This is a genomic window from Flavobacterium sp. ALJ2 (assembly GCF_015594725.1).
In the GTDB taxonomy this organism is placed as follows: Bacteria; Bacteroidota; Bacteroidia; order Flavobacteriales; family Flavobacteriaceae; genus Flavobacterium.
In genome coordinates this window covers 57,672-272,440 of sequence record NZ_JADNRC010000007.1, presented here as the reverse complement: position 1 = coordinate 272,440, position 214,769 = coordinate 57,672, and the positions used below count along the sequence as shown (strand labels likewise).

The 214,769-nt window shown below is 32.4% G+C and carries 180 protein-coding genes, 7 tRNA genes and 1 CRISPR repeat array (1 of these 188 only partly in view); of the genes, 95 read left to right on the top strand and 92 right to left on the bottom strand.

All coding sequences use genetic code 11. The annotated features are described in order from the left end of the window. Window positions 1–768, bottom strand: a 768-nt coding sequence (locus IUY40_RS10595; RefSeq protein WP_195736833.1) for a leucine-rich repeat domain-containing protein, incomplete at its 3' end; no start/stop codon positions are given. A 625-nt stretch (window positions 769–1,393) separates the two neighbouring features. On the opposite strand from IUY40_RS10595, the gene IUY40_RS10590 reads away from it, so the two are divergent. The 4 genes from IUY40_RS10590 to IUY40_RS10575 all read left to right on the top strand — a co-directional run bounded on the left by IUY40_RS10590 (window position 1,394) and on the right by IUY40_RS10575 (window position 5,334). Beyond that, window positions 1,394–2,530 (top strand): helix-turn-helix domain-containing protein, encoded by a 1,137-nt coding sequence (locus IUY40_RS10590; protein ID WP_195736832.1) that lies wholly within the window; start codon window positions 1,394–1,396, stop codon window positions 2,528–2,530. 88 nt (window positions 2,531–2,618) lie between these two features. After that, a complete protein-coding gene (locus tag IUY40_RS10585; RefSeq protein WP_195736831.1) occupies window positions 2,619–3,173 on the top strand; it encodes a porin family protein in 555 nt (184 codons plus the stop codon). A 327-nt stretch (window positions 3,174–3,500) separates the two neighbouring features. Beyond that, window positions 3,501–4,712, top strand: coding sequence for a PQQ-binding-like beta-propeller repeat protein (locus IUY40_RS10580; protein ID WP_195736830.1), 1,212 nt, complete (start codon window positions 3,501–3,503; stop codon window positions 4,710–4,712). 550 nt (window positions 4,713–5,262) lie between these two features. Next, window positions 5,263–5,334 (top strand) — tRNA-Glu (locus tag IUY40_RS10575). 60 nt (window positions 5,335–5,394) lie between these two features. Here the strand turns inward: IUY40_RS10575 and uraH are convergent. Further along, a complete protein-coding gene (gene uraH / locus IUY40_RS10570; RefSeq protein WP_195736829.1) occupies window positions 5,395–5,802 on the bottom strand; it encodes a hydroxyisourate hydrolase in 408 nt (135 codons plus the stop codon). A gap of 34 nt (window positions 5,803–5,836) precedes the next feature. After that, on the bottom strand, window positions 5,837–6,019 hold the full coding sequence (locus IUY40_RS10565) for a hypothetical protein (RefSeq protein ID WP_195736828.1): 183 nt from the start codon (window positions 6,017–6,019) through the stop codon (window positions 5,837–5,839). A gap of 535 nt (window positions 6,020–6,554) precedes the next feature. Between IUY40_RS10565 and IUY40_RS10560 the strand changes: the two genes are divergently transcribed. Next, a complete protein-coding gene (locus tag IUY40_RS10560; protein ID WP_195736827.1) occupies window positions 6,555–7,517 on the top strand; it encodes an HPP family protein in 963 nt (320 codons plus the stop codon). Between the two features lie 91 nt (window positions 7,518–7,608). On the opposite strand, the gene IUY40_RS10555 is transcribed toward IUY40_RS10560, so the two are convergent. Next, window positions 7,609–9,312: a hypothetical protein gene (locus IUY40_RS10555; RefSeq protein WP_195736826.1), complete on the bottom strand. Its 1,704-nt coding sequence runs from the start codon at window positions 9,310–9,312 to the stop codon at window positions 7,609–7,611. A gap of 265 nt (window positions 9,313–9,577) precedes the next feature. Between IUY40_RS10555 and IUY40_RS10550 the strand changes: the two genes are divergently transcribed. Further along, a complete protein-coding gene (locus tag IUY40_RS10550; protein ID WP_195736825.1) occupies window positions 9,578–10,297 on the top strand; it encodes a S24 family peptidase in 720 nt (239 codons plus the stop codon). A gap of 442 nt (window positions 10,298–10,739) precedes the next feature. Here IUY40_RS10550 and IUY40_RS10545 read toward each other — a convergent pair whose 3' ends face one another. Beyond that, window positions 10,740–11,045: a hypothetical protein gene (locus IUY40_RS10545; RefSeq protein ID WP_195736824.1), complete on the bottom strand. Its 306-nt coding sequence runs from the start codon at window positions 11,043–11,045 to the stop codon at window positions 10,740–10,742. A gap of 297 nt (window positions 11,046–11,342) precedes the next feature. Between IUY40_RS10545 and IUY40_RS10540 the strand changes: the two genes are divergently transcribed. Together IUY40_RS10540 and IUY40_RS10535 are read left to right on the top strand one after the other, a co-directional pair. Further along, entirely contained in the window at window positions 11,343–11,831 is a 489-nt protein-coding gene (locus IUY40_RS10540; RefSeq protein WP_195736823.1) for a DUF1761 domain-containing protein, read from the top strand. A 135-nt stretch (window positions 11,832–11,966) separates the two neighbouring features. Next, a complete protein-coding gene (locus tag IUY40_RS10535; RefSeq protein ID WP_195736842.1) occupies window positions 11,967–13,112 on the top strand; it encodes a peptidogalycan biosysnthesis protein in 1,146 nt (381 codons plus the stop codon). Window positions 13,113–13,156: 44 nt separating this feature from the next. Here IUY40_RS10535 and IUY40_RS10530 read toward each other — a convergent pair whose 3' ends face one another. Further along, the gene (locus tag IUY40_RS10530; RefSeq protein WP_195736822.1) at window positions 13,157–14,026 is read right to left on the bottom strand and encodes a diacylglycerol kinase family protein; all 870 of its coding nucleotides are present in this window, start codon (window positions 14,024–14,026) and stop codon (window positions 13,157–13,159) included. A gap of 61 nt (window positions 14,027–14,087) precedes the next feature. Between IUY40_RS10530 and IUY40_RS10525 the strand changes: the two genes are divergently transcribed. Further along, window positions 14,088–15,056 carry an App1 family protein gene (locus IUY40_RS10525; protein WP_195736821.1) on the top strand — a complete coding sequence of 323 codons (969 nt, stop codon included), beginning with the start codon at window positions 14,088–14,090 and terminating at the stop codon, window positions 15,054–15,056. 214 nt (window positions 15,057–15,270) lie between these two features. On the opposite strand, the gene abc-f is transcribed toward IUY40_RS10525, so the two are convergent. Continuing rightward, window positions 15,271–17,178, bottom strand: coding sequence for a ribosomal protection-like ABC-F family protein (abc-f, locus tag IUY40_RS10520; RefSeq protein WP_195736820.1), 1,908 nt, complete (start codon window positions 17,176–17,178; stop codon window positions 15,271–15,273). A 462-nt stretch (window positions 17,179–17,640) separates the two neighbouring features. Here abc-f and IUY40_RS10515 point away from each other — a divergent pair, with 462 nt between their 5' ends. Further along, window positions 17,641–18,027, top strand: a complete 387-nt coding sequence (locus IUY40_RS10515) for a DUF983 domain-containing protein (RefSeq protein ID WP_195736819.1) — start codon at window positions 17,641–17,643, stop codon at window positions 18,025–18,027. 155 nt (window positions 18,028–18,182) lie between these two features. Here IUY40_RS10515 and IUY40_RS10510 read toward each other — a convergent pair whose 3' ends face one another. The 8 genes from IUY40_RS10510 to IUY40_RS10475 form a co-directional block, all read right to left on the bottom strand. Beyond that, a complete protein-coding gene (locus tag IUY40_RS10510) occupies window positions 18,183–19,235 on the bottom strand; it encodes an FAD-binding oxidoreductase (RefSeq protein WP_195736818.1) in 1,053 nt (350 codons plus the stop codon). A gap of 93 nt (window positions 19,236–19,328) precedes the next feature. Beyond that, on the bottom strand, window positions 19,329–20,318 hold the full coding sequence (gene gldN / locus IUY40_RS10505) for a gliding motility protein GldN (protein WP_195736841.1): 990 nt from the start codon (window positions 20,316–20,318) through the stop codon (window positions 19,329–19,331). Between the two features lie 50 nt (window positions 20,319–20,368). Beyond that, the gene (gldM, locus tag IUY40_RS10500) at window positions 20,369–21,907 is read right to left on the bottom strand and encodes a gliding motility protein GldM (protein ID WP_195736817.1); all 1,539 of its coding nucleotides are present in this window, start codon (window positions 21,905–21,907) and stop codon (window positions 20,369–20,371) included. A gap of 48 nt (window positions 21,908–21,955) precedes the next feature. Then, on the bottom strand, window positions 21,956–22,603 hold the full coding sequence (gldL, locus tag IUY40_RS10495) for a gliding motility protein GldL (RefSeq protein ID WP_195736816.1): 648 nt from the start codon (window positions 22,601–22,603) through the stop codon (window positions 21,956–21,958). A 77-nt stretch (window positions 22,604–22,680) separates the two neighbouring features. After that, window positions 22,681–24,075, bottom strand: a complete 1,395-nt coding sequence (gene gldK, locus IUY40_RS10490) for a gliding motility lipoprotein GldK (RefSeq protein ID WP_195736815.1) — start codon at window positions 24,073–24,075, stop codon at window positions 22,681–22,683. 265 nt (window positions 24,076–24,340) lie between these two features. Beyond that, window positions 24,341–25,492, bottom strand: coding sequence for a formimidoylglutamase (locus IUY40_RS10485; RefSeq protein ID WP_195736814.1), 1,152 nt, complete (start codon window positions 25,490–25,492; stop codon window positions 24,341–24,343). 3 nt (window positions 25,493–25,495) lie between these two features. Continuing rightward, window positions 25,496–28,015, bottom strand: a complete 2,520-nt coding sequence (gene topA, locus IUY40_RS10480) for a type I DNA topoisomerase (RefSeq protein WP_195736813.1) — start codon at window positions 28,013–28,015, stop codon at window positions 25,496–25,498. A gap of 196 nt (window positions 28,016–28,211) precedes the next feature. After that, window positions 28,212–28,985 (bottom strand): DeoR/GlpR family DNA-binding transcription regulator, encoded by a 774-nt coding sequence (locus tag IUY40_RS10475; RefSeq protein WP_195736812.1) that lies wholly within the window; start codon window positions 28,983–28,985, stop codon window positions 28,212–28,214. Window positions 28,986–29,139: 154 nt separating this feature from the next. Between IUY40_RS10475 and IUY40_RS10470 the strand changes: the two genes are divergently transcribed. The 12 genes from IUY40_RS10470 (at window position 29,140) to groL (ending at window position 41,537) form a co-directional block, all read left to right on the top strand. Beyond that, window positions 29,140–30,729, top strand: a complete 1,590-nt coding sequence (locus IUY40_RS10470) for a glycerol-3-phosphate dehydrogenase/oxidase (RefSeq protein WP_195736811.1) — start codon at window positions 29,140–29,142, stop codon at window positions 30,727–30,729. Between the two features lie 12 nt (window positions 30,730–30,741). Continuing rightward, a complete protein-coding gene (glpK, locus tag IUY40_RS10465) occupies window positions 30,742–32,238 on the top strand; it encodes a glycerol kinase GlpK (RefSeq protein WP_195736810.1) in 1,497 nt (498 codons plus the stop codon). 27 nt (window positions 32,239–32,265) lie between these two features. Then, complete coding sequence (locus IUY40_RS10460; protein WP_195736809.1) at window positions 32,266–32,994, top strand: MIP/aquaporin family protein; 729 nt, start codon at window positions 32,266–32,268, stop codon at window positions 32,992–32,994. A gap of 29 nt (window positions 32,995–33,023) precedes the next feature. Then, window positions 33,024–33,815: a hypothetical protein gene (locus tag IUY40_RS10455; RefSeq protein ID WP_195736808.1), complete on the top strand. Its 792-nt coding sequence runs from the start codon at window positions 33,024–33,026 to the stop codon at window positions 33,813–33,815. Window positions 33,816–33,989: 174 nt separating this feature from the next. Further along, window positions 33,990–35,435 (top strand): tRNA (N6-isopentenyl adenosine(37)-C2)-methylthiotransferase MiaB, encoded by a 1,446-nt coding sequence (gene miaB / locus IUY40_RS10450; RefSeq protein WP_195736807.1) that lies wholly within the window; start codon window positions 33,990–33,992, stop codon window positions 35,433–35,435. A gap of 43 nt (window positions 35,436–35,478) precedes the next feature. After that, complete coding sequence (locus IUY40_RS10445; protein ID WP_195736806.1) at window positions 35,479–36,075, top strand: hypothetical protein; 597 nt, start codon at window positions 35,479–35,481, stop codon at window positions 36,073–36,075. Window positions 36,076–36,202: 127 nt separating this feature from the next. After that, the gene (locus IUY40_RS10440; protein ID WP_195736805.1) at window positions 36,203–37,462 is read left to right on the top strand and encodes a sigma-54 dependent transcriptional regulator; all 1,260 of its coding nucleotides are present in this window, start codon (window positions 36,203–36,205) and stop codon (window positions 37,460–37,462) included. 68 nt (window positions 37,463–37,530) lie between these two features. Beyond that, a complete protein-coding gene (locus IUY40_RS10435; RefSeq protein ID WP_195736804.1) occupies window positions 37,531–38,034 on the top strand; it encodes an LptE family protein in 504 nt (167 codons plus the stop codon). 77 nt (window positions 38,035–38,111) lie between these two features. After that, entirely contained in the window at window positions 38,112–39,053 is a 942-nt protein-coding gene (locus IUY40_RS10430; protein WP_195736803.1) for a tetratricopeptide repeat protein, read from the top strand. A 3-nt stretch (window positions 39,054–39,056) separates the two neighbouring features. Further along, window positions 39,057–39,398 carry a preprotein translocase subunit SecG gene (gene secG / locus IUY40_RS10425; RefSeq protein WP_195736802.1) on the top strand — a complete coding sequence of 114 codons (342 nt, stop codon included), beginning with the start codon at window positions 39,057–39,059 and terminating at the stop codon, window positions 39,396–39,398. A 142-nt stretch (window positions 39,399–39,540) separates the two neighbouring features. Further along, window positions 39,541–39,816 (top strand): co-chaperone GroES, encoded by a 276-nt coding sequence (locus IUY40_RS10420; protein WP_195736801.1) that lies wholly within the window; start codon window positions 39,541–39,543, stop codon window positions 39,814–39,816. Between the two features lie 92 nt (window positions 39,817–39,908). Further along, window positions 39,909–41,537, top strand: a complete 1,629-nt coding sequence (gene groL, locus IUY40_RS10415; protein WP_195736800.1) for a chaperonin GroEL — start codon at window positions 39,909–39,911, stop codon at window positions 41,535–41,537. Between the two features lie 273 nt (window positions 41,538–41,810). Here groL and IUY40_RS10410 read toward each other — a convergent pair whose 3' ends face one another. The 8 genes from IUY40_RS10410 to xrtF form a co-directional block, all read right to left on the bottom strand. Next, entirely contained in the window at window positions 41,811–42,494 is a 684-nt protein-coding gene (locus IUY40_RS10410) for a VTT domain-containing protein (protein WP_195736799.1), read from the bottom strand. Window positions 42,495–42,623: 129 nt separating this feature from the next. Beyond that, window positions 42,624–42,965, bottom strand: coding sequence for a heavy-metal-associated domain-containing protein (locus IUY40_RS10405; protein WP_195736798.1), 342 nt, complete (start codon window positions 42,963–42,965; stop codon window positions 42,624–42,626). A 47-nt stretch (window positions 42,966–43,012) separates the two neighbouring features. Further along, window positions 43,013–45,019 (bottom strand): TonB-dependent receptor plug domain-containing protein, encoded by a 2,007-nt coding sequence (locus IUY40_RS10400; protein ID WP_195736797.1) that lies wholly within the window; start codon window positions 45,017–45,019, stop codon window positions 43,013–43,015. A 73-nt stretch (window positions 45,020–45,092) separates the two neighbouring features. Then, window positions 45,093–45,494, bottom strand: coding sequence for a hypothetical protein (locus IUY40_RS10395; RefSeq protein ID WP_195736796.1), 402 nt, complete (start codon window positions 45,492–45,494; stop codon window positions 45,093–45,095). A 70-nt stretch (window positions 45,495–45,564) separates the two neighbouring features. After that, window positions 45,565–46,920, bottom strand: a complete 1,356-nt coding sequence (locus tag IUY40_RS10390) for an MBL fold metallo-hydrolase (RefSeq protein WP_195736795.1) — start codon at window positions 46,918–46,920, stop codon at window positions 45,565–45,567. A gap of 29 nt (window positions 46,921–46,949) precedes the next feature. Next, complete coding sequence (locus IUY40_RS10385) at window positions 46,950–47,789, bottom strand: ATP cone domain-containing protein (RefSeq protein ID WP_195736794.1); 840 nt, start codon at window positions 47,787–47,789, stop codon at window positions 46,950–46,952. 61 nt (window positions 47,790–47,850) lie between these two features. Further along, window positions 47,851–48,294, bottom strand: coding sequence for an exosortase F system-associated protein (locus IUY40_RS10380; protein WP_195736793.1), 444 nt, complete (start codon window positions 48,292–48,294; stop codon window positions 47,851–47,853). Then, a complete protein-coding gene (gene xrtF, locus IUY40_RS10375; RefSeq protein WP_195736792.1) occupies window positions 48,284–48,823 on the bottom strand; it encodes an exosortase family protein XrtF in 540 nt (179 codons plus the stop codon). The genes IUY40_RS10380 and xrtF overlap by 11 nt, the downstream gene beginning before the upstream one ends. 71 nt (window positions 48,824–48,894) lie before the next feature. Here xrtF and IUY40_RS10370 point away from each other — a divergent pair, with 71 nt between their 5' ends. From IUY40_RS10370 to IUY40_RS10355, 4 genes are all read left to right on the top strand, one after another. Continuing rightward, window positions 48,895–49,350 (top strand): GAF domain-containing protein, encoded by a 456-nt coding sequence (locus IUY40_RS10370; RefSeq protein WP_195736791.1) that lies wholly within the window; start codon window positions 48,895–48,897, stop codon window positions 49,348–49,350. Window positions 49,351–49,381: 31 nt separating this feature from the next. Then, window positions 49,382–50,338, top strand: a complete 957-nt coding sequence (locus IUY40_RS10365; RefSeq protein ID WP_195736790.1) for an energy transducer TonB — start codon at window positions 49,382–49,384, stop codon at window positions 50,336–50,338. Window positions 50,339–50,436: 98 nt separating this feature from the next. Beyond that, window positions 50,437–50,703, top strand: coding sequence for a 30S ribosomal protein S15 (rpsO, locus tag IUY40_RS10360; protein ID WP_195736789.1), 267 nt, complete (start codon window positions 50,437–50,439; stop codon window positions 50,701–50,703). 152 nt (window positions 50,704–50,855) lie between these two features. Then, window positions 50,856–52,991 (top strand): polyribonucleotide nucleotidyltransferase, encoded by a 2,136-nt coding sequence (locus tag IUY40_RS10355; RefSeq protein ID WP_195736788.1) that lies wholly within the window; start codon window positions 50,856–50,858, stop codon window positions 52,989–52,991. Window positions 52,992–53,070: 79 nt separating this feature from the next. On the opposite strand, the gene IUY40_RS10350 is transcribed toward IUY40_RS10355, so the two are convergent. Together IUY40_RS10350 and IUY40_RS10345 are read right to left on the bottom strand one after the other, a co-directional pair. Next, the gene (locus IUY40_RS10350) at window positions 53,071–53,688 is read right to left on the bottom strand and encodes a hypothetical protein (RefSeq protein WP_195736787.1); all 618 of its coding nucleotides are present in this window, start codon (window positions 53,686–53,688) and stop codon (window positions 53,071–53,073) included. A 3-nt stretch (window positions 53,689–53,691) separates the two neighbouring features. Then, entirely contained in the window at window positions 53,692–54,435 is a 744-nt protein-coding gene (locus IUY40_RS10345) for a hypothetical protein (RefSeq protein WP_195736786.1), read from the bottom strand. A 102-nt stretch (window positions 54,436–54,537) separates the two neighbouring features. On the opposite strand from IUY40_RS10345, the gene IUY40_RS10340 reads away from it, so the two are divergent. From IUY40_RS10340 to rpe, 5 genes are all read left to right on the top strand, one after another. Beyond that, window positions 54,538–55,500 carry a hypothetical protein gene (locus IUY40_RS10340; RefSeq protein ID WP_195736785.1) on the top strand — a complete coding sequence of 321 codons (963 nt, stop codon included), beginning with the start codon at window positions 54,538–54,540 and terminating at the stop codon, window positions 55,498–55,500. Between the two features lie 685 nt (window positions 55,501–56,185). Further along, a complete protein-coding gene (locus IUY40_RS10335; protein WP_195736784.1) occupies window positions 56,186–57,568 on the top strand; it encodes an NAD(P)/FAD-dependent oxidoreductase in 1,383 nt (460 codons plus the stop codon). A 100-nt stretch (window positions 57,569–57,668) separates the two neighbouring features. Next, window positions 57,669–58,532 (top strand): sigma-70 family RNA polymerase sigma factor, encoded by an 864-nt coding sequence (locus IUY40_RS10330; RefSeq protein WP_195736783.1) that lies wholly within the window; start codon window positions 57,669–57,671, stop codon window positions 58,530–58,532. Between the two features lie 321 nt (window positions 58,533–58,853). Further along, on the top strand, window positions 58,854–59,717 hold the full coding sequence (locus IUY40_RS10325; protein ID WP_007137700.1) for a sigma-70 family RNA polymerase sigma factor: 864 nt from the start codon (window positions 58,854–58,856) through the stop codon (window positions 59,715–59,717). Window positions 59,718–60,187: 470 nt separating this feature from the next. Beyond that, a complete protein-coding gene (gene rpe / locus IUY40_RS10320; RefSeq protein WP_195736782.1) occupies window positions 60,188–60,850 on the top strand; it encodes a ribulose-phosphate 3-epimerase in 663 nt (220 codons plus the stop codon). 105 nt (window positions 60,851–60,955) lie between these two features. Here rpe and IUY40_RS10315 read toward each other — a convergent pair whose 3' ends face one another. After that, window positions 60,956–61,270, bottom strand: a complete 315-nt coding sequence (locus tag IUY40_RS10315; RefSeq protein WP_195736781.1) for a hypothetical protein — start codon at window positions 61,268–61,270, stop codon at window positions 60,956–60,958. Between the two features lie 109 nt (window positions 61,271–61,379). Here IUY40_RS10315 and IUY40_RS10310 point away from each other — a divergent pair, with 109 nt between their 5' ends. The 5 genes from IUY40_RS10310 to IUY40_RS10290 all read left to right on the top strand — a co-directional run bounded on the left by IUY40_RS10310 (window position 61,380) and on the right by IUY40_RS10290 (window position 65,140). After that, a complete protein-coding gene (locus IUY40_RS10310; protein ID WP_229335497.1) occupies window positions 61,380–61,592 on the top strand; it encodes a helix-turn-helix transcriptional regulator in 213 nt (70 codons plus the stop codon). 601 nt (window positions 61,593–62,193) lie between these two features. Next, window positions 62,194–62,865 carry a response regulator transcription factor gene (locus tag IUY40_RS10305; protein ID WP_195736780.1) on the top strand — a complete coding sequence of 224 codons (672 nt, stop codon included), beginning with the start codon at window positions 62,194–62,196 and terminating at the stop codon, window positions 62,863–62,865. Then, entirely contained in the window at window positions 62,865–64,136 is a 1,272-nt protein-coding gene (locus IUY40_RS10300; protein ID WP_195736779.1) for a HAMP domain-containing sensor histidine kinase, read from the top strand. Before IUY40_RS10305 ends, IUY40_RS10300 begins: the two co-directional genes overlap by 1 nt. A 72-nt stretch (window positions 64,137–64,208) precedes the next feature. Beyond that, complete coding sequence (locus IUY40_RS10295; protein ID WP_195736778.1) at window positions 64,209–64,652, top strand: PepSY-like domain-containing protein; 444 nt, start codon at window positions 64,209–64,211, stop codon at window positions 64,650–64,652. 17 nt (window positions 64,653–64,669) lie between these two features. Continuing rightward, window positions 64,670–65,140: a PepSY-like domain-containing protein gene (locus IUY40_RS10290; RefSeq protein WP_195736777.1), complete on the top strand. Its 471-nt coding sequence runs from the start codon at window positions 64,670–64,672 to the stop codon at window positions 65,138–65,140. Window positions 65,141–65,198: 58 nt separating this feature from the next. On the opposite strand, the gene IUY40_RS10285 is transcribed toward IUY40_RS10290, so the two are convergent. The 9 genes from IUY40_RS10285 to IUY40_RS10245 form a co-directional block, all read right to left on the bottom strand. Next, window positions 65,199–66,341 (bottom strand): DUF1343 domain-containing protein, encoded by a 1,143-nt coding sequence (locus IUY40_RS10285; RefSeq protein ID WP_195736776.1) that lies wholly within the window; start codon window positions 66,339–66,341, stop codon window positions 65,199–65,201. Window positions 66,342–66,554: 213 nt separating this feature from the next. Then, window positions 66,555–67,859 carry a serine hydrolase gene (locus tag IUY40_RS10280; protein WP_195736775.1) on the bottom strand — a complete coding sequence of 435 codons (1,305 nt, stop codon included), beginning with the start codon at window positions 67,857–67,859 and terminating at the stop codon, window positions 66,555–66,557. Window positions 67,860–67,865: 6 nt separating this feature from the next. Beyond that, on the bottom strand, window positions 67,866–70,370 hold the full coding sequence (locus tag IUY40_RS10275; protein WP_195736774.1) for a family 20 glycosylhydrolase: 2,505 nt from the start codon (window positions 70,368–70,370) through the stop codon (window positions 67,866–67,868). Window positions 70,371–70,391: 21 nt separating this feature from the next. After that, window positions 70,392–71,864: a family 10 glycosylhydrolase gene (locus IUY40_RS10270; RefSeq protein ID WP_195736773.1), complete on the bottom strand. Its 1,473-nt coding sequence runs from the start codon at window positions 71,862–71,864 to the stop codon at window positions 70,392–70,394. Between the two features lie 134 nt (window positions 71,865–71,998). After that, the gene (locus IUY40_RS10265) at window positions 71,999–73,837 is read right to left on the bottom strand and encodes a PQQ-binding-like beta-propeller repeat protein (protein ID WP_195736772.1); all 1,839 of its coding nucleotides are present in this window, start codon (window positions 73,835–73,837) and stop codon (window positions 71,999–72,001) included. A 225-nt stretch (window positions 73,838–74,062) separates the two neighbouring features. Continuing rightward, the gene (locus tag IUY40_RS10260) at window positions 74,063–74,884 is read right to left on the bottom strand and encodes an alpha/beta hydrolase family protein (protein WP_195736771.1); all 822 of its coding nucleotides are present in this window, start codon (window positions 74,882–74,884) and stop codon (window positions 74,063–74,065) included. A 113-nt stretch (window positions 74,885–74,997) separates the two neighbouring features. Further along, complete coding sequence (locus tag IUY40_RS10255; RefSeq protein WP_195736770.1) at window positions 74,998–77,913, bottom strand: FAD-binding and (Fe-S)-binding domain-containing protein; 2,916 nt, start codon at window positions 77,911–77,913, stop codon at window positions 74,998–75,000. Window positions 77,914–78,094: 181 nt separating this feature from the next. Continuing rightward, on the bottom strand, window positions 78,095–80,020 hold the full coding sequence (gene nagB, locus IUY40_RS10250) for a glucosamine-6-phosphate deaminase (RefSeq protein ID WP_195736769.1): 1,926 nt from the start codon (window positions 80,018–80,020) through the stop codon (window positions 78,095–78,097). Between the two features lie 136 nt (window positions 80,021–80,156). Next, complete coding sequence (locus IUY40_RS10245; protein WP_195736768.1) at window positions 80,157–80,906, bottom strand: DeoR/GlpR family DNA-binding transcription regulator; 750 nt, start codon at window positions 80,904–80,906, stop codon at window positions 80,157–80,159. Between the two features lie 244 nt (window positions 80,907–81,150). On the opposite strand from IUY40_RS10245, the gene IUY40_RS10240 reads away from it, so the two are divergent. From IUY40_RS10240 to cas2, 11 genes are all read left to right on the top strand, one after another. Beyond that, window positions 81,151–84,414 (top strand): TonB-dependent receptor, encoded by a 3,264-nt coding sequence (locus IUY40_RS10240; RefSeq protein ID WP_195736767.1) that lies wholly within the window; start codon window positions 81,151–81,153, stop codon window positions 84,412–84,414. 24 nt (window positions 84,415–84,438) lie between these two features. Next, on the top strand, window positions 84,439–86,172 hold the full coding sequence (locus IUY40_RS10235) for a RagB/SusD family nutrient uptake outer membrane protein (RefSeq protein WP_195736766.1): 1,734 nt from the start codon (window positions 84,439–84,441) through the stop codon (window positions 86,170–86,172). Window positions 86,173–86,439: 267 nt separating this feature from the next. Further along, window positions 86,440–87,639 (top strand): DUF1343 domain-containing protein, encoded by a 1,200-nt coding sequence (locus tag IUY40_RS10230; protein ID WP_195736765.1) that lies wholly within the window; start codon window positions 86,440–86,442, stop codon window positions 87,637–87,639. A gap of 98 nt (window positions 87,640–87,737) precedes the next feature. After that, window positions 87,738–88,565 (top strand): N-acetylmuramic acid 6-phosphate etherase, encoded by an 828-nt coding sequence (gene murQ, locus IUY40_RS10225; RefSeq protein WP_195736764.1) that lies wholly within the window; start codon window positions 87,738–87,740, stop codon window positions 88,563–88,565. A gap of 148 nt (window positions 88,566–88,713) precedes the next feature. Continuing rightward, window positions 88,714–90,222: a sodium:solute symporter gene (locus IUY40_RS10220; RefSeq protein WP_195736763.1), complete on the top strand. Its 1,509-nt coding sequence runs from the start codon at window positions 88,714–88,716 to the stop codon at window positions 90,220–90,222. Window positions 90,223–90,304: 82 nt separating this feature from the next. Continuing rightward, a complete protein-coding gene (locus tag IUY40_RS10215; RefSeq protein ID WP_195736762.1) occupies window positions 90,305–93,304 on the top strand; it encodes a glycoside hydrolase family 3 N-terminal domain-containing protein in 3,000 nt (999 codons plus the stop codon). 39 nt (window positions 93,305–93,343) lie between these two features. Continuing rightward, window positions 93,344–94,552, top strand: a complete 1,209-nt coding sequence (locus tag IUY40_RS10210; protein ID WP_195736761.1) for an anhydro-N-acetylmuramic acid kinase — start codon at window positions 93,344–93,346, stop codon at window positions 94,550–94,552. Between the two features lie 58 nt (window positions 94,553–94,610). Then, window positions 94,611–95,882 (top strand): DUF5009 domain-containing protein, encoded by a 1,272-nt coding sequence (locus tag IUY40_RS10205; protein ID WP_195736760.1) that lies wholly within the window; start codon window positions 94,611–94,613, stop codon window positions 95,880–95,882. A 329-nt stretch (window positions 95,883–96,211) separates the two neighbouring features. After that, entirely contained in the window at window positions 96,212–96,577 is a 366-nt protein-coding gene (locus IUY40_RS10200) for a hypothetical protein (protein WP_195736759.1), read from the top strand. Window positions 96,578–97,037: 460 nt separating this feature from the next. After that, a complete protein-coding gene (cas1, locus tag IUY40_RS10195) occupies window positions 97,038–97,952 on the top strand; it encodes a type II CRISPR-associated endonuclease Cas1 (RefSeq protein WP_195736758.1) in 915 nt (304 codons plus the stop codon). Then, entirely contained in the window at window positions 97,928–98,257 is a 330-nt protein-coding gene (gene cas2, locus IUY40_RS10190) for a CRISPR-associated endonuclease Cas2 (protein WP_195736757.1), read from the top strand. The genes cas1 and cas2 overlap by 25 nt, the downstream gene beginning before the upstream one ends. A gap of 170 nt (window positions 98,258–98,427) precedes the next feature. Beyond that, window positions 98,428–100,105: a CRISPR direct-repeat array (repeat unit 36 nt; unit sequence AATATCGTGTTTTCTAATCTTTAATCAAACCACAAC). A gap of 40 nt (window positions 100,106–100,145) precedes the next feature. On the opposite strand, the gene cas9 is transcribed toward cas2, so the two are convergent. From cas9 to IUY40_RS10090, 21 genes are all read right to left on the bottom strand, one after another. Next, window positions 100,146–104,465, bottom strand: a complete 4,320-nt coding sequence (cas9, locus tag IUY40_RS10185) for a type II CRISPR RNA-guided endonuclease Cas9 (RefSeq protein ID WP_195736756.1) — start codon at window positions 104,463–104,465, stop codon at window positions 100,146–100,148. A gap of 569 nt (window positions 104,466–105,034) precedes the next feature. Then, entirely contained in the window at window positions 105,035–105,157 is a 123-nt protein-coding gene (locus tag IUY40_RS19615; protein ID WP_255520467.1) for a hypothetical protein, read from the bottom strand. Window positions 105,158–105,541: 384 nt separating this feature from the next. Then, the gene (locus tag IUY40_RS10180; RefSeq protein WP_195736755.1) at window positions 105,542–107,053 is read right to left on the bottom strand and encodes a glycosyl hydrolase family 32; all 1,512 of its coding nucleotides are present in this window, start codon (window positions 107,051–107,053) and stop codon (window positions 105,542–105,544) included. A 1-nt stretch (window position 107,054) separates the two neighbouring features. Next, window positions 107,055–109,232 carry an HAD-IIB family hydrolase gene (locus tag IUY40_RS10175; protein WP_229335495.1) on the bottom strand — a complete coding sequence of 726 codons (2,178 nt, stop codon included), beginning with the start codon at window positions 109,230–109,232 and terminating at the stop codon, window positions 107,055–107,057. Window positions 109,233–109,658: 426 nt separating this feature from the next. After that, window positions 109,659–109,732 (bottom strand) — tRNA-Arg (locus IUY40_RS10170). Between the two features lie 40 nt (window positions 109,733–109,772). Continuing rightward, window positions 109,773–109,846, bottom strand: a tRNA-Arg gene (locus IUY40_RS10165). 70 nt (window positions 109,847–109,916) lie between these two features. Beyond that, window positions 109,917–110,366, bottom strand: a complete 450-nt coding sequence (locus IUY40_RS10160) for a GatB/YqeY domain-containing protein (protein ID WP_195736754.1) — start codon at window positions 110,364–110,366, stop codon at window positions 109,917–109,919. Window positions 110,367–110,533: 167 nt separating this feature from the next. Then, window positions 110,534–112,492, bottom strand: a complete 1,959-nt coding sequence (ftsZ, locus tag IUY40_RS10155) for a cell division protein FtsZ (RefSeq protein WP_195736753.1) — start codon at window positions 112,490–112,492, stop codon at window positions 110,534–110,536. A 52-nt stretch (window positions 112,493–112,544) separates the two neighbouring features. Next, a complete protein-coding gene (gene ftsA / locus IUY40_RS10150) occupies window positions 112,545–113,927 on the bottom strand; it encodes a cell division protein FtsA (RefSeq protein WP_195736752.1) in 1,383 nt (460 codons plus the stop codon). A 6-nt stretch (window positions 113,928–113,933) separates the two neighbouring features. Beyond that, entirely contained in the window at window positions 113,934–114,656 is a 723-nt protein-coding gene (locus IUY40_RS10145; protein WP_195736751.1) for a cell division protein FtsQ, read from the bottom strand. Beyond that, on the bottom strand, window positions 114,643–115,992 hold the full coding sequence (murC, locus tag IUY40_RS10140) for a UDP-N-acetylmuramate--L-alanine ligase (protein ID WP_195736750.1): 1,350 nt from the start codon (window positions 115,990–115,992) through the stop codon (window positions 114,643–114,645). Before murC ends, IUY40_RS10145 begins: the two co-directional genes overlap by 14 nt. 64 nt (window positions 115,993–116,056) lie before the next feature. Beyond that, window positions 116,057–117,145 (bottom strand): undecaprenyldiphospho-muramoylpentapeptide beta-N-acetylglucosaminyltransferase, encoded by a 1,089-nt coding sequence (gene murG, locus IUY40_RS10135; protein ID WP_195736749.1) that lies wholly within the window; start codon window positions 117,143–117,145, stop codon window positions 116,057–116,059. A gap of 56 nt (window positions 117,146–117,201) precedes the next feature. Then, on the bottom strand, window positions 117,202–118,503 hold the full coding sequence (locus tag IUY40_RS10130) for an FtsW/RodA/SpoVE family cell cycle protein (protein WP_195736748.1): 1,302 nt from the start codon (window positions 118,501–118,503) through the stop codon (window positions 117,202–117,204). 45 nt (window positions 118,504–118,548) lie between these two features. Beyond that, window positions 118,549–118,899: a four helix bundle protein gene (locus tag IUY40_RS10125; RefSeq protein ID WP_229335493.1), complete on the bottom strand. Its 351-nt coding sequence runs from the start codon at window positions 118,897–118,899 to the stop codon at window positions 118,549–118,551. Between the two features lie 66 nt (window positions 118,900–118,965). Then, window positions 118,966–120,297, bottom strand: a complete 1,332-nt coding sequence (gene murD, locus IUY40_RS10120) for a UDP-N-acetylmuramoyl-L-alanine--D-glutamate ligase (RefSeq protein WP_195736746.1) — start codon at window positions 120,295–120,297, stop codon at window positions 118,966–118,968. Between the two features lies 1 nt (window position 120,298). After that, the gene (gene mraY, locus IUY40_RS10115; RefSeq protein WP_195736745.1) at window positions 120,299–121,531 is read right to left on the bottom strand and encodes a phospho-N-acetylmuramoyl-pentapeptide-transferase; all 1,233 of its coding nucleotides are present in this window, start codon (window positions 121,529–121,531) and stop codon (window positions 120,299–120,301) included. A 10-nt stretch (window positions 121,532–121,541) separates the two neighbouring features. Continuing rightward, window positions 121,542–123,005 carry a UDP-N-acetylmuramoyl-L-alanyl-D-glutamate--2,6-diaminopimelate ligase gene (locus IUY40_RS10110; protein ID WP_195736744.1) on the bottom strand — a complete coding sequence of 488 codons (1,464 nt, stop codon included), beginning with the start codon at window positions 123,003–123,005 and terminating at the stop codon, window positions 121,542–121,544. Next, a complete protein-coding gene (locus IUY40_RS10105) occupies window positions 123,002–125,002 on the bottom strand; it encodes a penicillin-binding protein (RefSeq protein ID WP_195736743.1) in 2,001 nt (666 codons plus the stop codon). The genes IUY40_RS10110 and IUY40_RS10105 overlap by 4 nt, the downstream gene beginning before the upstream one ends. Beyond that, on the bottom strand, window positions 124,993–125,340 hold the full coding sequence (locus IUY40_RS10100) for an FtsL-like putative cell division protein (protein ID WP_195736742.1): 348 nt from the start codon (window positions 125,338–125,340) through the stop codon (window positions 124,993–124,995). Before IUY40_RS10100 ends, IUY40_RS10105 begins: the two co-directional genes overlap by 10 nt. A 17-nt stretch (window positions 125,341–125,357) precedes the next feature. After that, window positions 125,358–126,266, bottom strand: a complete 909-nt coding sequence (gene rsmH, locus IUY40_RS10095) for a 16S rRNA (cytosine(1402)-N(4))-methyltransferase RsmH (RefSeq protein ID WP_195736741.1) — start codon at window positions 126,264–126,266, stop codon at window positions 125,358–125,360. Continuing rightward, window positions 126,241–126,714, bottom strand: coding sequence for a division/cell wall cluster transcriptional repressor MraZ (locus IUY40_RS10090; RefSeq protein ID WP_129540959.1), 474 nt, complete (start codon window positions 126,712–126,714; stop codon window positions 126,241–126,243). Before IUY40_RS10090 ends, rsmH begins: the two co-directional genes overlap by 26 nt. A gap of 376 nt (window positions 126,715–127,090) precedes the next feature. On the opposite strand from IUY40_RS10090, the gene IUY40_RS10085 reads away from it, so the two are divergent. Next, on the top strand, window positions 127,091–127,855 hold the full coding sequence (locus tag IUY40_RS10085; RefSeq protein WP_195736740.1) for an alpha/beta hydrolase: 765 nt from the start codon (window positions 127,091–127,093) through the stop codon (window positions 127,853–127,855). A 43-nt stretch (window positions 127,856–127,898) separates the two neighbouring features. Beyond that, the gene (gene yihA / locus IUY40_RS10080) at window positions 127,899–128,519 is read left to right on the top strand and encodes a ribosome biogenesis GTP-binding protein YihA/YsxC (protein ID WP_195736739.1); all 621 of its coding nucleotides are present in this window, start codon (window positions 127,899–127,901) and stop codon (window positions 128,517–128,519) included. 69 nt (window positions 128,520–128,588) lie between these two features. Here yihA and gldC read toward each other — a convergent pair whose 3' ends face one another. Beyond that, complete coding sequence (gene gldC, locus IUY40_RS10075) at window positions 128,589–128,930, bottom strand: gliding motility protein GldC (RefSeq protein ID WP_129540956.1); 342 nt, start codon at window positions 128,928–128,930, stop codon at window positions 128,589–128,591. Then, window positions 128,930–129,886 carry a gliding motility lipoprotein GldB gene (gldB, locus tag IUY40_RS10070; RefSeq protein WP_195736738.1) on the bottom strand — a complete coding sequence of 319 codons (957 nt, stop codon included), beginning with the start codon at window positions 129,884–129,886 and terminating at the stop codon, window positions 128,930–128,932. Before gldB ends, gldC begins: the two co-directional genes overlap by 1 nt. Before the next feature lie 100 nt (window positions 129,887–129,986). Between gldB and nadE the strand changes: the two genes are divergently transcribed. Beyond that, complete coding sequence (nadE, locus tag IUY40_RS10065; protein ID WP_195736737.1) at window positions 129,987–130,793, top strand: NAD(+) synthase; 807 nt, start codon at window positions 129,987–129,989, stop codon at window positions 130,791–130,793. A 93-nt stretch (window positions 130,794–130,886) separates the two neighbouring features. Next, a complete protein-coding gene (locus IUY40_RS10060) occupies window positions 130,887–131,516 on the top strand; it encodes a response regulator transcription factor (RefSeq protein ID WP_195736736.1) in 630 nt (209 codons plus the stop codon). On the opposite strand, the gene dnaG is transcribed toward IUY40_RS10060, so the two are convergent. From dnaG to IUY40_RS10035, 5 genes are all read right to left on the bottom strand, one after another. Beyond that, entirely contained in the window at window positions 131,513–133,582 is a 2,070-nt protein-coding gene (dnaG, locus tag IUY40_RS10055) for a DNA primase (RefSeq protein ID WP_195736735.1), read from the bottom strand. The two genes, IUY40_RS10060 and dnaG, sit on opposite strands and share 4 nt — an antisense overlap. A gap of 129 nt (window positions 133,583–133,711) precedes the next feature. Further along, entirely contained in the window at window positions 133,712–134,749 is a 1,038-nt protein-coding gene (locus IUY40_RS10050; RefSeq protein WP_195736734.1) for a hypothetical protein, read from the bottom strand. 65 nt (window positions 134,750–134,814) lie between these two features. Continuing rightward, entirely contained in the window at window positions 134,815–135,528 is a 714-nt protein-coding gene (locus IUY40_RS10045) for a hypothetical protein (protein WP_195736733.1), read from the bottom strand. Continuing rightward, on the bottom strand, window positions 135,515–136,075 hold the full coding sequence (locus IUY40_RS10040; RefSeq protein WP_195736732.1) for an RNA polymerase sigma factor: 561 nt from the start codon (window positions 136,073–136,075) through the stop codon (window positions 135,515–135,517). The genes IUY40_RS10045 and IUY40_RS10040 overlap by 14 nt, the downstream gene beginning before the upstream one ends. Before the next feature lie 234 nt (window positions 136,076–136,309). Then, complete coding sequence (locus tag IUY40_RS10035) at window positions 136,310–137,287, bottom strand: polyprenyl synthetase family protein (RefSeq protein ID WP_195736731.1); 978 nt, start codon at window positions 137,285–137,287, stop codon at window positions 136,310–136,312. Between the two features lie 254 nt (window positions 137,288–137,541). Between IUY40_RS10035 and IUY40_RS10030 the strand changes: the two genes are divergently transcribed. Then, window positions 137,542–138,402: a hypothetical protein gene (locus IUY40_RS10030; protein ID WP_195736730.1), complete on the top strand. Its 861-nt coding sequence runs from the start codon at window positions 137,542–137,544 to the stop codon at window positions 138,400–138,402. A 79-nt stretch (window positions 138,403–138,481) separates the two neighbouring features. Here IUY40_RS10030 and rlmN read toward each other — a convergent pair whose 3' ends face one another. Continuing rightward, a complete protein-coding gene (gene rlmN, locus IUY40_RS10025; protein WP_195736729.1) occupies window positions 138,482–139,531 on the bottom strand; it encodes a 23S rRNA (adenine(2503)-C(2))-methyltransferase RlmN in 1,050 nt (349 codons plus the stop codon). A 211-nt stretch (window positions 139,532–139,742) separates the two neighbouring features. Here rlmN and IUY40_RS10020 point away from each other — a divergent pair, with 211 nt between their 5' ends. The 3 genes from IUY40_RS10020 (at window position 139,743) to IUY40_RS10010 (ending at window position 141,644) form a co-directional block, all read left to right on the top strand. After that, window positions 139,743–140,075, top strand: coding sequence for a hypothetical protein (locus tag IUY40_RS10020; RefSeq protein WP_195736728.1), 333 nt, complete (start codon window positions 139,743–139,745; stop codon window positions 140,073–140,075). Between the two features lie 111 nt (window positions 140,076–140,186). Continuing rightward, window positions 140,187–140,828, top strand: coding sequence for an O-methyltransferase (locus IUY40_RS10015; protein WP_195736727.1), 642 nt, complete (start codon window positions 140,187–140,189; stop codon window positions 140,826–140,828). A 99-nt stretch (window positions 140,829–140,927) separates the two neighbouring features. After that, the gene (locus IUY40_RS10010; protein WP_195736726.1) at window positions 140,928–141,644 is read left to right on the top strand and encodes a phytanoyl-CoA dioxygenase family protein; all 717 of its coding nucleotides are present in this window, start codon (window positions 140,928–140,930) and stop codon (window positions 141,642–141,644) included. A gap of 180 nt (window positions 141,645–141,824) precedes the next feature. Here the strand turns inward: IUY40_RS10010 and IUY40_RS10005 are convergent, their stop codons facing one another. The 7 genes from IUY40_RS10005 to IUY40_RS09975 all read right to left on the bottom strand — a co-directional run bounded on the left by IUY40_RS10005 (window position 141,825) and on the right by IUY40_RS09975 (window position 147,844). Next, window positions 141,825–142,388, bottom strand: coding sequence for a phosphatase PAP2 family protein (locus IUY40_RS10005; protein ID WP_195736725.1), 564 nt, complete (start codon window positions 142,386–142,388; stop codon window positions 141,825–141,827). Next, on the bottom strand, window positions 142,388–142,714 hold the full coding sequence (locus tag IUY40_RS10000) for a twin-arginine translocase TatA/TatE family subunit (RefSeq protein ID WP_195736724.1): 327 nt from the start codon (window positions 142,712–142,714) through the stop codon (window positions 142,388–142,390). The genes IUY40_RS10005 and IUY40_RS10000 overlap by 1 nt, the downstream gene beginning before the upstream one ends. A gap of 107 nt (window positions 142,715–142,821) precedes the next feature. Then, a complete protein-coding gene (locus IUY40_RS09995; protein ID WP_195736723.1) occupies window positions 142,822–145,062 on the bottom strand; it encodes a M1 family metallopeptidase in 2,241 nt (746 codons plus the stop codon). Window positions 145,063–145,124: 62 nt separating this feature from the next. Then, window positions 145,125–145,634, bottom strand: a complete 510-nt coding sequence (locus tag IUY40_RS09990; RefSeq protein ID WP_195736722.1) for a DUF6702 family protein — start codon at window positions 145,632–145,634, stop codon at window positions 145,125–145,127. Continuing rightward, a complete protein-coding gene (locus tag IUY40_RS09985) occupies window positions 145,635–146,387 on the bottom strand; it encodes a hypothetical protein (RefSeq protein ID WP_195736721.1) in 753 nt (250 codons plus the stop codon). Next, window positions 146,377–147,105, bottom strand: a complete 729-nt coding sequence (locus IUY40_RS09980) for a carboxypeptidase-like regulatory domain-containing protein (RefSeq protein WP_195736720.1) — start codon at window positions 147,103–147,105, stop codon at window positions 146,377–146,379. The genes IUY40_RS09985 and IUY40_RS09980 overlap by 11 nt, the downstream gene beginning before the upstream one ends. Further along, window positions 147,092–147,844, bottom strand: coding sequence for a hypothetical protein (locus tag IUY40_RS09975; protein ID WP_195736719.1), 753 nt, complete (start codon window positions 147,842–147,844; stop codon window positions 147,092–147,094). Before IUY40_RS09975 ends, IUY40_RS09980 begins: the two co-directional genes overlap by 14 nt. Window positions 147,845–147,998: 154 nt before the next feature. On the opposite strand from IUY40_RS09975, the gene pepE reads away from it, so the two are divergent. Further along, a complete protein-coding gene (gene pepE, locus IUY40_RS09970; RefSeq protein ID WP_195736718.1) occupies window positions 147,999–148,706 on the top strand; it encodes a dipeptidase PepE in 708 nt (235 codons plus the stop codon). A gap of 35 nt (window positions 148,707–148,741) precedes the next feature. Here the strand turns inward: pepE and IUY40_RS09965 are convergent. Beyond that, a tRNA-Gly gene (locus IUY40_RS09965) sits at window positions 148,742–148,814 on the bottom strand. Window positions 148,815–148,920: 106 nt separating this feature from the next. Then, window positions 148,921–148,993: transfer RNA gene (locus IUY40_RS09960), tRNA-Gly, on the bottom strand. A 136-nt stretch (window positions 148,994–149,129) separates the two neighbouring features. Between IUY40_RS09960 and IUY40_RS09955 the strand changes: the two genes are divergently transcribed. Both IUY40_RS09955 and IUY40_RS09950 read left to right on the top strand, forming a co-directional pair. Next, window positions 149,130–149,567, top strand: a complete 438-nt coding sequence (locus IUY40_RS09955) for a GNAT family N-acetyltransferase (RefSeq protein WP_195736717.1) — start codon at window positions 149,130–149,132, stop codon at window positions 149,565–149,567. A gap of 1 nt (window position 149,568) precedes the next feature. Next, complete coding sequence (locus tag IUY40_RS09950) at window positions 149,569–151,149, top strand: L,D-transpeptidase family protein (protein WP_195736716.1); 1,581 nt, start codon at window positions 149,569–149,571, stop codon at window positions 151,147–151,149. On the opposite strand, the gene IUY40_RS09945 is transcribed toward IUY40_RS09950, so the two are convergent. Then, window positions 151,138–151,860 (bottom strand): murein L,D-transpeptidase catalytic domain family protein, encoded by a 723-nt coding sequence (locus IUY40_RS09945; RefSeq protein ID WP_195736715.1) that lies wholly within the window; start codon window positions 151,858–151,860, stop codon window positions 151,138–151,140. The genes IUY40_RS09950 and IUY40_RS09945 overlap by 12 nt on opposite strands. Window positions 151,861–152,414: 554 nt before the next feature. Between IUY40_RS09945 and gpmI the strand changes: the two genes are divergently transcribed. From gpmI to IUY40_RS09920, 5 genes are all read left to right on the top strand, one after another. After that, complete coding sequence (gpmI, locus tag IUY40_RS09940) at window positions 152,415–153,932, top strand: 2,3-bisphosphoglycerate-independent phosphoglycerate mutase (protein ID WP_195736838.1); 1,518 nt, start codon at window positions 152,415–152,417, stop codon at window positions 153,930–153,932. Window positions 153,933–154,060: 128 nt separating this feature from the next. Next, window positions 154,061–154,732 (top strand): TetR/AcrR family transcriptional regulator, encoded by a 672-nt coding sequence (locus tag IUY40_RS09935; RefSeq protein ID WP_195736714.1) that lies wholly within the window; start codon window positions 154,061–154,063, stop codon window positions 154,730–154,732. Between the two features lie 11 nt (window positions 154,733–154,743). Continuing rightward, the gene (locus IUY40_RS09930; RefSeq protein ID WP_195736713.1) at window positions 154,744–156,402 is read left to right on the top strand and encodes an ATP-binding cassette domain-containing protein; all 1,659 of its coding nucleotides are present in this window, start codon (window positions 154,744–154,746) and stop codon (window positions 156,400–156,402) included. A gap of 6 nt (window positions 156,403–156,408) precedes the next feature. Beyond that, a complete protein-coding gene (locus tag IUY40_RS09925) occupies window positions 156,409–157,755 on the top strand; it encodes a biotin/lipoyl-binding protein (protein ID WP_195736712.1) in 1,347 nt (448 codons plus the stop codon). Beyond that, on the top strand, window positions 157,755–159,143 hold the full coding sequence (locus tag IUY40_RS09920; protein WP_195736711.1) for a TolC family protein: 1,389 nt from the start codon (window positions 157,755–157,757) through the stop codon (window positions 159,141–159,143). The genes IUY40_RS09925 and IUY40_RS09920 overlap by 1 nt, the downstream gene beginning before the upstream one ends. A gap of 56 nt (window positions 159,144–159,199) precedes the next feature. Here the strand turns inward: IUY40_RS09920 and IUY40_RS09915 are convergent, their stop codons facing one another. Then, window positions 159,200–160,444, bottom strand: a complete 1,245-nt coding sequence (locus tag IUY40_RS09915) for a DUF445 domain-containing protein (protein ID WP_195736710.1) — start codon at window positions 160,442–160,444, stop codon at window positions 159,200–159,202. A 198-nt stretch (window positions 160,445–160,642) separates the two neighbouring features. On the opposite strand from IUY40_RS09915, the gene map reads away from it, so the two are divergent. The 8 genes from map (at window position 160,643) to IUY40_RS09875 (ending at window position 170,357) form a co-directional block, all read left to right on the top strand. Continuing rightward, a complete protein-coding gene (gene map, locus IUY40_RS09910; RefSeq protein WP_195736709.1) occupies window positions 160,643–161,461 on the top strand; it encodes a type I methionyl aminopeptidase in 819 nt (272 codons plus the stop codon). A gap of 64 nt (window positions 161,462–161,525) precedes the next feature. Then, window positions 161,526–161,939: a GxxExxY protein gene (locus IUY40_RS09905; RefSeq protein WP_195736708.1), complete on the top strand. Its 414-nt coding sequence runs from the start codon at window positions 161,526–161,528 to the stop codon at window positions 161,937–161,939. A 49-nt stretch (window positions 161,940–161,988) separates the two neighbouring features. Further along, window positions 161,989–162,762 (top strand): class I SAM-dependent methyltransferase, encoded by a 774-nt coding sequence (locus IUY40_RS09900; protein WP_195736707.1) that lies wholly within the window; start codon window positions 161,989–161,991, stop codon window positions 162,760–162,762. Between the two features lie 114 nt (window positions 162,763–162,876). Next, window positions 162,877–165,786 (top strand): DEAD/DEAH box helicase, encoded by a 2,910-nt coding sequence (locus tag IUY40_RS09895; protein ID WP_195736706.1) that lies wholly within the window; start codon window positions 162,877–162,879, stop codon window positions 165,784–165,786. 61 nt (window positions 165,787–165,847) lie between these two features. After that, window positions 165,848–167,101, top strand: coding sequence for a DUF5103 domain-containing protein (locus tag IUY40_RS09890; RefSeq protein ID WP_195736705.1), 1,254 nt, complete (start codon window positions 165,848–165,850; stop codon window positions 167,099–167,101). Window positions 167,102–167,181: 80 nt separating this feature from the next. Continuing rightward, window positions 167,182–167,568 (top strand): Co2+/Mg2+ efflux protein ApaG, encoded by a 387-nt coding sequence (gene apaG, locus IUY40_RS09885; protein WP_035618015.1) that lies wholly within the window; start codon window positions 167,182–167,184, stop codon window positions 167,566–167,568. A gap of 152 nt (window positions 167,569–167,720) precedes the next feature. Next, window positions 167,721–169,349, top strand: a complete 1,629-nt coding sequence (gene pruA, locus IUY40_RS09880; protein WP_195736837.1) for an L-glutamate gamma-semialdehyde dehydrogenase — start codon at window positions 167,721–167,723, stop codon at window positions 169,347–169,349. A 279-nt stretch (window positions 169,350–169,628) separates the two neighbouring features. Next, window positions 169,629–170,357: a hypothetical protein gene (locus IUY40_RS09875; protein ID WP_195736704.1), complete on the top strand. Its 729-nt coding sequence runs from the start codon at window positions 169,629–169,631 to the stop codon at window positions 170,355–170,357. A gap of 62 nt (window positions 170,358–170,419) precedes the next feature. Here IUY40_RS09875 and IUY40_RS09870 read toward each other — a convergent pair whose 3' ends face one another. Both IUY40_RS09870 and rsmG read right to left on the bottom strand, forming a co-directional pair. After that, window positions 170,420–171,835, bottom strand: a complete 1,416-nt coding sequence (locus tag IUY40_RS09870) for an alkaline phosphatase (RefSeq protein ID WP_195736703.1) — start codon at window positions 171,833–171,835, stop codon at window positions 170,420–170,422. 159 nt (window positions 171,836–171,994) lie between these two features. Beyond that, window positions 171,995–172,624, bottom strand: coding sequence for a 16S rRNA (guanine(527)-N(7))-methyltransferase RsmG (gene rsmG / locus IUY40_RS09865; protein ID WP_195736702.1), 630 nt, complete (start codon window positions 172,622–172,624; stop codon window positions 171,995–171,997). A 107-nt stretch (window positions 172,625–172,731) separates the two neighbouring features. Here rsmG and IUY40_RS09860 point away from each other — a divergent pair, with 107 nt between their 5' ends. The 8 genes from IUY40_RS09860 to IUY40_RS09825 all read left to right on the top strand — a co-directional run bounded on the left by IUY40_RS09860 (window position 172,732) and on the right by IUY40_RS09825 (window position 180,994). Further along, on the top strand, window positions 172,732–173,826 hold the full coding sequence (locus IUY40_RS09860) for an acyl-CoA desaturase (protein WP_195736701.1): 1,095 nt from the start codon (window positions 172,732–172,734) through the stop codon (window positions 173,824–173,826). A 35-nt stretch (window positions 173,827–173,861) separates the two neighbouring features. Continuing rightward, window positions 173,862–175,052, top strand: a complete 1,191-nt coding sequence (locus tag IUY40_RS09855) for a pyridoxal phosphate-dependent aminotransferase (protein ID WP_195736700.1) — start codon at window positions 173,862–173,864, stop codon at window positions 175,050–175,052. Window positions 175,053–175,308: 256 nt separating this feature from the next. Then, a complete protein-coding gene (locus tag IUY40_RS09850; RefSeq protein WP_195736699.1) occupies window positions 175,309–175,884 on the top strand; it encodes a hypothetical protein in 576 nt (191 codons plus the stop codon). A 193-nt stretch (window positions 175,885–176,077) separates the two neighbouring features. Continuing rightward, window positions 176,078–176,218, top strand: coding sequence for a hypothetical protein (locus IUY40_RS19460; RefSeq protein WP_229335491.1), 141 nt, complete (start codon window positions 176,078–176,080; stop codon window positions 176,216–176,218). Between the two features lie 558 nt (window positions 176,219–176,776). Next, complete coding sequence (locus IUY40_RS09840; protein WP_195736698.1) at window positions 176,777–178,651, top strand: U32 family peptidase; 1,875 nt, start codon at window positions 176,777–176,779, stop codon at window positions 178,649–178,651. 280 nt (window positions 178,652–178,931) lie between these two features. Beyond that, window positions 178,932–180,092, top strand: a complete 1,161-nt coding sequence (purT, locus tag IUY40_RS09835; protein ID WP_195736697.1) for a formate-dependent phosphoribosylglycinamide formyltransferase — start codon at window positions 178,932–178,934, stop codon at window positions 180,090–180,092. A 3-nt stretch (window positions 180,093–180,095) separates the two neighbouring features. Continuing rightward, a complete protein-coding gene (locus tag IUY40_RS09830; protein WP_195736696.1) occupies window positions 180,096–180,413 on the top strand; it encodes a DUF6370 family protein in 318 nt (105 codons plus the stop codon). Next, on the top strand, window positions 180,413–180,994 hold the full coding sequence (locus tag IUY40_RS09825; RefSeq protein WP_195736695.1) for a Crp/Fnr family transcriptional regulator: 582 nt from the start codon (window positions 180,413–180,415) through the stop codon (window positions 180,992–180,994). The genes IUY40_RS09830 and IUY40_RS09825 overlap by 1 nt, the downstream gene beginning before the upstream one ends. A 95-nt stretch (window positions 180,995–181,089) precedes the next feature. Here the strand turns inward: IUY40_RS09825 and aceA are convergent, their stop codons facing one another. Both aceA and aceB read right to left on the bottom strand, forming a co-directional pair. After that, window positions 181,090–182,370: an isocitrate lyase gene (gene aceA / locus IUY40_RS09820; protein WP_195736694.1), complete on the bottom strand. Its 1,281-nt coding sequence runs from the start codon at window positions 182,368–182,370 to the stop codon at window positions 181,090–181,092. Between the two features lie 236 nt (window positions 182,371–182,606). Beyond that, window positions 182,607–184,208, bottom strand: coding sequence for a malate synthase A (gene aceB, locus IUY40_RS09815; protein ID WP_195736693.1), 1,602 nt, complete (start codon window positions 184,206–184,208; stop codon window positions 182,607–182,609). Window positions 184,209–184,326: 118 nt separating this feature from the next. Between aceB and IUY40_RS09810 the strand changes: the two genes are divergently transcribed. The 3 genes from IUY40_RS09810 (at window position 184,327) to IUY40_RS09800 (ending at window position 187,521) form a co-directional block, all read left to right on the top strand. After that, on the top strand, window positions 184,327–185,808 hold the full coding sequence (locus IUY40_RS09810) for an XRE family transcriptional regulator (RefSeq protein ID WP_195736692.1): 1,482 nt from the start codon (window positions 184,327–184,329) through the stop codon (window positions 185,806–185,808). Window positions 185,809–186,223: 415 nt separating this feature from the next. Beyond that, a complete protein-coding gene (locus tag IUY40_RS09805) occupies window positions 186,224–186,946 on the top strand; it encodes a pirin family protein (RefSeq protein ID WP_195736691.1) in 723 nt (240 codons plus the stop codon). A 44-nt stretch (window positions 186,947–186,990) separates the two neighbouring features. Further along, window positions 186,991–187,521, top strand: a complete 531-nt coding sequence (locus tag IUY40_RS09800) for a YceI family protein (RefSeq protein ID WP_195736690.1) — start codon at window positions 186,991–186,993, stop codon at window positions 187,519–187,521. Window positions 187,522–187,755: 234 nt separating this feature from the next. Here IUY40_RS09800 and IUY40_RS09795 read toward each other — a convergent pair whose 3' ends face one another. Further along, on the bottom strand, window positions 187,756–188,619 hold the full coding sequence (locus IUY40_RS09795) for an AraC family transcriptional regulator (RefSeq protein WP_195736689.1): 864 nt from the start codon (window positions 188,617–188,619) through the stop codon (window positions 187,756–187,758). 99 nt (window positions 188,620–188,718) lie between these two features. Between IUY40_RS09795 and IUY40_RS09790 the strand changes: the two genes are divergently transcribed. From IUY40_RS09790 to IUY40_RS09775, 4 genes are all read left to right on the top strand, one after another. After that, complete coding sequence (locus tag IUY40_RS09790; RefSeq protein WP_195736688.1) at window positions 188,719–189,081, top strand: DUF983 domain-containing protein; 363 nt, start codon at window positions 188,719–188,721, stop codon at window positions 189,079–189,081. 75 nt (window positions 189,082–189,156) lie between these two features. Continuing rightward, window positions 189,157–190,032, top strand: coding sequence for an ACP S-malonyltransferase (gene fabD, locus IUY40_RS09785; RefSeq protein ID WP_195736687.1), 876 nt, complete (start codon window positions 189,157–189,159; stop codon window positions 190,030–190,032). Between the two features lie 165 nt (window positions 190,033–190,197). After that, window positions 190,198–190,524, top strand: coding sequence for a LytTR family DNA-binding domain-containing protein (locus IUY40_RS09780; protein ID WP_195736686.1), 327 nt, complete (start codon window positions 190,198–190,200; stop codon window positions 190,522–190,524). Window positions 190,525–190,637: 113 nt separating this feature from the next. Further along, window positions 190,638–191,159, top strand: a complete 522-nt coding sequence (locus tag IUY40_RS09775; protein ID WP_229335489.1) for a hypothetical protein — start codon at window positions 190,638–190,640, stop codon at window positions 191,157–191,159. Between the two features lie 120 nt (window positions 191,160–191,279). Here the strand turns inward: IUY40_RS09775 and IUY40_RS09770 are convergent, their stop codons facing one another. The 5 genes from IUY40_RS09770 to IUY40_RS09750 form a co-directional block, all read right to left on the bottom strand. After that, window positions 191,280–192,479 (bottom strand): glycerophosphodiester phosphodiesterase, encoded by a 1,200-nt coding sequence (locus IUY40_RS09770; protein ID WP_195736685.1) that lies wholly within the window; start codon window positions 192,477–192,479, stop codon window positions 191,280–191,282. A gap of 203 nt (window positions 192,480–192,682) precedes the next feature. Next, entirely contained in the window at window positions 192,683–192,877 is a 195-nt protein-coding gene (locus tag IUY40_RS09765) for a hypothetical protein (RefSeq protein WP_195736684.1), read from the bottom strand. Between the two features lie 106 nt (window positions 192,878–192,983). Beyond that, window positions 192,984–193,889 (bottom strand): EamA family transporter, encoded by a 906-nt coding sequence (locus IUY40_RS09760; RefSeq protein ID WP_195736683.1) that lies wholly within the window; start codon window positions 193,887–193,889, stop codon window positions 192,984–192,986. An 83-nt stretch (window positions 193,890–193,972) separates the two neighbouring features. Further along, window positions 193,973–194,995, bottom strand: coding sequence for a UDP-glucose 4-epimerase GalE (gene galE, locus IUY40_RS09755; RefSeq protein WP_195736682.1), 1,023 nt, complete (start codon window positions 194,993–194,995; stop codon window positions 193,973–193,975). Between the two features lie 36 nt (window positions 194,996–195,031). After that, a complete protein-coding gene (locus tag IUY40_RS09750) occupies window positions 195,032–196,162 on the bottom strand; it encodes a DegT/DnrJ/EryC1/StrS family aminotransferase (RefSeq protein WP_195736681.1) in 1,131 nt (376 codons plus the stop codon). Between the two features lie 165 nt (window positions 196,163–196,327). Between IUY40_RS09750 and IUY40_RS09745 the strand changes: the two genes are divergently transcribed. After that, on the top strand, window positions 196,328–197,554 hold the full coding sequence (locus IUY40_RS09745; protein WP_195736680.1) for a glycosyltransferase N-terminal domain-containing protein: 1,227 nt from the start codon (window positions 196,328–196,330) through the stop codon (window positions 197,552–197,554). A 361-nt stretch (window positions 197,555–197,915) separates the two neighbouring features. Then, window positions 197,916–198,143: a hypothetical protein gene (locus IUY40_RS09740; RefSeq protein WP_195736679.1), complete on the top strand. Its 228-nt coding sequence runs from the start codon at window positions 197,916–197,918 to the stop codon at window positions 198,141–198,143. Between the two features lie 152 nt (window positions 198,144–198,295). Here IUY40_RS09740 and IUY40_RS09735 read toward each other — a convergent pair whose 3' ends face one another. The 4 genes from IUY40_RS09735 to mutS all read right to left on the bottom strand — a co-directional run bounded on the left by IUY40_RS09735 (window position 198,296) and on the right by mutS (window position 201,735). Continuing rightward, the gene (locus tag IUY40_RS09735) at window positions 198,296–198,643 is read right to left on the bottom strand and encodes a DUF1508 domain-containing protein (protein WP_195736678.1); all 348 of its coding nucleotides are present in this window, start codon (window positions 198,641–198,643) and stop codon (window positions 198,296–198,298) included. A gap of 160 nt (window positions 198,644–198,803) precedes the next feature. Beyond that, a tRNA-Leu gene (locus IUY40_RS09730) sits at window positions 198,804–198,889 on the bottom strand. 14 nt (window positions 198,890–198,903) lie between these two features. Beyond that, window positions 198,904–198,976, bottom strand: a tRNA-Gly gene (locus IUY40_RS09725). Window positions 198,977–199,125: 149 nt separating this feature from the next. Next, window positions 199,126–201,735 (bottom strand): DNA mismatch repair protein MutS, encoded by a 2,610-nt coding sequence (gene mutS / locus IUY40_RS09720; RefSeq protein ID WP_195736677.1) that lies wholly within the window; start codon window positions 201,733–201,735, stop codon window positions 199,126–199,128. A gap of 158 nt (window positions 201,736–201,893) precedes the next feature. On the opposite strand from mutS, the gene IUY40_RS09715 reads away from it, so the two are divergent. The 3 genes from IUY40_RS09715 (at window position 201,894) to IUY40_RS09705 (ending at window position 203,547) form a co-directional block, all read left to right on the top strand. Continuing rightward, a complete protein-coding gene (locus tag IUY40_RS09715; protein ID WP_129540884.1) occupies window positions 201,894–202,316 on the top strand; it encodes a DUF1573 domain-containing protein in 423 nt (140 codons plus the stop codon). Between the two features lie 79 nt (window positions 202,317–202,395). After that, entirely contained in the window at window positions 202,396–202,932 is a 537-nt protein-coding gene (locus IUY40_RS09710; RefSeq protein ID WP_195736676.1) for an RNA methyltransferase, read from the top strand. A gap of 21 nt (window positions 202,933–202,953) precedes the next feature. Further along, entirely contained in the window at window positions 202,954–203,547 is a 594-nt protein-coding gene (locus IUY40_RS09705; protein WP_195736675.1) for a CHAP domain-containing protein, read from the top strand. On the opposite strand, the gene folK is transcribed toward IUY40_RS09705, so the two are convergent. Next, window positions 203,548–204,681, bottom strand: coding sequence for a 2-amino-4-hydroxy-6-hydroxymethyldihydropteridine diphosphokinase (folK, locus tag IUY40_RS09700; RefSeq protein ID WP_195736674.1), 1,134 nt, complete (start codon window positions 204,679–204,681; stop codon window positions 203,548–203,550). 134 nt (window positions 204,682–204,815) lie between these two features. Between folK and sppA the strand changes: the two genes are divergently transcribed. Beyond that, window positions 204,816–206,579 carry a signal peptide peptidase SppA gene (gene sppA / locus IUY40_RS09695; protein WP_195736673.1) on the top strand — a complete coding sequence of 588 codons (1,764 nt, stop codon included), beginning with the start codon at window positions 204,816–204,818 and terminating at the stop codon, window positions 206,577–206,579. Between the two features lie 417 nt (window positions 206,580–206,996). After that, the gene (locus IUY40_RS09690; protein WP_195736672.1) at window positions 206,997–209,630 is read left to right on the top strand and encodes an AsmA family protein; all 2,634 of its coding nucleotides are present in this window, start codon (window positions 206,997–206,999) and stop codon (window positions 209,628–209,630) included. Window positions 209,631–209,779: 149 nt separating this feature from the next. On the opposite strand, the gene IUY40_RS09685 is transcribed toward IUY40_RS09690, so the two are convergent. Then, window positions 209,780–210,574, bottom strand: coding sequence for a DUF2797 domain-containing protein (locus IUY40_RS09685; protein ID WP_195736671.1), 795 nt, complete (start codon window positions 210,572–210,574; stop codon window positions 209,780–209,782). Between the two features lie 268 nt (window positions 210,575–210,842). Between IUY40_RS09685 and IUY40_RS09680 the strand changes: the two genes are divergently transcribed. Together IUY40_RS09680 and IUY40_RS09675 are read left to right on the top strand one after the other, a co-directional pair. Then, window positions 210,843–212,357, top strand: a complete 1,515-nt coding sequence (locus IUY40_RS09680) for a GH3 auxin-responsive promoter family protein (RefSeq protein WP_195736670.1) — start codon at window positions 210,843–210,845, stop codon at window positions 212,355–212,357. Between the two features lie 56 nt (window positions 212,358–212,413). Next, window positions 212,414–213,034 (top strand): hypothetical protein, encoded by a 621-nt coding sequence (locus IUY40_RS09675; protein WP_195736669.1) that lies wholly within the window; start codon window positions 212,414–212,416, stop codon window positions 213,032–213,034. A 586-nt stretch (window positions 213,035–213,620) separates the two neighbouring features. Here IUY40_RS09675 and serB read toward each other — a convergent pair. Next, a protein-coding gene (serB, locus tag IUY40_RS09670) for a phosphoserine phosphatase SerB (RefSeq protein ID WP_195736668.1) crosses the window boundary here: on the bottom strand, window positions 213,621–214,769 show its 3' portion. 81 nt of this gene lie beyond the right edge of the window; only the last 1,149 of its 1,230 coding nucleotides appear in the window; its start codon lies off the right edge, out of view; the stop codon is at window positions 213,621–213,623.

The following is a 214,769-nucleotide window of genomic DNA, read 5'->3' as shown; positions in this document are numbered from 1 at the left end:
GAATTTCTCCATATTTAAGGTCTGAGTGTTTAGATTTATATATACCTGACTTTTTAAAAGACCTTTTATATCGGATATTTTGTTGTTATTAAGTTGTAACGTTTTTAAAGCATTGAGATTTTCAAATTCTTTAGGAAGAACTTCTAGTTGGTTGTAGCTAAGATTTAAAGTTGCCAAGTAGGACAAGTTCCCCATCGATGCAGGTAGCGTCTTTAGTTCGTTGTATGATAAATCTAAGGTTACCAAGTTTTCTATTTCTCCAAATTCTTCTGGTAAAGAAGAGATACTATTACTGTTAAGATGTAATGCATTTAATTTTTTTAGTTTGCTCCATGAGGCGGGTAAACTTCCTTTTATTTTACAGCTTCTCAGGTCTAGATATTCTAGATTTTCGAGCTCAGACAGAGTACTCAGGTCAGAGTAACTTAGATCCTTACTGTAGCTTCCTCCATATAAAGCAAGACTTCTTAGGTATTTTAAATTCCCGAAAGAAGCAGGTATTGCTCCTGCGATATTACTAGTATTATTGAGGTTAATTGCTGTTACATGCCCATTTTCTACAGTTACACCATACCACGTAACTTCATGTAGGTTGTTTTCTTTAGTGTTCCATTTGTTACTCCAATTGGATTCTCCCATGGCTTTGTAAAAGTCGACCAAAGCTTGGTATTCAGTATCCGAAACTGGAATGTTAGTATTAATTTGCTGTGCAAAAAGAGGGAAACTAATAAAAAGAATCAATAATCGAATAAATGTATTTTTTTCCATAGTTCAAGTGTTTAAATCTAGTTGTTTGATGTTATACTTGGTTATAAAATGTTAATTTAACAAAAGTAGGAAATATACGTGATATTTTTATTTATTTTTTATTTATTTTTAGGAAAATACATTTAAAATAGTATAGCGTACAGATTCGGGCTTAAACTAAGAGAACTTTATGAAGTATTAGGAAATGAAGTTGTCCTATTTAATTTCGTCACAAAGTTTAGGAATCTCTTGCAGACGCTTGCTAGGCGATCCCCAATCGGTGTCCCATAATTGATTTAAAATATAGAAATTATGGAAACTTATTTTAGGACGAGACAGAATAGTTCCTACACTACTAAAACAAAGCTTCAGAGAAATCTGAAGCTTTGTTGTTTATATCATTTACAAAACAATATACAATTCAGATTGCGGGAGTCAAGTCTGGAGGCATACGCTCAACTTGCATGAGAATTCTTCGGGGGAGGAGGTCATTTTAGTTAATCATTTCTTAATCCCTTAAGAAAATCTTCTGTATTAATATAAATTCGTTTTGTCAATTCTAATGAAATAAATTACATTTTTAGAAAAATGACTAATTACAATAATATCCCGAAAAAATCTTAAACCAACTTTTATACTAAAAAAATTGATTTATACAACACTCTTAAATATTGCGATTTTTCAGGGAATAGTCTTAGGCTTAATTATTTTAAAGTCTTCCTTATTCAATAGTAATTCAAATAAATATCTGGCCTTCTTACTATTTACACTTTCAATTATTTTACTGAATCATGTTTTTGAGATTGAAGATGCATTTACTCCCTATCCTTTTCTACGCTTTATTGACCACATCGAGTGGATATTTCTAATACCTGCTTTCCTATTCCTGTTTATTATAAACCGGATCGATGATACTGTAAAATGCAAACAAAAAATCTATTTGTGTCTTATTCCATTTGCCTATTCCGCTGTTCTTAATATTACACAAGATCTTGATCATGTTGCAGGAATTTATACTATTCCTGAGTCAGGCATTGATCTAATCAATATACTTGGTCTGGTCCATCTTGTTTTAGCCGTTACATTCATCCCTTTCCTACTACTTTACTCTTATTTTATGATAAGACACTTAAAAGATTCACAGGAAAAAAAATGGATAATTACTTTATTAACAATTATTTCTTCATTAGTATTCGCTTTTCTTATTACCGCTCTAGCCGGCTTATTTCTTCAATTTGATATTTCTGCTACTATGAGCATCCTGGCTTTATCAGCAACATTTATAATTCACTGGACAGCTTATATAGGCATTTACAAATATAAACTGGCCAAAAACAAAGATGCTGTTTATAATTTTCTAAATACAGATCTAGCTATTTCGTATACCAATCTGCAAATTGTAGAAAATAATACACCAGAAGAATATAGGGAATCTATCACCGCAGATAATCTTTATTTTAAAAAACTAGAACTTCTTTGCAAAGAGCAGCACATTTATACCGATAGTACATTAAACAGAGAAAAGGTCGCTGAAAAACTAGGCATAAGCGCGGGATATGTTTCACAAATTATAAACACAATAACAGGAGACAATTTTGCTAATTACATAAATAACTATCGGGTTGAAGCTGTCAAGGAAATGATCTCAAATTTTGAATATGAAAACTATAATTTGTTGACAATGGGATTAGAATCTGGGTTTACTTCAAAAACGACTTTTTATAAAGCCTTTAAAAAAGTTACTGGTCAGACACCAAATAAATATAAAAATACCAGCAAATAAGTACCATTTTATACATTTTTAAGCTTTTGAAACCTTTTCTAGTTTTTCTTATACCAATTTTGCACTTAAATAATTCAAATCACATTTTATGAAAAAAATTTTATTGCTAGCTGTTATTACAGTTTTAGGATTCACAAATGTTAATGCCCAAAAAATTAAATTTGGTGTTAAAGGAGGTTTAAACTTTGCAAATATCAGCGGAGATAAAACCAAAAATATTGATGTCGTAACATCATTTAATTTTGGTGTTTTATCAGAAATTCCCATTTCAGATAAATTTTCTTTTCAACCTGAATTAATGTATTCTGGTCAGGGATATAGTTTCAATGATAATACAATTGCCTTGAGTTATCTGAACATTCCTTTAATGGGAAAATATTATTTAACAAAAGGATTGAGTGTTGAAGCCGGACCGCAAATAGGTTTTTTACTTGCTGCTAAAAATGAAAAGACAAACGTAAAAGATTCGTTTAATACTTTTGATTTTGGTGTTAATTTTGGCGTAGGCTACAAACTTGACAACGGGCTTAATTTTGGTGCAAGATATAATTTGGGATTAACTGATATTAATAATTTAGAAGGTTCTTCTATTAAAAATAAAAACGGAGTATTTCAATTATCTGTTGGTTATTTCTTTTTCTAAAACTTAATACAAGATTCTTAAATCATCCACAAAACGATTCGGAGAATTGTCCCGTAAGGGCTACTAAAACAAAGCTTCAGAGAAATCTGGAGCTTTGTTGTTTGTTTTAATTTATTAAAATAGATATTTGTACTTTATATAGGCGTTTCTTCTTCTTTTAGGTTATGAGTGCAAAGTCAGGAAACATTAGCCTGCATTTCATAAGAACACTTTGGAGAGCGGAGTAACTAATATAGTTATGAAAGAAGATGGCAGCATCAGTTCTTTTAAAAGTGTAATTTTATAGTACTGAAAAAGAAACCAAATTATCAAACTAAAATTTTAAAAATGAAAAAAAAACTAATAACTATTTTATTTGTATTTACTATTATAAATATGTTTGGGCAAATTACAACCACTTCTAAACCAGACAAAACGAATTATTCTAATGATAATTTACTTCCTAATGAAGCAGTCACTAATAAGGTTATAAATCCGCTTCAAAAAGTTGAATTAGATGATGAAGCAATCCTACTTTATGATTACGACGGTTCTGTTTTTTCATATGATTTCGACTCTGAAGATATTAATTGGACTGTAAAAGCTACAGATTCTAATACTGAAATGTGTGCAAATAAAGTAACACTACATGATGGAGTTGTGTACGTTCCATTTATAAACGGTGAGATTTTCGCAATAGATAACCAAACTGGCGATGCTTTTTGGAAATCAAGATTAGGTAACATTACAGATCAAATTATTCTAAAAGATCAAACTCCAATTATAAATGGCGGAAAACTGTATATAACTGCTCAAAATCAAGATCAAAGCAGTAACCTATATGCCCTTAATATAAAAGATGGCAGTTTATCATGGAGCTACAAGCTAGATTCCCCAAATAATGACATTCCGGTGCTCTTTTTTGACAACAAAATTTTTACCCAAAGCGCCTCGAATGTGTATAGTTTTGATGCTAATACAGGGAAAGTTCTTAACCAAAAAAGTTTTGAAGAACCTATGCATGGAAAACCTGTAACAGATGGTGAGAATGTATTTATAGCAAATGAAAAAGATGTACTTTTTGCCTTAAGCCCTAACCAACTAGATGTTTTATGGCAATTTAAATTAGATGAAAATCAATATAATATTAAGGAACGTATATTCAGCAAAGACAAAAAGGTATATTTTGCAGCACAAGGTTCTACCGTTTCTTCTGTATATGCTGTTGATTCAAAAACAGGAACTCAGCTATGGAAAACTGATTTTAAAGATGATACTATCGAATATATTACCGAGCATGATGATACTCTTTGGGGATATACTCGTAAAGGAAAACTTTTTAAACTAGACTTAACGAATGGTGAAATAGTATTGGAAATAAAATTAACAACTTTACCTATTTCAAACATTGAATTTCCTGATGATGATAACTTGTTTTATTATTATTGTGACGCTGGTTTAATTGAATACAATTTAAAAGATAAAGAAGAAATAGTATATTATATGCGAACTTCTCTTAAGGATGATGTCTATAGCGCATATATAAAATTAATTCGATAAAAAAAGAAGGACACCCTACCGCGAAGTCTTTGTTAAAATAAAATCTTAAACTATCCTTTAACAATCTTCAATAAATGGTCATACATTTTATATTACCAGCTACTAAGACAAAAGCTTCAGAGGGATCTGGAGTTTTTTTGCTTTAGGTGCTTTGTTACTCCGTTTAGAGAATACAAATATTGCTTACTTGATTAAAATTACAGGAACGAAGCCGAGAATAGTAGCACAGCATCTCATTAAAACCCTTCGAATAGTGGGCATCTTCTAAAAAAGACTAATATAAAACAGAAAGATTATTCTTTCAAAACAAATGATTTTTAATTTTAATAAAATTATCTTTTTAACATTAAAAGAACAAAATCTTCTTTACCTTCTTTTCTCAAGAAAAACAAACCGCTATTAATCAAATAAATACACCTTGATTAATTCAATCTATTTACAACCGATTATTTCTGAATATTATATTTCCTGAATAACTAAAAAAGTTTTTTTAAATCTTACTTGCATATCTTAAAATTAGTTATAATTTTGCACCCGCATTAGAAAAGTAGGCCCGTTCGTCTATCGGTTAGGACGCATGGTTTTCATCCATGTAAGAGCGGTTCGATTCCGCTACGGGCTACTAAAAACAAAAAAGCTTCAGATTTTCTGAAGCTTTTTTTATTCTGTAAATTTATCTATTTTAATTACCTCTATAAGTTGAATACCCAAATGCAGAAAGTGTTATCGGAACGTGATAATGTTTCTGGTCGTTAATTTGAAATACGACTTCTATAAATGGATAAAAACTCTCTACATTGCTCTTTTTAAAATAATCACTTGTAAAAAAAATCAGCTTATAAATTCCTATATTAGATTTTTTTGAGTTTAGGAAATCTGTTATTCTTCCATTAACATCTGTTTTCTTCTCCTCAATAAAAAACCATGTTTTAGTTTTTTCATTATATTGCTCTAACTTAATAGAAACATTACTTACAGGCATTCCTTTAGATATGTCTAAAATATGGGTTGAAAGTTGAAAACTATTTTCTTGTGCAAACATCAATGTTGAAAACATCATAAAAGTTAGAACTGCAATTATTTTTTTCATTTTTATTTTTTTTAAAATTATAATTATTTTGTTATTATCCTAATTTCCATTTAATAGCTCCTGAAACATCAAGTATCGCTGTAGAAAATTTTTTATTTAATGAAACATGCTTTGCTAACTCAAATGCAACTTCTAAGCTTAAATTATCAACAGACTTAATACAATTATTTACTGATCGTTGCCTTTTTTTTGCTTCAACTTTATTTTGTCCAAACATATAGTTGCTATTAAAATGAGAAATAAAAATATATTTATTCATCAAAAATAGGCAAAATAACAGCAATTAGGTAAATCATTCCCCTTAGACATTATTATTACACTTTTTTATACAATAAGGCAAAAGAAATTTAATGATAATTACTTTAGAAAATAAAACCACCTTTTAGCCTAATACAAACTCACTACTCGTTTTTATCCAACTTTTTACACTTATGCTACTGCATTCTTTTACAAGCATAAAGCTAGTGTTTTATTAATCAAATATAATAAAATCGAATAATTCGGAGAATGGTTTCTAAACAAGAATACTAAAAATAATAGCCAAAATTAAATCCAAATAGCACCTAATTTTTGAGGAATAACTGAGTCCAATTTAGCTAATCAATAAGCAGATCTGTCTAGGCAATATCCATATTTGTCCATTGTTCTCCTATGATGATATCCTTAATTTTGTATATAAACAATACCGTTTCTTATTATAACGACTCTAAATGAACAAACATAAATTAATCCGGTACTTATTTGCACTCCTCATGATCGGATTGATGATCAGCGTTTCGGAATGGCTAGATGAAAAAGAAGTTTTATTTCCCGAAATGGCGGCTTTAGTTCTTGGCTTATGGGTTATAGATAAAAAAACATGGACTGTAAGCAGACCAATGCTAATTATACTAATGACTGTTTGTGCCGTTTTCGGAATCCTGCTTGTTCGTTATTCTCCGTTTCCATTGCTGGTAAATATTGCAATTTCATTTGCCTTTACTTCCCTCTGTCTCATTATTACACGTACCACATTAATTCCCATAACATCTGCTGCAATGTTGCCTGTGTTAATGGGAACTCATTCTTTGGTTTATCCAGCTTCCGTTTTTGTTATGAGTATTTTAGTTATTACCGGACAGTGGCTTCTTGAAAAAAACAGATTACGCAAAACAATCCCTTCAAATATAAAAAAGAGTGCTATTCATCATCCAAAGCATTGGATCAAGTTATTTATTTGGTTACTACTCATAGCTGTAATTCCAGTATTTACCGGTCAAGTATATTTTATAGTACCTCCGTTGGTGGTGATGTTTATAGAGTTTAGTTCATCTTCCGCAGGTTTTCGCAATCGACCTGTTCAGGTTTTTTTGATAATGGTAACTGCTGGTGTTTTAGGAACTATCTTTCAATATTATCTTCATATACTATTGGGTTTACCTCTAGTATATACTGTATTACTACTATTTTCATGTCTTTTTGTATTCTTTGAAATCATCGAAAAACCTTTTGCCCCTGCATGTGCAATTGCCCTTGTCCCGATGATTATTCCTCAAAAAAACGTACTAGCCTACCCTTTTCAGGTGGCTGTTGGAACGGCTGTATTCATATTTGTAGCAATGTGCTTTTTTCAAAAATGTTATCGATGGAAACGCGCACATCTTCTCATTTGCTTTATACCCCAACCGATAAGATTAAAAATGAAACGTCCAAAACGCAATAGTGTAGGTAATTAAACTGGTCCAATTGTAATTTATAATTACAGATAAAGTCATTAGCTACTATAAATATTTATCAGAAACCTTTAAACACAAAGCTTCAAGAATATTACTTGCTCTCATTCTCTAGTCTTTTAAATTCTTTTTCGGCTATTTTCGTAGCTTGCTCAAAAAAAGTAATACATTTTTCTTCCAGTAGTTTACTGCATTCTATAGCAATAGTTTGCGTATTTTTTTGTTTCACTATTTCTGTACTTACAGTTCTAAATTGGTAGATTGGATTATCTTTTTCATCTACAAAATCAAAAGGAAACTCAATTTCCTGTATATATTTCAATAACGAGAATAAGCAACTCAATGAAAACCTTCCTGTATGATACCCCAAAAATAAATGAATATGTGCAATTGCAATTTGCTTCATCGCCTTATGCAAAAAATCATTTTTTATTGCACCCGAATTATCATTGAAGCAATTTTGCCCAAGACTAAGAAATTGCTGTCCCAGTAACATTTTGCTATCATAAAAACTTTTCACAAAATCTATCTGCCTTTCTAATACAAAAGTTTTAGAATAAACAAAAAATGAAGAGTTATTATATATCAGAAGACCATTTAATATAATTGCATTAAAAAAATATTTCTGAATATGATTTTTCTTTCGCAAATAATTAATACTATGATTAAGAATAGTCACTTTATACTTACCTTCAAACTTTTCTTGTATTAGACTTTCCAACAATGTTACTCCATCTTCGATATGTTCTAAATTGAGTACCAGTAAATAAAAATGATAATTAGGAAGTTGTTTGCTGTAATTTGCACTTTTGTCTGTATTATTTTCATGAGTTGTAGTGTATCCAAAACAATATATTGCTCTTGTTTTCTTAAAAGATTCCGTAATTACGTTACTTATCCTTGAGAATGCGTCATCCATGATGTAATTAGACTGAATTCTATTATTAAAAATAGATCTTCCTAAAAAATCCTGATTATTTAATTCTCTTACTTTTTGCTTGCATAACTTTATATGTTCATGAAAGAGTCTGTTAATTTCTCTTTGCATTAATTCAATTTTAGCTTTTGCCCTATCTATCAATGCAAAATCTATAGCTTCCATATCAAGATTTTGCTGTATACTGTTATAAGCCGTATTTAACATAATTAAGATTTCATTATCTTCCTGAATATCTTTATTTAATATGGTTTTAAATGTGGGTGCAAAATCAATAACATAATCATAGTGTACCAATAAACAGGTAGAACTAATAAATTCTGGCATAAGAAACTCTGAAGCACATATAAAGATGTAACGCAAAGTTTGATGCATTGCAAAGGCTGTATCTACACTCTTATTACTTCTTCTATAAATTGATACATTGCGAAATATTACCACAGCTGATTCAATATCTATATTAAATCGTCTTTTGGCTTTTTTAAATAAATGTCTCGAAGTATCTACCCTTGGATAGAATACTTTTGAATTTGGCTCAAAATAAACCAATTCTTTATAAGTGCAATGTTGTATAAAAAATAGTTTTCCTTTTCTAAATCCATAATCAGCCCATTTAGAATTAATAAATTTAAAAACAAAACCAGGATATAACTTTATAACCTTGAATGCAGTTTCTTCTAAAACATCTCCATCCTGACTACAATTTTCTTTGAGAATAAATGTTACTACAACTACATTATTATTGCCACTATTTGACACGTAAACCGCTCCTGCCTCAATAAACTGAAGTAGGTCTTTAATTGCTTTTTCTAATTTTTCATAATGGGGGTTACTTTTTGCAATTTTAATCAGATATTCCATAATTTATTTTTACATATTAAAACAACTCCTCTTCTAATGTCTACCTAAATATTATTTCTTTGATCATCTATATACTATCGAACTTAAAAAGTTTATCAATCCTTTTTGTCAATCAAAGCATTAATGTACCTGGGTCTTAATCATATTTGTTCTTTTTTTTGTACGTTTGTTATTTACTTACTACTTTTCTTATAATATTACAAATATAGAGAGTATATCCTACATATCACAAAGAATTGAGTAAATAATCTACAAAAAAAACAAGATGATAATCGATAGAATATTACAACTTATTAAATACAAAGGAATTAGCAGAAGAAAATTCTATATTGAAACTGGTCTTTCTAATGGTTTTTTAGATAAGGTTAAAGATATTGGTGCTTCAAAAATAAAGCATATACTCAATGCTTATCCAGAAGTTAATATGGAATGGCTTTTAACAGGGAATGGTGATATGATATTAAATTCTTATAAGTTTGGAGACCGAACAAATACAAAAAATAGCTCGGTTCATGAACCTAATACTTCAACTTACAAACCTGAGAACAAGGAAGCCATTCAAAAACAACAAGTTCCCCTATACAACATACAAGCTCCCGCAGGAATTGCTTCTTTATTTCAAGATGCAAATCAAGATCCAATAGATTTTATATCGATACCCTATCTGCCTAAATGCGATGGTGCTATTCATGTAAATGGAGATAGCATGCATCCTCTTTTAAAGAGTGGTGATATCGTTATGTACAAAAGAATGAATAATGTTATTGAGAACATCTTTTGGGGTGAAATGTATTTGGTTTATCTAATAGCCGATGATCTTAAAGAATTTGTTATGATTAAATGGATACAGAAGTCTGACAAAGGTGATGATTGGATAAAATTAGTAAGCGAAAATCCGCAGTACCAACCTAAGGAAGTTTCTTTTACAAACATCAAAGGATTGGCCTTAGTTAAAGCATCTATCAGAATAAACGCTACCTATTAAATTTAAATTACATAACCAGCATGTTTAAGAGTTATTCTCTGTGCATCACAGTGTTTTCCCAACTAAATAAGAAAGCTTCAGGAAAATCTGAAGCTTTCTTATTTAGTACCATTCCTATATAAATCTTATATCAACTTAACATGCTCATAAAAGAATTGTTAAAACCAAAAAAAATAAATTCACCACCTAAGGTTTAATTTATTTTATACTCAAAATAATTATTATAATCTGCTTAGTTATTCTAGAAGGAAAAATCTAAAGGGAGAAAGGCTTGGATTGAACATAAAAAACGCAATAATATCTTTCCATGATAATGTTGCGTTTTCATTATATAAATAAATTCTTTATTTTAAGCCTCTTCCAAACCTAGTTTCTTCAAACCTCTTTTCAGACAAAACGAGATCTTTTATTTATTTTGAATATCAAAACCTAAACATCTTTATTAAGCCATAAACAACATATTTTTGTTATAGTTGTACAGTACCAAGTCATATGGTACTATGTTTGGCAGCACTTTTTCAGAAGCGGCATCTAACTTTATGTTATTTGCTTTTCGGAATAAGTAAATATCTTTTAAACAATTTGATAAACTCTGATGAATCATTGATGAAGTCATAGGCAGTTTATTATTACCTACCAATAAATCTATTTGATAATTGGAACTAGATTTTGAAAGATTATTACCTATTATTCTTATTTCGAATGTAGTAGGTTTTCCGTTATGTTCTCCCTGATATTGTACTCTCATAGTTTATCAATTTAAATTAAGTATAATTTCATTTATAAGGCTTCCCTAGCCTTTTGAAATATAAATTTACTAATAAAAATCTTTTACATTCATAATTAATTCTGAAATTTTAAAAAGCATAACAACAGTTAGTTCATTACTGCTTTATTTAAAACTCCCTTAATGCCTAATTATCTATAATTCACAAAAAAAACATATTAAATCCAAAAAGCTTAATTATTTATGATAATTTCAATCGATGTAATTAGTATTTAATATTTTATTAAATTTGAACAACTAACCTTAAAACCTAATTTCATGGAAATGACTCTCATAGCATTTTTCGCTTCAGCATTAACAACCCTTGTTACTGGTTTCATTTGGTACAACCCAAAAGTGTTTGGAACAATCTGGATGAGAGAAGCCAGAATAACTCCAGATGATCTTAAAAAAGGAAGCATGCTCAAAATTTTCGGATTAACTTATATATTTTCATTAATGATGACGATAATCGTTTCTGCATTAACAATTCATCAATCTGGAGCGATAGGAATGGTTGGAGGTCCTCCGATGCTAGAAAGTGCAAAACCATCTTTTTCAGCTTTTATGGCCGATTACGGAACTGCTTATCGCACCTTTAAACACGGCTCACTTCACGGATTCCTAACTGGAGTATTCTTTGCATTCCCAATGCTGGCAATTAATAGTTTGTTTGAAAGAAAATCTTGGAAATATATTTTTGTTCATGCTGGATACTGGATTCTTACCCTAACCATAATGGGCGGAATTATTTGTGCTTGGGCATAAAATAAAAACACAATAATCTGTTTGAAAATAAAAATTAAATAAATTCCTTTTTTAATTATATTGTAGCTAAATAAGCCATAAATTATAATATTCTATTATTATTAAGTAAATTTGAAAAATAATAGTACTCCTACCTTGAATACATGTTATTCCTTCCAGATTTACAACAATACTGAATCACTCCCTAAGTTATGGAATGATTTGGCTAGCCATAATATTTTTTTATCCAAAGAATATTTAGAGGTATTAGAAAAATCGGCACCAACCAATATGCTATGTCATTATATCGGACTCTTTAAAGAGTCTGAATTAGTTGGTATTGCTCTCACACAATTTTTAGATTCTAATCAACTAGAATCATTTGGTGAACGTGATCAATGTATAAAAACTTCGGTTCGAAATTTTGCCTTCAAAAAATTTGCCTCCCATGTTTTGTTTGTAGGTAATAACATGCTTACTGGGCAGAACGCGTTTTCATTCTCTGAAAAAATAAGTCAGCCTAAAGCGATTAAGTTATTGCATAAAGCCATTAATACCCTAAAAAAAGATTTTAAATCAAAAGGCAAAAAAATTCATATTACAACTATTAAAGATTTTTCGGCAAAAGAAATTGATATGCTCTCTACCGAATTTAAAAAAGGCTACACATTTTCTATACAGCCCAATATGATTTTTGAAATCAATGAAAACTGGAAAACTGAAACCGATTATATTGATGCTTTATCCAAAAAATACCGTGATCAATACAAACGTACTCGCAAAAAAGCCTTAGGAATAGAAAAGAGGAAAATGGATCTAGATGACATCATAACTTTTGAAGATACTATCTATGATTTGTATCATCACGTAGCCAAAAATGCTCCTTTTAATACCTTTTTCTTAGCCAAGAATCACTTTAGAGTTTTTAAAGAAACATTAAAAGAGAAGTTTCTTTTTTATGGTTATTTTATTGATGGAAAACTAATCGGTTTCAATACTTTAATCATGAATGGAACTGCAATGGATACTTATTTTTTAGGTTATGACGAAAGTGTTCAGCGCGAAAAAATGCTGTATTTAAACATGCTTTACGACATGATTGCACTTTCTATAAACAGGAATTTTAAAGAAGTTATTTTTGCCAGAACGGCTCTGGAAATCAAAAGCTCTGTGGGTGCAAAACCAGTAAAATTATACGGACTTATCACACACAGCAATTCTTTAATCAACCATAATATTGCCAAATTATTTAATTATCTGGAACCAAAAACAGATTGGCAAGAACGAAATCCGTTTAAATAGTCATATTCCATCTTTGATAAATTTTCAACTTTGGCAAAGATTTTTTAAGGAATGGCGATTTTCATTTGCTTATGCAAAATACGAACATCCAATTTAGTCTGAGCGCCACAATACTCTCCATCAATTTGAAAACTAACTGGATGATTTGTTTTTATCACCGCTTGATCTGTCGAAATAATAACAATATCATCTGAGTCGATAGGCATATTTCCTGTGATTATTTTTCCTAAAATTATTAAATCAAGGTTTTTTAAAACTACCAATTCAAATTTACCATCATTTACAGTTCCTTTTGGATTAATTACAACGCCTGTCCCATATTTTTGAGAATTAGCAATTACAACCATCCTTGCTTCATGCTCTACTGTTTGGTTATTTGCTGTAATAGCGACAACAAAAGGATCTCCTGACTCTTTTATAGTTGTGTAAGCCTGTGATGCATAACCCCAAAAGCCTCTTATATTGCTTTCCTCATAGTTCTTAATTAAATCTGCATTCAAGCCAATATCACTTAAGTGAATACTTTTTTTTCCATTAATACAAATCATATCCATTTCGATATAATTATTATGAAAAGCAATATTTAAATTTTCTTCAAGTGTTTTTGGCAAATTTAAATCAACAGATAAACCATTAGCAGATCCTGCTGGTATTATCCCAACAACAACATCATATTGCTCCATTGCTTCGGCAACCATCTTCACAGTTCCATCTCCACCCGCAACAATAATCCGATCAGGCAAATACTCTTTATATAACTCTCTTATCTGAGTAATATCATTTTTTCCTGTAGTTTCATAAACTTTCAAATAAATATGACATGTTACTGCATAAGATTTTACTGTTGCGATAAGCTCAGACTTATCCAAATCACCCGAAATAGGATTTACAACAAATAAGATATTTCGTTTCAAAATTTTATCTTTATATTTATTAAAAACTAATTATACCAGCTATTCCAAAAGTACACAATTAATGAAACCTATTTTAAAATTATATCGAGGATATGCCAATGATCAGGAACTAATTGTTATGGGACACATTTTTAAACCATCAACGGCTAATGATTATGATTTTCAAAAAAAGAATTTCAAAAATGCTACTTCGGTTCTTAAACTTTTCCAAATAAAAACAATTTCCAATTACGATGTTTATTTAAAACATGGAGATAGACAAATTCATACCAAAACCCTCGATGATGGTTTTTTTAAATTTTGCATTCCTTTAAAACAAGAAACTGGTTTTGGATGGATGGACTATGAAGTTAGCATTACTCATAAAAACGAAACAATAACATCTTCTGCATCTTTCATCAGACCTCATGAAGGAAACTTAGGAATCATATCTGATATTGATGACACTTTCCTGATTTCGCATACTAAGAACTTTTTCAAAAAATTATATATTCTACTCTTTAGAAACGTAAATGACCGAAAAATATTTGATGATGTTGTACCTCATTATCAAGCATTAAGTTCTGCTGGAAGAAATAATAAAAATGAAAAAAATGCTTTTTTCTATATTTCAAGCAGCGAATGGAATTTATATCGATTTATTATTCAGTTTACTAAAATACATGAATTACCAAGAGCTGTAATATTATTAAAAGATATTAAAACCGGAATATCTGATTTTTTTATGAGTGGCAGAGGAAATCATGACCATAAATTTGATAAAATTAAACATGTTTTAGAGTTTTATCCAAATCTTAAATATGTTTTACTGGGTGATGATTCTCAACATGATCCAATATTATACGAAAGGATTTGCAAAATATTCCCTGTAACTGTGAAAGCAGTTTACATCAGACAAACCGGCAAACATAAAAAAAAACCAACAGAAACTATTCTGAAAAATTTAGAAAATCTTGAAGTTTCTGTTTGCTATTTCAGGCATAGCAGTGAAGCGATTGAACACTCTAAAAAGATTGGAATTATAAAGTAAAAAGCTTTGGGCTTTGGGCTTTGGGCTGCGAACAAAACAGCAACTGTTATTAAAACTGAAACTGAATACCAAAACTAGCCTAGATTGAAGAGAAAATTACAAAGCAAAAACTGCATTTCCTGTTTAAAAAAGCGAATTTAGAAGCTCTTTTATAACATTAGAAATGCAGTTTTTGTTATCAGTCCTGATAGCAAGAAAAATACTAACTAATAAATTATAGTTTATCTATTTCTTCCTGAACTACTTCCCACTCTGAAAGTAATTTATCTAATTCGGCTTTCTTTTTATTGTATGCCATAAAGAATGAAGCATCTTCAATATGCTTGTCATAATTTGAAGCTAACATTTTATCATCGTGTAGAATATCTTTTTCTAATTGCTTGATTTGACTTTCGACTTTACTCAAGCGATTTTGCAGCGCTTTATTTTTCTTTTGGTCCTCGTATGAAGCCTTATTACTTTCTTTAGGAGCTCCCGCTTTTGTAGCATCTTTTTTCTCAACTTCACGCATGTTTTCTAAATTACGTTGTTCTAAGAAATAATTGATGTCTCCTAAATATTCTTTTATCTTTTGATCCTTGAATTCATATACTAGATTAGACATTCCCTGAAGAAAATCTCTATCGTGAGAAACAAGTAACAATGTTCCTCCAAATTTTTGAAGTGCTGCTTTTAAAACATTCTTAGATTTTATATCCAAGTGATTCGTAGGCTCATCCATCAGCAAAACATTTATAGGCTGTAACAGCAACTTACATAATGCTAAACGGTTTCTTTCTCCTCCCGAAAGAACTTTTACCTTTTTTTCTACATCATCTCCGCGAAACAAAAATGACCCCAACATATCACGAACTTTTGATCGGTTGGTATCCATTGCAGCATCTTCCATTGTTTGCAATAATGTGATTTCTCCATCTAGATATTCTGCTTGATTCTGGGCAAAATAACCCAACTGAACATTATGACCTAATTTTATACTTCCCTCGTATTCAAATTCATCAACAATTGCTTTAATAAAAGTTGATTTACCTTGTCCATTCTGTCCCACAAAAGCAATTTTGCTTCCACGTTCTACCAACAGATTGATATCTTTAAGAATAACTTTATCTCCGTACGCTTTTGTAACATTATCAGCTTCAACTACTACTCTGCCAGGTTCTTTAGAAACTGGAAAGGAAATATTCATTACCGAATTATCATCCTCATCAACCTCGATACGCTCTACTTTATCTAATTTCTTGATAAGCGATTGCGCCATTGATGCTTTAGAAGCTTTGGCACGAAATTTCTCGATTAACTTTTCTGTTTCTTCAATTTTCTTGGCTTGATTTTTTTGAGTAGCCAATTGTTTTTCACGAATTTCATGACGTAACAATAAATATTCTGAATATGGTTTGTTAAAATCATATGCTTTACCTAATGAAATCTCGATTGTTCTGTTGGTTACATTATCCAAAAACATTTTATCGTGTGATACTATTACCACAACTCCTGGATAATTACGCAAAAAACTTTCTAACCAAATAATACTCTCAATATCCAAGTGATTCGTAGGCTCATCCAATAACAAAATATCATTAGACTGTAATAATAATTTTGCAAGCTCAATACGCATTCTCCACCCTCCTGAAAAGGTTTCGGTTTGATTATTAAAGACTTCTCTCTTAAATCCTAAACCTAAAAGAATTTTTTCTGTATCTCCTACATAATTGTAACCACCTAATAATTCGAAACGGTGTGTATAATCAGATAAATCTTCAATAATCTGACTGTATTCTTCACTTTCATAATCGGTTCTGGTTACCAATTGATGATTGATTTGCTCTAATTTTTTCTCTACAACTTTTATATCTGTAAAAGCTTCGTAGGCTTCTTCTAGTACTGTTCTTCCTTGTTCAAAATCGATATCCTGACGTAGAAACCCCATACGTACCTCTTTCTCTGTTGCAATTTGTCCTGAATCAGGTTTGAAATCACCTGCCAGAATTTTTAGCATTGTTGATTTTCCAGCACCATTTTTCCCTACAAGACCTACTCGATCTCCTGCACCTAAACGAAAAGTAACTTCCTCAAACAAATAAGAACCCCCAAACGAAACAGATAAATTATGTATATTAAGCATTTATTATTGTTATTTTATAACTAATTGATTGTGTATATTAATATCTTCAAATTAATGAAAACCTAATTTTTTGTAGACATTAAAATACTTTTCCTGAGCAGTTAAATAATTTTCAAAACTCATCAAAGCTTTAATTTTTGATTTAATCGACCTGTAATCAGTATTTTTGATTCTTAATTTTCTAAAAAATAAAGCAATTTTCATTGCATTTTACTAATGTTTTTAAAAATGCAAAGGTAGTGAAAAGGAATGTATTATACTATAAAGTTAAAAGCCGTATTTACAAGACACTTAGCCTCCTTTATTTATGCCTTGCAAGATATTAAGAATCGAAAATTGTTAATATGCTAATCAATGATTATCTTTGATTTAAATTCACCATTTTTTATCAAAAAACAACTGTATTCCCTAACTTCGTAATTGATACAGTATGCTTTTTCTTATCACAAAAACTTATTCAAAATGTTCAAAAAAGGATCTAAACTAAATAGTATTTTAAAAGGCTCTTGTCCTAAATGTCAAAACGAAAGTATGTACGAAGACAAGAATCCGCTACATTTAACTAAAGTTTTAAAAATGAATGAATCTTGCAGTCATTGCGGATTTAAATACCAAATTGAGCCTTCCTTTTTTTACGGAGCGATGTATGTGAGTTATGGTCTAAACGTTGCCTTAGGTATCGCTGCCTTTGTTATATCCTATGTTTTATTTAGTTCTAGCATTAAGACTTCATTTATAGCAATTATAGTAACTCTTATTTTATTATTTCCTTTTGTATTAAGATGGTCAAGAAACATTTACATCAATATGTTTGTTTCTTATGATCCGTCTACTAACATAAAACAATAAAGAAAGATTGCAACTAATATGCATCAAAAACTCAATCTACCCATATAAGTTATATCAGTTCATTTAAGAGAAATATCTAAAACTTATATTTTCTTAAATGCCTTATATAGTTAAAAAAACAAACAGTATTTCTAATACTAGAATAATTTAATAGATTACCTGTTCTTCTTTTTATAAAATCGCTCGATATTTATTTCAACATCCAAAGGAATTTCATTTTCTATATTTTCAAATAAAGCTTTTGCCATTGCTGGTCCTAGCATAACTCCTCGTGTACCTAATCCATTAAGAATATGAAGTGATTTATATATATCATGTGTTCCCACCAATGGCCTTCTGTCTTTTACAGTAGGACGTACTCCTGCAAAATGCGTGACAATTTCAAATTTGCAAGTGATAATTTCACGTATACGCTCTAAAAGCTCTTGTTTAGCTTCTTCAGTAGGCAGATCAGTTTTATCTTTCCAGTTGTATGTTGCCCCAACCTTAAATAAATCATTCCCTAAAGGCAATATAAATACACTTGTATTTACAATTACATCTAAATTTAGGCCTGCTGCTTTTATTATAAATAATTCGCCTTTTGTACCATCCAAAGGCAAATCATTAAAGAATGGATTCTTATGCAATCCAAACCCTTCTGCAAAAATAATATGACGTGCTTGGATATTTTTATATTGTATCCCTGAATCTAAAAACTCTATTAGATTATAGTCAAACGACTCTTGAAGCAGCAAATTATTAGCTAATAAATATTCTCTATATTTTTCTAATAACAAAGCAGTATCAACATAACCAGTATGTAAAACTTCACCATAATCGTATGGCGAATCTATGCTATTGTATTTTTTGGAAACTAATTTAGTCGACAAAAAAGGCGCTAAGTTTTTTTTATCTGAAGCACTGAACCAATTATTTTGTTCTTCTATCGAAAAAAATTTTCTCAAAATTGGAAGTTGGTAGTTGAATTTTGCATCTAATTTACTTTCTATATCTGCATAAAAGGAATCCATTAAAACAAGCTGTTCTTGTGCTTGCCATACTTCACTAAATCTTTTTAATATTACAGGATTATACAAACCTCCAGCAATCTTTGATGAGTTTTGTGATTTATCATCTACTACCAAAATAGATTTATTGTGGGACAATGCTTTTTCGGAAAAAGAAATCCCAGCCAAACCTGAGCCAATAATTAAATAGTCAATCATGAGAATAAATTAAACTGTTACGCCAACAAACATAAATGAAAAAACTCTTACCAAAAAATGGTAAGAGTTTATATTAAAGAAGGAAATTAATTTTTAGTAATTCCACATATCTGATTCGAAATTTCTAATTTTCTCTTTCACTCTCTCAGATTCCAACAATTGATTCTGAGCATTATCCTTCATGTATTCTTCTATAGTTCTATCTCCATAAACATTTTCTTCTTTATAGATTGTACTGTTAAAACGTCTAGAGTTCAAGATTTGATCAAAAGAAATTGGCATAGCTGAGTTTTTATCATTAAAAGCCTTAGCATCATGCAAAACTTTTCTAGCATCTGGAAAGAATACCCAAAACAATTCTATATAATCTTTTTCTTCACTATTAATAGTATAAACATCTGGAGTAACAGGACAAATCCCTAATAGACGATACTTCAATTCACTTTGACGCTTGTCAAAATACCAATACCCTTTAATTTTATATTCCGTGACATCTTGAGCTGTTAAATCAGTTTTCAAGATATACTCAGAAGATATCGTTTTAGATGCAGGAACAGTTACTGTTTCACTTGTAGTTACTTTGTTCTTCCCTTTACCAGTTGTCTTCTTTTTTTCGATCGTTTGCGTAACATACGCCCCTGGATCTTGATTCAATTGCTCTCTACCAGCATCTGTTGTATCGACACGTGATAAAGAAGCCTCAATATCTTTCATAGACTTTTTGGTATTGAAATAACTATCAGTGTATACTTCAGTAATTTTACCATTTTTAATTGCCTTTGTCAAGACATCGTACATAGAACGTCTGTCTGAACCGATATTTGCGGTATCAATTGGAAAATATAGTGGAAAATTAATTTTTTCATTCAAATCAATGATTTCCCAAATTGTTTTCCCCATCAAAACATCTCTATCGTGTACATAACCATAAGCTAATGGTTTGTCATTATCTGAAATAAGTTGTGCTGGGCTTTTCAGACCAATTTCTGCAGGTGTCTTTGCATTAAGCAAATTTGACTGCGCAAATGTGGTATAACTCCCTGCAACAGAGATAATAGCTATTAAAAAATTTCTTACATTCATCATGGTGTCAGTATAAGATATTGAAGTAGTTTACTTTATGGATCTACTTATTATTGTATTTCAAAAATTACTGGAGAAGTTCTAGGCAACAAATAACTTCCTGCTCCAACAAGTTTAGTTTTAATCTCAGAAATAGTGACTTGGTCACCTCTACCTGCTTTTGAAAGAACTGATTTACATTGTGCATTTAACTTATTACCTGAAACTACAACTGTAGGCTGTCCAGTAACTTTTAAATTAAATCCAACAACATCTAATCCAACTTCGAAATCAAAATCAACTAATTTAGCTCCAATTGTAGCTACTTCTAAGTTTGATTTAGGTCCTTTTACGATACCCATTTCACCTCTAATAGTTCCGCTTGGTCCAGGAATACCTTTAATTCTAAAAGTTTTCTTATCAGAAACAGTAGTTCCATTTGGTAATGTACCTGTAACAGAAATTGTAGTTTCTGTACCTGTACCTGGACTCATATTATATTTTCCCGGTTTACCCGCAGAAGACAATCCTGGAGCACTTGCTACAACTTTATTATCAGCAACTCCAGCAAATGAAACTGAGATTGGATTAACAACTCCTCTATAAACTACATTCATTTTATCTGCAGAAATAGTAGCTGAGTTTGGTTTAGGTACTACTACATATTTACCTTCAAATTTAAGTGGAATAGTTTTCCCATCTTCTAAGAATGTAAATTGTCCATTAATACTTTGTTCACCAATTCCACCAGCAGTCATCGAGATAACAGCTTGTCCATTAACAATTTTACCTGGCCCTGCGAATGATGTAGGTTTTGTGTTTTCGTCATAACGACCTAAAACAACTTTACCTGTAACTGTTTCTCCTTGAAAGTAGGCGCTTTTATCAAGAACTACAATTGCTTTATAATTACTATAAGATGCCGCAGCTACTGCCGCTTTTCCTAAAGCTGAACTATAAACATCTGATTCTGCTTTTTTAACATCACTCTGCCAAGCAGATAGTTTTGCAACTGATGCGACTGCAGGAAAACCTTTAAAATGATACGTTAAAAACTTATCTTCTAATCCTTCTTTATTTTTAACATCAGAAGTATCAAATTTATTATCAATCTCTGCTACAATTGCACTGTACTTTTTATCGCTCAATGCCGCTTTCATATCAGCTTTATACTTATTTATTCTTGCAACAATTTCGTTTCCTTTAGCTGTATAACCTTCTCCAGTAAACCAATCATCGATATTATCTCCTTTATCCATATTTTCATATGGTAATTGTCCTGTTTTCGCATCTTTTTCAAAACCTTTTAAAACTTCGCCTTTTAAAGAGCCGATGTAATCATAAAAATCTTTTGATATAGATTGCACTTTATGCGCTGTTTGAGAAGCAATTTCAAACTCTCCTTTTGCCTCAACTGCCTTTTGATCTAATGCTGTTAACATTTGCTCATTAGTCGCATTAGAAGCCTCATTTGCGCTTTCAAATTTTTCATTCATTAAGCCAAAAGCAGACAAAACTTCTTTTGACATATTCATTGCTAACATTGCGATAAAAACCAGATACATCAGGTTTATCATCTTCTGTCTAGGGGTTAATTTTCCTCCTGCCATATTTTCTAAATAATTAGTTTTTTATTAATAATAATTGTTTTTAACTAATTATCCTTTATTATTCATAGCCGAAAGCATACCGCCATATACATTGTTTAAAGAAGCAATATTTGCAGTCATTGATTGCATTTGCTCTTTTAATTTAGTTGCATTTTCAGCAATTTCTTTATTTGCTTCTGCATTTCTTGAAGCACTCTCTAGTTGAACTTTATATAAACTATTTAATGATTCCATTTGTGCAGCAGCAGTAGATAATTCTTCACTGTATTTTTTAGTAGAAGCAATTGAATCAACAGTTGGAGCAATACCTTTAGCAGCAGATTCAAAGTTTTTGATACTATTACCTAAGCTTGACATTAACTCTCCATCAATTTTAGCTTCTTTAAGCATTACATCTAATTTTTGAGATAGAATACCTTGCGCATCTGATGATGTTCCTGCTTTTGCAACTTTAGCTTTTGCTTGCCCATTTGCCAATTCTGGATAGACTAATGTCCAGTCTAATTCTTCATCGACTGGCTCAAAAGCAGATAAAGCAAAAATTAATGCCTCTGTTACTAATCCGATTGAAAGCATCAAGGTTCCTGTTAACGGACCGATTTCAAAGTGAGTAATTTTGAATAAAGCTCCAATAATTACTACTGCTGCTCCCATACCGTATGCGAAGTTCATCGTTTTTTTACTTAATAATGCCATAATTTTATTTTATTTGTTTTTAGGTTAAAGAAATGATTTGTGGATATTATTTTAATTTACTTTCTTTTAATAATTAATTATTTTCTTTTATTTCCAGTTGATTGCGTTCCCATATAATCTTGAACAGTTCTAAAACCAATAAAACTTCTTGCAGAATCTGCATATTCAAAATCTCTAGTACTTACTTGCAAGAAATAAGCAACATCTTTCCATGAACCTCCACGTACTACTTTACGTTTATTTGAGCCATCCTGTACATTAGGATTCATAGTAGACACATATTCATAAGCATTTGGACTGTAAGAAGAGTCTGTCCACTCTGCAACGTTACCTGCCATGTTATATAGATTATAACCATTTGGATCATACGATTTTGCTTCTACAGTATACAAAGCATTATCTGCGGCATAATCTCCTCTATTTGGTTTAAAGTTAGCCATAAAACAACCTCTATCATTTCTGATGTAAGGACCTCCCCAAGGATAAGTAGCAGATTCTAAACCTCCTCTAGCTGCATACTCCCATTCTGCCTCTGTAGGCAATCTGAAAGCGTTTACTAGATCACGCCCTTTCTTTTTTGATTTTATGTATGAGTTTTTATTTAAAGTTCTCCAAGCACAAAATGCTTTTGCCTGAGTCCATTTTACTCCTACAACAGGATAATCCCCATATGCTTTGTGCCAGAAATAATCATTATGCATTGGCTCATTATATGAATACGTAAAATCTTTGATCCAAACTGTTGTATCTGGATATACTTTAACTTCTTCTGTTTTAACGAAATCTTTTCTTTTTCCAACTTTAGCTTTAGCTGCAGCCTGAATATCCATCCAAGAATATCTAAATTTCAACTTATTAACATCCATAGTTCTTAAACCATTATATGATTCTTCAACAGGAATATACATAGAATCCATTACTTCTGCATAATACTCATCTGGATATGCTTGTGTGCTTTTAGCTAATTTTACTTTTTTGTTTAATTTTCTTCCAGCATAAGGATCATCAGCTGTACCTATACTGTAATAATTATCGTACATATACTTATCATAAGCTGACATTTTATCTGGATCAGAATTATTAAAAGCATAATCACCTATACCTCCTCCTTTTTTTCCTTTAGCCTCGCCTGGTTTTTGCCCCATTTCATCAGCCATAATAGCCAAACGAACTCTCATTGTAGAATCTTTAACCCATTCTATAAATTGACGGTACTCACTATTTGTTATCTCTGTTTCATCCATATAAAAAGAACGAACGGTAACGGTTTTAGTTGGCGCATCCTCTACTTGAGCCAAGTCATCATCCGACTTACCCATGATAAAAGCCCCTCCTGGAATTAAGGTCATCCCATAAGGTTTTTCTGGATACCATTTCCCGCCTTTAACACCTACCAATTCTCCTTTGTCACTTGACCTACCACAACTAATCATTAGTGTTAAAAATGCCGCAAATGCAATAAACTTCTTCATATATATTTGGATTATCTATTCATTATTATAAGTCCGTAAACCTATTTATTATTTTTTAAAAAAACAATAGCTTTTTATGTAATTTATTTCACGGTGCAAAATTAAAGTTAAAAAAAATAAAAAAAAAATATTTAGTCGATAAACTATCATCAAATACCGCTAAAAAACGTTAAATTTTAATATCCATAAGTCTAAACTTGTTAATAAAGCCAAAACTAATCGTTAAAAAAAACCTTAAATCATTAGTACCTTATTACGAAAACGATTACACAGTGTTTTTCCTTTGTGCTTTCCACCATCTTTCAGGTAATTCCTGATTACAAGCTATCAAATATTCATCGTAAGAACAAGATAACAACGTATTTCTCTTCAATTTATTATTCCCATTAGAAATAAAAGGTATCTCTATCCACCAACGGTCTGTTTTGTCACTTTTATAAAAAACCAACTCTTCTTCCTCTAATGGAACTATATATTTCAAATAGTTTTTTCGGCTACCATATGGATACTCATTTGAACGATAATGATATCCTTCGATAAAATACCAAACTATCTGGGCTATTATTGGAGCTTCCTGAAATGTATTATTATGATTAAACACACCAAAAGCGGAGACTTTATCACTAATTCCAGCATATCTTGCAAGTGAACAAATTTCTTTACCATCAAATCCATTAGGTTCAAAAGCAAAAGTATTTCCTGAATCGGCAGATTTAACTGAATTCATATCAAAACTCACTAAATCGGCATCTCTAAAAACTGGCTCAGCTAGCGCAATTTTATTTGAAATCTCCCCTAAACGATAGGCATCGAAAAACAATTTCTCAATTAAATCGATCTCTTCTTGTGAATTATAATAAGTCTGATATCCAACATTACAGTAATTAAACAGATTATTAGGTGTGTCTACTATAATTTTAGTTAAATAAGACGTTGCTGAAGAATCTTCACTTTCTTTTCCAAAATCAAATTTATTATCGACTGCAACCAAGTTAACCATCTGCTCTAAGTCATCGTAAGCACGATACAATGCATAAGTTAAATCCTGAGAACCACCTATCACTATAGGCACTACTCTATTTTTTATTAAAGCAGCTGTTATTTTCTTCAAAAGATAATAGGTATCATCTACTGAATCTCCTGGCATAATATCACCTAAATCAGCAATAGACATATCCCAATTTCCTGGAAACATACCATATAGTTTTTTTCGAAATGGATTTAAATCCACATCATTAATCGCTGACACATCTCCGCGATTATCCAAAACCCCAATTATAGCAATATTAACTTTCGTTATATCTGGAAATTGTTCTTTGGTATGCAAAACTATCTTACTTCCCAATTCTTGAGAAGACAATGTATCAACGTAGTTTAGAATTTCTTTGGCAACTGGTTGTAGAAAATCAAATTCCATTTTTTATTTCTTTTTTGCTACTGTTTTTTTCGCTACAGCTTTTTTGGCTGCTGGCGCTTTTTTAGTAGCTGTCTTTTTTACTGGGGTTTTCTTAGCTATCATTTCCTGAACCTCAGCCAATGTTAATTTTGTAGCATCAACATCTTTACTCAACTCTATTTTAATTTTACCTTTTGTGATAACTGAACGCCCCCAACGTGCTTTTTCTACCAAGATTCCTTCTTCCTCCCAGTTATGAAGCACTTTATCAATATTTTTCTGAAGTTTATCTTCAATCAAAGCTTCTATGTCTGATTGTGATAAATTATCAAAATCATATTTTTTGCTTACATTAATAAACAATCCATTCCATTTGATAAACGGACCAAAACGCCCCACTCCCTTTTGCACTCCTTCTCCTTTATAAACTGCAATAGGAGCATCAGCAAGTGCTTTTTCATCTATTAACTCTTGTGCTCTGGTAATTGTTACATCTAATGGATCTTCTCCTTTTGGTAACGAAATAAAAACACTTCCGTGACGAATGTATGGACCATAACGTCCATTACTCACTTCCACTTCTTCACCTTTATATTCACCTAAGTTTTTAGGCAATAAAAACAAATTCAAAGCTTCTTCTAGCGTTATGTTTCCAATATTCTGATCAGCCATTAAACTGGCAAATTTTTTATCTTCATCATCTGGTTCTCCAATTTGCGCCATTGGACCAAATTTCCCTAAACGAACTGAAACTGGCCTGCCTGAAACTGGGTCTTTACCCAATATTCTTTCTCCGCTTTCTCTCTCAGCATTCGCCTCTACATCTTTCACATTTGGATGGAATTTATCATAAAACTCCTTCATCATTTGTGCCCAATCAATATTTCCTTCAGCAATTTCGTCAAAATCTTGTTCTACTTTTGCTGTAAAATTATAATCTAATATTGTCCCAAAGTTCTTAACCAAGAAATCTGTAACAATTGTTCCAATATCAGTTGGAACCAACTTTCCTTTATCAGAACCTGTATTTTCCTTAAGCAACTTCTCTCCTACCTTGTTTGATTGTAAAGTAAGTTGTGTATAATTACGTTCTTGTCCGTCAAGATTTCCTTTTTCAACATAATTTCTGTTGATAATAGTCGAAATAGTTGGCGCATAAGTAGAAGGTCGTCCAATTCCCAATTCTTCTAATTTCTTCACCAAAGATGCTTCAGTATAACGTGCTGGCGGTCTTGAATATCTTTCCGTTGCTGTGATGTAGTTATTTATTAATTTCTCATTCACTTTCATTGCTGGCAACATTCCTTCTTGCTCTTCCTCATCGTCATCATGACCTTCAAGATACACCTTTAAGAATCCTTCAAAAAGTAAAACTTCTCCAGATGCTGTAAATATTTCACTATGATTATTAACTTCAATTTTTACATTGGTTCTTTCTAATTGCGCATCACTCATTTGTGAAGCCAATGTTCTTTTCCAAATCAAATCATACAAACGCGCTTGATCTCTGTCAATATTTACGGTATGACGCGACATATCTGTAGGACGAATCGCCTCGTGTGCTTCTTGCGCACCCTTACTCTTGTTTGTAAAAGTTCTCGGTTTTGAGAATTCTTTTCCATACGATTTAATAATTTCAGCCTGAGCCGCATCCATTGCATCTTTAGAAAGATTAACACTATCAGTTCTCATATAAGTAATAAGTCCTGCCTCGTATAAACGTTGTGCTAACTGCATTGTGATTCCAACTGGCAAATATAATTTTCTCGCTGCCTCTTGTTGCAAGGTTGAAGTTGTAAATGGTGCTGTTGGTGATTTTTTGGTAGGTTTCGTTTCTAAATCAGAAACCTTAAATGCAGAACCTATGTTTTTATTTAAAAAATCTTCGGCTTCTTTTTTTGTATTAAAATTTTTAGGCAATTTAGCCTTGAATGTTTTTCCACTTTCATTAGTAAACTCCGCAACAACAGAATAAGATGCTACAGCTTTAAAATTTTGAATTTCACGTTCTCTTTCAACAATTAAACGCACAGAAACTGACTGCACACGTCCTGCTGAGAGACCACCTTTTATTTTTCTCCATAAAACAGGAGACAATTCATATCCTACTAATCTATCTAATACACGACGAGCCTGTTGTGCATTAACCAAATTATAATCTATTTCTCTTGGGTTTTCAATTGCTTTTAGGATAGCCGATTTTGTAATTTCGTGAAAAACAATTCGTTTGGTTTTTTTTGTATCCAATTTCAACTCCTCGGCAAGATGCCATGAAATAGCCTCTCCCTCGCGATCCTCATCACTTGCTAACCAAACCATTTCGGCATTCTTAGATAATGTTTTTAGCTTACTAACCAAAGCTTTTTTATCTGGAGAAACTTCATATTTAGGTTTAAAACCATTCTCTACATCTACACCGATTTCTTTCGAAGGCAAGTCGGCTATATGCCCATAACTTGACTCTACTTGAAAATCACTTCCTAAAAATTTCTCTATCGTTTTTGCCTTTGCAGGTGACTCAACTATTACTAAATTCTTTGCCATTACTCTATTTTTCTGGAACAAAAGTATCTATTTTTTTTAAATATTGCGCTTTAGTAAATTTTAAAAATATTTCAGACTATTAATAAGCACCCAAATACAAACAAAATTACATGCTTTTTCCTACAATACAAATACTCAAATATATCCAAACCATTCACATTATAAAATAACCAAGATAACACACTACCTCCAAAAACTATAATTTCCCAGCTATAACCACATCAATTCCAATTTCTTCCAGTTTAATTTTAGTTTCCGCATCAATACCTTCATCAGTAATAAGCACATCAATTTTATTCAGATTACAAATTTTACCAAAGCCTCTTATATTCATCTTAGTAGAATCCGCAAGCACTATAACCTTTTCTGCTACTTCAATCATAGCCTGATTTAAATGTGCTTCTAAAGCATTTGATGTACTCAAACCGAATCCTAAATGAACACCGTCTGTACCCAGAAATAATTTATTACATGAAAACTGACCCAAAGTTGCTTCGGCAATCGGACCAACTGCTGAAGTAGAACTATTTCGAACATCTCCTCCTAATTGTATCGTATCGATATTTATTTCTTTGCTAAGTTCTAAAGACACTTTTAATGAAGGGGTAAGTACTGTCAGTTTTTGAAATCCAGTAATTATTCGAGATAAATAATGAATATTCGAACCCGAACCTAATATTATATAATCATGCTCACTTATATACTTTAAAGCTTCTTTGGCTATTTGTTTTTTTTGCTCAACCTGCAATGTTTCCTTATCATTAACATCTCTTTCAAAAGCATAAATTGGCTTTTTGCTTGCTCCTCCATGTGTACGATGTAGTAACTTTTCATTTTCTAAAAAATTAAGATCCTTTCGTATGGTTACGGTTGAAACATTATACATTTCACACAAATCAACCACATTTACATATCCTTTCTGATCTAATTCTTTAAGTATATCCTCTTGTCTTCTGTTGATAATAGTCATAATGTCGCTTTAATATTAAGATTCTTCATGGCGAAAGATACAAAAATAAAATAATAAAATAAATTTCACTTTATTTTATTTGGTTTCGTTTAATTTCATTAAGTTTGTTATTCGAAAGCATTTTAAAGAAATACGAAACAAATAAAACCGAACAATGAAACGAACAGAACAATTAGCAAAACTAAAACAAACCTCCGAATGGGATGTAATTGTGATTGGAGGAGGCGCTAGCGGACTAGGAACAGCTCTTGATGCCGCAAGCAGGGGATACAAAACTGTTTTGATTGAAGCAGTAGATTTTGCCAAAGGAACTTCTAGCAGAAGTACTAAATTAGTTCACGGAGGTGTTCGTTATCTAGAACAAGGTGATATTTCTCTAGTAACTGAAGCTTTAAAAGAAAGAGGATTAATGGCTCAAAATGCAGGCCACCTAGTTAAAAATCAGTCTTTCGTTATTCCTAATTACAATTGGTGGGGAGGCTATTTCTACACTATAGGCCTTACTATTTACGACTTACTAGCAGGAAGACTAAGCTTAGGTCGGTCTAAATATATTTCAAAGAAAAAAACCATCGAGCTACTCCCTACTGTTGAGCCTAAAGGCCTTGTAAGTGGCGTTATCTACCAAGATGGTCAATTTGATGATTCCCGTTTAGCTATAAATATTGCACAAACTGCAGTAGAAAATGGCGCTTGTCTTTTAAACTACGCTAAAGTTATTGGCTTATTAAAAAATGACAAAAATCAAGTTACAGGTGTTGAAATAGTTGATCATGAATCGGGTGAAAAATACGAAATAAAAGGTAAAGCAGTAATAAACGCAACGGGAGTCTTCACTAATGCAATAATGAAACTAAACGATACCGTTTACAAAAAATATATTGTTCCAAGTCAAGGAATCCACCTTGTCTTCGATAAATCTTTCTTACCTGGCGATCAAGCATTGATGATACCAAAAACAAGCGATGGAAGAGTTTTATTTGCAGTCCCTTGGCATAATAAAGTAGTAGTTGGAACAACAGATACTTTAATTAAGAAACACAGCTTAGAACCAATTGCATTAGAAACAGAAATTGAATTCGTATTAGAAACTGCACAACGATTCTTAGTTAAAAAACCTACACGTGCAGATGTTTTATCTGTTTTTGCTGGATTAAGACCATTAGCAGCACCAGAAAAAGAAGGAAAAAGTACCAAAGAAGTTTCAAGAAGTCACAAAATAATTGTTTCTGAAACTGGATTGATAACCATAACTGGAGGAAAATGGACTACCTACAGAAAAATTGCTGAAGATATTATAGACAAAGCAATCACAGTACATAGTTTACCAAACGTAAAATGTAAAACAGAGCACATTGCAATTCACGGAAACAAACAAACCGATACAAAAGCTCGAGAAAACCACCTATATATATACGGAACTGATATTCCTAAAATATTAGAATTACAAAATAACGAACCTGAATTAAAAGAAAAATTACATCCAGATTACGACTACACTATGGCAGAAGTAGCTTGGGCTATTCGCTATGAAATGGCAAGAACTATAGATGATGTACTTGCAAGAAGAGTTCGTTTATTATTTCTAGATGCCCGCGCAGCTATTGCTTCTTGTGAAAAAGTTGCTCTATTATTAGCTAAAGAATTAGGTCACGACGAAACATGGACACAAAGACAAATATCAGAATTTAAACATCTTGCAAACGGATTCATTTTATCAGATTTTCAAGAAAAACACCATTAACAGTACATTATTATGGAAAACAAATTTATCCTAACACTAGACCAAGGTACTACCTCCTCTAGAGCCATCATATTCAACCATGATGGCAAAATTGTAAGCAATTCTCAAAAAACGTATGAACAAATCTTTCCAAAACCAGGATGGGTAGAACATGATCCCAATGAAATTTGGTATTCACAAATTAGTGTGGCAGCCGAAGTTATTGCAAAAATGGGAATTTCAGGAAAAGAAATAGCTGCAATCGGAATCACAAATCAACGTGAGACAACGATTGTTTGGGATAGAGAAACCAGCGAACCTTTATACAATGCTATTGTTTGGCAAGATCGTCGAACAGCTAAATATTGCGACGAATTAAAAGCTCAAGGTCTTTCAGACATGATCCAAGAAAAAACTGGATTAAAACTAGATGCTTACTTTTCTGGAACTAAATTAAAATGGATTCTAGACAATGTTGAAGGTGCTCGCGAAAAAGCAGAACAAGGAAAACTATGTTTTGGAACCGTAGATACATGGCTAATCTGGAAACTAACTAGAGGAAAAATGTTTATGACAGATGTTTCTAATGCAAGCAGAACGCTACTAATGAACATTCACACATTAGAATGGGATAACGAATTATTGGAATTATTTAATATTCCGAGAGCAATGCTACCTGAAATAAAACAAAGTAGTGAAATATATGGGGAAACTTGTACAACCTTATTTTCTACAAAAATTCCAATATCTGGTGTAGCTGGAGATCAACAAGCGGCTCTTTTTGGACAACTATGCACCGAGCCCGGAATGGTAAAAAATACTTACGGAACAGGTTGTTTTATGCTAATGAATACTGGAGACAAACCTGTTTATTCTAAAAACAATTTACTTACAACAGTTGCCTGGAAAATAAATGGGAAAACTACTTATGCCCTAGAAGGAAGTGTATTTGTAGGTGGAGCAGCAGTACAATGGCTAAGAGATGGTGCGAAAATGATTAATTCATCGGATGAAATCGAAACTTTAGCAGCAAGTGTACCCGACAATGGCGGCATCTATTTTGTTCCCGCTTTAACAGGATTAGGCGCGCCCTATTGGGATCAATATGCCAGAGGCGCAATTTTCGGTATCACCAGAGGAACAACAAATGCACACATAGCACGTGCAACCTTAGAAGGTATTGCTTACCAAGTATTTGACTTAGCAAAATCAATGGAAGCTGACTTCGGAAATAAAGGAAAAGAATTAAGAGTAGATGGTGGAGCGGTTGTCAATAATTTAATGTTACAATTTCAATCTGATCTATTCGGCTTTAAAGTAATTAGACCTAAAACTCTAGAAACAACAGCATTGGGAGCTGCATACTTAGCTGGACTAGCTGTAGGATACTGGAAAAGCATAGACGAACTGCAAGAACAATGGTCAATTGACCGTGAATTCTCTCCAGAAATGCCAAGAGCAGAAGTAGATAAACTAGTACACAACTGGAACAAAGCTGTTGGACGTACTACAAATTGGATTGAAGATTAGAAGATAAACCAATAAAAACACAAGAAGATGTCACCATTTATTGCAGAAATTATCGGCACAATGCTCGTTATCTTATTAGGTAACGGTGTTGTAGCAAACGTGGTTCTTAAAGGAACAAAAGGAAACAACTCTGGATGGATAGTAATTACTACCGGATGGGCATTTGCTGTCTTTGTAGGCGTAACAGTTGCAGGACCAATTAGTGGTGCACACCTGAATCCTGCGGTAACAATTGGATTAGCTCTCATAGGGAAATTTGCTTGGAGTCAAGTCGCTTCATACATCATTGCTCAATTAATAGGCGCTATGCTAGGCGCATTCTTAGTTTGGCTGTTTCATAAAGACCATTTTTCTATAACCGAAGATGAAGGTTCAAAACTAGCCTGCTTTAGTACAATACCTGCCATTAGAAACAACGTTTCAAATTTGATCAGTGAAATAATCGGAGCTTTTGTTCTTATCTTTGTAATCTTCTACATTGCAGGTCCAGAACTCAGCATAGGTACCGCTACTGACACTAAAATAGGATTAGGCTCCATTGGCGCTTTACCAGTTGCCATTTTAGTATGGGCAATCGGCCTTTCTTTAGGTGGCACTACAGGTTATGCAATTAATCCAGCAAGAGACTTAGGTCCTCGTATCACACACGCTCTGCTTTTTAAAGGAAGTAGCAACTGGGACTACGCATGGATTCCGATTATAGGACCAATCATAGGATCAGGTTTAGCAGCACTCTTATATATGACACTACTTTAATATCTTTTTTTTTTATAAAATAAAAAACCATGAAAAAAACACTATTTTTATCTATAATCTCGATTATAGGGCTAGCTGGACATGCTCAAAAAACAGTCGCTTCAGATAGTAGCTTTATTTCAACAGAAAACACAAAACCATCCCGTTTAGACTTTAATGTTGACTTAAAAACAAGTCACTTATGGAGAGGACTTGTCATTAATGACGGTATGACCGCTACTGGAAATATTCATTATACATTTGATAAAGAAAGAAATTTTACTGTAGGAATATGGGGTGGTGCAGGATTTGATGGAAAATACCGTGAAATAAACTATTATATTCAATATCAAAAAAATAATTTCTCAATTGGATTATGGGATTTATTTAACACTACTGGAATTGAAAATCCTGAAGTGTTTAATTACAATAAACTTACAAGTACACATCTTATAGACTTAAGAACTTCTTATCGCTTCCCAGAATCATTCCCATTGCGAGTAGAAGTTGACATAATACTTTACAGCGGCTTAAAAGACAGAGAGCTGAACAGCGATAACAGCTACAAAAGCAAGTATTCAACTTATACCGAGTTAAGTTATCCAGTCATTAAAAATCAAAAAGTAAATCTAGATGTTTTTTTAGGAGCAGGTTATGCACTTAATGGAGATAAATTTCTATACACAAATAAAGCAGAAAGCAGTTTCGGGATTGTAAATACTGGAATAAAAGCTACCAAAGAAATTTCTGTTTTCAATTATAAACTACCTGTTTCTGCAACCGCAATGTGGAACCCTGAGAACAAAATTGCCCGATTGCAACTAGATGTCAATCTCTTCTAAACTCATTTCGTTTTTTTAATTTGTTTGCTAAAACTCTCTTTATTCCAAAAGAGAGTTTTTTCATGTTACGTAAAATTACAAAACAATGTTAAATCTTCGTCTGACATCTTGTCATAATCACGCAAATAATTGTACATTTGTGCCCTTATTAAAATACACTTTTGAAAGTGCCTTATGGAAAAGATTATTGAAGAAAGTAAACAAGGAGAAAGTCTTGTTTTAGAAAATAAACCTGAGAATACTAAGAAACTCTTTATAGAAAGCTACGGTTGTGCTATGAATTTTTCGGATAGCGAAATTGTAGCTTCAATTTTATCAGATGGTGGCTACAACACAACTTCGGTTCTTGAAGAAGCCGATTTAGTTTTGGTAAACACCTGTTCTATTCGTGACAAAGCTGAACAAACAATTCGTAAACGTTTAGAAAAATACAATGCCGTAAAACGTATTAACCCAAAAATGAAGGTTGGAGTTTTAGGATGTATGGCTGAACGTTTAAAAAGTCAGTTTCTAGAAGAAGAAAAAATAGTAGATCTTGTTGTTGGGCCTGACGCTTACAAAGATTTACCTAATTTATTAAACGAAGTCGAAGAAGGTCGTGATGCGATAAACGTAATTTTATCAAAAGACGAAACCTATGGTGACATTTCACCTGTTCGATTAATGAGCAACGGAATCACAGCTTTAGTTTCAATCACACGTGGTTGTGATAATATGTGTACGTTTTGCGTGGTGCCTTTTACCCGCGGACGTGAACGTAGTCGCGAACCACAGAGTATCATGAATGAGATTCAGGATTTATGGAATAAAGGCTTTAAAGAAATTACACTATTAGGTCAGAACGTAGATAGCTACTTATGGTATGGTGGTGGATTGAAAAAGGATTTTGTTAGTGCATCAGATATGCAAAAAGCAACTGCAGTAAATTTCGACCAATTATTAGAAATGGTAGCTGTGACTTATCCTAAAATGCGTATTCGTTTCTCAACCTCTAATCCACAAGATATGCATGAAAGTGTTTTGCATATTATTGCAAAATATCCTAATATTTGTAAACACATCCATTTACCGGTTCAATCTGGAAGTAACAGAATCTTAAAAGAGATGAACCGCTTGCATACACGTGAGGAATACATGACTTTGATTGACAAAATCAAAACAATAATTCCAAATAGTTCAATATCGCAAGATATGATAGCAGGTTTTCCAACAGAAACAGAGCAAGATCACCAAGATACAATGAGCTTAATGGAATATGTGAAGTACAATTTTGGTTATATGTATTCCTATTCCGAACGCCCTGGAACTTTGGCCGGAAGAAAAATGGAAGATGATGTTACCGAAGAAACTAAAGCTAGAAGATTGCAAGAAATTGTTGATTTACAACAAAAACATGCTTGGTTTCGTTCTGAAGAATTCATAGGACAAACCGTAGAAGTTCTCGTTGAGAAAATTTCAAAAAAATCAACTGAAGAATTCTCTGGAAGAAATTCACAAAGTATTACGGTAGTTTTCCCAAAAGAAAATTATAAAATTGGTGATTTTGTTTTAGTAGAAATCACTTCTTGTACTTCTGGAACGTTAAAAGGAAATGCAGTAGGTTATTCTGAAATGAATTAAAACTTAAATTATACAAATGAAATCAAAGACGTTTGCCTTTCTCGTGCTTTTAGTAATTACAATTTCCTGTAATTCTACAAAAAAAGTTGCCGAACAAAAGCCGACTCCAAATAAATCACTTTTAAAAGTTGATGGAATATATTCTGAAGAACTTGAAAATAATCATCAAAATCTTTATTTTTTTAGTTCCAAAGATAGTTTAGTATATTTTGCAGAGTTAAAAAAACTACCTAAAGATTCTATTAGTAACCTTAAATTTGCCACATCAATCTATGGAAGTTTTACAACAGATAGAAACACAATAAAAATCAAACAGGAATTTTTTAAAACGATAAAAATTAAGGAAAAACGCCCATTTTTATTTTACCTCCTTTACCCAGTTATACCAATAAACTCAAAAAGAAATTGGAATAATCTAAGCGTACTCGATAAAGAAACAATAACAGAAGGTGAAATAAAAGAAAACAGCATAGTTTTAACAAAAGAATATTTAGGAACCAATAAGTTAAATTCTAACAAAAAATCTCAAGCAAAGATTACCCCTAAAAATTCCATGTTAATTTATAATTCTAATCTAAAAGGTACCCTTTCAAAGGACAACCTTAGTACAACTTATTCCGCTTTAATCGTTTCGCATTAGCATTTAAAAGCAATAAAGTAGTATATTTAAGAGATACTAGATATATCGAATTAAAAAAAGTTTAAGTTATTTCGGCTTTTTTAAACTTAAAACCTGAGACAAATAAAAACTTGAAACAAAAATATAAATGGAAACAGTTCAAGCAATAAAACAGCGATTCGAAATTATTGGAAATAACCCTAAGCTTAATCGCGCCATAGAAAAAGCAATTCAGGTAGCGCCAACCGATATTTCGGTGATGGTAACTGGTGAAAGTGGTGTTGGTAAAGAAAGTATTCCAAAAATTATACATTCACTTTCACATAGAAAACATGGGAAATACATTGCTGTAAATTGTGGTGCTATCCCCGAAGGAACTATTGATAGTGAATTATTCGGTCATGAAAAAGGTGCTTTTACAGGCGCTACAAATACACGTGAAGGTTATTTTGAAGTTGCCGATGGTGGAACTATATTCCTCGATGAAGTTGGAGAATTACCACTAACAACACAAGTAAGATTACTTCGTGTACTTGAAAATGGTGAGTTTATAAAAGTAGGTTCTTCACAAGTACAAAAAACTAATGTTAGAATTGTAGCCGCAACCAACGTAAATCTATTCAATGCTATCGAAAAAGGTAAATTTCGTGAGGATTTATACTACCGTCTGAGTACAGTTGAAATCACTTTACCTCCATTACGCGAGCGTAAAGAAGACATTCACTTATTGTTTAGAAAATTCGTATCCGATTTTGCTCATAAATACAAAATGCCTCCATTAAAACTGGATGATGATGCTGTTCAACTGTTACAAAAATTTAGATGGAACGGTAACGTTCGTCAATTACGAAATGTGGCCGAACAAATTTCAGTTCTAGAAACGAATCGTGATATTACACTTGCAACATTACAATCCTACCTACCTACTGAGGGTCCAAATTTACCTTCAGTAATTAATGACAAGAAAAACGATAGCGACTTTAATACCGAAAGAGAGATTTTATACAAAGTCCTTTTTGACATGAAAAGCGATTTGCATGACTTAAAGAAACTTACACTGGAATTAATGCAAAATGGTAGTACAAATGTACAAGAAGCCAATAAAAATTTGATCAAAAAAATATATGGTTCGCAAGAAAATGATAGCGAAATTGATTTTGAAGAAGAACCAAGAACAGCTGTTATGACCACTCCAAATCGGGAAGAACAATACCAGTCTTCAAATGAAGATAATTATTTATTTGCAGAAACAATTGAAGAGGAAGAGGTTTTACGATTAGAGCAAAAAGAAATCGAAATGATTAAAAAATCATTAGAAAAAAACAAAGGAAAACGAAAAGCTGCAGCAGATGAACTAGGAATTTCGGAACGAACTTTGTATAGAAAAATAAAACAATTCGATTTGTAAAATAACACCTCTAAATTGTGAAAAAATTGACAACTAAAACAAATACCTTTAGGCTTTTAAAAAATAAAATGAGAAATATACAGTACCTAATTATAATCGCAATTGTTTTTACATTTAGTAGTTGTTCCGTTTACAACTTTACAGGAACTGGTAAAATAGATGCAAAAACATTTCAAGTAAATTACTTCCAGAACAATGCTGATTTAATTGAACCAGGATTGGATCGTACTTTTACTTTACAATTACAGGATTTAATCCAAAATCAAACCAACCTAAACTTAGTGAGTTCAGGCGGAGATCTAGTCTATGAAGGAGAAATTACTGACTACCGAATTACCCCGATGACTGCAACTGCTGATCAGCAGGCATCACAAAATAGATTAAAAATTCGTGTAAATGTACGATTCACTAATAGAAAGAAAGAAACAGATGATTTTGAAAAATCATTCGAATTTTATTATGATTATCCTGCACAAGATCAACTTATGGGAGCTATAAAGGACACAGCTATTAAAGAAATTCTTGACCGTATTACCCAAGATATATTTAATGAGTCATTGGCAAAATGGTAAAAGTTAATTTGTTAAATCAACTAGTAGACACAATTAATTAAACTAATAAATAATTTCAACGATTAAAGAAAAAAGTAATGAATGTTAACGAATATACTTACCTAATAAATAGACCTGATGCTATTACCGAAAAGCACACAGATGAATTAGGTAATGTATTGAATGAATTCCCTTATTTTCAAAGTGCAAGAGCATTGCGATTAAAAGGCCTTTATAGTCAAAACAGTTTTAAGTATAATTATGCCTTAAAAGTTACTGCCGCACATACAACAGATAGAGCTATTTTATTTGATTTTATAACTTCTGAGAATTTTTTAACCATTCAGAAAGAATATTACGATAAAAAAGCTTTGGCCCTTTTAGATATAACAGTCATTGATAGTGAACACCTTTTGCCTGAGATTGCAATAGCAGAAAAAATAATAGAAAAAGTAGAAACTAGATTTATAGATCCTATTGAGCAATCCATCCTTACTTCAATAAAAGAAGCTTCAATACCAAATATTGAAGTAAATGTAAAAACTACAGAACAGGCCATAAAAACTGCAGAAGAAAATCTAAAATTAGGTAAGCCTCTGGATTTTTCTGCAAAAGAAAAACATTCTTTTCAAGAGTGGCTTCAACTTTCTAGAACAGAGCCTATTGAACGAAAAGAGAAGAAGAAAGAGAATAAACAAGACGTTTCACTTGTTGAAACAGACGCTGTATTAATCGAAATCAACGAAGAAAAAAAGAAGAAAGCTGAATTAATTGACAAGTTCATCGAAACTAGTCCGAAAATTTCTCCTGTAAAATCGACCACAACAGTTGCAGCTAACATTCAGATAGACATCAATAAAGATGATAATTCTTACTTAATGACTGAGACTTTGGCCAAAGTATATTTAGAACAAAAAAAATATACAAAAGCAATACAAGCATATGAAATATTAATTTTGAAATATCCAGAAAAAATTAGTTTCTTTGCAGACCGCATATCAGATATTAAGACATTACAACAAAATAACAATAATAATTAAACAATGAGCACATTTTCAATTTTTTTAGTTTTAATCACAATAGTTTGTTTTCTATTGATCGTAGTAATCATGGTTCAAAACCCTAAAGGCGGAGGATTATCTTCAACAATTAGTGGATCTCAAATGTTAGGTGGCGTACAAAAAACAACTGACTTTTTAGACAAAAGTACTTGGACGTTAGCTACAATCTTAATTTCATTAATCTTACTTTCTAGCTTAAGCTTTACAGGATCATTAAGCGATGTAGAATCTAAACTTATTGAGAAATCTACTACTACAGCTCCAAGCACAACGCCTGTAGCTCCAGTTCAAGAAACACCTGCTGCGACTAATCCAGCAAAATAATATATCCTTTATAAAATATAAAAATGCCAGCCTGTCAAAGCTGGCATTTTTTATAAGAAATAATGTCAGTTTATCCAAGGTGGCATAGTTTCTGAAAGTTTATAAGTAAACAAAATTATAAACATAACATAATTATAAAATCATGACTTTAAACATTAAACCGCTATCAGATCGCGTACTTATTGAGCCAGTTGCAGCAGAAACTAAAACTGCGTCAGGGATTTTTATTCCAGATACTGCCAAAGAAAAACCACAAAAAGGAACTGTTGTAGCAGTAGGAAATGGCACTAAAGACCACAATATGACTGTGAAAATTGGAGATACAGTACTTTATGGTAAATATGCCGGAACTGAATTAAAACATGAAGGAACTGATTATTTGATTATGCGTGAAGATGATATCTTAGCGATCATTTAAAAAAAGCCTCAAGCTTACAGGCTTTAAATCTCATGAATAAAGTATCAGGGGAAAACCTGAAACAACTCAAACCTTAAACTAAATTAAAAGAAATGGCAAAAGATATAAAATTTGATATAGAAGCACGTGACGGATTAAAACGTGGTGTAGATGCATTGGCAAATGCTGTAAAAGTAACTTTAGGACCAAAAGGTCGTAACGTAATCATCGGGAAATCTTTTGGTGGACCAAACGTAACTAAAGATGGTGTTACCGTTGCAAAAGAAATTGAATTAAAAGACCCATTAGAAAACATGGGAGCTCAAATGGTTAAAGAAGTAGCTTCAAAAACTAATGATTTAGCAGGAGACGGTACTACAACTGCTACAGTTTTAGCACAAGCAATCGTAAAAGAAGGTTTGAAAAACGTAGCTGCTGGAGCTAACCCAATGGATTTAAAACGTGGAATTGACAAAGCTGTTGAAACTATCGTTGCAGACTTGGCTAAACAAGCAAAAGTTGTAGGAAGTGATTCAGAAAAAATAAAACAAATTGCATCTATCTCTGCAAATAATGATGAAGTAATTGGTGAGTTAATAGCTACTGCTTTCGCAAAAGTTGGAAAAGAAGGTGTTATTACTGTTGAAGAAGCAAAAGGAACAGATACTTACGTAGATGTTGTAGAAGGAATGCAGTTTGACAGAGGATATCTATCTCCATATTTCGTTACTAATCCTGAAAAAATGGAAGTAGAATTAGAGAACCCATACATCCTTTTGTATGACAAAAAAGTTTCTTCTTTAAAAGAACTTTTACCAGTTCTAGAGCCAGTAGCTCAATCAGGAAAACCATTATTAATTATTGCTGAAGATGTTGATGGCGAAGCTTTATCAACTCTAGTAGTAAATAAATTACGTGGAGCTCTTAAAATTGCTGCTGTAAAAGCACCTGGTTTTGGTGACAGAAGAAAAGCAATGCTTGAAGATATTGCTATCTTAACTGGTGGAACTGTAATCTCTGAAGAAAGAGGGTATACATTAGAAAATACTACAATCGAAATGCTAGGTACTTCTAAAAAAGTAACTATCGATAAAGACAACACTACAATTGTAAGTGGCGCAGGTGAAGCAGACATGATCAAAAATCGTGTAAACCAAATTAAAGGTCAAATGGAAGCTACAACTTCTGATTATGACAAAGAAAAATTACAGGAACGTTTAGCTAAATTAGCTGGTGGTGTTGCTGTTCTTTATGTTGGCGCTGCATCTGAAGTAGAAATGAAAGAGAAAAAAGACAGAGTTGATGATGCATTACATGCTACTCGCGCAGCTGTTGAAGAAGGAATTGTTGCAGGTGGTGGAGTTGCTTTGTTAAGAGCTAAAAATGCTTTAAGCGAAATAAAAGCTGACAATGCTGATGAAGCAACAGGAATCCAAATCGTATCACGTGCAGTAGAAGCGCCATTAAGAACTATCGTTGAAAACGCAGGTCTTGAAGGTTCTGTAGTAGTTGCTAAAGTTGCCGAAGGTAAAGGTGATTTTGGATACAATGCTAAAACTGACGAATATGTAGATATGCTTAAAGCAGGTATTATTGATCCTAAAAAAGTAACTCGTGTAGCTTTAGAAAATGCTGCTTCAGTAGCAGGTATGATTCTAACTACCGAATGTGCGTTGATTGATATTAAAGAAGATAATGCAGGCGGAAACCCAATGGGTGGTGGTATGCCAGGAATGATGTAATACCATTCCTGACTTACAAAAGTCTTGAAATAAAAAATCCGAAGTTTTATAGCTTCGGATTTTTTTTTGCTTTGATTTTAAACCATCTCCTTTTTCTGCAATATAAAACACTACTACCCTTAAATGGATATAATCTTAATTTTGGTCGCTATTCTATTAAAGAAGACAATCCAAACAACTAACGGATTACTTCATGTAATGAATAATTCCATTTTATTCTTAGTAGAAATAAAAAATCCGAAGTTTATTAGCTTCGGATTTTTGTTTTACTATCTATTCTATTTTATCTGCTGGTCTTTTCTTTAGCAACTTCATTAAAACTGGAAAAGTCGTTATGATAACAATAATTATAATAATGTATTCGATATGCTGTTTTAGATCAACTCCTTGTTTCAAAAACACTCCATAAAGGTAATGTCCTGAAAATATTAAAATAAAAGCCCATAAAAATGAACTTAATATATTATAGAACATAAATTTCTTCTTATCCATAGATACAATTCCAGCAACTATAGGTGCAAATGTTCTAAAAATTGGTAAAAAACGAGCATAGATTATAGCTTTACCACCGTATTTTTCAAAGAAATCTTTTGACTGCAATAAGTATTTCTTCTTAAACCAAAAAGTATCTTCTTTTTTAAATAAATAATAACCGCTTTTGGCTCCAAACCAATATCCAGTCATATTACCAAAAATTCCTGAAATAGCAACCATTAGAGAAAGAAGAAAAACATTTATAAAATCATTTTCTATATAAACCATGTTCTCAATTAATTCACGGCTATAAATTCCTGCTAAAAAAAGTAAGCTGTCACCAGGTAAAAAGAAACCTGCAAAAAGTCCTGTTTCGGCAAAAACTATAAATATAACAATGTATAAACCAATTTGAACTCCACCTAAGGTAAGGGTAATATAAAACTCTGGATTAATTAATTGAGCCCAATCAAAATTATTCATATAAGCGATTTATTTGTTAAATTTATAAGTTGGTGAAAGTAATAATAAATTAGTTTAGTCACAATAGATTGAGGTATTTTAAAGTTTTATTAACGCTAAAAAGCACAAATTCTAAGTTAAGCTTCAATATTAATTTCTTTCATATTTGCAACACATCGGAAGCCTGTCATAAACATCTTGTGCTGCTTTAGTAACATCAGTATCATGACCTGATTTAGCTATAGCATTTTTCACATCTACAGGAGCGGTTTTTTCTTCGTTCAAGATTAAACTTAGTTTATGAGTACTAACATCCCATGTTGCAGATTTCACTCCTGAAACTCCAAAAGCAGCTTTTTCTATTCGTTTTTTACAATGCTCACAATTACCACTAACTTCTGTTTCATATTTTGCATTTTTATTCTTTTTATCCTGTGCCTGAGCGGCAAATGAGAAAAAAGCAACTGCTAACACTATTAATACGTTCTTCATTTTGTTTTATTTTTAAGAGGTTTATTATAATTAATTTTAACGTATAGTTATTTTATTTTAAATCTTAATCCTGCGTAATACATTTGTCCAAAAACTGGAGCATAAATAATTGATGCATCAAAATTTGGTCCAAACGGATTATCACTTCCTAAAATCGCTTTGTCTTGTCGGTAATTTCCAATGTTCTCCCCTCCTACATATACTTCAAAAACATCAGAGAAAACTCTTGTTACTTGCGCATTCATTAAAGAATACGAAGGCGAGAAATTAGGCAATCTATCTTTCTCAGGATTCGAAGCTGTGTTCGGTAATTGTTGCTGTCCAATCCAATTAAAAGTATAATCGATTTTCCATTGCTTTCCGTCAACTAGATTTGTTTCGTATTCCAGATTCCCAAAAAAACGATGTTTTGCTTGTAATGGCCTTTCAAAATTTCCAGATAAATAATCAGTTCGAATATCATAATATTTATATGCCGAACGGAAATTAAAATTCTTTAGTAATTCATAGTTAAATTCAACTTGTAAACTATTAGCATATGATTTACCTTTTAGATTATAAAACAGAACTTCTTGCGGGCTTTGCATTACATCTACAACAACCTGATTCTGGAAATCGGTTCTGTATAAATCAAAAACTACTTCGGCATGTTTATCAAAAAGAGAAAACTTTTGCGAAAAACTTAATCCGTAATTCCATGCAATTTCTGGATTCATTCCATAAATCTTACCACTATTATCCAAAATCGAAAACACTCTTGAACTAGCAAATAACTGTTGGTTCTCAGCAAAAATATTAGCTAAACGTTTTCCTCTTCCTGCTGAAAATCTTAAAACTGCTTTCTCCCAAGGGTTATATCTCACATGTAAACGTGGCGTTACAAAAGTTCCTAATCGATTATGATTATCGATTCTCCCGCCTAAAATAATACTAAAGTTATCGGTATTATCATACGTATATTCAAAGAAAGCCCCAACAGAATTATCGATTCGACTATAATCGGTTACATTTACAAACTCTTGGTATTGGTCATAGGTAAAGTTCAATCCAGCTGCAAATTTATTCTTGGTATTATCGATAATCGAATTAAAAATCAAATTAGAATAATAACTATTCTGCTTGATATTATAATCATTTAAACCAAAATAAGATTTCTGATTGTGGCTATTAAATGCGTTTTGAAAACCAATGCTCTGAAAAGGCATATCTGGAAAAACATAACCTATTTTGGTCGAAACATCAATTCGTTCTGTATTGATTTCGGATCCCCAATAATTGGTTGTCCCTCTATCTCGGTCTTTATCAAAATCAAGTTCTCCCGTTTGTTTCTTATCATTCATATATCTAAGATTGACAAAACCAACCCAACCTTTCTCAGCATTAGTATATTGATAACGATTTAAAATATTGATTTGCTTTGCCAATGGATTATCCATAAATCCATCATCGTTCATATCCGTTTTTGCAACACGTGCATTACCATGAACTAATAAACTTGTTGCCCATTTATCCGAAAGTTGTTTGGTAAAATGAGTATTTAATTCAAAACGAGAATCAGTAGAACCATAAGCATTCAAGAAGAACGGAATATCATTCATAGGTTTTAACAACTCTGTATTTATTTGTCCCGAAATGCTTTCATATCCATTAACAACACTTCCTGCTCCTTTAGTAATCTGAATACTTTCGACCCAAGTTCCAGGGGTAAATGATAATCCGTAGGCTTGAGATGCTCCCCGAACAGAGGGAACATTTTCTTCAGTAATCATTAAATACGGACTTGTAAGTCCCAACATTTTAATTTGCTTTGTCCCTGTTAATGCATCCGAAAAGTTAACATCAATAGACGGATTTGTTTCGAAACTTTCGGCGAGATTACAACAAGCTGCTTTAAGCAATTCTTTACTTGTTATAAGTGACGTATTTCCTGTAAGGGTATATGATTTTTTAATTCCTTTTTGCTTTTTGATAATTTTAACTTCTTCCAAATTTTCTTGTGCGAAAACTGGAATACAAAGTAAAATCATAGCAAAAAGTGCTATATTTTTTTTCATGAGAATAATTTTAATGTTTAAAAAAAGTAGATCCAAACCATTCAAAATGATTTGATTTAAAAAAACATTAAAATCAGGCGTAATATATATATTGTTGATAGAGCTTAAAGAGCGGAGGTGCATGAGCATCGCTATAATAAGTAATTAGCTGTTTACTTTTAAATTTTGGAATAACGAAAAAAGTAACCGTTTTAATTTCTTGTAGCGTAAAAGGAAAATCAAGTTGAAATAGGAATGTTTTAATAATAGCTGTATCTGATTTTTTCTCAAAATGAACTACTTTGTCCTTACAACAAGACATTTTTTTTTCGGCAACAATCCCGCAACATTTTTTTACTGGGGGCGCTCCTATAGTTTTGTTTAATGAAATAGAAGATAACTTACCTCCACAATAATGCACATCAAAAGCTAGTCCTACATTGGAAACCAATAGCAGAAATGCCAAAAACAAACTAGTGCATCTTTTTATATTCATATTGCCTACAAAATTAGCATTATAATTAATTTATAAAATGAAATTCCTGTTAAAAATTTGAAAATTATTTTCACAATTCAAACTCCTGTCCCATTAAAGGAATAGTGCAATTAAAACCATATTTTTCTTTAATCTTTATACGGAGCGCATCTGCTGGAATATTTTCTCCATGAACCAAGAATATTTTTTTAGGCTTATTTTCCAATACCGAAAGCCACGCAAGCAAATCATCCTGATCTCCATGAGCTGAAAGTCCTCCTATTTCTAAAACTTTTGCTTTAACTGGAAAATATTTTCCCCGGATTTTAATTTCATCCGCACCTTCTAACAACTTCCTTCCTCGAGTACCTTCTGCTTGATAACCTACAATAATTACCGTTGTTTCTCGCATCCCTATATAATGCTCAAAATAATTCAAAACCCTTCCTCCTGTGGCCATACCACTTGCAGCAATAATAACTTTTGGACTTTTGTTATAAATAACATCCATTGTTTCCTGATAATCCGAAACCAGAGAAAACATTTCAGTCATACCTGTACATTCTTCCAGCGAAAGCTTATGCCACTCTTTATTATTAACAAATATTTCCAAAGCACTAATCCCCATGGGTGTATCTATGATATATGGAATATTTGGAATCCTACTTTCTTTCTTTAGCTGCCACAACAAAAACATTATACTTTGCGCTCGCTCTACAGCAAAACTAGGTATAATCACTGTCCCTTTTTTTTGAAATGTAGCATTGATGTATTTTTCAAGCTCTTCTTTTGCATCTGTATCTGGATGCAATCGGTTTCCATATGTGCTTTCTAAAAATATATAATCTCCTATTTTAGGTTTTTCTGGAGGAAATAGCAATACATCATCATCTCGGCCAATATCTCCCGAAAATACTAAAGTTTTCTTCTCAACTGTTAATGCAATACTACATGCTCCCATTATATGTCCTGCAGTAGAAAAAACTGCCGAAATATCTGCTTCTAAAAGAAAAGGCTCATTAATTTTTACCACTCTAAAAAGCGGAAAAACTTTCTTAGCCTGCTCTACCGTATAAAGAGGTTCGGCAATTTCATGACTAGAATATCGCTCTTCGTTGGCCTTATTTGCTTCTTCTTCTTGAATCTTGGCACTGTCTAAAAGAATAAGTTTAGCTATTTCTTTTGTAGGACCTGAACAATATATCTTTCCTTTAAATCCCTGATATACCAATCTTGGCAACCAACCACAGTGATCTAAATGCCCGTGAGTAAGCAACACAAAATCTATTGTTGAAGGCAAAACCGACAAAGGTTCCCAATTAAGTTCCCGCAAAGGTTTTATCCCTTGAAACTGTCCACAATCAATTAAAATCCGAACACCATTACTCTCAATCAATGTTTTTGAACCTGTAACAGTTCCAGCACCTCCAATAAATTTGACTTTCATTTGATTTGAATTTAAATTACATAAAAAAACTATACTTTCAAGGAATACTTACACAACTCTGATGCTTCTTTTATAACACCCTTTATTCTTTGAGAACTCAATCCAATTTCTGCTAAACAATTATGATTGTTTAATAACTCTTTTACCAAAATCACATCCAAAGCCAATAATTTATCTTTTTCAGCGAGCGTAAGTGTAGTTAAACAAGTTATAGGGTATAGATTATTATTCTCATTCTTAGTTCTCAAATTATTATTTGCAGGATAATCCCAGCTCAATAAATTCAATCCTGAACATGTTCCAAAAGTCATTGCATCTAATGTAAATCGATTGTTTGTAACAATCCAACATGCTGAAATAGTATCTTTGTCGGTAAAAACTGTATGCTTTCTTTCTTTAAGATCATTAAATCGAGACAAAATATACATCGGTACTTTTACATCTGTAGAGGCTTCTTTTCCCATATGAAATTTGCATTCAATCATGGCTATAACACTATTTTTCTTTATCAAGACATCTATTTCGTGCGAAACGCACTTGCCCTGTAATGTTAAATTAGTTCTTGTTTCATAATTTTCTATCGAGAAAAGTCTGGCAATATATTTTTCGAAGTAAAAACCAGCAGGACCTAATAACTGAATGGCTTCTTTTAAGTTGTAACGTGCAGCATGAGAATTTGATTTTTTTCTTAAAAGATTAAAAGCCATCTTATAGATTTTCTTAGTAGAAATTCCTTCGTAAATTTCTTTTTCAATTATTTGTAAAACTTCTTGAACAATTGATTGATTTGCCCCCGAATTCAACAGAGACCTCTCTAATTTCTTCTTATCAAAAACAACAAAATCTCCTGATTTTTTTACAACTTTCATATACTTCTTGATTTGATAATTACACAAATGCAACCCAACTAATAAAGATACGAAAAAAGAACTATTTATTTATTTTCTGATAATAAAACCCAGGAATAAACAACAGTACAAGAACAGGTTGAATTAAAAAACGACGTATATAAAAAAGTATCAAATTATTTTGATTGGCATAAAAATAAATGATACAATAAAAAGCAATAATTAGAGCAAGAAAAAATATGGCATATAAAACTGAAACAAATTTCAGTAATCCAATTTCTTTAAAAAGCACATAAATTATTCCCAATGATACAATTGTATTTAATACGTATCGAAAAAGCAATCCAAAAAACAACCGAACCGAATCGAATTCAGGCAGCGGAAGCATTTTATAATCTCTTTCAAAATAAACTAGAAAAGGATCATAAAATAACTGGCTCTCAAAAGCTCTTATGCTGACCAAAAGAATCACAAAGAGAATCAAAAGAGAAACCTTCGATTTATTTTTAAGAATATCATTTAGCATATCTGGAAAATTTACTTATCCAAACAATCCACAAAATAAAAACCAAACCATAAATCACCAATGGAAAAAGTACGCCATGTAAAAAATGAGATTTCTCTGGAAAATAGTACAACAGAACACATAATGATGCAATTCTGCTAATATTAAGAATATAAATAAAAAGACTTCCTCCTAAAATATAAAGCAAAGTTGGTTTTAATTTCCCTGAAAAGGCAATTATAAAAGATATGAATAATATAATTACACTAACTGCATTACAGCCTTCTACAATTGAAGCCACAGTCTTCTCGTTATATGATATCCTTACATACGGTTCTGCGTGAATTTTCTCAAACTTAACATTATTATTAAACAATTGTAATAATCGTTCAGTGTAATTCCCTACTAATTTTGTTATTCCATCTAACTCACCAGCAGTTCCAAAACGGCTCAAATAAAATTGATAAACTAATGTCAACAGAATATAAACTGTAAAAAACACTCCTATAAAAAGAAGAAAAGGTTTATACTGAATTAAATATTTTTTCAAGAGAAATTTTTAACAAATTTATGTATTTTTTGATTTGGCTTTAAATACTTTTGTATAAAAACTAAATTAAGATGACATTTCAAGAATTACAACCAAAAATAACTGCGATTATAGCAGGCACAGATCACTCAAGAGACGAAAAACTATTAAATATTTGTCAATTATTAAGTGAGAATATTGATTATTACAACTGGGTTGGGTTTTATTTTGCCAATCACGAAAACAAAACCTTGCATTTAGGCCCATATGTAGGAGCAGAAACTGATCATACTGTGATTCCATTTGGAAAAGGAATTTGTGGGCAGGTTGCTGTCTCTAACGAAAATTTTGTTGTGCCAGATGTTGCTGCTCAGGATAATTATATCGCTTGCAGCTTTACTGTAAAATCTGAAATTGTTGTTCCTTTATTTGTAAACGGAGTAAATATTGGTCAAATTGATATTGATAGTCACGTTATTGACCCTTTTACAGAAGCTGATGAAAAGTTTTTGGAATTTGTAAATCAAGAAGTTGCTAAACTGTATTAACTATTTGTTCTGTTTTAAAAAATATCTATACATGAAATTTAATCTTCCTCATTATCTCACGATTGTATTTTTTTTATTAATAGCTACAAGATCGTTCTCACAAGGTTCCATAGACCTTAACAAAATGATTTACATGGATTCTACATATACAGAAACCACAGCAGAAAATTACAAATATATTAGGATTGTCGAGGGATATTATCAAAACAGAACATCTTATGTTTTTAAGGATTACTATAAGTCCAAAGCATTAAAAATGATAGGAACATCTACAGAAAAAGACTATCTCAGTAAAGAGGGACAATTTGTTCATTATTATGAAAACGGGAAAAAAAAGTCAGCAGTACATTATGTAAAAGGGAGAGAAGACGGAAAAGAATATAATTGGTACGAAAATGGAAATTTAAAATCTGAACTTGAATATTTTAAGAACAAAAAAGGGAAAATCCATTTTAAAGTAAACAATTACTGGAATAATCAAAATGAACAAAAAGTAACATCTGGAAATGGTGATTATGAAATAACAAATGATGACAACGAAGAAAGCGGAAAAATAAAAAATGGCTTACCTGACGGTATCTGGAAAGGAAAAAACATAAAAGCTAATTATACTTTTACCGAGAATTATGAAAATGGCGAATTCGTTTCTGGAATAAGCATCGATTCTTTAAACATTGAACACCCTTACAAAGTTGTACATGAAAAACCAAGTCCTAAAAACGGAATAGAGACATTTTATAGATATATAGCACGAGAAATGTTTATTCCGATAGAGGCTAGAAATAAAGTTTTTGGAAAAATATACATGACTTTTGTTGTGGATAGGGAAGGTAATCTAATTGAACCAAAAATAGTAAAAGGGATTGGTTACGGATTAGACGAGAGCGCAATTAGCGTAATTAAAGGGGCTAAAAAATGGAAACCGGGATTAGAAAGAGGCATTCCGACAAGGGTTCGTTATTCATTACCCATAACAATTGTAAAATAAGGTGCAATAAAATTTATTTTTCAAAAAAAAAGTACTAATTTTGCACTCGTCTTACAATAGATGTATGACATACATAAAAATCATTAAATAATATTGGAATGTATTTAACTAAAGAAATTAAAGAAGAGATTTTCGCAAAACACGGTGAAGCAAAAAACACTGGAAAAGCAGAAGCTCAAATCGCATTGTTCACTTACAGAATTTCACACTTAACTGAACACTTGAAGAAAAATCGTCACGATTACAACACAGAACGTTCATTAGTACTACTAGTAGGAAAAAGAAGATCATTGTTAGATTACTTGAAGAAAAAAGAAATCAACAGATATCGTGAGATTATCAAAGTATTGAATATCAGAAAATAATCAATATAAAAAAGAGGTGCGAGAGTGCCTCTTTTTGTTTTTACACAAACAAAGAAAAAAAAGTTTGGTTTTTCATTGGGTTTTAGGCATTAACTACGCACAACAACTACAACACAACTACAACCCATTGTATAACCAATAAGGAAAAATTTATGATTCCACAATTATTTGTAGAGAAAATCGATTTAGGTGATGGCAGAAGCATCACAATCGAGACAGGACGTTTAGCTAAACAAGCTGATGGTTCTGTAGTAGTAAGAATGGGCGACACGATGATACTTGCAACAGCAGTTTCAGCTCGTACCGCTAACCCAAATGTTGATTTTTTACCATTAACGGTAGATTATCGCGAAAAATTTGCTGCTGCTGGTCGTTTCCCAGGAGGTTTCTTCAAGAGAGAAGCTCGTCCTAGCGATAGCGAAGTATTAACAATGAGATTAGTAGACCGTGTTTTACGTCCACTTTTCCCAGATGATTACCATGCTGAAACGCAAGTTATGATTCAATTAATGTCTCATGACGAAGAAGTTATGCCTGATGCATTAGCTGGTTTAGCTGCATCTGCTGCATTAGCAGTTTCAGATATTCCTTTTTATAACTTAATTTCTGAAGTACGTGTAGCCCGTATCGACGGAAAATTTGTAATCAACCCAAGTAGAGAAGACTTAGCAAAATCTGACATCGACATGATGATTGGAGCTTCTTTAGATTCTGTTGCGATGGTTGAAGGAGAGATGAAAGAAATTTCAGAAGCAGAAATGGTTGAAGCAATTAAATTTGCTCACGAAGCCATTAAAGTTCAAATTCAGGCACAATTACGCTTACAAGCTGCTTTTGGTAAAAAAGAGATTCGTACTTACGAAGGTGAGAAAGAAAACGAAGAAATTTACAAAAAAGTAAAAGCTGCAGCTTACGATAAAATATATGCTATTGCAAAAGTTGGTTCGGCTAAACACGAAAGAACTGCTGCATTTGCTGAAGTAAAAGAAGAAATAAAAGCTTTATTTACTGAAGAAGAATTAGCTGCTGATGGAGATTTAGTTTCTAAATATTTCTACAAAACAAATAAAGAAGCTGTTCGTAATGTAGTATTAGAACTTGGAGTTCGTTTAGATGGTAGAAAAACAACAGACATCAGACCAATCTGGTGTGAAATTGATTATTTACCAAGAGTTCACGGTTCTTCTTTATTTACACGTGGAGAAACTCAAGCATTGGCTACAGTAACTTTAGGAACTTCTAGAGAAGCTAACCAAATTGATTCTCCATCTGAACAAGGTGAAGAAAAATTCTACTTACACTATAACTTCCCTCCTTTCTCAACTGGTGAAGCAAAACCACTAAGAGGAACTTCAAGAAGAGAAGTTGGTCATGGTAACTTGGCTCAAAGAGCTTTAAAAAACATGATTCCTGCTGATTGTCCTTACACTATTCGTATTGTATCTGAGGTTTTAGAATCTAATGGTTCTTCATCAATGGCTACAGTTTGTGCTGGTACAATGGCTTTGATGGATGCTGGAGTTCAAATGGTAAAACCAGTTTCTGGAATTGCTATGGGATTAATTACTGATGGTGATAAATTTGCTGTATTGTCTGATATTTTAGGTGATGAAGATCACTTAGGAGATATGGACTTTAAAGTAACTGGAACTGCTGACGGTATTACAGCTTGTCAAATGGATATCAAAATTGATGGTTTACGTTACGACATCATGGAGCAAGCTTTAGGGCAAGCACGCGAAGGACGTTTACACATTTTAGGAAAATTAACTGAGACTATTGCTGCTCCAAGAGCAGACGTTAAAGCACATTCTCCAAAAATCATCACCAGAACTATTCCTGGAAACTTTATTGGAGCATTAATTGGACCTGGAGGAAAAGTAATTCAAGAATTACAAAAAGCTACTGGAACAACTATTGTAATCAACGAAGTTGATGAGCAAGGTGTTATCGAAATCTTAGGTACAGATCCTGCAGGAATTGAAGCTGTTTTAGCTAAAATTAAATCTATTACTTTCAAACCTCAAATGGGCGAAGCTTATGAAGTTAAAGTAATTAAAATGCTTGATTTTGGGGCTGTAGTAGAATATACTGCTGCACCAGGAAATGAAGTTTTACTTCACGTATCTGAGCTAGCTTGGGAACGTACTGAAAACGTTACTGATGTAGTAAATATGGGAGATGTTTTCGAAGTTAAATACCTTGGACTTGACCCTAAAACTAGAAAAGAAAAAGTGTCAAGAAAAGCGCTTCTTCCAAGACCTCCACGTGAGGAGAAAAAAGAGTAATCAGATCTTAGTTTACTAAAGGTTTATTTATAGAAAAAACCCCAATTCATTTATTTGAATTGGGGTTTTTCATATTTAGCTATTGTCGATAAACAATTCCGAACATCAAACTCTGCGATCCAAAATTTTTCTCAATCTTATCATTAAATAATCCATAAGGAGACCATTGATAATGGCATTGTAATCCAATATTCTTATAATTGAGCTTAATTCCTTGCGACAGATAAAATGTAGTCAAGACTTCTTTGGTATGCTCTCCTTCTTCAAATTCTAATTCGTCTGGGGCTTTATAAAAATTTAAAGCCAAACCAATTCCTGAATTCCATTCTAAATTAAAATCTTTTTTCTGCAGAGACAGAGGAATAACTTTTGCAAAACGAGTTCCAATATTTATTCCAAAATGACTCGATTTATACTGTACAATAGAATCCCGATATTTAAAATTAGCATCTATTGGATTTTTAGGTATAAAAAAATTAAAACCAAAATCTATAAAATCTTCCCGATTCAATTTATTTCTAAACCAAAAACCAAATGATGGCGATAAATCAAACTTATCCGAAAGTTTCCCAATTGGCTGAACAAAACCAGCTTCTACATAAATTCTTTCATAATCACCAGACGAATCCTGAGATTCATTTTGAGCAAATGCTGATACCGAAAACACAAGAATCAACAACAATAAAAATCTTTTCATAATTTACCAATTTAAAAAAGGCATTGACCTTTTATTATTCACATTCCAAAGTCCCAACTGAAAACCTTTAGAATTTGATTTATTAAAAACTCCAATCTGCAATCCTTTATTAATTTGTGCCTGATTAAAAATTCCCAAATGCAGTCCCTTCAGCTCATACGATTGATTATAGACTCCAATTGTTGAGCCTATTAAATCATTATTAGCATTATAAACACCTATTGAAAATCCGTTCTGATTATCAGCAATTGTACCTAAAACAGTAACTGAAAGTCCATTGAAATCATTGAATTTATTTCCAGCTGAAATATTTAATCCATTCATACTTGTTGTTGTAAAAAAGCACCCAGAACTAAGATTTAAGCCATTCAATTTTAGATAAGGGGTATAACTCATATTCTTAATTTTATAATCTTCGTCAGTAGTTTTTACAACTGCTATTCTGTTATTTTTAATTACGTCATCGATATGCATTAATAACATAAAAGCATACAGTACTCCCGCAGCTGGCGCAGGATTTGCTTCTATATTTATACCATTAATTGTTTGATTTGATATGTGTTTATTTTCAAGATGCCCTACCCCAAGTACTAATCCATTTACTTGATCTACTTTTTTAGAAATTGGCGAAAGACTAAAAATCTGTGAATGTGTTTCTGCCGAGTCAACTGTATGAATCTGGATTGTATTCTGAGCATGAATAAATCCAAATGTAAAAAACAGGCATACTAAAATTGATGTTTTCATAAATCGTTATTTAAAATTACAGGACAAACCTATTGCAATTATCACACGTGAACTTGCTTAAATCAATAAAACTATTTCATACATTTGTGATTATCGCAAATTATGAAATATCAAGAATCATTTTTAAAAGCAATTCGAAGTAAAGTTTCAAAGTCAGCTTCTTTAATAGACGAAGTTGCATCTATTTTAGAAATCAGCTACGATGCATCGCACCGAAGAATATCTGAAAAAAGTAAATTTTCGATAGATGAAACTATCAAACTCGCAGATCATTTTAATATTTCATTAGATAATTTATTCTCAAAAAAAGAAAAAGTTATTGTGGAGAAAACAATTGAAATAGAGACGTTAAAAGATATGCTTCAATATTTCAAAGCTTCTTCAGAACAAATTGAGCTTTTAACTAAAAACCCAAAAACGACCCTTTTTTATTCTGCCAAGGATATTCCGTTATTCTATTTTATGGATGGAACTATTTTATCAAAATTCAAAGCTTTTGTATGGCTCAATCTTTTAAATACAGATCAAAAAAAAGCTAGTTTTGAAAATTTTGTAATCGAAGATCCCTTTACAGAATATATGCAAAAATTGAAAAATGTATATGATAATGCTATTGTAAATGAAGTATGGAATGACACTACAATAAACAGTAGTTTACAACAGATTTTATATTTTTACGAAGCTGGTTTACTTAACCTAAAAAACGCAAATGCCATTTGTAAAGACTTAAAAAGAATCATCAATTCCATCCAAGAAAAAGACAATAAACCAAATTCTAATTTCACTATATACTACAATGAGTTAATATTACTAAACAATAATATGCTCATAGAAACAGAAGAAAAACTAACGATGTTTGTTCCTTATACGCTACTCGGTTATTTTATTACCGATAATGTAGACAGTTGTAAAAATGTACATCAATTTTTCAAGCAACAAATTATCAACTCAAAAGCGTTAGGATCTTCTGGAATCAAAGAACAAAATCTATTCTATAATCGGGCTATTCGTAAAATAGATTATTATATTGAAAAAATAAACTCTCAAGTTGATTTATTATTTTAAAAGAGTAATCAGATCTTAGTTTACTAAAGGTTTATTTATAGAAAAAAACCCAATTCATTTATTTGAATTGGGGTTTTTCATATTATATCGTGTCTAGTCCTAAAATAACAATACATAAAAAGACTATCCTATATCTTTTAAATTACAAATTGTTTAAGAAATAGAGCGCAGACTACTTCAAAAACAAAAGACAAAACATCCAAAGGATAGAAATAAATAATTAAACACTATATCCTTATGACTTTTTACGCTATAACATCTTTTACCAAAAAAACAATTATAAATGTATTTTCTAAACTTTCTGAATTATTTAGGCAGCTATTTTGAATTTTCCTAAACAATCCCTGTACTTCATTATGATAAACGCTTTATACTTACTTGATTTTTAACTATTTACAATACTGGTTTTTTAAAATTATTAGGAATAAGCCTCTTTTATTTGTATATTTGAATGCATCCAACATAATAGAAAATTTTTCTATTACGGATATTTTTTTTATTAAAAAATCTTTAATCTTTTTTGTCGGAGTTTAAATAAATTCTGCAATAATTTTTTCTGTCATTTTAGAGGAAATCCCCATCTGCTTATAAGACAAAAAGACATAAGACTTTTATCCTATCGTTTAACGATACAATTATATTTAATTACTGTGATTTTCATCGTGGTAGAAACTTTTTTTGCGTTATGAATTTTAAAGTAGGAATTATCGGAGCTGGCCCTAGTGGGCTTGCTATGTTACGTGCATTTGAATCGGAGCAGAAAAAAGGCAATAAAATACCAGAAATCAAGTGTTATGAAAAACAAGATAACTGGGGCGGAATGTGGAACTACACCTGGAGAACTGGAGTAGGAAAACACGGAGAACCTCTACACGGAAGTATGTATAAATACCTTTGGTCAAATGGACCAAAAGAATGTTTGGAATTTGCAGATTATACGTTCTCGGAGCATTTCGGACAACCAATTTCTTCTTACCCTCCACGTGAGGTGCTTTTTGATTACATCGAAGGACGCATCAAACAAAGTCAGGCTAGAAAACACATCACCTTTAACACTGTCGCAAGATGGGTAGATTACAACGAAGAAACGCAACAATTCCGAGTTATTTTTGACGACTTAATCAATAACAAAACCTTTGAAGAAATCTTTGACTACCTAGTAGTAGGAACTGGACATTTCTCAACACCAAATATGCCGTATTTTAAGGGAATTGAAAACTTCTCTGGATCGATAATGCATGCACACGACTTTAGAGGAGCAGACCAATTTAAAGACAAAGATATTTTATTGATTGGAAGCAGTTATTCTGCAGAAGATATTGGGATACAATGCTACAAACATGGCAGTAAATCTGTTACCATCTCATATCGTACAACTCCCATAGGCACAAAATGGCCTCAAGGAATTGACGAACTACCTTTAGTAACCCATTTTGATAGCAACACAGCCTATTTTAAAGATGGTACTTCCAAAGAGTTTGATGCAGTGGTACTTTGTACTGGATACCAACATAAATTTCCTTTCTTACCCGACAATTTAAGAATAAAAACTAAAAATTGCCTATATCCAGATCAACTTTATAAAGGAGTGGTTTTTAACGAACTTACAAAACTAATTTTCTTAGGAATGCAAGATCAATACTATACGTTTAACATGTTTGATGCTCAAGCTTGGTATGCAAGAGATCTAATACTAGGAAAAATAAAATTACCTGCTAAAACAGAACGACTCATAGATATTAAAAAATGGCTACAAGGTGAAGAAGATGCAAAAACTCCTTTTGATCATGTCGATTTTCAAACAGAATATATACGGGATTTAATCGAGAGAACCGACTATCCAACGTTTAATATAGATCAGGTAGCAGTAATGTTTAAAAACTGGATCCAGGATAAAGAAGACAATATCCTTACCTATAGAGATAAAATATACACATCTGTGATGGATCAATGCAAAGCAGAAAAACACCATACACCATGGATGAAAGAATTAGACGACAGTATCGAACGTTATCTTGAGGAAGAAGTACCTGATGAAAAGCAATTAGAACGTACTAATTATTATTAAGCTTTTTTATTATAAAAAACACATGCTGAATTGTTGTAATTAGTTACAAATTCAGATGCACAACCCTACTATGTACACTTAAAAATTGAGGAAATAAAACATGAGACAACTTAAAATTACCAAGCAGGTAACCAACCGTGAGACTGCTTCATTAGACAAATATTTACAAGAAATCGGAAAAGTTAACCTAATTACCGCTGAGGAAGAAGTAGAGTTAGCACAAAAGATTAAAGCCGGTGATCATGATGCATTAGAAAAACTAACAAAAGCCAACTTGCGTTTTGTAGTATCAGTAGCAAAACAATATCAAAATCAAGGACTAACACTCCCCGACTTAATAAACGAAGGAAACTTAGGTTTAATTAAAGCAGGACAACGTTTTGATGAGACGCGTGGTTTCAAATTTATATCCTACGCTGTCTGGTGGATTCGTCAAGCGATTCTTCAAGCACTAGCAGAGCAATCTCGTATCGTTCGCTTGCCTTTAAATAAAATTGGTTCTATCAATAAAATCAATAAGATGTATGCAATATTAGAGCAAACTAATGAGCGTGCACCAACAGTTGAAGAAATTGCAAAAGAACTAGACATGACAATAAATGACGTAAAAGAATCTATGAAAAACTCTGGTCGTCACTTATCTATGGATGCTCCTCTTGTAGATGGAGAAGATTCAAACCTTTATGATGTATTACGTTCTAACGAATCTCCAAATCCAGACAGAAAATTGATTCACGAATCATTAAGTACAGAAATCGAGCGTTCATTAGACACACTAACTCCAAGAGAAGCAGATGTAGTTCGTTTATATTTTGGTCTTGGGAATCAACATCCAATGACACTAGAAGAAATTGGAGGAACTTTCGACCTAACTCGTGAACGTGTGCGTCAAATTAGAGAAAAAGCTATCCGTAGATTAAAGCATACTTCAAGAAGTAAAATTCTTAAAACATATTTAGGCTAAAATTAGTCTTAAAGTTAGAAAGTTTATAAAGTCCATACGTTTTTTTTGACTTTAAGACTTTCGACTAAACAGTAAACAACAGTTTGATTGACTGTTCGTTTTTTGATTGATGATTGAAACTCCGGCTGATTACCGGAGTTTTGTTTTTAGCACCAACTAGTATTTTACAATCATATAATTCAAAAAATAAATTATTACATTAAAAGTCAAATACTCAATTAGATGATTTATATTTTAAAAATATATTTAATTTAATTGTAACTTTTTTGCAACTTCATACGTATAACCATATGTACACTTAAAAATTGAGGAGACAAAAACATGAGACAACTTAAAATCACCAAGCAGGTAACCAATCGTGAGACTGCTTCATTAGACAAATATTTACAAGAAATTGGAAAAGTTGACCTAATTACCGCTGACGAAGAAGTAGAGTTAGCACAGAAGATTAAAGCCGGTGATCAAAAAGCATTAGAAAAATTAACAAAAGCCAACTTACGTTTTGTGGTATCCGTGGCAAAACAATATCAAAATCAAGGGTTAACACTTCCCGATTTAATAAACGAAGGAAATTTAGGTTTGATCAAAGCTGCACAGCGTTTTGATGAAACACGTGGTTTCAAATTTATATCATATGCAGTTTGGTGGATTCGTCAATCGATTCTTCAAGCACTAGCAGAACAATCACGTATCGTTCGTTTACCTTTAAATAAAATTGGTTCTATCAATAAAATCAATAAGATGTATGCATTATTAGAGCAATCTAATGAGCGCCCACCATCTGCTGAAGAAATTGCAAAAGAACTAGATATGACAGTAAATGACGTAAAAGAGTCAATGAAAAACTCTGGTCGTCACCTATCAATGGATGCTCCTCTTGTAGAAGGAGAAGATTCAAACCTTTACGATGTATTACGTTCAGGTGAATCTCCAAACCCTGACAGAGAATTAATTCACGAATCATTACGTACAGAAATAGAACGTTCACTAGAAACATTAACTCCAAGAGAGGCAGATGTAGTTCGTTTATATTTTGGACTTGGAGACCAACACCCAATGACACTAGAAGAAATCGGAGAGACTTTCGACCTAACTCGTGAGCGTGTACGTCAGATTAAAGAAAAAGCAATCCGTAGATTAAAACATACTTCAAGAAGTAAAATTCTTAAAACTTATTTAGGCTAAAACTAGTCTTAAAATTAGAAAGTTTATAAAGTCCAAAAGTCTCTTTTGACTTTAAGACATTTGACTTTCTACTATACAACAAACAACAGTTTGATTGACTGTTCGTTTTTTGATTGATGATTGAAACTCCGGCTGATTACCGGAGTTTTATTTTTTTAAATACCAACAGAAACTCTCTTTATAATTGGGCGTGCCCTTTCGTAAAAACTACAGGTCAGGCTTTCGTACTCGCTTTTTTTAAATTATTCCACTACACTACATCATTTAAAAAAGAGCTCAAACAAATACTCAATCCTTCACGCAAAACCATTGCGTAAATCCAAAACCATTTTTTGTAAACTTTGTGGTTATTTTGTTTATCACTTCAGATATATTTCGGAATATAAGCCTTAAATAGATTAAAAGCTTTTGTAAACTTTGCAGTTAAAAAAATTATCTTTGCAAAAAATAATACAACACACAACTACACAATGAAAAATACACTAATTGCACCCTCAGTTCTTGCAGCCGATTTTGCTAATCTACAACGCGATATCGAAATGATTAACAATAGCCAAGCTGACTGGTTTCATATCGACATAATGGATGGCGTTTTTGTTCCAAACATTTCCTTTGGAATGCCAGTTCTAGAAGCAATAAACAAACATGCTAAAAAAACGATCGATGTTCACTTGATGATTATTGATCCTGATCGATATATTAAAACATTTGCTGACTTGGGTGCCAACATATTAAGTGTACACTATGAAGCTTGTACACATCTTCATAGAACTTTACAAGCTATAAAAGCAGAGGGTATGAAAGCAGGAGTAGCAATAAATCCACATACAAACATTGATTTGTTAGAAGATGTTATTAATGACATTGACTTAGTTTGTATCATGAGTGTAAATCCTGGTTTTGGTGGACAATCATTTATTGAAAACACCTATGCCAAAGTAAAAAAGCTAAAAGATTTAATTACTAGAAAAAATGCATCAACTATTATAGAAATTGATGGTGGTGTAACCAATAAAAATGCAAAACAATTAGTAGAAGCCGGAGCAGATGTTCTAGTAGCTGGAAGTTATGTTTTTAAAGCAGAAAACCCAACAGCAACTATTGCCGATTTAAAAGCTCTGACTTCTTTTTAATTTTTAAAAAGCAAATAAAAATACAAAAGCCGAAGATAATCTCTTCGGCTTTTTTTATGTGAATTTATCTCTCTCATAATCATTCTTTTCTATAAAAATTTTACTTCAGTGCTGTGAATTAGTAGTAACTATTTTATTGATCTCATCCAGGAATTCGATTTCTTCTAGAGGAAGTAACTGTGTAACGACTTTTAATAGTAATGCAATATCGATAGATGAATCTTTACTCTCCTTTGAAATCTCAAGTGCTTCATGGTCTAATGCCAAAGTGCATAATTTAAGTATATTAGAAATAATATATAAAAGTTCACAATAGCCTAATACTTTGATTTCTGCAGTATAAATATCCGTTTTATCACTTGTGGGTTTTATTGTCGTGAAATATCTGTCGATTAATTGTCTAAAATCCTCCGGTTTCATAATTTCTTGTGCTTCTATAATAGTATATTTTAATTTAAGTTGTCATAAAAGATAACCTATTTAAGTAAATATATGACAAAATTTGAATTATCATAAAAGATAATTTATTTTGGAACAGAGCATACAACAAAAAGTCGGAAAACGAATTCAAGCAATTAGAATTGAGAAAAATATTTCTCAACAGGATTTAGCTGCAAAATGCAATTTTGAAAAAAGTAATATGTCAAGATTAGAAAAAGGAAATGCTAATGCAACGCTTTCAACTTTAGAGAAAGTATGCGATGCACTACAAGTAGATTATATAGAATTATTTAAGTTTTAAAATGGCACAACGTCTACAGAAAGAATTTCCGCGCTATCATTCGCTAAAATCCCAATAATTAATTCGTCAGTTAGCAAAGGCTCCGAGGTACTAAGACACAAAGGATTTCTCTGGATGCGCTAAAAACTCCTTTTATCCCGACACCTATCTAGAATAGCTAAAATTTTTCTCTTGCAGATTTTAAAAAAAATTTGAGCTGACGAGCGCAGATTTATTTATGACTACTTTTTAAATTCAATCTGCGTAAAAAAACCCTTATAATCTATTATACCAAAAGACCTTTCCAATAATAACTACAATTTTTTCGCATTGCAAAGAAAAGTAAGGATAAAAATGAGTGAAAAATAAAAATATGTTTTCATTATATTTTAAAACGGAAATTATTGGGTCTTATTATTTTAAAAAAAACACTAGCAAGAACAAGACTTCATCAGTATTTAAAAAACTTCATACTTCTTTAAAAGTATAAATAACATTATTTAGAACTTACATTATATCAAAAAAGGAAGTTAACAAATCTATTTATTCCTAAATGTTTCCAGAAATCGAGTTTTATTTTGATTGGTATTCATACTTTTGAATTACATAAAACAGACAGGACATGAAAATTTTAATAATAGAAGATGAAGCTGGTTTACGTGAAGTGGTCCAACAATCACTTGAAAAAGAAAAATATATTGTAGAAACGGCACATGATTACATTTCTGGGCTAGACAAACTAGGCGCTTATGATTATGATTGCATATTAATAGATATTATGCTTCCTAATGGAAATGGTTTAGACTTGCTGAGAGAAATAAAAAATCAGAAAAAGCAAAGTGCTGTTATCATTATTTCGGCAAAAGACGCTGTAGATGATAAAGTAAAAGGATTGGATTTAGGCGCCGATGATTATTTAAGTAAGCCTTTTCATTTATCAGAACTACATGCACGAATAAAATCGGCACTACGTAGAAACAATCACAATGGAGACAACTTAATTGTTTGGAAAAACGTAACTCTTTGCCCTGAACAACGTACCGTAGTTATAGATAATAAAGAACTAATCTTAAACAGAAAAGAGTTTGATCTACTTTACTATTTTATAATAAACCCAAACCGATTGATTAATAAAACTGCAATAGCCGAATATGTTTGGGGCGACCATACGGACCAGGCAGACAACTTAGACTTTGTGTATTCGCAAATTAAAAATTTGAGAAAGAAACTAAAAGATGGTGATGCCGAAATTGATATTCAGGCAGTTTACGGAATTGGATATAAAATGAATTAATGAAATTACAAAACTACACCATTCGCTATCTGGCACTTACACTTCTTATTGTAATCCCTATTTGGGCTGGAATTTTTTATATGCTAATTTTAGATGAAGTACATGATAATATCGATGATGATTTAAAGAATTCCAAAATCATTATTATCCGTCATGCTTTTGCTGACAAAAAACTATTAAATTCTCCAGAATTTGGCATCAATAAGTTTACGATAAAACCACTTCCAAAAGGTAATTATTCTCGAAAAGATGAATTTTCTACTTCTAAGGAATTCATGGAATATGATAATGATAACGAACCTATCAGAACATTAAAAACTGTTTTTAATGATGATAAGGGAAATCCTCATGAGCTAATTATAAAAGCATCTATTGTTGAAGAAGATGAATTGCTAGAAGATTTACTGCTTGCTTTACTTGGTTTATATGTTATGCTTGTAATTAGTATATTGGCAGTTAATCATTTACTCTTAAGAAAAATATGGAAATCATTTCATATCATTTTAGAGAATCTTAAAGAAATTAAATTAGGAACGGGCAGCCGATTAAAACCTATAAATTCTTCTATTACGGAATTCAATATTCTGGCCAAAGAAGTGGAGAAAATGCTTAATCGTAACGAAATAATTTATTCTAGTCAGAAACAATTTATAGAGAATGCCTCTCATGAACTACAAACACCACTAGCAATTAGTATAAACAAACTCGAATTGTTTGCAGAGAATAGTACTCTTACTGATGAACAGATGATGGAAATAGGAAAGATAACTGATACATTAAATCGTTTGACAAGATTGAATAAATCTTTATTGATGTTATCCAAAATAGAGAATCAACAATTCTCAGAAGGAGAAAAGGTTAACTTTAATGAGCTCATTTTGTTACTAATAGACGACTACACTGATTTGGCTGATTTTAAAAAAGTAAAAATAACAGTAGTCGAAAATGATTCGTTGTATTTTATGATGAACAAAGGATTGGCAATTGCGTTAATTAGCAATTTATTAAAAAATGCCTTAATACATAATCATCCAGATGGTTTTGTTAATTTCATAATAAACAAGAATGACATCATAATTTCAAACAGTGGAAACAATCCTCCTTTAAATTCTGAATTAATTTTCGGAAGATTCTATCGTCATACGACAACAAATGAATCTACTGGTTTAGGTTTATCTATTGTAAAATCGATTACAAATAATTACTTGATTACTATCGAATATTTATTTACTGGAAATCATCAATTCAAAATTAATTTCCCAAAAAAGTAGTCTTTTATCTATTTTCCTAATTGTTTCCAAATTCTGGTTATATACTTGTACTAGAATTAAAAATAAATAATTATGAAAACTAAATTAAACTTGGCTATGTGCCTAATAGCAGGATTAGCATTTGGACTTTCTGCAAATGCTCAAAAAACTGTAATTACTAAAGACGCATTACCAGTAAATGCTCAGACTTTTTTAAAAACCCATTTTGCAGGACAAGAACCTACTTATATAGTTGAGGATAAAGAAATGTTATCTAAAGACTACAAAGTTCGGTTTGCTACTAATCTAGAAGTTGAATTTGATGGAAAAGGAAATTGGGAAGAAGTAGATGGTAATCATCAATCTATTCCTACTACTATAATTCCAAAAAAGATTATATCTTATATAAATACCAATTTTGCTAATACTACAATAACTAAAATTGACAAAGGCGCTTGGGGTTACGAAGTAGACTTAAGCAACGGTTTAGAGTTAGAATTTAACTCTAAAGGCAATTTTTTAAGAATCGATAATTAAGAATCAATACTTTAAACATGAAAAAAATAATCTTATCCGGCTTTATTGCTTTAACACTTTTATTTTCAGCAACATCTTGTAATAGTGATGATGATAATGATAACGACCATGAATCTATAATTAGTGCTAAGGACTTACCTCAACCGGCAACAACATTTGTTACCTCATATTTCCCTACTGCTACATATAAACTAATAAAGAAACAAAATATTCCCGATTCTGATGGTTCTGTATATGATGTTTTACTGAGCAATAATTTCGAAATTGATTTTGATGTAAATGGAAATTGGGTTGATATCGATGGAAACGACCAAGCAATTCCTGTTGAATTAATTCCTGAAAAAATCAATACATATGTAAAGGAAAATTATCCTAGTCAATCAGTAACAGGGATAGATAATGAAAAAACGCATATCGAAATAGAACTTTCTAATAATCTGGAACTTGTATTTGATCTTGAAGGAAATTTTATCCGAATAGATAAATAAGAATTTGATTAAAAGCAAAATACCGCCTCTAATTATGGGGCGGTATTTTTTATTGTTTCTATTTATAAATCAAGTATTGCTTTCTCATTTTTTTGAAGGCTTGTAAACCTTCTTTCCAGCTATTTCTTATCTCTTTTTCTGAGATTCCTGCTTCAATTTGTTGCTGTAATTTTTCATTTCCTGCTCGTATTGAAAACTTTCTTTTGTCAAAAAACTTAGATTTATCTGATGTTGTTTGATAGGCTTTTATCAACCATTTAATTTCAAGTCTATTAATTCTCGGAATTGCCGATAAATCCTCTCCATTACACTCTACTCCGTTATATAAAGGATCTTTATCTCCAAAATTTGGTTTGGGAGTAAATGTAAAATTACTTTTCGGCAAGTAAGGTGATCCATAAATCTGAAATTGCTTTTCTGTTCCGCGTCCCATGCTCACGTTAGTTCCTTCAAAAAGACATAAGCTAATATATAAATTAATAGATTGATCGTTAGGCAAGTTGGGAGAAGGTCGTACTGGCAAACTGTAACTCATGCTTCTGTTGTAGTTCAAACACGGAATAACGGTCAACTTACATTGTATTCCATCTTTCAGCCACTTTTCGCCATTAATCATTTTGGCTTCTTCGCCCAAAGTCATTCCGTGGAGCAAAGGAGTTCTGTGCATTCCAATTCCGCTTTGAAAGGCAATATCCAAAACTGGTCCATCTACAATACCAATATTCGGATTTGGACGATCCAATACTATTAACGGAATATTATTCTCTGCACATGCTTCCATTATTCTATGCATTGTAGAAACATACGTATATAATCGTGTTCCCACATCTTGCAAATCAAAAACCAGGATATCAATACCCTTCAACTGTTCTAGGCTTGGCTTATTATTTTTTCCATAAAGGGAAGTAATAGATAATCCTGTTTTCGAATCAATTTCATCTGATACATGTTCCCCAGCATCAGCAGTACCACGAAAGCCATGTTCTGGTGCAAAAATCGTTTTTATCTTTACTTTCTTTTCAACCAAAAAATCAACCAGATGGGTTTTCTTATCAATAATTCCCGTTTGATTGGTTACAATACCAATAGTTTTTCCTTTTAGTAAAGGCAAATATTCAGTATAATTCTCTGCTCCTGTTTTTATTTTTTGTGCAAAAGAAACTGTTGTAATTAGTACACAAATTAATAGTAGTTTTTTCATAGTTTTTATTTTTTTTTTGCACAAATGTTTCACGCAGATTCTACAGATTTAAACCGATTGACACAGATTGTTTTTTGTCACTAATTTTTGTTTCTCGCAGATTCTGCAGATTTAGCAGATTTACATTATAATAAACTGTACAAATTGTTTCACGCAGATTTTACAGATTCTGGCAGATTTAATTTAAATTTTATAATCTGTGGCTAACTTTTTTTAATTATTTATTTGTTTCCAAATCTTCGGACAAAAATCATCTTTATACATTAATCTATTAGTTCTTGTGGGATTTACACGATTGGTTAGGATAATCAAGAATCTATTATTATCGGGATTCAAAAAGAAAAATGTTCCTGTAAAACCTGTATGTCCAAAATCATTTTCATTATAAAATGCATCTGGTTTTCGTTTATCAAAACCAAGTCCGCGGTAAATTCCTTCTTTGGCTAGAGGCGAATTTGTAAATTCTCTGACAACCTTTGCTTTTAGGATTTGCTTTTCCTGATACTTTCCATTATTAAGCAACATCTGGCAAATTACCGAGATAGATTGTGCATTGGCAAACAATCCTGCATTTCCAGAAACTCCTCCTAAAATAGCTGCAGCTTCATCGTGAACATATCCCTTAACGGTATCTTTCCTAAAAAAATCATCAATTTCAGTTGGTATTACATTTTGCTCCGAAGTCCATTTCAACGGATTATATCCAATTTTTGAAATCCCTAATTCGGTATAAATTTTATTCACCAGTTGATCTAACTTTTTACCTGTATTAGTCTCTATCATTTGTTGCACAAGTAACAAGTTTAAATCGCTATACAAATACTTACCTCGAGGATTGGTATTGGCTACAGCTATTTTCTCATAAACCGATTTATAAAACTCTGGGTTTATCCACATGTTTTTATAGACTTGTACATAATTATCCTTTGGCTCGAAAGAGAGATATTTTGTATCGTAAACAATATTCTTGTTTACATACATATTATCGAACAAATCAGGATAGTTTTCAGACTTTTCTTTGCTTAACAAAGGTGATCCATCTGGTGTAGATAGCAAACTTTGATAAAAAGTAATACTAGGCGTTAGTCCCGATGTATGTGTGAGCATTTCAAAAAGGGTTAAATCGGCAATTGCTGTATTTTTATACATAGGAACTACATCCCCCAATTTATCTTCTAAATTTATTCTGTTTTCTCCAACCAAACGCATGGCAACGAGGGTTGCTCCCAAAACTTTAGACATAGAAGCTAAATCGTACACGTCGTCTGTTTTTACTAACTCTTTTTTTGAATAATCATGATATCCATAATTTTTCAAAATGAAAACAGAATCTTTGCTACCTACAATAATTTGTGCTCCGGGAAAAAATCCTTTTTCGAGCGCATTACTCATCATCGAATCGATGTAAACTTCATTTTGCTTTGTATCGAAAGACTTTTTTGAACTCTTTAGAGAATGGCAACTAATCTCCAGAAGAATCAAAAAACCAAGTACGATTTTAACTCCTATTTTCTTCATGTTTTTTTATGGATTAATTCTCAAGTCCTGACCTGCCATAAGAGGTTCGTTATTTGTTCCTGTAATCATTATTCTAACTGCCTTTACAGGTTTCTTTGGATAGATAGAAGCATTTCCGTAATCAAAAATATCTCCTTTTTCAAAATCAATTCCGTTATACGAATATTCTACATATCCATCATTTACAATAAATCTTGGGTGATGCGGAATCCCTGTTAACACATCAATTTTTGAAGAAACAACAGGATTAGTAAAAGTGTACAAAATCCAATCACCACTTACACACGGAACATCGGTACGCAAATAAGTCTCTATGTTATAATCTTCTAATCTTGACAGTGGAAATTTAGGATTTTCGGCCATCGATGAGGTCACTTTTACCTCTGGTTCCAGATATGGAGAACAATTGAAGTTTACCTTAGCCGAAGATGCTGTAGCTTCTTTGTTTTCTACAGTAAAATCCAAACGATAATTATTTTTATCGTTGTAATTTTCAATCACAAATCGCAAACGAGGTTTTGATTTCAGTGTTTTTTCTTCTGAATAGGTTTGGATTAATTTATCATTTTCAAAAAGTGAAACGGCTCTAATAATGCCATTACTAGCCTCATCTGGAGTTGGATTAAAAGTTAAATACCAAATACCACTTTTATCTACATGCTCTGAAATATTCTCTGAAATATTTAAAACTTCAACTTTTGATGTGTTCCAGCTGGCAACTGGTAGTTTCTCTACTTTTACCGCAGGACTTGCCGAATCTTCATTAAAGAATGTACGGAACAAATATTGTTCGTAATTTTTTGTCTGGATTGGTCCTGAGTACAAAGGGGATTGTCTCGTTGGTTCATTTCCTTGTGCTTCATAACGTACAACAGCTCCTTCATAAGGTGGTGTTACTGTAATGGTTCCTCTTTTATAAATTGCCGTTGGTGGAAAATCTCTAAAACCAATTCCCATATTAGCCAAACGTTTTAAATGGCTATTGGTTAATCTTCCATAAAAATTATCCCAGTTTTTATCTTCTTTTTTAGACCATCCAATTTCTGATAAGGCACTAATTCTTGGGTAACTTTGATATTCTACAAATCGTGTTGGACGATCCAAATATTCACTCCACAAAGCGCCTTGTACTCCTTTTATTAATTTTTGCTGTTCTGTTGTTAAATCGTTATCTGGAATTGGCTCAAACGAATAGGCTCTTTTTGTATCTGTAATAGCCGCCCAACGATGACCGCGTTCATTTTCGGACTGTGCCATATCAAAATACAAATATTGCCCCGGAATCATAATAGTCGAATATCCTTTCTTCACAGATTCTATTCCGTAACTTATTCCCTGCCAAGCAAAAATTTCTGTGTTTGGACTCATCTCTCCTCCTTTCAAGATTTCGTTCCAACCTGCCGCTTTTTTGTGGTATTTTTCTACGATTTTCTCAACTCGTTTAAAGAAATAATTCTGAAGCTGAAAAGTATCTGTATAGCCTTCTTTTTCCATCAACGCTTTACATTTTGGGCAATGCTCCCAATTGGCTCTGTTTACCTCATCGCCTGCTACATGTATATAATCAAAAGGAAACATTTCTGAAACCTCTCTAATTATAGAATCTAAAATTTGATAGTTTTCTTCACGTCCCACACACCATACATTTTTTACTTCTCCCTGTACGCTTTTTGTTTCCTGAGTAGTAACACATCCTATTTCTGGGTATGCTGCCGTTACTGCACGAGAGTGACCCGGAATTTCGATTTCGGGCATGATTGAGATTCCACGTGCTGATGCATACGCTACAACTTCTTTCATATCAGCTTGGGTATAAAACCCTCCATAACGTTTGTTTCCTGAACCGTATGATGGCAACAATACTTCTCCTGGTCCTCTCCAAGCTCCTTTTAAGGTTAAGTCTGGCATCGATTTGATTTCGGCTCTCCAACCGTTATCATCGGTAAGATGCCAATGAAAAACATTCATCTTATGTGCTGCTAACCAGTCAATATAATTCTTAACTATTTGCTTGTCAAAAAACTGTCTTGATACGTCAAGCATCATTCCGCGCCATTCAAAACGAGGATAATCTTCTATTTTTACAAATGGTATTGTTCCTTTTTTCACCTCTTTGGCAGTGCAAATCTGCAATAAGGTTTGAAGACCATTTAAGGCTCCATTTGGAGATTTTCCTTTTATAACAACTCCTTTTTTAGTTACGCTCAATTCATAACCATCATTTGGGAGATTTATTTTTTCATCTACTAAAAATGATATTGCTTCTTTTTTATGTCTTTTCCCAATAGTAACAATTGGTTTAATTCCTGTATTTCTAAAAAAATCACTTCTTATATAATCTGCACTATTTTGTATTTTTTTGTCTACAACAATTTGTACCGATGATGGAATTACAAATATTCCTTCTTTCTGCTCTATCTTTACTGGTTGCGGAATTATATCGAGTTTCTGAGCTTGTACTATATTCAGGGAGCTCAGGAAAACTGCGATTAGTAGCATACTTTTTTTCATCTTTTCTGGTTTTTTGTTTTGTTAAAATTGTATTGGAATGCTTTCCGTTTGTGTGGTACTCAAAGCGGTAATAGCATAGATATAGTTTTCAAAATTAGCATTTGGTATTTCTAATTTTGTTGCTGTGGTTACGTAGTAAATATTCTCCGGATTAGAGAAATCGGTTATTTTTCCTTTAGGAAATCTATAAATCACATATTTTTTATTGTTTAATCCTGCCTTCCAAGTAAGCTGTCCTTTATCTCCTTTTTGAGTAATGGAAGTACTTATTGGCGGTTCTGGTTTTATTCTTGTAATTCTATTTGCTTCGGGTGTTAAGGCGATATATTTATATTGTTTTTCGAGAATAGGCTTTCTAAGGGTATCTCCTTTTTTCAGAAAATTATTTGCTGTAAAATACATTGAACCATCTAGTAAAGGCAAAGAACGAACCATTTCTATTTGCTTTACTATCTGATCTGGACTTCTCCATTCAACCTCTTTTGCTGTTTTCGAGAGCTTATAAACTCCATGACCTACATATACATTTGCTCCGTATTTATGTGCTGCCCACCATTTTGCTAAAACTTCAAAATTTGCTCTATCAAAACCAATATGCCAATACAGTTGAGGTGTTACATAGTCTATCCAATTCTCTTTTTGCCATTTTAAGATATTGGCATACAAATCATCGTAGTTTGTTGCTCCTGCCACAGTATTTGATCCTTCTGAATCTTTCGCAATATTTCGCCATACTCCAAATGGTGAAATTCCGAATTCGACCTCTGGTTTATTTGCAATTATGGTATCTCTGATTTGCTTGATTATTAAATCTACGTTGTCTCTCCTCCAATCGTCTTTGTCTTTAAACTGTCGAGGCTCTTTGGCAAATGCAACTTGATCAGGAAATTCTTGTCCAGCGATTTTATATGGATAAAAATAATCATCCATGTGGATTGCCTGAATGTCATAATTACGAACTATTTCGCCTACTACTGAGGCTACAAAACCTCTGGTTTCTTTGTAACCTGGATTAAAATATCTTGTTTTTCCGTAAGTAAGGAATAACTCTGGTTTCTTAAAATACAAATGTGTTTTTGCTAGTACATCCTTGGTTGTGTCTTTTTGCACACGATAAGGATTTAACCAAACATGCACACTCATTCCTCTTTTTCCTGCTTCGTCAATCATCATTTGCAATGGATCAAAACCGGGAGCTACACCCTGAATTCCGGTTATCCAATGCGATGCTGGTTCTTTTGTAGATTTGTAATAAGCATCTGCTGTAGGGCGAATTTGGAAAATTACTGTGTTCAAATTATAAGATCGTAAATTATCCAAAAGCGTTATCATTTCTGCTTTCATTTCTTTATCTGAAAGTCCTGGTTTTGATGGCCAATCTATATTGTCAACGGTAGATATCCAAGCCGCCCGCATTTCTCTTTTTGCTGGTTGTTGCCCAAAAAGATTGGCTTGAAACAGCAACACTAGAATTAAAATTTTTAAGTTTTTCATAAATTCTATTTTTGATTCGTTAATATGTTTTACAGGTAATTTAACCGCGAAGGACGCAAGGCTTTTACGCAAGGTTCACTAAGTTTTTAATCTGTTTAATTCTTTAATCTGTGGCAGAAAAGCGTACCAACCACTTATTCCAGCAAATATATACTGCCTTCTATGAGTGATGTCCATACTCTTCCTTCATCATCAATTGAAAATCCGTTTACACTTGAACTTCCTAAATTAATTTGTTTTATAATCTCAAATTTTTCAGCATCTACAATAACAACTTCTCCTTTTCGGCTTCCTATGTATATCTTATTGTTGTTTTCAAATATTGGCGCAGGATTGTGCTCGTATCCTAGTTTTAAATCTAAAATCTTGCTTTGAGCAATCAAATTTTCTTCGGTTAATTCCAAATTATCATTAAGTGGTAATCTCAAAAGTTCCCCATTCATTGTTTTCGCATAAAACCACTTTCCGTCTTGACTTTTCCCCATTGATTCTCTTACTTTCCATTTGGAGGTTCTTAAAAGTGTTTTGCCTGTTTGCCGTTCTAAAATTGTTAAGAATCGTTCGGGGGTAACAAAATAAAGTCTGCTTTTTGATGCCACTACATTTACGTTTCCTGCTGAATACAAAACTTGCTTATCATTTCCGTTATTCCATTTCCAAACAAGTTCTCCTGTGTTTTTGTTTAGACAATAAAGATTGGTATCCCATGCTCCAAAAATAATTGTATCATCTTGTATTAAAGGAGTTCCTTGCGAATACGATTGTGGTAAATTATTCTTCCAGATTACCTGACCACTAACGGCATCTATGCAAATAAAAGCAGTTGAACTTGCTGTATAAATTTTATTGCTTTCGGCAATTGGTGAACCTACCAATACTCCGCCAACTAGTATGTTCCATTTTTGTTTACCAGACGCTGCATCAAATCCTAACAGGTTTCCTTCTATCGTACCGATAACAAGAATATTTTTTACAATAATTGGTGAGAAATAAATTGCGTTTCCTGTTTCTATTTTCCAATTCAGCACTTTATTTTTCAAATTAATCGATTGTATCTCACCAATAGAATTAGTGAAATAAAGGTTTTTTTTATCAAAACATGGAACACTATAAACTGATGCAATATCTTTTATAAATGGAGAGAAATTAGTTTCTAAATTATCTTTTGGAATTTCAATTTTTGAAGGCTTCGTGGGAACTGAAAATTTAAAAACACCTTGTTTTGCTATCTCTTTCTGATAAATACTAATACTATCACTACTGATGATTACCTCATTATAGCTTCTTGTTTTTCCATCGCGCGAGGTAATCGATGCTCCCATAATGCCACTCAATCCTGAGAAATTATATTTTTTTAAGGTATGCCCATGGCCACAAAAACTTGTAACTGTAGGGTATTTTTCTAAAACTGAAAGGACTTCTTTATAATTACTAACACTATTATCTAGTGGGTAATGTGCGAAGTTCAGGACTTTTTTATTGCTATTTTTAAGACTGTCTTTTAATGTTTTATCTAACCAAAGAACATCTTCATGTTTTACAAAACCATCTCCCATTTTCATATATGGTCCACACGGAAATCCTATAAAAAGGTAATCTCCTTTTGAGAAAACAAACCGATCGTTGCCCCATATTTTTTTATAGGTCAAACCAGCACTTTCGCTCCAATTTGTTTCGTGATTTCCTGAGATTACATAATACGGGATTTTTAAATTGCCTAGAATAGTATGTACTTGTTTTAATTCATCGTCTGCTCCACGATTCGTAAGATCTCCTGTTACGACAACAAATTCATTATCTGAATTATTGATTTCTTTTATAATATTCTGTAATAAGAAATCATTTTCATTCCCTACAGAAACATGCAAATCGGTAAGCTGTACAAACTTGATATTTCCTGATTTTTCTATCTTTTGAGAAAACCCTGATGCGATTATAAAAAGCAATACTATTATGGAAAATGAATGTTTCATAAGCAATTATTAAATCTATTTGGTTGTAATTATTATAATACATCTCTGTGTTTTTTCTCACGCAGATTTAGCAGATTCGTCAGATTTAATTGCTTCGACTGTTTATACTGTTGCATGAGTTGTAATCCTTTATGTTAGACACATGCAGTACGTATTTACCCTGTACGCCTCTAAATGCGTATCTACAGAAAACCTTTGTCCTTCTGTCCCTTTAAAACTTTGAACCTACTTTACACTGCTATTGAAAAAATTATCAAAAAACAGCAATTGAAATTTTAAAGAGTTTTCCCAATATTCAATATTGTGTTTCCCTGGGCGCTCTATATAATCATGATTTATCTTTAAAGCGAGCATTTTCTCGTGAAGTTGTCTATTTACATCAATAAAAAAATCATCTACGCCACAATCGATAATAAGACTAAGCTTATTACTTTCTACTAAATCTAGCATATTAACAACGGTATTTTTATCCCAATTCTCAGGAAATTCAGTTATTGAACCTAATCGCTTTTTAATATCCCATTTTTCAGGAAACGGACGAAAATCAACTCCACCGCTCATACTTCCTGCTGCTCCAAACAGTTCCTGATGTTTAAACGATAAGTACAATGCTCCATGTCCACCCATGCTAAGTCCTGATATAGCACGACCTTCACGACTTACAATCGTTTTGTAGTTTTTGTCTATAAAAGGAATTAATTCATCTATTATATAAGTTTCATATTTATAAGTGGGATCAATTGGACTATCAAAATACCAACTTGAAAAATTACCATCAACACCAATTACTATAAAGCCATATTTATCAACCTGTTCTCCAACTTCTTTAAAACTTTTTACCCAAGTGGCATAATTTCCGCTATACCCATGAAGCAGATAAACCACTGGTAAATTTTTCTTGCTTTTCTTATAATTATCAGGAACAATTACACACGTCTTTATATTTTTATTCATCGAAGTGCTAAACACTTGTATAGTGTCAATCTTAGCAGCTTCGGCTGAAAAAAATATAAATAGTAAGAGTACTGTATAGATTGTTTTTTTCATAGAATTATGGTGTCTTTTGGTTAAAAAAAGGCAATAACTTTTCTTCAAAATGTATGAGATTTTTTATTTCTGATACATTTTGACAAAAAAATATAAAATTAGATTCAAGAAATTTATCTCAAACAATCTCTCAAAATTGTCACTGGATGCATTGCTTTTCTATTGGTCCCGTCAAAAATCTGATGACGGCAACTTGTTCCTGCAGCCGCAATTGCAGTTGTTGATTCGGTTGAACGTATCTTTGGGAACAAAGTATCTTCGCCCATTTGCATACTGATTTCGTAATGCTCTTCTTCATATCCAAATGAACCTGCCATACCGCAACAACCTGAATTATAAATGGTAACTGAACTATTTTTAGGCACGTTTAGCATTGCAAATGAAGCTTCAACAGTACTCAATGATTTTTGGTGACAGTGTCCGTGAATTTTTATTGTTTTCTCTACATCCGAAAATTGTCCGGAATGAATTTTTCCTTTTGTTATTTCTCTCTTAAAGAACTCTTCGATCGTAAATGTATTTTTCGATAATTTTTCAGCACTTTCTTTGTCTTTTGCCAATCGAATGTATTCGTCTCTAAAAGTCAATATTGCAGAGGGTTCGATTCCTATCAACGGTATGTTTTCTGAAATTAAATCCTTGAAGATATTCACGTTTTTATTGGCTATATCTTGTGCTTCTTCCAGGAATCCTTTGGATATAAAAGCTCTTCCACTTTCTTCATGATCTACTACAATCACTTCATAACCTAATCCTGTTAACAATTCGTAGGCATCTATCCCAACTGAAACATCATAATAATTAGTAAACTCATCACAGAAAAGATAGACTTTTCCGTTTTCGAAAGTAGTACTTGTTGCTGCTTTTTTATTCTTTTCGTACCATTTTCTAAAAGTCGTTGGTGCCAATAAAGGAACTTGCCTTTGAGATGCAATTCCCATACTTTTTTTAACCAAAGATAAATTGGCTACAAAATTTGTCATAGATGGTGCGATGCTTCCTAGCTTATTGAGTTTGGAATTGAAAGCAAATATTTTATTTCGAACAGAAAAACCGTTTGCTTTTTGGTATTGGTATAAAAACTCCGATTTTAAAGTCGCTACATCTACATTACTCGGGCATTCGCTTGCACAGGCTTTACAGCTCACACACAACTCAAATACTTTATATAATTCTTCGTGATCGAATTTATTATCTTTCTCTGAATGGGTTAAATATTCTCTCAGTGCGTTGGCTCTGGCACGAGTTGTATCTTTTTCATTTCGAGTAGCGCGGTAACTAGGGCATAAAGTTCCTCCGGCCGAAGGTAATTTTCTGCAATCACCCGAACCGTTGCATTTCTCCGCAGCACGCAAAATCCCCATGCTATCTGAGAAATCTTGAATTGTTTTAATATCTGGCTCTACTCTACCCGCTTCTACACGAAGGTTTTCATCCATCTTAAAAGCGTTCACAATTTTTCCAACATTCAAAATTGTATCTGGATCAAAAGCTTTTTTAATTCGTTTTAATAATTCATAATTTTTTTCGCCTATCATAAAAGGTAAAAACTCTCCACGAACTATTCCGTCACCGTGTTCTCCACTTAGTGATCCTCTGTATTTTTTTACCAAAATAGCCACTTCGGTAGCTATGTTTCTAAATTGGTGTAATCCTTCTTTTGTTTTTAAATTTAAAACTGGACGCAAGTGTATTTCTCCTGCTCCTGCATGTGCATAATAAATAGCACTTTGCCCATGGCTTTCCATCATGGCAGAGAAATCGGCGATATAATTAGGCAAATCACTTAGTTCTACTGCGGTATCTTCAATAGAATCGGCTGCTTTATCATCGCCTACAATACTCCCTAAAAGCCCCAATCCTGCTTTTCGTAAATCATTTATTTTATCAATATCTGCTCCATAAATTTTAGGCAATGCATACCCGAAATTATTTTCCTTCAGCTCTTTTATCAAAGCATCTGCCTGTAATTCGGCATCTTCTATACTATGATGTGAACCCACTTCCATCATAATAACGGCCTTAGGTTCTCCTACAATAAAAAACCTGTTTTTTGCTTGTTCTCTATTGGTTTTAGTACAATCTAATATCGTATCATCCATCATTTCACAGGTGTACAAATGATGTTTCATAGCTGTAACCACAGCTTCTAAACTTTCTTGAATAGTATGAAAATGTGCCACAACCATAACATTATTTGTTGGTGGCAAATCATCTACTTTCAGTGTGATTTCTGTAGTAAATGCCAAAGTCCCTTCACTTCCGCAAAGTAACTTCCCTAAGTTTATTGTGTTTTCTGTACCTGAGAACAGTTCTGACTTTAATAATAAATCGATCGCATAACCAGTATTTCTTCGGTGGATTTCTGGCTTCGGAAATTCTTTTACAATCTCTTCCTGATTTTCTTTAATCGAAAGTTCCTCGTAGATTGCTTTGTAGATTTTGCTTTCTAGCGAATCTCCTTTTGTCTTTTCTATAAATTCTGCTGAAGACATTTCTTTAAAAACAACAGTACTGCCATCACTTAAAATAGCTTTTATCTCAACTATTTTATCTCGGGTAACTCCATATCGTATGGATGTTGTTCCTGATGAATTATTTCCTACCATTCCTCCAATCATACATCGGTTTGTAGTCGATGTATTGGGACCGAAAAATAAACCATGTGGTTTTAAATACAAATTCAGTTCATCTCGAATCACTCCAGGTTGAACTGTTATCGTTTTTTTTATAGGATCAAATGCTACAATCTTAGTAAAATGCTTAGAAACATCTACAATTATTCCGTTACCCACCGTTTGTCCAGCCAAAGAGGTTCCTGCTGTTCTTGGTGTTATTGAAATTTTATTTTTTGCTGCAAAGCAAATAATTTTAACAATATCTTCTTCTGTCTTTGGAACTGCCACTGCTACTGGCATTATTCTATAAGCAGATGCATCAGTAGCATATAATTTTTTATGAAGCTCGTCATAAAAAAGAGTTCCTTCTAATGAATCGGATAATTGCTGTAATTGAAGAGAATCAGACATTTAATGTGATATTGCTATTATTATTCTGTTATGGTAATTTCAAAATGCTTTTTGCCCCTGCAAGTTAGCAAGATTAGACCTAACTGCACTTAAAAAAGTTAGGTCTGCAGTACAAAATCTTGCAGGATTATAATCCTTGATTGAAAATCTATATTATATTTTATTAAACTAACACAAATTATTAGTAATCAAAACGTTTAAAAGCTTCGATTGCTTCGTATTCAGCCAATCCTAATTGATCGTATAAAATGGCTGTATTTTTATTACGGTCTTCGGCTCTAACCCAGAATTCTCTTGAGTCATTACCCTGAAACATTACTCTGTCTTTCTGGGATTGGTGGTATAAAATGGCATGACGTTTCAACAATACTTCTGATGGGCTTAATGGTACTGCCATATCAATTTCGTGAATATCCCATTCGTGCCAAGCTCCTCTGTACAACCATAACCAGCAATCATTCATATAAAGCTCTGACTTTAATTCCTTCATTGCTGCAAATATCGCATTCAAACATACTTCATGCGTTCCGTGTGGATCTGCTAAATCTCCTGCTGCAAATACCTGATGTGGTTTTATTTTGGCAATAATATCCTTTACAATAGTTATATCTTCAGGTCCTAACGGGTTTTTCTTTACTTGACCTGTTTCATAAAAAGGAAGATCTAGGAAATGGGTATTCTCATCTTTTAAACCAATATATCTGGTTGCTGCATATGACTCACGTCGTCTTATAAGTCCTTTTAGTTTTCGAACTTCTAAAGAATCTATTTGATTCTCTGTCTTATTATTTAAGAAATTAATAACTGATGAAAAATTAACTCCTTCCATTTCTTTTCCAACAAAATCACTGCATACTTCCGCAAATTTTAATGCTTCATCATCTGTAACTGCTATATTCCCAGAAGTCTGATATACCACATGCACATCATGTCCTTGTTTTATTAATTTTGAGAATGTTCCTCCCATAGAAATCACATCATCATCCGGATGTGGGCTAAAAAGGATTACTCTTTTCTTAGCCGGATTGGCTCTTTCTGGACGGTGAGAATCATCTGTATTTGGTTTTCCTCCTGGCCAACCCGTAATGGTATGCTGCAATACATTAAACATATTAATATTCAGATCGTAAGCAGAACCTTCTTGCGCCAAAAGATCTGACATACCATTATTATTATAATCTCTGTCGGTAAGTTTTAATATAGATTGCTTGGTTTCTTTACAAAGCCAAACGATTGCTTTGCTTTTTAATTCTTGTGTCCAGATACATCCACCTACTAACCACGGTGTTTCGAATCGTGTTAATTCAGATGCTGAAGATTTATCTAATACAAAAGTAGCGTTAGAATGATTTTGCAAAAATGTAGCAGGAACTTCTGAACTTATATCCCCTTGAATCGTTCTCTTGATAATTGCAGCTTTATTTTGTCCCCAAGCCATCAAAACAATTCTCTTTGATCTAAGAATTGTAGAAACGCCCATCGTGATTGCTCTTTTAGGAACATTATCGATACCATTAAAGTCTGATGAAGCATCGACTCTGGTAATATGATCTAGTGTTATAATTCTAGTTCCTGAATTAATGTGCGAACCTGGCTCATTAAATCCTACGTGTCCTGTACGTCCGATTCCTAATAACTGAAAATCAAGCCCTCCAGCTTCTTTTATTTTCATTTCATAATCAACACAATATTGATTTAGTTCATCCAGAACAACAGTTCCGTCTGGTATAGTTACATTTTCGGGTTTTATATCGATATGGTTAAACAGATATTGATGCATGAAATAATAGTAACTCTGACGGTTCTCTTTGGTCATCGGATAATATTCATCCAAATTAAAAGTAACAACATTGTAAAAACTAAGACCATCTTCTTTGTGCATTCGAACTAACTCTTCGTATACTTTTATGGGTGATGAGCCTGTTGCCAGACCAAGTACACAGGTTTCATTCTTGGCTTGTTTTGAACGTATTAATTCGGCTATTTCCTGAGCAACTGCTTTTGAACCTACAATTGAGTTATCAAAAATCACATTATGATTTTTCTCAAATCGGGTTTCTTCAAATTTACCAGGTATGTCGTAAGCCAAAGAAGTATTTATTTTCATAATATATCTCTTAGTTAAAAAAATTAGTTTAACAAATATATACAAAAAACAAAAAGAATACATTATTTTGCGTTATTTAACAAAAACAAATTCAAATACCGTAAAATAACGCAATGATTGATGACTAAATTTTAAATTACAATACAAAAACTCCAGATTTTCTATATTCTTCCAGCCTTGAATCTTCTGGATCTAAATTAGTAACGATAGTATCTAGCTGGCTAAGTTCGCAAACTACATGCGGCATTTTTGTATTTAATTTATTTGAAGAAAACATAGAAACTACTCTGTCAGAGGATTCTATCATCGCTTTTTTAACAATAGAAACTTCATACCCTATCTCTGTTAGTCCTTGTTTTACATTAATACTACTAGCTCCTATAAAACAAATATCTGCTTTGATCTTAGACAAAACCTGTATCACATCCATACCTATAGTAACCATTGCATTTTTCTGCATTTTACCACCTATAAATATCAAATCAATATTTGGATGCTGGGATAACTGCATTGCTATTGGCAAACTATACGTATATATAGTAGCCTTCAAATCTGAAGGAATTAGCTTTGCAAAAACCAAATTAGTACTTCCTCCACTCATTATAATAACTTGCCCATCATGCAATAATGACAATGCTTTTGCGACAATTTTTTCTTTTTCCTCTTCAGCCGTTATAACAATATCAAAAACATTGGCAGACTTTTCTGTAACTTGTACTGCACCGCCGTATACTTTCTCAAGAAGATTCTTATTATCTAATTCATTCAAATCTCTTCGTATTGTATCTTCTGATAAATCTAGCGCCAAAGCCAAATCTGTCGTAACGACTTTTTGATCTTCAAAGAGTCTAGTCATTATATATTTATGTCTCTCGGCCTTCAGCATTTTTTATAAATTAAAAATTCAGCACAAATATATCAAATATTTCAATTCAAAAGCAGACGACACCTCAACAACTGCTACAGTTTGCATGTTTTAACCTTAAAAATAATAATAGAAGTCAAAAAGAACAAAATATGCGTTATTTTGCGTTATTTTAATTAATTTTTGAAAATAGCAACAAAATAATGCATTTATATGCAATTAATAAATATATTTGCTCAACAACCATTAAAAAAACCAAATAATCATGAAAAAATTATTCCTTATTTCATTGTTGGTTTTGTTTATTCAAGTAACATTTGGGCAAACAAAAACAATTACTGGAACTGTAAAAAACAAAGCGGATGGAATCCCTATACCAGGAGTTAGTGTCCTTATTCAGGGAACTGCAAATGGTAGCTCAACTGATTTTGATGGAAACTACAGCATTGCTGTATCTCCAGGACAAAGCCTTAGCTTTAGCTATATGGGATTTGAAACCAGAGTGATTAAATTTGAGGGACAACAAAAGCTCAATGTTGACCTTTCAGAAAGTACTTCCAAATTAGATGAAGTAGTAATTGTAGGGTTTTCTTCTCAGAAAAAAGCCAATCTAACAGGTGCTGTTGCCTCTATTGATGTTAGTAAAACATTAGGAAGCAGACCCGTAACTGACGTAAGTAAAGCATTGCAAGGTACTACTCCAGGGGTAAACATCAATTTTAACTCAGGAAATATTAATCGTACAGCTAACATAAATATACGTGGTGCTGGAACTATTAATGGTTCTGATGCTCCTCTTATATTAGTAGATGGTGTTCCGACTGACTTATCTCTTATTAATCCAAATGATGTAGCAACAATGTCTGTACTTAAAGATGCTGCTTCGGCTTCTATCTATGGAGCTCGTGCTGCTTTTGGTGTGATCCTTATTACCACAAAGGGAGGTAAAACAGGAGAAGGAAAAGTTAGATTTTCTTATAGCGGAAATACCGCTCTAAACAACCCAATTTCTACATTACAATTCTTAGACCCTACAGAAGAAATTCCAGGATTAATTACAGCAGCTACTCGTACTGGTACTGTACCAGAGTTTTTTGGTGCAAATTACAGTACAATGCTTCCAAAAATTAAAGAATGGAAAGAAAAATATGCCAATAACCGTACTAGTAATGAGATGGTTTATGGTGAAGATTGGGAAATTATAAACGGAACTCCTCATTTTTATAGAGTCTGGGATGCTAATAAAGAATTGTATGCTAGTAATGCTGTTCAAACTTACCACAATTTCTCGGCACAAGGTAATATCGGAAACAATAGCTCTTTCTTTGCTTCATTTGCACTTGCTGATCAAAAAGGGATGCTAAGAGTTAATCAGGAAACTAAAAAGAGAACAAACATAAACTTAGGATTCACAACAAAATTAGCCGATTGGCTTACTGGTGATTTCAAAGTAATGACTATTCGCAGTACTTATGAAAGCCCATTTAATTATTATGGAGGTGGTGGTACTGATGATACAGGTATTACAGGCTATCTTGGTTATGCACTTCGCTGGGGACAATACACCCCTAATTTTGGTACGTACAGAGGATATAATTTCCGTACTGCCGGAGGATATTTATCTAATGCATCTATGAATGAAAATGACCAATACAACAACAGATTAAGTGCTAAATTTACTGCTGAAATTGTAAAAGATTTTAATTTAATAGCCGAAGTAAGCAGCGTAACTGATTATTATTCAAGAAAACAAAATGGTGGTAAATTTCAAGCTTGGGATAGCTGGTCATCTATGCCTTATGACGCTACAACAATACAAACTGCTATTCCTACTACTCTTGAAGCAGGGAATGATTTTGTAGCGCAATCAAAAGCGGAAACAAAAACAAATGTGGTTAACATCTATGCTAACTACAAGAAACAATTTAACAATCACAATCTTAAATTCTTGGGAGGTTTTAACTCTGAATGGCAGAGTTTCTCACGTACTTATGCTAGAAGAAATACTCTTTTAGACAAATCTAAACCAGAATTTAACCTTGCCGTAGGAGAACAATTTGTTTCCGGAGCTGCTAATAGCACTTTAAATCCTGCAGAAACAACTTATTCTATTGCAGGTTTCTTTGCTCGTGTAAATTATGATTACAACGGAATTTATTTATTAGAATTAAATGCGCGTTATGATGGTTCTTCTAAATTCCCAACTGACCAACAATGGGGATTCTTCCCTTCAGCTTCTGTAGGATATAGAATTAGTAATGAAAAATTTATGGAAAGCACACGTGGTTGGTTAAATGACCTTAAGTTGCGCGCTTCTATGGGTGCAATTGGAAATCAAAACATTGGAAACAATGCCTTCTTATCTGTATTAAATGCTACAAATCCATCATGGATAAATAGCGGAGCAGTATTACCTCCTTCTACTGGCTTACCAACTAATGTTGACCCATCATTAACTTGGGAAAAAGTATATACAAAAGATTTTGGTATTGATGTTAGAATATTTGACATGCTTGGCGCATCATTTGACTTATACCAACGTGATACTAAAGGAATGTTAGCTCCAGGCATAACCCTTCCTGGTTCATTTGGTCAGGCAGCAGCTCAAACCAACTCAGGAAATATGAGAACAAGAGGTTGGGAATTAGCTTTAAATTTCAACAAACAAATAAACGAAAATGCTTCTGTATTTGTTGACCTTGCTTTATCTGATTATAAATCGGTGGTAACTAAGTGGAATAATAGTTCAAAATTACTATCTACTTATTATGATGGATATGAAATTGGTCAAATTTGGGGGCTTACAAGTGATAGATTACTACAATCTACCGATGTAATAACTGATAATGGTAAAACTGTAAACGGAATAGACTATTCTAAAACAATGGGGGGTAATTTCAGATACGGTGCTGGAGATGTACATTATGTAGATACAAATGGCGATGGTGCTATCTCTCGTGGAGCTGGAACTGCAGACGATCATGGAGATTTAAATAAAATTGGTAATACAACACCCCGTTACAAATACGGAATAACATTAGGTGGTAAGTTTCATGGATTTGACATTTCTGCTTTCTTCCAAGGAGTTGGGAAACGTGATTATTGGGCTGCTTCGGATGTTGTATTACCGTTTTATCGTTCACCTCAACAAATGTATGCAAACCAAGCTGACTATTGGACACCTGAGAATACTGGTGCCTACTGGCCTAACCCTTATTCCGGAGATGAAGCAGGTGGTTTTGGCGGAAGTACTTCTGGTAGAAATAACTTCATCACTCAAACAAGGTACTTACTTGATATGTCTTACCTACGTCTTAAAAACTTTAGTCTTGGTTATTCTTTACCAAAAGAATTCATCAAAAAAGCCGGTTTAGAGAAAGTAAGAATTTACACTTCGGGTGAAAACTTATTAACATGGGCAGATAGCCGTCTTCCTATAGATCCTGAAACTAATGAATCAGAAATATTCTGGGGAAGAACTTATCCTTATACCAAAACATGGTCTTTTGGTATTGAGTTGTCTTTCTAATACTAACTATTCAAAAAAATTAAAATGAAAAAATCAATTATAAAATCTAAATTACTTCTGATGTTCGCTACTGCCTTTGTAGCAACAACTTCAGTTAGTTGTGACGACTATCTATCAGACGACCCTGCAGATAAATTTACAAACGAAAACTTTTGGCAATCAGAAGACAATGTAAAGACATTTTCATGGATTAATTATGATACTTTTTATGGTTATGGAAATGGTGTAACGATCGGACTATCCTCTTTTTACTATCATGGAAGTGATTCTAAAATAGACGATAACCTATCCGCTTTTACTTTTCAGCAAATGCCAATTACAGCATCACCTACCAATATTTATTCCTGGAATGATTATTACATACTTATTCGTCGTTGCAACTTAATGCTAGAAAAAGTACCTACTGTTCCTATGCCTGAGGCAAAAAAAAATCATTATATAGGAGTAGCTAAATTTTTCAGAGCCTATACCTATTTCCGTTTGGTACAAAAAATGGGGAATGTTCCATATACTGATAGCTATTTATCTCAAAATGATCCTGCAGTTTATGCTCCAGCAAAACAAAGAGCAGAGATTATCGATAAAGTTATTGCAGACTTAGAAGAAGCAACTAACCTGCTACTTCCGGTAGATGATAAAAATGTAACAGTTAATAAATATACTGCTTATGCAGCTCTAAGCAACGTTTGCATCTATGAAGGAACGTACAGAAAATACCATTTAGGTCAAGACGGAAGTGCTTATCTTAACAAAGCCAAAACTGCTTCACTTGCTGTGATGAATAATGGAGGTTATAAATTAAACACCGATTGGAAATCTCTTTATAACTCAGTTGAATTGGCTGGTAACACAGAAGTGATACTTGCAAAACGTTATTTAACAAACGTATTAATGCATTCTCTTCAAAACTATACCAATACATCAACTATACAATACGGCTTAACAAAATGGGCCGCCGATAGTTATGTAACCACAAACGGATTACCGATACAACAAGCAGGAAATACCCAATATACAGGTGACAATAACGTTACAAAAACTTTTGCCAATAGAGATCCACGTTTTGGAAAAACGGTTAACCCTGCCAATTATGGATATAAAGGAAAATCATTTAGTGCTGCTGCTTTAACTTCAATGTCTGGGTATGTGTTCGAATTATACAACAATCCTGCAACAACAGGCCCAGATGTAACAACAGGAGGACGTAATTATACTGACGCACCTGTATTTACATTAAGCGAAGTATATTTAAATTATGCCGAAGCTTGTGCTGAACTTGGTACTGCTACAAATACAGATCTCGATATGTCTATCAATAAAGTACGTGCTCGTGCTGGAATTGCTCTTTTAACTACCGATGGAACTAATGCATCTGCCGGAGGAATACAAATTAACGACCCAAGAAGAACAGCACCTTTAGAGCAAATATCCGGCTCTGTTAGTCCTCTAATTTGGGAAGTACGCCGTGAGCGTCAAATCGAATTTATGAGTTGGACAACGATTAGACAAATGGATATTTACCGTTGGAAAAAAGGAGATTACCTTGATACTTCAAAAAATCTAGATGTAAATCTTGGTGCAAGAATTGGTACTCCTGTTGGATCACAAACTATTGTAGATGCTAACGGATATATAAAAATATACCCAACAAGTACCAGAAACTTTGAAGCAAAACACTACTTAATGAATATCCCTACTAATGATATTGATTTGTATAAAGCTCAAGGTGTTGAATTAAAACAAAACCCAGGTTGGTAATTCGTAATTACAAAATCTGATAAAATAACAAACTACCTCTGGACTTAAATATCCAGAGGTGGTATTTTAAAAATTATATATTCGCACATCGAAAATATAAATGAAATAAGAGCTGACGAAAATAAAATTCCTAGTCTGAAATATCAGATAAACACTATCTTTAATTAACTACAACAACAATCAAGGAATACAGAATACCAATCAAACAATAATTAAAAATTTTATTTAGTCCATTTCAGCCTACTAACTTTTAAACAGCAAACTAAAATGATAAAACTCATAGCAAAAGGTGCTCTTTTTATAGCAACTGTATTTTATATTCCATCCTATTCAAATACATTTCAGCCAGTTGCAAAAAACAACACTATAGAAATCAATAATCCGATTATTAAAACCGGCGCTGATAATTATAAAAAATACCTGCCTATATTAAAAGATAAAAAAGTAGGAATCGTTACGAATCAAACAGGAATTTTGTCTAACAAAATGCACTTGGTAGATTTCTTATTAGAGAAAAAAATTGCTGTTCAAACCATTTTTGCCCCTGAGCACGGATTTAGAGGAACGGCTGATGCTGGCGAACATGTAGTAGATGCAAAAGACCCAAAAACAGGACTCCCAATTATCTCTCTTTATGGAGACAATAAAAAACCAAAAGCAGCACAATTAGCAGGAATAGATGTTATGGTATTTGATCTGCAAGATGTTGGAGCACGTTTTTACACTTACATCTCTTCTTTACACTATGTTATGGAAGCTTGTGCAGAAAATGGAATTCCACTTATGATACTTGACAGACCCAACCCTAATGGAGCTATTGTAGATGGCCCTCTTTTAGAAAAAGAATTCACCAGTTTTGTGGGCATGCACCCTATCCCTCTTCTTCATGGTCTAACCATCGGTGAATATGCTCAGATGATAAATGGTGAAAAATGGCTTAAAAACGGAATTCAATGCAAATTAACTGTTATTCCTTGTATAGACTATAATCGAAAAATGGAATATAGCTTACTTGCAAAACCATCTCCTAATTTGCCAAATGACCAATCTATAAATCTATATGCAAGTTTGTGCCTTTTTGAAGGAACTAATGTGAGTATGGGACGCGGAACTGAAAAACAATTCCAAATTTATGGCTCTCCTTTTTTAGCAAAAACAAATTTTAGTTTTACACCTAAACCAAATTTTGGAGCCAAAGACCCATTATATAATGGAAAAGAATGTTTTGGAGAAGATTTAACAGCATATCCTAAACTCACAAAATTAGAACTAAAATGGCTAATTAAAGCCTATCAAAATACGAGTGATAAAACTAAATTTTTCAATCCTTTTTTTACAAAACTTGCTGGAACAAAAAAACTACAACAGCAAATTGAAAGCGGAATTTCCGAAAGTAAAATTAGAAAAACATGGCAGAAGGATTTAGAATCATTTAAAAAAATGCGCATGAAATATCTAATCTATTAAATCAATACACTTATTTATTATCGAATAAAATCAGACTGTTATTCAATAAAACAATAACATTAAACGTGTCTTCAAAAAAAAGTTAAAAAAAAATAAAAATGGCAAAAATAAATCCAGATACAGAAAGAGAATCTCTTTATTCGAATTTAGATAAAATGAGTACCAATGAATTACTCTCAAATATAAATAATGAAGATAAAAAAGTAGCCAATATCGTTGAGAAACAGATTCCAAATATTGAAAAATTAGTAGATGCTATCGTTTCTAAAATGAAACTTGGCGGAAGACTATTTTATATCGGCGCAGGTACATCTGGAAGAATTGGTATTCTTGACGCTTCCGAATGTCCTCCAACTTTTGGAGTACCTGATAATTGGATTATTGGTATCATAGCAGGTGGCGACTCAGCCATTAGAAAAGCAGTAGAAAATGCCGAAGACGATATTAATCAGGCTTGGAGAGATTTATCTGCTTATGATATTTCGAGCTTAGATATAGTGCTAGGAATTGCCGCTTCTGGGAATACTCCTTATGTTATTGGTGGACTAAAAAAAGCTAGAGAAAACAATATCATTACAGCTAGCATTTCGTGCAATAGTGCCAGTCTGATATCAAAACAAGCAGATCATCCTATCGAATTGATTGTAGGTCCAGAATTCCTCACAGGAAGCACCAGAATGAAAGCTGGAACATCTCAAAAATTAGTCTTAAATATGATTTCGACATCAGTTATGATTAAACTAGGTAGGATTTACGGCAACAAAATGATAGACATGCAATTGTCTAATAAAAAACTAGTACAAAGAGGTGTTGAAATGATTGTAGAAGAACTTCATATTGACGAAAAACGAGCTTCTGAATTATTAAAAAAACACAAAAGTGTTAGAGCAGTTTTATTAGCTGAGAACAAAAATCTAGAAATTTAAAAAGCAGACTAATCAAAATCTTTTTTATAGATTTATACAAATTAAGACCACAATCTATAACTTTCGAGATTTAACGAAAACCTAGCAGATTTTTAAAATCTGTTAGGTTTAATCAAAAGAATAAAAACCAAACCACAAAAGCTATAAAATGACACCAAGCACAATCCTCATCCTAATCATCGTTTATTTCGGAACACTATTCTATATATCACATAGAGTCAGCAAAAAAGATGATGGAAATGAAGCTTTTTTCACAGCTAATAAAAACTCAAAATGGTATCTAGTTGCTTTTGGGATGATTGGAACTGCCCTTTCTGGAGTAACTTTTATCTCAGTTCCAGGAGAAGTAGGTGCAGCAAGTGGAGAACAATTCAAATATTTTCAGTTTGTATTAGGTAACGCTATCGGATTTATAATAATTACAAAGTTATTGTTACCGCTGTATTATCGAATGAATTTAACCTCTATTTATGGATATATAGAACAAAGAATGGGGTTTTACAGTTATAAAACTGCAGCCTCTATTTTCTTAATCAGTAGAACTGTGAGTTCTGCATTCCGACTCTACTTAGTTGTAATCGTATTGCAGCGTTTTGTATTTGATTATTATGGTATTCCTTTTGCTTTTACAGTATTAATGTCTTTAGTTTTAATTTTTTCTTACACTTATAGAGGCGGACTAAAAACTATTATTATTACAGATACTTTGCAGACATTTTTCTTAGTTACTTCTGTTTTCCTTACTATTTATTTTATTTGTGACCGCATGGACTTAAGTGCTATTGGCGCTTTCGAAGAAGTAAAAAATAGTAACTATTCAAAAATATTTTTCTTTGATGATTTTCTAGGAAGCAAATTTCATTTTATAAAGCAAATATTAGGAGGAATGTTTGTAACTATAGCAATGACAGGACTAGATCAGGATTTAATGCAAAAAAACCTGAGCTGCAAAAACATTGGAGAAGCACAAAAAAACATGTTTACCTTTACGGGAATCTTCGTTATTATCAATATATTCTTTTTAAGTGTTGGGGCTTTACTATACATTTATGCAAACAAAAATGGAATTGCAATTCCTACTGACTTAATTACAGGCAAACCAAGAACCGATTTACTTTTCCCAGAAATAGCCTTAAATCATTTGGCTACAATTCCTGCAATCGTATTTTTATTAGGAATTATTGCTGCAACATTTGCTACGACAGATTCAGCATTAACCGCATTAACGACTTCTTTTTGTGTCGATTTTTTAGGCATGGACAAAGCAGAAAATAGCGATAAGAAAAACTCAGTACGCATAAGACATTTGGTTCATATCAGTTTTTCAGCATTGATTTTCTTTGTCATACTTATTTTTAATTCTATCAATGATAGTTCAGTAGTTGGAATGATATTCAAGGTTGCTTCCTATACCTATGGTCCATTATTAGGATTATATGCTTTTGGATTGTTTCAGAAATCAAGAAACGTAAATGATAAACTAGTTCCATTTATATGCCTACTATCTCCTTTCTTCACGTATTTAATAAATGAAAACTCTAAAATATTGTTTGCAGGATACGTATTTGATAACGAATTAATAGTGCTAAACGGACTAATAACCTATTTAGGATTATACCTAACAAGTACCCGCAGTAGCGAAAAAATAAGTTTTTAAAACCACGTTAAAAACAAAACTATATTGACTAACCAATTGAAGACTAAGAAACAATTAGATTCAATTGCCAAAAAATAATGATATGAAAGATTACTTTATAAAAATAAGCCTTTGTGCCACATTTTTATTTTTAATCACCAATTGTGGCGTTTCCAGAAAAAACAACACAGTTACAGATTCAAAAAATGACTCCTCAACAAAAGATACAGTTGTTTATGTTGCTCCTATTAAATCCGAAAAGAAAACATTCTTTAAAGATTCAGAAAGAGAAACGAATTGGGTCGATAGTATTTACAACAAAATGTCGGTTCAGGAAAAAATAGGTCAACTATTTATGATTTCGGCCTATTCTAATAAAGATTCTGTTCATACCAATCAAATCAATAAATTAGTTCAAGACTATAAAGTAGGCGGGGTTATATTTTTTCAAGGAGGACCTGTTCGTCAAGCTAAATTGACTAATCAATACCAATCAAAAGCAAAAGTTCCTCTATTCATAGGAATTGATGCCGAATGGGGATTGGGTATGCGATTGGACTCTACCTACCGTTATCCATGGAATATGACTTTGGGTGCAATTCAGGATTTAAGCTTAATTGAGAATGTTGGAAGAAACATGGCCAACGAAAACAAGCGAATCGGAATCCATTTTAATTTTGCTCCAGTTCTTGACATCAATACCAATCCTAAAAATCCTATTATCGGAAACCGTTCATTTGGCGAAGATAAAGTTAACGTAAGTGACAAAGCCATTGCCTTGATGAAAGGTGTACAAAGCCAAGGTGTTTTTAGTACTGGAAAACATTTTCCCGGACATGGAGATACCTCAACAGATTCTCATCATGCATTGCCTTTGGTTAATTTTTCAAAAGACAGACTCGAGTTGGTCGAATTATACCCATACAAGCGAATCTTCGATGAAGGTTTAGTATCTGTCATGGTTGCCCATCTTAATATTCTTAGTTTAGAGCCAACACTAAATCTTCCTTCTTCAGCTTCTTATAATGTAGTAACTAACCTGCTACAAAAAGAATTGGGCTTTGAAGGTTTAATTTTTACCGATGGTTTAGCGATGAAAGGCGCAAGTAATTTTAAAGGTCCTGGAGATTTAGAAATTGCTGTACTACTTGCAGGAAATGATATTTTACTTTGTTCAGAAAATATACCCGTAGCGTTTCAGAAACTTGAAGTAGCCTATAATGAAGGTGTTATTACCGAAGAACGCTTGGCACATTCGGTAAAAAAAATATTGCATTATAAGTTTAAAGCAGGATTAAACAAATACAAACCTATCGATATGGCAAACATAAACGATGAACTTAATCCGCCACAAAATGATGCCTTGCACTATAAATTATATGAAAACGCAATTACTGTGTTAAAAAATGAAAAGGAAATCCTTCCTATCAAAAACTTAGATCAAAAAATTGCTTATGTAAAACTAGGAGAAGATGTTAATAGTGATTTTGTTACTACATTAAAAAAATACACCGAAGTAACTGAAGTAGCCAATACTAATATAGATAGCCTAAACAACGAATTAAATAAATACGATCTTGTTATCATCGGTTTTCACAAAGTAAATAAAACTTGGGAAAAACAGAATTTCACCGATACTGAACTGATTTGGTTACAAGAAATTGCAAAACACAACAAAGTGATTTTGGATATTTTCACAAAACCATATTCCCTATTGCCAATCACTAACTTTGATGCTATCGAAGGATTAGTAGTTTCTTATCAAAACTCAGATATTAGCCAGATAGTTTCGGCAGAATTATTATTTGGAGCCATTCCAGCCAAAGGAAAACTACCCGTATCTATTAATACATCCTTTAATGTAAATGATGGTTTAGCGACCGAAAAAATAAATCGTTTAGGTTTTACAAAACCAGAAAATGTAGGTATGAATCCGCTAATTTTATCTAAAATTGATGCAATAGCACAAAAAGCAATTGATGGTAAAATGACTCCCGGAATGCAAGTTCTTGTAGCTAGAAAAGGAAGTGTTATTTTCCAGAAATCTTACGGTAGCCAAACCTATGACAATACCAGAAAAGTTACAAATTCGGATTTATACGATGTAGCCTCGATTTCAAAAATGATTTCAACACTGCCTAACGTGATGCAATTGTACGATAATGAAAAAGTAAATCTGGATACCAAATTAAAAGATATGGTTCCAATTTTTGCAAAAACAAATAAAGAAAATATCACTTTCAAAGATTTACTAACGCATTATGCAGGACTACAAGCTTGGGTTCCTTTTTACAAAGCAACGCTAGATAACCAAGGTAAGCCTTCTGCAAAATATTATCGTAGAGTAGCTGAATCTGACTTTTCGACTAAAGTTGCAGACGGTATTTTTATTAGAAATGACTATCATGACACCATCATGAAGATCATTGCCGATAGTCCATTATCTTTAAAAAAGGAATACAGATATAGCGATTTTACCTTTATCATCCTGAAAGAATATTTAGAAAGAAAAACGCATAAAAAACTAGAAGAACTGAGCCAACAAAATTTTTACAGCACGCTCGGAATGAACAATACACTATACAATCCTCTAGATAAATTTGATAGAAGTAACATTGCTCCTACCGAAATAGATAATTATTTCAGACATCAGGTAATTCAAGGATATGTTCACGACATGGCAGCAGCAATGGAAGGCGGAGTAGCTGGCCATGCAGGAATTTTTTCGAATGCAATGGATGTTGCCAAAATGATGCAGTTGTTTTTACAAAAAGGAAATTATGGTAATAAGCAATATTTTTCTGAGCAAACATTCGATGCTTTTAACACTTGTTATTACGCTGACAAAGGAGTTCAAAGAGGTTTAGGTTTTGATAAAAGAGTTGGCAAAGATAGCCCAACTTGTGGTTGTGTTTCTGAATCTAGTTTTGGACATACCGGATTTACAGGAAACATAGCTTGGGTTGACCCAGAAACAGAAATTGTATATGTATTTTTATCCAATAGAACCTATCCCGAAGTTATTAATGATGAAAATAAATTAGCCAAAGGAAAAATCCGAGAAGATATTCAGCAAATCATTCAGGATGCTATTATAAAATAAGAAACAGTTCTATTTAGTTGAACTTAAAAAAACAAAATCATGAACGCAAATCTGGAATCACTATATAAAATTGCCCAAAAATCTTCCCGAACTATTATCGGATTAATGTCTGGTACATCTTTGGATGGTCTTGATGTGGCTTTATGCAAAATCTCAGGTTCTGGTGAAAACACAGAAGTTCAATTAGTTCAATTTGATACCGTTGATTATTCCGAAGAAATAAAATCAGAAATCAGAACCGTGTTTGCTAAACAAACAATCGATTTTCAGAAACTGGTTTTATTAAATGAATGGATTGGGGTGCTTCATGCCAATATGATTTTAGAATGCTTAAACCGTTGGGGAATCCCAACCAACAAAGTAGATTTAATAGCTTCACATGGGCAAACCGTATTTCATGCTCCAAAGATTTTGCATCAGCAAGAAAAATTCCCCAATGCTACTTTACAAATTGGCGACGGAGATCATATTGCTGTAAAAACTGGAATTATAACGCTGTCTGACTTCCGACAAAAGCATCTTGCTGCGGGAGGTGAAGGAGCTCCACTAGCTGTTTATGGAGATTATTTCTTGTTTGGAAAAAAAGGCGAAAATCGTATTATGCTTAATATGGGTGGTATTGCAAATTTCACCTATTTGCCATCAAGTAGTAATCCCGAAGAAGTTTTTGTTACCGATACAGGAACAGGAAACACCTTAATCGATGCTTTTACCAGACTTTCGTTTCCTGATAAAGCCTATGATAAAGATGCCGAAATCGCGAAGCAAGGTACCGTAAACAATTCTCTTTTAGAAGCTTTAAAAGCCAATGAGTTCTTCCTTGCATCTTTCCCAAAAACAACAGGACCAGAACTTTTTAATATCGAATATGTTCGAAAAGCTCAAACCGAAAGTAATACTACGGCCATTTCTGTTGAAGATTTATTAGCAACATTAACCCGATTTAGTGCCGAAACTATTGCCAGCGCCATACATACAGCTATAAACAACACCACATATCCTATTGAAAGTTTTACAATTTATATGTCAGGCGGAGGTGCTCACAATCCATTATTAGTAAGTTGGCTAAAAGAGCTTTTGCCTTGCACTTTTACAAACACCGATACTTTAGGAATTTCAGGAGATGCAAAAGAAGCTATACTATTTGCCATTTTAGCAAACGAAACCGTTTCTGGCGGAGCTTCAGATTTTGGAACACGCAAAGGAATTCCATCCGTATCAATGGGTAAAATTTCATTTCCAAGCTAAAAACATTTTAAATTTTTCATTTTAAATAAATAATGAAACCAAAAAACAAACCAAACCAATGACAAAAGAACGTTTAATATCGCTAGATGTATTTAGGGGATTTACGATTTTATTAATGACAATAGTCAACAACCCCGGAAGCTGGGCCTCTATATATCCGCCATTAGAACACGCCGAATGGCACGGCTGTACACCTACCGATTTAGTATTCCCTTTTTTTGTTTTTATAATGGGAACAGCAATCCCTTTTGCAATGCCAACCAAACATTTAGACTTAAGTGTTTTTAATAAAATCCTAGTTCGTTCCTTGCGAATATTCTGTTTAGGATTGTATTTAGCTTATTTTAGCAGAATTCAATTATTTGGTTTAGAAGGAATTCCATTATTACTACTTAGACTAGCAGTAACCTTTGTAGTAGCGTATGCCCTTTTAGGAAATTTTACTTTAAAAATTAAAACCTACCTCGCTATAGGGATTTTTGCAATCTTATTATTTTTAGCATACAGTCAGATAGAAGCATATCAGGACGTAAGAATCCCTGGTGTTTTACAACGAATAGGGATTGTATATTTCTTTACCTCTCTTTTATATTTAAAAACAAATTTAAAAACACAACTTCTAATTGTAGCTTCAATTTTATTTGGGTATTGGATTCTAATGGCTTTTGTTCCAGTTCCCGGATTTGGCGCTCCCAATTTTGAAAAAGGAACGAATCTAGCGGCTTGGGTAGACAATTTATTGTTAAACGGACATTTATGGAGCTACTCTAAAACTTGGGACCCTGAAGGGGTTTTGAGTACTTTACCAGCTATAGGCACAGGAATACTAGGAATGTTTATAGGACAGGTACTGAACTTACAAATTCCTAAAATCGAAATTGTAAAAAAATTGACCATCGCAGGAATTGTTCTAATAATTACTGGTTTGCTTTGGGACATCATATTCCCAATAAACAAATCATTGTGGTCTAGCTCATACGTTTTGTACACAGCAGGTATAGCAACAATATGCCTAACTCTATTGTACTACATAATTGATGTAGCAAACTATAAAAAATGGACGAAGCTATTTTTAATTTGGGGAGTAAATCCTATGATTGTGTTTTTCTTTTCGGGTATTATCCCAAGGGTTTTAAGTTCGATTAATGTACAAAACCCCGAAATAGCGACAGAAGAAATCAATCTTCAAACTTTAATTTACAAATTTGGAATTGTACCTTATTTTGAAAATCCATTAAATTCATCATTAGCTTATGCAATATCGTATGCTATTTTCTGGTCACTTATCCTTTGGGTTTTCTATAAAAAGAAACTAATTTTTAAAGTGTAAAAAAATAGTCAATATTACTATAAGAAATAACAAGCCTCAAAATCAAAAAGCTTTGAGGCTCATTAATTGTAAATCACTTTTCAAAATTGTATTTTTACTTATGATTCCCAACTAAATAAATTGATACCCATAACTATAGAACCATATCAAGCAGTGAGGTAAAAACTACTAGTCATTTACCATAGCCTCACCTAATAAGTGATTTCTCTATGCGCTGTCCTCAAAACATGGCCAAACAATTAAAACTTGAAGAACTTGTTATTGAAGGAACCCCAACAAGAGAATAAATATTCTTTCAAAAAAAGAAACTAAATATAACATTAGTAAAAATGCTAAATGTAAAAAAAACATACAAACCAATTCAAATCGATATTGATAATGAAGAAAGCGATGATAGATTTTTTTCATTAGGCTTTACTTTCAATTTTGATAGTAACATTATACCCCATAATATAGGATTTTGCCGTGACTTTATTGAAAATCCTAATTTTATATATATTGAGGCAGATGATCAAATTCACGGATTCAATACTAAAGCCGTAAGCTATAATATTGAAAAATTTATTCTCACTCTAACACTTCTGGATAAAAATAAATTTTATTGGGATGGTTCTAAATCTATTTCTATAGAATTAGATGAAAGTAATATAGGAGATGTAATCCTATGCCTAAAATTTATTTTTGATGGTTTATAATAAGCTAACCAAAAAACACAATGGAATGAACTGACTCGACTGAATCCTCAACAATTATTCACCTAAAAAATGGCTAGTGAAATGGCTACATCGTAAATAAAAACGGAACTTACTTTTTTGCAACACATCTTATACAGGACAGAAAATTTAATAGTTCTAATTTTGGTAATTGTCGAAAAGACATCACAAAATCTGTGTTTAAAGATTTAAATATTATCTCTAGCAAAAACTGATTACAAATTAGTGGAAATTTCTAATTATATTTTTGAAACAAAAAGAATTTCGATCAATCGCTACAGTTATATCGAAACAATTAGATTAATAAAATTATTGAAACCAAAATTTTAAAATTAAGGAAAACCGTAAAAATAGCATTACTCAAAAGCCGAACTTTAGTTAATAATTAAAAATACTTGATCCAGCTACAATAAACAGTCATTTATAACTTCAACTTGAATTTATGCTAAAAAGAACTATTTTAATTGAAAATAAGTTTTCCATAACTACAAAAAACAACCAGCTAGTACTAAAATCTGAAATAAAGGAAAGTTCTATTCCAATTGAGGATATTGGCTTTCTTGTTCTCGATCATAATGAAATCTACCTCAGCATTCCTGCCATGAATTTACTTATTGAGAACAATACTTCTATTGTCATCTGTGGAAAGAATCATCTTCCTAACGGAATGTTATTAAACCTCAACAGTCATCATATTCAACAGGAAATATTCAAAAATCAAATAGAAGCTTCTATACCATTAAAAAAACAACTATGGCAGCAAACAATAATTGAAAAAATAAAAAACCAAGGACAATTACTCGAAAAAATAACTGATTCCAAAAATAGTTTTGTATTTCTAGCCAGTAAAGTATTAAGTGGAGATTCAACTAATATGGAAGGAGTTGCAGCCCAGCAATACTGGAAACACTTCCCACAGCCCAATTTAGAATTTGATGGAATTAAACGGGAACGATATGGAAACTATCCTAATAATTTCTTGAATTATGGCTATGCTATTTTAAGAGCCGCAACTGCAAGAGCTCTTTCGGGAAGCGGACTACTGAATACATTAGGAATCCATCATAAAAGTAAGTACAATGCTTTTGCTCTTGCTGATGATATTATGGAACCGTTTCGCCCAATTGTAGATGAAAAAGTTTTTGAAATTATGCAACGTTTTGATGAACAAGAATTAAATACTGCTATTAAGGCTGAATTATTACAAATATTGACTAGAACAGTTTATTTTAAAGATGAGAAAAGTCCTTTAATGGTAGCTTTGCAAAAGACTGCAAGTTCTCTCCAACAATGCTTCACAGGAAATCGAAAAAAAATTAAATATCCAGCATTATGGAGCTTAACGGATATCGAATAATGTGGCTATTTGTTTTTTTTGATCTACCTACAGAAACAAAAAAAGACAGACGAAATGCATCTGGTTTTAGAAACAATTTATTAAAAGATGGATTTTCGATGATGCAATATTCTGTTTATGTGCGTCACTGCGCAAGTAGCGAAAGTGCCGATGTACATGAAAAGAGAATCCACAGACTATTACCTCCTTTAGGAAAAGTAAGCATACTTCGAATAACCGATAAACAATTTGGTCATATTTTAAATTTTTGGGGGAAAGCAGCCTTACCATCAGCACCTCAACCCACGCAACTAGAATTATTTTAATACTTCTGTATTTATAATTATCAGTAACATTTCAACTCCCAAAACCTTATATTACAAACCGTACGATAGAAAAAATGCCACAATTATGGGTTATCAAACCATAAAAGAGGCATTTTTATGAACGATATTCATACCTAAAACCTTATATATCAGAAGGAAACAAGCCAACTAATATCGTGTTTTCTAATCTTTAATCAAACCACAACCATTTATTTGTTATACGGTAAATAATAAGAATATCGTGTTTTCTAATCTTTAATCAAACCACAACACACGCACCACAACATGAAGATGTTATGGAATATCGTGTTTTCTAATCTTTAATCAAACCACAACATACCTGTTGAAATAGGGTATAAGTTTACAATATCGTGTTTTCTAATCTTTAATCAAACCACAACTTAATAGAAAATGGTTTGTCTATAAATACAAATATCGTGTTTTCTAATCTTTAATCAAACCACAACACGGGAGGAGTAGTGAAAATAAATAGTTTAAATATCGTGTTTTCTAATCTTTAATCAAACCACAACTATTCGCTTTCATAAATAATCCAGTCTATAAATATCGTGTTTTCTAATCTTTAATCAAACCACAACAGATGTGAAGCTTATTTGACTAGTATTAAAATATCGTGTTTTCTAATCTTTAATCAAACCACAACAAGCGACAACGGCACTAATCATTTAAAACAATATCGTGTTTTCTAATCTTTAATCAAACCACAACGTTAGTGTGGCTGCCTTCATGCTTTCTGTAATATCGTGTTTTCTAATCTTTAATCAAACCACAACTGCTCCGTCATTGAGAAATTTTTATCTCTTAATATCGTGTTTTCTAATCTTTAATCAAACCACAACTGGTCTGGTGTTAATTTGTCGTTTGTATAAAATATCGTGTTTTCTAATCTTTAATCAAACCACAACTTGTTCACAGCAATTTAACTAATATAAATGAATATCGTGTTTTCTAATCTTTAATCAAACCACAACTTACATGCTTTGTAATTGTACTAATCATACAATATCGTGTTTTCTAATCTTTAATCAAACCACAACTTTCTAAGAGAATTTAGGTTTGCTAATTGTAATATCGTGTTTTCTAATCTTTAATCAAACCACAACTGGTTAAAACATTCGAAACATCGTACAAATAATATCGTGTTTTCTAATCTTTAATCAAACCACAACGATTAAAGGTGCTTTAGATTATTCAAATGAATATCGTGTTTTCTAATCTTTAATCAAACCACAACATAAAATCATGCAGTTGATTCGTATCAGCAAATATCGTGTTTTCTAATCTTTAATCAAACCACAACAATCCGTATCGATGGTTGTAATATAGTATAAATATCGTGTTTTCTAATCTTTAATCAAACCACAACATATTACAGATACGACCATCGATGGTGCGAAATATCGTGTTTTCTAATCTTTAATCAAACCACAACAATGAGACGTTAGTAAAAATGAATAATTCAATATCGTGTTTTCTAATCTTTAATCAAACCACAACCATTTATAGACATTATAAAAAAAACATTATAATATCGTGTTTTCTAATCTTTAATCAAACCACAACTCTTCCATCTTGGTTTGTAAATGAAATAATAATATCGTGTTTTCTAATCTTTAATCAAACCACAACTTATTGATTTAAGAAACGCTATACAAGCTAAATATCGTGTTTTCTAATCTTTAATCAAACCACAACACAATCATTGAGCCTGCCTGTAACGCTGCAAATATCGTGTTTTCTAATCTTTAATCAAACCACAACAAAAGAGTTGTGTATTGCTCTGTATTGAAGAATATCGTGTTTTCTAACCTTTAATCAAACCACAACAAATGAGGGATATTCATTTAGTATCTACCAAAACATAAAGCTAAAAATGATCTTTCTTAATAATTCTTCCTGTTGAAGAAGTTACAAAATCATATCCTTCTACCGCACAATCTAATTTACTTACTGGTAACCTCAATTGCTCTGAACTTTGCAAAAACTCCAAATTATAAGATTCCTTTAATTGGCTTGCTGGTCTTGCTTCTTCGTGTGGACGAAACGTAAGTCTTCCTTGATTATCAATTTTAGCAAGTTTGTACAATCTTTTTGAGAGATCTACTTGTGATAAATTCCAAATCTCATCTATCGTTTTTTCATAAAAAATCACCAATATCCCTTTTCGTGCTAAAAATTTAAGATTCAAATTGCCTTCATTTACTTCGGGTGCTATTGGATAAATTAATCGATGGGAAGAATTCGATTTTTTGAAGTATTCTCCAGCTTCAATCATATTTAAACTCTCAAATCCTCTTTTGATTTTCCCTTTTTTATCTAATCCTTCATAAATTGCTAATGCAAAATTTTCATCATTTTGTCCATAAACTTTTTGCTTATGCTCGTGCCTAGATTTAGACAAAGCAGTATGCAGTTTTATTTCTATTGGATTTTTAACAGAGTTAGCATATAATCTAACTTTATTGATTGCAATTCCCTTTTCTTCATTCATCCAAACTTTTCTATTTTCAGCTAATTTATTCTTCTGTTGTGGATTAGAAGATATAAGCAAAACCTTATTTTCAATGGCTTCTTTAACCTTTTCTTTTACAACCTCATCAACAATACTTTCCACATCGGATGCTTTGATACTTTCTAAATCTTTTCGGATAACATAACGGATTTCTTCATTATTCAACGGATTTTTAATTGCCCCATAAATACTATCTTGATGCAAAGAACCACGAATAGTATCACCTTGCTGTAATCTTGGAACTTTCTTTCCGTCCTCTCCTATTTTATAGACTATCTTTTGGTTGGCATCCATTCTCAGAATAGTTTTACCATTAATATCTTTTTCTGTTTCTGCAACGTATTGCTTTTTACCTCTAATTCTAACAATCTTTTTTGATTGTTTTTTAATATTGTCTGGTGTATGATGTGAAACTAAAATCTCTTCTTCTATTTTCTTTAAATCTTCTTTAAAAGTCTTCCAAGGCTTAGAATCTGATAATAATTTTCTAGCTTCGTTAACTTGTTCTTTATCTTCTAAAGTCCAAGCCGATGCTAATATGTCATACTTTTCTTTAGTCATACAAGCAATTGTAATTGCATCAATAGTATGATGGGTATGCTTGCTTCTATCTTTTTCCGAATAATATTTTTTATCATTTTCGATATAACTTTCCTGGATTCCCCAAATTTTTCTGAATTCAGCAACCATTCCTCCTTTTACACTTTCTACTCTGTTGAAATACGATTTTAAATAAGCCTGAGCATATTTAGTTATAATTCCTGTATCTGGAATTTGGCTGTTTTTAAAACCTACTCTTGCCTCTTCATCAATAAAACGCTGATATTTTCCTTTTAAATAATCTCTTTTCAAGGTTAAATAATGTCTTCGTCTTATTTTTTTATCTTTTGCCTCCTTTGTTGCAACTGCTTTTATGGAGCGTGTAATAATTTCAATTTCCCTGCTTAAATTATCTGCTTCTTCTTTCCAATGAGATATTCTTGGAAGGATTTCAAGATGATTAATTAATTCAAAAGGCATTTTATTTCCTTTAATATCTCTATTGAATTTTTGACTACAAAGCGTCTTGTTCATTTGAGAATTGTCTTGAGAAATACTTCTCGGAATAGTATGCTCAATATCATATTTTGGATTACTTCCAATTATGTCGCAAATACTTATATTTCTACCCTCTTCGTATATTTCAGCTCTATTTTGCTCAAGCCACAATTGATAACGCAATAAGTCATCATCAGTCGGTTCAATCTCTTTTTTACACTCTTCTAAATAAAGTTTTTTAATTTCCTTAACTGCTTCTTCTCTTTTCTTCCTTAATTCATTTTGATAATCCTGTATTCCTTTTCTTTTATTGGCATCATTTAGTTCTCTAGCCATTTCAATGTGAATTTTAGTTCTCTCATCAATATGTCCTTCAAGAATTAAAGTGTTTAGCACTTTTCGTAATTGATGTAAAGCCCGCATTGCCATAGGGTTTTTTATAGAAGGTGTCAAAGGACTTCCCAAGACTACCTTTTCATTTCCAAACTCGTCTTTGATTATTTTCTTTTTGAAAACCTCAATATCCGATGGATGATAGAGTTTACCTAAACGTTTTTCATTAGAACAAAAAATTTGACCGTCTTCATTTTCTCCATTTAAGAACTCTAAAACTTTTTCGTCTAAACGTTTAATTTTTACAAATTCATAAGCTTTTAATTGTTCAATAAATATAGGAAATAAATCATCTAAGACAAGTTGCTTATCTTCGATCGAATTATACCTAAAAAATGAAACTAGTTTCTTATTTAAATCATTTTTGTAAGTTGCTTCTGCTTCTTTGGAATAATAACAATTTTCAATTTTACAATCTTTTATCAAAGAGTTTACAGCTTCCAATAAACCATTTTCATAAGTATGATTTTCTATGATTAAAGCTATACCATCTTGAATATATTTTCTTTGTACTTCATCACTCCAAATTTTCTCATCTACAATATTTTCAATATTTGCCATAAATACTGCATGAGAATACAACAAACCTTCTTTTACATACGGCAAAATTTTATTGATTGCATTCAAACTCAAACTCGCATAATCTTTTTTCAAACGAATTCGACTAAAAACCTTTGCATTTTTATCATCCAAACCCAGTTTCTCTTTGGCATATTCATATAAATAAATATCTGATGTAGAAGCTGATAGTAAGTGCCATAAATCTCTATAATCAACAGTTCTTGAAACCTCTTCGCCTTTTGAATTTAATGTTTTAAAAGTGAATGTTTTTGTCTTCCAATTTTCTCCTATTGTATTTTTTAATGATGCAGAAACAGGACAGCCAGTAACTGTATCTGTTGGTTTATAATTAAACCAGTAATGAAATTCATCCTTTCTGGATGATTTATAAAATCCAAAAGTTGCTCCTTTAGGGATTAGCTCTTTTGCTAAATCTTCAAAGTTGAAGTTGTCTTTCTTTCTTAAAAATTTAGAGATCAGACTAAGTTTTTCAACTTGAGAGAGAAATCTAAGTGTCTTTTCTGATTGTGTTCCATATTTAATTGTATTCAAATACGTCCACATTCTGTATTCTTCAAAATCAGGATGAGAAACAGCACAGCGAGATTTACTTTTTTCAAAAGAACATTTTCCAATCAATCCTTTTTGAGATTTTAAAGGACGCTGAAAGAAAATAGATTTGTATAAGTCTTTAGCGAGTCCAACATATCTTTTTTCTGGCAATTGCTCACTTTCATTAGTACCTTCAATTCTTTGTACTTTACAAAGTATCTCAAACTCTTTTAGATAATGTTCTTCTCTTGCTGTATATTTGTTTCTTATTCTATCTTTATTATATAAACTAAAAAAAAATTGTCCTAAAGTAGAAAAATTTCCATCTTTCATTGCTTGAGAAATTTCACCAATTTCTCTTTTAACGGCTCCTAAATCTTCCTTTCTGTTTAATCGGCCAATTACTTCTTCTTTCGCTTTGACAATATCATCTTCATTTTTTATTATAATATTTTTCAGTGCGTTATATAAAGTTTTAAGTTTTATCTCTCCTTCATCTAGATCTTTTTTAAATCCACCTTTGATACTTTCATCAATAATTCCAGTATTAAAAAAATAGTCTTTTAATTCAGAATTCATTTCCTGAGTAGAATTCAAATCTTCAATTGTTGCTTGAATAATCGGGCAATGCTCTTCTAATATTCCTTCAGCTGATTGATCTAATCTATTACTTAGAAATCCGCGTCTTTGCGCAATATGATACAATGCTCTTCCTAATTCAAATAATGTTACTTTTCCTTTACTAGCTCTATCTCTAAACACATAAGGATTAATATTTTTATCATCATCAGTTCGTAACCATTTCAAAAATTCAGGATTAAGTGGAAATTTTTTAAATCCTGATTTTTTCCACTCTTCCACTTCATTAATAGATAATGGACACATTCCATTTATTGAAAGAACTTTTAAAGTTTGATATTTTCTTAATTTTCTTCGGTATTTTATTTTTCTCGCGCTTCTATAACTAGTACGCTCACTAGCACGTGAACTTTCAATTCCTTTTTCTGATTTTACTCCTTCCGAAAATATTCTAACTCCTTTATCAATAAGAGAAAAATGATCTCCATCCTTATCAACAATAGCCCATCCAATACTATTTGTTCCTAAATCTAATCCTAAAATCTTTGCCATATCTCTTAAAAATTAATACACACGAAATCTACCACAAAAAAAATTAACTTAATTACGGTTTTCCTTTTTCTAAATAGAATATTTTTTCTATATATTTGTAACTGATTAAAACTTCTAATCTTTAATCTTATCACAATAAGGCTATATGCCGTAGATGAAAATCTTTAGTCCTGCTTCGGTGGGACTTTTTTATTTATTAAATCTGTTTAAATTTTACCTAATAAAAACATGTTTAATTACTGAAATTAAACATATTTAAGATCAATCAAACTGAATTTGTTGTTTTATGTTAAGATATAAACTTATACTCTCCATATTTTAAAAGTGTAAAAAATACTATTTTAGATTTTAGAATTTGTATTTTCACTTTCGATGAACAACCGAAAAATAGTAATACGTAGAGAATACCTAAAAATCTTAAGTTTTTGAAAATTCATAAAGGATTGAAATTGTTTCATTCAATAATATAAAAAATTAAAAAAGCTCCTAAATCAAAAATCTAGGAGCTTTTTTATTGTTCTCTCAACTGGGTTTAAACCCACAGTCTTCAGAATAAAAAACCATCTAACTTATAACATACGGGATATGATAAACGAAAATACAAATCCTAAACCAAACCAAAGCAGTCTAGCTACCCTATTATCTCTAACAATTTCTTCTCTTTCTTCTCTTTCGTTGATATTCGTTTTCACAATAATTGGTATTTTCATTAGGGCGCAAAAATACATTTAACTTATGGATTCAAAAAAAACAATAAGCCATTTAAATAGCACGATAAGCTCAATTTTAATCTATTATTTTTATGTTGAAAACCGCTCATTCATCTAGACATTTCCTAAAATCTGAGATATTTATTCTTAGTTTGATTAAGTCACTTTGACAAGATTTCAATCTAAAACACTAAGAGTCATGAATCTAACAATTCAACTATATAAAAGCAGGAAATCACTTTTTGCTAGCAACTTCTTTGTAATAATTGAAATGATGATAAAAATAGCATCTTATAAATCAAATAATTAGCAATCCAGAATATATTTCAAAAACACATCCCATGCCATGTATTAAATAAAATTCTGCTAAACTTGAGTTATTTTATTGTATTCGTCTAAAGCTTTACTAGGGTCAGAAGTAGCGTATTCATTCTCTGGTTCTGGAATTACGTGAATTTTAGAATCACTTAATGATACTATCGCAGAACATACATAAAGACCTATTTTTCCATCACTATATTTAAAATCTAATAATGTTAATTTTACAATCTCATTGATAGAAAGCTCATAATAATTTCCATAACGAATAATTTTAAAATTAATTTGTTTGTTATCTACAATTTCAAATTGATTTGTCTGAATATTTTCAAAAACAAAATTATTCTTTACATCCTTTTCATTAAATCCCCACGCTCTAAATTGAACAAAACCATTTACAAAATCAATTGAAATGTAATAAGCAGTTCCCTCTTTATCACACTCAATAACAAAACCTGTTTTCCCCATTCCTTCGACTGCCAATGTCCCTTCCCAAACAAAGTTATTTGCGGGTTTATCAAAACAAAAAACCTCATACCCACTCCTACATCCAAAACGCCATTTACTTTCATTTTCCAAATCAAAATTTGCCGAAGGATTTCCTAAAATCGGCACTGGAATTGGTAAGTTTTTTTGAAGAATTGTTCTTTGATAAAGTGTTTTCCAATGATGATAGGTCTTTAATAAAAGTCTACCATTAGTATCAACATCTAATTGTTTTGGTGGAGGAATTACACGAAGTGTATTGACATTCCCTCCAACAAAATAAAAATTATAAATTAAAAAATAATCACCATCTTTTACAATCCTTGCAGCATAATTACCTTGTGGCATTAGTACATTATTATGAAAAGCATGGTATTCTCCTTTAAAATCAGGAGAAAACCAATAGCGAACTTTAATATCTTCGCGGATAGAACCTAATAAATAATGCATTCCTTTTATTTCTACTACACAAGGACATTCAATATCATCATACACATAAGCAACATGCAGTGGTTTTTGAAGAACAAAACCATTTGAATCCCTTTTGGCTACACCAATACATCCCCTTCTATAAGTAGGCCCTACTGCACTTCGAGCACAAATCATTAAATAATCTTCTCCCTCAAATTGGTATTTATAAGGATCTCTAAAACTAAGCCATTGGCGGGGATTATTATCTGAGCTTTCATAATAGGGTGCTTTACTTTTTAAAGGCAAACCATATAGATTTTCTTTCGTCCAATGAATTAAATCGGGAGAAACTGCTCTTCCAATTTTTTGCATAACTCCTTTATCTTTCCGTTTTAGACCTGTATAGTACATCTCATAGCCTTCGCCATCAGAATTTTTACTAACGTGCATCGTCCATAACATATCATCATCCCACTCCCCTGGATCTCCAACAAACAAAGCGTTTTTTACTCTTTTCCAAGAAAGACCATCTTTAGATACTGCATGCGCAATATAATCGTGATTTGGAATTATCAAATGAAATAAATGATGTGTTCCGTTTTCATCTATAAATACATCTACATCGCCTATTTCCCAACTACTAAACCCTGAACCTGAATACATATTATTTAATTATTTTATAGTGTTTTAATCCTTCTAAAACTCCCGAAGATGCTGAGCCTTTGGCTACATAAATACTTTTAGTTGTTTCATATTTGGCCAGTTCTGAACTTCGATTTCCTACGATAATTCCTTTAATAGAACCTCTAAACATATCAACATCATTTCCTGAATCACCTGCTGCAATTACATTCGATAAAGGAATAGCCCATTTACGGCATAAAAATTTAACTGCATTTCCTTTTGATGCTCTTTTGGGAATAAAATCAATAAACTCTCCGTGACTTGGAATAATATTTACTTTATACCATCCTGAGCCTAAGACCGTGATTAATTGTTCATAGTCGTATTTTTCTTTATCATAATAATAAGAGATTTTATATGAATTTTGAGCTTCTTTTTCCTGCAATCTCAGCCAAGGAACTCCTTTCAAACGATTTACAATTTCTTCTCTTTTCCAGCGACCTGCCAAAAAGGTAGCCCACCCTTTATCTAGAATATAATCTTTCCCGTTTGTATAATAAATTTCGGTCCCTACAGAGCAAATAACAAAGTCTGGTAAAGGAAATTGTTCTTCATCTATGACTTTTTTAACCAATGTCAAATTCCTTCCAGATGCCAAAGCAAAAGCCATTTTTTCTGTACGATTTATCAAATGCTCTTTCAATTCTTTTAATCCCGGATTATTCAACTTTGGTTCAATTAGAGTTCCATCGATATCTGAAACAAATAAATGCTCTACCTTTCTTTTTAATCGCTCAATATTAATATTAGGGTAATGCTGTTTTTTTAAGCCTGAACCTGATGATAATGATAAGTTTTCATTAACCAATTCAACATATTGATTAACATGGTTTAACCAACTATAATGTTTTTGAATATTAATTGCACCATTATTGGAGTAATATTTCCATTGACTTTCGTTGGTCAAAATAGTATGCAATGCTTTTTTAATTTCATTTTCATTCAGAGGATCTACTAATTCTCCATTCTGACAAGTAGGAATAATTTCAGATGGACCACCATTTTTAGTAACTACAACTGGCAGGCCAGAACTTGCTGATTCGATAACTGTTAATCCAAAATTTTCATGCAAAGCCAAATTCACAAAGACACCTCTTTTTTCTGCGGCATAACGATAAATAATCGAAACCTCATTTTCGACATCATGCTTCTTAGGAATTGCCATTTTTCCATACAAATCATACTTGTCCATTAATAACAATAAATCTGTTAGAACATTTTTTTCAGATTCGGGCATTTTCGAAATATCTTTTCGAATCCCTGCAAAAATAACCAAATTGGCTATACTTTGCAGCTCCTTATCTTTCCCGTAAACCTCTATAAGAGTATGCAGGTTTTTATGGCGATCGGGTCGTGAAAGAGCCAGTATAATAGGTTTACGTGGGTTTATTAAAAACTTAGAAATGGTTTCAGATACCCAATATTTTCTTTGCTCTTCTTCCATTTGTCTATCAGAATCTTGTTCTTGATGATAATAAGGAACAAATTTACTAGTATCGATTCCTGGTGAAATTGCATGATACTTCGCTAATTCAAAATTTTCATAAGGCTTATAAGTCTCTATTTCTTGTTCTGTAGAGGTAACAATAAATTCAGATAATTCCAAAGTCTTTTCCTCAGCAGCAATCCTCTCTTTAAACTTAAATTTCTTTTCAAGTTCATCTTCGCTCATACCACTTTCAAGTAACTTTTCCTTTTTATAAAAACCCAGAGAATGTCCTGTATGGGCAAAGGGAATATTTAAAATTATCGATAATTCACTAGCGACATATCCTGCATCTCCATAATGAGAATGAATCCAATTGGGAAAAATATCATGAAGTTTGATATGCTGTACAATTCCATCTACAAAAGTATCTAAACCTTCCCATAATTGTTCTTTTGCTTTATATTTTCTCCCTAAAAAAGGAATTCGTCTGATGTCCAACTTTTTATTAATTATTTCAATTGGCACTGCATATTCTGGAGAAAGATTCTTATCATCAATTAACCTTGTAAATAAATGAACATGTTCAACACCTTCATGCTGTGACAAAAACTCAGCAAGTTCATAAACATACTTAGTTTGTCCTCCATTATCAGCATCTCTACCAATTTCTAGTCCTGATCCTTTTAAAAGCCCATGGATATTTATTAATGAAATTCGTAATTTAGCCATCTCCTTTTTTATTGATTAGATTTTTAAGGTACGAAAATTAGAGCGGTTCACCCCTAATTCTAGACAAAACAACCAGACTATTAACACTTTATGATTAAATTAGTAAGATTTATAACCAATGCAGAACTTCAATTACACAGAAATAATAGCATAGATATACTTGAATACGGAGCTTAAAATTATGACCGTTTTTATATAAAGTGCAATCTTGAGTCATTTATAAATACCTGTAGAATTATAATTTTTAATCCTATTGTAGTAACAGATATTCTAGTTTGGATTGATTTTTTTCTAAATAAAAACAAATAACATTTATTATTTGTTACCGCTCAAAGAGGTGGGAGTATGGTGGGAATAAGAAACCATTTACAAATAACAAACGCCTTATAAATAAGGCGTTTAGAATTAAAAATAAGATGAAATGTGTGAACGCAGAAGGATTCGAACCTTCGACCGCCTGCTTAGAAGGCAGGTGCTCTATCCAACTGAGCTATGCGTCCGGCCTTTACACAAAAAAGCCACTCGATGAGTGGCTTTTTGTGACCACGGTAGGGTTCGAACCTACAACCCTCAGAGTCGAAATCTGATATTCTATCCAGTTGAACTACGCAGTCATTTTAATTATAGTATCCCTCTTTTAAATTGCCAATAGAATTTAAAAAGAGAAATGCTAGGATCTATTTTTTATACTAATAATTTCTTTACAATTGCTGAGATTGTTTTTCCTTCAGCAGTTCCACCTAATTGTGCAGAAGCTAATCCCATAACTTTACCCATTGATGCAATTCCTGAAGCTCCAGTTTCTGCAATAATCTTTGCGATTACAGCTTCTATTTCTTCTTCACTTAATTGTGCTGGTAAGAATTTTTCAATTACAGCAACTTGTGCTAATTCTGGCTCAGCCAAATCAGGACGGTTTTGTTCTGTAAAAATTCTAGCACTTTCTTTACGAGTTTTAACTAGTCTTTGAAGTAATTTAATCTCATCATCTTCCGTTAATTCTTCTTTTGTTCCAGAAGCCGTAGCTGCCAATAACATTTCTGATTTGATAGCTCTTAAAGCTTCTAATGCTACTGTATCTTTAGCTCTCATGGCGTTTTTAATTTCGTCCATGATTATTGTTTGTAAACTCATTTTATTTTTATTTTTTAAATAAGCGATGCTTATCAGATTTTTAAAACTTGATTTTTAACTTCAAAATTAAGATGTGATTCAACTAATTTTAATTCTGTGCGAAGATAAAAAAAATAACCCGAAAATTAAATTCAATTTTCGGGTTACCTCATTTTGATTTTAGCGTATTAATCTACGTTGTCGTGTAAAAATGAATTATTAGAACGCAACTGTAAATCATTATTACTATCTGTTCCTACAGAGATTCTAGAATTTGTATTATTTTGCGAATTGTTTGAAAGATCAATACCTAATCGTTTATAGGCTGGTTCTTTTTCTAGCTCTTCTACTCTAGAAACGTTATTATGGAACTTATAATTAAATTCTTTTAATTTTTTTCTTCTTTCCTCAGCTCTCAAACGTAATGTTTCTTCAATCGTTAACTCCATCGGAGATACTTCCTCAGAAAAATTAGTTTCTGGCACTACCGCTCTTTGGTGAACCGTAATATTTAACTCTTCTGGAATAACTTCTTCAATCACTTTTTCAGCAGGTTTTGATGAAGTTAAATCATTTTCAAGTTCCATATATTCTTCTAGAGAATACCTAATAATTCCATTATCAGAAAGCTCTGTAACTGGCACGAATTGAACTGGCTGATTTACTTTAATATCACGCACATCATTTGTTAATTCAAACAATACTCTAGTATCTTCTACTACTGGCTCTTCTTTTACTTCTGGCTCTGCTCTAAAAAGAGGCAAATCAAAAGAGAAAGTAGTTTGTTCTTCTTTTTCTACGATTTTATGTTGAACAGCTCTTACAGGGGCAACTTCCGGAGCTGAAATTGTAAAATCAATATCTGTAATTGGAGAAACGATTTCAAAAGTCACATCTAAATTTTTAATAAATTCAGACATTACAACTAATTCATCTTCGTTAATCACTGGCGTTTGAACAATTGGCGCTACTGCTGTAGGTGCAGGTGTATCGTCAAGTAATTCAAAAACTATTTTTTCTTCAGCTTTTGGTGCTGATGGTGTTTCAGCATTTAGATCAAAAGAAGTAAGCGTTTTATTCGTTAAATTATGAACACTTCTTTGCTCATCTTCTAACGTATGTATAATTTTTTTAGGTTCAGTATTTACTATTTCATTTTGTTGTTCAACATCAAAACCTGTTGCAATAATTGTAACTGCAATAGCATCACCTAGGGTTTCGTCTTCACCAACCCCCATAATGATATTAGCATTAAAGCCAGCTTCTACTTGAATATGATCATTGATTTCACCTATTTCATCAAGTGTAATCTCATTAGAACCTGAAACGATAAGCAACAATACGTTTTTGGCTCCTGTAATTTTATTATCATTTAACAACGGAGAATCCAATGCTGAAATAATAGCATCTTTTGCTCTGTTTTCTCCAGATGCAGTAGACGACCCCATTATAGCAGTTCCGCTGTTTGACAATACCGTTTTGGCATCACGTAAATCGATATTTTGAGTATAGTGATGTGTAATTACTTCAGCAATACCTCTTGAGGCTGTTGCCAAAACTTCATCTGCTTTGGAAAACCCTGCTTTAAAACCAAGATTCCCGTATACTTCTCTTAATTTATTATTATTGATTACAATTAATGAATCAACTTGCTTACGTAACTTTTCGATACCCAAAAGTGCTTGCTCCTGACGTACTTTTCCTTCGAAAAGAAACGGAATAGTTACGATTCCAACCGTAAGAATCTCTCTTTCCTTAGATAATTGTGCAATTACTGGTGCAGCTCCTGTTCCGGTACCTCCACCCATTCCTGCAGTAATAAATACCATCTTGGTATTGCGATCCAACATCTTTTCGATCTCTGCAATACTTTCGATAGCCGACTGTTGTCCTACATCTGGGTTAGCACCTGCTCCCAAACCTTCTGTTAAATTAACTCCTAACTGAATTTTATTAGGCACAGAACTATTTTGTAGCGCTTGTGAATCGGTATTACAAACGATAAAATCTACTCCTTTAATTCCTTGTTTAAACATGTGGTTTATAGCATTACTACCCCCACCTCCTACGCCGATAACTTTTATTACATTTGATTGATTTTTTGGTAAATCAAATGAAATACTTCCAAATTCTGAGTTGCCCATCATATTTTTGGTTTTTTGATATTAAATATTAATTCTTGTCTTGTTTTGTAATCGCTTATTCAGCGTTATCTAAAAAATCTTTGATTTTATCGACATAGCGGTCAAAAAATGATCTCCTTATTTTTGTTTCGGTCGATTCTTCTTTAACTGCTTTCTTCACTTCTTCAACAGTTTCTGCATAAGATTCTTCAACCTCACGCTGTTGCTGCTGTACCGGGGCTCTATAAATTGGTGCCTTTGGCTGTTCTACAACATCCATTCTTACGGCGCTTTGAGTACTATTCTCAATACTATTCATTACTAAACCTACAGCGGTAGCATATAATGGGCTAGATATTTCTTCGTCTGAATTACCAGCCAAATGCTCATTAGGATATCCAATTCTGGTATCCATCCCAGTAATGTACTCTACTAATTGCTTAATATGTTTTAGTTGAGCTCCTCCTCCTGTAAGAACGATTCCTGCAATTAATTTTTTGCGAGGATCTTCATGCCCGTACGCTTTTACTTCTGTAAAAACCTGATCTACGATTTCGACTACACGTGCATGAATTATTTTTGATAAATTCTTTAAAGAGATTTCTTTTGGTTCTCTTCCTCTTAATCCCGGAATCGAAACAATTTCGTTGTCTTTATTTTCACCTGGCCATGCCGAACCAAATTTGATTTTCAATAGTTCAGCTTGTTTTTCAATAATCGAACAACCTTCTTTTATATCATCTGTAATTACATTTCCTCCAAAAGGAATTACAGCCGTATGACGAATGATTCCGTCTTTAAAAATTGCTAAATCTGTTGTACCACCTCCTATGTCAATAAGCGCTACTCCTGCTTCTTTTTCTTCTTGACTCAATACTGCATCTGCAGAAGCTAATGGTTCTAATGTTAAGCCTGACAATTCAATTCCTGAACTTTGGATACATCTTCCTACGTTTCTAATAGATGAAGCTTGCCCCACCACAACGTGAAAACTAGATTCCAATCTTCCACCGTACATTCCAATTGGTTCTTTAATCTCCGATTGTCCATCAATTTTAAATTCTTGTGGTAATACGTGAATTATTTCCTCACCTGGCAACATTGCAAGTTTATTAACCTGATCTATTAAAAGCTGAATATCATTTTCACCAATCACTTCTTCAGGATTGCTTCTGCTAATGTAATCTGTATGTTGTATACTGCGAATATGCTGTCCTGCTATACCTACAACTACGTCTTTAATCTTGTAACCCGAATTATTCTCCGCTTCATGTATCGCTTGCTGAATAGATTGGATTGTTTGAGTAATATTGTTCACAACACCTCTCGCAACACCTAAGCTTTTTGATTTTCCTATTCCTAGAATCTCAAGCTTGCCATATTCATTCTTCTTACCTATCATGGCAACAATTTTGGTTGTACCAATATCTAGACCTACTGCAATATTATCTTTTCCCATTATCTATTATTTTGTGCAAACTACTTGTTCCGTAAACCTAAGATCTATCTTTCTGTATTTATATAACGAACTATCTAAAACTGCTTTTTGAAAAAAGGCTTTATAATTATTAAATTTTCGCTCAACATTTATCATTCTGCCGAAATCTATCTCGTAATTAAAATTTCTATTCAGCATTTTTAAGCTACCATTAGACATAATTTCAATCGCAATGATGTTTTTTTTTAAAAAAGCATCGTCATAAATCATGCGGAATAATATCGCTAGTTCTCCGTTATTTTCTTTATTTAAATCCCCTGAAACAAGAGGGACTCTAGCTGTAAAATTATCAGACAAAGGCATTTTACCTCCCTCATAATCAATATAGAACGAATCGTTCCCGTTCATAATGCGGGCTATCGGCGTTTTTTGTTTTACTACTGCTTTTAGAACACCATCAATACTAACAAAAACATCCGATTTTTCAATCATCTCTTGCGTATTAAGGGCTTTCTCTATCTTATTCAAATCTAACCCTTCTTTTTTAATGCTAGAAGCATCTTTTTTATTTTCTATTAACAATTTATTAACCGCTTCTGGCTTGACAAAAATAGCGTTTTCACCTACAAAAATAACTGTAGATTTCTTTAGTTTTCGCTCTCCATTTCTATGTGAAGTAAACGAAAATAAAACGATAACTATCCCAAACATCAGGATTAATCGAATATTGGTCCAATTAATTAATTTCATTTAAAATATTTTTAATTGATGGCACTAATTCTCCTAAATCACCAGCCCCAATAGTTACAATTACACTTGCATTGCTTGCTTTAATTGAAGCTAGCAAATCATTTTTAGCAACTATTTTCCTGTTAGAATTACTCATTTTATCCATTAACCATTGCGATGTAATTCCTTCCATAGGCAATTCTCTTGCAGGATAAATGTCCAATAAAATTACTTCATCAAAAGCTGACAAACTTTTAGCAAAACCATCAGCAAAATCTCTAGTTCTGCTAAATAGATGCGGCTGAAAAACAGCTAATACTTTTTGCCCAGGATACAACTCTCTAACGGCTTGATTTACTGCATTTATTTCTGTTGGATGATGTGCATAATCATCTATATAAACCAATTTATCTGTTTTTATCTGATAAGAAAAACGCCTTCTTATTCCTTTAAATGACGCTAAAGCTTTCGCAATTGCATCAGTTGAAGTTCCGTATGTTTTTGCCATAGCAATTGCCATTAGCGCATTCATTAAATTATGTTTTCCTGGTAACCCAAAATGCAAATCTTTCATAATTTCCGATGGCGTTTGCACATCAAAAACATAACTACCATTTTCAATTCTAATATTAAATGCTTTAAATGGAGCCTCTTCATTTATAGCGCATTGAACTCCCTCCAGAGGTAGCTCTTTGGTTATAAAAAGATTGTTTTTATCCTCCACTTTTGAAGCAAATTCCACAAAAGATTCTTCTATCGCTTCGCTTGTTCCATAAATATCTAAATGATCTGCATCCATTGATGTGATGCAGGCAATATTTGGGTGCAAATGCAAGAACGAACGATCAAATTCATCTGCCTCAACAACAGTAACTGTTTTTCCGTTTCCTATTAAATTCGAATTATAATTCTCAACAATCCCACCTACAAAAGCAGTAACATCGGCTCCACTTTCGTAAAGAATATGTCCTAAAATACTAGATGTTGTTGTTTTACCATGTGTACCAGCTACAGCAAACGAAAAGGTATCTTTTGTAATAATTCCTAAAACCTCAGCTCTCTTCTTAACTACATAATTTCTTTCCAAAAAATAATTCCACTCCGAATGTGTAATCGGAACTGCTGGCGTGATTATAACCAATGTGTTCTCTACAAAATAATCATTCGAAATTAAATTAATATTATCTTCAAAATGAATATTAATTCCACTTTCGATTAGTTCATTTGTAAGCGTTGAAGGTGTTTTGTCGTAACCTGAAACCTGTTTTCCAATGTTCTTGAAATAACGAGCAAGGGCACTCATTCCGATACCTCCAATTCCTATAAAATAGACGTTCTGTATTTGGTTTAAATTCATTTCTTTTTACTTTAGGTTTTAGGCACTAAGCTTTAAACTCAGCTCTTCAACTTTATGACTTTTTTTATTTAATCAACTTTATAATTTCTGCAACAATTGCTTTTGTTGCTCCTGGTCTTGCCAGTCGCTTAATGTTTTCACTAAGCTGTTTTTGCTTTCCTTCATCCTTTAGCAATGCTTCAAAAACAATGCTAAACTCACTATTTAACTCAGATTCTTTCAATAAAACTGCACCTTTCTGATCTACAATAGCTTGTGCATTTTTGGTTTGATGATCTTCTGCAACATTTGGCGATGGAATAAAAATAACTGGTTTCCCAACTATACATAATTCCGAAACTGACGATGCTCCAGCTCTTGAAATAATAATATCTGCCGCGGCATAAACAAAATCCATTCGCTCTATAAAATCAACCACTTTTACATTAGGCTGATTGTATTTTTTATAATCTTCAAAATACAACTTCCCACATTGCCAGATAACCTGAACATCTTTAGAAAGCATATTTGGTAATTCTTTTTCTATTAATTGATTTACTCTTCGAGCACCAAGACTCCCTCCAAGTACCAACAATGTTTTTTTATTTGCATCTAGATTATAGAATGCAATTGCTTCATTTCTTTTACTATCGATATCAATTAAATCCTGACGAACTGGATTACCTGTTAAAACAATTTTCTCGACAGGAAAAAATCGCTCTAGATTTTCATATGCCACACAAATCGCACTCGCTTTCTTACTTAATAATTTATTGGTAATTCCCGGAAACGAATTTTGCTCTTGGATAACTGTTGGAATTCCTGCTGATCCTGCCATTTGTAATAACGGACCGCTAGCAAAACCTCCCGTACCGATAACAACATTTGGTTTAAATGCTTTTATTATTTTTCTTGATTGCAATAAACTACTTATCAATTTAAAAGGAAACATAGCATTCTGGAGAGTTAATTTTCGTTGTAACCCAGCAATCCAAAGACCTTTTATTTCATATCCTGCTTGTGGTACTTTCTGCATTTCCATTTTGTCTTTAGCACCAACAAAAAGAAATTCAGCATCGGGATATTGTAATTTTAATTCATTTGCAATTGCAATTGCAGGATAAATATGTCCTCCTGTTCCTCCACCGCTTAATATGAATTTATATTTTGTCATATTTTTAAATGTTACTACATTTTAAAAATTATTATATTTTCTCTTTTTAACTCCAATCATTTCATTACTGCTTCCATTGGATTCTTAGCATTGTCTTCGATTGAATATCCTTCAACCTCTTCTTCATTCACTAATTCATTCTCTTCTGCTAATTGTTTGTCAATTAATTTTTTTAGTGCCTCTTCTCGTTTTTCCTTTTCTTTTAGCTCTTCTTCTATTTCTTCGTCTTTTTTAGTAACACTAATAATAATTCCAAGAGCAAAACAAGTCATCCAGATTGAACTACCTCCACTACTAATAAGTGGTAAAGTTTGTCCTGTTACGGGCAATAATTCGACTGCTACAGCCATATTAATCATCGCCTGAAATATCATTGGAAAACCAAGCCCGACGACGACTAATTTTCCAAACAAGGTATTGGCTTTATGCGATGCAATTACAAATCTAAACATAAGCAATAGATACAAGCCTAATATTGTCAATCCTCCTATCAATCCGTATTCTTCAACAATAATTGCATAAATAAAATCGGAAGATGATTGTGGCAAAAAGTTCTTCTGAACACTTTTTCCAGGTCCTAAACCTCCTAACTTTCCTGACGCAATAGCAATTTTTGCTTTCTCTATCTGATAATCATCTTCATCTGGTTTATTGGTAGTAAAATTCTCGATTCGACTTGCCCATGTTCCTACCCTGCTAAAAAAGCGAGATTCAGGAAAAGCTTTCGCCAAGAGAAGAAAGAATAGAAACATTACTACTCCAGAACCTAAAATGATTCCGATATACTTTAAAGGATATTTACCAATAAACGTAAGCATCAATACCATCGAAAAAATAAGCGCTGTTGTTGAAAAATTAGCTGGTAAAATAAGCATCAACGTAATAAAAACTGGCATCCAAAGCTGTATTAACGAGGTTTGAAAAGGCTCGTCCTCATCTCTGGTTTTTGATAAATATCGCGCCACGAAAATAAACAGTACCATCGATGCTAATGTAGATGTCTGGAATGTGATTCCGATAAACGGAATTTGGATCCATCGACTTGCATTTGCTCCAGCAATAACAGTTCCTTTTAAAAGCGTGTACGCTAATAAAATCCAAACTACTGGTAAAGCTACTTTTGATATTGCTCTAAAATAATGGTACGGCACTTTGTGTACCCAGTAAATAATTAAAAAACCTATACAAATATGAGCTAAATGTTTTACCAAATAACCCAGCGTGTTCCCAGTCCCATGACCAATATAAGCCAAATTACTACTCGCACTAAAAACAGGCATAAACGAAAACAAAGCCAATAAAGCCACGAATGACCATATTACTCTATCTCCTTTTAATTTGTTTACTAGTTCTTTCATTTTAATTTTAGATTTATGAATTTAGACTTTTATAAATTCTTAATTCTAGCTCATTATACTAATTCTATTATTCACCACCTTTAAACTATTCACTAAAATGGCAGTTAGCTCATTTCCTTCTTTCCAAATTGTTTCTAATTCAGATATGCTAATCCATTTTTTTTCTGCAATAATTTCGATCCAAAATAAAGTTTCATCGGCTTTTTCTAAAACAATCTCAATTTTTGAGGCAAATTCTTCGTCGCTTTTTGATCTACAAACTGCTCTATAATCTGCTCCTACCGAAGTTCCACTTTTAATAATTTGACTAGCAATTATTTCACTTGAACCGAAATTTGGTAATTTTTCTGCCAAATTGATTACCATCAAAGAAAACTTCTTTGTTCTTATTTTCATTCCGTCTGTCGTCATACTACTCTATAAAAATCTTTTTTTGATTAAAGTTTAAATCTCAACCACTTATTATAAATTATGTACCGCTTGCTTAAATTGTTTCCCTCTGTCTTCGTAGTTTTCAAATAAATCAAAACTTGCACAAGCCGGAGACAATAATACCGCATCACCTTTCTCCGTTAAACGTTGCGCTGTTTTTACAGCATCGTCCATATTGTTAACTTCAACCATGATATCTACTACGTTACCAAAAGCATCAATTATTTTTCGGTTATCAACTCCAAGACAAATAATTGCTTTTACTTTTTCACGAACCAATGACATTAATTCGTTGTAATCATTTCCTTTGTCAACTCCACCAACTATCCAAACTGTTGGAACATTCATACTATCCAATGCAAAAAATGTAGCATTTACATTTGTTGCTTTTGAATCATTGATGTATTGTACGTTCTGAATTTTAAGAACTTTTTCTAAGCGGTGTTCAACACCTTGAAAATTAGATAAACTCTCACGAATTGTTGCATTTCTTATTTGCATCAATCTAGCTACTGAACTTGCTGCCATTGCGTTTTTCAAATTATGTTTTCCTTCTAAAGCAATGTACTCAGTATCCATTGTAAACTCTTCTTGGTTAATCTTGATTTCCATTTTGTTATTTTTTATAAATGCTCCTTCATCGAATTCTTTAGTCAATGAAAAAGGAATTAGTTTTGCTTTTGTTGTATTATTTTTAAGCCATTCGGCTGATGCTTCATCATCGTCATCATAAATAAGGTAATCACTTTCTGTTTGATTCATTGTTACTCGAAACTTCGAGTTAATATAATTCTCATACTTATAGTCATATCTGTCTAAATGATCTGGGCTAATATTGGTTATGATGGCAATATCTGGCCTGTAATCTATGATTCCGTCTAATTGAAAACTGCTTAACTCAAGCACATAAAAATCGAATTTATTTTCGGCTACCTGCCATGCAAAACTTTTTCCGATATTACCTCCCAATCCTACATTTAACCCTGCTGCTTTCAACAAATGATAGGTTAACATCGTTGTTGTTGTCTTACCGTTACTTCCTGTAATCCCAACTGTTAACGCTTCTGTAAAAGGCTTTGCAAACTCAATTTCAGAGATTACTTTAATCCCTTTTTTTACTAAACTCTTAACTATTGGCGATTTCTCTGGAATACCTGGGCTTTTCATTACCACATCGGCATTTAAAATTAGATCTTCGGTATGTTTGCCTTCCTCCCATTCAATTCCATTAATGATAAGAACTTCTTTATAACTCTCGTTTATCTTTCCATAATCGGAAACAAAAACATCATATCCTTTTTTCTTTCCAAGAATTGCTGTACCTACACCACTTTCTCCTCCTCCTAAAACTACTAACCTCATATTATCTTAGTTTTAATGTTACAATAGACAATATGGCCAACATGATAGCAACAATCCAAAATCGGGTTACAATCTTACTTTCATGATACCCTTTTTTCTGGTAATGATGATGCAATGGCGACATCAGGAATATCCTTCGTCCTTCCCCAAAACGTTTTTTAGTATATTTAAAATAAGCTACTTGAATAATTACCGAAGCGCTCTCTGCTAAGAAAATACCACAAAACAAAACAATCAACATTTCTTTTCGAACAGCAATTGCCAATACAGCTATTATTCCACCAATTGTTAAACTTCCTGTATCTCCCATAAAAACAGATGCAGGAAAGGAGTTGTACCATAAAAACCCAATTAATGCTCCTACAAAGGCGGATATAAAAACGGTCATTTCTCCCGAATTAGGGATATACATTATATTGAGATAATTCGAGAAAATAATATTCCCCGAAAGAAACGTAAATATCCCGAGCGCAAGAACAGACACTGCCGAAGTTCCCGCCGCAAGACCGTCAATTCCATCGGTCAAATTGGCTCCATTAGAAACTGCTGTGATAATAAAAATTACAACCGGTATAAAAATTAACCAAGCCCATTTTTCATACCCTTCACCTGTCCAAGCCAATAGTTCGGCATAATCAAATTCATTATTTTTAAAGAAAGGAATTGTTGTTACTGTCGATTTTTCTTCAATTAAAGCTGGAACAATAACACTAGTTGTTGATTGAACTCTATATACATCACTGGTACCAATATCAGTTCTTACAGTGACATTTGGGCTAAAATAAAGTACAGAACCTACAATTAGACCTAATCCTACTTGACCAATTACCTTAAAGATTCCTTTAAGTCCTTGTTTATCTTTTTTGAAAATCTTGATATAATCATCTACAAAACCAATTACTCCCATCCAAAGTGTGGTGACTATTAGCAATACGATATAAATATTATGCAGTTTAGCAAACAACAAAACAGGCACAAGGGTAGCAAAGATGATAATCAATCCACCCATAGTCGGCGTACCAGCTTTTTCATTTTGTCCTGCAAGCCCAAGCTCACGAACAGTTTCACCAACTTGTTGATTCCTAAGGAAATTGATAATTCTCTTTCCATAGATTGTTGACAAAAGCAACGAAAGCATAAAAGCCAATGCCGATCTGAAAGTTATGTACTGAAATACACCTGTTCCTGGCAAATCAAATGTTTTGTCTAAATATTCAAATAAATAGTATAGCATATATCTGGTTTTATTTGTTTAGTTGTGCTAAAATTTCCTTTACAATCAGCATATCATCAAAATCATGACGTACTCCATTTACTTCTTGATACGTTTCATGTCCTTTACCTGCTATTAAAATAATATCGTTGGGTTGTGCCAACTGACAAGCTGTTTTTATAGCTTGTTTTCTATCTGTAATTGCCAATGTTTTTTTATAATTTTGTGGCTCTACCCCTTTTTCCATCTCACTAATTATAGTTTCAGGATCTTCATTTCTAGGATTATCAGATGTAAATATTACTTTATCACTCAGTTCTGATCCGATTTGTGCCATTATAGGGCGCTTGGTTTTATCTCTATTACCTCCACAACCTACAACCGTAATTAATTGTTCATTTTTAGTACGGATATCGTTTATGGTTTTTAATACGTTTTCTAATGCATCTGGTGTGTGTGCATAATCTACTATAGCCGTGATATTAGAATCTGATACAATGAATTGAAAACGTCCAGAAACACTTTCTAAATCTGATAATAAACGTAAAGCTTCAAGACTATCAATTCCTAATTCGATTGCTGTTCCGTAGATAGCTAATAAATTATAAGCATTAAATGTTCCTATTAATTTTACCCAAACTTCATTATCATTTATTTTTAATAATAATCCTGATAATTGATTTTCTAAAATTTGTGCTTTATAATCCGCATATGATTTTAAAGCATAAGTGCGTTTTTGAGCAATCGTATTTTGTAACATTACTGCCCCATTTTTATCATCAATATTTGATAATGCAAATGCTGTTTTTGGTAATGAATCAAAAAATGATTTTTTTACATCTCTATACTCTGCAAAAGTTGGATGGTAATCCAAATGATCATGAGATAAGTTTGTAAAAATCCCTCCTACAAAGTGTAATGCTTCAGTACGTTTTTGATGAATCCCGTGTGAACTTACTTCCATAAAACAATATGTTACTCCAGACTCAATCATTTCATTTAAATACTGATTGATTGTAATCGAATCTGGTGTTGTATGTGTTGCTTTATATTCTGTTTCGTCAACCAATATTTTTACTGTAGACAATAAGCCTACTTTAAATCCTGCTTTTTTAAATAATTGATACAACAATGAAGCAATCGTAGTTTTACCGTTTGTTCCTGTAATACCTACTAATTTTATTTTCTCAGATGGGTTATCAAAATAATTAGCAGCCATAAAAGCCAAAGCCGAATTGGTATCTTTAACTTTAATATAAGTAACTTCTTTTACTAAAACTTCTGGTAATGTATCGCAAATAATAGCAGTTGCCCCAAGTTCAATTGCTTTTTTAATATAATCATGACCATCTGAAAGTGTCCCTCGAATGGCAACAAAAACATCATTAGCTTCTATCTTTCTAGAATCGAAATCTATTTTATGAATAGAGATATCCGTTGAACCCGTTACCGATTCAATAGCTACTTTGTATAATATGTCTTTTAATATATTCACGATAATTCTAATACTATAGTTGTGTTTTTTGCTATATTCACTCCTGCCTGAAGCGATTGTTTTTTTACTTTTCCTATTCCAACAGCTTTCACTTTAAGTCCTAAATTTTCAAGTAAAGCAATTGCATCCATACCCGACATTCCTTTTACATCTGGAATAGACAACTTTTTTTGTACCTGTGTATAATATGCATTATAATTACTCTCCTGTTTAGGTATCTTAACATCCAAACTCTTTATTTCATTTGTTGATGGCGCATCTGTAAAAATCTTTTGAGCAATTCTTTTAAAAACTGGTCCCGCAACATCGGCTCCATAATAATTATTTTTAGATGTGTTTGGTTTATGCACTACTACAATACAAGAATACTTAGGATGATCTGCTGGAAAATACCCTACAAATGAGGATGCATAATACAATCCTGATCTGTCTTTATTTCCATAATTTACTTGGGCTGTTCCCGTTTTTCCTGCCATAGAAAACTCTTTGGAGTATAATTTAGAGGCTGTGCCTTTTTTTACTACATTTTCCAAAACTGCTTTTAACTTATTAATCGTTTCTTGCGAACATATTTTAGGATTTAAAACTTCTACATCAAACTTTTTAATTGTTCTATTCCATTCTTTTATCTCCGAAACAAACTGTGGCTTAACCATTACTCCATTATTTGCAACCGAATTATAATAGGTCAACGTTTGCAATGGGGTTACCGAAACACCGTACCCAAATGCCATCCATGGCAATGAAACTCCCGACCAATGTTTATCTCCAGGCTGCGGTATATAAGGTTTCCCTTCTCCTTGAAAATGCAACCCTAATGTTTTATTTAATCCATAACTATTAATGCGGTTTACAAACTTAGATGGGTTGTTTTTATAATTATCATACACCGCCTGAACCATTACTGTATTAGACGATAACTCAAACCCTCTCGCCAATGATATTTTTCCGTAACCTCCTCTACGTGAATCCTGAACAACTCTTCCATAATAGCGAATTTCACCACCACGGCAATCGAAAACTGTACTTGTATCAGCAACTTTGTCTTCCAGAATAGTCATTAAATCAACCAATTTAAATGTTGACCCTGGCTCATGCGATTCGGCTATAGCATAATTTGTTGTTTCATAATATGAACCATCATCTGCTCTACCCAAGTTAGAAATTGCCTTGATATGTCCCGTTTCAGTTTCCATTACAACTACGCATCCATGATCTGCTTGATAATCTTCTAACTGTTTTAATAATGCATGGTGAGCAATATCCTGAATAAAAACATCTATGGTCGAAATTACATCATATCCATCTTGTGGATCTACTTCATTTACATCACGAATAGGTTTCCACTGCCCTTTTGCAATTTTTTGCTTTAAGATTTTACCATCTTTTCCATTCAGGTATTTCCTAAAAGCCCATTCAATACCTTTTCCCATTGACTCTCCATTGGCACCATCTTTATCATAACCAATAGTACGTTCTGCAATTTTCCCAATAGGATGCTCCCTTACAGTTTCCTGCTCAATGATAATTCCTCCTTTATAAGGTCCCAGTTTAAACAACGGAAACCCTTTTATTTTCATGTAATCTGTATAACTCAGTTTACGGGCTATTAAGAAATATCTATTCTTATTAGCTCTGGCTTTTCTTAATTCATTTTGGTAATAACTGCTTGGTCTACCCAGAACAACTGACAGTGAATCTGCTAGTAATTTTACATTTTTTTCAAATGCTTCTGTTTTAGGTGTAACAGCATCGAATCTAATTTCATAATTAGGAATAGAAGTAGCCAAAAGACTGCCATCTGCTGAATAAATATTTCCTTTATTTGCAGGAATTACAAAGTTTTTAACAGTACGTTGCTTGGCTAATTTTCGATAATAATCGCCCTCAACCCACTGAATGTTAGTCAACTTTACGACAATACCAATTGCCATCAAAAAGATGAAAACTGCTACCAGATAAATTCTATAGGATATATTTTTATCGTCTACTGCCATATGCGTTTAAAAAAGCTTTTTTCTTTTTCTTTCTTTACTTCAATTTTAATTGGTGGAACTGTCGATGGATAAATTTCTTTAACAAGCATTTTTTCCGATACTGTTGATTCCATTTTTAACTTCATCAATTCCGAACGTCTGTCTACAAACTCCGATCGCAATTCCTTTACTTCATTATTCAATTTTGCAATTTCAAAAACCTTTTGTTCGTATCGTTGTGTATTTGCAATCATTATTATTGCTAGTAGAATTATAAAAACGATAAAACGCCAATTTTTCATAGCATCATCATTAATAAGAAATCTTGCTTTTAATATGTCAAATACTCCGTTTTTCATTATACCTTATTATAGTACTATATTTTTTCGGCTATTCTTAGCTTTGCACTTCTAGCCCTGTTATTTATTTTAATTTCTGCATCATCAGGAACTATAAGCTTTCCGATTGTTTTAAATGGAACTGAATAATTCCCATAAAAGTCACGTTCTGGCTCTCCTTCAAACATTCCGTTTTTAATAAAACGCTTCACCAATCTATCTTCCAATGAGTGATATGAAATAACACTTAATCTTCCGCTTGGATTTAATATTTCTAACGATTGCTCAATAAACTCTTTCAACACATCCATCTCTTGATTTACCTCGATACGAATCGCCTGATAAATCTGAGCCAATATTTTATTACGAACTCTTTCAGGTAAATATTTTGCCAAAACTTCTTTCAATTCATCTGTGGTCTTGATAACCTTATTTTCTCTGGCCTCTACAATTGTTCTAGCCAGAACAGGAGCGTTTTTCAACTCACCATAATCCAGAAAAACCCTGCGTAAATCTTGTTCGTCATATTCATTAACCACACGATACGCATTCAAATCATTCTTCTGACTCATTCGCATATCTAAATCAGCATCAAAACGAGTAGAGAAACCTCTTTCGGCAACATCAAATTGATGCGATGAAACACCTAAATCTGCCAAAATTCCATCTACTCCTCTTACACCATGAAAACGCAAGAACCTTTTAATGAATCTAAAATTTTCATTTATCAAAGTAAACCTCTCGTCTGGCAAAGTATTTGCCAAAGCATCTTCATCTTGATCAAAAGCAAATAATTTCCCGTTTGGCCCTAGCCTTCTTAAAATCTCTTTTGAATGTCCTCCACCTCCAAACGTTACATCTACATAAATGCCGTCAGGCTTAATATTCAAGCCATCAACTGTTGGATGAAGCAAAACCGGATTATGATATTCCATTGTCGTCGTCATTTATATTTCCCATTACTTCTTCGGCTAAATCTGCAAAATCCATATCTTCGCCGCTAATTGATTTTTCGTATAACTCTTTATCCCATATTTCAACAATATTCACCGCAGATGAAAACACCACGTCTTTCGAAATACCTGAAAATGCCATTAAATCCTTTGGAACCAATAAACGTCCTAATGCATCAATCTCAACAATCTTAACTCCAGCGGTAAATCTTCTGATAAAATCATTGTTTTTCTTTACAAAACGATTCAGCTTATTAATTTTCTGCATCATCAAATCCCATTCTTCCATTGGATACAACTCCAAACAAGTCTGAAATACGGAACGCTTCAAAACAAATCCGTTTTGAAGTGAGGTAGCCAACTGCTTTTTCAAGGGAGCAGGCATTAGCAGCCTCCCTTTAGCATCGACTTTACACTCATATGTTCCTACAATTGTGTTCAAAAAAAAGTATGGTTATGTTATACAGCAAAAATATAAAAAATATTACCACAATTTACCACTAACTACCACTTTGTTGATAAGTTTAACCACTTTTAGCCAAAAACTCTTAAATTATGTACGGTCAGATCGTTAGCTATTTCAAAAATCAGCTGTAAGAATGATTCTACATAACAAAAAATAGAGTAAGTATATTGAAAAACCACAGTCTTTTTTTGGTAATTTTTATAAGAAAAAAGAAAAAATTAAAACATCTAGCAACTGATTTTTAGCTATTTATTTCTTCGACTAAAATTATCTAGTTAAAAATTGTTTTCAAAAATCCATATTTATGTATTAAACCCTATATTTGTCCAAATTGAAATCGGTATTTAGTTAGATGGATAAACATTACAAAAAAGAAGGCAGATACAGTTATTATGAAGCTGGAGAAGGGACACCTATTGTTATATTACATGGCCTCATGGGGGGACTTAGTAACTTCGATGCCGTAGCCGAATATTTTTCAAATAGAGGGTACAAAATAGTAATACCCGATTTACCCATATACACACAAAGCATTTTAAAAACCAACGTAAAAAGTTTTGCCAAATACGTTAAAGACTTTATCACATTCAAAGGATTTGATAAAGTTATTTTACTAGGAAACTCATTAGGTGGTCATATTGCCCTATATCACACGAAATTATATCCAGAAAAAGTAATCGGACTAGTAATAACCGGAAGTTCAGGTCTTTACGAAAGCGCAATGGGTGACAGCTATCCTAAAAGAGGTGATTACGAATACATAAGAAGAAAAGCTGAAGATGTATTTTATGATCCAAAGATTGCAACTCCCGAACTTATTGATGAAGTTTATGCCTCTGTAAATGATCGCATAAAATTAATAAAAACACTTACCATTGCAAAAAGCGCCATTCGTCATAACATGGCAAAAGATTTACCAAAAATGCAAGTTGAAACTTGTATCATCTGGGGTAAAAATGACAAAGTAACTCCACCGGACGTAGCCGAAGAGTTTAATAAATTACTTCCTAACTCTTCTTTATATTGGATTGACAAATGCGGACATGCTGCCATGATGGAACATCCTGAAGAGTTTAATGAAATTCTTGAAGAATGGTTGAGAAAAACCAATTTATAATAAACACTTTCGAATTTGAGGAGGTTTTAGAAATAGCATAGATATGAAAATAAATACCGCCGAATTTATAATTAGCAATTCAGATGTTAGCAAATGTCCTAAGGACTTCTTGCCTGAATATGCTTTTATAGGAAGATCAAACGTAGGAAAGTCTTCTTTGATCAACATGTTGACCAATCATAAAAACTTAGCAAAAACTTCGGGCCGCCCTGGAAAAACGCAATTAATAAATCATTTTCTAATTAATAACAATTGGTTCCTGGTCGATTTACCGGGATATGGTTATGCTAAAGTTTCTAAAAAAACAAAATCTGTTTTCCAACAGTTCATCACCGATTACTTTGAAACTCGCGAACAATTAGTTTGTGCTTTTGTATTAATCGATATTCGTCATGAAGCCCAAACTATCGATATTGAATTTATGTCATACATGGGTGAAAGCGAAATTCCGTTTTGCATTATTTTTACCAAAGCTGATAAAATCAGTAAAACAAAAATTGATTCTCATATTGCTGCTTACAAAAAGAAAATGTTTGCCAATAACTGGGCCGAAATGCCTCACTATTTTGTAACATCTGCAACAGAATCTACAGGTAAAGAAGATGTTTTAAACTACATCGACGAAGTAAACCAAGAGGTATTTAAAAACAATAATCAGTTTTAAGCTCTCCCTTTTTAGAAATAAAAAAAATCCCATTTCGCCGCGGCGGATGGGATTTTTTATTTTAGTCAATTACGACTTCTTTAATTCAAGCTTCTCAGCAAAATAATCACAGAAATCTTTCATTGTATCTGACATTTTTTCATCGTCAGTAGCGCGCTTAAACGTATCAGCCATTGCTACCAAAGTTTGATGAAAGAAAATTTTCATTTCATCTACTGGCATATCTTTCGTCCATAAATCAATACGCATAGTTTCCTGTACTTTGCTATCCCAAATAGAGAGCATAATTGCTTTTGCATCTTGAGCTTCGACTCCTCCATCTTTTGCAGACCATTTTAATTTTTCTGGCACTCGATTTTCATCTAACTCTATAAGGAATTTAATTTCTGAGGTTTGTTTATTATCTGACATTACTTTTTAGGTTTATATTTTGACTTTTCAAAAATTTCTTTTGCATTGGTTTTTAATAATTCTTCTATTGATACATCATTGTTTTTCATGTATGAACGTACAATTTGCCATCCAATCCAGGTTCCAACGCGTCCTGGAGATTCGTTATCTATTTCTAGGTAAAATTTAGAAAATGGCGCTGTATTTATAAATCGTAAAGCAAGTTTTGCATCATCACTATACAGCATCTCTCTTTCTATAAAATAACGCCACATATAGGCTTCATTTTCCTCGCACCATTTTATTTGCTCTGGTGTATATCCTATTTTATCTGCATCAGTATAATAAGGCAAAAGCAAATCCTTTAAATACAATTGCTTTCCATAATACACCATTTTATTTATTAAATTTTTATCTGTAATTGGCGAAATTTTCTTTAATGAAAAACTAGAAACCACATCTGGCATAATTTGCTTCTCTTCAAAATTTTCTTTTATATAATCTGGAAACGGATAAAACTTATGTTCTTTTCCTAAATACAATTCAAGTGCAACCACAACCAAGCTATCTGCATAAATTACTTTATTATTATAATCCATTTCGGATATTACAGTAATTACTTTTGGTGTTTTTGTTTTAGGAAAATAATACTCTATATGCTGAAACAAACTATTAAACTCTTTGCGAACTGGCTCAAAATCTCCATACTTCTTTTGAACTTCAGCATATAATTCTCTCCAAAGCGGGTTTTGCATTTTCTCTAACCAAACTGAGTCATCATTTCCTTCTGGGAAGAAAAAAGGATACTCTTTCTTCACTTTAGCCAAATCCTTGGGTTGGGTTTCAAAAAACACTTTATCAAAACGCTCCACTTTAATATCTACTGAAATTTTTTCTACCGCTTTTTCAATTTTACTTTTTTTATCACATGCTAAAAAAAAGACACATAGAGCGATAGCAAACCGATATATTTTCATTTTATTTTAATTAAGTTTGTGTTGCAAATTGTATTAAGTAATGACTACTTAAATATTATTGTGCAAATATACATTCCTGTATTTTAAAACTTAAACTATTATGGCTAAAAAAAGCACTATTCAAACAGAAAAAGTAAATACCTACATTGTAGAGTGGTTAAAAAGTTATGCAACCAATGCTAAAGTGAATGGTTTTATTATAGGAATTTCTGGTGGTGTCGACTCTGCTGTAACCTCAACATTATGTGCTCAAACTGGATTAAAGGTTTTATGTGTAGAAATGCCAATACATCAAGCTCCAAATCAAATTTCCAGAGGTAGAGAACACATCGATCAATTAAAAAAACGTTTCCCAAATGTTTCCAATATAGAAACAGACTTGACAAGTACATTTGAAGCTTTTAAAGCAGCAACTCCAAGTGATACCGATATTGCTAAAGTTAATTTATCATTAGCCAATACTCGTGCTCGTTTACGGATGACTAGCCTATACTATCTAGCCGGTATTCATGGCTTGTTAGTTGCCGGAACAGGCAACAAAGTTGAAGATTTTGGAGTAGGTTTTTACACAAAATACGGAGATGGTGGCGTAGATTTGAGTCCAATTGCTGATTTAATGAAATCTGATGTATATGCATTAGGGGTGTTTCTTAAAATTCCTGACTCAATTTTAGCAGCAGCACCTACTGACGGTTTATTTGGAGATAACAGAACAGATGAAGACCAATTGGGTGCAAGTTATGATGAATTAGAATGGGCCATGTTATCCGACGAGCTAGGAAAATCAGCTACTGACTTTACAGGACGAGAAAAAACGGTTTTTGAAATATACAAGAAATTAAACACATCCAACCAACACAAAATGAATCCAATACCCGTGTGTTCCTTACCTAAAAAGTTAAAATAATCATTTTTATGCTGATTTACAATAAATTACAGAATTTATTTATTAATTTTACAATTCCAAAAAAAAATGAACAATTCTTAAAAAGGTAAAACTATGATTAAAGTATGTTTAGCAGACAACCACCCTGTGACCCACTTTGGCGTTAAGTCGTATTTTAAAGACCATGATGACATTTCAATCGTTGCAAATGTAGGTAACTTTACGATGGTAAAAGATATTCTTCAAACTAAAGACATTGATATTCTTATTTTAGATTTAGAATTAGAAGGTCTTGCAAGTATTTTTGAAGTTAAGTCTATTCTTAAAAATTTCCCTAAAACAAAAATCATCATCTTCAGCAATCTTTCTGAACAAATGTATGCTCCAAATTCCATAAAAGCTGGAGTTTCTGGATACATTCACAAAACAGAAAAACTAGAAACTCTGGGGATTTCGATTATTAAAGTACACGAAGGGAAAATCATTATCAATGAAACTGTGCGTAAAAACATGGCATTGATTGCAAAACAAAGCAAAAGCGAACGTTTATATCGAAAACTATCAAACAGAGAAATTGAGGTATTACGCTACTTAAGCGATGGTAAGAAAAATAATGAAATTTCTAAAATTCTAAATCTTAACGAAAAAACAATTAGTACTTACAAACTAAGATTACTAACTAAATTAAACGTTACCAATTTAGTAGACTTGGTCAACAAAGCCAAAACATTAGAGATTATTTAAGTATGGTAACGGGACATCACTCTTCCTAATTTTCTCGAAAACGAATTAATTAATTTTGAGTAGTCCATAACCATCATCAAAAGCTCCATATTATCTTCCTTAGGATTTGATACTATGGAGCTTTTTAGTTCTTCAATTATCTTATCCACCAGAAACCAACGCATAGACATAATTGTCTCAGTTACATATTGACTTATTGATTCTGATTTACCTTTCGAAAAAATATTTTGCCCTTCCCAATCATGAAGTGTAACTTTTTCGTCTTCCATCAAAATATCCGTTACTTCCTGAGCAAATTCAGGCTGTAAACGCATTAAATATTGCTCTAAACTAAATTTTTCGTTCTGATGATAGAATGCAATTAAACCTGTAAAAATGTCTCGAAAAAGAGTATTAGAAAGCTCTACCTCATCTTCCTGCAAACTCAAATAAATTCGCTGAAAAACTTTGTATTCTTTCTTTTCGGTAACAGTTTCTATTTCGCCTTCTCCATTACTTCTCAAGAAAACATCTTCAAACACTTCTGTCTTATCTCCATAAAGCAATAAAATTTCAATTACCTTACGTTCTAGATGATACAAAACATCAATTTTTTCTACTTGTTGCTGTTCCAGATTTCCCGATCCTCCTAGATAACCCTCAGATGGTCCGTTTCTTGGATCTTCTGGATCTCCTCCTGAATACCCAGTATATTTTGGCTTTTGATTTCTATGGATTTCAAAAGGCTTTTGTTCATACTTTTGTTTTTTACCAGCCTCTGCAATATCTTTTTGAATCAACTGTGCCAAAGTACTCACAAGTACCTGCTCTGAAATATCCATAATTCGCGCACATTCCTGAACGTAAATTTCACGCTGAATTCTATCTGGAATTTTAGAAATACTCGTAACCATATCCCGAATCAAATCGGCTTTTTTTATAGGATCATTTTTTGCTTCATCCATTAATAACGAAGCCTTAAACTGAATAAAGTCTTTAGCGTTTTCCTCCAAGTATTTAACTAAATCCTCATACGGAGTTTTTCTAGCAAAACTATCAGGATCATCCCCATCAGGAAAAGCACATACTCTTACGTTCATTCCTTCTTCAAGAATCAAATCGATTCCTCGAATAGATGCACGTAATCCCGCAGCATCTCCATCAAAAAGCACAGTAATGTTTTTTGTTAACCTATTTACCAATCTAATCTGATCAGGCGTTAATGCAGTCCCTGAAGAAGCTACAACGTTTTCTATCCCTGCTTGATTGAATTGGATCACATCTGTATATCCTTCTACCAAAAAACAGTTGTCTTGTTTTGCAATAGATTGCTTAGCTTGGAAAATACCATACAATACTTTACTCTTATGATAAAGTTCACTCTCAGGTGAGTTTAAATATTTTGCAGCTTTTTTATCATTAGTAAGTATTCGACCACCAAAACCTAAAACGCGTCCAGACATACTTTGTATCGGAAACATAACCCTCCCTTTAAATCTGTCAAATGGGCGATCCTCTTTTGGAATTGTTAACCCGGTACTTTGCAAGAACTCTAATTTATACCCCTGTCCAAGTGCTTCTTTGGTGAAAGCATCCCAAGTATCAGGAGAATACCCTAGTTCGAATTTTTTTATTGTCTCGTTAGTAAAACCTCTTTCTTTAAAATATGAATATCCTATTGCCTGACCTTCATCTGTATTTAAAAGCACATTATGAAAATAATTTTTTGCATATTCCGAAACCAAATACATACTTTCACGAACATCCGTTATAGCTTTTTCTGCATCCGTTTGTTCCGTTTCTTCAATCTCAATATTATATTTTCTGGCAAGATACCGAATGGCTTCAGGATATGTAAATTGTGAGTGCTCCATTAGGAATTTAACTGAATTCCCTCCTTTTCCAGTACTAAAATCTTTCCAAATTCCTTTTACAGGTGATACCATAAACGACGGAGATCGCTCATCCGAGAATGGACTCAATCCTTTAAAATTACTTCCTGCTCGTTTTAAATTAACAAAATCGCCAATTACCTCCTCTACTCGAGCAGTTTCAAAAACGGTATCTATAGTATTTTGTGAAATCAAAACGTATTTATTTTTTATAAGACTTAAGCCTGCAAAATTACACAAATCAAACTTCATATTTTGAATTATATGAAACAAAAAAAGCACTCCTTTCGAAGTGCTTCATTGCTAAAAAACTAACTCAATTTATTAATTTAAATCAAAACGCAATCCTAATGAAACATTGTTTTGTTTAATCTTATTATCAGCAAATAAAGGATTTAAGTCATATTTTAAATACAAACTAACATCTTTATACCCCATATAGGTACTCAATCCATAAATAAAGTTATTTACATTATAATCTCCTTTAGATATTACTTTTTCCTTTATATCATCTTGATCGTATTTCAGAATCTGTTTTGATTTAACATTGATTCCCGCATAACCCCCAATCCCAAAACGAAAATTTTTATGTGTTCTAAAATAGGTTTTTCCATTCTCTGTCTTACTTCCCGAAAAATCAAATTCTAAGTGCAGCGGCATCACTAAATAAACATTTCTAAAACGAGACTCATCTAAATTTATCGGATTAACTTCTAAAACTGTTTGTTTTCCATCTACCACAAAATTACGATTCTCAGTAGGTCGAAGATTATTATACATCAATGACAATCCGTACTTGGCATGCAGCAAATTATGATCTTTCAAAATTCTTGAATTAAATGTAAAACCCCATTCGTAAAAATGCGACCCCATAAATCTATAATCTGATTTCTTTAAACTGCCATCAGTTACCAAATTATTTAATCCTGCTGCAAACACAAATTGCGATGTAGTTCTCTTTTCTCTATAAATTGAATCTTTATCTTTCCCACATCTTTTACAATCAAAACTAATCTTGTACGTTTTTGTAGAATCTTTTTCCTTTATTTTTCCATCTACTTTTTGTTGTACTAAATCATTTAATTCATTTTGAGCAACTGTAACTTTTTGTTCGATTATAATTGCTCTTGCTTCTGCTAATTGTATTTTCTTTTTATCAGCCTCTTCTTTTGTAATTTTCCCTTCTGATAGTTGCACATTAACAACTTCAACTTCTTGCTTTAAGGCCGCTTTTTCTTCTTTAGTTACTTTCTCTATATTAGTAGCAATTTGTTTTGCTCTCGATTCGAATGTTTCCTGTCCTATCATTTTACTAACAAATAAAAATAAGGTGATGATTAAATAAATGGTAAAATTTCTCATGATGATTTTTTTAAGATTGATTGATGATGATTTTTAATTTAAATGATTTTAATTCTTGCTGAAGCTTATTCTTCCACATTTCTATTTGCTAAAGCTACTTTTACAGTTTGGTAATTTTTATTAACTTTATTAATTACTTTTTCTCTAAACGAAAGTTCCAACTCCCCATCGACTTGTGAGAGCAAATCGTTAGCATTTATCTTAACTTTGTTTATTTGTTGAACTCCTTTATCCATTGCTAATGTCTTTTCTGCTGAAATTAACAATTGATCTACAGTTGCATTTTTTGAATTATCTGCAATTACTGTTTGATTGTTTTTTGATTCTGTTTTTTGATTGTTTTTCCAATTCTCTTTATTGGTTTCTTTGATGATTGAACGCTCCGCTACTTGATTTTGATTTGCTTTTTCATTTTTTTCTTCAATATTTTCCTTTGTATCCTTAATTACAATCGCATTTGTATGCAAAGATTTTGAATTTATTTTATCCTGATTATTTTTAATTCCCCCGATAGAATCTTTTGGTTTCTCCTCTTTAACAACAATATCGTTTTTTGGATTATGAACTGAAGTTTCTCTTTGATTGAAATAAACAGTAGACACTAACAAAAAACCTATGAAACTTGCCGCAACATACATCCATGTATATTTCTTTTTAGGTTTAGTGTTTTCGGCAACATTAAGCATCGCATCCAATCTATCCCAAGCATTATCACTAGGATTAATTTCTCTTTCATTTAGTTTTTCACGAAACAGTTTTTCAAATTTATTCGGTTCCATTTTCTTGTTTTTTTAATGTAGTAATTTGCTTTTGCAACATTTTGCGAGCATGTGATAATTGCGATTTTGATGTTCCTTCATTAATCCCTAACATTGTTGCAATTTCATTGTGCTTATATCCCTCGATAGCATAAAGGTTAAAAACCATCTTATAACCATCTGGAAGGCCATCTATTAAAAATTGAATTTGATCTGTTGATAATTTACTCTCAATACCATTAAAACTTTCTTCGGTATAATTCTCATCTTCTATAAACTTTATTTTTTTTTGAACTCGTAAATACGAAATACATTCATTAACCATTATTCTTCGAATCCACCCTTCAAAACTTCCTTTATTTTCAAACCTATTAAGATTTGTAAAAACTTTCATAAATGATGTAATCATTACATCTTCTGCCAATTGAATGTCTTTTATATACTGTCGACAAACACTTAGCATTTTTGAAGAAAACTTACTATATATCAGCTGTTGTGCCTGTCGATTATTATCGATTGCCAACTGAATAATTTCAGTTTCTTCTTGATGTAAATGGATTACTTTCATAAAAACGTAATAGAAAATTTAAAAAAATGATTCCGTAAAAATTAACTCAAATAATAGCATTATAAATTGTCTGCTTAAAACCAAACCGACTTCTATTAGCATAGACGCTTTGCAATTAAAAAAGGTTGCATGGAGATTTAAATATTTAATGATAAAATATTCTAAAAACCAAAAAATAATAATTAAACAACTATATTACAATTGTTTAAAAATAAAAAAACTAGAAATTATTTGTTATTTTTTTCTTTCAATCACATAGTTCACCATCAAAGTCAAGGCTACTTTGAAATCTGAATCGGAGTAATTATTAAGTAAAGTGAGTGCTTCTTGCTGAAATTCTACCATTTTATTTTCGGCGTAAGCCAAACCATTATTATCTTTTACAAAAGCAATAACTTCTTTTACGCGCTTTTTGTCTTTATTATGGTTTTTGATAGAATTAATAAGCCACTTTTTTTCTTTAGAAGTACAATTATTTAAAACATGAATTAAGGGCAAAGTCATTTTTTGCTCTTTAATGTCTATTCCGGTAGGTTTACCAATAGCTTCTTCGCTATAATCAAATAAGTCATCTTTTATCTGAAAAGCCATTCCTATAAGCTCTCCAAATTTACGCATGTTCTCTACTTGAACTTCATCTTCTATAACTGATTTTGCACCAAGTGCACAACAAGCAGCAATAAGTGTTGCTGTCTTTTTTCGGATAATTTCGTAATAAACATCCTCGGTGATATCTAGCCTTCTTGCTTTTTCTATTTGAAGTAATTCGCCTTCGCTCATTTCACGAACAGCAACAGAAATTATTTTAAGCAAATCAAAATCGCCATTATCTATAGAAAGTAATAATCCTTTTGAAAGTAAATAATCTCCAACTAAAACTGCTATTTTATTTTTCCAAAGTGCATTAATTGAGAAAAAACCACGACGACGGTTACTATCATCAACAACATCATCATGAACCAAGGTTGCGGTATGAATTAACTCAATAACCGAAGCCCCTCGATAAGTACGTTCGTTTACAATTCCTTCGGAAACCATTTTTGCGGTCAAGAAAACAAACATAGGACGCATTTGTTTTCCTTTTCTATTTACAATATAATAAGTAATTCTGTTGAGCAAAGCCACCTTTGAAGTCATCGATTCATGGAACTTTTTTTCAAAAAGTTCCATCTCGCTAAAAATGGGCTGTTTTATTTGAGAAGTAATATTCATTTCGATTCCAAATATACTATTTTAAATAAAAAAACGTTGTGTATTTTATAGAAGTATATCAACATTTTGAACTTTTTATACACTATCTACATTCAAGTAAACCTTATTTACTTGAAAGCTCAATATTAGCTTAAGTCTAATTGTCTCGTTACTATTTTATTTTCCCCTTTATAAAATAGCATTAACTCAACAATCTACAATATAATCTCACTTTAGTTTAATTCATTAATTACAAGAAATCTAAATTACTTATTATGAAAACAAAGATTTTATTATTGGGAGTCGTTGCAACTTTTTCTTTTTTTATTAGTTGTAATTCAGATGAAACAAGACAAGATGTTTCCTCTAAATCTATTTCAAACGATGAAATAGCTACAAATTCAAAAATTGATGCATCAATTGATGATGTTTCAAATATTGCAGAAGACCAATTTGGTGCACAACAAAATAGTTCAAAAAAAGCAACTGGAACTATTAAAAGCTTTTTACCAGAATGTGCTGTAATTATTACTGTATTAACAGACAATACATGGACAAGAACTATCGATTTTGGCACTGAAGGTTGCACCCTATCTAATGGAAATATATTAAAAGGAAAAATCACTATTTCGTTTACAAATGATTTCGCTAGCTCTGAACATACCATCACGTATAGTTTTGAGAATTTTTACCATAACGGTAATAAAATTCAAGGTAGTAAAAGCATAAACCTAACTCAAAAAGCAACCGCTTTATTAGCAACGGTACATCCTGTATCGACTTCGTCTATCGACATGACAATTACGTTCGAAGATGGAAAAATCTACAAAAGAACTGGTACTTTAACAAAAGAGATGATTGCCGGTTTCGACACTTGGTTTAATTGGGACGATAATACTTTTATTATCACTGGCACTGGAGAAACCACATTCCCTAATGGCGATAAAATTTCGACCGAAATCATACTCCCGTTAGAATTTTCTATGGCTTGTAAAAAACCATTTCCTGTAAAAGGTTCTATGTCTATTACAAAAAATGACGCTAAGGCTTTAATTGATTTTGGAAATGGTACGTGCGACGACCTCGCTGTTGTTACAAGAGATGGGGTTTCGGAAGAAATTCATTTAAAAAAATAATCCTTTTTTTATTAAAAGAAAAGCATTAAAAACAAGTGATAATCTCGTTTTTAATGCTTTTTTTCTGCTAAATCTATTTTTAAGCTTCTGCTTCTTTATTAGCCAATTGTCCACAAGCAGCATCAATATCTTTTCCTCTGCTTCGGCGTACTTTTACCACAACGCCTATATTTTGAAGCGCTTTTATATACGCATTAATCGATTCTTCTGAAGCTTGCTGAAATTCTCCATCATCGATTGGGTTATATTCAATCAGGTTGACTTTACATGGCACATATTTACAAAACTTTACCAAGGCATCAATTGATGCTTTGTCATCGTTAATTCCTTTCCAAACTACGTATTCGTATGACACTTTACACTTCGTCTTTCTGTACCAATATTCTAATGATTCTCGCAAATCAGCTAAAGGAAAATTTTTGCTAAAAGGCATAATTCGTGAACGAATTTCATCTATTGCCGAATGTAATGAAACTGCTAATTTGAATTTAACATCATCATCTGCCATTTTTTTAATCATTTTTGGTATCCCCGATGTAGATACCATAATACGTTTTGGCGACATTCCTAAACCTTCTGTAGAAGTTATCATATCAATAGCCTTCATAACATTGTTATAGTTCATGAGCGGCTCTCCCATACCCATAAAAACAATATTCGACAGCGGATGATTGTAATACAAACGACTTTCTTTATCGATGGCTATCACCTGATCATAAATTTCAGCAGGCTCTAGATTACGCATTCTTTTTAATCTTGCTGTAGCACAAAAATTACAATCTAAACTGCAACCTACTTGGCTAGAAACACAAGCCGTAGTTCTTGTATCAGTTGGTATTAAAACAGACTCTACCACCAATCCGTCATGTAATCGAACAGCATTTTTCACTGTACCATCGCTACTACGCTGCATTGTATCGACCTTGATATGATTGATAACAAAATTATCCTCAAGCATAGAACGTGTTGCCTTGGCAACATTCGTCATATCGTCAAAACTATGTGCTCCTTTGCTCCATAACCATTCGTAAACTTGATTTCCGCGAAAAGCTTTGTCATTATTAGCGACAAAAAAATCGCGCAATTCCTCTTTTGATAAGGCTCGTATGTCTTTTTTCTCCATTTGCATGCTGCAAAGTTACTAAGTATTTATGGAAACCTTTTCATTCTAAAAAAACTTTACACATAATACATCAAAATCTTAAAATTTGGCACGAGAATTGTTTTTCGTACAGAAGAAAAATAATCTCACAAAGAGCTCATTCATTTAAATTTTGTAACTTTATTTTTTGCACGTTACGACCATTAATATTTTTCCAACCTTAAAAAATTAATTTATTATGAAAAAACAAATCTTAAGTTTAGCTGTTATCGCCCTATTAGCATTCGCTGTACAATCTTGCGAAAAGAAAGAACCAAAACCTACTGAAGAAGAATTAACACTTGGCAACAAGGTAGACTCATTAACTACTGATATCAATGAAGTAAAAGATACTGCTGTAACTAAAGTAGAGGACGCTGCTAAAGATGTAAAAGACGCTACTAAAAAAGCTGCTGAAGATGTGAAAAACGCAACAGAAAAAGGAGCTAAAAAAGTAGAAGAAGCTGCAAAAGCTGCAAAAGACGGAACTGTGAAAACAGCAAAAGAAGTTAACGATGCTTTAAAAAAATAATTTTTATTTCAGATAAAAGCTAAAACCATCCGCATGCGGATGGTTTTTTTATACCAAAAAGTGTAGTAGATATTTTTGTATTTTTGCATTTCAAATTATAGACTATACAGCATGCATTTTATATCACAAGACTTAGAAGACTACATAGAACAGCACTCAGAAAAAGAACCTGAATTACTAGCGCGTTTAAACAAAGAAACCTACCAAAAAATACTATTACCACGCATGTTAAGCGGGCATTTTCAAGGCCGAGTTTTAAGTATGTTATCCAAATTAATTCGACCAGTCAACATTCTTGAAATTGGCACTTATACCGGTTATGCAGCCTTGTGTTTATGTGAAGGAATGCAAGAAAATGGACAATTACATACAATTGATATTAAAGAAGAATTAATAGACTTTCAACGAAAGTATTTTGATCAATCGCGATGGGGAAAACAAATTTTCCAACACCTGGGTGAAGCCACAACTATTATCCCCACAATTGATGTGAAATTTGATTTAGTTTTTATTGATGCTGATAAAGAAAACTACCTTAATTACTACAAAATGATTGTTCCAAAAATGAATAAAGGCGGTATCATTTTATCTGATAATGTTTTATGGAGTGGTAAAGTCTTAGAACCATTACATCCAAATGATATTAGCACAAAAATACTTTTAGAGTACAACCAGCTTTTAAAAAATGACCCAAGAGTAGAAACAGTATTATTACCTATTCGAGATGGACTAACAGTTAGTAGAGTTCTTTAGAAAAGATACTAAGGCACTAAGATTCTAAGTTTTTTTGATTAAAAAAACTCATTTACTCTCTACTTTAGCTGGAAATAATTCAGAAAAAAAACAGCAATAATGAAACATATCAATAAAATAAACTCCGAAGGTTTTGCAATTATAAGTCACGTTTATAATGAAACTGAAATTGAAAAACTGATTTCGATAATTGAAAGTGTTACTGAAAACAAAGCTGAAAGGACAACCTTTAGAAAATCCGAAGATTTATTTGCTATAAGACAATTTCATAAAGAAATTCCCGAAGCATTAGAATATATCTTTAATCCGAATTTAAAGAATATCATCAAATCTAACTTCGTCGAAAATTATTTCATAACAAAATCTATATATTTTGACAAACCCGAAAAATCAAATTGGTTTGTTGCTTATCATCAAGATTTAACGATCTCGGTTGATAAAAAAATAGATGTAGAAAATTTTGAAAACTGGACTACTAAACAGAATCAGTTTGCTGTGCAGCCTCCGAAAGATATTCTCGATAAAAATTTCACAATAAGAATTCATATTGACAAAACGACTAAGGATAATGGCGCTTTAAAAGTAATTAATAGCTCCCATTCTAAAGGAATTTGTAGAATCGAGAATATGGACTTTAAAAATGAAAAAGAAACAATTTGTGAAGTCGAAAAAGGGGGAATAATGATTATGAAACCATTGCTTTTTCATGCTTCAAATAAGACTACAAATAACGAAAGAAGAAGAGTTATTCATATTGAATTCAGTAATCAAGAACTACCAAATGGATTAGATTGGAGCGAAAGAACCAATCTATAACAAAAATTTTAAAGTTATAAGGTTTAGTTATTAGTCGAGTTCTTTTAAAAAAAATCCTAATAGTTTCTAGTTAAGAGAAATAAGAAAAGGCTTTAAACGAAATATTGAATCTTTCGTTTAAAGCCTTTTCTTCTATATAAAAATTTCATCCCTTCAAGATGCGCAAGAGACAACTCTAATTTAAACTGGAAAATACTTTACTTTTGCTTTCAGATATAATTTATAGATTAAGAATCCCATTGTTGCTCCTACTAAATATCCGCAAAGAATATCTAACGGATAATGCAATCCTAAGTAAATGCGGCTATAAGCAAAAATTAACGGCCATAAGAATAGCAATCCAAAATATTTAAAGTGCTTATTAAGCGTTAAATACAAGAAAGTTGCTACTGCCATTGAATTGGCTGCATGACCTGAGAAAAAACTAAATGATTGTCGTGATTGTACAATTCGAATAAACGATTTGATATCAGGATTATTACAAGGTCTTGAACGCTGTACAGTATACTTAACTGCATTAGTTAACTGATCGGTAAAGGCTATTAAAATTGCTACAAACAAGAGTAAATACAAAGTTTGTTTTGTTCCTATTTTTTTATAGATAAGATAAAGTAATAGTAAGAAAAGCGGAATCCAATTTAGTTGATTCGTAATTACCAACCAGAGTTTGTCATAAGTTTCCGAACCTAACCCATTAAGAAATACAAATAGATTTGTATCAAATTCTTGTATTTTTTCAAGCATTATATATGACGTTTTATAGGTCCCGTAACGGAATCAATATCTTCTTTTGTTTTTTCAAATTGTGTGGTAGCATCTCCTAATAAATTAGTTTTAGCTTTCTCGATTTCAGAATTAATATTACCTGTCATATCCTCCAAAGATTTTGCATCAAAACCATTAGCTTCTGCTCCTTTTTGGATTTCACTTTTAATATCATTGGTCGCATTTTTAAGTTGCGCCATAGCCTTACCCATTGTACGAGCAATTTCTGGCACTTTATCTGAACCAAAAAGCATAAGTACCACAAATAGTATAAAAACTAATTCTCCTCCTCCTATACCAAACATATCTTTTTTATTTTATGTGCCACAAAGATATTAAATTTTGTAGCCTACTGTTTTAAAATTTACTTAAAAAAAAGAGACCCATACAAGAGTCACTTTTTCCTTTATATTTAATCAAATTTTGATTTTACTTCTGCTTTTGGCCATGTATTATTAGTTACATCAATATCTGCAGTGAGTAATTTTGGATCAATCTGAATGCTTTTTATAGCTTTTTCTGTCGCATATACTTTTTTGGCAGTATCATTATTTTTTCTCCAAATTTGTGCTGGATACTTAAATTCTTCCTTCGTTCCATCTTCATATGTAATCTCAACAAGAATAGGCATTATCATTCCTCCTGGCTTGTTAAACTCAACTTCATAGAAATATTTTGGAGCTTTTAAATTTGCTTTCTCTTCTGCAGTAAAAGTCTCAGCTACATAATCTGACAATAATTTTACATCATCAACTTTTAATGCTTTTTTATCAGATTTTTTTAATTCTTTATTATCTCCATCAATTAAATACACGAAAGGCCCTTTTTCAAAACCAAAACGTCCTTTTCTGATCTTAGTATTTTTTAACTCTTCTGTTGCCGTTTCACTTACATAATATTGCTTTACTTCTTTGATTCCAATATCTACAAAATCTGTTGAGTAAAACCAGCCTCTAAAAAACCAGTCTAAATCAACTGCAGAGGCATCTTCCATTGTTCTAAAGAAGTCTTCTGGTGTTGGGTGCTTAAATTTCCATCTGTTTGCATATATTTTAAAAGCATAATCAAACAATTCTCTTCCCATAACTACTTCTCTTAAAATATTAAGTCCTGTAGCAGGTTTTCCGCATGCATTATTTCCAAATTGGTGAATCGTTTCAGAGTTTGACATTATTGGCTCCAAAAATTTCTGATCTCCACTCATATAAGGAACTATATTTTTTGCTGGACCTCGTCTTGAAGGGAAATTAGGGTCTAACTCCTGCTCTGCCAAATACTCTAAAAAAGAGTTTAAACCCTCATCCATCCAACTCCATTGACGTTCATCTGAATTGACAATCATAGGAAAAAAATTATGTCCAACTTCATGAATTACTACACCAATCATTCCGTTTTTCATTTCTTTACTCGTTACTCCATTTTCATCTGGGCGCCCATAATTCCAACAAATCATTGGGTACTCCATTCCTTGATCTTCTGCCGAAACCGAAACTGCCTTTGGGTAAGGATAATCGAATGTGCGAGCTGAATAACTTTTTAAAGTATGTGCAACTGTTCTTGTTGAAGTTTCTTCCCAAAGCGGATTTGCTTCTTTTGGATATACTGAAGCTGCCATTACTGTTTTATCTCCAAGCTTTACAGCCATTGCATCGTAAATAAATTTTCTTGATGTCGCAATTCCAAAATCACGTACATTTTTAGCACTGAATTTCCATGTTTTTTTCTTCTCTGAAAATCCTTTTTCTGTTGCTTCTGCTTCTGCCTGCGTAACAATAATAACTGGTTTATCGTATGATTTTTGAGCAAGCTCATATCTTTTTACCTGCTCGGGAGTAAATACTTCGCTTCTATTCATCAATTCTCCTGTGGCTTCCATAACGTGATCTGCAGGTACTGTAATATTTACATCAAAATCCCCGAAAGGCAAAGCAAATTCTCCACCTCCCCAAAACTGCATATTCTGCCAACCTTCTACATCATTATAAACTGCCATTCTTGGGTAGAATTGTGCAATTACATATAATCTGTTCTTGTCTTTTTCAAAAAATTCATATCCTGAACGTCCTCCATCTTGTCTGTAATTATTGATATTATACCACCATTTAATTGAAAATGAGATTTTTTCACCCGCTTTTAAAGGCGTTGTCAAATTAATTCTCATCATAGTTTCATTAATAGTGTATGACATTGGGTTTCCCTTAGCGTCTTTTACATATTCGATATTAAAACCTCGTTCAAGTCCATCTTTTAAGTATTTTTTTGAAAAACCTTCAACTGCTGATACTTGACTAATTTTTTCACTCTCAGCCAATGTAGACTGTGTGTGTTTTTTAGCTTGATTCTGATCTAGTTGTAACCATAAATATTCTAGATTATCTGGTGAATTATTAGAATAAGTAATCGTCTCTGAACCCGTTAATTTTGCGTTTTTATCATCTAATTCAACATCAATTTTATAATCGGCTTGTTGCTGATAATATGCAGGGCCTGGCGCCCCAGATGCTGTACGAAACATATTAGGAGTTGCCAATAAATCATACATCTGACTAAATTTATTAGTATCGTATTTCCCTTGTTGCCTTACATCTGTGGTGCTTTTTTCCTGTGCAAACAGAATGGCTGGAAAAAATAATAAAAACGAAATTTTTCTCATAACTGGTTTTTGGAGTTTTGTCAAGTTGTGAAAATAACAATTAAAAGAATATTCATCTCAGTTTAATCGTATTTTAACAATTCTTTCCTTGAAGATGCTGTAAAAATCGCACTCTTTTTAGTTCCTAATACTGAAACATGTGTTATATTTTGCTGATCAGAATTCCAATCTACCAAAATTGTATTTGAAATTTCTAAAGTTTTAATTTTACTTACATCACTTATTCTAGAGTAACAAACTAAAACATCATTTGTCTCCACTTCTTTTGATAAAAAAACAATTGGTTTTGATTGACCATTTACTTTTATGATAAAATGCTCTGCTAAGTATTTTTTCAAAAGAGCAACGTCAGCTTCTGTTTCTTTAGCTGTTCCAATATTAGTTTTTGTATTGTATTTTTTCTCAACTCCATTATTCAAATCATCGATAAAAATCCGAGAAGTAATTTGCAGCATTTTTTTCTCTGGAGCATAATTTATTTGATAAACTCCAACATAAAATTTATGCACAGAAAAAGCTGTACCCAATACAAACAATAAAAAAAGAACAGGAAAAATTATCCTTTTTCTCATTTATTTTGAGTCATTTAGCTTTTTAAATTCTTTACTTTTATTAATTAAAAAATCCATTAACTGAAATTGATCTTCTGGTTTTAAATATTGCTTAGAATGAATATCATTAGAACAGTACAATAAAAACAATTCGATTTCATCCTTTTTCAGATTTAAGTCTTTTTCAAAAAACTTTGGGCTAAAATTTAGTTTTACATATTCAGAAAAGGCTACATCACTAACATAATCTTCTTCAACATTATCTTTCTTCTTCAACAATTTAGAAACATCTTTAAATATTCGAACAAAATCAGTTCCATATTTTATAGTTTGATCTGAATACATTGCAGAATTTTTTGCCATAGATTGTTTATCATCTTCAAATTGCATATCAACATATTTCAGAGAACCATCTTTAAAAGCTTTCACCTTAAGATCTTTTGTAACAATAACCTCCTTCAGCTGATTATTTACCAAATCTAATTTTACAATAAAAAGCACTTGTGAACAATCTTTCTCTGTCAGAACAATTTTTTTAGATTGAAATGCTAAACCTGAAAATAGCAGTGTATCTTTCGGCTTTGCTGCAATATCAAACAGTCCCTCAGCATTAATAAACGTTCTAACATTGGCATTAATATTTACCACGTAGCCATTTTCTATAGCAATAAAATCATTTATTACTCGTCCATGCAATGGCTTTCTTACCAAAGATTGTGAAAAACAAAGCTGACATAATAAACCCAAAACGAGTATTCCTATTCTATTTTTCATTCGATATAATTGTTAAATATTTTTGTGCCAGCCCCGTAATCAAAAACATACAAACTGTTTTATTCTTAGCGTTCAACGAATTTACAAACTCTTGATCATCTATGCAATAAAGCTGAAATCCTTTTATATGTTCAAGCGGAATCTTTAATCTTTCTGTGTAATAATTCTCTTCGAAAAGATATTCAATTTTTGAATACAAAATTTCTTTTTTTTCAACAATTGCTTCTTTTTTTAGCATAGCAGTCCTTCCTGAAATTTTATTCAAAAGAGTTTCTGTCATAGATGACTTTGCTGTATAAAGTTTTCGCTCTGCTGGTGTATACTTTTTTTGTCCGTATGGTATAATTCCCAAATTTTCTGCATTTATATTCGAAAACTCATTTATAACAACTTCTTTTAATTCAAAATTTCTAGTCGTCATTTTAATTAATAACATATCCAATTTTAAATCATTGGCCGTAATTCGTTTTCGGAGGGGCTCTAAATTTACTGCCGAAAGAACCAACACATCCCCTTCTTTTACTACTATCGAAAACAATCCTTTATTATCTGAGATAGTTGTTTCCTGAGTTGTATTATTAACAATTGTAATAGCTTCAACTGAACTCGAATCTGCGGTAACTCTTCCTGAAATTTCTTTTGTGATAATAGTCTGCCCTAAACTTACCTGGAAGAATAAAGATAAAATGAATAAGAGTAAAATGTTAATTGTTTTCACAGGCTATTATTTCTTTATATTTCACCGCTAGTTCCGCTAATAAAAATTCTGTTGTGGTCTTATTCTTTGTATTCAAAATCTTTGTGAAACTTTCATTTTCAACAGCAAAATATTCAAATCCTTTTACGTAATCTAAAGGAATACTTAGCTTTTGCACAAAATGATCTGTATTAAACATTTTTTCTAAAAGCTGCATAAAAATTTCTTTTTTCTCTACAGCAAGTTCTTTTTTCAACATTGCACTTCTTCCCGAGAAAAAATTAAGCATAGGGTCTAAAGCCACTGAACCCCCTAACCCTACAGAAGCATCTAGGTCAGTTGCGCCTTTTAGTTTACGCTCCGCAGGAGAATACGAACGTTGACTGGCTGGAATTATACCCATAGCAACTGCATTAATATTATCATATCTTTTTATAATAACTTCTCGTAATTGATTCATCCCTACCTCTATTTTTACCACAAAATTTGCCGAAGCAAAATCTTCGTCTCCCAAAACAATTCGTCGCTCTGTAAGTTGTACTGATGAAAAAATAAGCGTATCTCCTATTTGAGCAGGTATTGAAAAAGAGCCATCAGCATTTGTCACTACTGAAGTTTCTGTTCTCACATTCACCACATAAACCCCTTCTAAATCCATTATATTAGCATCTACTTTCCCTTTAAGAACAGTAGAAACTTCTACTTGCGCCAAAAGGTTGTTAGCAAGAAAAATAAAAAACACACATACTGCTTTGTTCATCAAATAATTATAAGGGTAAGTTGTAAAAGTATCTTAATGTCTTCTAAATTTAATACTAACGACTTGGTAAAGATATGTTAATTAAAACGTTGTTTTATGGCTTTAAAATCTACAATTTTATACCTTTAACTTTAATAAAGACACTTTAAGACTTATGAAAAACATCATCATTGCCAGCACCTCTACTCTTCATGGTGGCAGCTATTTAGACTATCTATTACCAGAATTACAAATACATTTTAAGAATTGTGAATCTATACTTTTTATCCCATTTGCAAGACCCGGAGGTGTTTCTCACGAACAATATACAAATACAGTTTCTCAAGCATTCAAAAAAATAAACATTAACATAAAAGGGATTCATGAATTTGAAGACCCTACAGCCGCAATTAATAACGCTCAAGGAATCTTTACTGGTGGAGGAAATACTTTTTTGTTAGTAACTCAACTATACAAGAATAACATTATGTCTACTCTTGCTGAAGCTGTTAAAAATGGGACGCCATACTTAGGGACAAGTGCTGGAAGTAATATTTGCGGTTTATCAATGCAGACCACGAATGACATGCCTATAATTTACCCTCCAAGTTTCCAAACTTTAGGATTAATTCCGTTTAACCTAAATCCTCATTATTTAGATACAGATTCTCAATCTAAACACATGGGCGAAACTCGCGAAACGAGAATAAAAGAATTTCATGCTTTTAACACATTACCTGTTTTAGGATTAAGAGAAGGAAGCTGGCTAGATGTAAAGGGAGATCAAATCGTTTTGAAAGGGAATTTATCTGCTCGTCTTTTTAGACAAAATCAAGAACCTGAAGAACTAGAGCCTCAAACAGACTTAAGTTATGTACAATAAAAAAGCCGAAACTACTAAGTTTCGGCTTTTTAAAGAGCGAAAGACGAGGCTCGAACTCGCGACAACCAGCTTGGAAGGCTGGAGCTCTACCAACTGAGCTACTTTCGCATTAACAGGATGCAAATGTAAAAAAATTAAATCATTCTAAAAAATAAAAATCAAAAATTTTTTAATTTTGATAAAAAACCGAAACATTTGCAATTTCGGTTTTTAGAGCGAAAGACGAGGCTCGAACTCGCGACAACCAGCTTGGAAGGCTGGAGCTCTACCAACTGAGCTACTTTCGCATTACTGTGGTGCAAATATAGATAATAACTTCAGTTAAAAACAAGTTTTTTTTATTAAAATTTCATGAAATTTAAAACAAAATCTATAATACATTTAAAACTAAAAAGTTATAATTTTACTTTTTTATAAAACACTATGACAAACATACAAGAAATACCCGCCCGAGAAACTTATTTAGTACGCAATCCTGTTCTAAGAAAAGGAAAACCTACAGAAAGCTGTCATTTTGATGGAGATGACTTACCAACAACACATCATTTTGGTTTATTTGAAGACAAAAGTTTAACAGGAATTATTTCGTTATTTAAGAATTCTAATATTATATTTGCAGAAAATTCTCAATCGCAAATTCGAGGAATGGCTATTTTAGATGATTTCAGAAAAAAAGGATTTGGAGAAGCCTTAGTTAATTACTGTGAAGAATACTGTATTGCTAACAATAACCAATTAATATGGTTTAATGCTAGAACCGAAGCTGTAGGTTTTTATGAGAAAATGGGCTACCAAAAAACTGGTGCTATTTTTGAAATAAAAGATGTTGGAGAACATCTACTAATGTTTAAAAAACTTTAAAATGAATAAACTTTACTTTTTAATATTACTATCAATACTTATAAGTTGCAAAAAAGAAGAAAAAGCAATTCCTGTAAAAAAAGCTGAACCTCTTCCTGCAATTATTCAAACTGACGAACGAAAAATTCAGCTAGACACTTCATTAATTAATTCATTTAAAAGTGAAAATATTCAAAATTTTTATATCGCTTCAAACAATGAAACTGTTTGGGGAAATCTAAAAAAAAGAACATTCATTATAGATGAATTAAAAAAATCTGAAACACTTGGTTTAGACCCGAATGATTATAACATCAAAAAGATAAAGGACTTTGAAAGTAAAATAAGTAAACTAGACGATGCTGAATTGGCCCTTTACGATGTCTTACTTACCTATAATTTTCAAAAATACCTGACACACTTATATAAAGGAAAACTAAATCCAAAGAAACTGTATAATGATTGGGATTTAAATGAAAAACCATTTGATGTAAATACTATTCTCATAAAGGCGTTTAACGATAATAATCTAGCTCTTACTATTGAACAGAGTCAACCAAAAACATATACCTACAAAAGACTCTTAAAAGCGCTTGCTCTACTAAATGAATTTCCAGATGACAATATTAAGACAATCGATGTTAAAGATAAAGTAGTCTTACACGATACTAATAGCGCCATGATTACAATAAAAAAACGACTTCTATACTGGAAAGACTTAACAGGAAGAGACAGCCTAACCTCTATCTACGATGGCAAAACATTTGAAGCAATTAAAAAATTCCAGATGCGTCATGGCTTAGCTCCCGATGGTGTTATTGGGAACGGAACAGTTAATGCTTTAAATTTTTCTAAAACCAAAAGAAAAAATCAAATTATCGCTAACATTGAGCGTTGGAGATGGTATGCAGATACATTGGCAGAAAACTATTTTATAATAAATATTCCTGATTACAGCTTAAATGTTGTTGAAAACAAAGACACTACTGTAGTTCGAAAAATTGTTGTTGGAACCATTCGTAGAAAAACACCAATACTTACCTCAACCCTTAAAACTGTCGTTCTTAACCCTACATGGACCATTCCTCCAACTATTTTAAAGGAAGATGTAGTTCCTGCAATGAAACGAAATCGAAATTATTTAAAAAATAAAAACATTACAATTTACGACAAAGACAATTCGGTTGTAGAACCTAATGATTGGAATGAAAATTCCCCTGGCAGATATCGTTATGTACAAAGTCCTGGAAGTAATAATTCTTTAGGATTAATGAAAATTTTATTCCCAAACAATCATAGCGTTTATTTACATGATACAAATCATCGTAGCCTATTTGGCAGAAACAACCGTTCCTTAAGTTCAGGTTGTATTCGCGTTGAGAATCCACTAGAATTAGCACAACATATACTAGATTCTAATAATTGGTCGAAACAAAAAATAGACTCAGTTATTGTAACTAAAAAAACTACCAATGTAAGGATTGCTAAAAAATACACTATCTACCAATGGTATTGGACTGCTTGGAGTACAGACAACTCCTTACAATTTAGAGACGATATTTACAATCTAGATGCTAATTTGTATGCTAAATTAAGAAATTAGCCTTTCCTCCATTGCAAAAGTTCTTGATGGATGATAAATATACAAACACGATTTGTCTTTTATTGTTTCGATAATTGCATTTGTTAATTCTATCGGAATAGCAGGACAGCCTAAACTACGCCCCAACCTCTTGTTGCCTCTGATAAAGGATTCAGAAACATAATTAGCTCCATGAATTACAACTGCTCTTTCACGAGCATTATCATTAACTCCTCTTTCTAAACCATCTAAACGTAACGAATTTCCGTGTTTCCCTTTATAAACCTCAGCTGTAGCGTAAAACCCAAGACTGCTTTTATAAGAAGAATTTGTATTTGAGAAGTCAGATGCAAATTCGTCTCCTGTATTTTTTCCGTGAGCCACTAAGGACTGGAACAATACTGTATTAGTCGAAAGATCAATTACCCAAAGACGCTTCATATTTGACGATAGACTAAAATCAATCAAAGTCAAAAGATCTTTTTGTATAACTCCTTTTTCTTTTAACAAATAAAAACCTTTAAGAGCTTCTGTAAAACTATTAACATCAGGCAAGTCAAAATTATTTGCATTAAGCGAACTATAAACTGCCTTAACTCTTAAATCTAAGCTTGTAATTACCGTACTAGCGATACTTTTATTTTCGACTTTTTTAACTTCTGCCGTTGTTTTTGTATCCGTGGTAAATGACAAAAACAAAAAAAGCAACGCGGGATAAATTTTATAAATCATTGAATGTGTTTAGATTATAACTTATTTCTGGGTTGGCAAATGTATGAAAAAATTATAGCTTTAAAAATTTTGAAATAAAAACGAAGTGCTTTTTAATCAATATTTAACGAATTTAATCCAATAATTATTGCATTCTCTTAACAAAATCATAATTAAAAATACTGATTTACAATAAAAAACAAACCAAATCTTACAATTTAAAAACTAATTTCCAAACTCTAAACCCTAAACTAACTGCATGATTTTAAACTCAGTATAGCTTTCATTAATTTTTATTACAATCTAAAAAAACCTGTAATAAGGAAACTTTTTCAACAAAGGAAACAACTCCCTATCATTCCTAATACTAAAACACTTTTTTTAACAAGCACTCACCATCTCATCAACTAGGATGCAATAAAAAATAAAATCTAATCTGCATTTATTTTAAAAAATCACATCTTCTACAATTAAATTATTATTTTTTGATAAAGATCCCGTTATAAAGTATAATTGTAACTAAGTCGCTCTTAAACATTTTAGAAATGGTTTATCTTTGTACAAAATAAATTATGATGAACAAAAAAGTAATACTTATGATTTTAGATGGTTGGGGAAAATCCCCTGACCCTAAAGTATCTGCAATAGACAATGCAAATGTTCCATTTATAAATAGTCTTTACAAAAACTACCCAAGCGCACAACTTCGTACCGATGGTTTAAATGTAGGTTTACCTGAGGGGCAAATGGGAAATAGTGAAGTTGGTCATATGAATCTTGGCGCGGGAAGAATCGTTTACCAAGATTTAGCAAAAATTAACCTAGCAGTAGCTCACAATACTCTAGCCAAAGAGCAAGTACTTGTAGATGCTTTTACCTATGCAAAAGAAAACAATAAAAAAGTACATTTTTTAGGTCTGGTTTCTGATGGTGGTGTTCACTCACACACTTCACACCTACGTGGACTAATTGATGCTACACAAGAATATGGTTTAGATAAAGTATTTGTTCATGCCTTTACAGATGGTCGTGATGTGGATCCGAAATCTGGCGCAACTTATATTCAAGATCTAGAAAACCATATTGCAAACACTCCTGTAAAAATAGCATCAGTTATAGGTCGTTATTACGCAATGGATCGTGACAAAAGATGGGAACGTGTAAAACTAGCTTACGACTTAATTGTAAACGGATTAGGCACACATTCGAAAGATGCCGTAGCTTCTATCAAAGAGAGTTATAATAATGATGTTACTGATGAGTTCATTGCACCAATTGTTATGGTTGATGCAACTGACAAACCTTTGGCAACCATTGAAGAGGATGATGTTGTTATTTTCTTCAACTTTAGAACTGATAGAGGTCGTGAACTTACCGAAGCCCTTTCGCAAGAAGATTTTCATGAGCAAAACATGCATAAACTAAACTTATACTATGTTACGCTTACCAATTATGACGAAACTTATAAAAATGTAAAAGTTGTTTACAACAAAGACAACATTACAGAAACTTTGGGTGAAGTCTTAGAAAGAGCTAATAAAAAACAAATTCGTATTGCCGAAACTGAAAAATATCCTCACGTTACCTTTTTCTTTTCTGGCGGAAGAGAAGTTCCTTTTGAAGGCGAAAGCAGAATATTACGAAATTCTCCAAAAGTAGCTACTTATGATTTAAAACCAGAAATGAGTGCCTTTGAATTAAAAGATGCACTTATTCCTGAATTGAACAAAGGGGAAGTAGATTTTGTATGTTTAAATTTTGCTAACGGCGATATGGTAGGACATACAGGAATTATGAGTGCTGCAATATTAGCTTGCGAAGCTGTTGATGCTTGTGTAAAAGAAGTAATCGAGGCTGCTCTCGCAAATGATTATACCACTATTGTAATTGCTGATCACGGAAATTGCGAAACGATGATTAATCCTGACGGAAGCCCAAATACAGCACATACAACTAACCCTGTACCGATTATCTTAGTCGACAAAGAATTAAAAACAATACACGATGGTGTTTTAGGTGATATAGCCCCTACTATTCTTGAATTAATGGGAATACCCCAACCTACAGCAATGTCTTGTCATTCATTATTGTAAAAATAACTCCAAACAAATACCTAAAAAAGCTATTCTTCATTTTAAGAATAGCTTTTTTTTATAAAAATAACAGTTAAATCTACAAAATCAACAGTAATACTATTACATTTGCATTATAAATAACTTTTATGGAAACTATACTGTCAAATTTAAAAATTCAAGTTAACGAAAAAATCTATGTAAAAGATCCTGAAACATCTGTATTAGGAAAAAAAATTGTAGAACAGAGCATTCTACTTATTGACGCTATCGGTTTTGATAATTTCACATTTAAAAAATTAGGTGAAAAAATAGGATCAAACGAAAGTTCTATTTACCGTTATTTTGAAAACAAACATAAATTATTAGTATATTTATCTTCTTGGTACTGGAGTTGGATGGAGTACAAATTGGTTTTTTCTACTACTAATATTGTTGATAAAAAAGAAAGGCTTAATAAAGCGATCACTATTGTTACCGAAAAAATAACTGATGATACCGCTACGGAACACATTAACGAAGCGATTTTAAATAAAATTATAATCGCAGAATTCACAAAAACACTTCACACTAAAGAAGTGGATAATGAAAATAAAGAAGGTTTTTTTTTAATATACAAAAGAGTCATAAATCGAATCGTTTCTATCGTGAAGGAAGTAAATCCCGAATATCCATTTCCAAAATCTCTAGTATCAACTATTGTAGAAGGAAGCTTGCATCAACATTTCCTGACAGATCACTTAAAAACTATCACAGATTGTAATGAAACTGTAACAACTACTCAATTTTACTTAAATCTTGCAGAAAACGTTTTGCGCTAAAAACAACCAATATGACTCCACTAAAAAGATTTTACAATTTACTTGAGCTAGATAAAAAAGATATTTATCAAATCTTTTTCTATGCTATTTTCGCTGGATTAATAAGTTTATCACTCCCGTTAGGTATCCAAGCAATTATTACTTTTATACAATCTGGCAGAGTAAGTGCCTCTTGGATTGTTCTTATCATATTAGTTGTTGCTGGAGTTGCGCTTGTTGGAGTTTTATCTTTTATGCAATTGCGAATTACAGAAAACTTACAACAAAAAATATTTGTTCGCGCTTCATTTGAATTTGCTGCTCGCTTGCCAAAAATAAAACAAGCAGAATTATACGGTACATATCCTCCAGAATTAACGAATCGCTTTTTTGACACCATGACTATCCAAAAAGGGACTTCCAAATTATTGACTGATTTTTCGGCAGCTTTACTCCAAATTGCCTTCGGAATCACCCTGTTGTCCTTATATCATCCCTTTTTTATCATATTTGGTCTCTTATTGTTTTTACTTTTATACTTCATTTTTAAATTTTCATACAAATCAGGTATAGAAACCAGTTTAAAAGAATCAAAATTTAAATATAAAGTAGCAAGCTGGCTACAAGAAATGGCACGCAATAATTTTAGTTTCAGAAATGAACTTAATTATGATTTTGCACTTCAAAAAAACAACTCAATAGTAGCTGGATATCTTACTTATCGCGAGAAACATTTTAGCATTATCAAAAGACAATTCACACAATTGATTCTTTTCAAAATCATCATAACAGCAAGTTTACTATCTGTTGGAGGATATTTGGTATTGAGTCAGGAAATGAATATTGGACAATTTGTTGCTGCAGAAATTATTATCTTATTAGTCATTAACTCTGTTGAGAAAATCATTCTTGGACTCGAAAGTTTTTATGATGTATTAACTTCTGTTGAAAAAATAGGACAAGTAACGGATTTAGAATTAGAAGAAAATTCAGATTCACAAAACGACCGTTGCTACAATAACATTACATTAGAAACAGAAGGTTTAAGTGTTAAATTTCCAGATTCACAAAAGAATGCCTTAGATTCTATTACTCTCAAGATAAATCAGGGGGAAAAAATAGTAATTGACGGTCGAAATGGCTCAGGAAAAACAACTCTTATTCGAGTATTATCGGGTATCCTTAAACAAAACTCTGGTGCTTTTTATATCAATGATGACACCTTTAAGAAAATAAATGTAAAGCAATATCGCTCACAGATTGGCAGTATTATTCACAATGAAACGCCATTTCAGGGAACCATTTTAGAAAACATTACTTTTAATGACCCAACGATAAGCTCTGAAGATTTAAAATGGGCAATTGATGGCGTACAACTTAGCCCGTTTATTAAATTACTACCAAAAGGTTTAGACACACACATTTATCCTGAAGGAAGACAATTATCTTCGTCTAATGCTCAAAAAATTCTATTAGCAAGAAGCATTATTCATAAACCAAAAATCCTATTTTATGAGGACCCAACGGATACTATGGATGATGATGTTGCCAACGAAATTATTGATTTTATAACTTCCGACAAGAATAAATGGACCATTATTGTTTCGTCTAAAAATCCTTATTGGAAAACAAAATCGACTCGAAGATTAACAATGCAAGATGGCCTCATTATTCTTGATCAAAAAAACTAATACGTCATGCTAAACATTTCCAATAATAAAACAAAATTACAGTCTCTAGATAAGTATAAAACTATAAAAGACTTAAGCAATAGACCACATTATAAAATTTTGAATAAAATAATAATTGGCACTGCAATCTTGGGAATAATTGCCCTCTTCTTACCATGGACACAGAATATCTCTGGATCAGGAGCCGTGACAACCCTAAAACCGAACCAAAGACCACAATCTATCCAGAGTGTTATTTCTGGCCGTATCGAAAAATGGTATGTACAAGAAGGAGATTTTGTAAAAAAGGGCGATACAATCATGTTTATATCTGAGATAAAGGAAGATTACATGGACCCTAATTTGGTAGAGAACACTAAAAACCAAGTAGATGCAAAAAAGCACTCATTAGAATCATACGGAGAAAAAGTAAATACACTTACGAAGCAAATTGGGTTTATAGAAAACGAGAAGAGATTAAAATTAGAGCAAGCCAGAAACAAAGTAAAACAATCTCTTTTAAAAATAAAAAGTGACAGTATTGACCTTGTTGCTGTAAAAACACAGCTAAAAATTGCAAACACACAATATAATCGTGCCTTACAATTAAACAAAGAAGGGTTAAAACCAATGACAGATGTTGAAGAGAAACGCTTAAAACAACAAGATGTTGATGCTAAAATTGTAACTCAGGAAAACAAATATTTAACGAGCAAAAATGAATACATAAATGCTAAAGTTGAGATTAACAGAATCACTGCAGAGTATTCTGAAAAAACAGCTAAAGCTAAGAGTGATCAATATACCACCCTGAGTAATAAATTTGACACTGAAGCTCAGGTTAATAAACTTGAAAATCAATATGTAAATTATAGTGTCCGTAATGGCATGTATTATATCAAAGCGGCACAAAATGGCTACATCAACAGAGCATTGCTAGCTGGTATTGGCGAAACCATAAAAGAAGGAACTCCAATTGTAACCATAATGCCATCTGAATATGATATTGCAGTTGAAACTTTCATAAATCCTATCGATTTGCCTTTGATGTCAAAAGGAGAAAAAGTACGTGTTTGGTTTGACGGCTGGCCAACTATCGTATTTTCTGGCTGGCCTGACATGTCTTATGGGACATTTGGAGGTCAAGTAGTCGCTATAGAAAATTTTATTAGCACCAATGGTAAATACAGAATTCTCATCGCTCCTGACCCAGCTGAAGCAAAATGGCCAAAACAGCTAAGCATTGGTTCAGGCGCACAAACAATTGCTTTATTAGACACTGTACCAATTTGGTTTGAGATTTGGAGAACTCTTAACGGATTTCCTCCTAATTATTATAAAAGCGATACAAAAACCACAAAAGAAAAAAAATAATGAAACCGATACTTTTTGCCTTTCTTTTTATTGGTTTTACCCTTTTTGGACAAGAACCAATCCCTAAAGAATTCAGTTATAATGAATTTCTTGGATATGTAAAAAAATACCATCCTCTGGTTAAAAATGCCAATTTGGAAGTAAGCAAAGCACAAGCCAATTTAATGATGGCTCGAGGTGGTTTTGATCCAAAAATTGAAGTAGATTTTAGTCAAAAACAATTTAAAGACAAGGAATATTACTCTATTTTAAACAGCAGTTTTAAAATCCCAACCTGGTATGGAATTGAGTTAAAAGCTGGATTCGACAATAACGAAGGTATTTATCTAAATCCTGAAAATACAACTCCAAATCAAGGATTAACTTCTTTTGGAATTAGTGTACCTATTGGTCAAGGATTATTTATAAACCAAAGAATGGCCGATGTTCGAAAAGCTAAAATTCAGATAAAACTAAGCGAATCAGAAAGAAAACTTCAAGCCATTGCTGTATTATACGATGCCTCGATTGCTTATTTTAACTGGAAGAAAAATTTTGAAGAAATGAAGCTTTATGAAACGTACAATAATAATGCAGAAATACGCTTAACAGGAATCAAAGCTTTAATAAATCAAGGAGACAAACCAGCAATTGATAGTGTAGAAGCAGGAATTAGTCTAAAAAATCGAGAATTAAGCCTTGAGGACTCTAAATTAAAACTTGCTAAATCTAAACTAGAACTATCTAATTTTATTTGGTTAGAAAACAATATTCCGCTGGAGATGTCAGATAGCCTTATTCCTGAAGCTGCATTAGAAAACACATTACAAGAAACTTTAAAAACCAATGACTTATTACAAAATGACTTTAGCTTAGAAACACATCCGAAAATAAATGCACTACAAAACAAAATAGACATTTTGAATGTAGAAAAAGATCTAAAACAAAACATGCTACTGCCAAAAATAAATGTAGGCTACTCTTATTTATCGGAACCTAGTTACATTGATAATTATAATTTCAAAGACTATAAAGTTGGCTTAGAGTTTTATTTCCCTTTATTTTTAAGAAAGGAACGTGGGAGTTTAAAATTAGCAAAATATAAACTTCAAGAAAATAAATTTGCTTTGGCTTTAGAAAAAGTTCAGCTAACTAATAAAATAAGTGCACAAAAAGCAGAAATTACTTCACTCTTAAAACAAAAGAAACTTGCCAAAGATTTAGTCGAAAATAATGTTACAATGCTAAACTCTGAAGAACGTTTATTTTCATTTGGAGAAAGCTCTTTATTCTTAATCAATACTAGAGAGAACAATTTAGTAAGTGCTAAACTTGCCGCTATTGCTTTAGAAAATCGATTCTACATTTCTAATTCGGAGCTTTTTAAAATCATGGCAAACCCAGATTAAAACTGAACTCAAAACATTATAGAAAGAGACAATCCTTAATGGTTTGTCTCTTTTTTTTAGGTAATAATATGTTCAATAAAATAAATAAAAAGACCTACAAACCCTCCTACTACAGTTCCGTTAATTCGGATAAACTGAAGATCTTTACCTATTTCTAATTCTAATTTATTCGAAATTTCTTCTTTGTCCCAGCTTCTTACCGACGAAGCGATTAAATCTCCTATCATTTGCTTATTCTTCAAAAGGATTCCCAGCAAATCTATTTTTATAAAATCATTTATTTTGTTCAGGATAACGGGATCACTTTTTATGCTGATTCCAAAATTCTGAATCATACTGATAATCTTATTTTTTATTTTAGAATCGTCTTTCTTCTCTAAGTCGGCAGAAATAGCAACTTTTATTTGACTCCAAATAGCATTGATATACTCTTTCACTTCACTTTTATGAGCAAACTCAATCACTAAATCATTTACTTTTTGCTGAAGCTCTGGCGAACTATTTAGCTCTGTAATAAAGTCCAGAACATAAGTATTTATTTTTCTTCTGATACTGCTGTCCGTATGCTTTGCATCATCAATAAATTCATAAAGTCCATTAAAAACACCATCTGCAATTTTTTTATCAGCCACACCAAGTGTGTACCAAGGCGTTGATTTGTTCACCTTTTCGCGAATTACATCTCTGTTATTCTGTAATTCTTCGGTTAGTATTTTTAATACATTGGTAATTAACTGTTCTTGTTTTTCGCTTTTGGTCAACGACTCCAAACCTACTGCAATCCATTCTCCAAAATTTATTTCTCTTAATTTGGTTTCAAATTTGGCTTGAATAAATCTCTGAACATCTTCGTCAACGATTGTTTTTAAAATTCCTGGTATAATATCTTCAATAATTAATGATGCGATAGTATTTGCATTGTTTTTCTCAGACAGCCAGTTTGCAGCCTTTTCGGCAAAATTAAACTGCTCAATTTTTACTTCTAATTTCTCTTTAATCAAGAACTCATCAGAAACAAAAGTGCCTAGATTTTGCCCAATAGCATCTTTATTATTAGGTATTAAGGCTGTATGCGGAATTGGTAATCCTAAAGGATGCCTGAATAGCGCTACTATAGCAAACCAATCTGCAATTCCACCAACCATAGCCGCTTCGCTAAAAGCTTTAAGCCAGCCTATCTTAAAGTAAATAGCAATTAGAAAAAGAATAACTGCTACTCCCAATACTCCCAAAGCAAATCGTTTCATTTTGATCAAACCAGCTACTTTACTTTTGCCTTCTTGAATACTATTGCTCTTCATAATATGCTGAATTAATTAATACGCTAATTTATTCAATTGTTTCTACAACTGTTTTCATTTTAATAAGATAATTTTACAATCTTTCTATATATTTATAGGCTACTATTAAGTTAATTATAAATCAAATAATTAAATACAACGGCTATTTAAAAAAAATAATATTAAAATTGTACTTTTGCCAACTGAAAATCCGAAATTATGATTATTATAAAATCACGTGAAGAAATAGAATTAATGCGCGAAAGTGCTTTAATCGTATCAAAAACATTAGGAATGATTGCTTCTGAGATAAAAGAAGGAGTTACCACATTATATCTTGACAAACTAGCCGAAGAATTCATTCGTGATCACGGTGCAGTACCTAGCTTTTTAGGTTTATACGACTTCCCAAACTCACTTTGTATGAGTCCAAATTCACAAGTTGTTCATGGTATTCCAAATAACACCCCTTTAAAAAGTGGCGATGTTATCTCGGTAGATTGTGGTGCATACAAAAATGGCTATCATGGAGATCACGCTTATAGCTTTGAAATAGGTGAAGTTGCTCCGGAAGTTAAAAAATTACTACAAGTTACCAAAGAATCTTTATATGTTGGAATCCGCGAATTTAAAGCAGGAAACCGTGTAGAAGATGTTGGAAGTGCAATACAAAAATATACCGAAGCACATGGATACGGAGTTGTTCGTGAACTTGTTGGTCATGGACTTGGGCAAAAAATGCACGAAGATCCTGAAATGCCTAATTATGGTAAAAAAGGAAGAGGAAAACTTTTTGTTGAAGGAATGGTTGTTGCCATTGAGCCAATGATTAATCTTGGAACAAGAAACATAAAACAACATAAAGACGGCTGGACAATTACAACTGCCGATGGTAAAGCAAGTGCACACTTTGAACATGATGTAGCTTTAATCGATGGTAAACCAGAAATTTTATCAACTTTCCAGTATATCTATAAAGCGCTAGGAATCGTGAGCAACGAAGAAGATGAATTCAGAAAAGTACCGTTGGTATTATAAGGCAAGGCTATTACGCTAAGTTTCACAAAGAAAACGCAAAGATTTAGTTTCAAATAGTCTTAAGATGAGTCAAGAGTTCTCCGAAATACCTGAAGATTTACAAGCAATATCGTACAAGGTAATTGGCTTAGCAATTGAAGTTCATCGACAACTTGGACCAGGTTTACTTGAATCTGCTTATCAAGAGTGCCTATTTTATGAAATTAAAAATGCGGGGTTAAAGGTTGAAAAAGAGATTACACTCCCAATTATTTATAAAGAAATTAGATTAGAACAAGGGTATAGAATTGATTTACTTGTCGAAAACAAATTAGCAATTGAGTTAAAAACTGTCGAAAATTTCAGTCCAACTCATTTTGCACAAATAGTAACGTATTTAAAGCTGGGAAAATATCCATTAGGTTTATTGATAAACTACAACAGCACCATATTAAAAAACAATATAAAAAGATTTATAAACTCAAAATCAAATACCTAAAAACTTAGCGAATCTTTGAGTTCCCTTTGTGAGCCTTTGCGAAATAATTATGAAAAAACTTTTTAAACTAGTTCTTAATACCATTCCACGTCCATTATTAATTCGTTTGAGTTATGTGGCACGTCCTATTTTAGCCTTTACGTTAAAAGGAGACAAATTTACCGATCCTATCGATGGTAAGAGTTTTAAAATGTTTTTGCCTTATGGATATGGTAAACAACGTAACAACGTGCTTTCACCAAGTACACTTTCTTTAGAGAGACATCGCTTGTTATGGTTATACTTAAACGATCAAACTGATTTTTTTACAGCTCCAAAAAAGGTATTACACTTTGCACCGGAACAAGCTTTTTATAAACTATTTCGTAAGCAAAAAAACCTTGATTATACAACGACTGATTTATTTTCGCCTTTGGCAGATGTAAAAGCAGATATCTGTAATTTACCTTTTAAGGATAATGAATATGACGTTATTTTATGCAACCACGTTTTAGAGCATATTCCAGATGATACGAAAGCTATGCAGGAATTGTTTCGTGTTTTAAAACCTGGAGGAATGGCTGTACTGCAAATCCCACAAGATTTATCAAGAGCAGTTACTTTTGCAGACGATACAATTACAGACCAAAAAGAACGCGCTAAGATATTTGGACAATACGATCATGTACGTATTTATGGTCGTGATTATTTTGACAAATTAAGAAGCATTGGCTTTATCGTAATCGAAGAAGATTACACCAACAAAATAGCTCCAGAACTAGTCGAAAAATATTGTTTAGCCAAAGGAGAAATTATTCCACTTTGCTTTAAACAGGAAAACTAAATAGTTTTTTACTATATATAAATTCATTTAAAAAGTTTTCAAAATAGCAATAATTTGAAAACTTTTTAAATTTTATACCCCTTCCCAAGTTACAACCAAACTAAACCTTTAATCTTGAAACCTTCAAAATCATTTCAATTTTGTTTTGACATCAGTTTTGAAAAAAAACTGAATGTTTATATTCCAATAGCCTATATCGTTGAAGATACAGATGAAATTAAATATTTAAACAAAAAAGCGACTAAAGATGTGCTTGAAAGTTTTGGAATTGTTTTCGGAAATTTAGATTCCAATACAAAAAAAATACTAACAACTTGTGACTCTTTAAAACCTGAATTTATTTTCAAGAAATTCAGTGCAAAAATAAAATCTGCAAAAACAATTACTGATTTACAAAAAGATTCCAAAATAGATTTTGCAATTCGGCAGCATTTACAACTAAATCTAAATTCCTTTTACACACTAATTGTAAAAGAACAATTTCCGTTATCTATTAATATGGGAGTTGAAAAGGATTTTTATCGTTCGCGAGTTAGTATTAATCCTCTCGATTTTGAGCCTCAAATTCACTTTAATAAACACTCAGAAGGAATTACATATACCTTATCTTTAAAGGAAAACGACACTACATTTTTACCCATGAATAGTGGTATCGATATCCTTTTGGATGAGCCAGGCTGGTTAATTATCGATAAAAAACTAGGAAGGCTAAAAGAATTGAATTCCAAGAAACTTTCGCCTTTTTTAAAGAAAAAATCAATCGAAATCCCCTCCCGTTTAGTTGATGATTATTTTAAAAGTTTCATCCCTGAAATAGCCAAAAAAACGGATATTGAGGCAACTGGCTTTGAAATTGAACTTCGCGATAAAATAATTTCCTGCACGATTCAACCTGTTTATGATTTCTTTAAGAACTGTTATTATCTCAATCTTCATTTCGATTATGACGGGTATGTATTTGATTCCAGTAAAACTAAAAAAACACATACATTTGTTGATTTTAACATTGCTAATGAACCAAAAATAATTCAGTTTAAACGAAATCCTGACGAAATTTTATATACTGAGAAACTACTTGAAATTGGTTTTATAAAAATAAAAAATGAATTGTTTGAATGGGATTCGGATGCAGAAACTACTGATCCTTATGCTACTATTCAATTAGTTATTAATCGCAAAGAAGAGTTAGAAAATTTAGGTTTTACAATCCAAAATTTGCAACTGGAAAGCAAAGCAATCATTACAGAAAATCATACCGTTTTATTTTCAAAAGGAGAAACAAAAGAAGATTGGTTTGACATCAAGATAATCATTTCGATTGGGAACTATACAATCAACTTTAGCGAAATTATCCCAAATATAAAAAGCAAAGAAAGACTCTTTTTATTGCCTGACGGAAACTATTTTTTGATTCCTTTAGAATGGCTCAGCAAATATAGTTCACTAGCAAAATTAGCCAAAACAGAAAATGGGGATCTACTTTTACGTAAAAGTAATTTTGCTGCTTTAGATGCAATTCCAGAAATAAAAAACGATGTAAACCCAATTCTTAAAGCTGAATATGTATCTTCTGAATTGCTAAAAGCGACTTTGAGACCATATCAAATTGATGGTGTAAAATGGCTTTTGAGTCATTTTAATTCAAATTTAGGCGCTTGTCTGGCTGATGATATGGGACTTGGGAAAACGTTACAAACCTTAGCCGTATTGGTTGCCGTTCAGGAACAGTTAGGATTTACAACCAAAACCACCAATTTTGACTTGTTCCAAAACGAAACCGTTATTGAAAGAGAACCTTTAAAAACCTTGATTGTTTTACCCTCTTCATTGGTTTTTAACTGGTACAACGAATCTCAAAAATTTACACCTCATTTTTCAAAAATGCAGTATATTGGTAATGACAGAAAACTATTAGTAAGTAGATTAGAATCATCCGATTTAATTTTTACCAGCTACAACATCATTCATCGCGATATTGCAATTTTAGAAAAATATAATTTTCGCTATTTAATTTTGGACGAAAGTCAATACATCAAAAATAAAAATTCTAAAATTTTTAAAGCGATTAATAAAATAAATACGGAACATAAAATCGCTTTAAGTGGTACGCCTATCGAAAACTCATTAGACGATTTGTGGTCGCAAATGCAATTTATAAATCCGGATATTTTGGGTAGTTATAATTTCTTTGCAGAAAACTTCAAAGTCCCAATTGAGAAAAAGCAAGATGAAGATAGTTTAACAGAGCTAAAAAATCTTATTCAGCCTTATATCTTAAGAAGAACCAAAGAACAGGTATTAAAGGACTTACCCGAATTAACAGAGCAGATTTATTATTGCGATATGGATCCTGAACAGGAAAAATTATATGAAAAAGAAAAATCAAAAGCACGTAATTTTTTACTAAAAACAGATGGAACCAGCCCAGATAAAATTAGTATTATCAATACGCTGATGAAGTTAAGACAATTAAGTAACCATCCAAAAATGGTAGATCAGGAATCTGAAATTGATTCTGGAAAATATAATGCAGTAACCCAATATCTGGAAACTTTAGTAAAAGAAAAACAGAAGGTTATTATTTTTAGTTCATTTGTTACTAATTTAAGTTTTTACATGACTTGGTGCAAAGAAAACAAAATAGATTTTTGTGAAATTACAGGCGAAACTCCTGCCAAGAAAAGAGAACAGCAAGTAAATCTATTTCAGGAAAACGAAAATCCTTTGCTGTTTTTTATTTCACTTAAAGCAGGTGGCGTTGGTTTAAATATCACCAAAGCTTCTTATGTATTGTTTTTAGATCCTTGGTGGAATCCTTTTGCTGAAAAACAAGGGGTGGGAAGAGCACACCGAATTGGACAATTAAATAAAGTAAATGTCATTCGATTTATTTCGAAAAATACAGTCGAAGAAAAAATAATTAAACTGCAAGAAAACAAAAAACTATTATCGGATTCGCTATTAGAAGAAAGCTATATTAATGATGAAATCGGAATTAATTTAGAATACATATTAGGTACTTAACAAATAGGCCCGTTTTTCGTTGTATAAAATTGTTATATTTACATTTTGCAACATAATTATTATGCTAAAATCTATCTTCCGAAAATTAATTTTCATTCTTATTTTTACTTCGGCAACAGCCCAAGTACAATCTGAAATTGCTCCTCCATATAACATCAAAACTGTTTCGTTTGTACAAAGTGGGCAAAATGTTGTTCCAATATTCGAATTAGGAAGTGAGGTTCAGCTGCAATTTGATGACCTCTTTGGCAATGAAGCTGATTATTACTACGAAATAATACACTGCGATTATAATTGGATTCCTTCAGATATTCCAAAAACAGAATATTTACAAGGTTTTGACGGGCAGAGAATCGTCAATTATACCAACTCCTTTAATACATTACAAATATATTCGCACTATAAAATTTCTTTTCCAAATCCAAACACCCAATTATTAATTACTGGTAATTACATTATCAAAATCCTGAATGAAGATAAAGAAGTTGTATTTTCTAAAAAGTTTATTGTATATGAAAATCTAGTCACAGTTCCTGCTCAGGTAAAAAGAAGCCGAACCGTAAGTAATATCGAATACAAACATAATTTAGATTTTACTATAAAATCTAGCTCCCTCAACTTTCAAACCCCTTTACAAAGTGTAAAAGTACTTTTATTACAAAATGGTAATTTTAACACTGCAATAAAAAACGTACCTCCACAATACACTATCGGGAATGACTTGATATACAAATACAACAATGAAACCCAATTCTGGGCTGGAAATGAATTTTTATATTTTGAGAATAAAGACATCCGTAACGCTGGTAATAATGTAGGAAGAGTAGATTCAAGCAAAGACATTTACAACTCCTACTTATATACTAACCAAGCCAGAGGAAACTTTCCTTACACAAACTATCAGGACATAAATGGTAACTTTGTTGTAAAAAATATGAACGCCTCAAACAATGAGGTCGAAGCTGATTATGCTTGGGTTTATTTCACGCTTTCAGCACCTGCTTTCCGACTTAACAAAGACATTTATGTTAGCGGAATGTTTAATAATTACGGCTTGACTCCTGAGAATAAAATGGAATATAATACCGAAAAAGGAGTTTATGAAAAAGCAATAATGATAAAACAAGGTTTTACTAATTATCAATATCAAATAGCTGATAAAAAAGGAGCAATCGATTTTGAAAATGCAATAGATGGTAATTTTTTCCAAACCGAGAATGAATATACTATATTGGTTTATTATCGTGAGAACAATGACCGTTATGACCATGTAATCGGAAAAGGATATGCTAACTCCTTGAATATCATTAATTAAAAAACATTTTAGAAATGATTCTTTTGAATCGATTTTTTTTGTAAATTTGCTTGTATTACGCACATATATAACACTTTAGTATGGTTTCTCAAATAACAAGAGGCATAAAAATATCCGTTTTAACTAGTTTTGAAGGCACATACTTCAAGAACTACAAGATTCATTTTGCCTTTAGCTATGTGGTTACTATTGAGAACCACAGCAAAGACTCTGTTCAACTTACTTCCCGCCATTGGGAAATCTTTGATTCACTAAACGATATCGAAATAGTTGACGGTGAAGGCGTAATAGGTAAAAAACCAGTTTTAAAACCTGGTGAATTCCATACCTACAGTTCAGGTTGTTTATTGTCATCTCCATATGGAGCAATGAAAGGATATTTCAATATGGTGAACTTTACTACTACAAAAATTTTCAAAGTTATAGTACCTACTTTTAGAATGTGCGCTCCATTTGCATTGAACTAATTTCTTTATTGCATCAAAATATTTTATAATTAACTTATAACAAAATTATCAGATTATTAATTTAACCTTCGTACTTTTGTAGAGCGTTAGATAATTCGTATAAAATGAATTATCCAACTGTTAATTTGTCTAATTATCTAATTTCAAACAATATGCTAAAAGGATTTTTTCATGTACCTAAAGCGGTAAACGAACCCGTAAAAGGATATGCCCCAAACTCACCAGAAAAAGCAGCAGTACAAGCCGCTTATACTACAATGTGGAATTCTAAAATTGATGTTCCGTTATACATTGGAAGTGAAGAAATTAAAACTGGAAACACTAGAAACATAACGGCACCTCATGACCACAAACATGTAGTAGGTACTTACCACCTAGCCGAAAAAACACATATAGAAAAAGCAATTGCTAATGCGCTTGAAGCAAAAGACGCATGGGCAAACATGGCATGGGAACAACGTGCTGCTATTTTCTTAAAAGCTGCTGAACTTATTGCTGGACCATACAGAGCTAAAATAAATGCAGCAACAATGATCGGGCAATCAAAAAACATTCACCAAGCAGAAATTGATGCTTCATGTGAATTAATTGATTTCTTGCGTTACAATGTAGAGTTCATGACTCAAATTTATGCAGATCAACCAAAATCAGATTCTACAACATGGAATCGTCTTGAATACAGACCTCTAGAAGGTTTTGTATACGCAATAACTCCTTTTAACTTTACAGCTATCGCAGCAAATCTTCCTGCGAGTGCTGCAATGATGGGGAACGTTGTTATCTGGAAACCAAGCGATAGCCAAGTATTCTCTACTAAAATCATTATCGACGTTTTCAAAGAAGCAGGAGTTCCTGATGGAGTAATAAACGTAGTTTTTGGTGATGCTTTAATGATTACTGATACTGTATTAGCTAGTCGTGATTTTGCTGGAGTACACTTTACAGGTTCAACTCATGTATTTAAAGATATTTGGGCTAAAATTGGCGCAAACATTCACAATTACAAAACTTACCCAAGAATTGTAGGAGAAACTGGAGGTAAAGATTTTATCATTGCACATCCAAGTGCTAATGCTAAACAAGTATCTACAGGAATTGTACGTGGAGCATTCGAGTTCCAAGGACAAAAATGTTCTGCAGCTTCAAGAGCTTATATTCCACAAAGCTTATGGCCTACTATCAAAGAACAATTAATTACTGATGTGAAATCTATGAAAATGGGTTCACCAGAAGATTTTGGTAACTTTGTTACTGCAGTTATTCACGAAGGATCTTTTGATAAATTAGCTAGTTTTATTGATCAAGCTAAAAAAGATGCTGATGCCGAAATAATCGTTGGAGGAAACTACGATAAATCAGTTGGATACTTTATTGAGCCAACAATAATCGTAACTACTAACCCAAAATACACTACAATGGAAACCGAATTATTCGGACCAGTTATTACCATATATGTATATGAAGATGCAAAATGGGAAGAGACTTTGGAGTTAGTTGATACTACTTCTGAATATGCTCTTACTGGTGCTGTATTTAGTCAAGATCGTTATGCTATCGAAGTAGCTACAACAAAATTACAAAATGCCGCTGGTAACTTCTATATTAATGATAAACCAACAGGAGCAGTTGTAGGAATGCAGCCATTTGGTGGTGCAAGAGCATCAGGAACAAATGATAAAGCGGGTTCTGCATTAAACTTATTGCGTTGGGCTTCTCCAAGAACAATAAAAGAAACTTTTGTAACTCCCGAAGATTATAGATATCCGTTTTTAGGAGAATAATCTCTAAAGCTTAAAACTATAAACCCCCACAAACTTCAAATATTTTGAAGCTTGTGGGGGTTATTTTTTTGTAAAAAATTACACCCATAGCTCATTACACTTGTAATATTTTTCATTCTTTACTGATTTTCAAAAACATAACACCAATAAAAAACCCTATTATGCTATTTTTTAAATTTATCATGATATAGAAAAAATTAAGTTCACATGTAAATTTGGAAATTATTGATTAAACAAATAGACTAATAACTAAAGAATAAAATATTAAATTAAGTAATTATGGAAATTATAAAAAAAGTACCTAAAATAATCCGTAAAGCCAAAAGCATTAATCATCCAATTGATTTTAAATGGAATAGAAAAATAATGGAAAAATTTATCGATCCTGCAGAAAATCATGATAAACTAGAACTTGCCCTAACGGGCATTAGCCACAAAGCTTCTTTAGGACTAACTGCAGCTCTACTTGAATGGATATATTGGCGTTATAAAAATCACACCGAATTATCTCAAGAAATGAAACAGCGTATTGAAGCACTGTGGTGTTCAGTATCAAATCCTGAATATACTAAACCACTAGTTTTTGACCTAAACATGAATGCTCCTGCTTCTGGACCTATAGATGGCCCACTATGGGTTGCGCTTATGAATGTAAGAATGATAGATGTACTACACAGAAAAGGGTCTTATTATCTTCAAAGCGAAATTATTGGTTTAGCGTTACTTGCACGCCATGTCTCTCCTAAGAAAAAAACGTTCAATAAATGGTTTAAAAGCACCATAAAACAACTTAGCCTTTTATTTCCTTGTCAATATACTTATGACGGTATAGATAATAAAGAAGAAGTATATAATCCTGTAGCAGAACCTGTAATATGCCGTGATTTTTTCTTTGATCCATTTTATAGACACACAACAAAATCTTCTGAAATTGCAATTAAAACTTTTGTCGCAAGATTAGATTATGAAATGAATCCCTTTTTATGCTTTCCAAGTGAAAATAACTAATATTTAAAAAAAAACACAAGCTTCTAAAAATTTTGAAACTTGTGTTTTTTTTATCTAATAGATTAAAACTTATTTTCTACTTCTGCCGCTTGCAACATCAGATAATGTAAATCGGTATTTTTTACAAAAGGTTTTAAAAGTTCGCTACCAGGACCAAACATTGCCAACTCAACATAATCCGCAGAGTGATCCATACTAATCCAACCTACAGAATTTATTTTCCCTTGCATTTCAGCAAAAGCCTTATAAGGTAATTTTTTATAGTTATATAATCCATCTTCCTTATACAACCCATCATAATAACTTAAAACTGTTTTTGCATCTTCATCCGAAACTGAATGTCCATTTGCTTTTTCTATAATTTCTTTTACTTGTGAAATTGAAGAGTTAGGTTTAATTTGATTTAAAATCCATTCATTTGTCTGCGTATATTTCTGAATACTATCAAAATTTTCATTGGCATACTTGCCATAAATAATTCCTGGATTAGCATTCCCATGATCGGTAGTAATAATAACTAGCGTTTCCTTGTCTTTCTCGGCAAAATCTATGGCAATTTTCACTGTTTCATCAAATTCAATTTGATCATTTATCAAACCTGCAATATCATTCCCGTGTGCAGCCCAGTCAACCTTTCCGCTTTCTATCTGTAAAACAAAGCCGTTTTTATGGTCTTTCATTCTATTAATAGCTTTCTGTGCCATTTCGGCTAAGCTTGGAACTGTTTCTTTTAAATAATTATCGCTATTTCTATCTACATAGTATGGAAGCCCATCCTCAGAAAAAACACCTAAAATAGGCTGAGAATTAGAAGCAGCCTCCATCTCAGAACGTGTTTTCACCACCTGATATCCTTTTGCGCTAAAAGCACCATACATATCCTTCTTATCTTTTCTTACTTCAGAGTTAAAATAGTTTGAACCTCCACCCATCATAACATCAAAACCAAGGTCTAAATATTGTTCAGCAATATCATCCTGAGCATTTCGGCTTTTACTATTTACACAAAAACCTGCAGGAGTTGCATGCGTAATAGGAACAGTGGTAACACAACCAGCCATTTTTCCTGCCTTCTTGAATTTTTGCCAAATAGGCAAATGTGGCTCACCTTGAGGACTTACATTAAGCACTCCATTATTTACTCTGAAACCACCTCCCCAAGAAGAACTTGCCGCAGATGAATCAGTAACAATCGAACTAGCCGAAGCCGTATCCATTAAAGCTCTCGAAACTCGATTATCTTTATATAACTGAATCCAATTAGAACCTTTTCCTGTTTTTCTGTTCAGGAACAAATCGGTCATATTTAGAGTTCCAGTACTCATTCCATCGCTAACTAAAAGAATAATATTTTTGGCTTTCTTATTTTTATTAACTGATTCTACATCCAAAATATTAGCCGATCCCTGAAAAGGATTCATAACTGCTGCTCCAATTGTAAATAAAGAGCCATTTCTAAAAAACTTCCTTCTATCCATCATTACTTTGTTTATGTAAGTATTTCAAAGATAAAAAAATACACCTAGTAACAAAATTATCTTTTTGTTATGCTTTCGTGCAAACGATGGAATAATGAAATAAAAAGCAAAAACCCCATCTAATCTAGACAGGGTTTTGTAACATGTATTCAGGTCAATTTAAACTGTAAATTTTAAAGGCAAATGAACTACTTTTTTGGTTTCAAAAAATTCATCTTCAAAGAAATCAGCTAAATTGTATTCTGTTACTTTAGGAAAATCTTTCAATTCTTCAGTTAAATCACCTCCTTTAAGGTATAAAATTCCATTTTTAAGTTCGTGTTTGTGCTTTTTCTTGATTTTATCTTTAATCCAAGAAACAAAATCAGGCATATTAGTTACAGCGCGACTTACGATAAAATCGAAATCCCCTTTCACATTTTCAGCACGAAGCTGTTCGGCCTTCACGTTTTTTAATTCTAAAGCATCAACAACCCCTTGAACCACTTTTATTTTTTTTGCAATAACATCAATTAAATAAAAACGAGTTTCAGGAAAAAGAATCGCCAAAGGAATTCCAGGAAACCCACCACCAGTACCCACATCAAGAACATAAGTCCCCGGTTCAAATTTTATAATTTTTGCAATTCCAAGCGAATGTAGGACATGCTTGGTGTATAAGGCATCAATATCTTTACGTGAAATAACATTAATTTTTTCATTCCAATCATGGTATAAAAAATCTAATTTTTGAAATTGTTCTTTTTGAATGTCAGTCAAATCAGGAAAATATTTCAGAATCTCATTCATTGTTCTATTTTTTTAACAAAAGTACTACTTTACAGTTGAAATATTTAACTCATTTTTGTAAATTGAAAATTTATAATAATTATCTTTGAGGACTATTTAAAAATTATATGAATAAGACCATACCTACATTTGCCAAACAAGACAATTTAAAGTTTTTCAGAACACTTAACTCACGAGTGAACAGTTACTTTAAAGATAATAACATCCAAAAAACAGGAAATTGGAAACTTCATTTAAAAGCCATTATTCTGTTTACAGTTTTTCTTGCGCCCTATTTTTTAATACTTACACTCGATATGCCATTTTGGGCTCATTTACTATTAACCATTGTTATGGGTGTTGGTATGGCTGGAATCGGAATGAATGTAATGCATGATGGAAATCATGGTTCTTACTCGACCAAAAGTTGGGTAAACAAAATCATGGGAGGAAGCATATATGTTCTTGCAGGAAACGTACACAACTGGCAAGTACAGCATAATGTTTTACATCATACATATACTAATATTCATGGCCATGATGAAGATCTTGATGCAGGAAGAATTATTCGTTTTACACAAAATGCAGAATGGCATCGTTTTCATAAATTTCAACACTATTATTCATTTTTCTTATACGGATTGTTGACTTTCAATTGGGCTTTAACAACTGATTTTAAGCAAATGAAAAACTACTTAAAAAGAAAACTATCATACGGAACGCCACAAAGTCCAACCAAATTATGGACTGTACTTGTAATTACGAAAATTATTTATGTACTAATCTGGATGGCATTACCAATGCTTTTAGGTGTTGCATGGTGGAAAGTTATTATTGGATTCTTCGTAATGCATTATACAGCAGGATTAATTCTGAGTATCGTATTCCAATTGGCACACGTAGTCGAAGAAACATCTAACCCCATTCCAAATGAAGATGGTGAAATGGAAAACACATGGGCAATTCACCAATTGTACACTACTGCCAATTTTGCTCCTAAGAATAAAGTTGTAAACTGGTTTACAGGTGGATTAAACCACCAAATTGAACATCACATTTTTCCAAACATAAGCCATATCCACTACGGAAAAATTGCCGAAATAGTAAAACAAACTGCAATCGAATGTAACTTACCATATCATGAATTCAAAACCATGAGAGGAGCAGTTTTGGCACACTATAAACATTTACGAGATTTGGGAATGAAACCCGAAATGGCGTAATATCAACACAATAACAAACCACAATTAACTATAAAATGAATCACATTCTTTCAGACAGAATTAACAATTTAGCTACATCACAAACTTTGGCAATGGCCGCGTTGGCACGCGAATTAAAAGCACAAGGAAAAGACATTATTAGTTTAAGTTTGGGAGAACCAGACTTTAATACCCCTGACTTCATTAAAGAGGCAGTCAAAAAAGCAGTTGACGAAAATTACAGTACATATTCTCCAGTAGAAGGTTATCTAGAATTAAGAGAGGCAATTTGCAAAAAATTTAAAAGAGATAATGGATTAGACTACAAACCAAGTCAAATTGTAGTTTCTACAGGAGCAAAACAATCTTTATATAACATTGCACAAGTAATGCTTAACGACGGTGACGAAGTTATTTTACCTGCACCATACTGGGTTTCCTATTTTGAAATTGTAAAACTTTCTGGCGGAGTTCCAGTTGAAGTTCCAACATCAGTAGATACCGATTTTAAAATCACTCCAGCACAATTAGAAGCTGCCATCACACCAAAAACAAAAATGATGTGGTTCAGTTCACCTTGTAATCCTTCAGGTTCTGTTTACAGCAGAGAAGAGTTAACAGCACTTGCAAAAGTATTAGAAAAATACCCAAATATATACGTAGTTGCTGATGAGATCTATGAGCATATCAATTTCTCAGGAACATTCTGTAGTATCGGTTCAATCCCAGGAATGCTAGAAAAAACAATTACTGTAAACGGAGTTGCAAAAGCATTTGCTATGACAGGATACAGAGTTGGTTACATCGGAGCGCCAGAATTCATTGCAAAAGCATGTACAAAAATTCAGGGACAAGTAACATCAGGAGCAAATTCTGTGGCACAACGCGCTACAATTACAGCTGTAGATGCCGATCCAAGTGTATTAAACCACATGGTTCAGGCTTTCCACACACGTAGAGATTTAGTTGTTGGATTATTAAAAGAAATTCCAGGAGTGAAAATCAATGTTCCAGAAGGGGCATTTTATGTTTTTCCTGACGTTTCTTCATTCTTCGGAAAAACATTAAAAGGAACTCATATCAAAGATGCTAATGATTTATCAATGTATCTCCTTGGCGAAGCGAACGTAGCAACAGTTACAGGAGATGCCTTCGGAAATCCAAATTGTATTCGTTTTTCTTATGCAACAAGCGACGACATCCTAAAAGAAGCATTACGCAGAATCAAAGAAGCTTTGGCTGTATAACATCATAAATAAGTTTATTAAAACGGCTTGAGGTTTAAAGTTTCATCACTTTATACTTTAGGCTGTTTTTTTTATGGGCGCATCCCAAGGGCTATCTGACTATATCTTTTATTTTTTAAAGAAAAAAACAAAAGGATATCCCTCCTGTCCCTAACCCAAATCCTACAGAATATTTTTTATTCATAAAAGTTCAAAAATAAATCTTAATTTCGTCCCAATCACCTACATCGAATTAATAAACAAAAAAAAACTAATCATGACTTCTGCATTTCGGAAAATTTTTATCATTATTATTATTACAATATTTTCATCTCATCTGGCAAAAGCCCAACCAAGAAAAGGCGAATTTATTAATGTCGCAGTAGGTTTAGGACTGACCGCCCCTTATGACGAAACAGACATAAATGGCACTGGTTTTTATGCACAAGGAGAATATGTATTTGGTTTAACCAAATGGGTTGGTTTAAGACCTTATGCTGGACTTATTTTAACATCAACCAATCAAAACTCAAATCTCCAGAACCAACATGAGTACAAAGTAACAACTAATGCTTTTTTAATTGGTGGAAAAGCCCGTATTTGCGCACCTATACCATGGGTCGCTCCATATATTGAGATTGGTATCGGTGCATCTATCGGCTCATTTGAGACCTATACACCATTAACTAGAATAAAAAAGAATGGACTATTAATGCATGTACCTTTCAGTATTGGATTAGCATTAGGTCGCAAAAATAATTTCGATGTAGCATTTACATATTATTATACATCAGCTGCAGAACAATTTTCAGGAGCAGCTGCCATAGGCTTTACTTTCCCTGTGAAATGGTAATACCGAAAAACTACTAATTTCAATTATCTCCAAAATTTAACTAGAGAAAAAGACAATTATTTTGATTAAAACCGCTATCATCCAAAAACTACTTAGTTAATAAACTGAGTAGTTTTTTTTACTTTATATGAATTGAAAAACTATATTTTTATATACAAGAATCTAAGCTAGACAAACAGTAAATGTTTTACATATGAAAAAAGTAATTTTAGATTTAGCTGTAACCTTAGATGGCTTTATCGAAGGTTCAAACGGAGAAGTTGATTGGTGTATCATGGATGATGATATGGATTTTGATGGTTTTTTATCAAGTATAGATACTTTTTTATGGTAGAGTAAGTTATGATATGTGGGGCAATTACCAACCAGAAACAAACGCAAGTCCAGAAGAACAAGCTCTATGGCAAGCAATACATTCAAAAAAAAAATTGTTTTTTCAAGCCAAAATATACACGATGAAAAAGCTACTATCATAAGTACTGACGACCTTAACAAAGTAACCGAAATTAAAAAACAAGGCGGAAAAGATATATGGCTATATGGCAGAGCAAGTCTTATTAAAACATTTATCCAATTTAGGTCTTATTGATATATACCGAATATCCATCCAATAGCTTTAGGTAGCGGCAAAACCATTGTTTAAAAACTTAAAAGAACGAGTAGAACTAAAATTGATTCATACCAATACTTTCAAATCTTGGGAGGTGTAACTTAGTTATAAATCAAATAAATATAAATCCTTAAACATCATCATTCCATATTACCTAACTATTTCAAAAAAAGTCACTTTAGCATTAGCAAACTCAGATAATTTATAGGAACTTTGTAAACTTTTTTAGGCGAAAGCCAAAAAGTATAAAGTTTTAGAAATAAATAATTTATCATCAACTCGATGAAGAAGAAAATCGAAATATTAGCTCCTGCTAAAGATTTAATTGGAGGAATGGCAGCTATAAATAGCGGAGCCGATGCCGTTTATATTGGTGCACCACAATTTGGAGCACGTTCTAATGCAAATAACTCTCTTGAAGATGTCGCCGCATTGGTAAAATATGCCCACCTATTTAATGCACAGGTTTTTGTCGTAATGAATACCATTTTATACGACAACGAATTAGAAACGTGTCGTCAAATGATTTATGAATTATACGATATTGGTGTAGATGCACTAATTATTCAGGATATGGCTATCATGGAGATGGAGTTACCTCCTATTGTACTTCATGCCAGCACACAAGCTAATAATCGTGATGCTGACAAAATTAAATTCCTAAAAGATGCAGGAATAAAACGTGTGGTTTTAGCACGTGAATTGAATTTACATCAAATTAAAACAATATACGACGAGGCTGATGTAGAATTAGAGTTTTTCGTAACCGGAGCTTTATGTGTTTCTTTCAGTGGAAACTGTTATATGAGTGTGGCAAACGGAGAACGCAGTGCCAACCGTGGTTCTTGCGCTCAAAACTGTCGTTTACCTTATAACTTAATTGACGGAAACGGAGAAACTTTAATCAAAAATAGTCACTTACTATCGATTAAAGATTTAGATATATCAGACCAAATTCCGAATCTTATTGAAGCTGGAATCGTTTCTTTTAAAATTGAAGGACGACTAAAAGATGTGGTTTATGTTAAAAACAACGTGTCTTATTTACGTCAGAAACTAGACAGTTTTCTAGAAGCAGAAGGAAATGATAAATACACGAAAGCTTCTTCTGGAAAATGCACCTATACTTTTGATTCTTCTTTAAACAGAACGTTTAATCGTGGTTACACTGATTATTTTGTAAACGATAGAAATCATAGTATTGGATCTTGGGAAAGCCCAAAATCAAAAGGACAATATATTGGTAAACTAATCCGAACGGTTGGAAACGCTTACGAAATCGAAAATGGCGAATTATTAAACAACGGTGATGGACTTTGTTTCATTAACGAAAACAATGAAGCCGACGGAATTTATGTAAACAAAGCCGAAAACGGTAAAATTTATCCAAACGTTTTAAAAGAAGTAAAAGACGGAACTTTTATTTACCGTAATAATGACGCTGCTTTCATCAAAATTGTAGAAAGAGAAGACAGCGCCGTTCGTAAACTGAGTACTACTTTATTACTTACTGAAAACGAAACTGGTTTTGAATTAATCGCAACCGACGAAGATGGAAATGTAAGCGTTGTTACTTTAGAACATTCAAAAGAGCAAACTAAAACTGGCGAATCAATAGAAGAAAATATCAAAACACAATTGGCTAAAACAGGTTTCACACCTTATACAGCTGATGAAATTAATGTAATGTTTACTCAAAACTGGTTCCTTCCTATTTCTAAAATTAACGAAATGAGAAGAACAGTTTATGACCAATTAACTGAAATTCGTCTAGCAAATTACAAGCGAGAAGAACACCAGTTGGTAAAAACATCACATCCATACCCAGAAACTAAATTGGACTTTATGTACAATGTTTCAAACAAAACGGCACGTAAATTTTACGAACGTCATGGCGTAACCGAAATCGAAAAAGCATTTGAATTGCAATGGGATCCTGGAAAATCACGTGTAATGACAACCAAATATTGTATCAAATACGAATTAAAAAAATGCCCAATACATCAAAAAGACATCATGGGTGTTAAAGTAAAAGAACCATTGGTATTAAAACAAGGTGAACTAGAATACAAACTAAAATTCAACTGCAAACCTTGTGAAATGGAAATCTGGGAGAAAGATGCCGAATTTGAAATCGAAGAAGATCATTTTCATTAATAGTATTTAACCTCAAGGTTTTTTTACCGCAAAGAGCGCAGTCCCGATAGCTATTGGAATACGCATAGGTTCGCAAAGATTAATTTTAAAATCTTTGCGAACCTATTCTTTTTACTTTTGAGCAGAGCTTTCGTTCTTTGTGTAATCCTTCGCGAATCTTTTTAAACTCATAACAACAACTTTGCACTCTTTGCGTAAATATTTGTGAACTTTGCGGTTAAAAACATTTTTCGTTACTTTTACTACTCCATTTATATTCCAATATATCAAATATTCTCCTATGAAAATACTACTTCTAGGTTCAGGCGAATTAGGCAAAGAATTTACCATCGCTGCACAACGAATCGGACAAACCATAATTGCTGTAGATAGTTACGAAAATGCCCCTGCAATGCAAGTTGCACACAGTTTTGAAGTAATCAACATGCTCGATGGCGAAGCTTTAGACCGAATCGTTGCCAAACACAAACCCAATTTTATAGTTCCCGAAATAGAAGCCATTCGTACCGAACGTTTTTATGATTACGAGAAACAAGGAATTACTGTAGTTCCCTCTGCGAAAGCGGCAAACTTCACTATGAACCGTAAAGCCATTCGTGATTTGGCTGCCAAAGAACTTGGCTTAAAAACTGCCAAATATCAATATGCAACCTCAGCCGAAGAACTGCAAAAAGCCGTACAAGAAGTAGGAATGCCATGCGTTGTAAAACCTTTAATGTCTTCATCAGGAAAAGGACAATCGACTATAAAAACCCATGATGATATCCTAAAAGCTTGGGAATATGCCGTAGCAGGTTCACGCGGAGATGTTATCGAAGTGATTGTAGAAGCATTTGTAAATTTTAATTCAGAAATTACCCTTTTAACAATTGCTCAAAATAATAATCCAACACTTTTTTGCGCACCAATAGGTCACAGACAAGAACGTGGCGATTATCAAGAAAGTTGGCAACCCGCAAGAGTATCCGATAAAGATTTATACGAAGCCCAAGATATGGCTGAAAAAATCACCGAAGCTTTAGGAGGTGCAGGACTTTTTGGAGTAGAATTTTTCCTAACCAATGAAGGGGTTTATTTCTCTGAACTCTCCCCTCGCCCACACGATACCGGAATGGTAACTTTAGCAGGAACACAAAATTTCAACGAATTTGAGTTGCATTTACGCGCAATCTTAAGTTTACCAATTTTTGAAATAACATTAGAAAAAACTGGAGCAAGTGCAGTAATTTTAGCTTCCGAAGATTCAAATAACCCAACTTATACTGGAATCGAAAAAGTTGCTGCATTACCTAAAACTGACTTCCGTATCTTTGGAAAACCAACCTCAAGACCTTATCGTCGCATGGGAGTTGTTTTATCAAACGATGCCCTAGAAACTCCTATTGAAGAAGTAGTCGAAAGAGCAAAAAAAACCGCACAATTAATAACCGTAAATCTATAAAAGATGAAAAAAATAGCATTCTTAGCATTTCTATTCTTGAGTATCACAATCAATGCACAAGACAAGAAAACCACCGAAAAATCTCAAATTGTAGAAGCAGCCTGTGGTGAATGCCAATTCGGGATGAAAGGCAATAGTTGTGATTTAGCTATTCGCATTGATGGAAAACCTTATTTTGTAGATGGAACTAAAATTGACGAACATGGTGATGCTCACGCAAAAGATGGCTTTTGCAATACCATTCGTAAAGCAGCAGTTACTGGAAAAATAGAAAATAACAGATACAAAGTAACTTCGTTTACATTGATAAAAAGCAACTAATGGCTTTAATTCTAGAAAACATTGCCAAACATGTTTCGTTAACTCCCGAAGAACAAGCTCATTTTTTATCAAAAACCGAAACCCATTTCTATAAAGCCAAAACGATCTTATTAAACGCAGGAAACGTTTGTAAAGAATCTTATTTTATAAACTCAGGCATCATTCGCAGTTTTAATATCAATGATAATATTGTAGAACATGTGTTGAGTTTTTCTTGTCAAGGATGGTGGATTAGTGATATGTATAGTTTAATTACACAAAAACCTGGACAACTATTCATAGAAGTTTTAGAAGATTCTGAAGTTGTAGTCCTTTCTAAAGAAAACCAAGAGCAATTGTATTTTGACATTCCAAAGCTAGAACGCTTTTTCAGAATCTTGACAGAAAATTCATTAGTAGCTAATCAGCAGCGTCTAATGGATAATCTTAGTTTATCTGCCGAAGAGCGCTTTGAAAAATTCTGTACTAAATATCCAACACTTATTCAAAAAGTACCTCAAAAACAAATAGCTTCTTTCATTGGCGTTACACCCGAGTTTTTCAGTAAAATGAAAGCAAGGCTTTTGAAAAGCAAATTATAATTTAATTTTGAGTCAATTTAATTTATGCAACTTCGTGAAATTCATAAAAAAACACGGTCCAATCAAGAACCGTGTTTCTTTTTTTGAATTAAAATTTAAAACTGCTCAACCTCAGTAGAATGTTTCATTGCTGTAGTTGTTGATTTCCCAATAGTTACTGTATTTTGTACAGCATCAAAATAAGAAGTTCCTACGAAAGCCTGATGTTTTACAGCACGGAATCCGCTACTTTGCAATGCAAATTCTCTTTCTTGCAATTCAGAATAGCCTGCCATTCCTCTTTCTTTATATGCTTTAGACAATTCGAACATACTTGTATTTAAAGCGTGGAAACCTGCTAATGTGATGAATTGAAATTTATATCCCATTGCAGCCAGGTCTTCTCTAAAAGTTTCCATTTCGGCAACAGATAATTTAGCAGCCCAATTAAATGATGGAGAACAATTGTAAGCCAGCATTTTATCTGGAAATTCTTTAAGCATAGCATCGGCAAACTTTTTAGCGTATACCAAATCGGGATTACTAGTTTCCATCCAGATTAAATCAGCATAAGGAGCATAGCTCAAACCTCTTGCAATTCCTTGATCAATTCCGCTATTTACATAAAAGAAACCTTCATTGGTTTTTTCTCCTGTAATAAACGGAGCATCTCTAGGATCTACATCGCTCGTTAATAAATTAGCTGCATCAGCATCCGTTCTTGCCACAATAAGCGTAGGTGTTCCCATAACATCTGCTGCTAATCTTGCCGCTACTAGTTTATTAATAGCTTCTTGAGTTGGCACCAAAACCTTCCCTCCAAGATGTCCACATTTTTTAGCAGAACTCAATTGATCTTCAAAATGAACTCCAGAAGCTCCAGCCTCAATCATTGATTTCATCAATTCAAATGCATTTAAGTTTCCTCCAAAACCAGCTTCGGCATCGGCAACAATAGGCACTAAATAATCTTTTTTATCTTGAACTCCATTAACAACCTGAATTTGATCGGCTCTTAATAAAGCATTGTTTATTTTCTTAACTACCATAGGCACACTATTTACAGGATAAAGAGATTGATCAGGGTACATTTCACCCGCCAAATTTGCATCTGCAGCGACTTGCCATCCACTCAAATAAATAGCTTCTAAACCTGCATCAACTTCCTGTATCGCCTGATTACCGGTTAAAGCACCTAATCCTGCTACAAAATCCTGACTTTTAAGTTTTCTCCATAATTTTTGAGCTCCCATTTTGGCAATAGAATGTTCTATTTCGTAAGAACCTTGTAAAGTAACCACTTCGGTTGCTGTGTAAGGTCGCTCTACTCCTGCCCATCTTGGGTTTGTTAACCAATCGTTGATCAATTCCTGAATTCTGTCTTCTGTTGTTTTCATAGTATCGTTATTTGGGTTGTTAGTAAGCAATTTTCTGTTTTTTGAGTAATTTTCAACACATAGAGACATAGCTTTCCTTTGTGGTTATAAAGGCGTTTCACTTATTTAAACACACATAGCTATGTGTGAAAATCATGATTTTTTAAAATCTCCTTAATTTTAAATTCTATCCTGATACTTCTATTGGGACTATGTTTCTATGCGTTTATTTTTCAATTATTAAGCTCAACGTTTTTTTATAAATATTTGTAACATGGTATAGTAAGAAAGTTTTCAAAGTCGAGCGTTACAACCAACCTTTCTAATACTTTTTCAGCCAAAGGAAACCAGCGTTTTTCATAGTTTTCTTCACCCAATTCCTTTTTAATTTTGCTAAATTCATCTAAAGCTAATTTGTGATAATATGCCAGATTCAACTGTTTTCCATTATCCAGAACTACTTTGTTATATAACCATTGCCACAATTGCGATCTAGAAATCTCAGCCGTTGCCGCATCTTCCATTAAATTATGTATCGCCGCTGCACCTTGCCCGTTAAGCCAAGAAGCCAGATACAAAACGCCTACATTAATATTTTTTCGAACTCCTTCTTCAGTTATAGTTCCAACTGGCACTTCAAGTAAATCTTGCTCGGTAATTGTAAGATGCGGCCTTGGTATGTGAATCTGATTTGGTGTTGGCATTGCCGCATCAAATACGGTTTTTGCTAATGAAACCAAATCTGGATGCGCTACCCAAGTTCCATCGTGACCGTTACGTACTTCACGTTCTTTATCCGTTTTTACTTTCGCAAAAGCGATAGCATTGGCTTGGTCATTATTCTTAATCGGAATCTGAGCTGCCATCCCTCCAATTGCGTGAATTCCTCTTTTATGACATCTCTGAATTACGAGATTAGAATAGGCTTTCATGAAAGGTGAAGTCATATTCACCTGATCTCTGTCTGGAACCAAAAACGAAGGGTGCTTATTGAATTTTTTTATGTATGAAAATATATAATCCCATCTGCCACAATTCAGTCCAACGATATGCTCTTTTAATTCGAATATAATTTCGTCTAACTGAAAACTTGCTGTTATTGTTTCGATAAGTACCGTTACTTTTATAGTTCCCTGAGGTATTCTTAAATAATTTTGAGTAAACTCAATAACATTGTTCCACCAACGCGCTTCTAGATAATGCTCTAATTTTGGAATATAGAAATAAGGAGCTGTTCCGTTTTCAAGTAATTTTTTATGATTATGAAAAACATACAAGCCAAAATCTACCAATGATGCCGAAATCACCTGACCCTCAACTAAAACATGCTTTTCTGTAAGATGTAACCCTCTTGGACGAACAATTAAGGTTGCTATGTTTTCATTTAACTGATAGGTCTTATTTTTAATCTCATCTGTTAAGCTGATCGTTTTATTTACAGCATCAATTAAGTTTACTTGCCCATTCATTAAATTAGTCCATGTTGGTGATGTACTATCTTCAAAATCTGCCATAAAAGTTTTTGCCCCAGAATTCAAGGCGTTAATAATCATTTTTCTATCTACTGGACCTGTAATTTCTACTCTTCTGTCTAATAAATCTTTCGGAATAGCTCCAGCTGTCCAACTATCTTCTCTGACCAATTTGGTTTCGGATGGAAAAGTTGGCATGACACCTTTATCAAATAAAATTTGTTGTTGCTCTCTTTGTGACAACAATAATTTTCGTTGTGAATCAAATTTTAAATGCAATTCTGTAATAAACGCAACTGCTTCATCTGTCCAGATAGCAGCATAAGAATTGTTTTTTTCGGCTAAAAACTCCATTGCCGAATCTGTGGTTTCTAATTGATTTTTCATAGCTAATATGTTTTACACCACAATATTATAAAAAAGTTTTATACAAAACAAGCGAACGTTCGCTAAATATTAAAAATATTTTTTTGGCGATTATTTTTATAATGCGTATTTTTGAGTTATGGACATTGAAAAAGACTATATCAAGCTTATTTTCGGACTTAAATTAAAACAGGTTCGCACGCAAAAAAACCTTTCGTTATTTGGCTTAGCCAAACTCACGAACCTTTCTAAATCGTATTTGAACGAAATAGAAAAAGGAAAGAAATATCCGAAGACTGATAAGATTTTGATTCTGTGCGAAAATCTTGATATAAGTTACGATCAAATGGTTTCTTTGAAACTAGATAACAACTTGGCACCGATAGGCGAAATTTTAAAATCTGGTATTTTAAAAGAAATTCCGTTAGAACTTTTTGGCATTCATGAAAATGATTTGATTGACATTATTGCCAATGCTCCAGCAAAAGTCAATGCCTTTATTAGTACTATAATCGAAATTGCTCAGCATTATAATTTAAGCCGAGAAAGTTTTTTCTTAGCATCTTTGCGTTCCTATCAAGAAGCACACATCAATTACTTTGAAGATTTAGAAAATAAAGTAATTGCTTTCTCTGAATCATTCCAAATTAATCTTGAAAATCAAATTTCTACTCAGGAATTGAGTGCTATTCTAAAAGAAGAATATGGCTATAATATAAAAGAACTTCTCTTTAAAGACCAGGAAGCTTTAGGTGATTTGCGATCTATTTATATCCCAAAAAGCAAAACATTATTACTTTCTAAAGAAATAGACGATCCTCAAAGAGCTTTTATACTAGCCAAAGAAATAGCCTATAACTATTTAGAAATAACGGATAGACTACTAACATTCAGCTGGATAAAGTTTGATAATTTTGATCAGGTCTTGCATAATTTTTATGCTTCCTATTTTGCTGGAGCACTATTATTACCAAGAAAATTATTAATAGATGACATCAATCTTTTTTTAACCAAAGAGAATCCAAAACCTGAAGAATTTGTTGCATTAATCGAGAAATTTAATGTTTCTCCTGAATCTTTTTATCAGAGACTAACCAATCTTTTACCAAAAGATTTTCATTTAAAGAACTTATTCTTTCTGAGAATGTCACACCAAATAGGATCTGACACCTATCAAATAAAAAAAGAACTCCATATTACAAATCAACAGGAGCCTCATGCCAATGAGATGAATGAGCATTATTGCCGCCGATGGGTTTCTATTAAGACTATAGACGAGGCCATCAAACAAAATAAAGCTCATTTCTTTGACGCTCAAATTTCAAGTTATGAAAATAGCGGAAATGAATATTTGGTTTTTTCATCAGCTACCAAAGATCCTTTTGTAGAAAATTGCATGCGAAGCATTTCTGTAGGGATTTTGATTACTCCTGCTATGAAAAAGAAATTCAAATTTATAGACGCTAAACCTATTGTAAAACAAATAGTTGGTGTTACTTGTGAAACCTGTGCTGTTAAAAATTGCATGGAGCGAGCTTCTCCGCCTAAACAATTAGAAAGCAAAAAACGCCACGAAAATACCGATTTAGTAGTACAGCAGTATATTGCGAAGTATAGTTAAATTAGATTTCTAGACTTCTTAGATTTTTACACAATCTTGTCATGTCGACGAAGAAGAGATCTCCACAAGAAACTAACACAAAGCATTCATAGATTGTCGAGCTATTTGATGTGATTCTTCGACTCCGTCTCAGAATGACAAGATTGTGACTGGATTCTCTATATAATAGAGTAAATACGCTACAGACTATCTAACACATCCTTAAAAACTTAGAACCTTTTCCTTTCTGAACCTCCCTTCACAATCTTTGTCTCTTTGTCACTCAGAACCTTAGAGCCTCAGCAACTAAGAACCTTTGAACCTCAAAAAAAGCTCTGAACCTTCAATAAAAATCATTTCTTAATCTAGGTTAAGTGCTTTCCCTTTCCTTTGGTTGTAAATTTGCCCTATCAAATAATAACAAATACAAAAAATCATGGAAAATATAGTAATACACAAAGCCGAAACACGTGGAAATGCAAACCACGGTTGGTTAAACGCATATCACAGTTTTAGTTTCGCTGCTTATTACGATTCAGAACGCATACAATTTGGAGCTCTTCGTGTTTTAAACGATGATACTATTGCTGCAGGAATGGGTTTTGGCACACATCCTCACGATAATATGGAAATTATTACGATTCCACTTGAAGGAGATTTAGCGCATAAGGATAGTATGGGAAATACTGAAATCATCAAACATGGAGATATTCAGGTAATGAGTGCCGGAACAGGAATTCAGCATAGCGAGTTTAATCCAAATGCAGACCAACAAACTAAATTATTACAAATTTGGTTGTTCCCAAACAAACGCAATGTAACTCCTCGTTACCAACAAATTTCTTTAAACACAGAGGACAGACATAATAAATTACAGCAAGTACTATCTCCAAATCCTGATGATGCTGGAGTTTGGATTCATCAAGACGCTTGGTTTCATATGGGGAATTTTGATGCTGGAATCGCAACAGAATATTCAATTAAGAAAGAAGGTAACGGTTTGTATGCTTTTATCTTAAAAGGAAACGTAACTATCAATGGTCAAGAATTAAACACTCGTGACGCTATCGGAATTACAGATTTTAAAACCGTAACTATTAAAGCAAATACAGACGCAGAATTTCTATTAATGGAAATTCCAATGCAAGTAAATTATTAATTCAACATTATATAAAACTATTATTTAATAAAAAACAAAAAATTATGGCAACTACAAAATGGGCAATTGACCCAACACACTCAGAAATTGGATTTAAAGTAAAACACATGATGTTTACTAATGTTTCAGGTAAGTTTAATGACTACGAAGCAACTATAGCAAGCGACGAGAACAACTTCGAGAATGCAGCAATTAATTTTTCAGCAGATATTAAATCTATTGACACTGGAAACACTGACAGAGACAATCACTTAAGAAGTGCCGATTTCTTTGATATTGAAAACAGTCCGAAAATGACTTTCAAATCAAGTTCTTTTACCAAAGTAAATGACGGAAACTATGAACTTACTGGTAAGCTAAACATTAGGCGCATTGAAAAAGAAGTTAAACTGCCAGTAGAATTTAGTGGAATTATGACTGATCCTTGGGGAAATACAAAAATTGGCTTGAACATTACTGGAAAAATCAATCGTAAAGATTGGGGATTAAACTGGAACTCAGCGTTAGAAGCTGGAGGAGTTTTAGTAAGCGATGATGTCCGTTTGAACATTGAATTACAATTTGCAAAACAATAAATTACCCCTACATAAATTTTAGTATTTAATTTGGTTAAAACCCTATGCTTTGAAAGAAGTATGGGGTTTTGTTTTTTTTGTCTTTTCTAAACAACACCAAATGTTAGCGGGGCTTCGACTCCGCTCAGCCTGACAACCGTTTTCACCTTACATCTAGCTTATCGCATCTCTCATCTCATCTTACTTCTAACATCTTACTTCTCTTATCTTGCTTCTCTCACCTCTCAAAAAAAACTACTTCTTCAAATTCCTAAACTCTGTTGGCGATAAATTGGTGTATTTTTTAAAGACGCGAGAGAAATACGAATAATCATCATACCCAACTTCTTCGGCAATTTCATTTACTGCCAGTTGTTTATCAATCAACATTCTTTTTATTTCCAAAACTACCCGATCAGTGATTACTTCCGTTGCTGTTTTTTTCAAAATATCATTGCATATTCTATTGAGGTGTTTTAAAGTAATATGCAATTGTTCGGCATAAAATGAAGGCGATTTATTCGTCTTAAAATGAAGTTCCAGAAACTCTTCAAATTTCTTTATTTTCACATTATAAGGATGAACTTCATGAATCTCGGAATCATCATATTTTCTAGCAATTTCTATATGAATTGAATCTAAAAGATTAAGCATTTTATCCAGTTGGTATTTGTTCTTCAGCTTACTTTCTTGCATAAGCAACTCAAAATAAGGTGTAATTTCTTTTATAGAATCGGCATCAAAAGAAACTTGCGGTTTATTATTTATTGAACTATAAAAAGCATAATCATTGATTTTTTTTTGACCAAAATACAGATTGTACATTTCCTGAGAGAAGATCACAACATATCCCTCAATGTCTTGTGACAAACTCCAAAAATGTATTTGTCCGGGCTGAAGCAAAAACAAACTTCCTTTTTTTATATCAAATCTATCAAAATCAATCTCATGTATTCCGGAACCATCTGTAAAAAACACCATTAAATAAGAATCATGCCGATGCGGTTTCTCGACAAAACTGTGCGTTTTTAAATGTTCGGTAAAAGAATTTACATAAAAATCGCTTCTTGTATCGTTACAACTAAAATTGGCAACACTGTAAATTGGGTACTTTTTCATGGCTACAAATGTCTTTATTGTGCTACAATAAGCGAAGATATAAAAACAGAATTGAAAACGAGCGAAGTATCTTTGTATATAATAAAAAATGAACCAATTATGTCATATATGATCACCCATGTTTTACGAAATGAATGTCCTAATTGTCACAAAGGAAAAGTTCTAGATGAGAAAAACATATTTCTTACTTTCAAATTTCCGAAAATGCACAAAGAATGTAGTGAATGTGGTTTTAAATTCGAGAAAGAACCTGGTTTCTTTTTTGGCGCCATGTACATGAGTTACGGACTAACAGTAGCGCAAGGTATTGCTACTTACTGCATTGCTCAATTTTTCTTTGAAAAAAATTTCGATTTAAGAATCATTCCAATTATTGCCGTAGTAATTATTGCTTTTTCTTTCTTTAATATCCGTCTTTCGAGATTGTTATGGATTTACATGTTTAAGAATTATTCAAGCTAAAAAAATAGTATTTTTGCCTTTCAATTGAAACTAATTTTTCAATCTTAGAATCACTAAATTTTTAAATTAAAAGAAATGAAAGCATACGTATTTCCAGGTCAAGGTGCGCAGTTTACAGGAATGGGCAAAGACTTATATGAAAATTCGGCTTTAGCCAAAGAATTATTCGAGAAAGCTAACGAAATATTAGGTTTTAGAATTACAGATATCATGTTTGAAGGTACTGCCGAAGAACTAAAAGAAACCAAAGTGACTCAACCTGCAGTATTCTTGCATTCGGTTATTTTAGCCAAAACTTTGGGAGAAGATTTCAAACCAGAAATGGTAGCAGGTCACTCTTTAGGAGAATTTTCTGCTTTAGTTGCAAATGGGACTTTGTCTTTTGAAGACGGATTAAGATTAGTATCTCAACGTGCTTTGGCAATGCAAAAAGCATGCGAAATTACTCCATCTACAATGGCTGCTGTTTTAGGATTAGCAGATAATGTTGTAGAAGAAGTTTGTGCTTCGATAGATGGAATTGTAGTTGCTGCAAATTACAACTGTCCTGGACAATTAGTGATTTCTGGTGAAACAACTGCTGTTGAAAAAGCTTGTGAAGCTATGAAAGCTGCTGGTGCAAAACGCGCTTTAATATTACCAGTTGGTGGAGCTTTTCACTCACCAATGATGGAACCTGCAAGAGAAGAATTAGCTGCTGCGATTGAAGCAACAACTTTCTCTACTCCTATTTGTCCTGTATATCAAAACGTAACTGCAAGTGCAGTTTCTGATCCAAATGAAATAAAAAAGAATTTAATCATTCAGCTTACAGCTCCTGTAAAATGGACTCAATCTGTACAACAAATGATTGCTGATGGTGCTACTTTATTTACAGAAGTAGGTCCTGGAAAAGTTTTAGCTGGATTAATCGGAAAAATTGATAAAGAAGCTGTTACAGCGAATGCATAATTTTTTAGTATTCAGTTACAGTATTCAGTATTCAGTCTAAAAATTGTCAATACAAATAGAATCCTCACAAGCATATGTTTGTGTGGATTTTTTTTTATGTGTTTTCATCATTACCATAAGTAGTATTTATGTAATTTTGAAACTCACACAAACCACAAGGCTATAATGACATCTGAAAAATTCACTATCATAAAAACCGACAAAAAGATAATCAAACTATACTTTGATACTATCGCTGTCATTAGTGGTTTAGGCAATTATGTACAAATAATAACTGTAGACAATACAAAATACACGTATTACAAATCTTTGAAAGACTTAATAGATGTATTGCCTAATGAATTTATGAGAGTTCACAATTCTTCGATTGTTAACCTGACTAATATTGATAGCATCGAAGACAACCATATTATTGCCAAGGGAAACAAAATCACTATTGGCAAAACCTACAAAGAATGCCTAACTACTGCGCTCAATAAATTTATGTTATAATCCCCGACATAAAAAAACAAACAGTGTGTGTAGTTTTTACACACGTCTGTATAAAATAGTTTCATGTGCTTTATACTTTGTTTTCATTTGCCTGAGCATTAAACAATTCAGTAATGATAAAAGCATTTTTAAAAATCACATTTACTATTATTATGACTACACAAATTTCGAATGCACAAAAATATCCGTTAAAAGAAGATGTAACTACTATTAATGGAATTATGAAAGCTACTTATGAGGCAGTTTCCGGAGAAGCTGGCGAAAAAAGACAATGGGAACGTGATCTTTCACTTCATGATCCAAATGCAATTTATTCTTTTCCATTAGAAAACGCTGCAGAAAAACTACAACATACTACAATGACTCTTAAAGAGTTTCACAAAGAAACGGACGATATGGTTGCAAAAACAGCCTTTTATGAAAATGAAATAAACAGAGAAGTTCGTGTTTTCGGGAATATAGCTCACGTTTGGAGCACTTACGAAACTAGATTAGTAAAAAACGGTCCTGTTGCCCGAAGAGGCATTAACAGTATACAACTTTATTATAACGAAGGAAGATGGTGGATTATATCTTGGATTTTTGATAAAGAAAAAGAAAACCAAAAAATCCCGCAAACTTTCGATCCGAAATAATAACTCTACATTATCCTAACAGGTTTTAAAAACCTGTTAGGTATTTAGAATATTCATTATATCATACCTACAAGACTTAAAAAAAACCTTGCAGAATTAGAGTTCATATCAAAAAGCAAATTATCTCGCTTGAACGGCTGTATCTGTAAAATCGGAAAACACGCCGTCCAATCCTAATTTATAGAAAGCCTGATATTCTAAAGTTGGGTTGTTTTTATAATTACTCAACAATCGTTTCCCTTCATTTCTAAACGTATAAGCATGTACTAACAATCCTTTTTTATGCGCATCCGAGATTAAAGTTGTAGGTGGCAATGCTTCTTTATCAGCATCATCAACTTTTGCGTCGGCATTTATATCATCTGCCTTTCCATCGTTATTTATATCTGCTCCTTTATACGAAATGATAAAAGGTTTCCAAGGACCAATTCCTGTTGCATAGGTTTTAACAAAATCTAGACCTTCTTGTGTTCTAAAAAATCCATAATCTCTAGCATCTCCTTTTAGATGCCAATCATATGGTTTTCCATCAGAAATCATCCCTCCATCTGGAACTGCAAAAACTAAATCTCCGTTTAGAGCCACATCGTAACATCCTAACAACTGTATTGTTTTCACAGTTGATTTAGTTCTTATATATTGCAAATTAGAAACTTCAAATGACTGAATATAAACTGGAGACGAAACACTGTTCCAACCTTCGGCAGTTAACATCTCCAATAATTTATCGGTGATTTTTAAATTTAACGCTTCATGAAAAGAGGGATGTTTGGTTTCAGGATAAATCCCTATAACACGACCCAACTGTGCTGATTTTTGTTTTGCCAAAGCAATAACTTCTGCAAATGTTGGAATCGCGTACAAATTATTATATTGTTGAGAACGCTCCACAAAAGCTTGTTTTGCTTTTAATTGTTTAATTTCTGCCAAAGTAAAATCAGAAACAAACCAATCGGTTACCATTGCGCCATCAATATCTTTGGTAGTTTTTTTAGAAGCAAAAGCTGGAATTTCAGATACATTGGTAGTTCCGGACAACATTGGTTCGTGGCGTACTACAAGTTGCCCATCTTTTGTCATTACTAAATCTGGCTCTATAAAATCAGCTCCCATTTCAATAGCTTTAGTATATCCCTCAATAGTATGTTCTGGTAAATAACCCGATGCACCACGATGAGCCACTACAACAGGATCTGCACCAGTTAAAGTAGGATATTTTCCTTTTTCTGGTGTCTGATTATCATCATTCATATCACAAGCCAATAACAAAATTACACCACTTAAGAAAATTGTACTTTTTAAAATTTGAAATGAATTCATAGTTTATATTTTTAGCAAATAAATGCTATTTTCACTCCATAAACGTTAGCAATGAGTTAAGTATCAGTTATACTTTTCTTCTAAAAAACAGAATTAAAAACATATTCTTCAGCAGTTTCTATGAAACCAAAATATTCGTTTCTATAATAAGACCCGAACTAAATCATCTAGATAACTAATTACATGTGGTGTGTAAACAAGTTTTATTTCTCCCACCATTCACGTATTCGTTTAATAGATTCAGCTTTTGCTTCCTCTGGTGTAAGTCCATTTTTCATCTCTTCATCAAAATCAAAAGTAGCTCTATCGATTCCTTTAAATTTAGTCTTAGAAACTTCATAAGCAACCGAAGGCTCTTCTACTTTATTTATTTTAGGATTTTCTTTTTTAGCATTCATAATGAATTTATTTAACAATCAAATTTACAACATTTTACACTTAACAAAAAATCCCAAACTATCAAGATGACAATTTGAGACTTCTATATAATTAGAAACAAAATTTTTATACAATCCTTTTTTCTTTCTTTTTATAATTGATAATAAAAACTCCTGATATAATAAGTGCTGTAGCAATAATAAAATCGGCTGTAATTACTTCATCTAACAACAACCAACCTAGAAAAACGGCGATTATAGTATTAATGTAAGACAAAATAGAAACTTGAATAGCCGTTACTCGTTTTAAAGCATAATGATAAGAGAAAAAAGCAAGTATCGACCCAAAAACAGACAAATATAAAGCTGCAAAAATACTTCTTGTACTCCATAAACTTACATCTGGATTTGGAGAAAAAATAAAAGCCAAAACCAACTGAACTAAAGTAGCAATAGTAAATTGATAAAATAAATTCAGTTTAATATTATTCGATTTATGAACATGGCTCTTGGTATAAATTGTTCCCGAAGCCCAACCTAAAATTGCTAAACTCATAAATATAAGTCCGTGTTGATAATTAGAATCCAAAAATGAACCTAGTCCATCTTTAAAAATAAAAACAACTCCCGTAAAACCAATTACAACACCTATAAAACCTTTTAAACTTGGTTTTTGCAATCCAAACAAAACACTACCTATAAAGATAAGCACCGGAGATAACGCGCTCATTATCGATGCTAGTCCACTTGGTAAAGTTTGTTCGGCAACGGTGGTAAAACCGTTCGCAACAACAATCATTAATAAAGATGGAATTAATTGGTATTTAAAATTCTCCCATCCAATCCATTTTAGCTCTTTTTTAAATAATAAAATTACCATTATAATTAATCCTGCCAAACCTTGACGGATAGAAGTTACAAACCATGGCGGAATTGTTTCTACCGCAACCCTGATTCCCAAAAAAGTTGTTCCCCATACAATTCCCACTGTAGCCATACAGAGAAATAATTTATAATCTGGATTTTGTTTCATCACTTGATGCTGTATGTATTTAATAAAAAAGTCCCAAATTATTATTGTATAATTTGGGACTTTTAAAATAGTATCTATTTAAACTAAGAAATTTTATTCCTTATCTTTTGTTCCCATTTCCATGCGCTCCTCATTGCTTCATCTAGCGTTGATTGTGCTTTCCAACCCAGCACATCGTTAGCTTTTGTCGTATTTGCATAGGCCTCGGTAATATCTCCTTCTCTTCGTGCTACAACCTTATATGGTAATTTTTCATCACTTACCTTCTCAAAGCTCATAATCACCTCAAGAACAGAACTTCCTTTTCCTGTTCCCAGATTAAATGTTTCTACTTTATCGAGATTCTTTTTATTCAATAGCCGCTGCAGAGCTACAACATGCGCTTTTGCCAAATCGACGACATGAATATAATCTCGAACACAAGTACCATCAGTTGTAGGATAATCATCTCCATAAACAGACAATTCTTTACGTAATCCTATTCCGGTTTGTGTAATAAAAGGAACTAAATTCTGAGGAACTCCAATTGGTAACTCTCCTATTTCTATTGAGGGATGCGCTCCAATTGGATTAAAATAACGCAATAAAATTGCATTAATATTAGTCGCTTTTGCAGTATCTCTGATAATTTCTTCTCCTATTTTCTTAGTATTTCCGTATGGAGATATAGGCTGTTGCACAGGAGCATCTTCTGTAATTGGCATTTTTTCTGCTTGACCGTAAACCGTACAAGAAGAACTAAAAATAAAACTAGCTTCTGGTTTTTGTTGTAGTTCTTGTAAAAGATATACTAAACTACTAATATTGTTTTCGTAGTACAAAAGTGGGTTTTCGACACTTTCGCCAACTGCCTTCGAAGCCGCAAAATGAATCACACCAGTAACATCATCATATTTTTTAAAGAAATTTTGTACCGCTGCTTTTTCTCTTAAATCTAATTTTTCGAATAGAGGCATTTTACCTGTAATGGCTACGATTCCTTTTAAAACATTTTCTGAAGAATTAGAGAGATTATCGATTATTATAACTTCAAAGCCTTCTTTTTGCAATTCGACTACAGTATGCGAACCTATAAATCCTAATCCTCCTGTTACTAATACTTTCATTTTCTGGTTGTTTTTTGGCTATTTATTTGATTTGGTTTATTTCAAAAACTCAATTACACTATCTGTAATAAACTTAATTTGTTCATCGTCAAGTTCTGTATGCATTGGCAATGAAAGTACTTCTTGCACCAATTGATTAGTTACTGGAAAATATTCTTCTTTATAACGAACATCAACATATGCTTTTTGCGAATGCAATGGAATTGGATAATAAATTGCACAAGGAATTCCTTTATCCTGTAAGTGTTGCAACAATCCGTTTCTATCAGCATTTATAATTCGCAAAGTATATTGATGAAAAACGTGATCATTTTCGTTAGCATTAAATGAAGGCGTAATAATATTAGCATGCCCAGCTAACGCAGCATTATATTTAGTTGCAGCTTCACGACGTGCTTTATTATATTCATTTAATAACGGAAGTTTCACATTCAAAACTCCTGCCTGAATACTATCTAAACGTGAATTCACCCCCACAACATCATGATGGTACCGCTCGTACATTCCGTGATTTACAATTCCACGAATAATGTGTGCCAAAGCATCATCATTGGTAAAAATAGCTCCACCATCTCCATAACAACCTAAATTTTTAGACGGAAAAAAAGAAGTTGCAGCTACATGCCCCATAACTCCCACTTTGGTTGTAGTACCAGATTTAGAAACATAATCAGCTCCTATTGCTTGTGCATTATCTTCTATTACATACAAATTATGTGCTGCTGCAAGTTCCATAATAGCATCCATATTAGCTGCACGACCAAATAAATGTACTGGAACGATTGCTTTTGTTTTTGGAGTTATTGCTTTTTTAATAGCATCGATAGAAATATTCATACTATCCATTTCAACATCTACCAAAACTGGCGTTAATTGTAACAAAGCAATTACCTCAACAGTGGCTGCAAAAGTAAAATCAGCAGTAATAACCTCATCCCCTGGTTTTAAATCAAGACCCATCATTGCAATTTGTAATGCATCAGTACCATTTGCACAAGGAATAACATGTTTTACTCCTAAATAGGTTTCAAGGTTTTTTTGAAATTGATGTACCAACGGCCCATTTATATATGTATTTGTATCTAAAACGTCTTGAATTGAAGCATTTACTGCTACTTTTATTTTATCATATTGACTTTTTAAGTCAACCATTTGAATTTTTTTCATTTCGATATTCTAATTTAAAGTTTGCATTTCCAAATAAAGAAAGCCGCATCTTAATTGACTTTCAAAATAATACTTCCGAAAACGAGGAACAAAAATAGTTATTTAATGAGTTTAAACCAATGAAAATAATTGAAAGAAACGTATTTTAGCCCCAAATATCCAACTATGCTTTTCTTATACAATCTAATCGTTATTATTGTAAGCTTTTTATTAAAAATAGTAGCTCTTTTTAGTCGTAAAATCAAACTCTTTGTAGATGGCAGAAAAAGTATTTTTACTACTCTACAAGAAAAAATAAAACCTACAGACAAAACGATTTGGTTTCATGCTGCTTCACTAGGGGAATATGAACAAGGTTTACCTGTCATTGAAAAAATTAAAGAAAAATATCCTTCACATAAAATCATTGTTACTTTCTTTTCTCCATCAGGTTATGAAGTTCGAAAAAATAACGCTGTTGCTGATGTTACACTTTACTTACCGCTGGACACAAAACAAAATGCGAAAAAATTTTTAAAACTAGCTCATCCTGAAATAGTTTTCTTTATTAAATATGAATTTTGGCTAAATTACCTTAATGAATTAAAAAAGAACAACACCCCAACCTATTTAGTTTCAGGAATATTTAGAGACAATCAGATTTTCTTTAAATGGTATGGTGCTTTTTACAAAAAAGCACTTGATGCATTTACTTATTTTTTCGTTCAAAACGAAAGTTCTAAAAACAAAATTGAATCTATTGGCTATAAGAACGTAATTGTTTCGGGAGATACTAGATTTGATCGTGTAGTTGCCATTCTAGAACGCAATAACACTTTAGATTTTATTTCCGAATTTAAAAACAATACAACCACTATTGTTATTGGCAGTTCATGGCCTAAAGATGAGGTTTTACTAACTGAGTACATCAATACTACCCAAGAGCCTGTAAAATTCATTATTGCTCCTCATAATATCAAACCAGAACAAATTACTGCTCTCCAACGATCTATTACCAAAAAGACAATCTTATTTTCTGAAAAAGAAAGTAAAAATCTAGCAGATTATGATGTCTTTATCATTGATACTATCGGAATATTAACCAAAATATACAGCTATGCAACAATTGCATATGTAGGTGGTGGTTTTGGAAACCCAGGTGTTCATAATATTCTTGAACCAGCAACTTTTGGTCTTCCTATTATAATTGGACCAAATTATTCTCATTTTGCCGAAGCAACTGAACTTGTTCAATTAGGTGGTTGCATTTCTATATCCAATGCAACAGAATTAGAGACTACATTCAACAGCCTCATTTCAAACCCAAATTACCTCAATGAAAAAGGCCAAATTTGTAATTTTTATGTACAAAATAAAAAGGGCGCAACAGACACAATTATGAGCGCAATTTAATCTGACTCCCTAATTTTTCCTAAAATATGTTATTCAAATCATAATTTTTTATTGTCTGAGAATGAAAATCAATTTATAATCTTAATTACACACCACTAACACTTACTCTTTTTTATTACACTAAATTCAATCAAAAATAAAAAAAACACCGTATTTACTAGCCTTCCAAAGTATCCTTCTTTAATTAAATACAAATTCACCACATAAAAAAGTCTTTTAACATTTTTGGCACGTTAATTGATATTAAGATAAACGTAGGCAATGAAGAATATTTTAAAAAAAAAATAAAAAAATATTTTACATATTAAAAAATTTATATCTTTGCCACGAATTAATAATTAACCTTTTATAATAAAGTAAGATGAAAAAAGTATTTTTAAGTTTAGCTGTTGTTGCTGTTTTAACTGTTGTATCTTGTAAAAAAGCTGACGCTGCTCCTGCTGACGACGCTTCTGCTGTAGTTGATTCTGCTGCTGTTGTTGTTGATTCTGCTGCTGCTGTAGTTGATTCTGCTGCTGTTGTAGTTGATTCTGCTGCTGCTACTGCTACTGAAGCTGCAAAAACTGCAACTGAAGCTGCAAAAAAATAATTAGAACTTAGATTCTAAAATTTTTAAAGCCATCCACTTATTGTGAGATGGCTTTTTTATTGGATTAAACTTTAGCTTTACATTTTAAGCAAAAAAAGGAGAGCATTTTGACAAGTCAAAATGCTCTCCTTTTTTTATTTCAATTTCCCTATCTAATCCTCAAAAACAAAATCACTCACAGAGAAATCCAAAATCTCAGCTTTAGATCCATAAGTAACAATCTCTTTTATTCCTTTCTGAAGAAGCAACTCTGTTGTATATTTTCTACTCGTTGCAAAATGATTATCATTAAAAACCAACTTAAAAAAATACTTCCCTCCAGACGATTTAAACTTCAAAAATTTAGCCGATTCTATATTGCCCTTAAATTTCTCAATTTCCTCCTCACACTCAAATTTAAGCTCATAACTAAGACTTGTAAAGATGACCTTCCCTTTTCTGGAAGTAAACACAAATTTATACTCATCATTAAACCTCTTACTTATTACGAAAGCACCCATTTATTTTTTAGATTATTTTTTAGATTATTATCCCGACAGCCACCGGAATTAAAGTTAACGAAGATTCGCTCAAAACTCAAAACCAAACAATATAAGCTTACTTACAAATTACAGACTTATGTAAAATAAAAAAACCTCTTCAAAAAGAAGAGGTTTCTTGTACTCAGAGCGGGACTTGAACCCGCACGAACATTGCTGTTCACTGGATTTTAAGTCCAGCGTGTCTACCAATTTCACCATCCGAGCATTATATGATATTGAGCGAAAAACGGGGCTCGAACCCGCGACCTCGACCTTGGCAAGGTCGCGCTCTACCAACTGAGCTATTTTCGCGTTTCATTTATGCTTAAGAACTGCAACACTTGAATTGTTCTGTATTGCGAGTGCAAATTTAGGACATTTATTGAATTAAACAAGCCTTTTTCAAAAAAAAATCACAAGAAAGCTATAACCTTCTGATAACGTAAACTTTAAAATTTAAATTATTTTCTTGTAATCATTCTTTTTATCTCATTAAGCTTCATCAGCGCTTCTACTGGGGTTATCGCATTTATATCCAGATTTAGAATCTCCTCTTTAATCTCTTCCAATAATGGATCATCTAGATTAAAGAAACTCATTTGCATTTCATCACTCTCCGATTTAATTCCGTTTAACGCATCACTTGAATGATCCTTCTCTAATTTCTTTAAAAGCTTTTGCGCTTTCAAGATTACAAGCTGAGGCATTCCAGCCATTTTTGCTACATGAATTCCAAAACTATGCGCACTACCTCCTTTTACAAGCTTTCGAATAAAAAGAACTGTATCTTTTAATTCTTTTACCGCAACGTTATAATTCTGGATTCTCGGAAGCGACTCGGTCATTTCATTCAACTCATGATAATGTGTAGCAAATAAAGTCTTCGGTCTTGATGGATGCTCATGCAAAAACTCAGCAATAGCCCACGCGATCGAAATTCCATCATACGTACTAGTCCCTCTTCCTATCTCATCTAGTAAAACTAAACTTCTGTCTGAAATATTATTCAAGATTGAAGCTGTTTCATTCATCTCAACCATAAAAGTCGATTCTCCCATCGAAATATTATCTGACGCTCCTACTCTGGTAAATATTTTATCAACCACACCCATTCTAACGCTATCTGCAGGAACAAAACTTCCCATTTGAGCCAGTAGTACAATTAAAGCGGTTTGACGCAAAATAGCCGACTTACCAGACATGTTGGGCCCCGTAATCATTATTAACTGTTGTGTTTCTCTATCCAAGAAAACATCATTAGCAATATACGGCACACCAACTGGTAATTGCTTCTCGATAACAGGATGTCTTCCATTTTTAATTTCTAATTCGAAAGTATCATCAATTTCTGGACAAACATATTTATTCTCGATTGCCAATTGTGTAAACGAACACAAACAATCTAGTTGTGCTACCAAGCTTGCGTTCATTTGCACTGGCTTAATATATGTTGTTATCCAAGAAACCAATTCCTCAAAAAGCTCTAACTCTATTTTATGAATTTTTTCTTCGGCTCCTAAAATTTTAGTTTCATACTCTTTTAGCTCTTCGGTAATATAACGTTCCGCATTTACCAAAGTTTGCTTACGAATCCATTCTGACGGTACTTTATCTTTATGTGTATTCCTAACTTCGATATAATATCCAAAAACATTATTAAAAGAAATTTTTAGAGAAGTAATTCCAGTTCGCTCCGACTCTCTTTTTTCAATTCCCTCTAAAAATTCTTTTCCTGAAGTAGAAATTGCTCGTAAATCATCTAACTCTTCGCTAATACCTTTTGCAATAGCATTACCTTTATTAATAGATACTGGTGCTGAATCTTGATTTAAAGTTGTTTTAATCTTTTCACGTAATAAATCACAACTATGCAAATTATCACCTATTGTTTTTACCGCTTTTTGTGAACTCTTAAGCGCAAGATCTTTTATAGGAATAATTGCATCTAGCGATTCTTTCAGATAAACTATCTCACGCGGAGAAACTTTACCTGCAGCAATTTTAGAAATCAAACGTTCTAAATCTGATATTTGCTTAATTTGATACTGTATATCATGCAATATTTCTTGATTTTCTTTTAAGTACGACACGACCTCATGACGACTCTTAATCTTATCACTATCTTTAAGAGGCAGTGCAAGCCAACGTTTTAACAAACGTCCACCCATTGGCGAAAGCGTCCTATCAATAACATCCAGAAGTGTAACTGCATTTGGATTATAACTATGATACAACTCCAAATTTCGAATCGTAAATCGATCCATCCACACATAAGCATCTTCTGCAATACGCTGAATTGTTGTTATATGCTGTACTCTATTATGTTGCGTTTCGGATAAATAATACAAAACAGCTCCCGAAGCAATAATTCCTTCTTTTAATTCTTCGATTCCAAAACCTTTTAAAGAAACTGTTTGAAAATGTTTAGTTAAAATTTCTAAAGCATAATCTTCTTTATAAATCCAGTCTTCTAAATAAAAACTATGAAAATCTTCTCCAAAAGCTTCTTTAAAATTATTTTTATCATGCTTTGGAACCAGAACTTCACTTGGGCTAAAATTCTGTAATAATTTATCAATATATTCGGCATTTCCTTGAGCTGTAAGGAATTCTCCCGTAGAAACATCCAAAAATGAAACTCCTATAGTTTTATTGGCAAAATAAACTGACGCCAAAAAGTTATTGGTTTTAGACTGCAACACTTCATCATTAAGAGAAACACCTGGAGTTACAAGCTCAGTAACACCTCTTTTAACGATTGTTTTAGTCATTTTTGGATCTTCTAGCTGATCACAAATTGCAACACGAAGCCCTGCTTTTACTAATTTTGGCAAATACGTATTAATAGAATGATGCGGAAAACCCGCCAAAGCAGTTTCTGTTTCTGAACCCGCTCCACGTTTTGTTAATGTTATACCAAGAATTTTAGAAGCCCTAATTGCATCTTCTCCAAAGGTTTCGTAAAAATCACCAACTCTAAAAAGCAAACATGCATCTGGATATTTTCTCTTGATTTCATTGTACTGTTTCATTAACGGTGTTTCTTTCACCACTTTCTCTTTAGCTGCCAAATTACTATGTTTTTTAAATGAAAAATTATAACAGCGAATTTATAAATTTTAAAGCGAATAAAGAATCACTGAAAAAATTAAAATATTTTTAAGGCAATTTTAAGTTACACTTTCAATATTTTACATAAATTTGTTAATAATTAAAAATTAAACTGAAAATGAAAAAAATAATTCTACTTGTAATGTTTACAGTATTAAGCGTTGCTACCTCTAATGCCCAAGCTAAAGCTAAAACTGCTAAAGTTGATGGTGCTGGGATGGTTTTTGTTAATGAAGTTATCGATTACGGAACAATTGCACAAAATGCAGATGGAAAACGTGAATTTGTATTTACTAACAACGGTAACAAGCCATTAATCATTACTAACACACAAGGATCTTGTGGATGTACAGTACCAACTTCTCCAAAAGAGCCTATCGCTCCAGGTGGAAAAGGTATTATTGGTGTAAAATACGCTACTGACAGAGTAGGTGCTTTTACTAAAACTGTAACAGTTACATCTAATGCAGCTGGACAACCTACAAAAATACTTACTATTAAAGGTACCGTTTTAGCAGCGAATGAAGCTCCAAAAAGCTAAATCGTAAAACAACCACAAAAATAAACGAAAAGCTTCCTTACATTTGGAAGCTTTTTTTATTACTAGAATTTAAATATTTATGAGAAAACTCGAAAACAGCGAACTCGAAAGAAAATCTATTACCGATTTTAAAAAATCAGAAAAAACACCTCTTATTTTAGTATTAGATGATATTCGTAGTTTACACAATATAGGCTCTGTGTTTCGAACTGCAGATGCATTTTTGATAGAAAAAATAATCTTATGTGGCATCACTGCCACTCCACCCAACAAAGAAATTCACAAAACCGCACTTGGCGCCACCGAAACTGTTACTTGGGAACATCATGAAAATGTATTAGAAGTAATTGAAAATCTAAAAAAAGAAAACATTACAACTCTTGCAATTGAACAAGTTGAAAGTGCTGTTTTTTTACAAGATTTTGAAATAGAGAAAGACAAGAAATATGCTCTAGTTTTTGGAAATGAGGTATATGGTGTCGCTCAGGAAGCTGTTGCAATTTGTGATGGTTGTATCGAAATTCCGCAATTAGGAACCAAACATTCTCTTAATATATCTGTAAGTGCAGGAATTGTTGTTTGGGATTTATTCCAAAAAATGAATTGGCCAAAATAAAACAACTTTAGCTCTATCATAATGAAATTCAAGCGTTTGACTTATCTCTTAATTGGTTTATCAATATTTCTTTTCTCAGGAATATGGGCTTTTAAAAAATTTAATTTTAATACAGAACATACCATAGGACAGCCTTTGGACAGTTTAAATGGCGTTCGTGTTTATTACAATGGCGGAGTAAATAATGTTACTGATAGAAATCTTACTGCAGACAATTACAATCTTGGCTTAAAATACCAATGTGTAGAATTTGTAAAGAGGTATTATTACGAACATTTTGATCATCAGATGCCTGATAGTTATGGTCATGCCAAAGACTTTTTTAACGCAGATCTTAAAGATGGGCAGAGAAATGAAAAAAGAAATTTGGTACAATATACCAATCCGAGTGTGAGTAAACCAAAAGCTGATGATCTTTTAATTTATAGCGGAACTCTTTTTAACCGATTCGGACACGTTGCAATTGTCTCGAATGTTACTGATAATGAGATTGAAATAATTCAGCAAAATCCAGGTCCGTTTAGTAAATCGAGAGAAGTTTTTTCTTTAATCAATAAAGAAGGTAAATGGATCATTGACAATGATCGAATCCTGGGTTGGCTAAGAAAAGAATAGTTATCCTGTTTTTTTCTTAATCTCCTCTAAAACAAAAAGATAGTCTTCATGTTTTTTTACAAAATCGCGGTCTGAAACATCAATAATCAGAACATTCAAATCAGGTTGTGACTTAATATACTCCAAATACCCATTATTGATTTTATCTAAATATTCAGCCGAAATATTTTGCTCATAGCTTCTGCCTCGCTTTTTTATATTATGCAATAATCGTTCTGTATTTTGATATAAATAAACATACAAATCTGGTTTTGGCATTTCCTTATAGATAATATCAAAAAGGTTTCGATACAAGCGATATTCATCTTCTGCAAGTGTTATTTTGGCAAAGATTAATGATTTAAAAATATGATAATCGGCTACGATAAAATCTTTAAATAAATCAAATTGCGCTAAATCATCAGATAATTGCTGATATCGATCTGCCAGAAAAGACATTTCGAGCGGAAAAGCATATCGATTTTGATCTTTATAAAATTTAGGTAAAAAAGGATTGTCTGCAAAACGCTCTAATACTGTTTTAGCATTAAAATCATCGGCTATTTTATGACCTAAAGTTGTTTTTCCAGCACCAATATTTCCTTCAAAAGCAATATAATTAAATTGTTGCATTGGAATTTCCTGCAACGGGCTTTTCAAATCCTGAACAACTGTACAAACACTATCGTCAGGAGATATCGCAATTAATTCTGAAATTGTTTTTTGAAAAATCGGATGTTTCCAATTTAAATTTAAATCTTGGATGGGCATCAAAACAAAATTCCGATTTTGCATCAAAGGATGTGGTATCTGAAGTTTATCAGTATTAATAACCTCATCTTCATAAATAATCAAATCAATATCTATTAGTCGGGATTGATATCCTTGTTGTTCTGAACGAATACGCCCTAATTGTTTTTCTACTTTTAGAACCTGACTTAATATTTTTTGTGCTGATGCATTGGTATGTAAAGTCAAGGCACAATTATAAAACGCATCACTCTCAAAACCCCAAGCCGGTGTTTCATATAACTTCGAAACCTGAACAACAGTACCTATTTCCTGATGTATCAGATTAATGCAGTTTTCTATGTTTGCTAACCTATTTCCCTGGTTACTTCCAATGGATAAAACGACCTGATATTGTGATTTCATAATTAGATGCAAATTAACTAAAAGTATTTTAGAAATAGAATATATTTGTATAACGACTTATAACAAAATAAAAAAAATAAAGTCGCGATTTGTAACATTTTAGCTTTTTAGCTACTTATTAAAAAAATGTAATTATGAAATTTTTAGGAAATGTAATAGCTACCGTAATCGGTATTTTTGTTTTTTTTATGCTGTCTTTTTTTGGAATAATGTTATTAGCTGCTCTTTTTGGAGGCGATAGTAATGCTGTTACAGTAAAAAGTGACTCTGTAATTGAACTTGATTTAAGAAAAATACAAAATGATTATGCTGGAAAATACAAAGACCCTTGGGTAACTATTTTTTCTGAGCAAAAAGGTATTGGTCTAACAGATATCATTAATGCCATAGATGTCGCAAAAACAGATGATAACATTAAAGGAATTTCGATTCTTAATGATGCTTCATCTTTAGGAATGGCACAAAGTAAAGATTTACGAAATGCTCTTGAAAGTTTTAAAAAATCAGGAAAGTTTGTAATGGCTTATTCTAATGCATATTCTCAAAAAGAATACTATTTAAATTCGGTTGCAAATACAATTTATCTAAATCCTGTTGGTGATTTAGATTTTAAAGGGCTGTCTTCTGAAATTATGTTTTTTAAAGATTTTCAAGAGAAATCAGGTATCCATATGGAGGTAATTCGTCATGGGAAATACAAAAGTGCTGTTGAACCATTTCTTGAAAACAAAATGAGCGATGCCAACAGAGAACAAACTGGCGCTTTATTAAACTCTATTTGGAATACTGTTGTTGCTGATATTTCTAAAAGCCGTAACATTCCGGTTACCCGATTAAATGAAATCGCGAATGGACTTTTGGCAAGAACACCACAAATGGCAAAAGCCGAGCGTCTTGTTGATATTATTGCCTACGAAGATGTATATCATGATGCTATCAAAAAAGCATTGAAAGTAACAGGCGATGATGATTATAACAAAGTTTCTATCTCTGATTACACACAAAATATTATTACAACTGCTGTTAGCTCTAATTCTTCAAGCGACCAAATCGCAATTATCTATGCTCAGGGAGAAATTCAAAGCGGTGAAGGTGATGTAACTGTTATTGGCGAAGGATCTATGCGTCGTTCACTACAAGAAGCCCGTAAAAACAAAGATGTAAAAGCAATAGTACTTAGAATTGATAGTCCTGGAGGAAGTGCCTTAACTTCTGATTTGATTTGGAGAGAGGTAGAATTGACTAAAAAAGTAAAACCTGTAGTTGTTTCTATGGGTAATTATGCAGCATCTGGAGGATATTATATTGCTTGTAATGCTAATAAAATATTTGCCGAAAGCAATACAATAACTGGTTCTATTGGAGTTTTTGGAGTACTTCCAAATTTCACTCCTTTGGCAAATAAACTAGGAATTAATACTGAACAAGTAAAAACTCATGACAATGCTGCCAACTATAGCCCATTTGTACCTTTGGATGAAAACTTCAAAGCTGTAACATTAGAAGGTGTTGAACATATTTACAAAACTTTTGTAACTCATGTTGCCGAAGGAAGAAAAATGACTTTTGATCAAGTTGATGCTATTGCACAAGGAAGAGTTTGGGCTGGTTCTGAAGCCGTAAAAATTGGGCTTGTAGATAAAATTGGAGGCTTAAATGATGCGATAGCTGAAGCTGCAACTCTTGCTAAAATAAAAGACTATAGCACACAAAACTATCCAGAATACGAAAAGAAGTTCAATGATATGTTGCAAAGTTTGCCTTTTGCAAAATCAAAAGAGAATTTCATTAAAGAAGAAATAGGTGAAGAAAATTATTTTATTATCGAGCAAGTAAAAAGATTACAAAATAAAAAAGGAGTCCAAGCAATGATGCCTTTTCAAATTAATATTCAATAATTAAACTTCATTACATATTACAATCCGTTTGAGTCTAACTTAAACGGATTTTTTGTTTTATATAAATCGCTTAAAGTTAACTCAGGTTTAATTTACTGGTAACATATATAACTGCATCTTGTTGCTACTTTAGCCGAAATATTGCAAGGTCAGTTATACAAGCTTTTAAGACATTTTACGCTAGTAGAATTCATAACAATATTACCCTGTTTATTTTTTTGAATAGCTTACTCATATCCAACCCCTCGATATGTAGTAGGCTATTTTTTTCTATAAAAAAAGATAAAGCTTACAAATGAATATGCTTAAATTCCTTTTTATAAAAATTTTGAAGAAGGAATCACTCATAAAAGTTTATTTTTGCAATAAACAGGCACAGAAATTGCTTGTAATAACTGAATCCAAATAACTACTTATATGCTAAAGAAAACTCTGAAAATCGCAGGAATAGTAATCCTTTTACTAATTGCTTCGTTGTTTGCAATTCCGTATTTTTTTAAAGACCAGATAAAAGCCAAAATATCTGAAGCTATCAATGAAAGTGTTGATGCCAAAGTTAGTTTTGTAGATGCTGATTTGAGTTTATTTAAAAACTTCCCGAATGCTAACGTTTCCATAGAAAAACTAGTGATTATCAACAAAGCTCCTTTTGAAGGTGATACATTAGTTTCATTGGGTGAATTAAATTTAAAGATGAGTATCAAAGAGCTTTTCAAAGGAAAAGACGAACCTTTGAATATTCAGGGAATCGACACTAAAAATGGATTAATCAATATTATATTCGATAAAAATGGTGTTGGGAATTTTGACATTGCATTAAAAAAAGACGAATCTAAAAAAGATGAGACAGCTAGCAAACCACTTGCTTTAAAAATCCAAGGTTATAAAATTGAAAATTTCACTTTTAGATATTTTGATCAAAGCTCAAAAATAAAAATGGTTATCGATAGCTTGAATCATGAAGGGAAAGGTGATTTCACAGCTTCACTATTGGATTTAACGACAAAATCGACCGCCAAAGTATCTTTGGATATGGACAAGATAAATTACATGAAAAATGTATCACTAACTCTTGATGCCGTTTTAGGTATTGATTTAGAAAAAAACAAATATACTTTTAAAGAAAATAAAGCTTTAATTAATCAGTTGCCTTTAGAATTTGATGGCTTTATTCAAATGGTTGAAGGTGGTCAACAATATGATTTAAAATTTAAAACACCTACCTCATCATTTACAAACTTCTTAGGTCTAATTCCTTCTGCTTATGCATCTGGATTAGATGGTGTAAAAACTACAGGAGATTTTACGATTGTAGGATTTGCAAAAGGCTTATTTTCAGACACTACTGTTCCTAAATTTAATATTGCAATTGCATCCAACAATGCTTCGTTTAAATATCCAAACTTACCAAAATCAGTTCAGAACATTGTAATTGACACTAAGATCATAAACGAAACTGGAGTTTTAAATGATACGTATGTAAATTTGGATAAACTTTCGTTCAAGATTGATCAAGATGTTTTTAGTGCTAAAGCAAATATCAAGAACATTACTGTTAATCCTATTGTAGATGCTGCATTAAAAGGAACTATTAATTTAGCCAATCTTTCTAAAGCATATCCTATAAAAATGGATAAACCATTGTCTGGTATTTTAAAAGCTGATGTGACTACTAATTTTGATATGGCTTCAGTTGAAAAAAGTCAATATCAAAACATAAAAAATGCGGGTACAATGAGCTTATCTGGATTTAAATATACAGATGAGAACAACAAATCAATGAATATTAGTACTGCTTTGGTTCAGTTTAATCCAAGTACAATTAACTTAAAACAATTTGATGCTACAACTGGAAAAAGTGATATTAGCATCAATGGTGTTCTTGAAAACTTCTATGGTTTTATGTTTAAGAAACAAGAGCTTAGAGGAAATTTCAACATGAGCTCAAACCAATTGGCTGTTGATGACTTTATGACTACAGGAGAACCTGCTCCAGCTAAAACAGAAATAGATTCTAAAGCCAAAGCTAAACCAGCCGAAGCAATGAAAATTCCAGCTTTCTTAAATTGTACTTTGACTGCAAAAGCAAATACAGTTTTGTATGATAATTTAAAACTAACAAATGTTGCTGGAAAAATAATTGTAAAAGACGAAAAAGCAACTTTAGAGAACTTTAAAACATCAATTTTTGGAGGAACTATTGGCTTAAATGGGACTGTTTCAACAAAAGAAAAAGTTCCTACTTTTAATATGAATTTAGGATTCAATCAAGTTGATATTGCACAATCATTCACGCAACTAGATATGTTGAAAAAGATTGCTCCGATAGCAGGAATTATCAATGGTAAAATAAATTCAACTATAAAACTTAATGGAAATCTAAATGCTACTGAATTAACTCCAGATTTAAAATCAATTTCAGGAGATTTGATAGGACAATTACTTTCGACAACTGTTAATCCTAAAAATTCGACTGTATTAAATGCTTTAACTTCTAATATTAAATTCCTTGATGTTAATAAGCTAAACCTAAATGATTTAAAAGTTGGACTTACATTTGAGAATGGAAAAGTAAACGTAAAACCTTTTGATATAAAATATCAGGATATAAAAGCTACAATTGGTGGAACGCATGGTTTTGACCAAACAATGAATTACAACATTAAACTTGATGTTCCTGCAAAATATCTTGGATCTGAAGCCAATGCGTTTATTGCAAAATTATCTCCTACTGATGCTGCTAAACTAGAAAACATTCCGATTAACGCTTTATTAACTGGAAATTTTTCTAATCCGAAAGTATCTACCGACATGAAAAGTGCTGTTACAAGTTTAACCACTCAATTGGTTAATCAGCAAAAAGAAAAACTGACAAAACAAGGAACTACTGCTTTAACCGATTTGATTAATAAAAACACCAAATCAAAAGACACTACAAAAGCTGGCGCTGCTAATAAAGAAAAAACTACCGAACAGGTGAATAAAGCTGCCGATTTATTAAACGGTTTGTTTAAGAAAAAGAAAAAAGAAGAGCCTGCGACGACTCCATAAAGCCATATCATTAAATTTAAAAAGCCTAAAAATATTAATTTTTAGGCTTTTTTTTTTTAATCAGCAAATTTTCATTCAACACATAGCAACCTAGCTTGACTTTCAAAGTATAAAAAATGTTTCTACGCGTTAAATATCACTTTTAAGAATTATACATTTATTGTCACTACATATCCTTCGGATCCACGAATATTAAAAACTGTTCCATCTTCAAACAATAAATACTGTCCTTTTATTCCGGCTAGTTTTCCTTGAAAAGTTGGCGTTTTATCTAGACTCAAACTTGCTACTTTTTTTGGATATTCAAGAACTGGATAATGCATTTCATACAAATCATTTTTCTCTGGATAAAAATATTCGCGAACTTCATCCGGAATCAAACTTTCTACTTTGGCTTTTTCAAGAATTAAATCAACGCTTTCTACATTATTCTGAAGCATTTTTCTCCAATTTGTTTTATCTGCATAATGATTTTTTAACGCCACCTCGGTAATTCCTGCTAAGTATCTATTAGGAACTTCTACGATTGCCAATGCTTGCGTTGCACCCTGATCGATCCAACGTGTAGGTACTTGTGTTTTTCTAGTCACTCCTACTTTTACTTCGCTAGACAAAGCCAAGTATACAATATGCGGTTGCAATTGCACTTTTTCTTCATATACTAGATCACGATCCTGTATTCCTAAATGTGCCGTACTTAATTCTGGTTTCATAATCCAATCTCCAACTGCAGGACTTGAGTAAAAACAATCGTAACAAAATCCCTGACGGAATATTTTTTTCTTCTTACCACAATTTAAACATTGGTAGCCTACAAAATTAATTTCAATTTCTTTATTCAATAATTGATTGACATTGATAAAACTATCTTCAAAAACCAAATAATATTGAATTGGGTTCCCCATTTCGGTTTGCATCTTTGTAAGTACACCTTGATATTGCATTAGATTTTAGTTTTTAGTCCCGAAGCTATCAGGAGCTGATTTTATTTTTTTTTAGATTTTAGATTCTTTCTTAAGAATTTAAACCCCGATACTGTTAAAACTCCATTTTTGAATTGGAATCTTTATCCTAAATAGAATTGTCATTTATAAAAAAACACTATTTTTGATACAACGACAAAGTTAGTATTTGTCTATCGATATTCAAATCTTAAATTCCTGACTTTTTGCGTTACTAGGAAAATCAGCAATCTAAAATCTAAATTCATTCATGCCTCTATCAATAATCAATTCATTTGCCTCTTGGGTTCTTAAACAAAGAATCCATCAAATAGAGCTTTTTCTTAAATATCCAAATGAAGTTCAGGAAGAGCTCCTTCATAATTTATTATTGGCTGCCGAAAATACCATTGTTGGAAAACAATACGATTTTGCTTCTATAAATTCTTACCAAACTTTTTCTGAAAGAGTACCTATTGCTACTTACGAAGAATTGCAACCTTTAATTGAGCGTACACGCCAAGGTGAACAAAATGTTTTTTGGGAAACTCCTATAAAGTGGTTTGCAAAATCTAGCGGAACTACGAATGCTAAAAGTAAATTCATTCCTGTAAGTAACGAAGCTCTGGAAGATTGTCATTATAAAGGAAGTAAAGATTTATTATGTTTATACCTTAATAATAATGAAGATTCGGAATTGTTTTTAGGTAAAAGTCTTCGCTTAGGCGGAAGTTCTCAGATTTATGAAAACAACAATACGTTCTTCGGAGATTTATCGGCTATCTTGATTGAGAATATGCCTATTTGGGCTGAATTTAGCAGTACTCCAAGCAATAAAACGTCGCTTATGAGCGAATGGGAAATCAAAATTGCTGCCATTATAAATGAAACTAAAAATGAAAATGTAACCAGTTTTGCTGGTGTTCCTTCTTGGATGTTGGTTTTAATGAATAGAGTTCTGGAAGATTCTGGAAAAGGAAATTTATTTGAAATCTGGCCTAATCTGGAAGTTTATTTTCATGGTGGCGTGAGTTTTTCTCCTTACAGAGAACAATACAAAAACATATTACCTAAAAAAGATTTTAAATACTACGAGATATACAATGCTTCTGAAGGTTTCTTTGCCATTCAGGATTTAAATAATTCCAGTGATTTATTGCTAATGCTGGATTACGGAATTTTCTACGAATTTATTCCGATGGAAACTTTTGGAAAACCAGTGCAAAAAGTTATCCGATTGGCCGATGTTGAATTAGATAAAAATTATGCAATCGTTATTACTACCAATTCTGGTTTATGGCGTTATTTAATTGGTGATACAGTTCGTTTTACTTCTTTAAATCCATATAGGATCCGAGTTACAGGAAGAACAAAGCATCATATTAATGTTTTTGGTGAAGAGCTTATGGTCGAAAATACCGATCAGGCTATTGCCAAAGCGTGCCAGTTAACAAATACTGAAGTTATAGATTACACTGTAGCTCCTATATTTATGCAAGACAAAGAAAAAGGAGCTCACGAATGGATGATTGAGTTCAAGAAAAAACCTGCCGATGTTGGTCTTTTCCAAAAAGCGCTTGATGAAACACTACAATCTCTAAACTCCGATTACGAAGCCAAACGTTATAATAATATGACGCTAAATCCTTTGGTGATTAATGTTGCCAGAGAGAATTTATTCTACGATTGGTTAAAAGAAAAAGACAAACTAGGCGGACAACATAAAATACCTAGACTTTCGAACCAAAGAGATTATTTGGAGCAATTGAAGGGGATGCAGGTTTAAACTTGAATATTAGATAGTTATACCTTCATTTTACAAACAACACTTATCTCCAAATTATGAACAAATTTTTAATATCTTTTTTTCTCATCTCATTGGAACTATACTGTCAAGATTTTGAAGGGAAAATTGAGTACAAAATTTCATACAAAGTCATTTCTGACAAAGAAAGTGAAGCCAATCTAAAAAGGGATTTGGGTACGAAAATCACATTTGTAACTAAAAATGGATTTTACAAAGAAATAACAGATTCTGAATATATGAACTACATTTTATATAATCCGAATGAAAACAAACTATACTTCACTGATAAACTTTTACCTAAAACACTTTTTTTTTATAAAGGAGATAAACTGCCTAATACAAAGATTATTTACAAAATTTTCAAAAACGCAGAAACAATTTTAGGGCATATCTGTAACAAGCTTGTATATAAAACTGAAAAATATGAAATAGCTTTTTATTACTCCAAAGACCTAAAAATAGACCCAAAGTATTTTAAAAACTTCACTTATCTTAATAAAAATAAAAATACAGAGATAATGAAATCTATTTTTTTAAAACAAATAGTCACCACCAAAAATTACATTGCAACAACAGTCGCTTCAAAAATAATATTTGTCAAGATTAGTGATAAAGAATTTATTAAACCTCTGCATGAAATAATAAAAGAGCAGTAACGTGTCAACGCGAGCGTCCCGCTTGTGAACGCAATCAACTTTAAAATATGCTCTTTACGAGTACGAGCGGAACGCTCGCACTAGCGCTGAGGAAAAACAGATTGAGTATTTACTCTATTTTTGAGATAATCTTACCACAATATATCGCTGCTGGCGCGAGCGTCCCGCTCGTGAACGCAATCAACTTTAAAATATGCTCTTTACGAGTACGAGCGGAACGCTCGCACTAGCCCTGGAGTAAAATATCCTATTTGTTTACGTGATTTTGTCAGGTGGAGTCAAAGCCCCGTACGCCCTTCTCACGAAGTTTCGAGACGCTCAGGGTGACAAGTTTGCGAATCTAGAAATCCCAAAATCTAAGTAGTCTAAGCAAGTCTAAATTGTCTAAAATATGCTGAGTCGCATGAGGGATAGCAATGGAAATCCTTTTTATTTTTTTCTTTAAAAAATAAAAAGATTGGAATGTATAGCCCGACCCGCTTTTTCTGCGGGGCATGCCCATAAAAAAACCTCAGCTTAAAATTAGCTAAGGTTTGTTATATAAAAAGGCTTCGACTCCGCTCAACCTAAAATTATTATAAATAAACTACATCATATCAATATACCTATCATGATATCCTAATAGGTATAAAACTCCATCGAGTCCTAAACTCGAAATAGAGGTTGATGCGCTTTCTTTTACCGTTGGTTTAGCGTGAAATGCGATTCCTAGACCTGCTAAATTTAGCATTGGCAAATCGTTGGCTCCATCTCCTACTGCTATGGTTTGATTGATGTGAATTCCTTCTTTTTCAGCTATTGCTCTTAGGTATTCAGCTTTCTTTTGCCCATCTACGATTTCGCCTAAATATTTACCAGTTAACTTACCGTCTTTAATCTCTAATCGGTTGGCATGAACATAGTCGATACCTAGCTCTTTTTGTAAATATTCTCCAAAATAGGTGAATCCTCCAGATAATATAGCGGTTTTATATCCGTAATATTTTAAGGCTTTCATTAAACGATGAGCTCCTTTGGTAATAGGTAATTTTTCGGCAACCGATTGTAAAACATCTTCGCTCAAACCTTCTAACAATGCCATGCGCTTCTTAAAGCTTTCGTTGAAATCTATCTCGCCATTCATAGCCGATTCAGTAATAGCTCTTACTTGTTCGCCTACTCCATTAAGCTCTGCCAATTCGTCTATTACTTCAGTTTGGATTAGCGTTGAGTCCATATCGAAACAAACCAAACGTCGATTTCTTCTATAAATATTATCTTCTTGAAATGAAATATCTACATTTAGGGTTCTGGAAATTTCCATAAAACTTGCTGTCATTGCAATTTTATCTACAACATCTCCTGTTAGCGATAATTGTATGCATGAACGAGGGTAATCTTCATGTTCTACAACAGACGTTCTACCTGTTAATCTTATTATGGAAACAATATTTAAATTTTGATTGGATAATAATTTTGCAACTGCTGCTAATTGCGAAGCTGCTAATTTTTCTCCTAGGATATTAACAATATAGCGTTGCTTGGATTGTGTTTTTACCCACTTTTCGTAATCTTCAATAGAGATTGGAATGAACTTTACCTTAACTTCTAATTCATAAGCTTTAAACAACAAATCTTTCAGAACTGGTCCTGAAGTGGAACCGGCTTGGATTTCAAATAAAATTCCCAAAGAAAGTGTATCGTGAATATCTGCTTGTCCAATATCTAAAATAACGGCATCGTAAGTAGCCAATAC

Bases quoted from the DNA above. Each gene is read 5' to 3' on its own strand.
- IUY40_RS10585 (WP_195736831.1), top strand. From the start codon at position 2,619: ATGAAAAAAATTTTATTGCTAGCTGTTATTACAGTTTTAGGATTCACA.
- IUY40_RS10580 (WP_195736830.1), top strand. From the start codon at position 3,501: ATGAAAAAAAAACTAATAACTATTTTATTTGTATTTACTATTATAAAT.
- uraH (WP_195736829.1), bottom strand. From the start codon at position 5,802: ATGAAAAAAATAATTGCAGTTCTAACTTTTATGATGTTTTCAACATTG.
- IUY40_RS10565 (WP_195736828.1), bottom strand. From the start codon at position 6,019: ATGTTTGGACAAAATAAAGTTGAAGCAAAAAAAAGGCAACGATCAGTA.
- IUY40_RS10560 (WP_195736827.1), top strand. From the start codon at position 6,555: ATGATCGGATTGATGATCAGCGTTTCGGAATGGCTAGATGAAAAAGAA.
- IUY40_RS10555 (WP_195736826.1), bottom strand. From the start codon at position 9,312: ATGGAATATCTGATTAAAATTGCAAAAAGTAACCCCCATTATGAAAAA.
- IUY40_RS10550 (WP_195736825.1), top strand. From the start codon at position 9,578: ATGATAATCGATAGAATATTACAACTTATTAAATACAAAGGAATTAGC.
- IUY40_RS10545 (WP_195736824.1), bottom strand. From the start codon at position 11,045: ATGAGAGTACAATATCAGGGAGAACATAACGGAAAACCTACTACATTC.
- IUY40_RS10540 (WP_195736823.1), top strand. From the start codon at position 11,343: ATGGAAATGACTCTCATAGCATTTTTCGCTTCAGCATTAACAACCCTT.
- IUY40_RS10525 (WP_195736821.1), top strand. From the start codon at position 14,088: ATGAAACCTATTTTAAAATTATATCGAGGATATGCCAATGATCAGGAA.
- abc-f (WP_195736820.1), bottom strand. From the start codon at position 17,178: ATGCTTAATATACATAATTTATCTGTTTCGTTTGGGGGTTCTTATTTG.
- IUY40_RS10515 (WP_195736819.1), top strand. From the start codon at position 17,641: ATGTTCAAAAAAGGATCTAAACTAAATAGTATTTTAAAAGGCTCTTGT.
- IUY40_RS10510 (WP_195736818.1), bottom strand. From the start codon at position 19,235: ATGATTGACTATTTAATTATTGGCTCAGGTTTGGCTGGGATTTCTTTT.
- gldN (WP_195736841.1), bottom strand. From the start codon at position 20,318: ATGAATGTAAGAAATTTTTTAATAGCTATTATCTCTGTTGCAGGGAGT.
- gldM (WP_195736817.1), bottom strand. From the start codon at position 21,907: ATGGCAGGAGGAAAATTAACCCCTAGACAGAAGATGATAAACCTGATG.
- gldL (WP_195736816.1), bottom strand. From the start codon at position 22,603: ATGGCATTATTAAGTAAAAAAACGATGAACTTCGCATACGGTATGGGA.
- gldK (WP_195736815.1), bottom strand. From the start codon at position 24,075: ATGAAGAAGTTTATTGCATTTGCGGCATTTTTAACACTAATGATTAGT.
- IUY40_RS10485 (WP_195736814.1), bottom strand. From the start codon at position 25,492: ATGGAATTTGATTTTCTACAACCAGTTGCCAAAGAAATTCTAAACTAC.
- topA (WP_195736813.1), bottom strand. From the start codon at position 28,015: ATGGCAAAGAATTTAGTAATAGTTGAGTCACCTGCAAAGGCAAAAACG.
- IUY40_RS10475 (WP_195736812.1), bottom strand. From the start codon at position 28,985: ATGACTATTATCAACAGAAGACAAGAGGATATACTTAAAGAATTAGAT.
- IUY40_RS10470 (WP_195736811.1), top strand. From the start codon at position 29,140: ATGAAACGAACAGAACAATTAGCAAAACTAAAACAAACCTCCGAATGG.
- glpK (WP_195736810.1), top strand. From the start codon at position 30,742: ATGGAAAACAAATTTATCCTAACACTAGACCAAGGTACTACCTCCTCT.
- IUY40_RS10460 (WP_195736809.1), top strand. From the start codon at position 32,266: ATGTCACCATTTATTGCAGAAATTATCGGCACAATGCTCGTTATCTTA.
- IUY40_RS10455 (WP_195736808.1), top strand. From the start codon at position 33,024: ATGAAAAAAACACTATTTTTATCTATAATCTCGATTATAGGGCTAGCT.
- miaB (WP_195736807.1), top strand. From the start codon at position 33,990: ATGGAAAAGATTATTGAAGAAAGTAAACAAGGAGAAAGTCTTGTTTTA.
- IUY40_RS10440 (WP_195736805.1), top strand. From the start codon at position 36,203: ATGGAAACAGTTCAAGCAATAAAACAGCGATTCGAAATTATTGGAAAT.
- IUY40_RS10435 (WP_195736804.1), top strand. From the start codon at position 37,531: ATGAGAAATATACAGTACCTAATTATAATCGCAATTGTTTTTACATTT.
- IUY40_RS10430 (WP_195736803.1), top strand. From the start codon at position 38,112: ATGAATGTTAACGAATATACTTACCTAATAAATAGACCTGATGCTATT.
- secG (WP_195736802.1), top strand. From the start codon at position 39,057: ATGAGCACATTTTCAATTTTTTTAGTTTTAATCACAATAGTTTGTTTT.
- IUY40_RS10420 (WP_195736801.1), top strand. From the start codon at position 39,541: ATGACTTTAAACATTAAACCGCTATCAGATCGCGTACTTATTGAGCCA.
- groL (WP_195736800.1), top strand. From the start codon at position 39,909: ATGGCAAAAGATATAAAATTTGATATAGAAGCACGTGACGGATTAAAA.
- IUY40_RS10410 (WP_195736799.1), bottom strand. From the start codon at position 42,494: ATGAATAATTTTGATTGGGCTCAATTAATTAATCCAGAGTTTTATATT.
- IUY40_RS10405 (WP_195736798.1), bottom strand. From the start codon at position 42,965: ATGAAGAACGTATTAATAGTGTTAGCAGTTGCTTTTTTCTCATTTGCC.
- IUY40_RS10400 (WP_195736797.1), bottom strand. From the start codon at position 45,019: ATGAAAAAAAATATAGCACTTTTTGCTATGATTTTACTTTGTATTCCA.
- IUY40_RS10395 (WP_195736796.1), bottom strand. From the start codon at position 45,494: ATGAATATAAAAAGATGCACTAGTTTGTTTTTGGCATTTCTGCTATTG.
- IUY40_RS10390 (WP_195736795.1), bottom strand. From the start codon at position 46,920: ATGAAAGTCAAATTTATTGGAGGTGCTGGAACTGTTACAGGTTCAAAA.
- IUY40_RS10385 (WP_195736794.1), bottom strand. From the start codon at position 47,789: ATGAAAGTTGTAAAAAAATCAGGAGATTTTGTTGTTTTTGATAAGAAG.
- IUY40_RS10380 (WP_195736793.1), bottom strand. From the start codon at position 48,294: ATGCTAAATGATATTCTTAAAAATAAATCGAAGGTTTCTCTTTTGATT.
- IUY40_RS10370 (WP_195736791.1), top strand. From the start codon at position 48,895: ATGACATTTCAAGAATTACAACCAAAAATAACTGCGATTATAGCAGGC.
- IUY40_RS10365 (WP_195736790.1), top strand. From the start codon at position 49,382: ATGAAATTTAATCTTCCTCATTATCTCACGATTGTATTTTTTTTATTA.
- rpsO (WP_195736789.1), top strand. From the start codon at position 50,437: ATGTATTTAACTAAAGAAATTAAAGAAGAGATTTTCGCAAAACACGGT.
- IUY40_RS10355 (WP_195736788.1), top strand. From the start codon at position 50,856: ATGATTCCACAATTATTTGTAGAGAAAATCGATTTAGGTGATGGCAGA.
- IUY40_RS10350 (WP_195736787.1), bottom strand. From the start codon at position 53,688: ATGAAAAGATTTTTATTGTTGTTGATTCTTGTGTTTTCGGTATCAGCA.
- IUY40_RS10345 (WP_195736786.1), bottom strand. From the start codon at position 54,435: ATGAAAACATCAATTTTAGTATGCCTGTTTTTTACATTTGGATTTATT.
- IUY40_RS10340 (WP_195736785.1), top strand. From the start codon at position 54,538: ATGAAATATCAAGAATCATTTTTAAAAGCAATTCGAAGTAAAGTTTCA.
- IUY40_RS10335 (WP_195736784.1), top strand. From the start codon at position 56,186: ATGAATTTTAAAGTAGGAATTATCGGAGCTGGCCCTAGTGGGCTTGCT.
- IUY40_RS10330 (WP_195736783.1), top strand. From the start codon at position 57,669: ATGAGACAACTTAAAATTACCAAGCAGGTAACCAACCGTGAGACTGCT.
- IUY40_RS10325 (WP_007137700.1), top strand. From the start codon at position 58,854: ATGAGACAACTTAAAATCACCAAGCAGGTAACCAATCGTGAGACTGCT.
- rpe (WP_195736782.1), top strand. From the start codon at position 60,188: ATGAAAAATACACTAATTGCACCCTCAGTTCTTGCAGCCGATTTTGCT.
- IUY40_RS10315 (WP_195736781.1), bottom strand. From the start codon at position 61,270: ATGAAACCGGAGGATTTTAGACAATTAATCGACAGATATTTCACGACA.
- IUY40_RS10305 (WP_195736780.1), top strand. From the start codon at position 62,194: ATGAAAATTTTAATAATAGAAGATGAAGCTGGTTTACGTGAAGTGGTC.
- IUY40_RS10300 (WP_195736779.1), top strand. From the start codon at position 62,865: ATGAAATTACAAAACTACACCATTCGCTATCTGGCACTTACACTTCTT.
- IUY40_RS10295 (WP_195736778.1), top strand. From the start codon at position 64,209: ATGAAAACTAAATTAAACTTGGCTATGTGCCTAATAGCAGGATTAGCA.
- IUY40_RS10290 (WP_195736777.1), top strand. From the start codon at position 64,670: ATGAAAAAAATAATCTTATCCGGCTTTATTGCTTTAACACTTTTATTT.
- IUY40_RS10285 (WP_195736776.1), bottom strand. From the start codon at position 66,341: ATGAAAAAACTACTATTAATTTGTGTACTAATTACAACAGTTTCTTTT.
- IUY40_RS10280 (WP_195736775.1), bottom strand. From the start codon at position 67,859: ATGAAGAAAATAGGAGTTAAAATCGTACTTGGTTTTTTGATTCTTCTG.
- IUY40_RS10275 (WP_195736774.1), bottom strand. From the start codon at position 70,370: ATGAAAAAAAGTATGCTACTAATCGCAGTTTTCCTGAGCTCCCTGAAT.
- IUY40_RS10270 (WP_195736773.1), bottom strand. From the start codon at position 71,864: ATGAAAAACTTAAAAATTTTAATTCTAGTGTTGCTGTTTCAAGCCAAT.
- IUY40_RS10265 (WP_195736772.1), bottom strand. From the start codon at position 73,837: ATGAAACATTCATTTTCCATAATAGTATTGCTTTTTATAATCGCATCA.
- IUY40_RS10260 (WP_195736771.1), bottom strand. From the start codon at position 74,884: ATGAAAAAAACAATCTATACAGTACTCTTACTATTTATATTTTTTTCA.
- IUY40_RS10255 (WP_195736770.1), bottom strand. From the start codon at position 77,913: ATGTCTGATTCTCTTCAATTACAGCAATTATCCGATTCATTAGAAGGA.
- nagB (WP_195736769.1), bottom strand. From the start codon at position 80,020: ATGAAAATAAATACTTCTTTGGCTTACGACATACCTGGTAAATTTGAA.
- IUY40_RS10245 (WP_195736768.1), bottom strand. From the start codon at position 80,906: ATGCTGAAGGCCGAGAGACATAAATATATAATGACTAGACTCTTTGAA.
- IUY40_RS10240 (WP_195736767.1), top strand. From the start codon at position 81,151: ATGAAAAAATTATTCCTTATTTCATTGTTGGTTTTGTTTATTCAAGTA.
- IUY40_RS10235 (WP_195736766.1), top strand. From the start codon at position 84,439: ATGAAAAAATCAATTATAAAATCTAAATTACTTCTGATGTTCGCTACT.
- IUY40_RS10230 (WP_195736765.1), top strand. From the start codon at position 86,440: ATGATAAAACTCATAGCAAAAGGTGCTCTTTTTATAGCAACTGTATTT.
- murQ (WP_195736764.1), top strand. From the start codon at position 87,738: ATGGCAAAAATAAATCCAGATACAGAAAGAGAATCTCTTTATTCGAAT.
- IUY40_RS10220 (WP_195736763.1), top strand. From the start codon at position 88,714: ATGACACCAAGCACAATCCTCATCCTAATCATCGTTTATTTCGGAACA.
- IUY40_RS10215 (WP_195736762.1), top strand. From the start codon at position 90,305: ATGAAAGATTACTTTATAAAAATAAGCCTTTGTGCCACATTTTTATTT.
- IUY40_RS10210 (WP_195736761.1), top strand. From the start codon at position 93,344: ATGAACGCAAATCTGGAATCACTATATAAAATTGCCCAAAAATCTTCC.
- IUY40_RS10205 (WP_195736760.1), top strand. From the start codon at position 94,611: ATGACAAAAGAACGTTTAATATCGCTAGATGTATTTAGGGGATTTACG.
- IUY40_RS10200 (WP_195736759.1), top strand. From the start codon at position 96,212: ATGCTAAATGTAAAAAAAACATACAAACCAATTCAAATCGATATTGAT.
- cas1 (WP_195736758.1), top strand. From the start codon at position 97,038: ATGCTAAAAAGAACTATTTTAATTGAAAATAAGTTTTCCATAACTACA.
- cas2 (WP_195736757.1), top strand. From the start codon at position 97,928: ATGGAGCTTAACGGATATCGAATAATGTGGCTATTTGTTTTTTTTGAT.
- cas9 (WP_195736756.1), bottom strand. From the start codon at position 104,465: ATGGCAAAGATTTTAGGATTAGATTTAGGAACAAATAGTATTGGATGG.
- IUY40_RS10180 (WP_195736755.1), bottom strand. From the start codon at position 107,053: ATGTATTCAGGTTCAGGGTTTAGTAGTTGGGAAATAGGCGATGTAGAT.
- IUY40_RS10175 (WP_229335495.1), bottom strand. From the start codon at position 109,232: ATGGCTAAATTACGAATTTCATTAATAAATATCCATGGGCTTTTAAAA.
- IUY40_RS10160 (WP_195736754.1), bottom strand. From the start codon at position 110,366: ATGAGTTTACAAACAATAATCATGGACGAAATTAAAAACGCCATGAGA.
- ftsZ (WP_195736753.1), bottom strand. From the start codon at position 112,492: ATGATGGGCAACTCAGAATTTGGAAGTATTTCATTTGATTTACCAAAA.
- ftsA (WP_195736752.1), bottom strand. From the start codon at position 113,927: ATGGGAAAAGATAATATTGCAGTAGGTCTAGATATTGGTACAACCAAA.
- IUY40_RS10145 (WP_195736751.1), bottom strand. From the start codon at position 114,656: ATGAAATTAATTAATTGGACCAATATTCGATTAATCCTGATGTTTGGG.
- murC (WP_195736750.1), bottom strand. From the start codon at position 115,992: ATGAATTTAAACCAAATACAGAACGTCTATTTTATAGGAATTGGAGGT.
- murG (WP_195736749.1), bottom strand. From the start codon at position 117,145: ATGACAAAATATAAATTCATATTAAGCGGTGGAGGAACAGGAGGACAT.
- IUY40_RS10130 (WP_195736748.1), bottom strand. From the start codon at position 118,503: ATGAAAGAACTAGTAAACAAATTAAAAGGAGATAGAGTAATATGGTCA.
- IUY40_RS10125 (WP_229335493.1), bottom strand. From the start codon at position 118,899: ATGAAAATAAGAACAAAGAAGTTTTCTTTGATGGTAATCAATTTGGCA.
- murD (WP_195736746.1), bottom strand. From the start codon at position 120,297: ATGAGGTTAGTAGTTTTAGGAGGAGGAGAAAGTGGTGTAGGTACAGCA.
- mraY (WP_195736745.1), bottom strand. From the start codon at position 121,531: ATGCTATACTATTTATTTGAATATTTAGACAAAACATTTGATTTGCCA.
- IUY40_RS10105 (WP_195736743.1), bottom strand. From the start codon at position 125,002: ATGGCAGTAGACGATAAAAATATATCCTATAGAATTTATCTGGTAGCA.
- IUY40_RS10100 (WP_195736742.1), bottom strand. From the start codon at position 125,340: ATGAAAAACGGAGTATTTGACATATTAAAAGCAAGATTTCTTATTAAT.
- rsmH (WP_195736741.1), bottom strand. From the start codon at position 126,266: ATGACGACGACAATGGAATATCATAATCCGGTTTTGCTTCATCCAACA.
- IUY40_RS10085 (WP_195736740.1), top strand. From the start codon at position 127,091: ATGGATAAACATTACAAAAAAGAAGGCAGATACAGTTATTATGAAGCT.
- yihA (WP_195736739.1), top strand. From the start codon at position 127,899: ATGAAAATAAATACCGCCGAATTTATAATTAGCAATTCAGATGTTAGC.
- gldC (WP_129540956.1), bottom strand. From the start codon at position 128,930: ATGTCAGATAATAAACAAACCTCAGAAATTAAATTCCTTATAGAGTTA.
- gldB (WP_195736738.1), bottom strand. From the start codon at position 129,886: ATGAAAATATATCGGTTTGCTATCGCTCTATGTGTCTTTTTTTTAGCA.
- nadE (WP_195736737.1), top strand. From the start codon at position 129,987: ATGGCTAAAAAAAGCACTATTCAAACAGAAAAAGTAAATACCTACATT.
- IUY40_RS10060 (WP_195736736.1), top strand. From the start codon at position 130,887: ATGATTAAAGTATGTTTAGCAGACAACCACCCTGTGACCCACTTTGGC.
- IUY40_RS10050 (WP_195736734.1), bottom strand. From the start codon at position 134,749: ATGAGAAATTTTACCATTTATTTAATCATCACCTTATTTTTATTTGTT.
- IUY40_RS10045 (WP_195736733.1), bottom strand. From the start codon at position 135,528: ATGGAACCGAATAAATTTGAAAAACTGTTTCGTGAAAAACTAAATGAA.
- IUY40_RS10040 (WP_195736732.1), bottom strand. From the start codon at position 136,075: ATGAAAGTAATCCATTTACATCAAGAAGAAACTGAAATTATTCAGTTG.
- IUY40_RS10035 (WP_195736731.1), bottom strand. From the start codon at position 137,287: ATGAATATTACTTCTCAAATAAAACAGCCCATTTTTAGCGAGATGGAA.
- IUY40_RS10030 (WP_195736730.1), top strand. From the start codon at position 137,542: ATGAAAACAAAGATTTTATTATTGGGAGTCGTTGCAACTTTTTCTTTT.
- rlmN (WP_195736729.1), bottom strand. From the start codon at position 139,531: ATGCAAATGGAGAAAAAAGACATACGAGCCTTATCAAAAGAGGAATTG.
- IUY40_RS10020 (WP_195736728.1), top strand. From the start codon at position 139,743: ATGAAAAAACAAATCTTAAGTTTAGCTGTTATCGCCCTATTAGCATTC.
- IUY40_RS10015 (WP_195736727.1), top strand. From the start codon at position 140,187: ATGCATTTTATATCACAAGACTTAGAAGACTACATAGAACAGCACTCA.
- IUY40_RS10010 (WP_195736726.1), top strand. From the start codon at position 140,928: ATGAAACATATCAATAAAATAAACTCCGAAGGTTTTGCAATTATAAGT.
- IUY40_RS10005 (WP_195736725.1), bottom strand. From the start codon at position 142,388: ATGCTTGAAAAAATACAAGAATTTGATACAAATCTATTTGTATTTCTT.
- IUY40_RS10000 (WP_195736724.1), bottom strand. From the start codon at position 142,714: ATGTTTGGTATAGGAGGAGGAGAATTAGTTTTTATACTATTTGTGGTA.
- IUY40_RS09995 (WP_195736723.1), bottom strand. From the start codon at position 145,062: ATGAGAAAAATTTCGTTTTTATTATTTTTTCCAGCCATTCTGTTTGCA.
- IUY40_RS09990 (WP_195736722.1), bottom strand. From the start codon at position 145,634: ATGAGAAAAAGGATAATTTTTCCTGTTCTTTTTTTATTGTTTGTATTG.
- IUY40_RS09985 (WP_195736721.1), bottom strand. From the start codon at position 146,387: ATGAAAAATAGAATAGGAATACTCGTTTTGGGTTTATTATGTCAGCTT.
- IUY40_RS09975 (WP_195736719.1), bottom strand. From the start codon at position 147,844: ATGAACAAAGCAGTATGTGTGTTTTTTATTTTTCTTGCTAACAACCTT.
- pepE (WP_195736718.1), top strand. From the start codon at position 147,999: ATGAAAAACATCATCATTGCCAGCACCTCTACTCTTCATGGTGGCAGC.
- IUY40_RS09955 (WP_195736717.1), top strand. From the start codon at position 149,130: ATGACAAACATACAAGAAATACCCGCCCGAGAAACTTATTTAGTACGC.
- IUY40_RS09950 (WP_195736716.1), top strand. From the start codon at position 149,569: ATGAATAAACTTTACTTTTTAATATTACTATCAATACTTATAAGTTGC.
- IUY40_RS09945 (WP_195736715.1), bottom strand. From the start codon at position 151,860: ATGATTTATAAAATTTATCCCGCGTTGCTTTTTTTGTTTTTGTCATTT.
- gpmI (WP_195736838.1), top strand. From the start codon at position 152,415: ATGAACAAAAAAGTAATACTTATGATTTTAGATGGTTGGGGAAAATCC.
- IUY40_RS09935 (WP_195736714.1), top strand. From the start codon at position 154,061: ATGGAAACTATACTGTCAAATTTAAAAATTCAAGTTAACGAAAAAATC.
- IUY40_RS09930 (WP_195736713.1), top strand. From the start codon at position 154,744: ATGACTCCACTAAAAAGATTTTACAATTTACTTGAGCTAGATAAAAAA.
- IUY40_RS09925 (WP_195736712.1), top strand. From the start codon at position 156,409: ATGCTAAACATTTCCAATAATAAAACAAAATTACAGTCTCTAGATAAG.
- IUY40_RS09920 (WP_195736711.1), top strand. From the start codon at position 157,755: ATGAAACCGATACTTTTTGCCTTTCTTTTTATTGGTTTTACCCTTTTT.
- IUY40_RS09915 (WP_195736710.1), bottom strand. From the start codon at position 160,444: ATGAAGAGCAATAGTATTCAAGAAGGCAAAAGTAAAGTAGCTGGTTTG.
- map (WP_195736709.1), top strand. From the start codon at position 160,643: ATGATTATTATAAAATCACGTGAAGAAATAGAATTAATGCGCGAAAGT.
- IUY40_RS09905 (WP_195736708.1), top strand. From the start codon at position 161,526: ATGAGTCAAGAGTTCTCCGAAATACCTGAAGATTTACAAGCAATATCG.
- IUY40_RS09900 (WP_195736707.1), top strand. From the start codon at position 161,989: ATGAAAAAACTTTTTAAACTAGTTCTTAATACCATTCCACGTCCATTA.
- IUY40_RS09890 (WP_195736705.1), top strand. From the start codon at position 165,848: ATGCTAAAATCTATCTTCCGAAAATTAATTTTCATTCTTATTTTTACT.
- apaG (WP_035618015.1), top strand. From the start codon at position 167,182: ATGGTTTCTCAAATAACAAGAGGCATAAAAATATCCGTTTTAACTAGT.
- pruA (WP_195736837.1), top strand. From the start codon at position 167,721: ATGCTAAAAGGATTTTTTCATGTACCTAAAGCGGTAAACGAACCCGTA.
- IUY40_RS09875 (WP_195736704.1), top strand. From the start codon at position 169,629: ATGGAAATTATAAAAAAAGTACCTAAAATAATCCGTAAAGCCAAAAGC.
- IUY40_RS09870 (WP_195736703.1), bottom strand. From the start codon at position 171,835: ATGGATAGAAGGAAGTTTTTTAGAAATGGCTCTTTATTTACAATTGGA.
- rsmG (WP_195736702.1), bottom strand. From the start codon at position 172,624: ATGAATGAGATTCTGAAATATTTTCCTGATTTGACTGACATTCAAAAA.
- IUY40_RS09860 (WP_195736701.1), top strand. From the start codon at position 172,732: ATGAATAAGACCATACCTACATTTGCCAAACAAGACAATTTAAAGTTT.
- IUY40_RS09855 (WP_195736700.1), top strand. From the start codon at position 173,862: ATGAATCACATTCTTTCAGACAGAATTAACAATTTAGCTACATCACAA.
- IUY40_RS09850 (WP_195736699.1), top strand. From the start codon at position 175,309: ATGACTTCTGCATTTCGGAAAATTTTTATCATTATTATTATTACAATA.
- IUY40_RS19460 (WP_229335491.1), top strand. From the start codon at position 176,078: ATGAAAAAAGTAATTTTAGATTTAGCTGTAACCTTAGATGGCTTTATC.
- IUY40_RS09840 (WP_195736698.1), top strand. From the start codon at position 176,777: ATGAAGAAGAAAATCGAAATATTAGCTCCTGCTAAAGATTTAATTGGA.
- purT (WP_195736697.1), top strand. From the start codon at position 178,932: ATGAAAATACTACTTCTAGGTTCAGGCGAATTAGGCAAAGAATTTACC.
- IUY40_RS09830 (WP_195736696.1), top strand. From the start codon at position 180,096: ATGAAAAAAATAGCATTCTTAGCATTTCTATTCTTGAGTATCACAATC.
- IUY40_RS09825 (WP_195736695.1), top strand. From the start codon at position 180,413: ATGGCTTTAATTCTAGAAAACATTGCCAAACATGTTTCGTTAACTCCC.
- aceA (WP_195736694.1), bottom strand. From the start codon at position 182,370: ATGAAAACAACAGAAGACAGAATTCAGGAATTGATCAACGATTGGTTA.
- aceB (WP_195736693.1), bottom strand. From the start codon at position 184,208: ATGAAAAATCAATTAGAAACCACAGATTCGGCAATGGAGTTTTTAGCC.
- IUY40_RS09810 (WP_195736692.1), top strand. From the start codon at position 184,327: ATGGACATTGAAAAAGACTATATCAAGCTTATTTTCGGACTTAAATTA.
- IUY40_RS09805 (WP_195736691.1), top strand. From the start codon at position 186,224: ATGGAAAATATAGTAATACACAAAGCCGAAACACGTGGAAATGCAAAC.
- IUY40_RS09800 (WP_195736690.1), top strand. From the start codon at position 186,991: ATGGCAACTACAAAATGGGCAATTGACCCAACACACTCAGAAATTGGA.
- IUY40_RS09795 (WP_195736689.1), bottom strand. From the start codon at position 188,619: ATGAAAAAGTACCCAATTTACAGTGTTGCCAATTTTAGTTGTAACGAT.
- IUY40_RS09790 (WP_195736688.1), top strand. From the start codon at position 188,719: ATGTCATATATGATCACCCATGTTTTACGAAATGAATGTCCTAATTGT.
- fabD (WP_195736687.1), top strand. From the start codon at position 189,157: ATGAAAGCATACGTATTTCCAGGTCAAGGTGCGCAGTTTACAGGAATG.
- IUY40_RS09780 (WP_195736686.1), top strand. From the start codon at position 190,198: ATGACATCTGAAAAATTCACTATCATAAAAACCGACAAAAAGATAATC.
- IUY40_RS09775 (WP_229335489.1), top strand. From the start codon at position 190,638: ATGATAAAAGCATTTTTAAAAATCACATTTACTATTATTATGACTACA.
- IUY40_RS09770 (WP_195736685.1), bottom strand. From the start codon at position 192,479: ATGAATTCATTTCAAATTTTAAAAAGTACAATTTTCTTAAGTGGTGTA.
- IUY40_RS09765 (WP_195736684.1), bottom strand. From the start codon at position 192,877: ATGAATGCTAAAAAAGAAAATCCTAAAATAAATAAAGTAGAAGAGCCT.
- IUY40_RS09760 (WP_195736683.1), bottom strand. From the start codon at position 193,889: ATGAAACAAAATCCAGATTATAAATTATTTCTCTGTATGGCTACAGTG.
- galE (WP_195736682.1), bottom strand. From the start codon at position 194,995: ATGAAAGTATTAGTAACAGGAGGATTAGGATTTATAGGTTCGCATACT.
- IUY40_RS09750 (WP_195736681.1), bottom strand. From the start codon at position 196,162: ATGAAAAAAATTCAAATGGTTGACTTAAAAAGTCAATATGATAAAATA.
- IUY40_RS09745 (WP_195736680.1), top strand. From the start codon at position 196,328: ATGCTTTTCTTATACAATCTAATCGTTATTATTGTAAGCTTTTTATTA.
- IUY40_RS09740 (WP_195736679.1), top strand. From the start codon at position 197,916: ATGAAAAAAGTATTTTTAAGTTTAGCTGTTGTTGCTGTTTTAACTGTT.
- IUY40_RS09735 (WP_195736678.1), bottom strand. From the start codon at position 198,643: ATGGGTGCTTTCGTAATAAGTAAGAGGTTTAATGATGAGTATAAATTT.
- IUY40_RS09715 (WP_129540884.1), top strand. From the start codon at position 201,894: ATGAAAAAAATAATTCTACTTGTAATGTTTACAGTATTAAGCGTTGCT.
- IUY40_RS09710 (WP_195736676.1), top strand. From the start codon at position 202,396: ATGAGAAAACTCGAAAACAGCGAACTCGAAAGAAAATCTATTACCGAT.
- IUY40_RS09705 (WP_195736675.1), top strand. From the start codon at position 202,954: ATGAAATTCAAGCGTTTGACTTATCTCTTAATTGGTTTATCAATATTT.
- folK (WP_195736674.1), bottom strand. From the start codon at position 204,681: ATGAAATCACAATATCAGGTCGTTTTATCCATTGGAAGTAACCAGGGA.
- sppA (WP_195736673.1), top strand. From the start codon at position 204,816: ATGAAATTTTTAGGAAATGTAATAGCTACCGTAATCGGTATTTTTGTT.
- IUY40_RS09690 (WP_195736672.1), top strand. From the start codon at position 206,997: ATGCTAAAGAAAACTCTGAAAATCGCAGGAATAGTAATCCTTTTACTA.
- IUY40_RS09685 (WP_195736671.1), bottom strand. From the start codon at position 210,574: ATGCAATATCAAGGTGTACTTACAAAGATGCAAACCGAAATGGGGAAC.
- IUY40_RS09680 (WP_195736670.1), top strand. From the start codon at position 210,843: ATGCCTCTATCAATAATCAATTCATTTGCCTCTTGGGTTCTTAAACAA.
- IUY40_RS09675 (WP_195736669.1), top strand. From the start codon at position 212,414: ATGAACAAATTTTTAATATCTTTTTTTCTCATCTCATTGGAACTATAC.